Source organism: Pseudomonas sp. Marseille-Q1929, from assembly GCF_017316265.1.
Classification (GTDB): Bacteria; Pseudomonadota; Gammaproteobacteria; order Pseudomonadales; family Pseudomonadaceae; genus Aquipseudomonas.
This window is the reverse complement of the sequence record NZ_JAFLWU010000005.1, coordinates 1-230,686: the sequence shown is the minus strand read 5'-3', so window position 1 is coordinate 230,686 and position 230,686 is coordinate 1. Positions and strand designations below refer to the sequence as shown.

The window sequence follows — 230,686 nt, the reverse complement described above, 5'->3', positions numbered from 1 at the left end:
CGCAATCGCGGGCAAGCCCGCTCCCACATAAGCCCACACAAGCTCTGCTCCCACATTGCTCTTGCGTCGATATACTAGGCCTCGGTTTGCCTAGGGATTATCGACCATGCAATGGATTTTCATGCTGATTGGCCTCGCGCTCGGCTGGACACTCGACGAGTCGTTCAGTGATGCTGGTATCGGTGCGCTGCTGGGCCTGGGTATCGGCCAGGCAATTCGCTTGTCGCAACTGTCGGCCCAGGCAGACAAGCAGGCAACCCAGCTGGAAACCACGCAAAAGGCGCTGATCGCCCTGGGTGAACGCCTGCGGCAACTGGAAGTGCCCACGCCACCAAGCAGCGCCATCGTCGAACCCCCTATCCCCGAACCAACCCCCGTAGCCAAGGCGCCCGAGCTTGTCTGGGAGCTGCCGGCCGAATTGGCGCCCGTCGCCGTGGTGGCCGAAACGAGCCGACCACTGCCGGAAGACGCCTGGGCCCCAACACCACGCCCGGAAAAAGAGCCGGCAACGCCCCGTGGCCCCAACCTGATCGAACGCGCCATCAGCGGTGCGCGCAACTGGCTGTTTGGCGGCAACACCGTGCTGCGTGTCGGCGTGGTGCTGTTGTTCTTGGGCTTGGCCTTCCTGCTGCGTTATGCCACCGAAGGCATGGTGGTGCCGATTGAGGTGCGCTACGCCGGTGTCGCCGCCGCTGCCATCGCCCTGTTGGGCCTGGGCTGGTGGCTGCGCCTGCGCAATAGCAACTACGGCTTGATGCTGCAAGGCACCGGGATCGCGGTGTTGTACCTCACGGTGTTCGCGGCGATGCGCCTGCATCCGCTGATCGATCCCGGTGCCGCGCTGGGCCTGCTGGTCGCTGTCACCGTGTTCTCGGCGATCCTGGCGATTACCCAGGACGCCTTGGGCCTGGCCTGCGCCGCAGCGCTCGGCGGTTTCGCGGCGCCGATCCTCACATCCACCGGCGCCGGCAACCATGTGGCGTTGTTCAGCTACTTCGCCTTGCTCAACGCCGGCATCCTCGCCATTGCCTGGTTCAAGGCGTGGCGCCTGCTCAACCTGATCGGCTTCGTCGGCACCTTCGGCATCGGCTTCGCCTGGGGTATGCGCTCCTACACGCCGGAATTGCTGTGGAGCACCGAGCCGTTCCTGATCCTGTTTTTCCTGATGTACCTGGCCATCGGCCTGTTGTTTGCCCGCCGTAAGTTGTTGGAAATGGGTGACGCGCCTGAGGGCCGTGACGCGTTGCTGCGCTGGTCGGCTGCCAAGGGTGATTATGTCGACGGCAGCATGCTCTTTGGCCCGCCGCTGGTGGGCTTTGGCTTGCAGTTCGCGCTGGTGCAGCACCTTGAGTTTGCCGCCGCGTTCAGTGCGCTTGGCCTGGGCATTATCTATATGGGGCTGGCGCGACTGCTCAGGGGTGGCCGCGCTTTGTTGTTGGCCGAAACCTGTCTGGCATTGGGTGTGATCTTTGCCAGCCTCGCGATCCCTTTGGGCCTCGATGCACGCTGGACCGCTGCCGCCTGGGCCGTGGAAGGCGCCGGGATCTTCTGGCTGGGCTTGCGCCAGCAGCGGCCATTGGCGCGGGCCTTCGGCTTGCTGCTGCAAGTGGGCTCGGCGCTGGCCTTCCTCAGCGAGCTGCGCACCGGCGAACACACCTTGCTCGATGGCGCACCCTTGGGCGCGCTGCTGCTCGGCGCGGCGCTGCTGTTCAGCTTCGACCAACTGCGCAAGGCCGCTCCCGAACAGGCGGCAGGCTGGGAGTGCAAAGGCGTTCCAGTGCTGGCATGCCTGGGTTTGAGCTTCTTGTATTTGCTGGCGCCATTGCTGTTGCAGACCCAAGGCACCGCCATCAGTTGGGCCCTCGCCGGGCTGCTGACGCTGTTTGTCGGCCTGCGCATCGGCTCGCGCACCTTCCTCTTCACCGCGTTTGCCGTGCAACTGTTGGGCGGCGCGTTGTTCCTGCTGCGCTTGCAAGGCGGTGAAGGCGCAGCGGTGTTCAGTGCGGGCTGGAGTGGTTTGCTCACCGCGTCGCTGATCGGCCTGGCCTTGATCGGCGGCATGCTGCTGGCGGCGCGCGACGATATGGTGCGCGGTGATGTGCGCTTGGTGCGCGGGCTGTCGGTGGTGCTGCTGGCGGGTTTGGTACTGATCAATCTTGCGGTGCTGTTCGTGCTGCCCTGGGAAAGCGCCAGCGGCGTGTGGGCGGCCAGTGGGCTGTTGATCATCTGGCTGAGCTTGTACCTGCAACAGCGTGTGAGTTTTGTGTTCGGCTTGCTGCTGCAACTGATCGGTGGTGGTTCATTCCTGCTATCGGTGCCGGAACTGCTGGGGCCGTTGACCAGCGAAGGCTTGCGGCCGTTGGCCCACAGCGGTTTCTGGACGCCGTTGGTGCTGGGCCTGGCCGCGTTGGTCGGCGCCTGGCGCTTGCAGCGTGAGCCCCATGCGCCGGTGTTTAGCGTGCTGAAACTGCAACGCCTGTCCGACCTGCTGCTGGTCTGGGGCGCGGCGTGGTGGGCGTTGGCGTTGATCGGCGAAGTGCTGCGTTTTGTCCCGCGCGAACTGCAAGGCGCATTGCTGTTGGCAATCGCGGCCGTGAGCGTGGCGATCTGGACGCTGTTGGCCGCCCGCCTGAACTGGGCGTCGCTGGGCATGCTCTGCACCTTGCTGATGCCGGCGGCGGGCGTGGTGTTGCTGGTGTCGGCCCACGCCTATTACCACCCGGCGGCGCAGTTTGGCTGGCTGGCCTGGCTGGCGGTGTTCGCCGTGCATTTCATCTCGTTGCGGCGCTTGGCTTCCACGGTGCCCGGCAAGGTGCTGAGCGCGGCCCACGTGTTGGGCTGCTGGATGCTGATCGGCGTGCTTGCGCTGGAACTGCGTTACGGCCTGTTGCTGCTGTCGGATCAGTACAACGCCTGGCGCTGGCTCGGCTGGGCGATTCTGCCCAGCCTGTACCTGGTGCTGGCCGCTACGCCGCGCAATTGGCCGTGGCCGGTGGCCGCGTATCCACGGGAATACCGCGTGCTCGCCGCGCTGCCGTTGGCGGTGCTGATGCTCGGTTGGTTCTGGTTGGCGAACATGTTCAGCGATGGCACGGCCGAGCCGTTGCCTTATGTGCCGCTACTCAATCCACTGGACCTGGGCCTGCTGTTTGCGCTGCTGGGCATCTACCTGTGGTCGCGCAGCGCAGCGCCGGAGCGTGGGCCGCATGTGGAGTTGATCGCCCAGGGCGTGGCGGGCATTTCGCTGTTCGCATTCTTTACCGCGTTGGTCATGCGCACCGCGCACCAGTGGGGCGGCGTGCCGTTCCAGTTGGATGCGTTGCTCGAATCGATGCTGGTGCAGGCCGGCCTGTCGATCGTGTGGACGCTGATCGCCCTCGGCCTGATGATCGGCGGCCACCTGCGCCATCGTCGCGAAGTGTGGCTGATCGGCGCGGCGCTGATTGCGCTGGTGGTGGCCAAGCTGTTTTTTGTCGAATTGAGCAACCGTGGCGGGCTGGCGCGGATCGTGTCGTTTATCGGCGTGGGCGGCTTGTTGCTGGTGGTGGGCTACTTTGCGCCGCTGCCGCCCAAGCGTGTGGAAACTGAGGGAGCATCGTCTTGATGGGCAAGCTGAGTCTGAGTGGGTTGGCGTTGTGGCTGCTGTGTTCGGCGGCCTACGCCCAGGAAACGCCGGCCGACTTCGCGGTCCAGGTGCCGCTGGCGGTGAGTGGCGCCGGGCCTTGGTATCGCCTGGAGTTGCCGTTGGCGGTGCAATTGAGCGCGCGTCAGGCGGATCTCAGCGACGTGCGCGTGTTTAACGCCGCCGGGGAACCGCAGGCCTACGCGCTGTCCCGCCAACCCGCGCAGCGCAGCGAAAGCCGCAATGTGGCGGACGTGAAGTGGTTCCCGCTGTACGCCGCCGACACACATGAGGCCTTGCCGGGCGTGGTGATGAAATCCACCAGCGAGGGCACGTTGCTGGAAATCCGCCCCTCCACGCCCCAGGCGCAGCAGGTGTTGCGCGGCTGGGTGCTGGACGCCAGCGCGATCAAGGCGCCGTTGCAGCAGCTGAGCCTGGACTGGAGCCGCGAGCAAGAGGGTTTCCAGCGATTCAGCATCGAGGCCAGCGATGATTTGCAACACTGGACGCCGTGGGGCGACGGGCAAGTGGCGCGCCTGTCGTTTGCCGACGAACGGGTCGAGCAGCATGACGTAAACCTGCCGGGGCGGTCGGCGCGTTACCTGCGCCTGGTGTGGCAAGGCCAGGCCGCGCCGCAGTTGACCTCGGCCAAGCTGGTCAGCGCCACCAGCAGCAGCCTGCCAATGCCGCTGGTGTGGTCGCAGCCGTTGGCGGGCACGCGGCTCAAGGCGGGCGAATACAGTTGGCAGTTGCCGACCGGGCTGAACATCGAGCGCTTGCGTGTCGCATTGAACCAGCCCAACACCTTGGCGCCCGTGACGTTGTCCGGGCGGCGTGACAGCCAGCAGGCCTGGCAACCGTTGAGCAACGGTTTGCTCTACCGCCTGACCCAGAACGGCCAGGACGTGGTGCAGGATGAGTTGCCGTTGCCGGGGCAGGTGGTCACTGAACTCAAGTTGCAGGTGGACGAACGCGGCGGCGGCCTGGGTGTCGAGGCGCCGGCCCTGCGCTTTGCGGTGCGCGCCACGCAGTTGGTGTTCCTGGCGCGGGGTGAGCCGCCGTTTACCCTGGCGCTGGGCAACGCGTCAGTGAAGGCGGCGAACCTGCCGTTGACCACGCTGATCCCGGACTACAGTGCCGAGCGCTTCAAGACGCTGGGGCAGGCGAAGGTAGCGGGGGAGGTGGTGGTCAAAACAGCCAGCGTTGCCGCTGCGCCCGACGCCGCTACCGACTGGAAGAAACTCGGCCTGTGGGCCGTGCTCCTGCTCGGTGTGGCGGCGCTGGGAGGCATGGCCTACAGTTTGTTGCGCAAGCCCCAGGCCAAACCGTGAACTCTATTGGCGTTAAATCCTCTGATTATAGGAAATCAGCCCCGACTCGCGTTAAACTGCGCGGGTTTTTAAGCCCCCCATTCTCCGGAGCCTTACATGTCCCGCGTTACCTTGAGTCGCTATTTGATCGAGCAGACCCGCAGCAACAACACGCCTGCCGATCTGCGCTTCCTTATCGAAGTGGTGGCGCGTGCTTGCAAGGAAATCAGCCACGCCGTCTCCAAAGGCGCACTGGGTGGTGTCCTGGGCAGCATGGGCACTGAAAACGTGCAGGGCGAAGTGCAGAAGAAACTCGACGTGATCTCCAACGAGATCCTGCTCGAAGCCAACGAATGGGGCGGTCACCTGGCCGGCATGGCGTCCGAAGAAATGGACAATGCCTACCAGATCCCGGGCAAATACCCGAAAGGCGCGTACCTGCTGGTGTTCGACCCACTGGACGGTTCGTCCAACATCGACATCAACGCCCCGGTTGGCACCATCTTCTCGGTACTGCGTTGCCCGAACGAATACCTGAGCCAGAACGAGCCGCTGAACGAGAAAGCCTTCCTGCAGCCAGGCACCCAGCAGGTTGCTGCCGGCTACGCGATCTACGGCCCGCAGACCATGCTGGTGCTGACCCTGGGCGACGGCGTCAAAGGCTTCACCCTGGACCGCGAAATGGGCAGCTTCGTGCTGACCCACGAAGACATCACTATTCCTGCCGCTACCCAGGAATTCGCGATCAACATGTCCAACCAGCGCCACTGGGAAGAGCCGGTGACCCGCTACGTTGGCGAGCTGATGGCGGGCGAAGAAGGCCCGTTGAAGAAAAACTTCAACATGCGCTGGGTGGCCGCGATGGTTGCCGACGTGCACCGCATCCTGACCCGTGGTGGCCTGTTCATGTACCCACGCGACAGCCGCGAGCCGTCCAAGCCGGGCAAGCTGCGCCTGATGTACGAAGCCAACCCGATGTCGTTCCTGGTTGAACAAGCGGGCGGCGCGTCCACCGACGGCCACCAGCGTATCCTCGACATCCAGCCTGAAGGCCTGCACCAGCGTGTGGCGGTGTTCTTGGGTTCGAAGGAAGAAGTTGAGCGTGTGACGGCGTATCACAAGAAGTAAGAGCTTGTGCTAGAAAAAGCCCCGAAACGTTGAACGCGTTTCGGGGCTTTTTTATTTATTGAGTCAGGATTTTTAGCAGTAACGCCTGCAAGTTTTTCCGGGTGTCGGCGATGACGTGCACGTAAATAGTCTGGTCTCGGATTTCGTAGATGATCCGGTTCATCCCACTGATGACTTGTCGATATTGGCTGAGGTTCAGCTTCTCGATTTCTTCTGGTATCGAGCCCGCATGGGGGTGGGTTTCTAGCCGACGCATTGTTTGTTTAAGCGCGTCATAGGTGTGTTGCCAGGTCGATGTCGAGAACTGTCGAATGACGTATGACTTGATATCTTTGAGGTTGCTTTTTGCCGAGTGGAGAATCACAACCCTGAATGTCATTGAGCGTCGTCCCTATCCAGTTCGGCGAACACGTCCTCCATGTCCTGGAACTGCCCCAATTCAATCTGCCGATTGCCCAAAGCCAACAGCTTCAACAAGGCCATGGTTTCTGCTTGCTCCTCAAAGCTCTTCACATCCATCACCACCAGTTTTGCTTCACCGTTTTGGGTGATAACCAGTGGTTCTCGGCTTTCAGTGAGTGTTTTTACGATCTCGGCGGTATGACTTTTCAGGTAGCTGATCGGTTTGATCTGAGATGAAAACTTCATGGGGGGGCCCTCGCTTGGCGATGAGACTCATTTTAGTCTTAATTTGGTCTTGTATAGGTGGCGTCCGATGAAAGGATGATATCTAGGTGTTTGCAAATGCAGTGAAAAGGGCCAGTTCACAGAAAAAATAAATACCCCCCTCCATCGGGAACCAGAAACCCCTTTTCCCTTCTAAGCTTCTGGCAGACCCCCATGCTGCTTCGTCCCTCCAGGAGTTTTTCCATGTCGTTACGCCGTCTCGCCCTGCTGACTTTTTGCGTGCTGTTGGCCGCTTGCAGCAAGGTCAACCAAGAAAACTACGCAAAGCTGTCGGCTGGCATGGCCAAGGCCGAGGTGGAGTCGCTGTTGGGTAAGCCGACCGATTGTTCCGGCGCACTGGGCATGTCCAGCTGCACCTGGGGCGATAAAACCAGCTTTATCAGCGTGCAATATGCCGGTGACAAGGTTCTGATGTTTTCCGGGCAAGGCCTGAAGTAAACCGGGGCGCGAGCCTGCGGGAGAAGAAGAATGATGCGTTTTGTTTTATACCTTTGCGCCAGCCTGTTTTTGGCAGGCTGCGCCAGCCATTCTGGCGATGATCTGCAACCCAAGACCGCGAGCAACGTCAACCTCAAGCGTTACCAGGGCACCTGGTACGAGCTGGCGCGATTGCCGATGTACTTCCAGCGCAACTGCGCGCAGTCCGAAGCCCGTTACACCCTGTTGCCGGATGGCGACATGTCGGTGTTCAACCGCTGCCTGACGACTGAATGGAAGTGGGAAGAAGCCAAAGGCACCGCCACCCCGCAAGTGCCGGGCAAGACCGACAAGCTCTGGGTGGAGTTCAACAATTGGTTCACGTCGCTGCTGCCGGGCGTCGCCAAGGGCGATTACTGGGTGCTGTATGTCAGCGATGACTACAAGACCGCCATTGTTGGCAGCCCGAGCCGGCGTTATATGTGGATCCTGTCGCGTACGCCGACGGTCAATGCGGACACCCGCGAAGACCTGCTGAGCAGGGCGCGACAGCAGGGGTACGACACCACGCGGTTGATCTGGCGTACGTCGGACAAGCAGATGGCGAAGACTTCGCAGTAACCCTGAGAGCACCAGTGATCTAATGTGGGAGCTGGCTTGCCTGCGATGGCGGTGTGACTGACAGACCGCTATCGCAGGCAAGCCAGCTCCCACATTTTTTAACCCAGTAGGTCCTTCAGGACTTGGGTGAATGCACGATTGCTATCTTCTTCGTCAGCGTGCCGACCATCCCGCACCACCCACCTCCCATTCACCAACACATCCCGCACCTGCCGAGCCCCACCGGCAAACAGCCAGCGGTTGAGAATGCCATCCTCGCTAGCCGTCGCCAGGTACGGATCATTGCCATCCAGCACAATCCAGTCTGCACGTTTGCCCACTTCCAAGCGCCCAATCGGCTGGCCCAACGCCTGGGCACCACCGTCTAAGGCGGCGTCAAACAGCGTACGTCCGACCATCGGTTGATCACTGCGATACAGACGATTGCGCCGCTGATCCCGTAGACGCTGCCCGTATTCCAACCAACGCAACTCCTCGACCACACTCAGTGACACATGGCTGTCAGACCCAATCCCCATGCGCCCGCCCTGTGCGAGGTAATCCACCGCCGGGAAAATCCCATCACCCAGGTTCGCCTCGGTGGTCAGGCACAACCCCGCAATCGCCCGGCTCTTGGCCATGCGCGTGACTTCATCCCCGTCGGCATGGGTGGCATGCACCAGGCACCAGCGCTCATCCACTGCCACATTGTCATACAGCCATTGCAGCGGGCGTTTTCCGCTCCAGGCCAGGCAGTCGTCGACTTCCTTTTGCTGTTCGGCGATGTGGATATGCACCGGGCAGGCCTTGTCGCTGGCCGCCAGCACTGCGCTGATCTGTTGCGGCGTGACCGCGCGCAGGGAGTGGAAGCACAGACCCAGCGCTTGCGCCGGTTGTGCGGCGAGGATCGGCTTGAGGCGCGCTTGCAGGTCCAGGTAGTTTTCGGTGCTGTTGATAAACCGGCGCTGGCCCTCGTTCGGCGCTTGCCCACCAAAACCTGAATGGGTGTAGAGCACCGGCAACAACGTCAAGCCGATCCCGCTGCTGGCCGCCGCCTGGCTGATCTGCCGCGACAGCTCGGTGCGATCGGCATAGGGCTGGCCGCTGACGTCATGGTGCACGTAATGGAATTCGGCCACCGAGGTGTAGCCGGCCTTGAGCATCTCGATATACAGCTGGCGCGCGATCACCTGCAATTGCTCCGGGCTGATCTTGCCGACCATGCGGTACATCAGGTCGCGCCAGGTCCAGAAGCTGTCATTCGGATTGCCCGCCACTTCGGCCAAACCGGCCATGGCGCGCTGGAATGCATGGGAGTGCAAATTCGGCATACCCGCCAACACCGGGCCTCTCAGCCGTTCGGCGCCCTCTGCACTGGCATTGGCCGCAACCTGTGTCAGCAGGCCATCGGCGCTGACTTCAAGACGTACATCATTGGCCCATCCATTAGGCAGCAGTGCGCGTTCGGCAAAGAAAGCGGACATGATCAAGGCACCCCGGTCGTGTGTTTATTTGTATATACATATACAGACGTTTGCCTGCTCGGTAAACTCCGGCAATCTATGCATCTTTTCCCCCTGCAAGGATTCCCTGTGCCGACTCCGCCTGCCAAGTCTTCGCTGGCTGCCCACATGGACGAAAGTCCGGCGCCCTTGTATGCCCGCGTCAAACAGATGATCAGCCAGCAGATTCTCAACGGCAACTGGCCGCCCCATTACCGCGTGCCGTCGGAGAGCGAGCTGGTCAGCCAACTGGGCTTCAGCCGCATGACCATCAACCGCGCCTTGCGCGAGCTCACCGCCGAAGGGTTGCTGGTGCGCATGCAAGGCGTCGGCACCTTTGTCGCCGAACCCAAGAGCCAGTCGGCGCTGTTCGAAGTGCACAACATTGCCGATGAGATCGCCTCCCGCGGTCATCGGCATACGTGCCAGGTCATCCACCTGGGCGAAGAGGCCGCCGGTTCCGAACGCGCCGTCGCCCTGGAAATGCGTGAAGGCGGGCGGGTGTTCCATTCGTTGATCGTGCACTTCGAAAACGATATCCCCGTGCAAATCGAAGACCGCTTCGTCAACGCCCTGGTCGCCCCGGAATACCTGCAACAGGATTTCACCCAGCAGACCCCTTACGCCTACTTGAACCAGGTTGCGCCGCTGACCGAAGGCGAGCACGTGGTCGAAGCCATCCTCGCCGACGCCGCCGAGTGCAAGCTGCTGCAAATCGAACCTACCGAACCCTGCCTGTTGATTCGCCGCCGCACCTGGTCCGGTCGCCAACCGGTGACCGCCGCGCGGTTGATCCACCCCGGTTCCCGTCACAGCCTGGAAGGACGTTTCAGTAAATGAGTGCAGTGACAGTCTGGCGCGCCACTGACTACGTGCGCATGCCGTGGAAAAACGGCGGCGGCAGCACCGAAGAAATCACCCGTGACGCCGGCAGCGGCCTGGATGGTTTTGGCTGGCGCCTGTCGATTGCCGATATCGCTGAGTCGGGCGGGTTCTCCACCTTTGCCGGCTACCAGCGCGTGATCACCGTGATCCAGGGCGCGGGCATGGTGTTGACCGTGGATGGCGAGGAACAGCGTGGGTTGTTACCGCTGCAACCGTTCGCGTTCAAGGGTGACAGCCAGGTGGCGTGTCGCTTGATCACCGGGCCGATTCGCGATTTCAACCTGATCTATTCGCCAGCGCGTTATCACGCGCGGTTGCAGTGGGTGGATGGCGAGCAGCGGATTTTCACCACGGCGCAGACGGTGTTGGTGTTCAGCGTGGCGGATGAAGTGAAAGTGTTGGGCGAGAAGCTCGGCCATCACGATTGCCTGCAAGTGGACGGTAACAATGGCCTGCTGGATATCTCCGTAGCCGGTCGCAGTTGCATCATCGAACTGACCCAACTCGGTTAAAACCTGTGGGAGCTGGCTTGCCTGCGATAGCGGTGTTTCAGTAGCAGATGTACTGACTGACACACCGCTATCGCAGGCAAGCCAGCTCCCACATTTGTTTTGTGGTGTTCAGAAAATCTGTTTCCAACCGGCGCACCAACTTGTTACCGAACGCCCCAGCATGGCGCAAAGCCATGTCGACGCAACAAACATCCGCCGCGACAGAACTCTCCTGTAAGAAATTTCATCAAGCCCCGAAGCCTTAATTTCCAAGGCTCGCACGCCCTTTCCCGAAAAATCTCAACAGCCCCCTCAGCAAGTTGGCCGCTTGATTGCATATGCTTGTATGTACAAGTAAAGATGTGTGCGTAAGAGTCCACATCGCACCAATCAAGTATGCGCATCGATCGCTGAGGAGTCTGAGTTGTGACCAAGCCTACTAAATACCGTGACGTAGAAATCCGCGCCGCCCACGGTAACAAGCTCACCGCCAAAAGCTGGCTGACTGAAGCGCCGCTGCGCATGCTGATGAACAACCTCGACCCACAAGTGGCCGAAAACCCGAAAGAACTGGTGGTGTACGGCGGTATCGGCCGTGCGGCGCGCAACTGGGAGTGCTACGACCAGATCGTCGAGAGCCTCACCAACCTGAATGACGACGAAACCCTGCTGGTGCAATCCGGCAAGCCGGTCGGCGTGTTCAAGACCCACAGCAACGCCCCGCGCGTACTGATCGCCAACTCCAACCTGGTGCCGCACTGGGCCAGCTGGGAACACTTCAACGAACTGGATGCCAAGGGCCTGGCCATGTACGGCCAGATGACCGCCGGCAGCTGGATCTACATCGGCAGCCAGGGCATCGTCCAGGGCACCTATGAAACCTTCGTCGAAGCCGGTCGCCAACATTACAACAGCGATCTGACTGGTCGTTGGGTACTCACCGCCGGCCTCGGCGGCATGGGCGGCGCGCAGCCATTGGCTGCGACCCTGGCCGGCGCATGCTCGCTGAACATTGAATGCCAGCAGGTCAGCATCGATTTCCGCCTGGCCAGCCGCTACGTTGACGAGCAAGCCACTGACCTCGACGACGCCCTCGCGCGCATCGCCAAATACACCAAGGAAGGCAAGGCCATCTCCATCGCCCTGCTGGGCAACGCCGCAGAAATCCTGCCGGAACTGGTCAAGCGCGGCGTGCGTCCGGACATGGTCACCGACCAGACCAGCGCCCACGACCCGCTCAACGGCTACCTGCCCGCCGGCTGGACCTGGGACGAATACCGTGCCCGTGCCAAGACCGAGCCCGCCGCTGTAATCAAGGCCGCGAAGCAGTCGATGGCCGTGCACGTCAAAGCCATGTTGGACTTCCAGAAGCAAGGCATCCCGACGTTCGACTACGGTAACAACATCCGTCAGATGGCCCAGGAAGAAGGCGTGGAAAATGCCTTCGACTTCCCGGGTTTCGTCCCGGCCTACATCCGCCCGCTGTTCTGCCGTGGCATCGGCCCGTTCCGCTGGGCCGCGCTGTCCGGCGACCCGCAGGACATCTACAAGACCGACGCCAAAGTCAAAGAACTGATCCCGGACGACGCCCACCTGCACAACTGGCTGGACATGGCGCGCGAGCGCATCAGCTTCCAGGGCCTGCCGGCGCGTATCTGCTGGGTTGGCCTGGGCCAGCGCGCCAAGCTCGGCCTGGCGTTCAACGAAATGGTGCGCAGTGGCGAGCTGTCGGCACCGGTGGTGATCGGCCGTGACCACCTCGACTCCGGCTCGGTAGCCAGCCCGAACCGTGAAACCGAAGCCATGCAGGACGGTTCCGATGCCGTGTCCGACTGGCCACTGCTCAACGCCTTGCTCAACACCGCCAGCGGCGCGACCTGGGTTTCGCTGCACCACGGTGGTGGCGTTGGCATGGGCTTCTCCCAGCACTCCGGGATGGTGATCGTCTGCGACGGCACCGACGAAGCGGCGGAGCGGATTGCCCGCGTGCTGCACAACGACCCGGCGACCGGGGTGATGCGTCACGCCGATGCGGGGTACCAGATCGCTATCGACTGCGCCAAAGAGCAGGGCCTCAACCTGCCGATGATCAAGTAACCCCATGTGGGAGCTGTGCTTTTGTGTGGGAGCTGGCTTGTCGGATCGCCGCATCGCTGCGATGGCATCACCTCGGTTTGACTGATAGACCGAGTCGCCCGCATCGCAGGCAAGCCAGCTCCCACAGAAGAGCAATCGAGACACTGAACAATCCATCAGAGGTTGAACCGACATGGCTGCAAATGACACCACCCCGTTGATCGAGAAACGTTCGATCGACTACATCCCGGAAGCGGAAAGACACGGTCGTCTATTGAGTCAGTTCACCCTGTGGATGGGCGCCAACCTGCAAATCACCGCGATTGTCACCGGGGCCCTGGCCGTGGTGTTGGGCGGTGATGTGTTCTGGTCGTTGATCGGTCTGTTCATCGGCCAACTGCTGGGCGGTGGGGTCATGGCGTTGCATGCGGCGCAAGGGCCCAAGCTGGGCCTGCCGCAGATGATCTCCAGCCGGGTGCAGTTTGGTGTGTATGGCGCGGCCATTCCGATCGTGCTGGTGTGCTTGATGTACCTCGGGTTCACCGCGACGGGCACGGTGTTGTCCGGCCAGGCGCTGGGCCAGTTGTTTGGTGTCAGCGACAGCGTCGGCATCCTGATTTTCGCCAGTGTCATTGTGCTGGTCACGGTGCTCGGTTACCGGGTGATCCACTTCATCGGCCGCGTCGCCAGCGTGATTGGGGTTATTGCCTTTGTGTACCTGTTCAGTCGCCTGATGAGCCAGACCGACGTGGGTGCGCTGCTGCAAATCCGTCACTTCAGCTGGAGCAGTTTCCTGCTGGCGGTGTCGCTGGCGGCGTCCTGGCAGATCGCCTTTGGCCCTTACGTGGCGGACTATTCGCGCTACCTGCCGAGCAGCACGTCATCGGTTAAAACCTTCCTCGCGGCGGGCGCGGGTTCGGTGATTGGTGCCCAGGTGGCGATGGTCCTCGGCGTGTTTGCCGCGGCCATGTCCAACGGGCAATTCGCCGGTCATGAGGTGGCCTACATCGTCGGTTTGAGCGGTACGGGTGCCACGGCTGCGTTGCTGTACTTCAGCATCGCGTTTGGCAAGGTGACCATCTCCACGCTGAACTCCTACGGCAGCTTCATGTGCATCGCCACCATCGTCAGCGGCTTTCGCGGGCGCATGGAAGTCACGCGCCTGCAGCGCCTGGTGTTCGTGCTGGCGATTGTCGGTACGGCGACCCTGATCGCGCTGCTCGGCCAGCACTCGTTTCTCGGGGCGTTCAAGTCGTTCATCTTGTTCCTGCTGGCGTTCTTCACGCCCTGGAGCGCGATCAACCTGGTGGACTACTACTGCATCACCCGCGACCGCTATGACGTGCCGGCGCTGGCCGATCCGAACGGTCGTTACGGCCGCTGGAACCTGCTGGGTATCAGCGTCTATGTGTTCGGTGTGTTGGTGCAGTTGCCGTTCATCTCCACCAAGTTCTACACCGGCCCTTTGGTGGCCGCCCTGGGCGATGTGGATATTTCCTGGATCATCGGCCTGGTACTGCCCGCCGCCCTGTACTACCTGTGTGCGAAAAAATGGCACGGCAGCGTGCCCGCTCAACTGATCCTGCCAACAGAGCAGGGCGCTGTACCAACAACAACCGGGCTGGCGGCACAAGCCTGATGGGACGTGGACAGGGCAGGATGCCTACTGACTGCCGTAATCCATTTCAAGATTGGGAGCGTCACAACAATGAAAATGCATAAAACCCTGATGGCTACCTTGCTCTCTGCAGGTTTGCTGGCCAGCGCTGGCGCCCAGGCGGCCGGCTGGTGCGAGTCCGGCAAACCGGTGAAATTCGCCGGCCTGAACTGGGAAAGCGGCATGTTGCTTACCGACATCCTGCAAACCGTGCTGGAAAAAGGCTACGACTGTAAAACCGACAGCCTGCCGGGTAATTCCATCACCATGGAAAACGCCCTGAGCAGCAATGACATCCAGGTCTTCGCCGAAGAATGGGTAGGCCGCAGTGAAGTCTGGAACAAGGCCGAGAAGGCCGGCAAAGTCGTCGGCGTTGGTGCGCCTGTCGTCGGTGCAATCGAAGGTTGGTACGTGCCGCGCTACGTGATCGAAGGCGACGCTAAACGCAAGCTGGAAGCCAAGGCGCCGGACCTGAAAACCATCGCCGACCTGGCCAAGTACGCCGCCGTGTTCAAGGACCAGGAAGAACCGTCCAAAGGCCGTTTCTACAACTGCCCGGCCGGCTGGACCTGTGAGCTGGACAACAGCGAAATGCTCAAGAGCTACGGCCTGGAAAGTTCCTACACCAACTTCCGCCCAGGCACCGGCCCGGCGCTGGATGCGGCGGTGTTGTCGAGCTACAAGCGTGGCGAGCCGATCCTGTTCTACTACTGGTCGCCAACGCCGCTGATGGGCCAGGTCGATCTGGTCAAGCTGGAAGAAAAAGCCGGTGTGGATAAGAGCGTGACCATCAAGGTCGGCCTGTCCAAGACCTTCCACGAGCAAGCCCCGGAACTGGTGGCCGTGCTGGAAAAGGTCAACCTGCCCATCGACCTGCTGAACCAGAACCTGGGTCGCATGGCCAAGGAACGCATTGAATCGCCGAAACTGGCGAAAATTTTCCTCAAGGAACATCCTGAGGTCTGGCACGCCTGGGTGAGCGACGACGCAGCCAAGAAAATCGACGCGGCCTTGTAGGTCAAGTGTGCCCGGCTACCCTGAGGGGTCGGCCGGGCGCCTGGCCACAACCCATTGGATCGAGAGCACGATATGTTTCCTGAGAGTTTTACGTTTTCCATCGCCGGCTGGGTCAACGGTTGGGTGGACTCGCTGGTCACCAACTACGGTGATGTGTTCCGGCACATCTCCGACACCCTGTTGTGGGCTATCGTCAACCTGGAAGGGCTGCTGCGCGCGGCGCCCTGGTGGCTGATGCTGGCCATCGTCGGCGGCGTCGCCTGGCACGCCACTCGCAAGGTGGTGACCACGGCGGTGATCGTCGGTTTGCTGTTCCTGGTGGGCGCGGTTGGCCTGTGGGACAAGCTGATGCAAACGCTGGCGCTGATGATGGTCGCCACGGTGATCTCGGTGCTGATCGGCATCCCGCTGGGCATCCTCTCGGCGCGCAGCAATCGCCTGCGTTCGGTGCTGATGCCGTTGCTGGACATCATGCAAACCATGCCGAGCTTCGTGTACCTGATCCCGGTGCTGATGCTGTTTGGCCTGGGCAAGGTCCCGGCGATTTTCGCCACGGTGATCTACGCCGCGCCGCCGCTGATTCGCCTGACCGACCTGGGCATTCGCCAGGTGGACGGTGAAGTCATGGAAGCGATCAACGCCTTTGGCGCCAACCGCTGGCAGCAACTGTTCGGCGTGCAACTGCCGCTGGCGTTGCCAAGCATCATGGCCGGCATCAACCAGACCACCATGATGGCGCTGTCGATGGTGGTGATCGCCTCGATGATCGGTGCCCGTGGCTTGGGTGAAGACGTACTGGTCGGCATCCAGACCCTCAACGTCGGGCGCGGCCTTGAAGCCGGCTTGGCGATCGTGATTCTCGCCGTGGTCATCGACCGCATTACCCAGGCCTATGGTCGTCCACGGCATGAGGCGAGCAAATGACTACTGTCAGCAAAATCGAAGTTAAAAACGTCTTCAAGATCTTTGGCGCCCGTTCCAAGGAAGCGCTGGCGCTGATCGGCCAGGGCAAGACCAAGGACCAGGTGCTGGCCGAGACCGGTTGTGTGGTCGGCGTGAACGACCTGTCCCTGAGCATCGGCACCGGCGAGATCTTTGTGATCATGGGGCTGTCGGGTTCCGGAAAATCCACCCTGGTGCGCCACTTCAACCGCCTGATCGACCCTACCAGCGGCGCGATCCTGGTGGACGGCGAAGACATCCTGCAACTGGACATGGAAGCCCTGCGCCAATTCCGTCGGCACAAGATCAGCATGGTGTTCCAGAGCTTCGGCCTGCTGCCCCACAAGAGCGTGCTCGACAACGTCGCCTACGGCCTGAAAGTGCGCGGCGAAAGCAAGCAGGTGTGCGCCGAACGCGCCCTGCACTGGATCGAAACCGTGGGCCTCAAAGGCTACGAAAACAAATACCCGCACCAGCTCTCCGGCGGCATGCGCCAGCGCGTTGGCCTGGCCCGGGCATTGGCGGCCGACACCGACATCATCCTCATGGACGAAGCGTTCAGCGCCCTCGACCCGCTGATCCGCGCCGAGATGCAAGACCAGTTGCTGGAGCTGCAAAAGACCCTGCACAAGACCATCGTGTTCATCACCCATGACCTGGATGAAGCGGTGCGCATCGGCAACCGCATTGCGATCCTCAAGGACGGCAAGCTGATCCAGGTCGGCACGCCCCGCGAGATCCTGCATTCGCCGGCGGATGAATATGTGGACCGGTTTGTTCAGCGGCGGGCGGCGGTGGTCTGACGGACGCTATCGCAGGCAAGCCAGCTCCCACAGGGAAATGCATTCCAAATGTGGGAGCGGGCTTGCCCGCGATGAGGCCAGTCAAGCTACGCAAGAATTAACGAAGGTATGAAGATGTCCCAGCCAACCAAAATCATCATCGCCAACACCCCCTTACGTTGGCAGGACGTAGTCGCCGTCGCCCGCCACGGCGCCGTCCTCGAACTCTCGGGCCAAGCCTGGGCACGCATCGACAATGCCCAGGCCATCGTGCAACGCATCGTCACCAGCGGCGAACGCGCCTACGGCGTGAACACCGGCCTGGGCGCGCTGTGCAATGTCTCGCTTGAGGGCGAACAACTCAGCCAGCTGTCGCGCAACACCCTGCTGAGCCACGCCTGCGGCGTCGGCCCGGTGCTCAGCGACGAACAGACCCGCGCCATCATCTGCGCCGCTGTCATCAACTACAGCCACGGCAAATCCGGCCTGCACCCGCAGGTGGTGCACGCGTTGCTGGCGCTGCTCAACCACGGCATCACGCCGCAAGTGCCGTCCCAGGGCTCGGTGGGTTATTTGACCCACATGGCCCATGTCGGCGTGGCCTTGTTGGGTGTCGGCAATGTGAGCTATCGCGGCCAGATCGTCCCGGCGCAACAGGCGTTGAACGCCGAAGGTCTGCAGCCGGTCGTGCTCGGCGCCAAGGACGGCCTGTGCCTGGTCAACGGCACGCCGTGCATGACCGGCCTGAGCTGCCTGGCCCTGGCCGATGCGCACCATTTGCTGCAATGGGCCGATGTGATCGGCGCCATGAGTTTCGAGGCCCAGCGCGGCCAGATCGATGCGTTTGACGAAGAAATCATCGCCCTCAAGCCGCACCCGGGCATGCAGCACGTCGGTATCAACCTGCGTGCACTGCTCGACGGCAGTGAAGTGATCGCCCGCAGCAAAGGCATCCGCACCCAGGACGCGTTGAGCATCCGTTCGATCCCGCAGATCCACGGTGCGGCCCGCGACCAGGTGGAACACGCCACGCGCCAGATCGAGACCGAACTCAACAGCGCCACCGACAACCCGCTGCTGCTCGGTACGCCGGACAGCTACCGCGTGGTGTCCCAGGCCAACCCGCACGGCCAGTCGGTGGCATTGGCGGCGGACCTGCTCGCCATCGCCATGGCCGAGATCGGCTCGGTGGCCGAACGGCGCCTGGACCGCCTGATCAACCCGCATGTCAGCGGCTTGCCGGCGTTCCTCGTCAGCAACCCCGGGGTCAACTCCGGGATGATGATCGTGCAGTACGTCGCCGCGTCCCTGTGTGGGCAAAACCGCCAGTTGGCGCAACCGGCCGTGCTCGACAACTTCGTCACCTCGGGCTTGCAGGAAGACCACCTGAGCATGGGCACCAACGCCGCGCTCAAGCTGCACCATGTGTTGGCCAACGTCACGCAGATCCTTGCCATCGAGTATTTGCTGGCGGCCCAGGCGTTCGAATTCCTGAAGGACCAGCGTTTCGGCGCCGGCACCGACCGCGCCTGGCGCTTGCTGCGCGAAGTGGTGCCGGCCTACGAACAAGACCGCTGGTTGGCGCCGGACATTGCCGCCGCCGCCCAGTTGCTCAAAGACACCGCGTTACCCAATTTGCACTGATCGTCAAAAGAACAATTCAAAAGGAGTAGGAATGTGACTGCGCTAAATCTGATTCCAGGCCAACTGAGCCTTGCCCAACTGCGGGCTATCTACCAGCAGCCGGTGACACTCAGCCTGGATGACAGCGCCACGGCGCAGATCGAAGCCAGTGTGGCCTGCGTGGAGCAAATTCTCGCCGAGAACCGCACCGCCTACGGCATCAACACCGGTTTCGGCCTGCTGGCCTCGACCCGCATTGCCAGCGAAGACCTGGAAAACCTCCAGCGTTCCCTGGTGCTGTCCCACGCCGCCGGCGTCGGTGAGCCCATCAGCGATGCGCTGGTGCGGCTGGTCATGGTGCTCAAGGTCAACAGCCTCAGCCGTGGCTTTTCCGGCATTCGTCGTCAGGTGATCGACGCGTTGATCGCGCTGATCAATGCCGAGGTGTACCCGCACATTCCGCTGAAAGGCTCGGTGGGTGCTTCCGGTGACTTGGCGCCGTTGGCGCACATGTCCCTGGTGCTGCTGGGCGAAGGCAAGGCGCGCTACAAGGGCGAATGGCTGGAAGCCACCGAGGCGCTGAAAGTCGCCGGCCTGACGCCGCTGACCCTCGCCGCCAAAGAGGGCCTGGCGCTGCTCAACGGCACCCAGGTCTCCACCGCCTATGCTTTGCGTGGCCTGTTTGAAGGTGAAGACCTGTTCGCCGGTGCCCTGGCGTGCGGCGCGCTCACCGTGGAGGCGGTGCTGGGTTCGCGCTCGCCATTCGACGCGCGTATTCACGCCGCTCGCGGCCAGCGTGGGCAGATCGACGCGGCCACGGCCTATCGCGACCTGCTCGGCGAAAGCAGCCAGGTGTCGCAGTCGCACCAGAACTGCGACAAGGTCCAAGACCCGTATTCCCTGCGTTGCCAGCCGCAAGTCATGGGCGCCTGCCTGACCCAGTTCCGCCAGGCCGCTGAAGTGCTGGTGGTCGAAGCCAACGCCGTGTCGGATAACCCGCTGGTATTTGCCGCCGAAGGCGACGTGATCTCCGGCGGTAACTTCCACGCCGAACCGGTGGCCATGGCCGCCGACAACATGGCCCTGGCCATTGCCGAAATCGGCTCCCTCAGTGAGCGCCGTATATCGTTGATGATGGACAAGCACATGTCCCAACTGCCGCCGTTCCTGGTGGGCAATGGCGGGGTCAACTCCGGTTTCATGATCGCCCAGGTGACTGCTGCCGCGCTCGCCAGCGAAAACAAGGCGCTGGCCCACCCGCATAGCGTGGACAGCCTGCCGACCTCCGCCAACCAGGAAGACCACGTGTCGATGGCCCCGGCGGCGGGCAAGCGCCTGTGGGAAATGGCCGAGAACACCCGTGGCGTGTTGGCGGTCGAGTGGCTGGCGGCCTGCCAGGGCCTGGACCTGCGCGAAGGCCTGAAAACCTCGCCGAAGCTGGAAAAGGCCCGCGCCATCCTGCGCGACAAAGTGGCGTTTTATGAGAAGGACCGTTTCTTCGCCCCAGACATCAACGCCGCCAGCGAACTGCTCGCCAGCCGCTGCCTGAATGAGCTGGTGCCGGCGAAGTTGCTGCCAAGCCTGTAAGAGCAACACTGATCAATGTGGGAGCAGGCAAGCCAGCTCCCACATTCGATCTTCAGTAGATTCAGAATTTTCTCAGGATAAAAATAATTAGGGACGAGAAATGCATCAGGAACAAGGTTTGAAACGCGGGCTAAGCGCCCGACATATTCGCTTCATGGCACTGGGGTCGGCGATCGGCACCGGGCTTTTCTACGGCTCCGCTTCGGCCATCCAGATGGCCGGCCCCGCCGTGCTGCTGGCCTACCTGATCGGCGGCGCGGCAGTGTTCATGGTGATGCGCGCCCTCGGCGAGATGGCCGTGCACAACCCGGTGTCCGGCTCGTTCGGCCAGTACGCCAGCACCTACCTGGGCCCCATGGCCGGCTTTATCCTCGGCTGGACCTACGCGTTTGAAATGATCATCGTCTGCCTGGCGGATGTGACGGCGTTCGGCATTTACATGGGCTTCTGGTTTCCCGACGTCGCCCGTTGGGTCTGGGTGCTGGGCATCGTGTTTTTGATTGGCGGCCTGAACCTGTGCAACGTCAAAGTGTTTGGCGAAATGGAGTTCTGGCTGTCGCTGCTCAAGGTCGGCGCGATTGTCGCGATGATCCTCGGCGGCTTCGGCATCATGCTGTTTGGTATCCACACCGCCGGTGAAACCCAGGCCAGCGGCCTCAGCAACCTGTGGGCCCACGGTGGCTTCATGCCGAACGGCATCGGTGGCCTGATCGCCTCGTTTGCCGTGGTGATGTTTGCCTTCGGCGGCATCGAGATCATCGGCATCACCGCTGGCGAAGCCAAGGACCCGCAGCGCGTGATCCCCAAGGCGATCAACGCCGTGCCGCTGCGCATCCTGCTGTTCTACGTGCTGACCCTGTTTGTGTTGATGGCCATCTACCCGTGGCCGCAGATCGGCAGCCAGGGCAGCCCGTTCGTGCAGATCTTCAGCAACCTCGGGATCGGCTCGGCGGCGACCATCCTTAATATCGTGGTGATCTCGGCGGCCGTCTCGGCGATCAACAGCGACATCTTCGGCGCCGGCCGCATGATGTACGGCCTGGCCCAGCAAGGGCAGGCGCCCAAAGGCTTTGCGCAACTGTCCAAACAGGGCGTGCCGTGGATGACCGTGGTGGTGATGGCCGCGGCGCTGCTGGGCGGCGTGGTGCTCAACTACCTGATCCCGGAAAACGTGTTCCTGCTTATCGCCTCGATTGCCACCTTCGCCACCGTGTGGGTGTGGCTGATGATCCTGTTTACCCAGGTCGCCATGCGCCGCTCGATGACCCGCGAGCAGGTGGCCGAACTGAAATTCCCGGTACCGTTCTGGCCCTATGCACCCGCGGCGGCCATCGTGTTCATGCTGTTTGTGTTTGGTGTGCTGGGTTACTTCCCGGACACCCAGGCGGCCTTGCTGGTCGGCGCCGTGTGGATCGTGTTGCTGGTGCTGGCCTACCTGCTGTGGGTCAAGCCCGCTGCCGGGCAAGCGGCCAAGGTCCATTACGACCCGGCTTTGTCTCATCGTTAATTTAGGGAGGCGTTGATGAAAACGCTTTGGCAACACTGCCACGTCGCAACCATGGCGGGCGGCAAATACTCGATCATCGAGGATGCGGCCCTGGTCACCGCAGGTGCGCTCATCGAGTGGATCGGCCCCTTGGCCGAACTGCCGCAGGGAGACTATGCGCAGGTTCACGACCTGCAAGGCGCGTGGGTCACCCCCGGGCTGATCGATTGCCACACCCACACGGTGTTCGGTGGCAATCGCAGTGGCGAATTTGAGCAGCGCCTGCAAGGCGTGAGTTATGCCGACATCGCGGCCAAGGGCGGCGGGATTGCCAGCACCGTGCGCGCCACCCGCGCGGCGAGCGAAGATGAGCTGTTTGAAAGCGCCCACAAGCGCCTGCGCAGTTTGCTGCGTGACGGCGTGACCACGGTGGAGATCAAGTCCGGTTATGGCCTGGACCTGGCCAACGAACGCAAGATGCTGCGGGTCGCCCGGCGCCTTGGTGAGGCGCTGCCGGTCAGCGTGCGCGCCACGTGCCTGGCGGCCCATGCCTTGCCGCCGGAGTACAAGGACCGCGCCGACGACTACATCGAACACATCTGCAGCGAAATGCTGCCAGCCCTGGCGGCAGAAGGGCTGGTGGATGCGGTGGACGCGTTCTGCGAATACCTGGCGTTCTCCACCGAGCAGGTCGAGCGCGTGTTCAAGGTCGCCCAGCACTTGGGCCTGCCGGTGAAACTGCACGCCGAGCAGCTCTCATCGCTGCACGGTTCCAGCCTGGCCGCGCGTTATCACGCGTTGTCGGCGGACCACCTGGAGTTCATGACCGAAGCAGACGCCATCGCCATGGCCGCCTCCGGCACCGTCGCCGTGTTGTTGCCGGGGGCGTTCTACTTCCTGCGCGAAACCCAGCTGCCGCCGATGGACGCCCTGCGCAAGCACGGCGTGAAGATCGCCATCGCCAGCGACCTCAACCCCGGCACCTCGCCGGCGTTGTCGGTGCGCCTGATGCTGAACATGGCCTGCACCCTGTTCCGCATGACCCCGGAAGAAGCCCTGGCCGGCGCCACGCAACATGCGGCGACCGCACTGGGCATGGGCGACACCCACGGCTCCCTGGAAGTGGGCAAGGTCGCGGATTTTGTCGCCTGGCAGATTGATCGTCCCGCCGACCTGGCCTACTGGCTGGGCGGCGAACTGGATAAACGCGTCGTGCGCCACGGCGTCGATGTCACCGTTTGAGGAGTAGGGTTGTGGATAAGGTTCTGAACTTCAAACAAGGCCGCGTGCCGCTGCTGATTAGCATGCCCCATGCGGGCTTGCGCCTGACGCCTGCGGTCGAGGCCGGGTTGATCCCCGAGGCACACAGCCTGCCGGACACCGACTGGCATATCCCCACGCTGTATGACTTTGCCGAGGCGCTGGGGGCCAGCACCTTGTCGGCCGAATATTCGCGGTTTGTGATCGACCTGAACCGGCCGTCCGACGACAAGCCGCTGTATGTCGGCGCCACTACCGGGCTGTATCCGGCCACGTTGTTCGACGGCGTGCCGTTGTTCCGCGAAGGCCTGGAGCCGAGCAAGGCAGAGCGCGTCACTTATCTTGAACAGATCTGGGGGCCGTACCACCGCACCCTGCAAGACGAACTGGCCCGGCTCAAGGCCGAGTTCGGCTATGCGTTGCTGTTTGATGCGCACTCGATCCGCTCGGTGATCCCGCACCTGTTCGACGGCAAGCTGCCGGATTTCAACCTCGGCACCTTCAACGGCGCGGCCTGTGATTCCGCATTGGCCAGCCAACTGGAAGCCATCTGCGCCGGGCATCCGCAGTACAGCCATGTGTTGAACGGACGCTTCAAGGGCGGGCATATCACCCGGCATTACGGCAACCCGGCGCAGGATGTTCATGCGGTGCAGTTGGAATTGTGCCAGAGCACTTATATGGAAGAGGTCGAGCCGTTTCGGTATCGGGCGGATTTGGCCGAGCCGACGCGGGTGGTGTTGAAGGAGTTGTTGGAAGGGTTGTTGGCCTGGGGACAGAAGCGTTACGGCTGAAATCGCTATCGCAGGCAAGCCAGCTCCCACCGTTGACCGCGTTCCAACGTTGGAATGCAGTCAAAGGTGGGAGCTGGCTTGCCTGCGATGACGCCCTCAAAGTCGCCCCAGTGCAACTGCCGGTCGCCCCAGTTCGTGTTCACCCAGGCCCCACTGGCTAAGGTTGTGCAATAACAACAGCCGACTGAGACCGCCCCCATGCAAAAAACCTTGTTGAGCCTTATCGGCGCCGCACTGTTCAGTGCACACGCCATGGCCGCCGAACCGGCTTCCTGCAAAAGCATCCGCATGGGCGTGGTCAGTTGGACCGATGTAGTTGCCACCTCCGGCATGGCCGATGTGTTGCTCAATGGCCTGGGCTACGACAGCAAGCAGACCAGCGCCGTGCAGCAGATCATCTTTGCCGGCATCCGCGACAAGCGCCTGGATATTTTCCTCGGCTACTGGAAACCGGCGATGGACAACAACATCGCGCCGTTCCTTGCGGCCAAACAGGTCAAGGTCTTTGATAAACCCAGCCTCGCCGATGCCCAGGCGACCCTCGCCGTGCCGCAATACGTGGCCGACGCGGGCCTGAAAACCTTTGCCGATATCGCCCGCTTCAAGGACAAGCTGGGCGGCAAGCTCTACGGCATCGAGCCCGGCAGCGGCGCGAACACCGATATCCAGAAAATGATCGACACCAACCGCTTCGGCCTCGGCGGCTTCAAGCTGGTGGCCTCCGGTGAGGCGGGTATGCTGGCGGCGGTGCAGCGTGCGGTGAACCGCAAGGAGTTCGTGGTGTTTGTCGGTTGGACCCCGCACCCGATGAACATCAATATGAACATGGCCTACCTCACCGGCAGTGAGGACGTGTTCGGCCCCGACGAAGGCCGCGCCACGGTGTCCACCGTCACCGCGCCGGACTTCGCCGAGCGTTGCCCCAATGCCAACCGCCTGCTGGAAAACCTCACCTACACCGCTGCCCAGGAAAGCCAGTTGATGGTACCGATCATGGAGCGCCAATCACCGCAGGACGTAGCCAAGCAGTGGTTGCGCGAGCATCCCGAGGATTTGCAGCGCTGGCTGGCCGGGGTGACGGCGTTTGATGGCAGGGATGGCTTAGCTGCGGTGCAGGCCAGCCTCAAGCCCTGAGCCAAACACGGTAAATCAAACAAAGAGGGGCAATGTGGGAGCTGGCTTGCCTGCGATAGCTATCTGTCAGTTAAAAAGTTTGTGACTGATACACCGCCATCGCAGGCAAGCCAGCTCCCACAGCTGATCTCAATTGTCAGGGAGACTGATGCATGGCCGAATACCCAATTTCTTCGCAGATGCGCGCCTTCGTCACCAAGACCGAATCCTTCACCAGCACCGACACCTCGCTGGCCAGCCTGCGCCAGAACTACGACCGCATGTGCCAGGCCTTCACCCCGCCACCGCCGCAAGACCTGCTCATCGAAGACTTTTCCCTGGGCGGCGTAGCCGTGCGCAGTTACCGACCCACCACAGCCACCCCTTCCAACGGCTGGCCCTGCCTTCTATATATACACGGCGGCGGCTGGGTGGTCGGTGGCTTGGATTCCCACGACTTCATCTGCGTTGAACTGGCCGCTGCGCTCCAGGTGCTGGTGATCGCCATCGACTACCGCTTGGCCCCTGAACACCCGTTCCCGGCGGCGTACGACGATTGCCGCAGCGTGTGGCAGGCGATCCAGGCGGGGCAGGGACCGCATGCCATCAACCGCCAGCGCCTGGTGGTGGCCGGCGATAGCGCGGGGGGCAATCTGGCGGCGGCGTTATGCCTGGGGTTGCGCGACGACGGGCAGCCGTTGCCCTTGGCTCAAGCGCTGATCTACCCGGGGCTGGGCGGCCCTGCGGATTTGCCGTCCCGGCGTGATTGCGCGGATGCGCCGCTGCTGAGTACGGCCGATACCGACGACTACCTGGCGTTGTATCTGTCAGACGGCGGGAAATCCTCGGCCTACGCCAGGCCGTTGCTCGCTGAAACATTCAGCGGTCTACCCAAGGCCTTCATCGCCGTGGCCCAGTTCGACCCCTTGCGTGACGACGGCAGGCTGTACGCCGAACGCCTGCAGGCGGCCGGCGTCGACACGCTGCTGTATCCCGGCAAAGGCCTGGTGCACGGCTGCCTGCGGGCGCGGCGGCAGGTGGCGGAGGTGGATCAACTCTACGACTACTTGCTGCGCTACCTGAGGAGCGAAGGGCTGACACAGGTCTAAGCGCTCAAGGACATGCTCATTGCACAATTCGGGTTTATAGTGCCAGACGGCAAAATAAAAGACGTCCCCCCAGGGATGAACCCGACCCCTTACGGAGCGCGCAATGCAGACTTGGTTTCCACAGATCAAACCCTACGCCCGGCACGATCTGGCCGTCGATGACACGCACACCCTGTACGTCGATGAAAGTGGCTCCCCCGAAGGCTTGCCCGTCGTCTTCATCCACGGTGGCCCTGGCGCCGGTTGCGATGCCAACAGCCGCTGCTATTTCGATCCCAACCTGTATCACATCGTCACCTTCGACCAGCGTGGTTGCGGGCGCTCCACCCCGCGTGCGAGCCTGGAAAACAACACCACCTGGGACCTGGTCGCCGATCTTGAGCGCATCCGCGAGCACCTGGGCATCGACAAATGGGTGCTGTTCGGCGGCTCCTGGGGCTCGACCCTCGCCTTGGCCTACGCGCAAACCCACCCCGAGCGTGTGCTTGGCCTGATCGTGCGCGGCATCTTCCTCGCCCGCCCGCAGGACATCGAATGGTTCTACCAGGCCGGTGCCAGCCGCCTGTTCCCGGATTACTGGCAGGATTACCTCGCGCCGATCCCGGTGGAAGAGCGCCACGACATGATCGCGGCCTATCACAAGCGCCTCACCGGCAACGACCAGATCGCCCAGATGCACGCGGCCAAGGCCTGGTCCGGCTGGGAAGGGCGCATGCTCGGCCTGTGCCCGAGCCCGCAGCATGTGGAGCGTTTCTCCGAGCCGCAGCGCGCGCTGTCGATTGCGCGTATCGAGTGCCATTACTTCACCAACAACTCCTTCCTGGAGCCCAACCAGCTGATTCGCGACATGCACAAGATCGCCCATCTGCCTGGCGTAATCATCCATGGCCGCTACGATATGATCTGCCCGTTGGATAACGCCTGGGAGCTGCATCAGGCGTGGCCCAACAGTGAATTGCAGGTGATCCGCGAGGCCGGGCATGCGGCATCCGAGCCCGGTATTACCGATGCGTTGGTGCGTGCGACCGGCGAGATGGCCCGGCGCCTGCTCGACCTGCCGCCCGAAGAAGCATGAAAGGTTTGTTACAAAGGGTGCGCGGCGCCCGGGTCGAGGTCGCAGGGGAAATTGTCGGGGCCATCGACCAGGGTTTGCTGGTGCTGGTGGCGGTCGAACCGGGCGATACGCCCGAGAGCGCCGACAAACTGTTGCACAAGCTGCTTAACTATCGGGTGTTCAGCGACGACGAGGGCAAGATGAACCTGTCGTTGAAGGACATCGACGGCGGTTTGCTGCTGGTATCGCAGTTCACCCTGGCAGCGGACACCAAGAGCGGGTTGCGGCCGAGCTTCTCCACGGCAGCCCCTCCGGCCTTGGGCGCGGCGCTTTTCGAGCATTTGCTGGTACAAGCGCAACAATTGCATGGCAAGGTGGGGTCGGGGCGTTTTGGTGCCGATATGCAGGTGCATTTGGTCAATGATGGCCCTGTGACCTTCCTGCTCCAGACATGAATGTATTAAAAACGACTTTTAATGCCTAAAAACGCAGGTTTTCACTACAAATACTTCGTTGCCCCTGATGCGTTGTCTCGCGGGCTACTAGATAATCGCGCGCTACGGGGATCAGCGTTGTTTGGTCCATTTTTGACTTAGGTAGAGACTTGTCCGACTGCCAATGGGGAATCATTTTGCCCCAGGGGAGTCGGAACAATGCTCGCCAACCTGGCATATAGATAGCTGGCCGTTGGTTTTTTGATCTGTTTTCGGCGAGGGTTGCTCGTGATTGTTAGTCCCTGTAATGCACCAAAATTGTCTGCCAAACGGTTACGAAACGCACTGGTGACGGGCTCTGCCCTGTTTTGCCTGTTCGGCGCGGGTCAACTGTGGGCATTCAGTCTGGATGATGTGTCGGCCAAGGCTAAAGAGCTGGCCGGGCAGAAATACGAAGCGCCGCGCAGCAATCTGCCGAACGAATTCCGCGAAATGAAATTCGCTGATTACCAGAAGATTCGTTTCCGCAACGAAAAAGCTGAGTGGGCCGATCAGAACACCCCATTCAAGCTGTCCTTCTATCACCAGGGTATGCACTTCGATACGCCGGTGAAAATCAACGAAGTCACGGCCGACAGCGTCAACGAAATCAAATACGACGCATCGCGTTTCGATTTTGGCGACATGAAGCTTGATCCGAAAGCCACCGAACAACTGGGTTATGCCGGTTTCCGTGTGCTGTACCCGATCAACAAGGCCGACAAGCAAGACGAAATCATGACCATGCTCGGCGCCAGCTACTTCCGCGTCGTCGGCAAGGGCCAGGCCTATGGCTTGTCCGCCCGTGGCATGGCGATCGACACCGCGTTGCCGTCCGGCGAAGAATTCCCGCGTTTCACCGAGTTCTGGATCGAGCGTCCGAAACCGGGTGAAAAACAGCTGGTGATCTTTGCCCTGCTGGATTCCCCGCGTGCCACCGGTGCGTATCGCCTGACCCTGCGTCCGGGCACCGACACCATTGTCGACGTGAAATCCCAGATGTACCTGCGCGACAAGGTCAGCAAGCTGGGCGTGGCCCCGCTGACGAGCATGTTCCTGTTCGGCGCGAACCAGCCGTCCAAGGTGCTCAACTACCGTCGTGAGCTGCACGATTCCAGCGGCCTGTCGATCCATGCCGGCAACGGCGAGTGGATCTGGCGCCCACTGAACAACCCTAAACACCTGTCGGTCAGCAACTTCACCGTCGAAAACCCGAAAGGTTTCGGCCTGCTGCAACGTGGCCGCGATTTCAGCCACTACGAAGACCTCGACGACAACTACGACAAGCGCCCAAGCGCCTGGATCGAGCCTGAAGGCGACTGGGGCAAGGGTTCCGTTGACCTGGTAGAGATCCCGACCGCCGACGAAACCAACGACAATATCGTTGCCTTCTGGAGCCCGGCCGAGCTGCCTAAACCGGGCGAGCCGCTGGACGTCGCCTACCGCCTGCACTGGACCATGGACGAAAAATCCCTGCATCCGGCCGACAGCGCCTGGGTCAAGCAGACCCTGCGTTCCACCGGTGACGTGAAGCAGTCCAACCTGATCCGTCAGCCGGACGGCAGCGTGGCCTACCTGGTGGACTTCGAGGGCCCGTCCCTCAAGGCGCTGCCTGCGGACGCCCCGGTGCGCAGCCAAGTGAGTGTTGGCGACAACGCTGAACTGGTTGAAAACAGCGTGCGCTACAACGAGCACACCAAAGGCTGGCGCCTGACCCTGCGCATGAAGATCAAGGACGCAGGCAAGCCGACCGAAATGCGTGCGGCGCTGGTGCAGGACATCGTCAAGCCTGAGCCTGAGAAGGATTCGAGCCACGTGCTCAAAGCCGACAAAGTGCTGGCCAAGCAACACGAGAAGCAGGCCAAGAAAGACGCAAAAGACGCGAAAGACAAGCAGCCAGAAGCTGCCCCAGCCACACCGGAGCCGATCAAGACCGAACAAGTCCTGACCGAGACCTGGAGCTATCAGTTGCCTGCCGATGAGTAATTCCCAAGCCACGCCAGAGACTCTGCAAGAGTACCTGGCGCACCTGCCGATGACGGCCGAGCAGCGTGCCGAACTGGCGGGCTGCACGTCTTTCAGCGAGTTGCACGAACGCTTGTCGTCGTCCACCTTCGACGCCCCAACCGACGCCGCCCAAGCGTCGGTGGGCTCGCGGCTGCTGCTCAACAGCGCCGAAGAGCTGCAAGACGCCGAAATGCTCGTGCTCGATGCCGAAGGCCGCGTGTGCCTGAAAGCCACGCCGCCGATCCGTCGGACCAAAGTGGTGCCCGAGCCTTGGCGCACCAACATCCTGGTGCGCGGTTGGCGCCGGATGACCGGTCGCACCAACCCGCCGAAGCCGCCGAAAGACGAACGTGTATTGCCGGCTGCGCGCTGGCGTACCGTGGGTTCGATCCGTCGCTACATCCTGCTGGTGCTGATGCTCGGCCAGACCATCGTTGCCGGCTGGTACATGAAGGGCATCATGCCGTACCAGGGCTGGTCGCTCGTCGACTTCGACGAAATCCGCAACCAGACCCTGCTGCAAACCGCTACCCAGGTGCTGCCTTACGCCCTGCAAACCAGCATCCTGATCATGTTCGGGATCTTGTTCTGCTGGGTCTCGGCGGGTTTCTGGACCGCGTTGATGGGCTTCCTGGAACTGCTGACCGGTCACGATAAATACCGCATTTCCGGTAAAAGTGCCGGTGACGAGCCGATTCCAAAAGACGCCCGCACCGCGCTGGTGATGCCGATCTGCAACGAAGACGTGCCCCGGGTATTCGCCGGTCTGCGCGCCACCTTCGAATCGGTGGCCGCCACGGGCGACCTGGACCGCTTCGACTTCTTCGTGCTCAGCGACAGTAACGACGCCGACATCTGCATCGCCGAACAGCAAGCCTGGCTCGACGTGTGCCGCGAAGCCGGTGGTTTCGGCAAGATCTTCTATCGCCGCCGTCGCCGTCGCGTCAAACGCAAAAGCGGCAACCTCGACGACTTCTGCCGTCGCTGGGGCGGTGACTACAAGTACATGGTCGTTCTCGACGCCGACAGCGTGATGAGCGGCGAGTGCCTGACCAGCCTGGTGCGCCTGATGGAAGCCACGCCGGATGCCGGGATTATCCAGACCGCGCCGCGTGCGTCGGGCATGGACACCCTGTATGCGCGCATGCAGCAGTTTGCCACCCGTGTGTACGGCCCGCTGTTTACCGCCGGCCTGCACTTCTGGCAACTGGGTGAATCCCACTACTGGGGTCACAACGCGATCATCCGCATGCAACCGTTTATCGAGCACTGCGCCCTGGCGCCGTTGCCGGGTAAAGGTGCGTTTGCCGGTTCGATTCTGTCTCACGACTTCGTTGAAGCCGCGCTGATGCGCCGTGCCGGCTGGGGCGTGTGGATTGCCTACGACCTGCCGGGCAGCTACGAAGAACTGCCGCCGAACCTGCTGGACGAACTCAAGCGTGACCGTCGCTGGTGCCACGGTAACCTGATGAACTTCCGCCTGTTTCTGGTCAAGGGCATGCACCCGGTGCACCGTGCGGTGTTCCTCACCGGCGTGATGTCCTACCTGTCGGCGCCGTTGTGGTTCCTGTTCCTGGTGCTCTCCACCGCGTTGCTGGCGGTAAACACCCTGATGGAGCCGCAGTACTTCATGGCCCCGCGCCAGTTGTACCCGCTGTGGCCGCAATGGCATCCGGACAAGGCGGTGGCGCTGTTCTCCACCACCATCGTGCTGCTGTTCCTGCCGAAGTTGCTGAGCATCATCCTGATCTGGGCCAAGGGCGCGAAAGAGTTCGGTGGCAAGTTCAAGGTGACGCTGTCGATGCTGCTGGAGATGCTGTTCTCCATGCTGCTGGCGCCGGTGCGGATGATCTTCCACACCCGTTTTGTCCTGGCCGCGTTCCTCGGCTGGGCCGCAACCTGGAACTCGCCGCAGCGTGACGACGACTCCACCCCGTGGAGCGAGGCGGTCAAGCGCCACGGTCCGCAAACCGTGCTGGGCTTCCTGTGGGCGCTGTTGGTGGTGTGGCTGAACCCGAGCTTCCTGTGGTGGCTGGTGCCGATTGTCGGTTCACTGATGCTGTCGATCCCGGTTTCGGTGATTTCCAGCCGGGTCAAGCTGGGCCTCAAGTCCCGCGACGAGAGCCTGTTCCTCATTCCTGAGGAATACAATCCGCCGCAGGCGCTGCTGTCCACCGAGAAGTACACCCACGAAAACCGTTGGCATGCACTCAACGACGGCTTTGTACGGGCCGTGGTCGACCCGCAGCAGAACGCCCTGGCGTGTGCCCTGGCGACTTCGCGTCACCGCGAAGCGGAGCCGATCGAATACCTGCGGGCCGAGCGTGTGCGCCATGCGTTGAAAGTCGGCCCTGCCGGCCTCAACAACGGCGAACGCGTGGCCTTGCTCAGTGACCCGGTCGCCCTGGCCCGCCTGCACGAGCAGGTCTGGAGCGAAGGGCATGCCGAGTGGCTGGGGGCGTGGCGTGAATCGATCAAGGCTGATCCGCACGCACCGTTGCTGCCGCTGCAACCGCAAGTCTCCCAGGCCCAACCGGCCTGATTCAGATGCCCCCGGGGGTTCACTCCGGGGGCGTTTCAAGCGCTGGTCCTACAGCGTTTCGCGCTTCTTCCTGTGAGCGCTAACTCCTTGTTATTTCGAAACAAAAGACCCTCTGGCGAGGCGTATTGCCGTGCCTGCGGCTGGGTTAGCATCGCCCCGCAAATTTGACTCGTCACGGGGATATTCATGTTCAAGAGGTATTGTTCGGCGTTGCTGGTTGGCGCTGTCGCATTGATGGAGAGTGGCCCGCTGTTTGCCGGCGCCCTGGATGACGCGGTGCGGCGCGGCGTGCTCAAGGTGGGCACTACGCCCACCTATGTGCCCTTTGAAATGACCGACCGGCAGGGGCGCATCGTCGGCTTCGAAATCGACTTGCTCTACGCCATGAGCCGGGCGCTGGACGTTGAGCTGGAGTTGGTCGCGGTGCCCTACACCGAGCTGCTGCCGGGGCTGCTGGCGAAGCAGTTCGATCTGATCGGCAGCGGCATGACTGTCACCCAGCAACGCAATCTCAAGCTGAATTTCAGCGATGCCTTCATGGTGGTGGGTCAGACCGTGCTGCTGCACCCCAGCCTGGCGGGCAAGGTCACCAGCATCGAAGACCTGGATGACGCGGGCTACCGGATCGCGGCCACGCAAGGCACCACCGGGGAGCTGGCGGCGCAACGGTTCCTGGGGGCGGCCCGGCTCAGCAGTTTCACCACGCCGGAACAAGGCGTGCGGCAAGTGGTGGAGGGCAAGGCCGATGCGTTTGTCCACGACGCGCCCTATAACCTGATCGCCATCAGCCGCCCGGAAAACGCCAGCCTGTTTGCCCTTGAACAACCCTTCACCTACGAGCCCCTGGCGTTCGGCCTGAAAAAGGGCGATTACGACAGCCTCAACTGGATCAACCACTTCCTCAACCAGGTGGCCCAGGACGGCACTTATGATCGGCTGCACGACAAGTGGTTCAAGGACACGGCCTGGATGGCGGACGTTGAGTGAAAGTCATAACTGCTTACACATCAGTCGATTGCCGAGCACAGGCGCTGAAGCGTCTGCCCCTGTGGTTACCCCGGATTTTGTGGGGCTTTTCTGACATACGCCGACAACAAATGCCCGTGAAACCTTTGTGACGGGCAGCGAGTGGGTTAGGATCGCACCCCGATATGGTGCCGCCCTTTTGCGCGCCGACCTTATAAGAATCGTTCAGGGGACTTGATGATGAAAAAGTATCTTTCGATGCTGCTGCTCGGCGTCACCGCGCTGGTCGCGGCCAATGCGGCCCAGGCCGGTGCGATCGACGATGCGGTCAAGCGTGGCACGCTGAAAGTCGGCATGGACCCGACCTACATGCCGTTCGAAATGACCGACAAGCGCGGTGAAATCATCGGCTTCGAAGTGGACATCCTCAAGGCCATGGCCAAGTCCATGGGCGTCAAGCTGGAGCTGGTGTCCACCGGTTACGACGGCATCATCCCGGCCTTCCTGACCGGCAAGTTCGACATGATCGGCAGCGGCATGACCCTGACCCAGGAGCGTAACCTGCGCCTGAACTTCAGCGAACCGTTCATCGTGGTCGGCCAGACCCTGCTGATCCGCAAGGACCTGGAAGGCACCATCAAGTCCTACAAAGACCTGAACGATGAGAAATATCGCCTGACCTCCAAGCTGGGCACTACCGGTGAGATGGTTGCCAAAAAGCTGATCTCCAAAGCCAAGTACCACGGCTATGACAATGAGCAAGAAGGCGTGCTGGACGTGGTCAACGGCAAGGCCGATGCCTTTGTGTATGACGCGCCGTACAACGTGGTCGCCGAGAAGAAAGTCGGTAACGGCAAGCTGGTGTTCCTCGAAGAACCGTTCACCTTCGAGCCCCTGGCGTTTGGCCTGAAAAAAGGCGATTACGACAGCATCAACTTCATCAACAACTTCCTGCACCAGATCCGTAACGACGGCACCTACGATCGCATCCATGACAAGTGGTTCAAGAGCTCCGAGTGGCTCAAGGACATGGAATAAGGCTGAAACCGAGTTGCACCCATCGCAGGCAAGCCAGCTCCCACATTTGACGGTGTTCACAGATCAAAATGTGGGAGCGGGCTTGCCCGCGATGACGGCCTGACAGGCGATACACATCCCGGAAAGTGAAATGAAACAGAAAAAAGCCCAATGGCCCTGGCACCTGCTGACCGTGGTCGTGCTGGTTGGCCTGGCCGGCGCCTTGTACTACGCCACCTCGTTGATGTCCTACGAGTGGCGCTGGAACCGCGTACCGCAGTACTTCGCTTATCAAGCTGAAACGTCCCAGCGCGCGGCGGATATTTCCACCGTGGTCGAGCTGGTGCGCAAAGGCGACGTCGCCGAAGTGACCCTGCGCAACGACTCGGGCGCCGAGCAAAAGCTGACCGTGGCCGACAACAGCCTGCAAGTGGCGCGCGGCGATGACGTGGCCGAAGGCGATGTGATCGGCGTGACCCGGCATTGGGCGCTGGGCCCGTTGATGTGGGGCTTGTGGACCACGCTGTGGCTATCGGTGGTGTCCGGCATCCTCGGGCTGGCGATTGGCTTGGCGACCGGTTTGTGCCGGCTGTCCAACAACCCCACTTTGCGCGATCTGTCGACGATCTACGTCGAACTGGTGCGTGGAACGCCGCTGTTGGTGCAGATTTTCATCTTCTATTTCTTTATCGGCACGGTGCTCAACCTGTCCCGGGAATTCGCCGGGATCGCCGCGCTGTCGCTGTTCACCGGTGCCTATGTGGCAGAGATCGTGCGCGCGGGCGTGCAGTCGATCACCCGTGGCCAGAACGAAGCCGCCCGTTCCCTGGGCCTGAGCGCCAGCCAGTCGATGCGCCACGTGGTGTTGCCGCAGGCGTTCAAGCGCGTGCTGCCGCCGTTGGCCGGGCAGTTTATCAGCCTGGTGAAAGACACCTCGCTGGTCTCGGTGATTGCCATCACCGAGCTGCTCAAAAGTGGCCGCGAAGTGATCACCACTTCGTTCTCGCCGTTTGAAATCCTGTTCTGCGTCGCAGGGTTGTACCTGTTGATCAACCTGCCGCTGTCGAAAATGGCCAGCCGGCTTGAGCGGAGGCTCGCGCAAAGTGATTGAAGTCCGCGATCTGGTAAAAGTCTTCGACACCCGTGGCCATGTGGTGCGCGCGGTGGACCACGTGACCACCCAGGTGGCCAAGGGCGAAGTGCTGGTAGTGATCGGCCCGTCGGGTTCCGGCAAGTCCACCTTCCTGCGCTGCCTCAATGGCCTGGAAGAATTCGACTCGGGCTCGGTGAGCATCGACGGCCTGCAACTGGCCGACCCGAAGACCGACGTGAACGCCTATCGTCGCGAAGTCGGCATGGTGTTCCAGCACTTCAACCTGTTCCCCCACATGACCGTGCTGGAAAACCTCTGCCTGGCGCAAAAAGTCGTGCGCAAGCGCGGCAAGAAAGAGCGCGAGGCCAAGGCCCTGGCGTTGCTGGAAAAGGTCGGCATTGCGCAGAAGGCCAACGAGTTCCCCTCGCGCCTTTCCGGCGGCCAACAGCAACGTGTAGCCATTGCCCGCGCGCTGGCCATGGAGCCCAAGGTGATGCTGTTCGACGAGCCCACTTCGGCCCTCGACCCGGAAATGGTCGGCGAAGTGCTGGACGTGATGAAAACCCTGGCCCTGGAAGGCATGACCATGGTCTGCGTCACCCACGAAATGGGCTTTGCCCGTGAAGTGGCCGACCGGGTGCTGTTCTTCGATCACGGCAAACTGCTGGAAGACGCAGCCCCGGCCGAGTTCTTCGACGCGCCGAAAGACCCGCGCGCCCAGGCCTTCCTGCGTCAGGTTCTATAACCTGAACTTGCCCACCAGCGCCTGCAAGTCCACGCTCAACCGCGTCAACTGAACACTCGCCGCCGCCGTTTCTTCACTGGCGGCGGCGGTTTGTTCGGACACATGGCGCACCTTCAACACGCTGCGATTGATCTCTTCGGCCACCGCGCTTTGCTCCTCGGCGGCAGCAGCGATCTGCGGGTTCATTTCCTGGATGATCGACACCGTGTCGGCAATCGCCGCCAACGCGTCGCCGGCATTGTGGGTCAGGCCGACGCTGTTGTCGGTCAAGGTACGGCTGCTGTGCATGATATCGGCCACCTGCTGGGTGCCGGCATGAAGGCTGCGGATCAGTTCTTCGATTTCTTCGGCCGAGGCTTGGGTGCGTTGAGCCAGGCTACGCACCTCATCGGCGACCACGGCGAACCCTTCGCCTGCGCTGCCGGCCCGTGCGGCTTCGATGGCGGCGTTCAAGGCCAGCAAATTGGTTTGCTGGGAGACCGACTTGATCACTTCCAGCACGCTGCCGATCTTCTGGCTTTCCTGTTGCAGCGCCACCATCGCCTGGCTGGCGCGGGTCATTTCATCGGCAAGATGACCGATGTGTTCAACCGCCTGGGTCACCACCTGGTCACCGATGCTGGTTTGTTGATCCGCCTCATGGGCCGCCACTGATGCTTGCTCGGCGTGGCGGGCGACCTCCTGGGCGGTGGCTAGCATTTCATTCATGGCTGTGGCCATTTGGTCGGTTTCTTCTTTCTGCTGATGGATGCCGTCGCGGGTCTGCTCGCTGACCGCCGCCAACTGCGAAGCGGCGCTGCCAATCTGGCGGGCGCTATCCCCGATACCGCTGATCAGCGTGCGCAGATGGCCGGTCATTTCTCCCATACTGCGCTGCAACTGGCCCAGTTCATCACGGCGCTCTGCCGGGAGGTCGCGGCTCAAGTCGCCGCGGGCGACACGATGGGCGGCCGCCAGCACTTGGCGTAATGGCACCGCGATCTGCCGGGCGATCCACCACGCGGCGAGAGCGCCGAGTAGCAAAGCGGTGGCGGTCACCCCGATGAGCAGGGTGCGGGTGTGCCGGGCCTCTTGGTCGCGCATGAGCGTCTGGGCCTGGCTCAGTTGATCGCTCTGCTCCAGCAACTGATCGAGTTGTTGCTCAAAGCGGTTCTGTGCGGTTTCGGTGGTGACCTGCGCTTCCTTGAGCCGTTGCAGTTGCTCGCGATAGTGGGCCAGGTCGGTCTTGAGCAGCGTTGCGTCAACGGGCAGGCGGGTGACGGCGGCCAGGGCGACATCCAGGGCATCGAGGGTGGCGCCGACGGCCTCGGCATAGGCTTGCAGCGACACTGCGGCCCAGGCGGGGCGTACGGCGCTGTCTTCGGCCTGGGCGATGGCCCGGCGCAGGTCTTCGATGCTGTCGAGCGCTTGTTGGTCTTGCTGATCCGGCAGTTCGCTGGCCACTTGAGCAAGGGTGTCGCTGGCTTGCAACGCGGTTTTGCTGAGGGGCTTGCGGGTGTTCTCGCGTTGCTCGATCAGCGGCGGCAGTTCCACCAGTGCAGCCTTGAAGCCGGCCACCAGGTGCGCCGCCTGCTCAAGTCGCTGTTGGTCGGCAGGGTCACGCATGCGGCCCGCAAAGAACGCCAGGTGCCGTTCGATCTTTTCAATGTGGGTTGCCATCTTGCCCAGGCTGGCCGTGTCGGTGAGGGTACGGTACACGATGCGGTCGGCCCGCATGGCCTGGGCATCAGCAGCCAGTTGCCCGAGGGCGCTCAGGTTGCCTGAACGGTAAAGCACGGCATTCAGCGCCTGCCAGCCGGTTACGGCAATGGCGAGGCTGAGCACCAGAACCTGCCCAAAACCCAGGGCAAGCTTGAGGCGGACGCTGGCGTTGACCAGCAAGCGGGTCAGCCGAAGAAACATGGTGCACCTCCCAATCTGAAAAAGCGTTTCTCGCAGTAACGGAAACGCTAAATCGATTTGGGCGGCTACCGGGCTGATAACGGCGTAGGAAATTTCACAAACTGTTAGATGCGGAAACGTCCTACCAACGTTTGCAGGTAAATCCCCAGGCGCGCCAACTCCGCACTGGAAGCGGCGGTTTCCTCGCTGGCCGAAGAGGTTTGTTCCGACACATCACGCACATTCAGCACGCTGCGGTTGATCTCCTCGGCCACGGCGCTCTGTTGCTCGGCGGCGGTGGCGATCTGCGAGTTCATCGCCTGGATCGTCGAGACCGTGCGGGTGATGTTGCCCAGTGCGGCGCCGGCGCGGCGGGTCAGCTCGACACTGCTGTCGGTGAGGCCGCGGCTGTTGTCCATGATGGTCGCCACTTGCTGGGTGCCGCTTTGCAGGCCGACGATCAGTTCTTCGATTTCTTCGGTGGACTTCTGCGTGCGTTGGGCCAGGCTGCGCACTTCATCGGCCACCACCGCGAAGCCACGTCCGGCTTCACCGGCGCGGGCGGCTTCGATCGCGGCGTTGAGGGCCAGCAGGTTGGTTTGCTGGGCCACGGATTTGATCACATCGAGGACGCTGCCGATCTTGTCGCTTTCGCGTTTCAGATCGCCCATGGCCAGGGTGGAGTTGCCGACTTCGGTGGCCAGGCGTTCGATCTGGGCAATGGCTTCGCCGACCACCTTGTCGCCTTCGCGGGCTTGCTGGTCCGCGGCGACGGCGGCTTCGGAGGCTTCCTCGGCGTTGCGCGCCACTTCCTGCACGGTGGCGGCCATTTCATTCATGGCGGTGGCGACCTGGTCGGTCTCGACTTTCTGGCTGTTGACCCCGGCGCTGGTCTGTTCGGTCACGGCCGACAGTTGCTCGGCGGCGCTGGCGATCTGGGTGACGCCGTCGCTGATGCCGCCGATCAACTCACGCAGGCCCACGGTCATGCTTTGCATGGCCCGTTGCAGTTGGCCCAGTTCGTCCTGGCGGGCGGAGTCGAGGTTGTGGCTCAGGTCGCCGGAGGCTACGCGCTCGGCGACTTTGAGGGTCTGGTTCAGCGGGATGATGATCTGGCGGGTGATGGCCCACGCGGCGATCAGGCCGAATACCAGCGCCAGCGCGGTGGCCAGCGCCAACAATTGCTTGGCTTGTGCGGCATCCGTGTCGCGGACCACGGTCTGCGACGCGGTGAGTTTTTTACTGCGGTCGAGCAGGATGTCGCCTTGCTCGGCCATGATTTTCATCGCCGCGGCGGTGGCCACCTGGGAGTCGCGGTACTGGCTGACAGCCGCGCGGTAGGCTTGCAGCGAAACGCTGGCCTGTTGCAGGTTGGTCGAATATTGATCAGGGATCTGCCCGGTCAGGCCGGTGATTTTCTTCAGGGCATTGTCGATGGCATCCAGCGCGGGCTGCTCGGCTTCGACCTTGCCGCTGTAGGTGTAGCCGCGCACCTGGAAGCGCGCCTGTTGAATCAACTTGCTCAGGTCCACCACGCTGTTGAACTGGCTGACGCTGTCGCCTTGCAGCAGGGCTTTCTCGATCTCACCGACCTTGACCACCGCGTTGTCGGCGGTGTCGCCCAGCTTGCTGCGCGCGTTTTCACGGTTGGCACCGGCCTGGACCATGGCCTCGAAGGCGCGGCGGTATTGATCGACGGCGACCAGTTGGTCGTCCACCAGGAGGTTGTCGGCGGGCTGATCGATCAGGCTGTCAGCGGTTTTCAGGCCGGCTTCCAGTTGCACCAGCAGCGCGTTGACTGTGCTCGGGCCTTGTTCGCCACGGCGCATTTCGTAGTCCAGGCGCGCCAGTCGCAGGTCCTTGGTCAGCTCATTGAGGCTGGAGATGAAACCCAGCTTGTCACCACGGCTGATCACGCCGCTCAGGCCGCTCCAGCCGGTGAAGGTGATCATGAGTGTGAGCAGTAATACCAGGCCAAAACCTACACCCAGCTTGGATTTGACGCTGACATTCCCCAGCTTTTCGGCTAACCAACGATACATGCTGCGAACTCCCCTGGAACAAGGCTTGGACTTATTCAGAGAGTATCGGCATGTGTCGGGGATTCTGTAGCGACGCAGGTCAAATGTGGGAGCTGGCTTGCCTGCGATAGCGGTGTATCAGCAGCAAATGTGCAAGCTGACCCACCGCTATCGCAGGCAAGCCAGCTCCCACACAAGCCAGTTCCCACATGGAGACTGCGGTGTTGTTTGGGGTTGGGTCAGAACAGGCGAGAGAGAAGGGCAGTAACGGCGGTTTCAACCCGAAGGATGCGCGCGCCCAGCTGTACCGGTTGCAGGCCAGCCTTGGCCAGCAGGTCCACCTCATAGGGAATCCAGCCACCTTCCGGGCCAATCGCCAGGGTCACCGGCTCATCCAACCCACGCGGGCAAGCCGGGTAATCACCGGGATGGCCGATCAAACCCAACGTGTCTGCGGCCATGGCCGGCAGGCGGTCTTCGACGAACGGCTTGAAGCGCTTCTCGATGATGATTTCGGGCAGCACCGTGTCCCGCGCCTGTTCCAGGCCCAGGATCAATTGCTCGCGAATCGCCTCGGGCTCCAGGAACGGCGTCTGCCAGAAGCTTTTTTCCACGCGGTAACTGTTGAGCAGCACGACCTTGGGCACGCCCATGGCCGCCACGGTTTGCAGGACCCGGCGCAGCATTTTCGGGCGAGGCAGGGCCAGCAGCAGGGTCAGCGGCAGTTTTGCCGGGGGCGGCTGGTCGAAGCTGACTTGCAGCTCCGCTTCACTGGCCTCCAGGCGCAGCAACTGCGCGTTGCCCATCAGCCCGCCGATGCGGCCTACGCGCAGGCTGTCGCCGACGGCGGCGCGGTGGACTTCCTGCATGTGCACCAGGCGCCGGTCACGCAGCACCACGCGGTCGGCCGCGATGAAGTCGGCCTCCTCAAGCAGCAGCAGGTTCACGGCTGGGTCGCTGGCGGCTGGTCGTCGTCAGCTGGCTGATCATCCGGGTGGTCGCCACGCTTGGTGATCAGGCTGCTGAACAGGATGCCGATCTCGAACAGCATCCACATCGGCACGGCCAGCAGGGTCTGGGAGAAGATGTCCGGCGGCGTGAGGATCATGCCGACCACAAAGCAGCCGATGATCACGTACGGGCGGATCTTCTTCAGGTACGCCACGTTGACCACGCCGATCCACACCAGCAGCACCACGGCCACGGGGATTTCGAAGGCTACGCCAAAGGCGAAGAACAGCGTCATCACGAAGTCGAGGTAGCTGGTGATGTCGGTCATCATTTCCACGCCGGCCGGGGTGGCAGCGGCGAAGAACTTGAAGATCAGCGGGAACACCAGGAAGTAGGCGAACGCCATGCCGGTATAGAACAGGCAGATGCTCGACACCAGCAACGGCACCGCGATGCGCTTCTCATGCTTGTACAGGCCCGGTGCGATAAAGCCCCAGATCTGATGCAGGATCACCGGGATCGCGAGGAACAGCGACACCATCATCGTCAGCTTCAACGGCGTGAGGAACGGCGACGACACATCGGTGGCGATCATCGTCGCGCCGGCCGGCAGGTACTGGCGCAGGGGCGTGGAGACGAAGGTGTAGATCTGCTGGGTAAAGGCGAACAACCCGGCAAAGATGATGAAGATCGCCGCTACGCAACGCAGCAGGCGGGTACGCAGCTCGGTGAGGTGCGAGACCAGCGGCATATGCTGGTCGTTTTCCGGTTTATCAGCGCTCATGGGGCTCGCGGCGGCAATGTAGGGTCATGGGGCGCGGGCGACGCAGCAGGCGTCGGCGCAGGCTCGGAGGGCGCAACAGGTGTGGCTTCGACAACCGGCGCAGGTGCGATGCTCTGTTCGGCTACAGGCTCAACCGGTTTGGCAGGCTCCTGCACCGGCGAGAGAATCTTGCGGGCCTCTTGCTCCAACGACAGGATGTGTTCGTTGTGCAGCTGCCGGCGGATCTCGTCGGCGCCGATTTCCCGTTCAACTTCCTGTTTGATCGCGTTGAAACTGCGTTTCAGGCGCCCGATCCACAGGCCGGCCGTGCGTGCGGCACCGGGCAGGCGTTCCGGCCCCAGTACCAACAAGGCCACGAGGCCGACGAGCAGCAGTTCAGAGAAGCTGATACCAAACATTAGTCAGTGCTCACGAGTCTTTGCGGGTCGGCTCTTCGACTTTCTCAGCCTGCACGTCGAAGGTGCGACGCTCGGTGATCGGCTGGGTGGCCTGCGGGTGCACAGGCTGCGCCGGTGGCACTGGATTGGCGGCCGGGTCGGCAGGTTTTTCGTCGTCGTTCATGGCTTTACGGAAGCCCTTGATCGATTCGCCGACGTCGGTGCCCAGGTTCTTGAGTTTCTTGGTGCCGAATACCAATACCACCACCACCAGAATGACGATCCAGTGTTTCCAGTCAAAAATACCCATGCTGCAAATCCTCAGTAAAAGTTATTCAGGCGGACGGGCGTGATGCCTTTTCGGCATGCCCGGACAAGCCGAAGCGACGGTCCAGTTCATCCAGCACGGCCTGCGGATGCTGCCCCAGTTGGGCGAGCATGACCAGGCTGTGGAACCAGAGGTCGGCGGTTTCGTAGATCACATCGCTGCAATCGCCGCTGATTTGCGCGTCCTTGGCGGCGATGATCGTCTCGACGGATTCTTCGCCGAGCTTTTCCAGGATCTTGTTCAGGCCCTTGTGGTACAGGCTGGCGACATAGGAGCTGTCGGCGTCCGCGCCTTTGCGGTCTTCCAGCACCTGGGCCACGCGGTTCAGGGTATCGCTCATGTCTAGTGTCCTGCGGAATAGATGGCGTGCGGGTCTTTGAGCACCGGTTCGACAACCTTCCACTCGCCGTTCTCGAACACGCGGTAGAAGCAGCTGTGACGGCCGGTGTGACAGGCGATGTCGCCGATCTGCTCGACCTTGAGGATCACCACGTCGGCGTCGCAGTCGATGCGCATCTCGTGCAGGGTCTGCACGTGCCCGGACTCTTCGCCCTTGCGCCACAGTTTGCCACGCGAACGTGACCAGTAAATGGCGCGCTGCTCAGTGGCGGTGAGGCTCAGGGCCTCGCGGTTCATCCAGGCCATCATCAGCACGCGCCCGGTCTTGTAGTCCTGGGCAATGGCCGGCACCAGGCCGTCACTGTCCCACTTGATCTCGTCCAGCCAGTCTTTCATGTTCGGCTCCGGCAATTTGCGACAGTGTATAACCGGATCGGCTATCGACGCACGATCAGATAAACACCCACGGCGACCATGATGCCAGCCGGCCAGTAGCCCAGCGCATTCAACGGCCCGCCGAGGGCGAGCACGATGCCGCCGGTCAGGTGCGCGGCGCCGAGCAGGCGCAGGAACCAGTCGTCCTTGCGTTTTTGCCACGGCGGCGCGGGGTCTTTGGCGTGGGGCTGGGACATGCGTTCCAGCAGGTCGCGGGTCATATTGGCCAGGTGCGGCAGTTGCTCGACCTGGCTGTGCAGGTTGCCCAGCAGGGTTTTCGGGCTGACCCGCTCGCGCATCCAGCGTTCGAGGAACGGCTGGGCGGTGTTCCACAGGTCGAGGTCCGGGTACAGCTGGCGGCCCAGGCCTTCGATGTTCAGCAGGGTTTTTTGCAGCAGCACCAACTGCGGCTGCACTTCCATATTGAAACGCCGCGCAGTCTGGAACAGGCGCATCAGCACCTGGCCGAAGGAAATATCCTTTAACGGTTTTTCAAAGATCGGCTCGCACACCGTGCGGATCGCCGCTTCGAATTCGTTGAGTTTGGTCTCGGCCGGCACCCAGCCTGAATCGATGTGCAACTGCGCCACGCGGCGGTAGTCGCGCTTGAAGAAGGCGAACAGGTTGCGTGCCAGGTAGTCCTGGTCCTGCGGCGTGAGGCTGCCGACGATACCGCAGTCGATCGCAATGTATTGCGGGCTCCACGGGTTGACGGTGCTGACGAAGATGTTGCCGGGGTGCATGTCGGCGTGGAAGAAGCTGTCGCGGAACACCTGGGTGAAGAAGATCTCCACGCCGCGCTCGGCGAGCATCTTCATGTCGGTGCGCTGGTCGGCCAGGGTCGCGAGGTCGGTCACTTGCACGCCGTAGATGCGCTCCATCACCAGCACTTTCGGGCGGCACCAGTCCCAATACACTTGAGGCACGTACAGCAGCTCTGAGCCTTCGAAGTTGCGCTTGAGCTGGCTGGCGTTGGCCGCTTCACGCAGCAGGTCGAGTTCGTCGTAGATGGTTTTTTCGTAGTCGGCGACCACATCCACCGGGTGCAGCAAGCGCGCATCGGCGCTGAAGCGCTCGGCGGCGCGGGCGAGAATGAACAGCCACGCGAGGTCCTGGCCGATGATCGGCTTGAGGCCCGGGCGGATCACCTTCACCACCACTTCTTCGCCGCTCTTGAGCTGCGCGGCGTGCACTTGCGCGACCGAGGCCGAGGCCAGCGGCTCGACGTCGAAGCGGCTGAACACTTCGCTGATCTTCTGCCCCAGCTGTTCCTCGATCAGCTTCATCGACTGCTGGGAGTCGAACGGCGGCACGCGGTCTTGCAAGAGCATCAGCTCATCGGCGATGTCTTCGGGCAGCAGGTCGCGGCGGGTCGAGAGGATCTGCCCGAACTTGATAAAGATCGGCCCCAGGTCCTGCAACGCCAGGCGCAGGCGCGCGCCACGGCTCAGCTCCAGCTTCTTGCGCGGGAACCAGCGCCACGGCAGCACATAGCGCACCGCCAGCAGGAACCACGGCAGGGGCAGGGCGAACAGCAGGTCATCGAGTTGGTAGCGGATTACGACGCGCTGGATACGAAACAAACGGCGGACGGCGAGCAGCTTCATGCGTTATCGCTTGGATCAAGGGAACGGCTCAGGCGCTCGAAGCGCGCCTCAAGGCGTTCCAGGTCGATTTTGGCCTTGTCGAGTTCACGAAAGCGCGCTTGCGCTTCCCGTTCTCCGACCAGGGTGCGCGATTCTTCGCTCAGGTATTCGGCAAGGTTCTGGTTGAGGCTGGCGAACCCTTGCTGGTACCAGCGCGAACGGCTGCGCAGGTGCCCGCTGATCAACTGGGTGGCCACGGGGCCGATCCAGCGTGACAGCTCGTATTCCCAGTCCAGTTCCAGGTCTTGCAATACAGCGGCCAGGTCCATCAGCACCGAGCTGTCGCCTTCCAGCTCCACTTCGGCGCTGTGCAGGATCGCCGTCTTGTTGCGGCTCAGGGCCAGGTGCAACAGGCTCGACGCCGGCGCACGCAGGGTGCAGTCGGCCTCGGCAGCCCAGGTGCTGGCGAGCAGCAGGCCTTCATCGCTGGGCAGGATAAACAGCTGCAAGGCGGGGCTGCGGCAGTCGACGGCAATCACTTTGCCGGTCAAGTGCGCGAGCCGCGCCAGGGCGGTGCTGTCCAGGCGCAGGACACGGTTGAGGCCGTGTTCGACGCTGGCGAGAAGGCCCTGGAACAGCATCAGGGCTTGATGCCGCGGTGCAGGGCAACGATGCCGGAGGTCATGTTGTGGTAGGTCACGCGGTCGAAACCTGCCTCTACCATCATCGACTTCAGGGTCTCTTGGTCGGGGTGCATGCGGATCGATTCGGCCAGGTAGCGGTAGCTCTCGGCGTCATTGGTGATCAGCTTGCCCATCAACGGCATGAAGGCGAAGGAATAGGTGTCGTAGACCTTGGACATGATCGCGTTGGTCGGCTTGGAGAACTCCAGCACCAACAGGCGGCCGCCCGGCTTGAGTACGCGCAGCATCGAGCGGATCGCGTCCTCTTTATGGGTCACGTTGCGCAGGCCGAAGGCGATGGTCACGCAGTCGAAATGGTTGTCGGGGAACGGCAGCTTTTCAGCGTCGGCCTGGACGAATTCGATATTGCCGGCCACACCCTTGTCGAGCAGGCGGTCCCGACCGACCTTGAGCATCGAACCGTTGATGTCTGCCAGTACCACCTGGCCGGTGGGGCCGACGAGCTTGGAGAACTTGGCCGCCAGGTCGCCCGTGCCGCCGGCGATGTCCAGCACGCGGTTGCCGGTGCGTACGCCCGACAGCTCGATGGTGAAGCGCTTCCACAGGCGGTGCATGCCGCCGGAGAGCACGTCGTTCATCAGGTCGTACTTGGCCGCAACGGAGTGGAACACCTCAGCGACTTTTTCCGCCTTTTGGCTTTCCGGGACGTTCTTGAAGCCGAAGTGAGTGGTGGGTTCGGCATCGCTGCCTTTGCGCTGATCAGTCATATCGCTGTCACCAAAAGAGAATGCGGCACATGATAATCCCCAAGGCCTGCTTTGTCTTGGCAAGGCTGAAGGTAAGATGGGTGGTCACCGAGACCTTTTGCCGCATCGAAGGTATCCAAACCGCTATAAAGAGGAGTCATTGCAATGGCCCGTATTACTGTTGAGCGTGCACATTCCCTGGGTAAAGAAGCCGCGCGGGCAAAGGCCGAGAAGTTGGCGCATAAACTCAAGGAGCAATATGGCCTGGAGCCGTCATGGTCTGGCGATACCTTGAACCTCAAGCGTTCGGGGGTTAAAGGTACGGTATTAGTGGCGGACGATTCGCTGCGTATTGATGTGGAACTGGGGCTGTTGATGTCGGCCATGAGTGGCACCATCAAGTCCGAAATCGAGAAGGCGTTGGATAAAGCATTGGCGTGATCCGAGTGTTCTAGGGTGCCGATTCTAATTTTTCCTCCTACTTTGTGCCCAAGCCCTCAACTCCTGCGGGCCGTTCCTCCACCCTATTCTGCGTGAGGTGCACCATGGCCAAAGTTATCTTGAAGAAAAAAGTCGACACCCAGACCACTGCCCTGAGCGACGTTAAAACCTACGCCCGCAAGATCTGGCTGGCAGGTCTTGGTGCCTATGCCAAGGTCGGAAGCGAGGGCAGCGAGTATTTCAAGGAACTCGTTAAGGCAGGTCAACATGTTGAAAGCAAAGGCAAAAAAGTTGCAGTTGAACAACTTGAAGCCGCCAACAGTCAGATTGACCAAGTAAAGAGTAATGTCTCCTCCGTCAAAGGTCTGGTAGAAGTTCAGCTGGATAAAGTTGAAAAAGCTTTTGACACTCGTGTTGCAAGTGCCTTGAATCGAATCGGCATTGCGTCTAAACATGACGTGGAGACACTCTCTGCTAAGCTCGAAGAGCTGACGGCATTGCTCGAACGTGTCGCGCGTAAACACTAAGGAGACATCGGGATGGCTGTTCAAAAGAAACCTCAGAAAGAAGGCAGCTCGTGGGTCGGGAAAGTTGAAGAATATTCCCGCAAGATCTGGCTGGCTGGTTTAGGCGTTTACTCGAAGATCGACAGTGACGGCAGCAAACTCTTCGAGACCTTGGTTAAAGACGGCGAGAAGGCCGAGAAAGTAGCCAATAGCGCAGTGGGCAAAAAAGTCACGGCTGCCAAAGCCACTGCTGGTTCGCGCATCAGTGATGCGAAGAAACAAGTGCTGGGGACTTGGGGTGAGCTTGAAGGGGCTCTGGACAAGCGCCTTAACAGCGCCATTTCGCGCCTGGGCGTGCCGAGCAAGGCTGAAGTCAAGGCACTGCACAGCAAGGTCGATACCCTGACCAAGCAAATCGAGAAACTCACCGGCGCCAAAGTGGCTCCAGTGAAAACCGCCGCCGCCAAGCCTGCCGCTAAAACGGCGGCTGCCAAACCGGCTGCTAAAACCGTCGCCAAACCTCTGGTGAAAGCCGCTGCCAAGCCTGCTGCAAAACCTGCGGCCAAGGCACCCGCAAAAGCCGCTGCTAAACCAGCTGCCAAGCCCGCGGCAAAAACCGCAGCGGCCAAACCGGCCGCCAAGTCAGCCGCTAAACCTGTAGCCGCCAAAGCGGCGGCCAAGCCCACGGCGAAACCCGCCGTCAAAGCGGCGGCCAAACCTGCTGCTAAAACGGCTGCCGCGAAACCGGCTGCCAAGTCGGCAGCAGCAAAACCTGCGGCCAAACCCGCAGTGGCCAAGCCAGCCGCAAAACCTGCGGCGAAGAAGCCAGCGGCCGCTAAAAAGCCCACAGCGCCCAAGCCGGCAGTGGTCGCCAAGCCTGCAGCTGCGCCTACCGCTTCGACAGCCAACTCGGTGTCTGCGCCAACGCCCGCGGCTACCCCGACTGTAACGCCGGCAACCCCGACGCCATCCAGTCAGTCCTGATTTTTGCGGGACATCTGAAAATGCCCGGCCTGCAAAGGCCGGGCATTTTTTTTCGTGTTTGCAAGGTGGCGCCTGAGGGCGCCGTCAGTTGTAGGTGATCGACACGGTCACGGCGCTGGCCAGGCTGCCTTGGGTGATCGCTGCGCCGGTCTTATGGTAAGCCCCTGCCAGTGGCAGCACGGCCTTTTTGCCACTGGTGACCACCGTTCGGCTGCGCTCGGCGGGCGCACCGTTGGCTGGGATGGTTGATAGGCTTGGTGCGCGATGTGTCAGCCAAAGCGCCGTGCCCCCGGAAGTGCCGGTGTTGGAAAACAGCGTCCCGTTGCCTGCCGAAGGGGTACCGGTGAATAGGAAGATCACGTTGCGAATGTCAGATTCGCAGTCAGCAGACACCTCGAAATCAAACTGCCCCGCGTAGGGCGTTGAATCGAGGTCGGAAATTTTGATAGGCGGCAAGGTAATGGTGCGGTTCTCATCACCCGCCGCCAGGTTGCAGGTGCCCGCGTTGACTTGGCCGACGAATTTCAAAGTACCGCTCGTAGCGGCTTGGGCCGCAGGGTGGGTGAAGGTTGCCGCGAGTGTCAGCAGGAGAGGAAGGTGGCGCATGTTCATCAGGTTTTCCCAGTGTTTCAGTTGTAAGTGATAGTGACAGTGGCGGTGCTAGCCAGGGTGCCTTGGCTGACTGGTCCGCTTTTGTGGTAAGCCGCGCCAAGTGGCAACACGGCGCGATTGCCGGTGACGATCACCGTGCGTGTGTCATTGGCACTGATGGTCTGTGGCGTGCCGCTGAGGCGGGAGTACAGCCGGAGCGCCACGCCGCCGGCCGAGCCGGTATTGGCGAAGAGGGTGGGGTTGTCTGGTGCAGGTGTGCCGGTAAAGCGCAACGTCACGTCGCTGGCGTCGCTGCAATTGGCCGTCAATTCAAAGTCGTGTGCGCCTGCGCTGATTGCGCTGTCGAAATCACGCACGCGTACCTCGGGAAGGGTGATCGTGCGGTTGACGTCGCCGGCCTCCAGGTCGCAGGTGGCTGGGGCCCTGATAAAGCTTACCGAGTTGCCGAGTTGCAAGAGGACGCGGTCTGGGACAGTTGCCCATTTCTTTTCCCAGAAGCGCCCGCTAGGGAGGGTCGAATTTGTGACGGGGCCGATTTTGTAGAAGGTGGCTTCCGCTGAGGTGAAGCTGGGGATCCTGCCGTGTACGTATTCGGGGCCTTGATCATAAAGTGCAAAGTTGGAGAGCCTACCGCCGGCCCAGGTCATTGAAATACGTACGCCAATGCCTGGGACTTCTGTGTGGTAGGTGCCCGTACTCGGGTCCTGCAGTTTTTGATATCGCCCGAGGATCCAACTGCGCTCAGCAACGCGGCAATAAGCAAAGTAGGCGGGCGCCGAGCCGCTGAACGCCTGGCGAGTGATCACACTGCCGATCGGCAGGTTGTCCGGCACGCTGATCGTCGCGGGCAGGTTCAGGGTGAATGTATCGTTCTGGTACCGGTCACATCTCGCTTCAGCAGCAAGAGGCAGGCCGAGGGCCAGTAGTGCGCAAGCGAGTGGGATAAAGTCTTTCATCTTCAGTCCGTCAGCAAGAAACAGGGTATGAGCGCGCGAGTCACGCAGCGATCAACCGCTCGAATGGGTTTGGCAAGTGCCGGCGTCCAGAGGGCGCAAGCGATTGGCTTTGCCTATGGAGGGCTCGGCACCCAGCCTGTAGCGCAGCACGCAAGAGGCGTCGGCATGGGCGCCCCACTTGACGGTCAACGGCCCCTCCTCACGCGCCACCCGTACGAAGGCCCTGCCGCCCTGGCCGACCACGCCAACACTGGCCCCGGTGGCGTCGAATACATCCGAGCCGAACGGCAGCAGGCTGCCATCCTCGCGTCGTGCGCTGATCAAGATCGCTTGGCCGCTGACCGTCTCGAAATGCAGCTTCACCACCGAGCCGGCACGCGGTGCGATGTTTTGTGCGGCGGTCTTGAGCTCCACATCGACGGACAGATCCTTGGGGTCCAGTTCGACTACGTTCTGGCGATAGGGCGTGAGGTGCGGCACCACGGCAAAACCGCGCTTGCCGACTTGGGCGCCGTGGTTACCATTGATCCGCGCCCCCTGTGCGTCCGGGGCCTGGACGATGCCGATGGTGTCGCCCAATTCCGGCGCGAAGGTCACGCCGTCGCTGTGGGCGACAATGCCGCCGGTGATACCGAGGGACATCGAACGGTAGCTGTCGCTTTGCCCGTAGCCAGCGGACAACACGCCCTGGCTCGCCTGATATTTCGCGTCGGCGCTTATCGCATGGCTGCTGCCCTGCGTGCGGCTGCCGCCCACCCCGTAGGTAAATTCGCTGCGTTCACCCAGGCTGCCTCCGAGGTTCAACCGCTCGCCGCTGCTTTGATCGCCGCGGTAGGCCGTGGTGGTCAAGGTCGGCGAGCGTGCGTCAGTGCCCAATGGCAGGCTCAGGGTCAGTTCCACTTGCTTGTCCACCCGATCACTGAGCAAATCCTTGGTACGCTGGGCACTGAGGGTGTAGTGCAGGCCTTTCCAGCTGCCGCTGTAACCCGTGGTGAAGGTCAGGTTGCCGCTGGTACGGTTCCAGTAGTTTTGCGAGGAACCGGTCAGGTAGACCGTCCCATTGCCCACGCTTTGGTTGAGGCTGATGTCCATCCGGTCGCGCAGGCGCGATACGTGGTTCAAGTTGCGCCCATCCATGGCGAGGTCGCGAACCCGCGCCGCGTCGGCAATGCCCAGGTAGCCTTCGGTGGAGTAACGGTAGGCGCCGAGCGCAAAGTGCGTGCCGGTGTCGGTGAAGTTTTTGCTGTAGCGCAGTTGCACGCTTTGCCCTTGGCGGGATCCGTTGCCGGGCAGATATGCGCTTGAGCGGGTCAGGTCAAGCGACAGCGCCCCGTACGGCGTATTGAACGCGGTACCGACTAACTGCGCCTGATAGTCGTCACCCACCACCGCACCGGTGTAGCCGGTCAACAGGTTGTTGAGACCGCGCTGATAGGTCGCTTGCATCAGCCTGGGTGGATGGCGCAGGCCGATTTCATCGAGCACGCCAGCACTCAACGAGTAGCGGCTGGACCCGGCGCGCAGCAGGTTGGCGTTGGCGGCGAACGGCACGATGAATTCGCGCTGGCGGCCGTCGGCTTCAGTCACCGTGACGGTCAAGTCGCCGCCATAGCCAGTCGGAAACAGGTCGTTGAGTACAAACGGGCCGGGCGCCACCGCCACTTCATCCAGCAACACGCCACGTTGGCGTACGGTAACCCGCGCGTTGGTCTCGGCGATGCCACGCACGATGGGCGCGAACCCGCGCTGGGAGTCGGGCAGCATGCGGTCGTCGCTGAACAGGCTGGCGCCGTGCAAGCGCACACTGTCGAACAGCTCGCCCGGGGTGTAGATCTCGCCGACCATCAGTTGGGATTGCAGCGGGCTCACTTCGCGCTGCACATAGGTGTTGCTGCTTTGATAGCCTGAGGCCGCGTCTGTCTGGCTGAAACTGCCGTTATGGCGCCAGTGCCAGTCGCCCAGATTGAGCCCGCTGTTCAGGCCCAGGTAGTGCGAGGTGAGCGAGCGCCCCTGGGTGCGGGTGGCAAAGGTGCTGGCGTTGTAGCGCACAAAGGCGGCATCGACCCCTCCGTCCCAGTGCTTCGGGTCGACAAAGCCGCGGGCCTTGCGCGCCAGGTAGATCTGCGGAACCTGCAGTGTCAGGCGATTCTCGCCCGGGTCGAATTGGCCGGTGCTGCCGGGCAGGTAGCTGGCAATGTCCGCGCAACGCTCATAGTCGGGGATCGGTCCGGTTGTGGATTCGCTGGGTTGATTCTGCGGCGCGTCCAGGTCGATGCCAAACCTGAGCAGGGCGTCCCGCTCCAGGCACATCTGGGCAGATGGCCGGCCTTTGGTTGCGACGAAGGTCAAGGTTTCGCGGCCTATCCACTGGCCGTTCAGGTAAATGTCAGTGCGGTAATTGCCCGGCAGTACGATATTGCCTTGACTGAATTTCGTGATATCGACCTGTTGGCCGCCCGCGCCATCCGGAAAGAAGGCTGGGTTGAATCCGACATGTTCTACCGCATGGCTGCTCATGGCATAGGCGCCGCTCAGCAATAGCAGGCAACGCGCCGGCAGTGCCAGACAATCGCGCACAAAGGGCACGCTTCTGACGCTGGCGTGGGTGTTCAAACTCATGTTTACCATTTCCAAAAATAGAGACTGTGCGAATCCGGGCCAAGGGGAGCCCTGCCCTGAAAAGTGGGCATCAACACGAACCTGTGCAGTGAAGTGAGTCGCGGGGCCGGGAAGTTACGGCGCTAGGCAAGCCTCATCGTTCATGTCGAGAACTTGGCGCTGTGCGCGCTGCGCACGCCGTAGTCGTCGAGCGTCTGGAACTCAACAGTGGCGGCGGCGCCTGGTGGGGTGTTGAGGCTGGGCAGTTCAAAGCGCTGGCGTCCTCCCGGGGGCACCATGTTTTCGGCGCCTGATAGCGCGGCCTTGCGCGCATGACGCTGTGCGGATTCCAGCACCTCGATCTGTTCGAATGTGACGTGGTAAGGCGTGGGGTTGAAGACCTCCAGGACTTGGCCCTGCGCAGTTGATCCACGACGCCATTGCAGTTTTCCCGGTGCCGCATCGATGCCATAAGGCAGGTTCGGCGGTCGCAAAAACAGCTTGATCCGGGAGCGGAAGGCCAGTTGCAGTTGATTGGCCTCCTGGGAATGCGCAGGCACCTCCAGCAGGTTGAACCAGAACAGGCTTTCCTGATCTGACGCCTGGGCCTCGCCCGTATACGCCAGGCGCACCACCTGTTGCTTGCCCGGCTCCATGCGGAAGATCGGTGGCGTGGCGATAAACGGCACGCTGGCCAGGTCCGGTGTGGCGTGCTCGTCACCGCTGTCCAGCCAGACTTGGATCAGAACGGGGGCGCGGTTCTTGCTCTCCAGCCTGACCGTTACTTCCTTGTCGTTTTGCGGGTAGATGATTCGCGTATTGTTGATGACCACGCTGGCGTGCGCGGCGGCTGCGCCGAGCAGTGCGAAAATCAATGCCATGAGCCTGGCCGAAAGCGGTGAAACGAAAGTGGCGTTCATGCAATGGGTCATCTGGGGGCTGAAGAGGTCAGCGTTGTCGAGTGCCGAACACGGGCACCGAAGTCGCTGACGGTGGTGAATTCGACTGTGGGCGTGCCGCCGGGGTGGTTGCGCAGCAACGGCAGTGCATACCGTTTTACCCCGCCGGCGGGCATCAGCAGGCCGTCGTTGGCGTCTTTATTGGGCGCTTTGCTGAACCGTTTGCCTTCGCTCAGCAGGTCAACCGAGGTCAGGGAGATATGGTAGGGCGTAGGGTTGGTCGCTTGCAGGGCGTAGCCCTGGTCGTGGGCAACCAGTTGCCATTGCAGTTTTGACGCAGCGCTGCCCACCGGGTAGGGCAATGCCTGGGGGCGCAGAAACACACGCAAACGGGTGCGGAAGGCCAATTCGATCTGATTGTTCTGTTCGGCCCCGGCGGTCAGCGGCGGCACTTCCAACACGTTGAGCCAGTACAGGCTTTCGCGATCTGCGGGTGCGCCTTCCCCCGAATGGCGCAGGCGCAACGCCTGTTGCTGATGCGGCTCAATGCGGAAGATCGGCGGCGACAGGCTGAAGGGGGTGCGCGCCGTTGCCGGCGTCGAACGAATGTCGCCGGTATCCAGCCAGGTTTGCACCAGCGCCGGGCGGTTACCTTTGTTCTCCAGGCGTACGACAACCTCCTGCTGGTCGGCAGGATAGATCACACGGGTGCCGTAGATAATGACCCCCGCCTGGGCGGGAAATGCCTGCAGCAGTAACCCTCCAATGCCACAGGTGGCAAGCGCGAGGCAGGCCAGCTTTTTCATGCGCAAAGCTCTCTTCGAATCCGGCGGATGGGCCTGCCGGACAGCAGCAGGCCCGCGTGCCCTCTGGGTTATTCGGCGTACACGACCATGAAGCCGACGCGGGTTTTGACCGTGCCTTCAGTCGCGGCGCCGCTGGCGTACAGTTGCGCGGCCAGTGGGATGACCGCTTGGTTGTCGGCGATCACCACGCCTTCGGATTTTTCGGTGTAAACGTTAATCGGCGAGCCGTCACGGTTCGTCACTTCAACCTGTACGTTCTTGGCGTTAGTGGTGTCGGATGGATCTTCGTGGCCGTCGATGTTCAAGCGTCCGGTCGCCACATCGATGGCCGGGCTGGTGGGGTCGAATGCAACCATGGCGGTACGGCCGTTGGTGCAACTGCCTTCGCCGGGTGCGCCAATGCGGATGGTAAAGCCGGTCAGGTTGGCGCGATCACCCGGTTTCGCCAGGCGTGCGGCAGACACACCGCCCAGGTTCACGTCCTTGACCACAGCACCTGTGCCGGGCGCTGCGCCTTCGATGGTGCAGGTCGTATCGTTCACCAGCCCGGTGAAATTGATCGTCCCATCATTTGCAGCATGGGCCGCTTGCGAGACGGCAGCGGCCACGGCAAGTGTCGCAACAACAAGGGTGGAGAGAGCATTGAATTTCATAGTTTTTCCAATCTTGAGTTAACTGAGTAACCCACCACAGATTGAAGCGTTACATCGGTATTGTTCTGGATATTTACAGCGTGGCGGGGCCTTCTAATGTGTCTTGGAAAGTTATTGCTGCCTATAGAAGTGCCACGAGATTGTTCTCGTGATTGTTCGAAATTCAGCGGTTTATACGTCAAGAACTTATAGCGGAAAGAGTCGGTAAGAAGTGGGTGTAAGTCTTGTCCGTAGGACTTAGTTGTAAGGGTGATTCTTGTTGTTTTGCAGGTTGATTACCGTTTGGGGCTGCGCTATACCGTGTTCGTGTAAAGAAGAATCTGTACCAAACTGTACCAATTTTCGCGAATTTCCTGGTGGCTGATATGCACACCATCATGTTGTTGGATGATCATGAGATGGTTCGGCAGGGGATCGAGTTGGGCCTGGGCAACGAGCCCGATCTGGATGTGGTCGGCTCCTTCGGGACATCCAGGGAATTGCTTGAAGCCCTTGCCCTGAGGGTTGCAGATGTGGTGGTGATGGACTTTGTGCTGGGGCCTTCAGACACCGATGGGCTGAGCTTGATCCAGACCTTGAGTCGGCGGTTCACGCGCTGCAAGTTGCTGGTTGTATCGTCGCACTACACGCTCGCGACGGTAGCGCTGGCATTGAAGGCTGGCAGCCTGGGTGTGCTGGGTAAGACCCAGAAACTCACTGAATTGATTGTGGCTATTCGAACAGTCGCGCAAGGTCGGATTTACTTGGAGCGTTGCATGTTATTGGCACTTCAGGAGTCGTCATCGGTTTTTGATGGGGGGGATGTTAATTCGCCCGTGGAGCGTGCGACTTCTGTGCGATTGAATAGCCGTCTCACCCCAAAAGAGCAGGAAGTATTGCGTTGTTTTCTCGAGGGCATGTCGGTGAGTTCAATTGCGGTAAAGTTCTCGCGCAGTGTGAGTACCATCAGCACGCAAAAACAATCAGCCTATCGAAAACTTGGGATCAAGACAGACGGCGAACTGTTCATGTTTACTAAACAGTTTGGCCGGCCGGGGTGATGGTCTGTGTGAAAGCACTATTGGGGCAGACGATTAAATCGGGTTGTCCAGGTAACGCAGTGCCAACTGCTCGGTCGCTTGTCGTGCCGGTGATAACAGGTGCGGCGCCACCAGCATCATGATCTGGTAGACCACCACCTGCACCTCACCCTCACGGTCGAGAATCCGTTGGTAGTCCAGGGAAAACAACAGGGTCATGGTGATCTGCTCCACCAGTTGCCCCAGCGCCTGGGTGCCGCTGACCAACTGCCCGGCCGCCTTCAACCGTGCGAGCAATGAGGCCAGGGTGCGCTTGAGTGCCGTGAGCAGGTTGCGAATGCCTTTGGCCAGCTTTGGCAGGCGCCCCGCCAGGTTCGACAGGTCCTGGAACAGGAAACGGTAATGGGCCATGCGTTCGACGATCAGGTGCAGGAACAGCCAGTAATCCTGGGGTTCCAGTTGCGCGTCCGCTGGCGGGTCGAGCAGGGGGGCCAGCTCGTTTTGAAAACGCTCGAACAGCCCGAGCACCAGCGGCTCCTTGCCATGGAAGTGGTAGTAGAGGTTGCCGGGGCTGATCCCCATTTCATTGGCCACCTCCATGGTGGATACGTTCGGCTCGCCCTTCTGGTTGAACAACTGCAGGGCACATTCAAGGATCCGGTCGCGCGTCTTCATCCAGTCTTCTTAGTCTGATCGTTGAGCTCAGCGCACCCGCACGTAAGTGCCCGGCGCCGCTTCCATCGGTGGGTAATTCTGGTTGCCCAGGGCGGTGAGGGTTTCGCGTTGCACGCCCGAGCGTTGCTGGATCCACTCCAGCCACTGCGGCCACCAACTGCCTTCGACGTGGTTGGCGTCGTAATACCAGGCGCGCGGGTCGCTGCTCAGCTTGGGGTTCTCGACGTAGTTGGCCTTGGGGTTGCCCGGTGGGTTGAGAATGCTCTGGATATGCCCGCTGTTGGACAGCACGAAGCGCTTGTCGCCGCCCAACAATTGGGTGGAGCGATACACCGCGTCCCACGGCGTGATGTGGTCGTTGATCCCGGCCACGCTGAAGCTGTCCACCGTGACCTTCTGCAAGTCGATGGGCGTACCGCACACCTCCAGGCCGCCGGGATGGCTCAGCGGGTTGTGCTTGAAGAAGTCCAGCAGGTCGCCGTGCAGCGCGGCGGGCAGGCGCGTGTTGTCGTTGTTCCAGTACAGGATGTCGAAGGCCGGCGGTTCCTTGCCCAGCAGGTAGTTGTTGATCCAGTAGTTCCAGATCAGGTCGTTGGGGCGCATCCAGGCGAACACCTTGGCCATGTCGCGGCCGTCGAGCACGCCTTGCTGGTAGGAGCGGCGCTTGGCGGCCTCCAGGGTTTGCTCGTCGACGAACAGAGTAGCGGGGCTGTCGATCTGGCTGTCCAGCAGGCTTACCAGGTAGCTGGCGCTGGAGATGCGCCGCAGCTGGCGCTTGGCTTGCAGGTGGCCTTGCAGTGCGGCGATAGTCAGGCCACCGGCGCAGGCGCCCATCAGGTTGACCTCGCGCGCGCCGGTGATCGCCCGGCACACGTTGAGTGCTTCTTCCAGCGCCGCGACGTAGGTGGACAGGCCCCATTCGCGATGGCGCACATCCGGGTTGCGCCAGCTGACCATAAACGTCTGCAGGCCATTTTTCAGCGCGTACTGCACAAAGCTGTTGGCCGGGCTCAGGTCGAAGATGTAGTACTTGTTGATCTGCGGCGGCACGATCAGCAGCGGCTTGGCGTACTGTTTTTCGCTCATGGGCTTGTACTGGATCAGCTCCAGCAGTTCGTTGCGAAACACCACCGAACCGGGGGTCGTCGCCACCGTCTTGCCGACTTCAAAGGCATGCTTGCTCACCTGGCGTGGCAGGCCGTTGTTGTGCAGCAGGTCTTCGACCAGATGGGTCACGCCGCGCACCACGCTGTTGCCGCCGGAGTTGAGCAGCTCCTTGATGGCCAGCGGGTTGAGCAGGGTGTTGGAAGGGGAAACGGCATCGTTGAGCAGGGAAAAGGCGAAGTGCGCACGGGCGCGGTCGTCGGCGCTCAGGGTGCTGTCGTCGATCCAGTGGCGCGTCTGTTTTTGCCAACTCAGGTAGGCCTGCAAGCTGCGCCGGTACAGCGGGTTGAGCTTCCAGGTGGGGTCGGTGAAGCGGCTGTCGTTGGGGTTGGGCTCGTGCACGGTTTCGCCCAGCAACACGCGGCCCAGCTGACCACTCAACGCCCAGGCGTGGCGGGCCGTGTGCAGCGGGTTGCGCAAACCGTGGGCGGCCACGCTGCGCAGGGTCGAGAGCAAGTCCCGGCCGCGCAGGCCGGTGATCGCATTTTGCGCATTGATAAACGCGGCCGGGGTGGGCGCCGGGTTCGTCACGGGTCTTTCTCGCATGAGCCAACACTCCTTCGTCAAGCCATCAACAGGCACGCCAATTCAGAACCATAGTCGGTTCCTGGCAAGTTGCGCGGCGGTGTGGTCCTTACACGGCCGGTCGCGGATGAATCACCGCACGCATGCGCTCCTCTTCGAGAAATTTCATGATGATCGGCGCCACGGCTTCGGCCCGGGTGATCAGGAACAGGTGGCCGTCATCGATGATGTGCAGCTGTGCGTTGGGAATGCGCCAGGCGAGCATGCGCATGTTGATCAGCGGGATCAGCGGGTCGTCGTCCCCCGCCAACACCAGGGTCGGCTGGCGGATCTTGTGCAGCCAGTGAATGCTGGTCCAGCCCAGCCCGGCGAACAGTTGCCAGTAGTAACCGAGCTTGCCGGCCGAGCGCACTTTGCTCGCGTGTTCGGCGGCGAGTTTCGAATCGCGACGGAACGAGCCGCCATAGATCATCGGTGCAATGCGCACCACATGGGACGGTTGGATATAACGGCGCGGGCTGGCCATCAGCCATAGCACCTTCGGCTTGCCCGGCACCATCACCGCGCCTGCTGCCGTGGCTGCGAGGATCAGCTTTTTGCAGCGTTCCGGGTAGTCGTAGGCAAATTGCTGCGCCAGCGCGCCGCCCCACGACACGCCCACCACACTCACCTGGCCGTAGTCGAGGTAATCGAGCATGCGCGCCGTGAGCTTGGCCAGGCCGGGAAACCGGTAGGGTCGCTTGGGCGTCGAGGAACCGCCCACGCCCGGCACATCGAAGGCGATCACTTCCAGGTCCGGGTCCAGCGCCTGGACGAACGGAAACACCAACTCAAGGTTGGCGCCGATGCCATTGAAGATCAGCAGCGGCGTCAAGTGAGGCTTGCCCGGGCGCACCGCCGTGCGGATGGTCTGGCCATCCAGGTCGATGGTGCGGAAGATGAACGGTTGCGGCATGCTCAAGCCCTGTCAGGTGGTGCATAAGTCTCATGGGCGGTGCGGTCCATGTGGGAGCTGGCTTGCCTGCGATGGCATTCTGTCAGTCACCTATTGGCTGGCTGATCCACCGCTATCGCAGGCAAGCCAGCTCCCACACTGACCTCATTTCAATTTCAAGCTTTGCTTATCGTTCATGTACATAAGTCCCCGGCGCCGCTTCCGCTGCGGCGTAGGTTTTGTTGCCCAAACTTGTCGGCGCTTTCTTCAACTTCCCCGCCCGCTCCGCCTGCCACGCCTGCCAATGCAACCACCAGGAATCGGTGTGCTTGGTGGCATTTTCCTGCCAGTCCAGCGGCTTCGCCGTCAGGCTGTCGCTGGTCTGGTAGCGCGCCTTGGGGTTGCCCGGTGGGTTGAGGATGCTCTGGATATGCCCGCTGCTGGACAGCACGAACTCGACCTTGCCACCAAACAGCTGCGCCGACTTGTAGCAAGACTGCCACGGTGTGATGTGGTCGTTGGTGCCGGCCAGTGAGTAGATATCCGCGGTGACCTGCTTGAGGTCGATGGGCGTGCCGCACACTTCCAGGGCGTTGGCGCGGACCAGTGGGTTGTTTTTGAACAGTTCGATCAGGTCGCCATGGAAGGCCGCTGGCAAGCGTGTGGTGTCGTTGTTCCAGAACAGGATGTCGAACACCGGCGGCTCGTTGCCCAGCAGGTAGTTGTTGACCCAGTAGTTCCAGATCAGGTCGTTGGGGCGCATCCAGGCGAACACTTTGGCCATGTCGCGGCCTTCGAGCACGCCGGCCTGGTAGGAGTGGCGCTTGGCCGCTTCCAGGGTCTGCTCATCGACGAACAGCGCAACCTGGGTGTCCAGGGTGGTGTCCAGCACGCTGACCAGCAGGGTCAGGGCGTTGACCTTCTTCTCGCCCAGCGCCGCGTAATGGCCGAGCAGGGCGGTGCAGGTGATGCCACCGGAGCAGGCACCGAGCATGTTGATGTCTTTGCTGCCGGTGATCGCGGTGACCACATCCACCGCTTCCTTGAGCGCCTCGATATAGGTCGACAGCCCCCACTCGCGCTGCGCCTTGGTCGGGTTGCGCCAGCTGACGATAAAGGTCTGCTGGCCGTTGCGCAGGCAGAAACGCGCCAGGCTCTTATCCGGGCTCAGGTCGAATACATAGAATTTGTTGATCTGCGGCGGCACCACCAACAGCGGGCGCTCGTGCACCTGTTCGGTGATCGGCTTGTACTGGATCAGCTCCAGCACGTCATTGCGAAACACCACGGCGCCTTCGCTGGTGCCCAGGGTCTTGCCCACTTCAAAGGCGCCCATGTTGACCTGGCTCGGCATGCCGCCGTTGTGCACCATGTCCTTGGCCAGGTGGGACAAACCGTCCAGCAGGCTTTTGCCGCCGGTTTCAAAGAAGCGTTTGACCGCCGCCGGGTTCGCCGCACTGTTGGTGGGCGCCATGGCTTCAGTCATCAGGTTGATCACGAAGTGGCCGCGGCTGATGTCCTGTTCCGACAGGTTGCTGTCGCCGATCCAGTCGTGCAGTTCCTTGCGCCACGCCAGGTAGGTTTGCAGGTAGCGCTTGTAGAGCGGGTTCTGGCTCCAGGCGGGGTCGTGGAAGCGACGGTCATCGCTTTCGGGCACCAGCTCGGATTTGCCGAACATCACGTTCTTCAATTCGACGCCAAAGTGGGCGACGTGCTTGACGCTGTGCAACGGTTGCTTGATGGCTTGGGTCAGCACCATCTTCGCCGAGGCGAGTAAATCCTTTTTCCGTAACGCGATGATCGGGTTGAGCCCCAGGGTGTTTTCCGAGGCCTGGCGTTTCAAGTCATCGTTGTTCTTGTTACTCATCTACGACGCTCCATTGTCCGAAAGACGAGTACCCGTTACCGCTGTGCACCCAATATCGATACACAACACAAGCCAGGTACTGCGACTCGGGTGACCGTTGATACCGCATCGTCAAATGCAGGGAACTTGCCAGTTCCATTGGTTACCCGAGTTTAATTTTTTTCGCAAGCGGGCCAATCATTGACCACGTGACAGGGCATTCAAGCAGATGAAATTAGAAAATGCCCTCTAAAGAGCAAGACCCTTGGGCTAGAGCATCAGCCGCACGACCGACTGGCTCGGGTCGCGGGTTTTTCCGGCGGCTTTGAGTTCAGCCAAATAATCGGCCCACAGCGCGTCCTGGCGTACGGCCAGTTGGTAGAGGTAGTCCCAGGTGAACAGTCCGCTGTCATGGCCATCGTCGAAGGTCAATTTCAGTGCGTACTGGCCGGCGGGTTCGATCTTGGTCAGGCGCACGTTGAGCTTGCCGAATTGCAGGATCGGTTTGCCGTGGCCCTGGACCTCGGCGGAAGGCGAGTGGGTGCGCAGCAGCTCGGCGGGGAGTTGGTACACCTCATCGGGGCCGTAGGTGAGGCCGAGGGTGTTGGAGGTTTTGTGCAGGTTTACGGCAGTAGGAAATTTGGACATTGGAGATAACCCTGAAGAAACCGGATCAAAAATGTGGGAGCTGGCTTGCCTGCGATAGCGGTGTTGAATTCACCATAGCTATCGCAGGCAAGCCAGCTCCCACATTAAAGCAAGCGGCTCTGCGTGTGGCTTACAGAATGTAGCGAGACAGATCTTCGTTCTGCGCCAATTCGCCCAAGTGGCTGTTGACGTAATCCGCGTCGATCTTGATCACTTCGCCATTCTGCGCCCCAGCCAGGTCACCAGCACTGAAGGACACTTCCTCCAGCAAACGCTCCAGCAAGGTGTGCAAACGACGTGCACCGATGTTCTCGGTCTTCTCGTTGACCTGCCAGGCGATCTCCGCCAAACGCTTGATGCCGTCCGGTTGGAACTCGATGCCCAAACCTTCGGTTTTCAGCAGCTCGCGGTATTGCTCGGTGAGCGAGGCATGCGGTTCGCTGAGAATGCGCTCGAAGTCGCCCGGGGTCAGCGCCTTGAGCTCCACACGAATCGGCAGGCGGCCTTGCAGCTCCGGCACCAGGTCGCTTGGCTTGCTCAGGTGGAACGCACCCGAGGCGATAAACAGGATGTGGTCGGTCTTGACCATGCCCAGTTTGGTGTTCACGGTGCAGCCTTCGATCAGCGGCAGCAGGTCGCGCTGTACGCCTTCGCGGGACACATCGACGCCCCCGGAGTTGCCGCGCTTGGCCACCTTGTCGATCTCATCGATAAACACGATACCGTGCTGCTCGACGGCTTCCAGGGCCTTGGCCTTGAGCTCTTCCTCATTCACCAGGCGCCCGGCTTCTTCGTCGCGCACCAGTTTCAGCGCTTCCTTCACCTTGAGCTTGCGGCTTTTCTTCTTGCCCTTGCCCATGTTGGCGAACAGGTTCTGCAACTGGCTGGTCATTTCTTCCATGCCAGGCGGCGCAGAGATATCGACGCCGGAGACTTCGGCGACTTCAATCTCGATTTCCTTGTCGTCCAACTGGCCTTCACGCAGGCGCTTGCGGAACAGCTGACGGGTGTTGGAATCCGAGCTCGGCGCCGGGTCTTCGTTGAAACCCATGCGCGCTGGCGGCAGCAGGGCGTCGAGGATGCGTTCTTCAGCGGCGTCTTCGGCGCGGTGGCTGACCTTGGTCATTTCCTGTTCGCGCAGCAGTTTCAGCGCGGCGTCGGCGAGGTCACGAATGATCGACTCGACGTCACGGCCCACATAGCCCACTTCGGTGAACTTGGTGGCTTCGACTTTGATGAACGGCGCGTTGGCCAGCTTGGCCAGGCGACGGGCGATTTCGGTTTTACCGACGCCGGTAGGACCGATCATCAGGATGTTCTTTGGCGTCACTTCAACGCGCAGTTCTTCGGGCAGTTGCATCCGGCGCCAGCGGTTACGCAGCGCGATGGCAACGGCGCGCTTGGCATCGTCCTGGCCGATGATATGGCGGTTGAGTTCGTGGACGATTTCGCGGGGAGTCATGGACATAGTGTTTGGCGGCCTCAAGCGGGAATAAGCCTACGGCTTATTCGGCGAGGTCCTGCTCCTCAATGGTCAGGTTGTGGTTGGTGAACACGCAGATATCGCCGGCGATGCCCAAGGCGGTCTCGACGATTTCACGGGCCGACAGGTCGGTTTTCTTCAACAGTGCGCTGGCCGCAGCCTGGGCGTAGCCGCCACCGGAGCCCATGGCGATCAAGCCGTTTTCTGGCTCGACCACGTCACCGTTGCCGGTGATGATCAGCGAGGCGTCTTTGTTGGCCACGGCCAGCATGGCCTCCAGGCGGCTGAGGGAACGGTCGGTGCGCCATTCTTTGGCGAGTTCGACCGCCGCGCGCACAAGGTGGCCCTGATGTTTTTCCAGTTGGCCTTCGAAACGTTCGAACAGGGTGAAGGCGTCGGCGGTGGCCCCGGCAAAACCGGCGAGCACCTGGCCGTGGTACAGGCGGCGCACTTTCTTGGCGTTGCCTTTCATCACGGTGTTGCCGAGGGAAACCTGGCCGTCGCCGCCCATGACGACTTTGCCGTGGCGACGTACTGAAACGATGGTGGTCAAGGGGAGAGTCTCCACGCAGCGGGGCGAAAATGCCCTGGTGAAAACAGATATGGGGATGGTGGGGGGGATTTCAACCGTGGGGGCGGTGTGCGGACGAGTGGTGTCTATTGGTCTGACACACTCTTGAGAACACCCAAAACCAAATGTGGGAGCTGGCTTGCCTGCGATAGCGGTGGACCAGTCACTGAATCTGTTGACTGTCACACCGCTATCGCAGGCAAGCCAGCTCCCACATTTTGAACTGCGTAGGGCCTGGGTCAGCGGCTCTGGCGTTGTTGTAACAACAGGTTGCTAAACCCTGCGCCGGCCAATTGCTTCTGTGCCACGGTCAGCTGTTCACGGTTACTGAACGGCCCCACCAGCACGCGATACCAGGTCGCATCCTTCACCGTGCCGGATTCCACCGTCACCGCCTGGCCCAGCAGAATGATCTGTGCCCGTACACGATCCGCATCCGCCTGCTTGGGGAACGAGCCCGCTTGCAGGAAGAACCTGGTCACCGGTGCCGCCTTGGTTTCGGCAACCGGCGGCGGTGGCGGCGGGGTGATCCCGGCCAGGGCGGCCTGGGCGCGCGCCGTGTCGATCTTCGCCGCTTCCGCTGGCGTCACCGGGGTGGTCGGCACTTGCGGCGTCGGCAGGGTTTTCTCCGGCACGGCGTCAGGCGGCACGATCACTTCCGATTCCGGCAGCAGGGTGTAGAAGTCGTACTTCGGCTTCACCGGTGCCGTCGGGCTCGGCGCAGTCTTGTTGGCTTCGGCCATTTTCGTGGCCTTCTGCTGTTCATGCTTGACCCGTTTGACGTCGTCGCCCTTGCCCGGGTCCAGTTTCATCAGGAACACGATAAACGCGCCGACCGTCAGGCCGATGGCCATCCACAACCAGCCCGGAATAGGCTTCTTCGCCGGGGCCTGGTAGCGGCTGGCGCCGCGCTTGGGTGCAGGTTTTTTCTTGGCAGCCAACTTACATGCGCTCCAGGGTTTCCAGGCCCAGCAGTTCCAGGCCTTGCTTGAGGGTGCGTCCCGCCAGGGCGGCGAGGCGCAGGCGGCTTTGCTTCTGGGCTTCGTCGTCGGCGGTGAGGATCGGGCAGTTCTCGTAGAAGCTGGAGAACAGGCCGGCGACTTCGTACAGATAGGTGCAGAGGATGTGCGGTGTACCTTTCTCGCCGACGCTGTTCAGCACTTCGCCGAATTGCGCCAGTTTGGCCGCCAGTTCCTGTTCGTGCGGGGCATCCAGCACGATCTGGCCTTCAACTTCGCTGAAATCCTTGCCCAGCTTGCGGAACACGCCGGCCACGCGGGTGTAGGCGTACAGCAGGTACGGCGCGGTGTTGCCTTCGAAGTTGAGCATCAGCTCGAAGTTGAAGCTGTAGTCGCTGGTGCGGTGCTTGGACAGGTCGGCGTATTTCACCGCGCCAATGCCCACCACGCGGGCGATGTTGCGCAGGTCGGCCTCGGCCAGCTCCGGGTTCTTTTCCTTCACCAGGTTGTAGGCACGTTCCTGGGCTTCGTTGAGCAGGTCGATCAGCTTCACGGTGCCGCCGTCGCGGGTCTTGAACGGGCGGCCGTCGGCGCCGTTCATGGTGCCGAAGCCCATGTGCTCCATGTGCATCGGGTGGGTGATGAAGCCCGCGCGACGTGCCACTTCGAACACCTGCTGGAAGTGCAGGGCCTGGCGCTGGTCCACGAAGTACAGCGCACGGTCGGCCTTGAGCACGCCGCTGCGGTAGCGCACGGCCGCCAGGTCGGTGGTGGCGTACAGGTAACCGCCATCGGCCTTGACGATGATCACCGGCAGCGGCTCGCCTTCGGCGGTCTTGAATTCTTCGAGGAACACGCACTGCGCGCCGTTGCTTTCAACCAGCAGGCCCTTGGCCTTGAGGTCGTTGACCACGTTGATCAGGTCGTCGTTGTAGGCGCTTTCGCCCATCACGTCGGCCATGGTCAGTTTGACGTTGAGCAGCTCGTAGATTTCCTGGCAGTGGGACAGCGAAATCTCACGGAAGCGGCCCCACAGTTCCAGGCATTCCGGGTCGCCGGCTTGCAGCTTGACCACCAGGCCACGGGCGCGGTCGGCGAACTCTTCGGACTCGTCGAAGCGCTTCTTCGCGGCGCGGTAGAAGTTTTCCAGGTCCGACAGCTCGTTGCTGGTGATCGGGTTTTCTTGCAGGTACGCCATCAGCATGCCGAACTGGGTACCCCAGTCGCCCACGTGGTTCTGGCGGATCACGGTGTCGCCGAGGAACTCCAGCACTCGTGCCACGCCGTCACCGATGATGGTGGAGCGCAGGTGGCCGACGTGCATCTCTTTGGCCAGGTTCGGCGCCGACAGGTCAATCGCTACGCGTTGCAGCGGGCCAGCCTTGCGCACGCCGATCTTGGCGTCGGCCAGGGCTGCGTCCAGGCGTGAAGCCAGGGCCTGGGTGTTCTGGAAGAAGTTGATAAAGCCCGGGCCGGCGATTTCGGCCTTGGTGACGCTTTCGTCGGCCGGCAGCGCGGCGATGATTTTTTCCGCGAGGTCGCGGGGCTTCATGCCTGCGGGCTTGGACAGCATCATCGCGATATTGCTGGCGAAGTCGCCGTGGGTCTTGTCGCGGGTGTTTTCCACCTGGATCGCCGGCGTCAGGCCTTCAGGCAACACACCTTCGTTGACGAGTTGGGTGAGGGCTTGTTGGATCAGCTGGCGAATGGTGTCTTTCATGGTGTTCTCTTTGTGCCGCAAGCGACAGCGCGCGATGCGCGGGTGGAAAAACTGGGCATTATCCGTGGGGAGGGCGGGCTTGCCAACCGTTCAGACGGGTTGGCGGACCTGCGGGCCTCATCGCGGGCAAGCCCGCTCCCACATTTAAGGGGGTTCACAATTCAAACTGTGGAGTGGATCAATACAAATCCACGGGGTCCACATCCATCGACCATCGCACCTGCCGGCCGCTGGGCATTTGCTCCAGGGCAAGTAACAGGCTACTTAACAGCCGATGCAGGGGCGCGCGGGACGTTGCCTGCAAGAGTAGCTGAGCGCGATAACGCCCGGCGCGGCGCTCCATGGGCGCAGGCACCGGGCCGAGCAGTTCGATGCCGCACAGACCCAGTTCGCCGAGCAAACGTTCGGCGGCGCTGCACGCTTCGTCGAGGAAACCTTCGGCCTGCCCCGGTTTATGCGCTTCGGCGCGCAGCAAGGCCAAGTGGGAAAACGGCGGCAGGCCGGCGGAGCGGCGTTCGCTCAGCGCCTGCTCGGCGAAGGCAAAGTAGCCTTGTTCTGTCAGTTGGATCAGCAGCGGGTGGTCGGCCAGGTGCGTCTGGATAATCACTCGGCCGGGCTCTTCAGCACGGCCCGCACGGCCAGCGACCTGCACGATCAACTGCGCCATGCGCTCGCTGGCGCGGAAGTCGCCGGAGAACAGGCCGCCGTCGGCATCCAGGATCGACACCAGGGTCACCCGTGGAAAGTGGTGCCCTTTGGCTAGCATCTGCGTGCCGATCAGAATGCACGGCTGGCCTTTCTGGATGGTGGCGAACAGCTGGTTCATCGCGTCTTTGCGCGAGGTGCTGTCGCGGTCCACCCGCAGCACCGGGAAATCCGGGAACAGAATGCCCAGGCGCTCCTCGGCACGTTCGGTGCCCGCGCCGACCGGTCGCAGGTCCACTTTGCCGCACTGCGGGCAGTGGCGCGGCACCCGTTCCACATGGCCGCAGTGGTGGCAGCGCAACTCACCGTGGCGCTGGTGCACGGTCATGCGCGCGTCGCAACGCTCGCACTCGGACATCCAGCCGCAGTCATGGCACAACAGCGTCGGCGCGAAGCCACGGCGGTTGAGAAACACCAATACTTGCTGGCCGGCGGCGAGGGTCTGGCCGATGGCCTGTTGCATCGGCCCGGAAATGCCACTGTCCAGCGGGCGGCTTTTAACATCCAGGCGCAGGAAGCGCGGCTGTTTGGCGCCACCCGCGCGTTCGTTGAGGCGTAGGAGGCCGTAGCGACCGGTGTAGGCGTTGTGCAAGCTCTCTAAGGACGGTGTCGCCGAGCCGAGCACAATCGGGATGTCTTCCTGGCGCGCGCGCACCAGCGCCAGGTCGCGGGCGTGGTAGCGCAGGCCTTCTTGCTGTTTATAGGAGCCGTCGTGCTCCTCGTCGATGATGATCAGCCCGGGGTTTTTCATCGGGGTGAACAGCGCCGAGCGCGTGCCGATAATAATGTCGGCCTCACCGTCCCGCGCCGCCAGCCACGACTCCAGGCGCTCGCGGTCATTGACCGCCGAGTGCACCAGGGCGATGCGCGCGTTGAAGCGTTGCTCGAAGCGCGCCAGGGTCTGCGGGCCGAGGTTGATCTCCGGGATCAGCACCAACGCCTGTTTGCCGGCTTGCAGGGTTTCGCGGATCAGCTGCAAATACACTTCGGTCTTGCCGCTGCCGGTGACGCCGGCCAGCAGGAACGCGTGGAAGCTGTCGAAGCCCGCGCGGATCGCCTCGTAGGCGGCGCGCTGTTCGGGGTTCAGCGGCAATTCCGGCTGGGCCAGCCAGTGTTCGTGGCGCGGGTCGGGGGCGTGCTTGCGGATTTCCACCTGCACCAGATCCTTGGCGAGCAGCAGGTCGAGACTGTCTTTGCTCAGCATCAGCTTGCTTAACAACTGATGGGCCACGCCGTGGGGGTGTTGGGCCAGGGTGGCCAGGGCTTCGCGCTGGCGCGGGGCACGGGCGATGCGCGGGTCGTCGAGGCGCGCGCCGGGTGCCGCCGACCAGAAGCGTTCCTGGCGTGCTTCGGCCAGTTCGCCCTGGCGCAGCAATACCGGCAACGCCCAGCTCAGGGTGTCGCCCAGGCTGTGTTGGTAATACTGGGCCGTCCACAGGCACAGCTTGAACATGGCGGGCGGCAGCGGCGGCGTGGCGTCGAGGATCGCCAGTGCAGGCTTGAGCTTTTCGGCAGGCACTTCGCTGTGGTCGGCGACTTCCACCAGGATGCCGATCATTTCCCGCCGGCCAAACGGCACCCGCACGCGCATGCCTGGCTGCAACTGCGCCCGCAGCACACCGGCCGGGGCACGGTAATCGAACAGGCGGCGCAGGGGCGAGGGCAGGGCTAGGCGCAAAATGGCGTCGGGCACGCGGGGGTCTCATCTATATAGGCAGGCGGTGGCGCAGGGGCGGGAGCCTAGCAGACAGGGGAGGGCTTGGGGTAGCCGATGGTTTTCTGATGAAAGGGAGTTTCACGCCCTCAGCGCCGCTTGCGCGATTAAAAAGGTCTGGTAGAATCCGCGGCCTAATTACGTGCGGTATTCGACAATAGTGTCGAGTGGCGGCACGCTAGCCCGAGGAAGTGCCATGAAAGCCGATATCCATCCAGCATACGAAACCATCGCAGTAACTTGCAGCTGCGGCAACAAGTTCGAAACTCGTTCGAACCTGTGCAAGCCACTGGGTACTGACGTATGCAACGAGTGCCACCCGTTCTACACCGGTAAGCAGAAGACTCTGGACACCGGCGGCCGCGTACAGCGCTTTGCTGACCGTTTCGGCGCTTTCGGCAAGAAGCCTGCTGCTGCAGCAGAGTAAGCCTGAAAAACCCCTTGGGTTTTTCCCGCTGAAAAAAGAGGCGTCCCCAGTGGACGCCTTTTTTGTGCCTGGAATTTGATAAAAACCGCTTGAAAGGACTTTTTAATAAAAAATTGTAGACATTTTTTTATTCGATTGTGAACAGTTGAGCCCTTGTATCCCGTGGCCTTAGACCAAAGTACGGCGCTCTGGGGCCTTGACACCGGTGACTACCCAGTCTTGTAGGGACTTTACGACACGCGTATCCTCGGCGGTCCGTCGACCAACAGTAAAAGCGGAATGCCGATATGTCTGATTTGAAAACTGCCGCTCTCGAATATCATGCCAATCCTCGTCCAGGAAAGCTGAGTGTAGAGCTCACCAAAGCCACCGCCACCGCCCGCGACCTGTCGCTGGCCTACAGCCCTGGCGTGGCCGAGCCCGTACGTGAAATCGCCCGCGACCCTGAGCTGGCGTACAAGTACACCGGCAAGGGCAACCTGGTTGCAGTGATTTCCGATGGCACCGCGATTCTGGGCCTGGGTAACCTCGGCCCATTGGCTTCCAAGCCAGTCATGGAAGGTAAAGGCGTGCTGTTCAAGCGCTTCGCCGGCATTGACGTTTTCGACATCGAAGTCGATTCCGAGAGCCCGCAGGCTTTCATCGACACCGTAAAGCGCATTTCCATCACCTTCGGTGGCATCAACCTGGAAGACATCAAGGCACCTGAGTGCTTCGAGATCGAAAAGGCCCTGATCGAACAGTGCGACATCCCGGTATTCCACGATGACCAGCACGGCACCGCGATCGTTACCGCGGCCGGCATGATCAACGCCCTGGAAATCGCTGGTAAAACCCTGGCGGACGCGAAGATTGTCTGCCTGGGCGCTGGTGCAGCGGCTATCTCGTGCATGAAGCTGATCGTGAGCATGGGCGCCAAACTGGAAAACATCTACATGGTCGACAGCAAGGGCGTGATCCAGTCCGAGCGTACCGACCTGAACCAGTACAAGGCGATGTTTGCCCACCCGTCCTCCAAGCGTACCCTGGCTGACGCCCTTGACGGTGCAGACGTGTTCGTTGGTCTGTCCGGCCCGAACCTGCTGAGCGCTGAAGGCCTGAAGTCCATGGCGGCCAACCCGATCGTGTTCGCCTGCTCCAACCCGGACCCGGAAATCTCGCCAGAGCTGGCTCACGCCACCCGCAACGACGTGATCATGGCCACCGGCCGTTCGGACTACCCGAACCAGGTCAACAACGTGCTGGGCTTCCCGTTCATCTTCCGTGGTGCCCTGGACGTTCGCGCCAAGCGCATCAACGAAGAGATGAAAGTGGCTGCTGCCAACGCCCTGCGTGAACTGGCCAAGCTGCCAGTGCCTCAGGACGTGTGCGACGCCTACGGTGGCGCCAAGCTGGAATTCGGCCGTGAGTACATCATTCCGAAGCCAATGGACAAGCGCCTGATCACCCTGATCTCCGATGCCGTGGCCAAAGCCGCGATCGAGACCGGTGTGGCCACCCTGCCGTATCCGAAGAACTACCCGCTGCAAAGCGTGGATGATGTGTTCAACGGCTAAGCCGTTGTAGCGCACCAACAAAAAGCCCCGGCTCTCGCGAGTCGGGGCTTTTTTATTGTGTGGCGATTAATTCAAGCCTTGTGCAGCACCAAATGTGGGAGCTGGCTTGCCTGCGATAGCATCACCGCGGTATCACTGAAAGACCGAGTTGCCTGCATCGCAGGCAAGCCAGCTCCCACAGAAGCCAGCTCCCGGCGCGTTAAAACAGATCAATCGGCGCCGCTTCATCCGCCGGCAACGGGCTGCCAGGCGCCACGCCATTCCCCAGCTCGTTGACCGACGGCGGGGTGTCTTCGCTCTTGAACAGTTCGAAGTACGCATTCGGCGTGCTTGGCGATGCCACGCGGCCACTCACCGGGTCGATCCGCAGGCTGAGGATGCCTTCTGGTTCCGGTTGGGTGTGCAGGGGCTTGTCCTTCAAGGCAGCGCCCATGTAGCTCATCCAGATCGGCAGCGCGACGGTGCCACCGAACTCGCGACGGCCCAGGCTTTCCGGCTGGTCATAGCCGGTCCACACGGTGGTCACGTAGTCGCCGTTGTAGCCGGAGAACCAGGCGTCCTTGGAGTCGTTGGTGGTACCGGTCTTGCCGGCGATGTCGGCGCGGCCGAGGGCCAGGGCGCGACGGCCGGTGCCTTTCTTGATCACGTCTTGCAGGATGCTGTTGAGGATGTAGGTGGTGCGGCCATCCACAATGCGCTCGGCAACGGCAGGCGCCTGCGGCTCGGTTGGCGCCGCAGTGTTTGCCGCGGGCGCGGCACCTGGGCTCGGCTCGATGGTGATGCCACCGTTGCTCGGGGCTGCCAGGCCATCGGTAGCGGCCACGCCGTTGACCACGTCACCCGGTACGCGCGGTGGGTTGGCGGTGAACAGGGTGTCGCCATTGCGGCTTTCGATCTTGTCGATCAGGTACGGCGCGATCTTGTAGCCGCCGTTGGCAAAGGTACTCCAGCCGGTGGCGATTTCCATCGGCGTAAGGGTCGCGGTGCCCAGGGCCAGGGACAGGTTCGGCGGCAGGTCCGACTTGTTGAAGCCGAAGCGCGTCATGTAGTCGATGGTCTTGCCCACGCCCATCGCCTGCAACAGACGGATCGACACCAGGTTACGCGACTTGTACAGCGCCTCGCGGATGCGGATCGGGCCAAGGAAGGTGTTGGTGTCATTCTTCGGACGCCAAACCTTGTCCAGGTATTCGTCGACAAACACGATCGGTGCATCGTTGACCAGGCTGGCAGCGGTGTAGCCGTTATCCAGCGCGGCGCTGTAGACGAAGGGCTTGAAGCTTGAACCCGGCTGGCGCTTGGCCTGGACGGCGCGGTTGTAGTTGCTCTGCTCGAAGGCGAAGCCGCCCACCAGGGCGCGGATGGCACCGTTCTGCGGGTCGAGGGAAACCAGCGCGCCCTGGGCCAGCGGCACCTGGCTGAATTTCAGGCTGTCATCCTTCTGGCGTTGCACGCGGATCAGGTCACCCACCTGCGCCACGTCGGACGGCTGCTTGGGCATCGGGCCCATGCTGTTGGTGTTCAGGAAGGGGCGTGCCCACTTCATGCTGTCCCAGGCCACATGGGCTTCGCCGGTGCGGGTCAGCACCTGTACGCCGTCTTTTTGCACCTGGGTGACGATGGCCGGTTCCAGGCCGCTGATGGCGCGCTGCTTGCCCAGTTCGGTGGTCCAGGCGCTCAGGGTCTTGCCCGGCAGGCGCGATTCAGGCCCGCGGTAGCCGTGGCGCTGGTCGTAGGTGATCAGCCCGGAATGCACCGCGTTGTTGGCGATTTCCTGGGTGTCGCTCGGCACCGTCGTGGTCACGCGGAAGCCTTCGGTGTAGGCCTCGCTGCCATAACGCCCGACCATCTCGGCGCGGGCCATTTCAGCGATATACGGTGCGTTCACTTCGGGTGTCGGGACGTGGTAGCTGGCGTTCAACGGCTCGGCCACCGCGCTTTCATAGGCGCGCTGGTCGATCTTGCCCAGCTTGTACATGCGCCCCAGGATCCAGTCGCGCCGCTCTTTGCTGCGCGCCGGGTTGGCCAGTGGGTTGAAGCGCGACGGCGCCTTGGGCAGGCCGGCGATCATCGCCATCTGCGCCAGGCTCGCGTCACGGATCGACTTGCCGTAGTAGACCTGCGACGCCGCCTCGATGCCGTAGGCACGGTTGCCCAGGTAGATCTTGTTGACGTACAGCTCAAGGATCTCGTCCTTGGTCAGCTGGCGTTCAATCTGCAGGGCCAGCAGGATCTCGGTGGCCTTGCGTGAAAAGCTGCGCTCGCTGGTGAGGAAGAAGTTCTTCGCCACCTGCATGGTGATGGTGCTGCCGCCGGATTGAATGTGTCCGCTTTTTACCAATTGCGTGGCGGCACGTACCAGGCTGCTGGGGTCGACGCCGTAGTGGTTGGCGAAATTATCGTCTTCGGCCGACAGCAATGCGCTGATGAAATTGGGTGGAATATCGGCGAAACGAATCGGGGTGCGGCGCATTTCGCCGAACTCCGCGATCAGTTTTTCGTCGCTGCTGTAGACCCGCAAAGGAATCTGCAACTGGATACTTCTGAGGGCCTCTACGGAGGGCAAACCCGGACTAAGGTAGAGGTAGGCCCCGCTGAGTACGAGCAGCAGCCCGCAGACGATCGCGACAATGGAGTACCCGAAAAACTTCAGCAGACGAATCAAGGCTTTTGGATTTCCAGAGAAAAGAATGGGTTAGGCGTCGGGGCATGCATGGCTAACGATGGATCGACCCGGGCTGTAGGTAAATAGCGGGGAAAAACGCTGGGCATTAAAGCATTTTTCGGCTTGGGGCGTCATTCGCGCCTGCTCAGCGGCCAACCGGCGGTAGGACCGCCGTTATGACAGGGAAAGTTTTGGGGAGTTTTATGAGAAAGGGATTTTTCAGGCGAAAAGTTGATGCCGTCCTCGGCGTCGATATCAGCGACACGGCGATCAGGTTGGTCGAACTGGGCCGCTCAAGCAGCGGCTACATGGTAAACGGCTACGCCACACAGGCACTGCCGCTGCGTGCGGTGGTCGATGGCAGCGTGCTAGACCTTGAGTCTGTAGGGCTGGCGCTGCAACAGGCGGTGGCCCGGTTGCACACGTCAGCCAGGTACGCGGCAATTGCCGTGGCGGGCCCCTCGGTCATTACCCAGGTGATCGACATGGAATCCGGGCTCAGCGACGAAGAGGTGGGCTGGCGGATCCAGATGGAAGCCGACCAATACATTCCCTATCCATTGGATGACGTGGCCATGGACTATCAAGTGCAGGGTCCATGCGCCCACGACCCGGCGCGGGTCGAGGTGCTGTTGGCGGCCTGTCTCAAGACGCAGGTCGAGGCGCGCGAGGCCGTTTTGGCCCAGGCCGGGCTGGTGGCACGAGTGGTGGATGTCGAAGGGTTTGCATTGGCGCGTGCTTGCAGTCAGGATTTCGCCAGCTTCACGCCGGGCCGTCGAGTCGATGGCGCACAATGGGCCGTGGATGCCCAGGAAATGGGAGTGGCTTGCGGGTTGGCCCTGAGGAGTTTCGCTTGATGACACGAATCAACCTTTTACCTTGGCGTCAGGCACTGGCAGAACGGCGGCGCAAGTTTTTCCTGATGTTACTGCTGGCGTTCGCCGGCGTGGCGCTCGCCGCAGTGTGGCTGGCGGATCAAGTGATCGACCAGGCAATCGATCGGCAGGTCACGCGCAACAGCCACCTGGACAAAGACGTCGCCGTCCTGGACTCACGCATCAAGACCATCGATGACCTGCACGTGCAAAGCCAGCAATTAGCGCAGCGCATGAAGGTTGTCGAGGACTTGCACGATGGGCGCTCGGCCGGTGCCCAGTTGCTGGATCAGTTGGCGCGCGCCGTGCCGGATGGCGTGCACCTGCATGAAGTGGTGGCCAAGGGCGATACGGTGAGCATTCGCGGCAGTGCTGAATCCAGCCAGGACATCGCCCAGTTGATGCGTCGCCTGGAGGCCACTGAAGGCGCCCATGCCACCCGTTTGCAGCACGTGCGAACGGAAGGCACTCGCGGCGCCAATGAATTCCAGTTGATGGTGCGCCAGGGAGAGTCCGGCGAGGTGCAACCTTGAGCCTGCCCAGGCTCGATCTTTCTGCGCTCACTCACAACGCTGCACATTGGCCCCTGCCTGGCAAAGTCTTGCTGGGTGGTGCGTTGGCAGGCCTGTTGTTTGTGGTGGGTGACCTTGTGTACCTGAGCCCTGCGCGGGAGCGGTTGCACCAGGCCGAGGTGCAGGAAGTGGCCCTGAAACAGCAAGTCGCGCAAAAAACTGCCTTGGCTGCCGGTCTGGAGGGGCGGGCCCGTCAACTGGAACTGATGCAGGCAAAGGTTGATCGACTTTTTCAAGCGCTGCCCGCGGAATCCGAAATGCCCGGCTTGCTGGAAGACATCGCGCGGTTGGCATTGGCCAATGGCTTGTTGGTTGAAAGCGTCACGCCGCTGGATGAGCAGCCACAGGCTTTTTATGTCGAGCAGCCGGTGGCGGTTGGCGTCAGTGGCGCCTATCACGACCTGGCGATGTTCGTCAGCGCATTGGGTGGCCTGTCCCGATTCGCCACGGCCCATGAGGTTGCCCTGCGCCCAGAGGGCAGGCTGCTGCGTCTTGAGCTGCTGGTGAAGAGCTATTGGCGTACGTCTGCGGTTGGCCGGCAGGCTGAGCCCGCCATGCCGGGTGCGCGCTTTGTCTACGACTCGTCCGGCCTGCGCGACCCGTTCACCCCGCTTGCCGTTCAGGCCGATCACGCGCGTGGGCGGCCAGCCCGGGCGCCGGACCTCACCCGGCCACGTGGCGTCCTGGAAGGGTTTGCGGTCGACCAGTTCGAAATGGTCGGCACCCTGTCTCGTGGCGTACAGGCTTTTGTCCTGCTGCGCATGGCCTCTACGGTGCACCGGCTGGCGGTCGGTGACTACCTGGGGCCGGATCACGGTCGGGTCACGGCCATTTACCCCGGGCATGTCGAGCTGGTGGAGTTGTTCCCCGATGAACAGGGTGCATGGCTGGAGCGCCCGCGAACCCTCGTGTTAAACGTCAACTCATAACGGAATCAAATCAATGAAAAGGACTTTCTTGTCCTTCGGTGTGGCGCTATGGATAGCGTTCACGGCACCGATGGCTGCTGCTGTGCCCAATCGCGTAGACCTGATCCAACTGCCGCCGCCGCAGGCTTTGGCGGGGGACAGGCTCAACCTCAATTTCCAGAACATCGAATTGCGTGCGGTATTGCAGCAAATCGCCGACGTAGCGGGCCTCAACCTGGTGGCCAGCGACGAGGTGCAAGGTTCGATCACCTTGCGCCTCAAGGATGTGCCGTGGGACCAGGCGCTCGATCTGGTGCTGCAAGCCAAGGGCCTGGATAAGCGGATCAAGGCCGGTGTATTGCTGGTGGCGCCGGCAGAGGAGTTGGCCGCCCGCGAACTGCTCACTCTGGAATCTCGCCGGCAAATGGCCGAGCTGGCGCCGCTGCGCCGGGAGCTGTTGCAGGTCAATTACGCCAAGGCGGCGGACCTGGCCAAGCTATTCCAATCGGTGACGGGGCTGGAGGGCAGCACCGATGAGCGCGGATCGGTGGCGGTGGATGATCGCACCAACAACATCATTGCCTACCAGACCGGCGAACGACTGGAAGAGCTGCGGCGCATCGTGGCGCAGCTGGATATCCCGGTGCGCCAGGTAATGATCGAGGCGCGGATTGTCGAGGCCAATGTGGATTACGACAAAAGCCTCGGTGCGCGCTGGGGTGGGCGGCTCAATCGCGGGAACTGGGGCGCTGGCGGAATCCCCAAGCCCTTGCCGGAGGGCGCAGAGCCGCCGGAAAACCCGCCCAGCTCGCCGTTTGTCGATTTGGGGGCGATTACCGGCACGTCGGGCCTGGGCATCGCCTATATCACCGACAACCTGTTGCTGGACCTGGAACTGACCGCCATGGAGAAAACCGGCAATGGTGAAATTGTCTCACAGCCCAAGGTGGTCACGTCCGACAAGGAAACTGCACGTATCCTCAAGGGCACCGAGATCCCGTACCAGGAATCCAGCTCCAGCGGCGCCACCTCGGTGTCGTTCAAGGAGGCCTCGCTGTCCCTGGAAGTCACCCCGCAAATCACCCCCGACGGCCACGTGATCATGGAGGTCAAGGTCACCAAGGACGAGCCTGACTACCTGAACAAACTCAACGACGTGCCGCCGATCAAGAAGAACGAAGTCAACGCCAAGGTGCTGGTCAAGGATGGCGAGACCATCGTCATCGGCGGGGTTTTCTCCAATACCCAAAGCAAAGTGGTAGATAAAGTGCCATTTTTGGGCGATGTGCCGTATCTTGGCCGCCTTTTCCGGCGCGATGTGCTGGCGGAGAAAAAATCCGAGCTGCTGGTATTCCTGACTCCGCGTATTATGAATAACCAGGCGATTGCTGTGAGTCGTTGATTCTGTGCGAAATTTGATTCTTGTAGGACCGATGGGGGCTGGAAAAAGCACCATCGGCCGTTTGCTGGCCAAAGAGCTGCGCCTGCCATTCAAAGATTCCGACAAGGAAATTGAATTGCGCACGGGTGCCAATATCCCATGGATCTTCGATAAGGAAGGCGAGCTGGGCTTTCGTGACCGCGAGCAGGCGATGATCGCCGAGCTGTGCGGCCTCGATGGCGTGGTATTGGCCACCGGCGGCGGTGCAGTCATGCGCGAAGAAAACCGTCGGGCGCTGCATGCCGGTGGTCGGGTGGTCTATCTGCATGCCTCGGTCGAGCAGCAGGTGGGCCGTACCGCCCGCGATCGCAATCGCCCGCTGCTGCGCACGGCCAACCCGGAGAAAACCTTGCGGGACCTGCTCACGCTGCGCGACCCGCTGTATCGGGAAATCGCCGATCTGGTGGTGGAAACCGATGAGCGGCCGCCGCGGATGGTGGTCCTCGACATTCTTGAGCGCCTGCAACGGCTGCCACCCCGTTAAAGCCAGGCCCGAAATGCGCTATTCTCGGCGGCACGCCAACACCCTCTGGGGTGTGGCGTAGAGCCATCAGGCAACGCCCCATCTCGACGTTGCCGGTCGTCACACCATCTCTAACGCGGGGACACATGCAGACACTTAAGGTCGATCTAGGCGAGCGCAGCTACCCGATCCATATTGGCGAGGGTCTGTTGGACCAGCCCGAGTTGCTCGCACCGCACATTGCCGGGCGGCAAGTGGCGATCATCTCCAACGAAACGGTCGCGCCGCTATATCTAGAGCGTCTGAGCCGCAGCCTTGCGGCGTATTCGGTGATCTCGGTGATCCTGCCCGACGGCGAAGCCCACAAGAACTGGGAAACCCTGCAACTGATCTTTGATGGCCTGCTGACTGCACGCCATGACCGCCGCACCACCGTGATCGCCCTGGGCGGCGGTGTGATCGGCGACATGGCCGGCTTTGCGGCGGCCTGCTACCAGCGTGGCGTGGACTTTATCCAGGTGCCGACCACCTTGCTGTCCCAGGTCGATTCGTCGGTGGGTGGCAAGACCGGTATCAACCACCCGTTGGGCAAGAACATGGTCGGCGCGTTCTACCAGCCCCAGGCTGTGCTGATCGACACCGCGACCCTCAATACCTTGCCGCCTCGCGAGTTGTCGGCGGGCCTGGCGGAAGTCATCAAGTACGGGCTGATCTGCGACGAGCCGTTCCTGGCCTGGCTGGAAGAACACGTCGACGCCTTGCGCAACCTCGACCAGGTCGCCCTCACCGAAGCGATTTCCCGCTCCTGCGCCGCCAAGGCGCTGGTGGTGAATGCCGACGAACGGGAGTCCGGCGTAAGGGCCACCTTGAACCTCGGCCACACCTTCGGCCATGCGATCGAAACGCACATGGGCTATGGTGTGTGGTTGCATGGGGAAGCCGTAGCGGCTGGCACAGTGATGGCATTGGACATGTCGCAACGCCTGGGCTGGATAAGCGCCCAGGAGCGTGATCGTGGTATCCGCCTGTTCCAGCGCGCCGGTTTGCCGGTCATCCCGCCTGAAGAGATGACCGAGGCGGACTTCCTCGAACATATGGCGATAGACAAGAAAGTGATCGACGGTCGACTGCGACTGGTGCTGCTGCGCCACATGGGCGAAGCCGTGGTAACCGACGATTATCCAAAAGAGATTTTACAAGCCACGCTGGGAGCGGATTACCGCGCCCTGGCTCAGCTGAAAGGTTAATCAGATCCCGATGACTAGTTTGCATGCCGACGAGGCGTTCCTCGGCCATTACCAGTTAAGCCACGACCCTTTTGCTCCACGGGTGCCTGGTTTCAAATTCTTCCCGGCCCAGCGCAAGCCAGTGCTTGGGCAACTGCACCACCTGGCGCGCTACAGCCAGTTGCTGCTGGTGGTCACTGGCCCGTTGGGCAGCGGCAAGACCTTGCTGCGCCAGGCGTTGGTGGCGAGCACCAACAAGCAATCGGTACAGAGCGTGGTGGTCTCCGCTCGCGGTGCCGGTGATGCGGCTGGCGTGCTGCGCCAGGTGGCTCAGGCGCTGGACGTGTCCACGGCCGAGCCGAACGCGATCCTCAAGCAAGTGGTGCAGCTGGGCCTGACCGGCCAGGAAGTCTATTTGCTGGTGGATGACGCCGAGCAGCTCGACGAATCCGCCCTTGAAGCGCTGCTGGCGCTGGCCGCCGGTACGCCGGAAGGCCGCCCGCACGTGTTCCTGTTTGGTGAGTCGTCGTTGATCGCCGACCTGGAGCAGATCAGCGGCGATCAAGAGCTGTTCCACGTGATCGAGTTGCAGCCGTACGAAGAAGAAGAAACCCGCGAATACCTGGCTCAACGCCTGGAAGGCGCAGGCGCCGGTATCGAACTTTTCACGGCAAATCAGATCTCTGATATTCACGAAAGCTCCGACGGCTGGCCTGGCACCATCAACCAGGTTGCCCGCGATGCGATGATCGAAGCCATGATTGCCAGCCGCTCTGCGGTCAAGCGTCCAAAGATGGGGTTCACTATGCCTAAGAAGCACGTATTGGCTATTTCCGCAGTTGTTGTGGTTGCTGTTGCCGCCGCCTGGTTGATCCCGGGTCGCAGCAAGGCACCGACCACTGCCGGCGCGCCAACCGAACAGGCGCAGTTGCCACTGGGCAAGCCTACTCCGAACGTTGAATTCGCCAACTCCGGCCAACCGACCAACCTGCCGATGGTCGGCCAGCCAGTAATGCGCGGCCCGCTTGCCGAAGAGGCCGGTGGCATCTCCGAAGGCGACGACGGCGTGCCGGTGGAAGGCTCCAGCGCTACGCCGCCAACCGTCACCACCACCGCGCCACCTGCGGGCGTGCCAGCAGGCCAGCCAGCAGCAGTGGCCAAGCCGACGCCGACACCGGCACCGACCGTCGCCACCGCCAAGCCAGCGCCAGTGACCAAGCCGGTTGTCGCGGCGCCTGCGCCTGCTGCCAAGCCAGCCCCGGCTCCGGCCGCCAAACCGGCTGAAAAACCTGTCACCGTCGCCAAAGCGGGCGCTGCGGGCAGCGGTTGGTATGGCAGCCAGCCTGCCAGCAACTTCGTGGTGCAGATCCTCGGCACCAGCTCCGAAGCCAACGCCCAGGCGTTCGTGAAAGAGCAGGGCGGCGAGTACCGTTATTTCAAGAAAGTGCTCAACGGCAAGCCTCTCTACGTAATCACCTACGGCAACTTCTCCAGCCGTGCAGCCGCTGATTCTGCGATCAAATCCTTGCCAGCGAAGGTTCAGGCTGGTAAACCTTGGCCTCGCACTGTTGCCAGCGTTCAACAAGAACTCGCAACAACTCGCTGAAGATCCGGCGGCCTTACCCAGGCCGCCCTCCCGGCACCTCAAAAAATATCCGCAAGTGCGTGCTGCCCTTACAGGCCGCGCGCTTTGTGGTGTCTGCGTCACAGTGGCTTTTGAGTCGTAGCGGTCAGAATTAAAAAAGTTTTGACTAGCACAGCATATCGCTTTAAACCTTTCATAAATGCGACATAGATTTGCGACATTTCGTCGCTAAATTTGTGAGCGTCTGTGTCGGTGTGTACAATGACCTCCCTTTTGCCCCCGCTAAGCCGGCGTACGTTCGGCGTGGAAGGTAACCGGTTGAATTGAAAAGAAATTTGCCTCGATATAAGAGGCAGCCTGGTGAGAAAGTGTCTATGAAAGCAGGTCTGTACCAACCCGATGAATTCAAGGATAACTGTGGTTTCGGCCTGATAGCCCATATGCAGGGCGAGCCCAGTCATACCCTTTTGCAAACGGCCATCGAGGCCCTGACCTGCATGACCCACCGCGGTGGGATCAACGCCGACGGCAAGACCGGTGACGGTTGTGGCTTGCTGATTCAAAAGCCCGACCTGTTCCTGCGCGCTGTCGCCAAAGAGCAATTTGCGGTCGAGCTGCCCAAGCAGTACGCCGTGGGCATGGTGTTCTTCAACCAGGACCCGGTCAAAGCCCAAGCCGCTCGCGAGAACATGAACCGCGAAATCGTCGCTGCCGGCCTGCAACTCGTCGGCTGGCGCAAAGTGCCGATCGACACCAGCGTCCTCGGCCGCCTCGCGCTTGAGCGCCTGCCGCAGATCGAACAAGTGTTCATCGCCGGCGATGGCCTGAGCGACCAGGACATGGCGATCAAGCTGTTCACCTCACGTCGTCGCTCGTCGGTCTCCAACGCCGCCGACACCGAGCACTACATCTGCAGCTTTTCCCACAAGACCATCATTTACAAAGGCCTGATGATGCCGGCGGATCTCACCGCCTTCTATCCAGACCTGAGCGATGAGCGCCTGCAAACCGCAATCTGCGTGTTCCACCAGCGCTTCTCCACCAACACCCTGCCGAAATGGCCGCTGGCCCAGCCATTCCGCTTCCTCGCCCACAACGGCGAAATCAACACCATCACCGGCAACCGCAACTGGGCCGTGGCCCGTCGCACCAAGTTCGCCAACGATTTGATGGACCTCGAAGAGCTCGGCCCGCTGGTCAACCGCGTCGGCTCCGACTCATCCAGCATGGACAACATGCTCGAACTGATGGTCACCGGTGGCATCGACCTGTTCCGTGGCGTGCGCATGATCATTCCGCCAGCGTGGCAGAACGTCGAAACCATGGACCCGGACCTGCGTGCGTTCTACGAGTACAACTCGATGCACATGGAACCGTGGGACGGCCCGGCCGGCGTCGTGATGACCGATGGTCGCTACGCCGTGTGCCTGCTCGACCGTAACGGTCTGCGCCCGGCGCGTTGGGTGACCACCACCAACGGCTTCATCACCCTCGCGTCGGAAATCGGCGTGTGGAACTACCAGCCTGAAGACGTGATTGCCAAAGGCCGCGTAGGCCCTGGCCAGATCCTCGCCGTGGACACCGAAACCGGGCAGATCCTCGACACCGATGCCATCGACAACCGCCTGAAGTCGCGTCACCCGTACAAGCAATGGCTGCGCAAGAATGCCCTGCGCATCCAGGCGACCATGGAAGACAACGACCACGGTTCGGCTTTCTACGACGTCGACCAGCTCAAGCAATACATGAAGATGTACCAGGTCACGTTCGAAGAGCGCGACCAGGTGCTGCGTCCGCTCGGTGAGCAAGGCTACGAGGCCGTCGGTTCCATGGGCGATGACACGCCGATGGCCGTGCTGTCCCAGCGCGTGCGCACGCCGTACGACTACTTCCGCCAGCAGTTCGCCCAGGTGACCAACCCGCCGATCGACCCGCTGCGCGAAGCCATCGTGATGTCGTTGGAAGTGTGCCTCGGTGCCGAGCGCAACATCTTCCAGGAATCCCCTGAGCACGCCTCCCGCGTGATCCTCAGCTCGCCAGTGATTTCCCCGGCCAAATGGCGCTCGTTGATGACCCTGGATCGCCCAGGCTTCGACCGCCAGATCATCGATCTGAACTACGACGAGAGCCTCGGCCTTGAAGCCGCTGTGCGCAACGTCGCCGACCAGGCCGAAGAAGCCGTGCGCGCCGGTCGTACCCAGATCGTGCTGACCGACCGCCACATCGCCCCGGGCAAGCTGCCGATCCACGCCTCGCTGGCCACCGGCGCGGTGCATCACCGCCTGACCGAAAAAGGCCTGCGATGCGACTCCAACATCCTCGTCGAAACCGCCACCGCCCGCGACCCGCACCACTTTGCGGTGCTGATCGGCTTCGGCGCCTCGGCGGTGTATCCGTTCCTCGCGTACGAAGTACTCGGCGACCTGATCCGTACCGGTGAAGTGCTAGGCGACCTCTATGAGGTGTTCAAGAACTACCGTAAAGGCATCACCAAGGGCCTGCTGAAGATCCTGTCGAAGATGGGCATCTCCACCGTCACGTCCTATCGCGGCGCGCAACTGTTCGAAGCCATCGGCCTGTCCGAAGAGGTGTGCGACCTGAGCTTCCGTGGCGTGCCAAGCCGCATCAAGGGCGCGCGTTTCGTCGATATCGAAGCCGAGCAGAAAGCCCTTGCAGCCGAAGCCTGGAGCGCGCGCAAGCCGATCCAGCAAGGCGGCCTGCTGAAGTTTGTACACGGTGGCGAATACCACGCGTACAACCCGGACGTGGTCAACACCCTGCAAGCCGCCGTGCAGCAGGGCGACTACGCCAAGTTCAAGGAATACACGAGCCTGGTGGATAACCGCCCGGTGTCGATGATCCGCGACCTGTTCAAGGTGAAGACCCTGGACACGCCGATGGACATCAGCGAAGTCGAGCCGCTGGAATCGATCCTCAAGCGCTTCGACTCCGCCGGTATCTCCCTGGGCGCCTTGTCGCCTGAGGCCCACGAAGCCCTGGCCGAAGCCATGAACCGCCTGGGTGCGCGTTCCAACTCCGGCGAAGGCGGCGAAGACCCGGCGCGCTACGGCACCATCAAGAGCTCGAAAATCAAGCAGGTTGCCACTGGCCGTTTTGGCGTGACCCCGGAATACCTGGTCAACGCCGAAGTGCTGCAAATCAAGGTAGCCCAAGGCGCCAAACCTGGCGAAGGCGGTCAACTGCCAGGCGGCAAGGTCAACGGCCTGATCGCCAAGCTGCGTTATGCAGTGCCGGGCGTGACCCTGATCTCGCCGCCGCCGCACCACGACATCTACTCGATTGAAGACTTGTCGCAGCTGATTTTCGACCTGAAACAAGTCAACCCGAAGGCCCTGGTCTCGGTGAAACTGGTAGCAGAAGCCGGCGTGGGCACCATCGCCGCTGGCGTGGCCAAGGCCTATGCCGACCTGATCACCATCTCCGGCTACGACGGCGGCACCGGCGCTTCGCCGCTGACCTCGATCAAGTACGCCGGTGCACCGTGGGAACTGGGCCTGGCTGAAACCCACCAGACCCTGCGCGGCAACGACCTGCGCGGCAAGGTCCGGGTGCAGACCGACGGCGGCCTGAAAACCGGCCTCGACGTGATCAAGGCCGCAATCCTCGGCGCCGAAAGCTTCGGCTTCGGTACTGCGCCAATGATCGCCCTGGGCTGCAAATACCTGCGCATCTGCCACTTGAACAACTGCGCCACCGGCGTGGCCACTCAGAACGAGAAGCTGCGCAAGGATCACTACATCGGCACCGTCGACATGGTGGTGAACTTCTTCACCTACGTCGCCGAAGAAACCCGTGAGTGGCTGGCCAAGCTGGGCGTACGTTCGCTGGAAGAGCTGATCGGCCGTACCGATCTGCTGGAAATCCTGCAGGGCCAGACCGCCAAGCAGCATCACCTGGACCTGACGCCGCTGTTGGGCAGCGATCACATCCCGGCCGACAAACCGCAGTTCTGCGGCGTCGAGCGCAACCCGCCGTTCGACAAAGGCCTGCTGGCCGAGAAGATGGTGGAAATCGCTGGCTCGTCGATCAATGACGCCAGCGGTGGCGACTTCGAACTGGATATCTGCAACTGCGACCGTTCCATCGGCGCCCGCATCTCCGGCGAAATCGCGCGCAAGCACGGCAACCAAGGCATGGCGAAAGCGCCGATCACCTTCCGCTTCAAAGGCACTGCGGGCCAGAGCTTTGGCGTGTGGAACGCCGGTGGCCTGCACATGTACCTGGAAGGCGACGCCAACGACTACGTGGGCAAGGGCATGACCGGCGGCAAGCTGGTGATCGTTCCGCCTAAAGGTAGCGTCTACAAGACCCAGGACAGTGCCATCATCGGCAACACCTGCTTGTACGGCGCCACCGGTGGCAAGCTGTTCGCCGCCGGTACTGCCGGTGAGCGTTTCGCCGTGCGCAACTCCGGTGCCCACACCGTGGTGGAAGGCACTGGCGATCACTGCTGTGAGTACATGACCGGGGGCTTTGTCGCGGTACTGGGCAAGACCGGTTACAACTTCGGTTCGGGCATGACCGGCGGTTTCGCCTACGTGCTCGACCAGGACAACACCTTCGTCGACAAGGTCAACCACGAGTTGGTCGAGATCCAGCGGATCAGCGGCGAAGCCATGGAGTCCTACCGGAACCACTTGCAGCACGTGCTGGACGAGTACGTCGAGGAGACCGGCAGCGAATGGGGTCGTAACCTCGCCGAAAACCTCGATGATTACCTGCGTCGTTTCTGGCTGGTCAAGCCCAAGGCTGCCAACCTGAAATCGTTGCTTTCCAGCATCCGTGCCAACCCGCAGTGATATGCGCCTGAAGAGTTTGATGAGGTTTTAACATGGCTGAACGTCTGAATAACGACTTCCAGTTCATCGATGTCGGGCGCAAAGATCCGAAGAAGAAACTGTTGCGTCAACGCAAGAAAGAGTTCGTGGAAATCTACGAACCCTTTAAACCCCAGCACTCGGCCGACCAGGCCCACCGCTGCCTGGGTTGCGGTAACCCGTATTGCGAGTGGAAGTGCCCGGTGCACAACTTCATTCCCAACTGGCTCAAGCTGGTGGCCGAGGGCAACATCCTCGCCGCCGCCGAGCTGTCGCACCAGACCAACACCCTGCCGGAAGTGTGCGGCCGGGTGTGCCCGCAAGACCGTCTGTGCGAGGGTGCGTGCACCCTTAACGACGGCTTCGGCGCGGTGACCATCGGCTCGGTGGAGAAGTACATCACCGACACCGCGTTCGCCATGGGCTGGCGCCCGGACATGTCCAAGGTCAAGCCGACCGGCAAGCGCGTCGCCATCATCGGCGCCGGCCCTGCCGGCCTCGGTTGTGCCGACGTATTGGTGCGTGGCGGCGTAACCCCGGTGGTGTTCGACAAGAACCCGGAAATCGGCGGCCTGCTGACCTTCGGCATCCCCGAGTTCAAGCTGGAAAAAACCGTCCTGAGCCACCGTCGTGAAGTGTTCACCGGCATGGGTATCGAGTTCCGTCTCAATACCGAAATCGGCAAAGACATCACCATGGAGCAACTGCTCGAAGAATACGATGCCGTGTTCATGGGCATGGGCACCTACACCTACATGAAGGGCGGCTTTGCCGGTGAGGACCTGCCAGGCGTTTACGACGCGTTGGACTTCCTGATCGCCAACGTCAATCGCAACCTGGGCTTTGAAAAGTCGCCGGAAGATTTCGTCGACATGAAAGGCAAGAAGGTCGTGGTGCTCGGCGGTGGCGACACCGCGATGGACTGCAACCGTACGTCGATCCGCCAGGGCGCCAAGTCGGTGACCTGTGCTTATCGCCGTGACGAAGCCAACATGCCCGGCTCGCGCAAAGAGGTGAAGAACGCCAAGGAAGAAGGCGTGAAGTTCCTCTACAACCGCCAACCGATTGCGATTGTTGGTGAAGATCGCGTTGAAGGCGTGAAGGTGGTCGAGACCCGTCTCGGCGAACCGGACGCCCGTGGCCGTCGCAGCCCTGAGCCGATCCCGGGCTCCGAAGAAATCATCCCGGCCGACGCCGTGGTCATTGCCTTCGGTTTCCGTCCAAGCCCGGCGCCGTGGTTCGAACAGTTCCAGATCCAGACCGACAGCCAGGGCCGCGTCGTCGCCCCGGAACAAGGCCAGTACAAGCACCAGACCAGCAACCCGAAGATCTTCGCCGGTGGCGACATGGTGCGCGGTTCTGACCTGGTGGTGACCGCGATCTTCGAAGGCCGCAATGCTGCCGAAGGGATCCTGGATTACCTGCAAGTCTGACCCTGGGTTGAAATGAGCTCAAAATGTGGGAGCTGGCTTGCCTGCGATAGCGGTGTAACAGTCACAGGATGTCTCGACTGAACCACCGCTATCGCGGGCAAGCCCGCTCCCACATTTGGTTTCAGCGTGTTCAAGACATTGCTTCAAATCAACCCGATAGACAAAAGGCACGGCGCACTCCGTGCCTTTTGCGTCTGGCTCTGAGAAAATGCCCGCACTTTTTTTGCGGATGCCGACATGACTGCCCTCAAGAACGACCGTTTCCTTCGTGCCCTGCTCAAGCAACCCGTGGACGTCACCCCTGTGTGGATGATGCGCCAGGCCGGTCGCTACCTGCCGGAATACCGCGCCAGCCGCGCCAACGCCGGCGACTTCATGAGCCTGTGCATGAACCCGGAGTTCGCCTGCGAAGTCACGATGCAGCCGCTGGACCGCTACCCACAACTGGACGCGGCCATCCTCTTCTCCGACATCCTCACCATTCCTGATGCCATGGGCCAAGGCCTGTACTTCGAAACCGGCGAAGGCCCGCGTTTCAAGAAAGTCGTCAGCACCCTGGCCGACATCGAAGCCCTGCCGATCCCTGATCCGCACAAAGACCTCGGCTACGTGATGGACGCCGTCAGCACCATCCGCCGCGAGCTGAATGGCCGTGTGCCGCTGATCGGCTTCTCCGGCAGCCCATGGACCCTGGCCACCTACATGGTCGAAGGCGGCTCGTCGAAAGACTTCCGCAAGACCAAGGCCATGCTCTACGACAACCCGCAAGCCATGCACCTGCTGCTGGACAAGCTGGCGCAGTCGGTCACTTCCTATCTCAACGCGCAGATCATGGCCGGCGCGCAAGCCGTGCAGATCTTCGACACCTGGGGCGGCAACCTGTCGTCGGCGGCGTACCAGGAGTTCTCCCTGGCCTACATGCGCAAGATCGTCAGCGGCCTGATCCGCGAACACGAAGGTCGCAAAGTGCCGGTGATCATGTTCACCAAGGGCGGCGGCCTGTGGCTGGAAAGCATCGCCGACGCCGGCGCCGATGCACTCGGCCTGGACTGGACCTGCGACCTCGGCGAAGCCCGTCAGCGCGTGGGCAACCGCGTCGCGCTGCAAGGCAACATGGACCCGACCGTGCTGTACGCCAAGCCGGAAGCGATCCGCACCGAAGTCGGGCGCATCCTCGCCCGCTACGGCAAGGGCAGTGGGCACGTGTTCAACCTGGGGCATGGCATCACGCCGGAAGTGAACCCGGAGCATGCCGGTGCGTTCCTGCGGGCGGTGCATGAGTTGTCCGCGCAGTATCACGAGTGATCGCTGCCCAATAAAGACGCCCGGTTTATGCCGGGCGTTTTTGTTTGAGGTCAGCGGACGTAAGGTGCTTGTAATGTCCGCTATTACGGACATAACATGCGATATGCATCTTAAAAGTCCGTTATGGGTGACATCATGTTGCTGATTAACCCGCCTGATTTGGGCGACAGGATACGACAACTGCGCCGTGCCAAAGGCTATAGCCAAGCGCAACTGGCGGATCGGGCCAAGTGCAACCGCAAGACCATCATGGATCTTGAAGCGGGTGAAAATGTCGCGATGTATACGGTGTTCAGGGTGATTTCTGCCTTGGGAATGGCATTGGAAGTTGTCGATAAACGCATTGATCTCAAATCCCTGGCGGATCTGGTGGAGCACGATGAGTAGAGTCAAATTGCTCAACGTCGTCACCCCCAAAGGGCATTCAGGCGAGCTATCCAAGGGCTCGCAGTTCGCGTTTTCCTATTCGTCAGCTGATGCCGAGCGAGAGGCATCGCTGGTCATGCCCTATGACCCGACACCTTCAGTCAGCAATGTATTGCATCCAATTTTCGATATGAACGTACCAGAAGGTTTTCTGGCCGATCAGATCAAGCGACGCATGGCCAAACATATGCAGGTGGATGAAATGCGCCTGTTGTCGGTGATCGGTGGGAACCAGATTGGTCGGCTGACGTACCAGAATCCTGCCGAGGTATCAGTTCCCGTAACTGCTCAGGTGGGGCTCCAGCAAATACTGTCAGCCGATAGCTCCCAGGGCGTCTTCGAGTTTCTGGTGGAGACCTATTTCGAGTCGGGTATATCCGGCGTGCAGCCCAAGGTGCTGGTGCCTGATCTGGACAAGCTGGCCGGCAACCGCAAAACCATGCTCAGTTCTGACCTGATCGTGAAATCTGGCGCCGATGAGTACGCTCACTTGGCACAGAACGAGTTCCTTTGCATGGAAGCTGCCCGCATGGCGGGCATGGAGACACCGCCTTTCTGGTTGTCCGAAGGGGGGGATCTGTTTGTCATGGAGCGCTTTGACCTTACTCCCTCGGGGCGGCTTGGTTTTGAAGACATGGCCGTGCTGTTGGGGCTCAACAAAGACCCCCATGACAACTACAAGTATTCCCAGAGCTACGAAACCCTCGCTGCGGTGATCAATCATGTCTGTGCGCAAGGTGAACCGCTACGTGAGCTTGAGCGGTTTTTTTCATCGGTTTGCTTGTCGGTCATGGTGCGCAACGGTGACGCACACCTGAAAAACTTTGGTGTGATCTACACCCACCCGGGTGCCCGTGAGACGGTGCAGATAGCGCCTGTATTCGATGTCACGACGACCACGGTGTATGAGAACTACAACCCCAAGTCTGGCCGTTCATTGGTTGACCGCACCCTGGCAATCAAGATGAACAAGGTGAAGGCTTATCCAGATCGCCAGCAACTGATGGAATTTGGTCGTAAGTACTGCGCGGTGGAGAAGCCTGGGATGATCATCGAGCGAATTGCCGAGGCGATGTCCGAGGCGCTCATTGCGCATCAGGCGCGCATCGACGTCGAGTTGTTTTCGGCGATGCAGGCCGAGTGGGATGGGGGACGTGCAATGGCGCTCCATGACTCGGTCAGTACTGGAATGAAGCGTAAGCCTGTTGCGAAAAAACCGCGGTGAAGCGGTTTTTTCTAACACGAAGTCATGTCGCTGTTTGCCCCAACGGCGGCAACTTCGCCAACTTCAACGCCACCAGCAACGCCCCAATCAACAACGCCACGATAAACCCACCAATCCCGTTCCACTCGGCGTAATGCCAGAAGAACCCGCCCGCCGTCCCCGCCACACTCGACCCCGCGTAGTAGCAGAACAGATACAACGACGACGCCTGCCCCTTGGCCTTCAGCGCGCGGCGGCCAATCCAGCTGCTGGCCACCGAGTGCGCGCCGAAGAAGCCGAAGGTGAAAATCAGCATGCCCGGCACCACCAGCCACAGCGGGGTGAACAGGGTCAGGGCGATGCCGGCGAGCATCAACACGATGGTGGCCCACAGCACGCGGCGGCGGCCGAGGCGGTCGGCGAGGGAGCCGATTTTCGCCGAGCTGTAGATGCCCGAGAGGTACACCAGTGACAGCAGGCCGACCACGGCCTGGCTGAGGTCATACGGATCGCCCAGCAGGCGATAGCCGATGTAGTTGAACATCGTCACGAACGCGCCCATCAGCAGGAAGGCTTCGAGGAACAGCCACGGCAGGCCGGCGTCTTTGAAGTGCATGACAAACCCATCCAGCAGGCTGCGCGGCTTGAGGCTGCTGGCGCGGAAGTTGCGCGATTCGGGGAGGATTTTCCAGAACACCGTGGCGGCGATCAGCGCCAGGGCGCCGATGATCAATGTGGCGGTGTGCCAACTGACGAAGTCGATCAGCACGCCCATGATCAAGCGCCCGCTCATGCCGCCAATCGCGTTGCCGCCGATGTACAAGCCCATGGCCAGGCCGATGTGTTGCGGGTGGATTTCTTCGCTCAAGTAGGTCATCGCTACGGCGGCCAAGCCGCTCAATGACAAGCCCACCAACGCGCGCATCAGCAAAATCCCTTCCCACGTCGGCATCAAGCCACTGGCGATGGTCGCCAGCGCGGCGCAGAACAGGGCTGACACCATGACCGGCTTGCGTCCCAAGCGGTCGGAAATCGGCCCGGTGATCAGCAGGCCACAGGCGAGCATTGCGGTGGCGACCGACAAGATCAGGCTGCTTTGCGCCGCATTGATGGAAAACTCGTGGGACAGCGCCGGCATCATCGGCTGCACGCAATACAGCAGGGCAAAGGTGGCAAAACCGCCGGAGAACAGCGCCAGCACCGTGCGCATAAACATCGGCGTGCCTTTTTCGATGTAGGCGTCATTGAGCTGGGCCACCACCTCATCCAGGGCAGTGGGCGGGACTTCTTGAGCGAGTGGAGCGACAGCAGAATTCACGTGGACCTCGGGGAGGGAAAGCGTGCCAGGACCGGCCATGCAAAAAAGAATATAGCTGGCTAATGATTCTTTCCAATATATTGTTCGACCTGTTTGAGAGCTTTTACGACCTAATGAGGACGGTATGGAATTACGACATCTGCGGTACTTCATCGCCGTCGCCGAAGAACTGCATTTCGGCCGCGCCGCGCAGGTGCTGGGCATCTCGCAACCGCCGCTGAGCCAGCAGATCCAGGCGCTGGAGCAGCAGGTGGGCGCGCGGTTGTTCGAGCGTACCAATCGTCGGGTCGAGCTGAGTGAGGCGGGGCGCTTGTTCCTGCATGAGGCGCGGTTGGTGCTGGCCCAGGTCGACAAGGCGGCGGATGTGGCACGCCGCGCGCAGTTGGGCGAGCTGGGGGAACTGAAGATCGGCTTCACCTCGTCGGCGCCGTTCAACGCCAGCATTCCCCAGGCGATCTTTGCGTTCCGCCAGGCGTTCCCGGCGGTGCACCTCAACTTGCAGGAGATGAGCAGCACCGAAGTCGCGGAATCGCTGGTGGACGAGTCGATCCAGGTCGGCCTGATGCGGCCGTTGCCGCTGCCGGATTCCTTGAGCGTGATCGAGTTGATGCGCGAACCGCTGGTGGCCGTGTTGAACGCTGGCCACCCGTTGGTGGACGGCAGTGAGCGCGGTCTGCACCTGGCACAGTTGGCGGAAGAACCGTTCGTGTTTTTCCCGCGCAGCTACGGCAGCGGTCTCTATGCGCAGCTGATCAACCTGGCCCGTGACGCCGGCTTCAGCCCGCACTTCGCCCAGGAGGCGGGAGAGGCGATGACCATCATCGGCCTGGTGGCAGCGGGATTGGGCGTGTCGGTGCTGCCGGCTTCTTACCAGCGGATTCGTATTGATGGCGTGGTCTATCGCACGTTGCTGGATGAGGAAGCAGTGACGGCGGTGTGGCTGGTGCAGCGCAAGGGCGTGCAGACGCCAATGGCAGAGGGGTTTGTGGAGTTGTTGACGCGCAAGGCCACTGTGTAGGCACGGTCACATATCAGGTAACGCAACCGGCTTAGTGATTCGCCGGAAAGTTGCGCAGAATCGCTTTTTCTCAAGCGAGTGATATGGATGGCACTTTTCTACCAGCCCAAGGAGGGCAGCGTGTTGATTTGTGATTTTCGAGGCTATGAAGTCCCGGAAATCATCAAGATCCGGCCTGTCATTGTGATCCGCAAACATCGCACCAATAGGCTGCTGGTGACGGTGGTGCCCTTGAGCACTACCGCACCAGAGACGGTTCTGGAGCATCATTTACAACTCGACAGTCACCTTCAGGGAGCGAGTCCGATCTGCTGGGCAAAATGCGACATCGTGGCGACCGTCAGTCTAGGTCGGCTTGACCGAATAAAGAGCAAGGATCGGCATGGCAAACGAACTTACAAAATCGCAGAGCTCACCACTGAGCAGTTTCACGCGATAAAAGCAGCGGTGCGCTGTGCGCTTGGCTTGCGATGAGCTTGGCGATGGACGAGCGGCTTTTTGCCAGCGATTGCAGGCGAGCTGTTTTCAGGCATACTGCCCACGTTCCCGAAAGGGGCTTGTGAGACTCTGAGGATCCTGGACAACCAGCCATCGCAGAGCCAGGCAGGACGCGGCGATGACAAGCCAACCTGTTTGTGAAGAGGGCGCCGAGAGGCGCCCTTTGTCGTTTCTGGAGAAACCACAACCTCAGCTTTACTTGGTCGTGCCCGTCTGCTCAAACAACTGCGCCGCCGAGCCGGCCTCGTTCACGCCATTGCTGCGCAACCCGGCCATGATGTCGCTGTCCAGGTTGTTCACCCAACGGTTGTAGTTGCGATGGATCTTGCCGTCCTTGTAGCCCAGGTCGCGGCTGTCGCGGTAGGTGATGGCGTAGCTGTTGCGGGTGTAGCGGATGTCGATGGCGGCGTAATACTGGTTGCGAATGGTGATTTCGGCCTGCACCAGTTGCGGGCTCAGGCGCTGCACGGTCCACTCGCGTTTTTGCAGGGCGGTGACAATCACCGTCTTCATTTTTTCTTCGCTGATCTGGATGTCGGCCGGCAGTTCGTGCTGGGTGTTGAGCACGGGCTTGTTGGTGCAGCCAGCGGTGGTCAGCAGGGCCAGGGTGATCAGGGTGGCGCGTAACAAGGAAGACATTCCGTATTCTCCAATCGATTAAAAAGTCAGGACCAGCGGCGGAAGATCAGCGACGTGTTGACGCCGCCAAAGGCAAAGTTGTTGTTCATCACGTAGTCGTGGTGCATCTCGCGGAACTCACCTTGCAGGTAATCCAGCTCGCCGCATTGCGGGTCGACGGCGTCCAGGTTGAAGGTGTGCACATACTGGTTGCGGTTCATCATCTCGATGCTGAACCACGACTCCAGCGCGCCGCACGCACCCAAGGTGTGGCCGAGGAAACTCTTCTGCGAACTGATGGGCATGCGGCTGCCGAACAGGGCGTGGGTGGCCAGGGTCTCGGCGACGTCGCCTTGATCGGTGGCGGTGCCATGGCCGTTGACGTAGCCGATGGCGGACGGCTCCAGGCCGGCGTCTTCCAGCGCCAGCTCCATGGCGCGGCGCATGGTTTTCTGTTCCGGGCGCGTGGTGTGCTGGCCGTCGGCGTTGCTGCCGAAGCCGACCAGTTCCGCGTGGATATGCGCACCGCGTGCCAGCGCATGTTCCAGTTCTTCGAGCACCAGCATGCCGCCGCCTTCACCGATCACCAGGCCATCGCGGCCGCTGTCGTAGGGCCGTGGGCTGGTCTGCGGCGCGTCATTCTTCAGGCTGGTGGCGTAGAGCGCATCGAACACCATGGCCTCGGTGGGGCACAGCTCTTCGGCGCCGCCAGCGAGCATCAACGGCAGGCGGCCGAACTTGATCGCCTCATAGGCATAACCGATGCCCTGGCTGCCGCTGGTGCAGGCGCTGGACGTGGGGATCAGCCGCCCGGTCAGGCCAAAGAAGATGCTGATATTCGCCGCCGTGGTGTGGGGCATCATGCGCACATAGGAGTTGGCATTCAGCCCCTCGGCCACCGAGTTCAGCAGCATATTGCCGAACGCCTTGATCTCGTCGGTGCTGCCGGTGGACGAGCCACAGGCCACGCCCATGCGCCCGTCCTTGATCGACTCGTCACCCAGCAAGCCGGCGTCCTGCAACGCCTGCTCCGCCGCCCAAACGGCCAGGCGCGAGACGCGGCCCATGCTGCGCAGTTGCTTGCGCGTCCAATGGGCTGGCACGACAAAATCGTCAATCGGCCCGGCCAGGCGCGTATTCAATTCGGTGAAGCGGTCCCACTCGTCCATGCGCCGGATACCGCTGCGGTTGGCGCGGAAGTTGGCCGAGATGGTGGCCCAATCGCCGCCCAGGGAGGTCATGCCGGCCATGCCGGTGACGACGACGCGTTTCATCAGCACAGGCCTCCATTCACGGCCAGGACCTGGCGGGTGATATAGCCGGCTTCGGCCGACATCAGGAAATTCACCGCGCCGGCCACCTCTTCCGGGCTGCCCATGCGTTGCGCCGGGATCATCTTCATCAGCTCTTCCACCGGTACGTTTTCATCCAGCATCGCCGTGTCGATCAAGCCCGGCGCGACGCAGTTGACGGTGATCTTGCGCTTGCCCAGTTCAATCGCCAAGGCTTTGGCTGCGCCGATCAAACCGGCTTTCGACGCGCTGTAGTTGACTTGCCCACGGTTGCCGATCAACCCCGACACCGACGTGATGCACACGATACGCCCCGCCGCACGGCGCCGAATCATTGGCATCATCACCGGGTGCAGTACGTTGTAGAAACCGTCCAGGTTGGTGCGCATCACCACGTCCCAATCGTCTTCGGACAATGCCGGAAACGCGCCGTCGCGGGTCAGGCCGGCATTGAGCACCACGCCGTAATAGGCGCCATGCTGCTCAACATCCGCTTCGAGGATTTCCTTGCACACAGCCCGGTCCGCCACATCGAATTGCAGCACCCGCGCCTTGCGGCCCAACGCTTCGATTTCGACCTGCACCGCGTCGGCTTCGGCCCGCCCGCTGCGGCAGTGCAGCACGAGGTCATGCCCGGCCTGGGCCAGGCGCAGGGCGATGGCGCGGCCGATGCCACGGCTGGAGCCGGTGACCAGTACGGATTCAGTCATGGCGTTACGTCCTTCGATTCATCTAAATAGGTGGCCGCCTGGGGCGGTCGGAATACGTTCAAGCGCGCACTGGCCTGGATGCCCTCACCGGTGAGGTGGCATTCGAACACACCCATGCCGTTGTCGTCTTCCAGGGAGCGCAGGCCGTGGATGGTCAGCTCGGCGCCGGCCGGGAAGTGCTCCACGTTGCACTCGAATTTACGTGTGCCCAACAGGAAGCCCAGTTCCACGGCTTCGCCTTTGTGGCGCGCGCGGCAACCGGCGTAGGCGGCGACGCTTTGCGCCATCAACTCAATGCCGACCCACGCCGGCAGGCTGCCGTCGGGGCGGTTGAACAGGCCGCCGGGGGTGACGGTGACGCGGGTGCGAATCTGCTCTTCATCGTACGACAGCACCTGGTCGATCAGGATCATGTCGCCGGCATGGGGCAGTAGTTCGGCGAGTGGCCAAGGGGTCATGGGGCCTCTCCGATAATCAGGCTGACGTTGTTGCCGCCGAAGGCAAACGAGTTGCTCATCAGGCAGCGTTTTTCCAGGGTGTCGCCCAGCCGTGCCCAGTGCAAGGCCGGCAGCGCCGGGTCGGCCACGCCGTCCCAGACGTGCGGCGGCAGTCGGCCGTGGCGCAGGCTCAGCCAGCAGAACGCCGCTTCCAGCGCGCCTGCCGCACCAAGGGTGTGGCCGCTCATGGGTTTGGTCGATGAGCAGGCCACGCCGTGCGGGAACAGGTTGGCGACGGCCAGGCTTTCCATGGCGTCGTTGTGCTGGGTGGCGGTGCCGTGCAGGTTCAGGTAACCGATCTGCTCGGGCTGCAATTTCGCGCTGGCCAACGCTTTGCGCATCGACTGCAACGCGCCTTTGCCGCTGGGCTCGGGCGCGGAGATATGGTGCGCATCGCAACTGGCGCCGCTGCCCAGCAGGGCGATGGGCGCCGGCTCCTTGCTCATCACAAACAGCACCGCCGCTTCACCGATATTGATGCCGTTGCGGTTCACCGAGAACGGGTTGCAGCGCTCGTTCGATACCGCTTCCAGCGAGCTGAAGCCGTTGAGCGTGAGCTTGCACAAACTGTCCACGCCACCGCAGATCACCGCATCGCACACGCCCAGGTCCAGCAGGCGCTGGGCACTCATCAGCGCGCGGGCACTGGAGGTGCAGGCGGTGGAAATCACATAGGCCGGCCCGCTCAGTTGCAGCCAGTCGGCGAGGAAGTTCGCCGGCGCGCTGAGTTCCTGCTGCTGGTAGTCGTAGTCGCCGGGGAACTGGTTTTCCCGCAGGAAATGGGCGATGCCACGGCTGGCCTCATCGATCCCCGAAGTGCTGGTGCCGAGCACAACGCCGACCCGCGACGCGCCGTAGGTGTGGATTGCCTGGCGAATCTCGCCCTCGATCTGCAACGCCGCTTCCAGCAGCAGCTGGTTATTGCGGCTGCTCTGCTGGCCGAGTTCCGCGGGGATGGTCGCCAGCTCGCCGTGTACAGCGCCAACCGGCAACACACGCTGCGGCACCCAGCCGCTTTCGGCGGCCATGCCCGAGCAGTCGCCGGCAAACAGGCTGCGGCTGACCTCGGCCTGGCCACGGCCGAGGGCGCAGATCACGCCGAGGGCGTTGAGATAGGCCGTCATTGCCCGGCTCCAAGCGGCGTGATGCGGTAGCTCAGGGGCTGGCCGCTGATGTTCACGCTAAATACCTCGGACGACTGATACACGATCTGCCAATGGCCCGGCAGGGTGCGCGTCAGGTCCATGGCTTGCGCCGTCGGATACAGGGCGCGCAGGTCTTCGGCCGAGGTCAGCGCAAACAACAGCGCGGCAAACAGCTCGCGTGCCTGGGGATTGGGCGGCAGCAAGCCGTCGGCCTGCCACTGCCCTTCGATCAGCTTTTGCCGGGCCTGGGGAATGCCCAACGGGTCCATCATCGACCAGCGAATGCCGCCGCCTTCGCGCTGGATCACCAGCAGCCAGTCCTGGCTCTGGCCGTCGGCCAGGCGTTGCACGTGCAATTGCAGGGGCAACGCCAGGCTCGGGGTTTTCTCCGGCAACGGTGGCTGGCTGGCGCAGGCGCTCAGCAACAACAGGCAGCCGATCAGCCACACACGCATCATGTGGCCGCGCTCGCCAGCGGCTTGCGTGCCACGCAGTTGACCAGGGTTTCTTCGCGCTGCCCCACTGGCGGCGCCTTGCGCAGGCCCCAGCGTTCCAGCAGGCCGAAATCGCTGGAACGGCTCCACCACAGATACGGGTACGAGACGTTCTGCGGGCCGAATTCAAAGCCCTGTTCGCGGATCATCTCCAGGTATTGCTCGGCGCTTTTCTGCACATGCATCGGGTGGCGAAACAGCCAGCGGATCACCCAGGTGTCGATATAGGCTTCGGTGGACTCGGCAAACAGCAGGTACCCGCCCGGCTTGAGCACGCGGTAGAACTCTTTCAGTGCGCGATGCTGTTCGACCAGGTGGTGGAAGGTCTGGTGGCAGAACAGGATATCGACGCTTTCATCCGGTACATCGAGGGTCGCGCAATCGCTGCCGATCAGTTCCACGGCCATGCCCTGGCGCGCCGCTTCAGCCTGGCTCAGTGTCAGGCTGTGGGGGTCGGCGTCGAGGCCGATCAGGCGCGCGGGGGCAAACACCTGCCGCAGGTATTGGAATGACTTGCCCTGGCCGCAACCGGCGTCGAGCAACACTGGCGCCTCTGGCAGCGGGTCAGTGAACAGGCTGCGCAGGTCGTTGATCGCCACGCGCAACACATGGTGCTGCCAGGTGTGGCTGCGCAAAAACCAGAAGCCGAACTTGGTTTCTTCGACGTAGTTTTTGCTTAAATACTGACTGCTCATACCGGCTCACCCGCACAAATTTCCGACAACATCCGCAAGCGTCGCTTGGGCTCGCTGACAAACGGGTTGCGCTCATCCCACGCGTAGCCGGCGAGGATCGAGCAGATCATCCGGCGGATCTCCGGCGAGCTGTCCGGGTGGTAGATCACATCCTGGAACGTGCCGGCGTACCAGCCTTCGACGTAGCAGCGGAAGGTGTCCACGCCGCGCTTCAACGGCTCGGCAAACTCGGTTTGCCAGTCCACGGTTTCGCCTTTGAGCTGGCGATGCAGCAGGCCGGCGGCCATGCTTGCCGAACGCATGGCGATGGTCACGCCGGATGAGAACACCGGGTCGAGGAATTCTGCCGCATTGCCCAGCAGCGCAAAGCCCGGCCCGTGCAAGGTTGTGACGTTGGCCGAGTAGCCGCCGATGGTACGCGCCGGCGTGTCCCAGACGGCGTTTTGCAGCACGTTGGACAGGCTCGGGGTTTCGTCGATAAACCCGCGCAGGCACGCATCGAGGTCGCCGTCGCGGCCGTCGAAGTGCTCCTTGGCGGCGACCACGCCCACCGAGCAGCGGCCGTTGCTGAACGGGATGCTCCAGAACCAGATGTCACGCTGGGTCGGGTGGGTGGTGATGAGGATCTTGCTGCGGTCGAAACCGGGGTGTTCGATGCGGTCTTCGATATGGGTGAACACCGCCTGGCGCACCGGGAAATCCGACGGCGCCTCCAGGTCCAGCAGGCGCGGCAGCACGCGGCCGTAGCCGCTGGCGTCGAGCACGAACTTGGCCTTGAGGTGGTACTCGCTGCCGTTCTCGCGGCGTACGTGCAGGTAGTGGGTTTCGCCTTTGAAATCGACGCCGACGATGGTTTCGCCGTAGCGGATTTCCACGCCTTGCAGCGCCGCCTGATCGGCCAGCAGCTTGTCGAATTCACCGCGCTGCACCTGGAAGGTGGTCGGCTTGCCGTTGCTGAACGTGTCGCTGAAATCAAACGCGCTGTAGCGCTCGCCCCAGGCGAACGCGGCGCCGGTTTTCACCTGGAAACCGGCGGCCTGCACGGCGTCGAGCATGCCGGCTTCTTCGATAAAGTCGATGCAGTGGGACAGCAGGCTTTCGCCGATCGAGAACCGGGGAAAATGCTGGCGCTCGATAATCAATACATCATGCCCTTTGCGCTTTAACAGCGCGGCGGCGATGGCCCCGGACGGACCGGCACCGATCACCACCACTTGGCGACGTTCCATTTCAACTATGGGCACGAGGGCTCCTTGCCGCATTGGCGATAATCACATTCATAAGGCGTGCTTCTGTTGCCCGGCCCAGGGCGCCAGCATAAAGCTGAATGCCAGGCCGAGGCTGACCGATAAGCCGAAATTACTCACCGCCGGTGTGCTGGACACCGCCAGCAGGCCGAACGACAACCAGGTCGTCAGTGCCGCCAGCAGCGTGCCCAACAGGCTCACAGCCGGGCCGCCGATCTGTTCGCGCATGAGGATCGCGTAATCGACGCTGATGGCCGTGACCAGCAGCAGGCCGAACAGGCTGAACAAGGTCAGCGGCTGGCCCAGCCAACCGAGGCTGGCCAGGCTGCACAGTGCGGCGAGCAACGGCAGGGCGACGATGCGCAGGGCACCGCCAAAGCCGAACGGCAGGATCAGCAACAGCACGATCAGCACGCACGACATCAATTTCAATTCAGCGGCGCTGATCTGCGTGTCGGCGAACACCCGATTCAGGTCGCCGAGGCGATCCACCAGTTGCACCCCGGGCAAGTCCAAGGCCTGCACCCGCAGCAGCGCCGGGTTGTTCAGGCCTTGCAGGCTGACCATCGCCGCCACGCCGTCGTCCACCGGGCCCAGCCACAAGGTGCGCCAGGGTTCGGCCAGCGGGCCTTGCAGCGCGGCGTCGATGTCTTGGGTGGGCAGCGCTTGCAGTTGCGCGACCTCGGCTTGCAGGGCGCTGGCGGGGACGCCGAGATCCAGCAGCGGTTGCCAGTGTTGCGGCAGAGTGTTCAGTGCCTCGCGCAGTTTTTGTTGCTCGGCGGGCAGGCTGACCAGTTGGTTGAGCGCCATGTAGCCCTGGAGCTTGCCCATGTTTACCAGTTGATCGAGGCGCTGGCCCAGGGCGCTTTCCCGTTCCAGCAACTGCTGCTGGTTCTCGGCGCGCACCAGGAAGAACTGGCTGGTGGGTTGGAACCCGGTAATCCGCGCCACGGCTTGTGCTTCTTGCAGCAGTTGCGGCGGCGCGCCGATCCATTGGCGAATATCGTTTTTGCTGTTGAGCTGCCACAGGCCACCGGCGCAAAACAGCAGCAACAGGGCCAGCAGCGCCGCGCTCGGCACGCGCTTGAGCAGCGATTCACGCACCAGCCACAAACATTCAGCGATGCGCAGCGGCCATTGCGCCGGGCGCAGTTCGACGCCCTTGAGCAGCGCCGGCAACAGGCATACGGCCGACAGGTACGCGCCGACCAGGCCGGCCGCCGAGAACACCGCGATTTGCGTCAGCGCCGGGAACGGCGTCCAGGCCAGCGCCAGGTAACCGATGCAACTGGTCGCCAGGCTCAGGCTCAGCCCCGGCAGCGTCAGGCGCAACGCCGGCCAGCTGCGCCAGGGTTGCAGGCTCCAGCTTTTCGACAGGTAGTGCAGCGGGTAATCCACCGCCACGCCGATCAGGCTGGAGCCCAGCACCAGGGTCATCACATGCATATGGCCAAACAGCGCCACACAGGCCACCGCGCCAAACAGCATGCCCACCAGCACCGGCACAAACGCCAGCAACACGCGCCAGCGGCGGAAGGCGAGCAGCAGCAACAACAAGATACCGACGGTGGCGCCGCCGCCAACCCAGGTGATTTCCCGCGTGGCTTGCTGCTGACCGTTGGCCGCATACAGCAGACCGCTGGCGGCGAGCAGTTGCGCGCCTTGCTCGCCGGCCTGGGCACGGCTGGCCTGGAGCAGGTCCGCCACTTGCAGCGGCAGTTTCATGTCGAAGGCATTGCCGGTGGTGCGCGCCCGCAGCAGCACCCAGCTCTTGCCGTCGGCATCGGCGATCAACGCGCCGCTGCCGATATCCAGCTGTACCGAGCCATGTTGCGGCTGGCTGTTCTGGATGCGTCCGGTCAGGCCCAGCCAGTCATCCTGGCTCGGCACCAGGCTGAAGCCGGTGAAGGGGTCGAACAGCGCTTGCACACGCTGCTGGATGAATGCGTCGGGTTGTTCGATCAGTTGCTCGCGGTCCTTGGCCGAGAGCATGGCCAGGCGCCCGCGCAGCAATTGCTCGCGCAGCGCCGGCAAGTCGGCTTGCAGGTTCCACTGGACCTTTTCAAACAGCCCGCTGGCCTGCCAGCGCTCGCCCAATTGTTGCGCCACGGCCACCGCTTGCTGGCGGTCGGCATGCCCGACCAGCACCAGCATTTCGCGGTTCAGCGGCTCTTGCATGCGCTGTTCGGCTTGCAGCTCCAGGGCGTCCGGGGTGTTGCCCGGCACCAGCTCCATCAGGTTCGCCGACAACGGCGCGCCATGGCGCCACTGCCAGCCGGCCAGGGCCAGCACGGCCACCAGCAGGATCAGGAACAGGCGCGGCAACAGACGCTCACTGCGCAAAGTCGTGTCGCTCCGCGTCGCTCAAGGGCAGGGCGGCGGTGCTGTCCTGCATGCGCAGCAGGGTGCTGTCGCCCTGGGTTTCCAGCAGCTCGATTTTTTGCACCAACTCGCCACCGTCGATATTGATCTGGGTGAAGACTTGTTTTAGCAGCAGCGAGCGTGGGATCAGCGTCAGTTTCCAGTCGTTGGCTTCGCCGTTCAATTGCAGCTCGAAGTCACGCTGCAAGCCGCTGCTGTCGCCCTGGAGCACGGCGAGGAACAGGCGATTCTGCTCGGCACCGGCGCTCTTGTTCGGCAGCGGCTGCCAACCCGTGGCGTCACGGCGGGCGATGCCTTGGGCGCTGATGCGATAGTCCTGTTGCAGCGGGATTTTCAGCAGCCACAGCAGGCCGTGGTCCTTGGCGAGGACGAAGGTGCCTTTGCTGACCAGCGGCTGGGGCAGGGCGCGCAGGTGTTTTTCCTGGGTGAAGTTGCCGTGGATCACCGAGGGCTTGGCCAACTGGTCGCTGAGCTGCTGCAAGTCAAAAGCGTGTGCACTGAAACTCAGGAACAACCCGATCAAAAATGTGGGAGCGGGCTTGCTCGCGAAGAGCTTGAAGACGCCGCGCAGTGTCAGGCGGATTGCATTATCGTTGACGACCTTCGCGAGCAAGCCCGCTCCCACAGGGGATTTCATTTCAAGGCTCTCTCTACGGCGTCGGTGAATATCTTGGGGGAGGCCAGTTGCATCTCGCGGCTGGTGACGTCTACCGCGACTTGCACAGTACTCGCACGGGTCAACCGCTCGCCGCTGGCCAGGTCGGTAATCAGATAATTGACCTTCAAACGGTTCTCCCACTCCACCAAGCTCGCGCGCACGTTGATGGTCTGGCCAAACACCGCGCCGCGCACGTAGCGCAGCTGCATGTCGATCACCGGCCAGGCGTAGCCCGATTCGAGCATCTGCGTGTAGTTGTGGCCGAGCTTGTCCAGCAGCGCGCAGCGCGCCACTTCCAGGTACTTCACGTAATGCCCGTGCCAGACGACGTTCATGGTGTCGACGTCAAAAAACGGCACGAGGATCTCGGTGTCGCAGTGCAGCACGCCGGGGCTACGCATGCAGCCTCCAGTGTTGCGCGGCGATGCGTTGCAGGCACAGGCGCAGTTCGCCTTCGAGGGCGCGGTCTTCGATGACTGGCGGGAAGTCTTGCGCCAATTGCTCGTGCATCGCGGCCAAGGCTGGCGGCAACGGGCGTGCATCGGCGGCCTGGGCGCGCAGCCACACGCCTTGGTTGGCGGCGAGCAAGGTGGCGGCGGCGACCTGTTCGGTCAGCTCCAGCACGCGGATCGCATCGCGGGCGGCGATGGTGCCCATGCTCACTTTGTCCTGGTTGTGGCATTCGGTGGAGCGCGAGAACACGCTGGCCGGCATGGTGTTTTTCAGCGCTTCGGCGGTCCAGGCGCTGGTGCCGATCTGCACGGCCTTGAAGCCATGGTTGATCATCGCGCGGTCCGCCGGGGCGCCGGACAGGTTGCTCGGCAGGCCGTGGTTATAGCGCACGTCCACCAGCAGGGCGAGCTGGCGGTCGAGCAGGTCGGCGACGTTGGCCACCAGGGTCTTGAGGCTGTCCATGGCGAAGGCAATGTGGCCGCCGTAGAAGTGGCCGCCGTGGAGCACGCGTTCTTCTTCGGCGTCGATGATCGGGTTGTCGTTGGCGCTGTTCAGTTCGATCTCGATGAACGATCGCAGCCAGTTCAGGCTGTCAGCCAGCACGCCGAGGACGTGGGGCGCGCAGCGCAGCGAGTAGCGGTCCTGCAAGCGATGCAGTGGCGCGGTCGGCGCGTCGATGGCCAGGTCCTTGCGCAGCCACGCGGCGACTTGCATCTGCCCCGGGTGCGGCTTGGCGGCGAACAGGCGCTCGTCGAAGTGTTCCGGGTTGCCTTGCAGCGCCACCACGTTCAGCGCGGTGATGCGCGTGGCCAGTTGCAGCAGGTAGTCGGCGCGGGCGAAGGCCAGGCACGCGAGGCCGGTCATCACGGCGGTGCCGTTCATCAGCGCGAGGGCTTCTTTCGGGCGCAGCACCAGCGGGTCCCAGCCCAGCTCGCGGTGGACGTCGGCGGCCTGGCGGCGTTCGCCACGGAACATCACTTCACGTTCGCCGGACAAGGTCGCGGCCACGTAGGACAGCGGCGTCAGGTCACCGCTGGCGCCCACCGAGCCTTCTTCCGGGATCAGCGGCAGCACGTCGTGTTCAAGGAACGCATGCAGGCGTTCCAGCAGCTCGACGCGCACGCCGGACACGCCGTGGCACAGCGACTGCAAACGGGCGGCCAGCACGGCGCGGGTGGCTTGCGCATCAAGCAACTTGCCCAGGCCGCAACCGTGGAAGGTGTACAGGTGACGCGGCAGCGCTTCGACGTGCTGCAACGGCACGGCCACCACGCAGGAGTCGCCGTAGCCGGTGGTCACGCCGTAGATCACGCCTTCCTTGTCCAGCAGCGAGTCGAGGAACTGCGCGCCCTTGGCGATGCGCTGGCGATACGCGGCATCGCCCTGCAATTGGGTAGGCGCCTGACGGTTGGCCAGGGCCAGCACGTCTTCGATGCGCAAAGCGCGTTCGCCAAAGGTTACCGGCTCAAGATGCGTCGTCATCGGTCTTCCAGAAAGGGTAAAAGTTGAACCATTGTTGGGGCGCTTCCAGGCAGAACTGGCCCAGGCGTGCGGCGTAGCGCGCGGTCCACAGGGCTATGACCTGCTCGCGGGTATTACGTTTCCATTCGATCAAATCGGCGAAAGGCTCGATGGTCAGGCGGTAGCGGTTGTTGTGCTTGAGGCACATCAGCAGGTTCACCGGGCATTTGAGCAAGCCGGCCAGCAGCCACGGGCCTTGGGGGAAGGCAGCGTCGTGGCCGAGGAAGTCCACGCGCACCGTGCGCCCGCCGTGCAGCGGCACGCGGTCGCCGGCGATGGCCAGCCATTCGCCGTCGTCCAGGCGCTGGCTGAGCAGCAGCATGGTGGCCGGGTCCAGCTCGCTGACCTGGATCAGGCGCAAGTGCGTCGCCCCAGCCTCGCCCAGCAGGCGGTTGAATTGTTCGGCGTGCTTGGTGTGCACCAGCACGTTCATGGTCACCTGCTCACCAATCTCGGCGAGGGCGCGGCACACTTCGAGGTTGCCCAGGTGTGCGCCCACCAGCATCTGCCCGCGTTCGCCGCGCAGTTGCCCGCGCAATTGCGCCGGGTCGTTGATCTCGATCTGTTCCAGGCGCAGCTTGCCGTTCCACACGTCAAGCTTGTCGAGCAGGGAGTCGGCGAAGGCCATGAACTGGCCGAACACGCGCTTGTGGGTGGGGCGCAGCTCATCACGCCCGCTCCAGTCGGCCAGGCGCTGCTGGTATTGCCAGGCGCTGTGGCGTGCGGTACGGCCGAACAGGAAGAAGTACAAGACGATGGCGTACAACAGTGGGCTCAGCACGCGGCGACCGAGGACCTTGGCGGCGAACGCGGTGAGTTTCATCAGCAGGAAGCTACCGCGCTCCTCGCGATCGGCCCAGTGCTTGGTGCTGTCGCTCATGCTTGCCACCGTCGCCACAGGATCATCGGCGAGCGCACCAACATGCCGAAGAACAAGCGGGTGTGCATCGCCGAGATGCGCACGTTGTCGCGGAACAGGCGGAAGTGCGACAGGCCGTCCGCCGGGTAATGCACGCGGGTCGGCAGCCAGCGCATCGGCTGGTTGCGCCAGGCCAGGCGCACGAGGATGTCGGAGTCGAAATCCATGCGCGTGCCGATGTAGGCCGAGTCCATCAGCGCCAGCGTGGGGGCCAGCGGGTACACGCGAAAGCCGCACATGGAGTCGCGAATCTGCAGCGACAGGGTGTTGATCCACACCCACACGTGGGTCAGGTAGCGCGCGTACAGGCGGCCTTTGGGCACGCTCTCGTCGTATTCGGGGTAGCCGCAGATGATTGCGCTGGGGTGGGTGCGCGAGGCGTCGAGGAAGGTCTCGACTTCGCGCAGGTCGTGCTGGCCGTCGGCGTCCACTTGCAGGGCGTGGCTGAAACCCAGGCGCGCGGCTTCGCGGAAACCGGCCATGACAGCGCCGCCCTTGCCCTGGTTGTTCGGCAGGGTCAGCAAGGTGACGTTATCCAGGGCTGCCAGTTGCGCCAGCACTGCGGCGCAGGCCGGGCTGCTGCCGTCGTCCACCAGCAGGCAGGGCAGGCCGCTGTCGAGCAGGCTGCGGACTACGGCCGGGACGGCGGCTTCGTGGTTGTAGACCGGGATCAGGGCGCAGGGGTTATGCATCGACGGTCTCCAGCAAAATCCGCCCACTGGAACAGGCCGCGTCGCCATTGCGATAGGCGAAGTACAGCTTGCCGCGTTCTCGGTCGAAGCGCAGGTGCAGTTCAATCCGGTCGCCCGGGCGCACCAGTTGCTGGAACTTGAGCACTTCCATCCCGGCAAAGGTCGCCGGCAAATCGAGCAGTTGCTGGCCGAGGTTGAACGCCCATTCGATCTGCACTACGCCCGGCAACACCGGCGTGACCGGGAAGTGGCCGCTGAAGTAGGCCAGGTCGGGTGGGATGCTCAACTGCAAGGTCCACTCGCCATTGGCTTCGACTTGCTCCAATACTTCTGGCGCCTTTGGCCGTGGTGCCAGCAGCAACGCTTCGACGTGGGCCTGGGGCAGTTTGCCTTGGCTGGTCAGCGGCAATTGGCGCAGTAAGCGCCAACGACGCGGCAACGCCAGGGCTTCGCAGTGTTGGCTCAAGTGCTGGCGCAGGGTTTGGGTCAGCGTGCGACGGCCTTGATTGCGCAGGGCATGCAGGCCCTCGGCGCTCAGCACCACCAGCGCACCGAGTGACGCGCGGTTTTCCTGCACCACGCCCAGGCGCGTTTCGGCGACCCACGGGTGAGCCATCAGCGCCTGTTCAAGCATGGGCAGGGAGATGCGTTTTTCTTCCAGCTTGACGATGCGGTCCAGGCGCCCGAGCAGTTCGAAGCGGCCATCGGCGTGGATACGCGCGGCGTCGGCGGTTTGTTCGATATGCCCGACGGGCAGGTAGGGCGAGGCGATGCGCAGGGCGCCGTCGGCGTCCTGGCTCAGTTCCACGTCGGCGAACGGCTGCCAAGGCTGTGCGCCCTGGCGCCAGGCGATGCCGCCGGTTTCCGAGCTGCCGAGGATTTCCGTCGGCCATTGCTGCAAGCGGTCGTACAGCTCGCCAGCGGCCTCGATGGGCAACGCGCCGCCGGAGGAAAACACCCGCGACACCTGGCTCAGCGCCGGCCAGTCGAGGTTGTCGCCCATGCGCTTGAGCAGCGCCGGGCTGGCGACCCAGGCAAATTGTGGGTGTTCGCGGCTGGCGCGCTGCAAGTCCTCGGGAAAGGCCAGTTGCTTGCGCACAAAGGTGCGTCCGGCGCACAGCGGCCACAACACGCGGAACAGCAGGCCGTAGATATGTTGGGTGGCGACGCTGCCGATGATGCAGGCGCCTTTCAAATCCGAACCCCACAGGGCTTCCAGGGCGTCGACTTCGTTGGCCAGTTGGCGCAGGGTCTTGTCGATGCGCTTGGGCTCGCCGCTGGAGCCGGAGGTGCACAGGCTCAGTTGGCAGGCGTCGAGGTCCAGCGCCGCGGCGCTCAACGGCGCCTCATACAGAGCGTCGAGATCCGCCGCTTCGGTCAACCAGGCGTCGACAGCCGCGTCCCAGCGTTGGCGGGTTTGCGCTTGCAGGTCGGCCGGCAGCAGCACGCTGACCCCGGCGCGCCAGGCACCCAGCAGGGCAATTGCCAAGAGGCCTGCGTCTTCCAGGTGCACGGCGACGCGCTGGATACCGCGCGCGCGCAGCCCCGCCGCCAGGCTGAGGGATTGCTCCCACAGCTGTGCGTGATTCATCGCAGGTTCGGTGGTGACCGGACGCTGTTCCAGCGGCTCAAGCAGCAAGTGCTCAAGTTTCAACCCATTCATACGCGGCCTCGAACCCTTTGTCGTACCAGCCATTCCACGGCAAACAACAGCCCCATCAGCCCGTAGGCGATCAGGCCGTTGTACAACGTCCACCAGCTCAGCGGCGCCCACAAGGTGAGGGCGGCGGCGAGCAGGCCATTACATAAGAAAAACAGGCTCCAGACCACGGTGACCTGGCGCGTATACACAATTGCGTGGGGCGGTAGGTGCGGGTCGGTCATGCGCGCGAGGCGTTCCACCATCGGCGGGCCGTATTTCAGGCTCAGGCCAAACAGCGCCAGCATGAACGCGCTGACCAGGCTCGGGTACCAGCGCAGCAGGTGCGGGTTGTCGAACCAGGCCAGCAGCAGGCAGAACACGATCACCGCCAGTGCCATCCAGCGGCTGCCGGGGCGCCGCGCGCCGGTAAACGCGCGCAACAGCCACAAGCTGCCCAGCAGCAGGCCGAATTGCCACGGGGCAAAATGCTCGGTGCCGTAATACACCGCAAAGGGGTACAGCAGCCCCGCCAACAACAGGCCAAGGCCGATCAGCCGGCTCATGCGGCGGGTTGCACCAGGCGGTACACCGCCTCAACCACGTCGTCCACGGTGCGCACGGCCTTGAACTCCTCGGCAGCGATCTTCTTGCCGGTCTGGCGCTTGATATGGTCGATCAAGTCCACGGCGTCGATGCTGTCGATTTCCAGGTCCTGGTACAAGTTGGCGTCAAGGGTGACGCGTTCCGGCGCCAGTTCAAACAGTTCCACCAGGGCGTCGCGCAAGGTGTTGAAAATATCGTCACGAGTTTGCATGGTACGGTCTCAAGCTGCCTGTCGGGCCGTGACGAACGCCGCAAGGCTGGCCACGTTGGTGAAGTGATTGCGGGTGTCCTTGGCGTCGGCATCGATCTTGATGCCGTACTTTTTCTGGATCGCCAGGCCCAGTTCCAGGGCGTCTACCGAATCCAGGCCCAGGCCTTCGCCGAACAGGGTTTGGTCGCTACCGATATCGTCGACGCTGATGTCCTCAAGGCCCAGGGCCTCGATGATCAGGGTCTTTATGTCGTACTCAAGGCTGTTGCTGTCGCTCATCTTCGGCGAGCTCCTTAATAAAATAGTCATGCAGGTAATCGTTGAGCTTGCGTGAAGCCTGGGGCGCGGGCCCCAGTGTGGCGAACGCCTGTGGTTCTATATCGGCACCCACGCGCAAACTGAAGTGAAAGCGACGTTTGGGGATGCGATACCAGGGCTCGGCCTTGGTCAGTGTGGTGGGGCTGACCTTGATCACCACCGGGGTGACGATTGTCGCACCGCGCAGTGCAATGGCGGCGCCCCCGCGATGAAAGGCGGGCGCAGCGCCGGGTGTGGTGCGGGTGCCCTCGGGGAAGATGATCAGGGTCTGTCCGTCGCGCAGGGCGTCGGCGGCGGCGTCGAGCATGTCGGCGCTGCCGTCATTGCTGATATAGCCGGCGTCGCGCACCGGGCCACGCATGAACGGGTTCTGGAACAGGCTCTGCTTGACCACGCAGTTGGTCTGGCGCATCAGGCCGATGAGGAACACCACGTCGATCAGCGACGGGTGGTTGGCCACGATCATCTGCCCCGGGCGACCGAGCTTTTCCGCGCCTTCGACGCTGTAGGTGAGGATGCCCAGGCGGTACATCAGGCGAATGAAAAACCAGAACAGGCAACTGATGGTGTGGCGCGCACGCCGCTGATGCTGCTTGGCATCCCCCGGCAGGCAACTGAGCAGCGGGAACACCAGCACACGCAGGCCCAGGCCGCCGATGCCAAACACCAGGAAGCTGATGGCCGTGGCGAACAGGCGCCAGTAGTAGGCCTGCCGTGGCTTGTCGGTGGTTACTTGCGTTGCCAGTTCCATACGCGGTTCTTCCAGGCATGTTGGCAGGCGCCCTGCTCGGTGAGCAGGGTGCGCAGCAGGTTCAGGGCGTGGGGCCACTGGGCTTGAGTGGGTTGGACCGTGGCGGTGTGCAGTTCCAGCTGCCACTCGTCGCCCGGCGTCAGCAGCAGGCCGAGGGCGTAGGGGAACGGCACATCTGTGATCCAACTGGCGTAGGCCTCGGGCGGCTGTTCTTCGGTGATCACCAGCAACACGGCCGGGGCGCCTTCGTTGAGCAGCGCGGCGGCTTCCAGCAGGCCGTGCTCCAGGCCATCGCCGGCGGCGGCGAGGGCGGTCATTTCGCTGGTTTCATTGCGCAGGATTGACCACAGGCCAATCACCGCGTTATGCACCGACAGGCTGAACTGGGTCGGCGACAGGGGCTGGTCGTTGGCCAGGTCGCTGAGAATGTCGAGGGTGCGCGGGGTTTCGCCATGCCGGGAGATGAACACCAGCGGCAAATCCTGCAGGCCGTCGGCCAATGGCCAGCCGACACTGAACGCCATGCGTGCCAGGCGGCTCAGGCGGCGGCGCTGCATGGCTGGCAGAAATGACACGTCGGGGCAGGCGTCGCTGGCGGGAAGCACCACTGGGGCCTTGCTCCAGGCCAGCCAGTCTTGCGCGCTGTCGAGCCCTGGAGCCCAGGCGCGCCATTGGGCGATGTTGAAATTGATCACTGAGAGGTTATCCCGCCCCTGCGGGCTTCCATGTGCGGCCGTTGGCCCCGAATACCGGGACAGGGAACAATGGCCGAATGGCGCGCATTATCCCGGTGCTGCGGGCTTCTAGCAAACTTTGGTAATGAATTGTTCAAGGTTGATTACAAATGACTGGTAAAGATTTACAGATTGTCGGCTACCCGGGTTCAGATTGGATTGTCAGATCGTTCTGTTTAATTTGTCGGCGGCAGATGACAGTCAGCGCTTCAATCGCCTGTGATGCTGTAAGTGCATGGATGAACAAGGTAGCTAACAGGCGCTTTTGCCCTCTACACTCGGGCATTCATTGATACACGGAGGTTTTTCCATGCGGCGTGTGGTGTTCAATCAGAAAGGCGGCGTTGGCAAGTCCAGCATTGCCTGCAACCTGGCGGCGGTCAGCGCCAGCGAAGGCTATCGAACCCTGTTGGTGGACCTCGATGCACAAGCCAACTCAACCCAGTACCTCACCGGGCTGACGGGCAACGACATCCCCATGGGGATCGCGGATTTTTTCAAGCAAACCCTGTCTTCCGGGCCGTTTTCGAAGAAGAACAAGGTGGATATCTACGAAACGCCCTTCGACAACCTGCACGTGGTCACCGCCACCGCCGAGCTGGCGGACTTGCAGCCCAAGCTTGAGGCCAAGCACAAGATCAACAAGCTGCGAAAGCTGTTGGACGAGTTGAGCGAAGATTACGACCGGATTTACCTGGACACCCCGCCGGCGTTGAACTTTTACGCGGTTTCGGCGTTGATTGCCGCTGATCGCGTGCTGATCCCCTTCGATTGCGACAGCTTCTCGCGCCAGGCGCTGTACGGCTTGCTGGCTGAGATTGAAGAGTTGAAGGAAGACCACAACGAAGGGCTTGAAGTGGAAGGCATCGTGGTCAACCAGTTCCAGGCCCGCGCGACGCTGCCGCAGCAGATGCTCGACGAGTTGATTGCAGAGGGTTTGCCGGTGCTGCCGGTGTACCTGGCCAGCTCCGTGCGCATGCGCGAGTCGCACCAGGAGAGCAAGCCGCTGATCCACCTGGACCCACGGCACAAGCTGACCCAGCAGTTTGTGGAGTTGCATAACTTGCTGGAAAGCGCCTGATCTCGAATGCCACACCATTCCCCTGTGGGAGCTGGCTTGTCGAATCGTCGCACCGCTGCGATAGCTGTAGTGAATTCAACACTGTCATCGCAGGCAAGCCAGCTCCCACATTTTTTATTGCATTCCAGAACGGGATTTGGATATGTCCTACTGATGCTGTAGGACAGGTCTGGCAATAGGGGTTAAGCCTTGTATCGTTGCCTACGCGTACGCCAGAATCCGCCGGCTTGTGCGTCTGGAGGGGTGTCTCTTAAGGTTCTCGGGCCGCTGAATTCTCAGTGGTCGGGTTTAGTAGCCCAATCAAACGACAGCATGTGCAAGGCTCCAAAATCTTATGGTAGCTGTGCGCAGGGCACCTTCGGGTGCGCCGGTTTTGCTTTCGTTCCCGGTCTACTAACCTGCGTACAGCTGCCGCCCTCGTTTAGTAGCGAATAGGTGGTGGCCCTATCAGAGAACGAAAAGCATGTTATTCACCATAACCCCCAATCTGCCCACCGAAACCCTCGTCCTCAACAGCTACGAAACCTTCTCCTCCGTGCGCACCCTGCTGCTCAACCTGTCCAACGACCTCACCGGCGAACACCGCGACGTGGCCCTGGCGATCCACCAATTAAGCGAGCTAGGTGTACTGCTGGTCGGCCAGATGATGGACCGCGAAGCCCCACTGCCCTAAACCTGCAATGCGATCAATGTGGGAGCTGGCTTGCCTGCGATGGCAGTGTTGAATTCACTACAGCCATCGCAGGCAAGCCAGCTCCCACATTTGACCGAGTTAAACGCCCTGGCTGCGTAACCAGGCCATCAACTGCGGCAACGGAAACGCCCCGCTCTGGCGCGCCACTTCGCGGCCGTTCTTGAACAGGATCAAGCTGGGAATCGAACGAATCCCCAACTGCGCCGACAGCTGCTGATTGGCTTCACTGTCCAGCTTGGCCAGCCGGCACTTGCCCTCCAACTGCCCAGCCGCCTGCTCAAACACCGGGGCGAACGATTTGCAGGGCCCACACCAGTCGGCCCATACATCCACCAGCAACGGCAGGTCGCCCTTGATCTGGCTGGCGTAGTCGCCTTGCTTCAGTTCGAAAGGCTTGCTCAGTAAGACCGGCTGCTTGCAGCGCCCGCATTTGGGCGCGTCACCCAGGCGTTCGCCGGGGATGCGGTTGAGGCCGTTGCAGTGAGGGCAGGGGATGACGAGAGGGTCGGACATGAGGGCTCCTACAGTAATTGAAAGGTTACGACGAACAACTAATCTCCAAATGCTTACCCCAATCCGGCGGCCGCTGCGCGTACTGCTCCATCCCCGGTTGTTCCTCAAACGGCTTGCTCAGTACTTCATGCAGCCGCCGCACTTCACTGTAATCCCCAGACTCGGCGGCGGTGATGGCGTTCTGCGCCAGGTAGTTGCGCAGGATGTACAGTGGGTTCACCGCGTGCATCCGCTCGCGGCGCTGTTCCTGGCTGTAATCGCCATCCCGTTCTACGCGGGCCTTGTACAGGTCGGCCCAGGTATCAAACCCGGCCATGTCGACAAAATCATCACGCAGCTTCGCCACGGCCAGTGCTGCTGATTCATCCCCTAGGCGGCGGAAGAACAAGGTGTAATCCACGCCGCTGTTCTGCATCAGCTTCAGCAGGCGCTCCACCAGCTTCTGGTCATCGTCTTCGGCGGTGGTAAGCCCCAATCGGCGGCGCATCAAGTCCAGGTAATTGGCCTGATACAGCGGCAGGTATAGGCCAAGCGCTTCCTTCAACGCATCCACGCTGATAAACGGCGTCAACGCTTGCGCCAGTGCGCTGAGGTTCCACTGCCCGATTGGCACCTGGTTGCTGAAGGAATAGCGTCCTTCATGATCGGAATGGTTGCAGATGAAGTGCGCGTCAAAATCATCCAGGAATGCAAACGGCCCGAAGTCGAAGGTGATGCCCAGGATCGACATATTGTCGGTGTTCATCACCCCGTGGCAGAAGCCGTAAGCCTGCCATTTGGCGATCAGCTCGGCGTTACGCTCGACGATTTCGCGGAACATCGCCAGGTACGGCTCAGGCTGCTCGCGACATTCAGGGTAGTGGAGATTGAGCACGTGCTCAGCCAACAGCGCCTGCTGCTCGGGTTTTTTGGTGTAGTAGAAATATTCGAAATGCCCGAAGCGGATATGGCTCGGCGCCATGCGCAACACCATCGCGCCGCGTTCCTGTTTCTCACGCCACACCGGGGTGTCGGAGCCGATCACGCACAGGGCACGGCTGCTCGGGATGCCCAGCGCGTGCAGAGCCTCGGACGCGAGGAACTCACGGATTGAAGAGCGCAGCACCGCGCGCCCATCGCCCATGCGCGAGTATGGCGTCTGCCCGGCGCCCTTGAGGTGCAGGTCCCAGTGCTCGCCGGCGGCGTTGTACACCTCGCCCAGCAACAACCCGCGACCATCACCGAGCTGCGGCGTGTAGCCGCCGAACTGATGCCCGGAATAGACCATCGCCCGTGGCTCCGCTTCTGCCCACAGCTTGTGCCCGCCGAACAGCTCGGCGAATACCGGCGTCTCGGCCACGGCCGGGTCGAGGTCGAGCAGAGCCATGGCGGCATTGCTGGCGACCACCAGTCGGGGGGCGTCGAGGGGTTCGGGCAGGACGTGGGTTGAGAACGCGTCGCCCAAGCGTGCGAAGCGGTTGTCGAAGGTCAGTTCGTCGAGGGCTTTCACCGGCCATCTCCAGCAGAATGTCCGAGCATTCTGCTGGGGATAGCGCGGTTAGTCGAGTTTGCTCGGCGGTGGCTCGGTGACGCCGCCGTCGTTGGCGGGCTTGGCCGGGCTGTCGACTTCCACCAGTTTGTATTCCTGGCCGTGGAGGTTCTTGAGGTAGACCTCCATCTGGCGGAACGAAATGTTGATGTGGTGGTTCTTGAACTCGCGGTTGATAAAGCGGTTCACCTCGTCGATCACCGGGTTGCGGTCACCGAGGTCGCGCACGTGCATGCGCAGTTCGTGGTCGAGGGTGCTTTCGCCGAAGTTGAGGAAGTACACGTGGGGTTCGGGTTCTTTGAGGACGCGCGGGTTTTCCCTGGCGGCCTTGAGTAAGAGTTCCTTCACCAGATCCAGGTCAGAGCCGTAGTCCACGCCCAGTTTCAGGGTGACGCGGGTGATGGTGTCGGTCAGCGACCAGTTGATCAGTTGCCCGGTAATGAACGTCTTGTTGGGGACGATAATGTCCTTGCGGTCAAAATCGGTGATCGTCGTCGCGCGGATGCGGATCTTGCTCACCGTACCCGACAGGTTGCCGATGGTGATGGTGTCGCCGATCCGTACCGGGCGTTCGAACAGGATCATGATGCCGGAGATAAAGTTGGCGAAGATCTCCTGCATGCCGAAACCCAACCCCACCGACAGCGCCGCCACCAGCCATTGCAGCTTGTCCCAGCTCACGCCGAGGGTGGACAGCGTCGACACAAAGCCGACGCCGGCAATCACGTAGGACAGCAACGTGGTGGTCGCGTACGCGCTGCCCTGGGCCAGGTCCAGTTTGGAGAGCACCAACACTTCCAGCAAGCCCGGTAGGTTGCGCGCCAGGGCGAAGGTGATGCCGATGATGATCAGGGCGCCGAGCAGGTCGCCGATGCTGATCGGCACCATGCTGATATTGGCTCCCGTGCCGCTGGTGTATTCGTACAGCGTGACGTTATCCAGATACGAAAACACCGAGATCAGGTCCGACCACACCCAGTACAGCGCCGCGATAAAGCCGCCGAGCAAGGCCAGGCGGATCAGGCGCATGGACTGTTCGTTGACCTGCTCGATGTCCAGGGTCGGTTCTTCGATCACTGTTTCGCCGTCACCGGCTTCCTTGGCCGCCTGGCGTTTGGCCAGGGCGCGCGCATAGGCCAGACGCCGTGCGGCAACGCCCAGGCCACGCACGAAGGTGGCTTCGATCACCAGCCAGAACATCAGCAGGTACAGGGTGTTGATCAAGCGGTCGCTGAGCTTGAGTGCGGTGTAGTAGTAGCCAAAACACACGGCGATAAACAGCGCGATGGGCAGGGCGGTGAACAGCACACCGACGGCTTTGCGGAACAGCGAGGCCTTTTCGTGGGCTGGGCTGTGCAGCAACAGGCGGCCCAGCAGCCAGGCCATCAGCGCGTAGCACAGCAGCACCACGCCGATGCCCAGCACGTCGTCGGCCAGCGCTGCCGGTTGATGCTCGGCGATGGCCACCACGGCCACCAGCGCCAGCACCACCAGGCCGAGCTTGCGCACCCAGCCCTGGAGGAATTCGACCTGGGGTTTTTCCCAGCGGAAATGCAACTCGGCCACGCCGCCCGGCGCAAGGATGCGGTAGGCGGTGTAGAACACCATCCATGCCTGGGCGATCTGCAACAGCGCCGCGCCGAGGTTGGCGTTCTGCCCACGGGCGTCGATCTGCAGCGCATAGCCGCACAGCGCCAGGCCCAGGGACACCGGCATCGCCAGCAGGATATTGATCAGGATGGCCTGGGGCGTGTGCCACTGGCTGTCGCGCTTGAAGTGGCCGATGTCCTGGTGGACTTTGTTCAGGCGCTGATACAGGTTTTTACGCCGCCACAGCAGCGCGCCAATCAACAGCAGCAGCGGCAGGAACAGCAGCGGGCGCTGGGTCAAACCGTCGTAAAGCTCGCTGACACTGGACGCCCAGGGCAGGGTGGTGACCTGCTTGCTCAGGTGCGCCGGCACGGTTTCCAGCCACTCGGTGTCCAGCGGCTTGTTGCTGGGGATCCAGAACATCTGCTCGTCGAGCGTCGCGCGCAGCGTGGTGGCGGTGCTCAGCAATTGTTTCTGGTTGAGTTGCAGGGTGATCGATTCATTCAGCAGCGCGCTCAGTTCGCGGCTCAGGCGCTCCAGCAGGTCGCTGCGGGTAATCGCCAGTTCCAGCAAGGTACGGCGCAGTTGTGGGGTGACATCTTCCGGCGCCTGGTTGGCCAGGAGGTTATCCACATAGGTGCTCGGCGAGCTGATCAGCTCCCGTTGCTGGTTGACCTCGAACTGGTACAGGCGAATGTTGGCGATGTCGTCCGCCAGGTCGCGGTCCACGGTGAGGCGCGGCAGGGCCTGTTTCTGTTTATAGAGGATCTTCGACAGCAGCAGGCTGCCCTTGAGCACGTTGATCTGCTCGTCCAGGGCGGCGTCGCTCTGGGTCACGGTGTCCAGTTGCTGCTTGGTTTGCAGGTTCTTCTGGGTCAGGTCGTTGAGGCGGTCGGTGCTTTTGAGCAGGTAGTCGGAGAGCTTCAGGTTGGCCGCGCTTTCGGTGGCCAGGATGCTGCTACCGCCAGCCTTTTGCGCTTCGATGGACTGTTGCGTCACAGTTTGCTGCGATTGCGCCAGGCGTTTCTGGTTGATCAGGGTTTGCAGGTCCTGAATTTCTTGCTCCAGGCGCGCGGTTTTTTCCACCACCAGATCGTGCTGGCTGTTGCCCAGGTCTTGCAACTGGCTGTTGCCGGCCAGTTCCTGGCGGCGCAGGGGGATCAGCGCATTGAGGGCGGCGAGTTCGGCGTTCAGTTGGTTGCGCTGGTCGCTGCTGAGGGTTTTACCGTTGTCCTTGCCGGCCTTGAGGATCGAATTGATCTGCAGGATGCGCGTCTGGCTGCTGCTGATTTCGGTCTGGGCGCGTTCGGGGCGGGTCTGGGCGGCGATAGTCAGGCTATTGGCGTCGGCCAGGTCTTTTTGCAGGTCGCCTTGCTGGGTGGTGCGCTGCACCAGCAATTGCTCCAGCTGCGGCACGGGCAGGCTGGCATAGCGTTGGGCCACCGGGACGACTTTGGTGGCCTTGAGCCGGGTCAGTTCGCGCTGGTTTTCGACGGTCTGGCGCGGCGCGTCTTCGAGCTGGCGCTTGAGGTCCGCCAGGCGCTGCTCGTAATCCTGCTTGTTGCCCAGGTAGGTGAGGGTCTGTTGCAGGATGTTCTGTAACGCCTTCATGTCGGCGTCGGGCAGCTTGCGGTCGGGCAGCTTGTCCAGGGATTGCTGGATAGCGTCGGCGCTGGGCGGGTCGGCCGCGTGGACGGTGCCGACACAAAGGGTCAGGCCCAGCAGGGCAGTGGCGAGGAACGTGCGCAGGATTGGCATAGAGACCGGTCGTGCAAGGTGAAGAATCGGGGCGTTGTCGCCCCGCAGTTTAGAGGAAGAGTCCGGGGCCCGGGCGACTTCCTTCGGGGAATCTGACGCCCACTTTGCCGATCTTGTTCCCGTCCATGACTGCGACGGTCCAGATGGTGTTGTTCCATTCCACCTGGTCGCCGACGATGGGCGCGCCGCCGACTTTCTGGGTGATGAAGTTGCTCAGGGGCATATCCGGGTCGATGCCTTCCAGCTTCAGGCCGTACAGGGCGGAGACCGCGCCCAGTTGGGCGTCGCCTTCCAGTACGAAGTCGCCGAAGAAGCGCAGGTCGAGGCCGCGTTGCGGCGCCTGGCTGAACAGTTTGCCCAGGGCCGGCAGGTTGTGTTCGTGGCCGATCACGCAGAGCAGGTCGCCGACTTCCAGCACCGTACTACCCGACGGATGGAGCAGTTGCTGGCCACGGAACAGCGCGGCGATCCGCGTGCCTTCGGGCATTTTCAGTTCGCGCAGGGCCGCACCGATGCACCATTTTTCGGCGCCGAGGCGGTACACGAACAGCTCCCACTCGCTGGTGACGTGCACTTCCAGGGCCGCACGGGAGATGGGCGCCGGGTCCGGCGGGACGGTCACTTTCAGCAGTTTGGCCACCCACGGCAGGCTGGTGCCTTGTACCAGCAGCGAGACCAGCACGATAAAGAACGCCAGGTTGAAGTACAGCTGCGCATGGGGCAGCCCGGCCATCAGCGGGAACACCGCGAGAATGATCGGCACCGCGCCGCGCAAACCCACCCAGGCAATAAAGCCTTTTTCCCGGCCATGGAACGCCTTGAACGGCAGCAGGCCGACGATCACCGACAGTGGTCGCGCAAACAGGATCATCCACAGCGCCAGGCCCAGGGCCGGCAGGGCAATCGGCAGCAAGTCATGGGGCGTGACCAGCAGGCCCAGCACCAGGAACATGCCGATCTGCGCCAGCCAGGCCATGCCGTCGAGCATATGCAAAATGCCATGACGGCTGCGCACCGGGCGGTTGCCGATCACCAGGCCGCACAGGTACACGGCGAGGAAGCCGCTGCCGTGCAGGGCGTTGGTCACGGCGAACACGAACAGGCCGCCGGCGATCACCAGGATCGGGTACAGGCCGGTGGCCAGGTTGATGCGGTTGACCATTTGCAGCATCAGCCAGCCGCCGCCCAGGCCGACGACGCCGCCGATACCGAATTCGCGCACCAGGTGAGTCAGCAGGCTCCAATGCAGGCCGGTCTGGCCGCTGGCGAGCATGTCGATCAGGGTCACGGTGAGGAACACCGCCATCGGGTCGTTGCTGCCGGATTCGATTTCCAGGGTGGCGGTCACCCGTTCGTTGAGGCCCTTGCCGCCCAGTAGCGAGAACACCGCCGCGGCGTCCGTGGAACCGACGATGGCGCCGATCAGCAAACCCTGGATGATATTCAGGTCAAACAGCCAGGCCGCCGCCATGCCGGTGAGGCCGGTGGTAATCAACACCCCCACCGTGGCCAGCGACAACGCCGGCCAGAGCGCCACGCGGAAACTCGCCACCCGCGTGCGCAAACCGCCGTCGAGCAGGATCACTGCAAGGGCGAGGTTGCCCACCAGGTAGGCGGTCGGGTAGTTGTCAAAGATGATGCCGCCGCCATCGACGCCGGCGACCATGCCCACGGCCAGGATGATCACCAGGATCGGGATGCCCAGGCGGGACGAAAGAGAACTCACCAGAATGCTCGCACTCACCAGCAACGCGCCGATCAAGAACAGGCTGTTGATGGTCGTCGCATTCAAAGGCAGTACTCCATGGGCAAACAAGACGGGGCGCAAACTGACCATGCAGTCTGCGTGCCAGCGATTCTAACCTGTTGAATTGCTGCGCTGTCAAAAGATCGTTCCCACGCTCTGCGTGGGAATGCCTCGTTGGACGCTCTGCGTCCGCTCTGGGGCGTGACGCGGAGCGTCACAGGCCGCATTCCCACGCGGAGCGTGGGAACGATCAGTGTGTCAGTTAGAGGCGGAAACGGCTCACCATCCCATTCAGATCCACCGCCAAGCGCGACAACTCATTGCTCGCCGCACTGGTCTGGCTGGCACCCGTCGCCGATTGCACCGACAGATCGCGGATGTTCACCAGGTTACGGTCCACTTCCCGCGCCACTTGCGCCTGTTCTTCCGCCGCGCTGGCGATCACCAGGTTGCGCTCGTTGATCTCGACAATCGCAGTATTGATGGTGTCCAGCGACAACCCCGCGCCTTTGGCGATGTTCAGCGTCGATTCCGCACGTTCGGTGCTGTTGCGCATCGAATCCACGGCGTGCTCGGTGCCGGCCTGGATGCTGCCGATCATCCGCTCGATCTCGCTGGTGGACTGCTGGGTGCGGTGGGCCAGTGCGCGTACTTCGTCGGCGACCACGGCAAAACCACGCCCGGCTTCACCGGCGCGGGCGGCTTCGATGGCGGCGTTGAGGGCCAGCAAGTTGGTCTGGTCGGCTAGGCCGCGAATCACGTCCAGCACCTTGCCGATATCCCGCGACTCATTGGCCAGGTCGCCAATCAGCGTGGCGGTGGCTTGCACATCGCCGCTCATGCGTTCGATGGCGCTGACGGTCTCTTGCACCAAATCACGGCCGTCACCGGCAGAGGTGGTGGCGTTGCGCGAGGCTTCAGACGTGCTCACCGCATTGCGTGCGACTTCTTCCACGGCGCTGGTCATCTCGTTGACGGCAGTGGCGGCTTGTTCGATCTCGTTGTTTTGCTGGGTCAGGCCACGGGCGCTTTCGTCGGTGACGGCGTTCAGCTCTTCGGCAGCCGAGGCCAGCTGGGTGGCGGAACCGGCGATGCGTTGCAGGGTGTCGCGCAGCTTGTCCTGCATCTTGGCCATGGCGGCCAGCAGACGCCCGGCTTCGTCGTTGCCATCGACCTTGATCGGGCGCGTGAGGTTGCCTTCGGCGACTTCTTCGGCGGCTTCCAGGGCTTGGGAAATCGGCAGGGTGATGCTGCGGGTCAACAGCCAGGCGAACAGCACGGTCAATGCGGTTGCGAGGATCAGCAGGCCGACGACCAGCTTGAAGGCCAGGTCGTATTGGTCCTTGGCTTCTTGGTTGGTGACCAGGGCCATGTTGTTGTTGATATCCAGCAAGCGCGCCAGCACGGCGTTGACCTGCTCGGAGTTACTCAGCAACTCGGTGTTGATCAGCGTGCGCAGGGCGTCGACCTGATTGGCCTGGGACAGGCTCTTCATGCGCGACTCGATCTGGCGGTACTGGCCCAACAGGCTCACATACTCATCGTAGGCGGCGCGTTCTTCACGACTGTCGATCAGCTTTTCATAAATGCTCTGGGCGGCGCGGATCTGCTGGTCGCGCAGCTCGAAGGTGTCCAGGGTCTTTTGCTGCACATCCGGCTCGCGGTTGGTCAGCAGGCGGTATGACAGCACGCGCAGGCGCAGGGTCAGTTGGGTGAACTCGTCGAGGGCGCGAATGCTCGGCACGCTGGACAGGGTGATGTCTTCGGCGGCGCCGCGGATCTTGCTCATCTGGTTCAGGGCGAACACACCGAGAAACAACATGAGTGCGCCGATAAACGCGAAGCCCATAAAGGCGCGCGGCGCGATATTCATATTACGAAGGGACATGCTGGAATCCTGGGGAGAAGCGCGATCCGTGCGGCCATGAGAGGGGGGATGCTTCTCTATCGGTCGTACGACTAAAGTCTAAAGGGGGGCGTGCGTTTTTGTCGCATCCGATGAGCTTCAGGAACCAGATCGGCGAATTGCAGTCACTAAGGCTCGAAAGTGCGGCCCGGCCCTTAACAATCGGGCTGCGCGCCGGGGATAACCCTGGCATCCGAGGTGAATTTTCTTTATCGTCACCGCCCTTTGAAAATGCCCGAGAAATCAAAATGTTAGAAGCATCCCTCAGCCAATTGGAACAACTGGTCAGCGACCTGGTACAGCAAAATCAGGATCTGCTGGGCAGCAACGAATCCCTCAAGGCCGAACTGGCCCGTGCCAAGGATGAGAACGACAGCCTGCAATTGAACCTGATGGAGCAGGAAGAAAAACAAGGCGCGACCGCTGCCCGTATCCAGGCGCTGGTTGAGCGCGTGAGCGCAGGTCCTGTCGGCGCATGAATGAAGGGATAAAGGTCGTTTCGATTCTCGGAGAGGATTACTCGATCAAGGCGCCAGCCGGGGAAGACAAAACCCTGATGCACGCCGTGACCATGCTCAAGGCCTCCCTGGCCACCACCAAGAAGAAGTACCCGACGCTGATCGGGGACAAGTTACTGGTGCTGGCGGCGCTGAACCTGTGCGCCGAGCAGATCGAAATGCAGCAGGCGCACCAAGAGGAACTCGACCGTTACCAAGAGCAAGTCAGCGCCACGGTCGATGTGATTTCTAAGGCGATCGGACAGCCTTAGAACCATTCGTCCTGCATCGCGAGGCACGTATCATCGCGTGTCTCCAGAATCGCCAGTTCATGATGGCAGCCCGGTACTTCCCAGGTCAGGAAGTAGCGGGCGGCCTGGAGCTTGCCTTTATAGAAGGCCGCGTCGGCCGCATTGCCCTTGGCCAGCCCTTCTTCGGCGCGAATCGCTTGTTCCAGCCAGCGCCAGCCAATCACCGTATGCCCAAACACCTTCAAGTACAGTGCCGAGTTCGCCAGGCTGCTGTTGACCTTGCCCTGGGCGAGATCCGTGAGCAGGCCGAGGGTGACGCTTTGCAGGCGGTTGACCAGGTGTTCCAGAGGTTCCCGTAGTGCGGTCAGCGTCGGGTATTCCTGCGCCCGGGCGCCGGTCTCGGCGATCAGTCTGATGAGTTGTTTCAAGCCTGCGCCGCCGTTTTGCGCCAGCTTGCGCCCCAGCAAGTCCAGGGACTGGATGCCGTGGGTGCCTTCATGGATCGGGTTCAGGCGGTTGTCGCGGTAGTACTGCTCCACCGGGTATTCGCGGGTGTAGCCGTGGCCGCCGAGGATCTGGATCGCCAGTTCGTTGGCCTTGAGGCAGAACTCCGACGGCCAGGATTTGACGATGGGTGTGAGCAAGTCCAGTAGTTCGTGGGCCTGTTTGCACTCGGCTTCGGTGGCCAGGGTGGTGGTGTCGTCGAACAGGCGCGCGGCGTACAGGCCGAGGTCAAAGGCGCCTTCGACGTAGGCTTTTTGTGTGAGCAGCATGCGTTTTATGTCCGCGTGCTGAATGATTGAAACCGGTGCCGTCGTCGGATCTTTGCTGTCTGGCAGGCGGCCCTGCGGGCGTTCGCGGGCGTATTCCAGCGAATACAGGTAGCCGGCGTAACCCAGCATCACCGCGCCCATGCCCACGCCGATGCGCGCTTCGTTCATCATCTGGAACATGCAACTCAAGCCCTGGTGCGGCTTGCCCACCAGATAGCCGACACAGTTGCCGTTATCGCCGAAGTTCAGTGCCGTAGACGTGGTGCCGCGCCAGCCCATCTTGTGGAACAGCCCGGCCAGCACCACATCGTTGCGCTCCCCCAGGCTGCCGTCGTCGTTGACCAGGAACTTGGGCACGATAAACAGCGAAATGCCCTTCACCCCTGCCGGCGCGTCCGGCAGCTTGGCCAGCACCATGTGCACGATGTTTTCCGACAGCGGGTGGTCGCCGCCGGAGATGAAGATCTTATTGCCCTTGAGTCGATAGGTGCCGTCAGCCGCCGGTTCTGCGCGGGTACGAATATCCGACAGGGACGAACCGGCATGGGGTTCGGTCAGGGCCATGGTGCCGAAGAAGCGCCCGTCGATCATCGGTTGCAGGAAGCGTTGTTTCTGCTCATCGGTGCCGAAGCTCTCAATGAGGTTGGCGGCGCCCATGGTCAGAAACGGGTAGGACGTGGAGGCGGCGTTGGCGGATTGGAAATGCGCGAAACATGCCTGGGAGAGCAGGGTGGGCAACTGCATGCCACCCGCTTCGAAACTGCGCGCGGCGTTGAGGAAGCCGGCTTCGAGGAAGGCATCGACGGCGGGTTTCACTTCCGGGATCAGGATGGCCTTGCCGTCCTCAAAGCGTGGTTCGTTCTCGTCGTTCTTGCGGTTATGGGGGGCGAAGTACTTTTCTGCGATGCTGCGCGCGGTGCTGATGGCCGCGTCGAAAGTTTCCCGATTGTGCTCGGCAAACCGCTCACGCTGGGTCAGGCCCTCGGCATCGAGGACTTCGTACAGCTCGAAAGCCAGATTGCGGGAACTGAGCAGCGTCTCGGACATGGCGGCTTACCTATGTGGGAATAGGGCCGAGTCTAAGTGCGCAAATGGAGGGTGGATAGCAAGATTGATTTGGGTGATGGAACTGCAAAACGCGGACGCAAGAGGGAAGCACGGTCCAAATGTGGGAGCGGGCTTGCTCGCGAATGCAGAGTGTCAGTCACTGAATTATTGACTGACCCACCGCATTCGCGAGCAAGCCCGCTCCCACATTTGTGACCGCGTTGCGCCAGTTAGCCGATGGTCATCAGGCTAGCGTTACCGCCCGCTGCCGCGGTGTTAACGCTCAACGCCCGCTCGATCACCAGGCGCTCCAGCGCAATCGCCGTCTCGCCTTGGGACAAACCATGCACCCCGACAATCGCGCCACTGCGCTGCGCCACTTGCTGGCACACCGCACGCAGTTGGTCGGAATCACCGTGGTGCAGGACCGCATCAAACACCACCTCGTCCTTGGTCCAGTCAGCCACACGCTTGATCTTCGCCTGAATCTCTTTAGGCAGGCGTGGGAACACGGCCTTGGTCAAGTCAGTCTCTGGCCATACCGCCGAACCGCCTACCGCCAGTACGGCGGCCAGTTGGGTCAGCAGGTCGCTTTCCACGTCTGCCAGGCACAATACGTGCTCGCGGGGCAGGATGGCGTAGCTGTTGCGCTCGCCGGTCGGGCCAGCCAGTTGGCGAGTGATACCGCTTTGGGATTGCGCGGCGAACTGGTCGCACAGAGCGCTCAGGTCGCTGAGTTTATGGCTGTCGGCCCAGGTTTTCAGGGCGGTCAGCGGTTGGCTCATGGCGTCACGCAGGCGCAGATCCGGTGCGGCCAGTTTGTCGCCCCGTGCGAAGGATTGCTCGATGGCATCCGTAGGACGAGTCGAGAGCAGGCGGTACAGGTACAACGGACCACCGGCTTTCGGGCCAGTGCCCGACAAGCCTTCGCCGCCGAACGGCTGCACACCGACCACGGCGCCGACGATGTTGCGGTTTACGTAGACGTTACCGGCATGGACGTTGTCGATCACCTTGGCGATGGTCTCGTCGATACGGGTGTGCACGCCCAGGGTCAAGCCGTAGCCCGATGCGTTGATCTGGCCGATGAGTTGGTCGATCTCTTTGCGCTTGTAGCGCACCACGTGCAGCACCGGGCCGAAGATCTCGCGTTGCAGTTCGTCGAAGCTTTCCAGTTCGATCAGGGTCGGCATCACGAAGGTACCGCGCTTGATCTCTTCGCCGTCGGCAATCGCCACCTGGTACACATTGCGGCCTTTGTCGCGCATGGCCTGGATGTGTTTCTCGATGCCGGCCTTGGCTTCGGCGTCGATCACCGGGCCGATGTCCACCGACAGGCGCTCCGGGTTGCCCAGGCGGCATTCCGCCATGGCGCCCTTGAGCATTTCGATGACGCGGTCTGCTGAATCTTCCTGCAAGCACAGTACACGCAGGGCCGAGCAGCGTTGGCCGGCACTGTCGAAGGCCGAGGACACCACGTCGATGACCACTTGTTCGGTCAGCGCAGAAGAGTCGACGATCATCGCGTTCTGCCCGCCGGTTTCGGCGATCAGCGGGATCGGCCGGCCCTGGGCATCCAGGCGCCCGGCGACATTGCGTTGCAGCAGGCGCGCCACTTCGGTGGAACCGGTGAACATCACGCCTTTGACGCGATCATCACCCACCAGGCGGGCACCCACGGTTTCGCCCTGGCCCGGCAGCAATTGCAGCACGCCTTCCGGGATGCCGGCTTCCAGCAGGATGCGCACGGCTTGTGCGGCGACCAGCGGGGTTTGCTCGGCCGGCTTGGCCAGTACCGGGTTGCCGGCGGCCAGCGCAGCGGCAACCTGGCCGCTGAAGATCGCCAGCGGGAAGTTCCACGGGCTGATGCAGACGACTGGGCCTAGGGGGCGGTGAGCGTCGTTGGTGAAATCATTGCGTGCCTGCACCGCGTAGTAGCGCAGGAAGTCCACCGCTTCACGTACTTCGGCGATGGCGTTGGCAAAGGTCTTGCCGGCTTCGCGGGCCAGCAGGCCCATCAGCGGTTGGATCTCGCCTTCCATCAGGTCGGCGGCGCGCTCCAGGATCGCCGCACGTTCGGCGGGCGGGGTGGCCTGCCAGATCGGGCCGGCGTTGATGGCGCATTGGATGGCGTTATCCACGTCTTCGACGGTGGCTTCTTGCACGTGGCCGACCACATCACGCAGGTCGGACGGGTTCAGCACCGGTGCGGCGGGTTGATTGCTGGCAGCGCAACCGAGCATCGGCGCGGCTTTCCAATTGTTGTGGGCCGTTGCCAGTAGGGCGCAGGACAGCGACGCCAGGCGGTGTTCGTTGGCCAGGTCGATACCGGCCGAGTTGGCGCGGTCGCTGCCGTACAGGTCGCGCGGCAATGGAATACGCGGGTGCGGCAGACCGAAGCCGCCTTCCAGCGTGGCCATTTGCTCGATGCTGGCCACTGGATCGGCCACCAGCTCCTGAATCGAGATGGATTGGTCGGCAATACGGTTGACGAACGAGGTGTTGGCGCCGTTTTCCAGCAGGCGACGCACCAGGTAAGCCAGCAGTGTCTCGTGGGTGCCGACCGGAGCGTACACGCGGCACGGACGGTTCAGCTTGCCATCGGAGACCTTGCCTACAACCTGCTCGTACAGCGGTTCACCCATGCCGTGCAGGCATTGGAACTCGTACTGGCCGGGGTAATAGTTCTGACCGGCGATATGGTAAATGGCCGACAGGGTATGGGCGTTGTGCGTGGCGAACTGCGGGTAGATGACTTCCGGTACCGACAGCAGTTTGCGTGCGCAGGCGATGTAGGAAACGTCGGTGTACACCTTGCGGGTGTACACCGGGTAGCCTTCCAGGCCTTCGACCTGGGCGCGCTTGATCTCGCTGTCCCAGTACGCGCCTTTGACCAGGCGGATCATCAGGCGGTGGCGGCTGCGGCGCGCGAGGTCGATGACGTAGTCGATCACATACGGGCAACGCTTCTGGTAAGCCTGGATGACGAAACCGATGCCGTTCCAGCCGGTCAGTTGCGGCTCGAAGCACAGGCGTTCCAGCAGGTCCAGGGACAGTTCCAGGCGGTCGGCTTCTTCGGCGTCGATGTTCAAACCGATGTCGTATTGCTTGGCCAACAGGGTCAGGGACAGCAGGCGCGGGTACAACTCGTCCATCACGCGCTCGTACTGCGCGCGGCTGTAACGCGGGTGCAGGGCCGAGAGCTTGATGGAGATGCCCGGGCCTTCATAAATCCCACGGCCGTGAGAGGCTTTGCCGATGGAGTGAATGGCTTGCTCGTACGAGGCCAGGTACTTCTGCGCATCGTGTTCGGTGAGTGCGGCTTCACCGAGCATGTCGTAGGAATAGCGGAAGCCCTTGGCTTCGAACTTGCTCGCATTGGCCAGGGCTTCGGCGATGGTTTCGCCGGTGACGAACTGCTCGCCCATCAGGCGCATGGCCATGTCGACGCCCTTGCGGATCATCGGCTCGCCGCTCTTGCCGATGATGCGGCTCAGGGACGAGGTCAGGCCCGCCTCGTTATGGGTGGCGACCAGCTTGCCGGTCAGCAGCAAGCCCCAAGTGGCGGCGTTGACGAACAGCGATGGGCTGTTGCCCAGGTGCGGCTGCCAGTTGCCGGTGCTGATCTTGTCGCGGATCAGTGCGTCGCGAGTGCCCTTGTCCGGGATCCGCAGCAGCGCTTCGGCCAGGCACATCAGTGCCACGCCTTCCTGGGACGACAGGGAAAATTCTTGCAGCAGGCCCTGAACAATACCGGCACGGCCGCCGGCGCTCTTCTGATTGCGCAGTTTTTCGGCAATCGAGGCGGCCAGCTTGTTGGTGGCTTCGGCCATCGGCGCCGGCAGGCGAGCCTGTTCGATCAGCATCGGCACCACTTCCGGCTCAGGGCGACGGTAAGCGGCGGTGATCGAGGCGCGCAGCACGGATTGCGGCAGGATGCTCTCGGCGAACTCCAGGAAGCACTGGTGGGCGTGGTCGGTCTGCACCTCGCCGGCGTCGTCAGCGTCCTTGTTGCTCAAGCCATTGAGTTCGGTCAGGGTTGCACCACCCTCCAGTTTCTCCAGGTAATTGAAAATCGCCTGCTTGATCAGCCAGTGCGGCGTGCGATCAATGGAGGTCGCGGCAGCCTTCAGGCGTTCGCGGGTCGGGTCGTCGAGTTTGACCCCAAGGGTGGTCGTAGCCATTTTCTTATCCTCATGGGTGCCACTACCGAGTGGCATCAGCTGGCGGCAAGATTAGCTTTGCCCATGCAGAGGTGCAACCGGGTGCAACCCTTTTCTGCATGAAATTTTCGAAGGAGGGCATGAGAAAAAATGGCCCTCGACAGAATCCGCTCTGTGGTGGTGCATTTACTTCTGAGATCGGCTGTTCTTGCTCCGAAAAGGAGCAAGAACGGGGTGTTTTGGGTAATTCACACTTGGGTGCAACTTATTCTCACGAAACTGGTTGCACCTTATTTGCTTTGTTGAATAGCATTCGCGGCCAAGGTGCAACCACCTCCACGAGTCGGTTCATCGGCTGACGGCTTTCCTGGGGAAACGTCAGTCATAAATGCGCGGCACGCAGTTACGTCTACCTACTTGCAGTGGGTGGCCGTCTGACAGACCGCCGCTACATAAAAACAAAGCCAGGGCGTCACTCATATGAGCGTAAGTAATCCAACCCTGATCACGTTTGTGATCTACATCGCAGCAATGGTGCTGATTGGCTTCATGGCCTATCGCTCCACCAACAACCTTTCCGATTACATCCTCGGCGGTCGCAGCCTCGGTAGCGTGGTCACGGCCTTGTCGGCCGGTGCTTCGGACATGAGCGGCTGGTTGTTGATGGGCTTGCCCGGCGCGATCTACATGTCCGGCCTGTCGGAAAGCTGGATCGCCATCGGCCTGATCGTCGGTGCTTACCTCAACTGGCTGTTCGTGGCCGGTCGCCTGCGGGTACAGACCGAACACAACGGCGACGCCCTGACCCTGCCGGATTACTTCTCCAGCCGTTTCGAAGATAAAAGCGGCCTGCTGCGGATCATCTCCGCCGTGGTGATCCTGGTGTTCTTCACCATCTACTGCGCCTCCGGCATCGTCGCCGGTGCCCGCCTGTTCGAAAGCACCTTCGGCATGTCCTACGAGACGGCGCTGTGGGCCGGTGCTGCCGCGACTATTGCCTACACCTTCGTTGGTGGTTTCCTGGCAGTGAGCTGGACAGACACCGTACAAGCCACGCTGATGATCTTCGCGCTGATCCTTACGCCGATCATCGTGCTGCTGGCCACCGGTGGCGTTGATACCACCTTCCTCGCCATCGAAGCGAAAAACCCTGACAACTTCAACATGCTGAAAAACACCACCTTCATCGGCATCATTTCGCTGATGGGCTGGGGCCTGGGTTACTTCGGCCAGCCGCACATCCTCGCGCGTTTCATGGCGGCGGATTCGGTGAAGTCGATCGCCAACGCGCGCCGCATCTCCATGACCTGGATGATCCTGTGCCTGGCCGGTACCGTCGCGGTAGGTTTCTTCGGTATCGCCTACTTCTCGGCGCACCCGGAAGTCGCAGGTCCAGTCAACGAGAACCACGAGCGTGTGTTCATCGAACTGGCCAAGCTGCTGTTCAACCCGTGGATTGCTGGCGTGCTGCTGTCGGCCATCCTGGCTGCCGTGATGAGCACCTTGAGCTGCCAACTGTTGGTGTGCTCCAGCGCGCTGACCGAAGACTTCTACAAGACCTTCCTGCGCAAAAACGCCTCCCAGGTTGAGCTGGTATGGGTCGGCCGCCTGATGGTGCTGGTGGTTGCCCTGATCGCCATCGCCATGGCCGCCAACCCGAACAACCGCGTACTCGGCCTGGTGAGCTACGCCTGGGCCGGTTTCGGCGCAGCGTTCGGCCCTGTGGTGCTGATCTCGGTGATCTGGAAAGGCATGACCCGCAACGGCGCCCTGGCCGGCATCCTGGTCGGCGCGATCACCGTGATCGTGTGGAAACACTTCGAACTGCTGGGCCTGTACGAAATCATCCCGGGCTTCATCTTCGCCAGCCTGGCGATCTACTTCGTGAGCAAGCTGGGCGCACCGACTGCCGGTATGGTCGAGCGTTTTGATGCGGCGGAGAAGGACTACAACCTCAACAAGTAAAACTCGCCTGTTGAGTTGAGAAAACGGCCCGCGTCCTTTGGATGACGGGCCGTTTTTTTTTGGGGGGGGGCTGGAGGTGAAAATGCGCCGGGTTACAGGCTCAGTTGATCGCTGAAATGAAAGATCATCGCACTCACTGCGCCGATTAGCCCGATAAGAGCTGTTCCGTGAAGGGCAAATTTCAGGCTGCGGGGAAACTCTGCGACTTGTTTTACGTTGATGACACCTCGTCTTGCATTCCACCTCGGTAGCGCAATTGCTACATAGACCGCACACAGTCTGGATAATCTTCCTCGTAGGCTGTTGCCCCAAAGACGTTTGTAATTAGTCAGGAGGCTGCATTGGTCCAAGCGCCGCTCCATCGACTCCAATTTTCGATAGGCCAGAAAGATGTCAAGCGAGACTGCTAGAAGCATTGAGGCTGCCGAACCCAATGCTATTTGGTCTTTGGTAGGGAGGTTAAGTATGTACTCAATACTCATACAGTACCTCTCCGGCGGCTGCGCCAATCTCGCTGCCCCAATTGCCGAAAGCCGCGCCCATTGCGCCGCCTGCTATCAAAACACAGCTCAGGGCGAGCGGCCCGGTTGTCGGAGCCATTACCGCTATACACAAGCCCATTCCCATCTGGCCTCCAATAATTCCTCCTGCTACACCAAAGGTTAATTTACCGGCTTCCACATACTTCGCTTTTCGGCATTGCTCCCCTCTCCCGGTAGAACACGCCTCCTTGATCTCCAGCGCCGTCGACGCCGTACTCAACGCTATCCCCAGCGGCGTGCCGTGTTTAAGCAGCTTCGCCGTCTTCGAAATTTTGGCAATCGTTTCTGCGTATCGATTTATCTCCCCGGTGTGCAAATAGCTCCTGGTCGATATCCCCAGCATCTTCTTGATCGAACCTTCATTGCGCAGGCCCGTGCCATAACGCGCAAAGCTGCGCATTTGCGCTTCCAGCTTGGCAAACAGCACTTGGCGGCGAGCCAGGAAATCATCTCGTGCAGCTCCACCGCCCCGGCGCAGCGACTGTTTATGCAGGGCCTCGATTTCATCGAGAGTTTTCACGATTTCCTGCAAATGCCGACTCCAGGCATCCCCTGCGGTACCGATCCCCAGCGAAGCGTATCCCAGCAACGTTTGCAGCAAATCATAGTTCTGCAACGCAAAGGCATCCCCGCCATGGGCCATCACGCTATGGCGAATATCCCAAGCCGCGCACATCAGGCGTGACTCCTCCGAGGTGCGGGCGGCAACCGTCTCGTCACCGACGATCACCAGTTGCCCGGGCAGCACCACCACATTGCGGATATGGGTATTCAGCGCGTCAAACTTGGCTTCAGCGTGCTTGCTCAATCGCAAACTCGCCTTGAGTTCCACGGACGTTTGTTGCCGGTGATTGAGAAAACCGTAGGGCTGAGGCATCACAAGCTCCTCCGCGATTCGGTGTAGAAACGACTGGCCATGAACACATTCCTTTTGCATGAACATGGCTGCGAAATTTAATCAGTCGTCAGGACGGCGTCGTGGTTATGCGGGAGGGAATTTGGGGTGGTTTTTTGACTTTGGGAAACGGGCTACACAGCGATGAAAGGCTTCCGTCAGACGCCTGCATTTTTGTGCGAAGAATCCGAGCAAGCGAAACCTAAGCCGTAAGGATTTACTGATTTGTCTGCGCCACGATCAGCAGGGCAAATGCCTGAGGCACTATCCCCCGCCCACTCCCTTCGCAGAGAAACACCGGATGTTCGCTCCTGCCAACCAAAGTGCCTTCAACCTGACCCTGGACGGGGTCGCCAGTGACCTCAAGGTCTATCGCTTCAAAGGTACCGAAGCGCTTAGCCAGCCCTATCGCTTTGACCTTGAGCTGGTCAGCGAACAGCCCGACATCGACCTCGAAGGCCTGCTGCATCGCCCGGTGTACCTGGGCTTCGACGACCAAGGCCACGGTGTCCATGGCCTGGTCTACCGCGTGGCGCAAGGTGATTCCGGGCGGCGCCTGACGCGTTATCAGATCAGCCTCGTGCCACAACTGACCTACCTGGCACACAGCAGCCAGCAACGTATCTTCCAGCACCAGACGGTGCCGCAGATCGTGGCGCAGGTGCTGGTGGGGCAGGGCATCCAGAGCGACCGCTTTGCTTTTCAACTGAGCGGTACTTACCCCGAGCGCGAGTACTGTGTGCAGTTTGGCGAGACTGATCTGGCGTTCATCCAGCGCCTGTGTGCCGAGACGGGCATCCACTATCACTTCCAGCATGCGGCCGATCGGCACCTGCTGGTGTTTGGCGATGACCAGACGGTCTTTGCCCAGGCTGAGCAGCCCACCCCTTACACCCCTGGCTCCGGGATGGTCGCCGACACCCCGGCGATCAAGCGTTTTGCCGTGCAACTGGAGACCCGCACCACGGCGCTGGACCTGCGTGACTACGATTGGCGCAAGCCGCGCCTGGCGTTGGACAGCGCGGCGGTAGGCGAGCAACTGCCGCGCCTTGAGGTGCAGGATTATCCCGGCCACTTCAACGACCGCGCCCATGGCAAGTACCTTGCGCAACGTGGCCTGGAGCGCAGCCGCAGCGACTATGAAATCGCCCGTGGCAGTGGCGACGAGCCGGCGCTGGCCAGCGGCCGTTTCATGCGGCTCAGCGGCCACCCGCGTGAGGCCTGGAATGACTTGTGGCTGGTGACCCAGCTTGTCCACGAGGGCAAGCAGCCCCAGGTGCTGGAGGAAGCGGTCACCGAGCCGGCAGGTGGGGATTTTCGCCAGGGTTATCGCAACACCTTTGTCGCGGCGCCCTGGGAGGCGATCTTTCGCCCGCCATTGCCTGAGCGTCCGAGCATTTCCGGCTATCAGAACGCGGTGGTCACCGGCCCCGCCGACAGCGAAATCCACTGCGACGAATACGGCCGGGTCAAAGTGCAACTGGCCTGGGACCGCAACGGCGAGCACAACGACCATTCCAGCTGCTGGCTGCGGGTTGCCAGCGGCTGGGCCCACGACCGCTATGGCGCGGTGCTGATCCCGCGCGTGGGCATGGAAGTGCTGGTGGGCTTCGTTAATGGCGATATGGACATGCCCTTGGTGATGGGCTGCCTGCCCAATGCGGCGACACCGGTGCCCCTCGACCTGCCGGCAGACAAGACCCGCAGCACGTTCCGCAGCCAGAGCAGCCCCGGTGGTGGCGGCTACAACGAACTGCGCATCGAAGACCGCAAGGGCGCCGAGGAAATCTACCTGCGCGCCCAGCGCGACTGGACCCAACACGTGCTGCATGACCAGCAGGTGCAGGTGGATAACAGGCGTCGGGTCCGGGTGGGTGGCGAATCCCATCATGAACTGCAAGGTGAGGAGCAGCGCATCACCCACGGCAACCGCCTGACCGAACTCAAGCAGGACGATCACCTGGTGGTCGGCGGTTCGCAGCAGATGCGCGCCGGGCGCACCATTCAGATCGGTGCCGGGCACAGTGTGGTCATCGATGCGGGCGCGTCCGTGACGATTCAAGCGGGCGGGCAGTCGATCACGTTGTCGGCGGGCGGGATTTTCAGCAGCGTGCCGATCCAGCTTGGCGGTGCGCCCGTTGCGGCCGCTGCACCGCTGATGCCGGGAGTGAAAGAGACACTGCTGGCGGTCATACCCGCACCGTTGAGCCGCGCGCAAGTGGCCAGCCTCAAGCGCAGCGCGCCGTTTTGCGAAGAGTGTGAGCGCTGCAAGAACGGCCTGTGCGCCAACCCAGAATGGATGTAACGACGATGCATCAAACCTTGCTTCCCGGTGAACAACTCTTCGCCATCGTGGGCGCGGCCAGCGACGCCAAGCCGCTGACGGGGTGGCGAACCCATGCAGGCGCATCCGCGCTGCACCCCGTTTGGGCCGGCACGGCCTATGCGTCATGGGAGGAGGTCATGCCCTACGTCGCCATCGTCGAGCGTGGCAGTGCGTTCCTTGATTGGGTGGCCTCCACCGCATCCACCGATTGGGGTTGGCTGGCCGTCTCGTCCAGCCCGTTGGACACGGTGATCGCGCACCTGCAAAGCCTGACCAAGGTGTACCTGCCGGAGGGGCAGTCGGTGTTCTTGCGCTTCTGGGACGGCGCCCAGATGTTGCCGATCATTCAGCAATCGGGTGGGGAGATATTGCCGGTGTTCCAGCGCTACCTGATCAATGGCCAAGCGCTGAGCGTGGCGACAGGCGCGGTGACGGCCGCCCAAGCCAGCCCATGGTGGCAAGTGCCGGCGTCGTTAATGGCGCAGTTGGCCGGCCAATCACCGCAGACACTGATCGACAACCTGCTGCAATGGCTCGAAGAGCAGCGCCCCGACCTCTGCTCTGCCTTCACGCCGACGACCTTGCGGCACAAGGTCGCCCGCTTCGTGCAAATTTCGCCCATCAGCCATGCAGCGCTGGCCGACTACATCGCCTCAGAGCTGGGGTGAGCCCAGGGCCTGCTGCAAGTCGTCGATCAGGTCTTCAATCGCTTCGATGCCCACCGACAGGCGGATCATCTCCGGTCTCACCCCGGCCTTGGCCTGCTCTTGTTCGTTCATCTGCCGATGGGTGGTGGAGGCCGGGTGGCAGGCCAGGGACTTGGCATCGCCGATATTCACCAGGCGCTTGAAGATTTGCAGCGCGTCGTAGAAGCGCACACCGGCTGCATAGCCGCCCTTCAAGCCAAACGACAGGATCGCCGAGGGTTTGCCCTGCAGGTATTTCTGTGCCAGGGCGTGGTGCGGATGATCCGGCAGGCCGGCGTAGCTGACCCATTCCACTTCGCGATGGCCTTGCAGGAACTGCGCGACCTTCAACGCGTTTTCGGTGTGGCGCTCCATGCGCAGCGCGAGGGTTTCCAGGCCTTGCAGCAGCAGGAAGGCGTTCATCGGCGCCAGCGCCGCGCCGGTATTGCGCAATGGCACGGTGCGGGCGCGGGCGATAAAGGCCGCGGGGCCGAATTTTTCTGTGTAGACCACGCCGTGATAGGCCGGCTCGGGGTTGTTGAGGCCGGGGAATTTTTCCGGGTAATCGGTCCAGGGGAAGGTGCCGCTGTCGACAATCACGCCGCCCAGGGAGTTGCCATGGCCGCCGATGTACTTGGTCAGCGAATGCACGACGATGTCGGCGCCGAACTGGATCGGCTTGCACAGGATCGGCGTGGCCACGGTGTTGTCGACCATCAACGGCACGCCACGGGCATGGGCGACGTCGGCCAGGGCTTGCAGGTCGATGATGTTGCCCGCCGGGTTGCCGATGCTTTCGCAGTACACCAGCTTGGTGTTGTCGTCGATCAGCTCGGCGATGGCTTGCGCGGAGTCGTCACGGGCGAAGCGCACGTCCACGCCAAAGCTCGGTAGCAAGTGCGCGAACAGGGTGTAGGTGCCGCCGTAGAGCTGTGGGGTGGTGACGATATTGTCACCGGCACGCGTCAGCGTCTGGATCGCATAGTGGATCGCCGCGCTGCCGGCCGACACGGCCAGGGCCGCAATCCCACCTTCGAGTGCGGCGATGCGCTGCTCCAGCACGTCGTTGGTGGGGTTCATGATGCGCGTGTAGATATTGCCGGGCACGTCCAGGTTGAACAGGTCGGCACCGTGCTGGGCGTTGTCGAATTCGAAGGCGACGTTCTGGTAGATCGGCACGGCGACGGCCTTGGTGGTGGGGTCCGACTTGAAGCCGTGGTGTAGTGCGATGGTGGCGTCTTTCATGATTGTTATTGACCTCCCTGGATAGTGGATTGCCACAATAAATCTGCACCCACCCAAGCATTTAGATTTTTTTCAGCCAGCCACCTGCCTTTGCGGCATAAGCACCGTCTGGCATGCCGCGCTGCACCAAAGCCTGCGTAACAGGTAAACTTCGCCCCCTGCGCAGGAGCAACCATGAATTATCGTCACGCCTTTCACGCCGGCAACCACGCCGATGTCTTCAAACACCTGACCTTGACCCGCCTCATCGCCCTGATGTCGCGCAAGGAGCAGCCGTTCACCTACCTCGATACCCACGCCGGGATCGGCCTGTACGACTTGCAGGGCGACCAGGCCAACCGTACCGGTGAATACCTGGAAGGCATTGCGCGCCTGTGGGGCCAAAGTGACCTGCCGCCGCTGACCGCTGATTACATGCGCGTGCTGCACGAGATGAACCCGGATGGCCAGTTGCGCTACTACCCGGGCTCGCCGGAGCTGGCGCGCCGCCTTACGCGGCCACAGGACCGCGTGCTGCTCAACGAAAAGCACCCGGAAGACGGCGTGCTGCTCAAAGACAACATGAAAGGTGATCGCCGCGTCAAAGTGCACCTGGGTGAAGGCTGGCATGTGCCGCGCGCCTTGTTGCCGGTGCCGGAAAAACGCGCGTTGATGCTGATCGACCCGCCGTTCGAGAAACTCGACGAGATGCAGCGCTGCGCCGCGTCCCTCAAGGAAGCTGTGAGCCGCATGCGCCAGACCGTCGCCGCCATCTGGTACCCGGTGAAGGACCAGCGCATGTTGCGCCGTTTCTACCAGGACCTGGCCGGCACGGGCGCGCCGAAGCTGTTGCGTGTGGAGTTGTTGGTGCATCCATTGGATACGCCGAACACCCTGACGGGCTCGGGCCTGGCGATTGCCAACCCGCCGTGGGGTTTGGAAGAGGAGTTGCGTGAGCTGCTGCCGTGGTTGTCCAAGCAGCTGGGGCAAACCCAGGGTGGGTGGCAGATGGATTGGTTGATCGCTGAGTAATCAGGCGCCTGGCAGGGCGCTATCGCGGGCAAGCCCGCTCCCACAGGGGATTGCGTTCAAACTGTGGGAGCGGGCTTGCCCGCGATGCTTTTGGCGTCAGATCGGGCAGGTCACGCCCGTGCCGCCAATCCCGCAATAACCCTGCGGGTTCTTCGCCAGGTACTGCTGGTGATACGCCTCGGCGAAGTACACCGTCGGCGCTTCGTCGATCTCGGTGGTGATCTCACCCAGCCCGGCCTTGGTCAGCTCTTGCTGATAAGCCTGTGCGCTGGCTTTCGCCGCGTCCAATTGCTCCGGCGTGGTCGCATAGATCACCGAGCGGTACTGGCTGCCGATGTCGTTGCCCTGGCGCATGCCCTGGGTCGGGTTGTGCAGTTCCCAGAACATCTTCAGCAGGTCTTCGTATTTCACTTTGGCCTGGTCATACACCACCAGCACCACTTCGCTGTGGCCGGTCAGGCCCGAGCAGACTTCTTCGTAGGTCGGGTTCGGCGTGAAGCCGCCGGCGTAGCCGACCACGCTGCTGACCACGCCGTCGCGCTGCCAGAACTTGCGCTCGGCGCCCCAGAAGCAACCCAGGCCGAAGATCGCGAAACCGACGTCATCCAGGAAGGGCCCCAGCAGCGGGTTACCGTTGACGAAGTGGGTTTCCGGCAGCGCCATCGGGGTTTCGCGGCCAGGCAAAGCTTGTTCTGCAGTAGGAAGCACGTTTTTATTCACCAGAATTTCCGAGCGCAAGACCATGATCAGTCCTCTCGTCAGGTTGAGTTAGCGGTAAAGAGTCAGACAGCCAGTCTGCCCGAGTGTTACCACGCTGTCAGGCGACAGGTCCGCGTGGATAGCGCTTGAGCATAGCAAACAGCTCTGCGCCGGGGATTGGCCGGTCGAACAGGTAGCCCTGGCCGACGTCACAGCGATGCCGGCGCAGGAACGCCAGCTGTTCAGCGGTCTCGATACCTTCAGCCACGACCTTGAGCTTGAGGTTGTGGGCCATGGCGATCACCGCCGAGGTGATTTCCATATCGTCCTGGTTGTCCGGGATTTCATGGATGAAGCTGCGATCGATCTTGATGATGTCGATCGGGAATTTTTTCAAGTAGCTCAGCGACGAGTAGCCGGTGCCGAAATCGTCCATGGCCAGGGTCAGGCCAAAGCTCTTCAATTGATCAAGCTGCAGGCGCGTGTCCTCGGTGGCTTCCAGCAGCAAGCCTTCGGTCAGCTCCAGCTCCAGCAGGTTCGCCGGCAGGTCTTCTTCCTTGAGGATGGTGGCAATCGAGGCCACCAGGTCCGGGTCGGAGAACTGCTTGGGCGACAGGTTGATCGCAACCTGCAAGTTGCCCATGCCGGCGGCGCTCAGTTGCTTGCTCATGCGGCAGGCCTGGCGCGCGATCCACTTGCCGATGGGGATGATCAAGCCGGTCTCTTCCGCCACGCTGATGAACTGGTCGGGGCGGATCATGCCTTTTTCCGGGTGGTTCCAGCGCAGCAGCGCTTCCATGCCCAGCAAGCGGCCGCTGCGCAGGCACAGCTTGGGCTGGTAGAACACGTCCAGCTCGTTTTGGGTCAGGGCGCGGCGCAGGTTGTTTTCGACGAACAGCTTGTAGCTGGCTTCGGCGTTGAGTGCTTCGGTGAACACCTGCACCTGATGTTTGCCGTTGGCCTTGGCCTTGTGCAGGGCCAGGCCGGCGTTGCGCATCAGGGTTTGCGGGTCGCGACCGTGCAAGGGCGCGCAGGCCAGGCCCACGGAGCCGGTAACGCTGATCAATTGGTTGTCGACGAACATCGGCTTGTCGAGGGTCGCCAATAGTTGGCTGGCGACTTGCTGGCCGGTTTCCAGGTCGGTGTCGTCGAGCAGCACGGCGAATTCGTTACTGGCAAACCGCGCCAGGCTGCCGCCGGCGCTGAGGCTGTTGCGCAGGCGCCGGGCCAGGCTGATCAGCAGTTTGTCGCCGGTCTGGTGGCCGAGGCTGTCGTTGATGCGCTTGAAGTTGTCGATGTCCACCAGCAGCAGGCTGATCGGGCTGTCGCTGTCGCGGGCAAATCGTTCGTCGAGGTTGCGGATAAACGCCGGGCGGTTGCCCAGGTTGGTCAGGTTGTCGGTGTAGGCCAGGCGCTCGATGCGCTGCTGGGCCAGCTTGGTCTGGGTGATGTCTTCGTAGATGCCGATGTAGTGCGTCAGCTCACGGTTGTCGCCGTAGACCTTGGAGATCGACAGCTGGCCCCAGTAGGGTTCGAGGTTTTTGCGCCGGCTCTTGAACTCGCCCTGCCAGCTGTTGCTCTTGGCCAGGCTGGAAGGGGCGTCGAACAGCAGCTCGCTGAGGTTCTCCAGCGCCGGCAGTTGCGCCAGGCGGTGGCCGTGGACTTCTTCGGCGCTGTACTGGGTGATCGCGGTAAAGCTTGGGTTGACGTACTCGACCACGCCGTCGCAATTGACCAGCAGAAAGGCGTTGGCGCTTTGTTCCACCGCACGCTGGAACAGGTGCAGGGCGCTGGTGGCGGTACGCCGGTTGTGGTTGTTGATGACTTGCGCGAACTGGTCCGCCAGCTCGCCGGCAAAGGCAATCTCGTCGGCCTGCCAGATGCGCGGGCTGCGGCCTTGCTCCAGGCAGAGCACGCCGACCACCTGGCCATCCACGCGGATGCTGGCGTCGAGCAGGGCCTGGATGTCCTTGGCGCGCAGCTCTTCAGCCAGTTCGCGGGTGCGCGGGTCGCGCAGGGCGTTGGTGGCGTCGATCGCGCGGCTGCTGTGCAGGGCCTCCAGGTAGTCCGGGAAGCCGCTGGCATCGATGGGGTCGGGCATGTAGTGCTGCTGGTCGGCGCGCAGGTAAGCGGCAATCGGCACCAGGCGTTGGTCTTCGAGGTGCCAGATGCGCGCGCTGTCGACCTGGTAGATTTCACAGGCGCTGCGGGTGATCAGCTCGGCGGCTTCCTGTAGCGAATTGTTCGCGGTGTAGCGCTGGCGGGCCAGCAGCAGGATCAGCTCCTGTTGGGCGCGCACACGTTCCAGGTGCTGCAATTGTTCTTGCTGCGCGCGCTGGTTGAGCTCCAGGGCGATCTGCAGGCGGCTGTTCTGGCTTTCCAGGTCGGCCGTAGGGGCCGTCGTCGGGACTTCGCTGAACAGGCCGTCGACCACCATCAAGTAGCCGCGCAACAGGTGGCGATTGTGTTGTTTGTAGGCCTCGCCCATTTCCAGCAGGCTCAGCGGGCCGTCGCTGGTGTGCAGGGTGTAGCGCACCAGATAGTGGGGGCTGTGGCTCAGTTGTTGCTGGATCGCGTCATGCAGCTGATAGCGCGCTTGGGGCTCCATCAGGCTGGCGTAGGGGGTGCCGAGCAGGGCACACAACTCGACCGCCGGCAGGCCGAATTGGCGTTCGCAATTGGGGTCGAGGTAGAGCAGGGCCCAGCTTGCCTCATTCAGCCGCTCGAAACGCAGCATACCGAGGCGCGAAGGCACCGGTAATTGCGTCACTACCTCGGCCGCCATACGGGCGACATCGGGTTGGCTTTTCATGGGGGAAACTCGCTTGGGAAAATGCGCACGGCGCTGGGCTCACGCCCTCTTTTCTGTCGCCTGCGGCAAGGTTGCATCATGCAGCACACACTGACAAGAGAGGATGAAGGCTAAGTGCTATAAGGGGGTTATCGGCCGCGCGGGGGATTTCTGAAATGGCGGTGATGGAAGGTGTACAAACCTGTTTTGCCTGTCCAGTTTTCACCGGAAACGCAGGCAAAAAAAGCCCCGCCAAGTGGCGGGGTTGAGGTACGAGCGTGGCGCTCGGAAATCGGTGCAACCGAGCCGCCCCGGTGAAAGGGCGGCCCGTTGAGACTTACAGCAGAATGGTGCGGATGTCGTTCAGCAACTGGCTCAGGCGCTGGGTGAAGCGTGCAGCAGCGGCGCCGTTGATCACACGGTGATCGTAGGACAACGACAGCGGCAGCATCAGCTTCGGCTGGAACGCTTTACCGTCCCACACAGGCTGGATAGTGGCCTTGGACACACCCAGGATCGCCACTTCCGGCGCGTTGACGATTGGCGTGAAGCCAGTACCGCCAATGTGCCCGAGGCTGGAGATGGTGAAGCACGCGCCCTGCATGTCGTCCGGGGTGAGCTTCTTGTCGCGGGCCTTGGCAGCCAGCGCAGCAGCCTCGGCAGCCAGTTGCAGCAGGCTCTTCTGGTCGACGTTCTTGATGACCGGTACCAGCAGGCCATCCGGCGTATCGACCGCGAAGCCGATGTTCACGTACTTCTTGCGGATGATCGCCTTGCCGCTTGGTGCCAGCGACGCGTTGAAGTCCGGCAGTTCCTTGAGCAGGTGCGCGCAGGCCTTGAGCAGCAGCGGCAGCACGGTCAGTTTCACGCCGGCCTTCTCGGCCACGGCTTTCTGCGCGATGCGGAAAGCTTCCAGGTCGGTGATGTCGGCCTGGTCGAACTGGGTCACGTGCGGGATGTTCAGGTAGCTGGCGTGCAGACCGGCCGCGCCGATTTGCATCAGGCGGGTCATCGGCACTTCTTCGGTCTCGCCGAAGCGGCTGAAGTCCACGGTGCGGATCGGCGGAATGCCCGAACCACCCGTCGCGCCGCCGGCAGCCGGAGCTTCCTTGGCTTTGTGCATCATGGCCTTGACGTAAACCTGCACGTCTTCCTTCAGCACACGGCCGTGGGGGCCGGTGGCTGCGACGGCGTTCAGCTCAACGCCGAACTCGCGAGCCAGTTGACGCACGGCAGGGCCGGCGTGAACCTTGGCACCGCTTGGCGCAGGTGCAGCAGCCACTGGCGCCGGAGCGGCCTCGGCTTTTGCAGCAGGCGCAGGAGCGGCAGCAGGAGCAGCTTCAGCCTTGGCAGCCGGAGCGGCGGCAGGAGTTGGAGCAGCAGCAGGCGCAGCGCCTTGTACTTTCAGCTTGAGGATGAAATCGCCAGTGCCGACTTCGTCTTCCAGCTTGACCGCGATGCTTTCCACCACGCCGGCAGCCGGCGAAGGGATTTCCATGGAGGCCTTGTCGGACTCCAGGGTGATCAGCGACTGGTCGGCTTCGACGGTGTCGCCGACCTTGACCAGCAGCTCGATGATCTTGGCCTTGCCCGACGAACCGATATCCGGCACGTGGATGTCCTGGACCGAAGCGGCGGCCGGAGCAGCAGCCGGGGCCGCAGGGGCCTCGGCTGGCTTCTCGGCAGGCGCCGGTGCAGCAGCGGCAGCCGGAGCAGCCGCTGGCGCAGGGGCCGCATCAGCGGCACCTTCGATTTCCAGTTCCAGCAGTTCGTCGCCTTCTTTCAGGCGGTCGCCCAGCTTCACTTTCAGGCTCTTGACCACGCCGGCCTTGGGAGCAGGGATTTCCATGCTCGCCTTGTCCGATTCCAGGGTCAGGATGCTCTGGTCGGCTTCGACTTTGTCGCCGACCTTCACAAACAGCTCGATTACTTCACCTTCACCGCTGCCGATGTCAGGTACGCGAATGAGTTCGCTCACAAAAAGTCTCCTCAGCAGTCCAGTGGGTTGCGTTTTTCCGGGTTGATCCCGAACTTGACGATAGCGTCTGCTACCACCTTAGGTTCGATCTCACCACGGTCAGCCAAGGCTTCCAGGGCTGCCAACACCACGAAGTGACGGTCGACTTCGAAGAAGTGACGCAGCTTCTTGCGGCTGTCACTGCGGCCGAAACCGTCGGTGCCCAGGACTTTGAATTCCTTGGACGGGACCCACTGGCGAATTTGTTCGGCGAACAGCTTCATGTAGTCGGTAGAGGCAATGACTGGACCCTTACGGCCGGCCAGGCACTCTTCGACGTAGCTCTTCGCTGGTTTTTGACCAGGCTTGAGGCGGTTGCTGCGCTCTACGGCCAGGCCGTCGCGACGCAGTTCGTTGAAGCTGGTGACGCTCCACACGTCGGCGCCGACGTTGAACTCTTCACGCAGGATCTTCGCCGCTTCACGCACTTCGCGCAGGATGGTGCCGGAGCCCATCAGCTGTACGTGGTGCGCTGTTTCCTTGGTGTCTTCTTCGAGCAGGTACATGCCCTTGATGATGCCTTCTTCCACGCCAGCCGGCATTGCAGGCTGCTGGTAGGACTCGTTCATCACGGTGATGTAGTAGAAAACGTCCTGCTGCTCTTCGGTCATCTTCTTCATGCCGTCCTGGATGATCACCGCCAGCTCATAGCCGTAGGTTGGATCAAAGGTGCGGCAGTTCGGGATGGTGGCAGCCAGGATGTGGCTGTGACCGTCTTCGTGTTGCAGGCCTTCGCCGTTCAGGGTGGTCCGGCCAGCGGTACCGCCGATCAGGAAGCCACGGGTACGGCTGTCGCCTGCGGCCCAAGCCAGGTCGCCAATACGCTGGAAGCCGAACATCGAGTAGAAGATGTAAAACGGCAGCATCGGCTGGTTGTGGCTGGAGTACGAAGTACCGGCAGCGATGAAGGAGCTCATGGCGCCCGCTTCGTTGATGCCTTCTTCGAGGATCTGGCCTTTCTTGTCTTCCTTGTAGAACATCACCTGGTCTTTATCGACTGGCTCGTAGAGCTGGCCGACGGAGGAGTAGATGCCCAACTGACGGAACATGCCTTCCATACCGAAGGTACGGGCTTCGTCCGGGATGATCGGGACGATGCGCGGGCCGATGTCCTTGTCCTTGACCAGCTGCGCCAAGATACGCACGAAGGCCATGGTGGTGGAAATTTCACGGTCGCCCGAGCCGTCCAGGATTGCCTTGAGGGTGCTCAAGTCCGGAGTCGGTACGCTGAAGCTGTTGGCGCGGCGCTGTGGCACGAAACCGCCCAGTGCAGTGCGACGCTCGCTCAGGTAGCGGGCTTCGGCGCTGTTTGGCTCTGGCTTGAAGAACGGCAGGTCTTCCAGCTCTTCGTCCTTGACCGGGATGTCGAAACGGTCGCGGAACAACTTCAGGCTTTCAACATCAACTTTCTTGGTGTTGTGCGCAGTGTTCTTCGCTTCGCCGGCACCGGTGCCATAACCCTTGATGGTCTTGGCCAGGATGACGGTCGGTTGTTCTTTGTGGTTGACCGCTTCGTGGTACGCCGCGTAGACCTTGTACGGGTCGTGGCCGCCACGGTTGAGTTTCCAGATCTCGTCGTCGGACAGGTCTGCAACCATCGCCTTGAGTTCTGGCGTGTTGAAGAAGTGTTCACGCACGAACGCGCCGTCTTTGGCTTTGTAGTTCTGGTACTCGCCGTCGATGACTTCGTCCATGCGGCGTTGCAGGATACCGTCGACGTCCTTGGCCAGCAGTGGGTCCCAGAAACGGCCCCAGATGACCTTGGTCACGTTCCACTGAGCACCACGGAACACGCCTTCGAGTTCCTGGATGATCTTGCCGTTGCCGCGAACCGGGCCGTCGAGGCGCTGCAGGTTGCAGTTGATGACGAAGATCAGGTTGTCCAGCTTCTCGCGGCCAGCCAGGGAGATGGCACCCAGGGATTCCGGCTCGTCACACTCGCCGTCGCCCAGGAAGCACCAGACTTTCTGCTTGCCTTCAGGGATGAAGCCACGGGCTTCCAGGTACTTCATGAAACGTGCCTGGTAGATCGCCTGGATCGGACCCAGACCCATGGAAACGGTCGGGAACTGCCAGAAATCAGGCATCAGCCAAGGGTGCGGGTACGACGACAGGCCGCCACCGTCCACTTCCTGGCGGAAATTGTTCATCTGGTCTTCGGTGATGCGACCTTCCATGAACGCACGGGCGTAGACGCCTGGCGAGGTGTGGCCCTGGAAGTAGATCAGGTCGCCGCCGTGTTCGTCGGTCGGAGCCTGGAAGAAGTAGTTGAAGCCGATGTCATACAGGGTTGCGCTGGAAGCGAAGCTGGAGATGTGACCGCCCAGGTCCGAATCTTTCAGATTCGTGCGCATTACCATCGCCATGGCGTTCCAGCGTACCAGCGAGCGAATGCGGCGTTCCATGAACAGGTCGCCAGGCATGCGTGCTTCGTGGGTAACGGGGATGGTGTTGCGGTATGGCGTGGTGATGGCGTAAGGCAACTGCGAACCGCTGCGGGTCGCGAGTTCGCCCATACGGGTCATCAGGTAGTGAGCACGGTCTTCGCCTTCTTTGTCGAGAACCGATTCCAGGGCGTCCAGCCATTCCTGGGTTTCGACGGGATCGAGGTCTTGCATGGCTTGCTCCAGGGCGGAAAGGCTACCAGAATCGGTTGCCTGAAGTTTGCGACTGGCCTTGTGGGCAGACGACATAAATTCTTGGATGGCCGAAGGTTGCTTCGGCGTCCTGTAGTTTTACTACAAATCGTCGGCCATTTCAGCCTTTCGAATGTATATACGAGTAGTAAAACTACACAAGACTGAGCGTATGGCTCGGTCTGGCTGGTGAGCATAATCGTTAATGTTGATCTTTTGCAGACAAGAAAAGGTAGAAGTTTAATGTTGCCTGCCAATAAGTACGAATTTTCAGCTATTTATAACCTTTGTTCGACAGTCCATCGCCGCGCTGGGTTCTTGCAGTCATCACAACAAGCCAAATACGCGCCGATCAAGGATAGACCATGAGCCTTCCAACGCTGGCCAAACTACCGGCCATCCTCCTGCCTTACGCCAGCCGGGCCGAGCAGTCATTTCGTGACGCCGTAGCCACGCTGGGCGACGATCATGGCCTTTCTGCGTGGTCGCCGCAACGGTGGGCCGACTTCGCCCGCGTGTGTGCGGCCAGTGATTTTGTCATTCAACAGAGCGTTCGTGACCCTTTGATGTTGTTGGAGCTGGTGGCCTGGGGCGAGCTGGACCGCGGTTTCGCCCCCGGCGAACTGTGCGGGCAGATTGCTGGCGCGGTGCAACAGGTCGAAACAGAAGATGAGCTGGGCCGCGTCCTGCGCCGCCAGCGCACCCGCCAGCAAGTGCGCATCATCTGGCGCGACCTGACCCGCCAGGCCGACCTGGTGCAAACCTGCCGCGACCTGTCCGACATGGCCGACGCCAGCATCGACCAGGCTTATCAGTGGCTGTACCAGCGCCACTGCGCCCAGTTCGGCACGCCCACTGGCCGGCGCAGCGGCGAGCCGCAGCAAATGGTCATCCTCGGCATGGGCAAGCTCGGCGCGGTGGAGCTGAACCTGTCGTCGGATATCGACCTGATCTTCGCCTACCCCGAAGGCGGCGAAACCGTGGGCGTGAAGCGCGCGTTGGATAACCAGGAGTTTTTCATTCGCCTTGGTCAAAAATTGATCAAGGCCCTTGACCCAATGACTGTCGATGGTTTTGTGTTCCGTGTCGATATGCGCCTGCGTCCCTATGGTTCGTCGGGCTCGCTGGTGCTCAGCTTCAACGCGCTGGAACAGTATTACCAGGACCAGGGCCGCGACTGGGAACGCTACGCCATGATCAAGGCGCGCGTGGTCGCGGGTGACCAGGTCGCCGGTGCGCAACTGCTCGACATGCTGCGCCCGTTCGTCTACCGCCGTTACCTGGACTTCTCCGCCATCGAAGCGCTGCGCACCATGAAGCAGTTGATCCAGCAGGAAGTGCGGCGCAAAGGCATGGCCGACAATATCAAGCTGGGCTCGGGTGGCATCCGCGAGGTGGAATTTATCGCCCAGGCCTTCCAGCTGATCCACGGCGGCCGTGATCTCAGCTTGCAACAGCGTCCGCTGCTCAAGGTGCTAGGCACCCTGGAAGGGCAGGGTTACCTGCCGCCGGCGGTGATCGCTGAGTTGCGCGATGGCTACGAATTCCTGCGTTACACCGAGCATGCAATCCAGGCGATTGCCGACCGCCAGACACAAATGCTCCCGGACACCCCGGAAGACCAGGCACGCATTGCCTTTATGCTGGGCTTTGAGGACTGGGCCGCGTTCCACGAGCGCTTGATGTACTGGCGCGGCCGAGTCGACTGGCATTTCCGTCAAGTCATCGCCGACCCGGATGAAGAAGAGGGCGAAGAAAGCGAATTGGTCGTGGGCGGCGAGTGGTTGCCGCTGTGGGAAGAATCCCAAGATGAAGAGGCTGCCTGTCGGCAGTTGGCCGAAGGCGGTTTCAGCGATGCCGCCAAGGCCCTCAAGGCCCTGGCGGGTCTGCGCAACAGCCCGCAATTGCGCGCCATGCAGCGCCTTGGTCGCGAGCGCCTGGATGCGTTTATCCCGCGCCTGCTGGCCCAGGCGGTCGAACACGCCAACCCGGACCTGGTGCTGGAGCGCGTATTGCCGCTGGTGGAGGCTGTCGCGCGGCGTTCCGCTTATCTGGTGCTGCTCACGGAAAACCCCGACGCCCTGCGTCGCCTGTTGACCCTGTGCGCCGCCAGCCCGTGGATTGCCGAGCAAATCACCCGCTTCCCGCTGCTGCTCGATGAATTGCTCAACGAAGGCCGCCTGTTCAAGCCGCCGCTGGCGCCGGAACTCGCCGCCGAACTGCGCGAGCGCCTCACGCGCATTCCCGAGGACGACCTTGAGCAGCAGATGGAAGCCCTGCGCCATTTCAAACTGGCCCACCGCCTGCGCGTCGCCGCCTCGGAAATCGCCGGCAGCCTGCCGTTGATGAAAGTCAGCGACTACTTGACCTGGCTCGCCGAAGCCATCCTTGAGCAAGTACTGGCCCTGGCCTGGCGCCAGACCGTGGCCCGCCATGGCTCGCCGCAGCGCGTGGACGGCACCCTGTGCGATCCTGGGTTCATCATTGTCGGTTATGGCAAAGTCGGCGGCATCGAACTGGGGCATGGTTCGGACCTGGACCTGGTGTTTATCCACGACGGCGACCCGCAGGCCGAGACCGACGGCGCCAAGCCGATCGATGGCGCGCAGTTCTTCACGCGCCTGGGTCAGCGCATCATTCACCTGCTGACCACCCAGACCAACTCCGGGCAGTTATATGAAGTGGACATGCGCCTGCGACCTTCCGGCGCATCCGGGTTGTTGGTCAGTTCGCTGGGGGCCTTCGAGCGCTATCAGGAAAATGAAGCCTGGACCTGGGAACACCAGGCCCTGATCCGCGCGCGGGTGTTGGTGGGCAGCCAGGATGTGGGCCATGCGTTCGAACAGGTGCGGGCCAAAGTACTAGGGCGTGATCGCGACCTGGCCACGCTGCGCCAGGAGGTCAGCGAGATGCGCGCCAAGATGCGTGAGAACCTCGGCACCAGGGGCACGACGGCCGGCACAGGTGCCAATGCCTTTGAAGCCACGGTGCTGTTCGACCTCAAGCAGGACGCCGGTGGTATCGTCGATATTGAATTTATGGTGCAATACGCGGCTTTGGCGTGGTCTGCGCAACATCCATCGTTGCTGCGCTACACCGACAATATCCGCATTCTGGAAGGCCTGGAGCAGGTGGGCTTGATGCCCGCTGCCGATGCCCATCTGCTGCGCGAGGTGTATAAGGCCTACCGTTCTGCCGCGCACCGCCAGGCCTTGCAAAACGAGGCCGGCACGGTGGCTGGGGATCAGTTCGCCGACGAACGGCGCCAGGTGATGCGAATCTGGCAGGAGCTGGGGTTAAGCTGAAACACTATTACGGCGGGGAGGCATAAGCCTCCCCGCATCGTTTGTGGAAACTACATGAATATTCTGATCGTTGGGCCCAGTTGGGTCGGTGACATGGTGATGGCACAGACACTGTTCCAGTGCCTGAAGCAACGTCATCCCGACTGCCAGATCGACGTGCTCGCCCCTGAGTGGAGCCGCCCGATCCTCGAACGCATGCCCGAAGTGCGCGCGGCCTTGAGCTTCCCGCTCGGCCACGGCGCCCTGGAGCTGGCAACCCGTCGGCGCATCGGCAAATCCCTGGCCGGGCAGTACGACCAGGCGATCCTGCTGCCCAACTCGCTGAAGTCGGCGCTGGTGCCGTATTTCGCCGGCATTCCCAAACGCACCGGCTGGCGCGGCGAATTCCGCTACGTGCTGCTCAATGACGTGCGCACCCTCGACAAAGCGCGTTACCCGCTGATGATCGAGCGCTTCATGGCCCTGGCGTACGAGCCGGGGGCCGAGTTGCCCAAGCCGTATCCGCGCCCGAGCCTGCAGATCGACCCCGTGAGCCGCGATGCCGCCCTGGCCAAGTTCGGCCTGACCCTGGATCGCCCGGTGTTGGCGCTGTGCCCGGGCGCCGAGTTTGGCGAGTCCAAGCGCTGGCCGTCGGAGCATTACGCCAAGGTCGCCGAGGCGAAAATCCGCGAAGGCTGGCAGGTGTGGCTGTTTGGTTCGAAGAAGGATCACCCGGTGGGCGAAGACATTCGCCAGCGCCTGATCCCCGGCCTGCGCGAAGAAGCGGTGAACCTCAGCGGCGACACCTCGCTGGCCGAGGCCATCGACCTGTTGTCCTGCGCCGATTCGGTGGTGTCCAACGACTCTGGCCTGATGCACGTCGCGGCGGCGCTGAACCGCCCGTTGGTGGCGGTGTACGGCTCCACGTCGCCGGGTTTCACCCCGCCGCTGGCCGACAAGGTCGAAGTGGTGCGCCTGGGTCTGGATTGCAGCCCATGTTTTGATCGTACTTGCCGTTTCGGCCACTACAACTGCATGCGCCAGTTGCTGCCGCAACCGGTGAACGAAGCCTTGCAGCGGTTGCAAGGTTCTGCGGTCGAGGTCCGATAGTTTGCGCGTACTGGTAATCAAGACCTCATCCCTGGGCGACGTGATCCACGCCTTGCCGGCACTCACTGATGCCGCGCGGGCGATCCCCGGCATTCAATTCGACTGGGTGGTGGAAGAAGGCTTCGCCGAGATTCCCACCTGGCACCCGGCGGTCGACAAGGTGATCCCGGTGGCGATTCGCCGCTGGCGCAAAAACATCTGGCAGACCATCAAGAGTGGCGAGTGGCGACGCTTCAAACAGCGTGTTCAAGCGACCAAATATGACTTGGTGATCGACGCCCAGGGCCTGCTGAAAAGCGCCTGGCTGACCCGCTACGTGCGCGCGCCAGTGGCCGGGTTCGACAAAAACTCGGCCCGTGAGCCGATGGCCGCACGCTTCTACTCCCGCCGCCTGGCCGTGGCACGTGGCCAACACGCGGTGGAGCGCTTGCGCCAACTGTTTGCCGTGGCCCTCGGTTATGACCTGCCCAAGGGCCTGGGTGACTACGGCCTGAGCGTCGAAAAGTTGCTCGGCCTGCCGCCGAAAAAGCCCTTCGTCCTGCTGCTGCACGGCACCACCTGGGACACCAAGCACTGGCCCGAAGCCTACTGGCGCGAGCTGGCCGAACGCATGGGCCGCCTCGGTGTGGACGTGAAGCTGCCGTGGGGCAACGCCGCCGAAAAAGCCCGCGCCGACCGCCTGGCCCACGGCCTGCCAAACGCCGAAGTGCTGCCCAAGCTGAACCTGGCCGGCGTCGCCCGCGTGCTGGCCGGCGCTCGCGCCTGTGTGGCGGTAGACACGGGCCTCGGTCACCTGGCGGCCGCGTTGGACGTACCGACCATTTCCCTGTTCGGTCCCACCAATCCGGGCCTGACCGGTGCCTACGGCAAGGGCCAGATTCACCTGGGCAGCGACTTCCCCTGCGCGCCCTGCCTGCAAAAGCAATGTACCTATCAACCGACGGCCGACGACCTGCGTCGGTTCGACCTCAAGCGCGAGTCGCCCCTGTGCTTCACGCGCCTGAACCCTGAGCGTGTGGCCAGCCGACTGAGCACGTTGTTATTGGCTGAGGAGCTGCACTGATGCAACTGGCTTTCGTTTTGTACAAATACTTCCCCTTCGGTGGCTTGCAGCGCGACTTCATGCGCATCGCCCTGGAGTGCCAGCAGCGCGGCCACCAGATTCGCGTGTACACGCTGATCTGGGAAGGCGACATCCCGCCCGGCTTCGAAGTGCTGGTGGCGCCGGTCAAGGCGTTCTTCAACCACCGGCGCAACGAAAAGCTCAGTGCCTGGATGGAAGCGGATCTGGCCAAGCGCCCGGTGGATCGCCTGATCGGCTTCAACAAAATGCCCGGCCTGGACGTGTACTACGCCGCCGACGGCTGCTTTGAAGACAAGGCACAAAACCTGCGCCATTCGCTGTACCGCTACTTTGGCCGCTACAAGCACTTCGCCGAGTACGAGCGCGCGGTGTTTGCCAAGGACGCGAAGACCGAAGTGCTGATGATTTCCGAAGTGCAGCAGCCGCTGTTCATCAAGCATTACGACACGCCGCTGGAACGCTTCCACCTGCTGCCGCCGGGCATTGCCCAGGACCGTCGCGCACCGCCGAATGCCGCTGAAATCCGCGAAGGTTTCCGCAAGGAATTCAACCTCGCTGACGACGACCTGCTGCTGGTGCAGATCGGCTCGGGCTTCAAGACCAAGGGCGTCGACCGCAGCCTCAAGGCCGTGGCCGCGCTGCCGGCGGAGCTGAAAAAACGCACGCGCCTGTTTGTGATCGGCCAGGACGACCCCAAGGTATTCCAACTGCAAAGCGCCACGCTGGGGCTGGGGGACAACGTGCAGTTCCTCAAGGGTCGCAGCGACATCCCGCGCTTCCTGTTGGGCGCCGACCTGTTGATCCACCCGGCGTACAACGAAAACACCGGCACCGTGTTGCTCGAAGCGCTGGTGGCCGGCTTGCCGGTGCTGGTCTCGGCCGTGTGCGGTTATGCCCACTACATCGCCGAAGCCGACTGCGGCAAAGTGCTGGATGAGCCGTTCGAACAAACGCAGCTCAACACGTACCTAGCGCAAATGCTCAGCGACACTGCACAGCGCGCGGCCTGGGGCCGCAATGGGTTGGCCTTCGCCGAGACGGCCGACCTCTATAGCATGCCGCAGCACGCTGCGGATGTGATTCTGGCGGAGCCGAAACGATGAAGTTGATTCTTGCCGAACCGTTCAAGACGTTATGGGCCGGGCGTGACGCCTTTGCCGAAGTCGAGAAGCTGCAAGGCGAAGTATTCCGTGAACTGGCGGCGCGGCGCACCTTGCGCACCGTGGTCGAGGGCCGTCCGTATTTTGTGAAGATCCACCGTGGCATCGGTTGGGGCGAGATCTTCAAGAACCTGATCACCGCCAAGCTGCCGGTACTCGGCGCGGGCCTGGAGTGGGCGGCGATCCATCGCCTGCAAGCCCTCGGCGTGCCGACCATGACTGGCGTGGCGTTTGGCGAGAAGGGCAGCAACCCGGCGGATCAGCATTCGTTCATCATCACCGAAGAGCTGGCGCCCACCGTCAGCCTGGAAGACCTGACGATCAACTGGGTCGCCGAACCGCCGGCACCGGCGCTGCGCCATGCGCTCACCGCCGAGCTGGCGCGCATGGTCGGCGATATGCACCGGGGCGGCGTGAATCATCGCGACTGCTACCTGTGCCACTTCCTGCTGGACACTGCAAAACCCATCGACGCAAAAGACATCAAGCTGTCGGTGATCGACCTGCACCGCGCCCAATTGCGTAACCACTTGCCGCTGCGCTGGCGCGACAAGGACTTGTCCGCGCTGTATTACTCGGCGCTGGAAATCGGCCTGACCCGGCGTGACAAGTTGCGCTTCCTCAAGGGCTACTTCCGCCAGCCGCTGCGCCAGATCCTCGCCGAGCAATCGGCGTCCCTGAGCCTGATGCAGCGCAAGGCCGACAAGCTCTACGCACGCAAGCAACGATACGGGGATGCGATCTGATGGCGGGTTGGAACCTGGAACCGGCCTACGCCAACCTGGCGGATGATTTTGGCAGCCTTGAAGCAGTGTTCGCCCTGCAAGGCGAGCAGTTGACCCACGACCCGCTGTCGGAAGTGATCCGCGTGGAGCGTGGCGGGGTCAATTACTACGTCAAGCGCTACACCGGCGCCGGCAAGGGCTTGCGCCGTTACCTGGGCAAGCCACGGGTCAAGTCCGAATGGCAGAACCTCAAGCGCTTCGCCAAGTGGGGCATTCCCACCGCCGACGTGATCGCCTGGGGCCTGGAGCGCAAAGGCCTGGCGTACGACCGGGGCGCGATGATCACCCGTGAGCTGCCGCGTACCGAAGACCTGTCGGTGCTCGCCGACCGCGACGATGCGCGCCTGCACGATCCGAAGTGGGTCGATGCGGTGAGCCGCCAGCTCGCCGAATACACGCGCACCATGCATGACCACAACTTCACCCATAACGACTTGAAGTGGCGCAACCTGCTGATCGACGACCAGCAGACCCTGTACCTGATCGACTGCCCCAACGGCGCTTTCTGGCGCGGGTTCTGGCTCAAGTACCGCATCACCAAGGACCTGGCCTGTCTCGACAAGGTGGCCAAGTATCACCTGTCGGCCACCCAGCGCCTGCGTTTCTACATGCAATACCGTCAGCGCCGGCACCTGAGCGCGTCGGACAAACAGCGGATTCGCCATGTGGTGAAGTTTTTTGAGGGGCGCGAATGACTGACTTCCTGGCGGCCGAGGACCGTGCGCTGCTGGAGCGCCACGGCCTGGCCACATTCGATGCGCTGTGGGCCAAGCAACTGGACGCGGTGGACGAGCCCAACACCAGTCGCGGCGGCTGGAGCAGCGTGTTTCGCCTGGAGCTCGACGGCCACGGTTATTACCTCAAGCGCCAGAGCAACTACCTGACGCGCAGCCTGCACCGGCCGTTTGGCGAGCCGAGTTTCTCCCGGGAATTTCGCAATATCAGCCGTTACCGCAAACTCGGCATCCCGGCGTTGCAGGCCGCGTTCTATGGCGAGCGCAAGGTGGCCGGTGAGCACCGTGCGATGCTGCTGACCCGCGCGCTCGACGGCTGGAATGACTTGGATTCATTGCTCGACGAGTGGCCGCAACTGAGCGACGCCCAGCACGGCGCGATCCTGCTGGCGTGCGGGCAACTGGCGCGTCACCTGCACAGCGTCGGCCAGGTGCACGGCTGTTTTTACCCGAAGCATATTTTCCTGCAGGCCACCGGCGACGGTTACGCCGCGCAGTTGATCGACCTGGAGAAAACCCGCCCGCTGCTGTTCGGCTGGCGTGATCGGGTCAAGGATTTGGAACCGTTGTTGCGCCGCGCACCACAATGGTCTGATGCGCAGGTGCGCCAACTGTTGGCGGCGTACCTCGATCAACCCGAGGACAGTGCGCTGGTCGCCACGTGGTACCAGCGCCTGAGCGCCCGTCGTAGCCACAAGGAAAACCGTTGATGCGTTTGTCCGAGCTGAAAACTGCCGGTCGTACTCCCGACTTGCCCCTGACCATTGAACTGGCTGACGCGGCCGGCCCTGGCCAGTTGCAACTGCTCAGCCTGTTGCGTGTATTGCCGGGCGAGCGCTACGTGGGCGCGGCGGTATGGCGCGGGCGCCCGGTGCTGGCCAAGTTGTTGGTGGGCAGCAAGGCGGCGCGGCATTTTCAGCGTGAACTGAGCGGCGTGCGCCTGCTCGCCGAGCAAGGCCTGACCACGCCGCAGTTGCTGGCCGACGGCTTGCAGGACGGCGAGGGCGGCTGGCTGCTCTTTGAGTTCGTCGACGGCGCTGAAAGCCTGGCGGATGCCTGGCAGGCCGTCGAAGGTTTGCCACCGCTGGCCGACGAACAAACCGCCGTGCTCGCCGAGGCGCTGGGCGCGATTGCGCAGATGCACGCCAAGGGCCTGTGGCAGGAAGACCTGCACCTGGACAACCTGCTGCGCCAGGGCGGCAAGCTGTATTTGATCGACGGCGCGGGGATTCGCGTCGAAGCGGCGGGCAAGCCGCTGTCGCGCAACCGCGTGCTGGAAAACCTCGGGGTGTTTTTCGCCCAGTTGCCGAAAAATCTCGCTCCGTTTACCGAAGAGCTGCTGGTGTACTACCTGCTGAGCAACGGCGAACACGCCTTGCCGCTGGAGGCCCTGGAAAAACAGGTGCGCAAGGTCAGCGCGTGGCGGTTGAAGGACTTCCTCAACAAGGTCGGCCGCGAGTGCACGCTATTCAGCGTATTGCGCGGGCCGTTTGCCTTGCGTGCGGTCCGTCGCGAAGAAGAGGCCGCTCTGTTGCCAGTACTGGCGCAGGCCGATGCCTTGCTCGAGCAGGGCCACCTGTTCAAGACGGGCGGCGCGGCCACCGTGGCCAAGGTCGACGTGGCGGGTCGCCCGCTGGTGATCAAGCGCTACAACATCAAGGGTTTCGCCCATTGGCTCAAGCGTTTCTGGCGCCCGAGCCGGGCGTGGCATTCCTGGCGTGAAGGCAATCGCCTGGCGTTCCTCGGCATCGCCACACCCAAGCCGCTGGCGGTGCTGGAAAAGCGTTTTTTCTGGCTGCGCAGCCGGGCTTACCTGATCACCGAGCACTTGGCTGGGCCGGATATCATTGAGCGTTTTGCGCCTTACGTTGAGCAGGGCGATGCGCCGGAAAACGAACTGCTGGCCCTCGACCACCTGTTCGCCGAGCTGATCCGCGAGCGCATCAGCCATGGCGATTTCAAGGGGCACAACCTGTTCTGGGACAAGGACCGCTGGTCGCTGATCGACCTGGATGCCATGCGCCAACACAGCAGCGACGCCAGCTTCGCTCCGGCGTATGCCAAGGACCGTGCGCGGTTTATGCGTAACTGGTCGCAAGACTCGGCGTTGTACAAGCTCATCGATCAGCGGTTGCCCAAGCAGGTCTGAACACCATCAAACAGGATTGAGCATCCCATGGCAGATGAAAAACCAAGCTCCCCGCAGTTTCTACTCTTTGAAAGCGAGAGTGAGGCGGAGTGCGCCGCAGAGGTCGCGGCGGCGAAACCACCCAGGGGGGAGTTCAGCGATTTCATTGTTTATGTGGATGAAAGTGGCGATCACGGGATGCAATCACTGGACGCGAACTATCCAATGTTTGTTCTGGCGTTCTGTGTTTTCCATAAGCGGCATTATTGTGAAAAGGTCATTCCGGCGCTTCAGAAGTTCAAATTCAACCATATGGGACATGACTTGGTTGGCCTGCATGAGCTGGAGATTCGTAAGGAAAAAGGCGCGTTCTCGAACATGTTTGTCTCTCGCCAGCACAAGCATGCTTTCCTAGAAGAGCTGACAAGCATTATTGAATCGAGCAACTTTGTATTGATCAGTTGCGTGATTGATAAAGCGACTCTCCGCGAACAGCAAGGCCCGACTCATAACCCTTACCATCTGGCATTGGGTTTCTGTCTTGAAACCCTTTATGAGTTTCTCCAAGAGAAAAACCATCACAGCGCGCTGACGCATGTGATCTTCGAGCGTCGAGGCCGTAAAGAGGATAACGAACTTGAACTGGAGTTTCGTCGGATGTGCGACGGAGCCAATCGTCTAGGTATTCGCCTGCCGTTTGAGATTGTATTCGCGACCAAACAGGTCAACTCGACGGGCTTGCAGCTTGCGGATCTTGTTGCACGGCCCGTCGGCATGAGCGTTCTACGGCCGGGTCAGGAAAATAGAGCGTTTGACGTACTCACTCGCAAGTTCTATTGCAGTGGAGGGCGGAGCAAGGTCGGAGAGGGTTTTGAAAATTGGGGGTTGAAGATTTTCCCCACTTCAGAAAGCGAAAAGCCCCGGTGAAACTCACCGAGGCTATAGCGCCGACCGGGATCCCCCAGTCCATTTGCGCCAGATTCTAAGCTTGCGGTTTTGGGGTGTCAACGCGTGGAGTCCGCGTTGTCGGTCAAAGGTATGAGAGGGCGCAAGCCTTTTCCTATCTGACCGAGGGTGGCCTTAGAACGTGTATTCGGCACCTGCACCGGCGTACCACGAGCGACCGGGTGCTGCTTCGTAGTAACGGAAGTTGCCATCGCCGACGATCACCGAGCCGACGTACTGGCGGTCCAGCAGGTTGTCCAGGCGCAGGGTCTGGTGGAAGGTCCAGTGCTCGACCTTCTGTTCGAAACGCGCGCGCCAGTTGAAGACGCTGTAGGCCGGTGCGGCGCGCTCGTTGTTGGTGTCTTCGACGTAGACCTTGCTGCGGTACATGCCTTCGATCGCGGTGCTGACCCAGTCGCGGGGCTTCCAGTTGAGTTCGGCGAACAGGGTGGTTTGGGGGACGCCGGGGAGGTAGTTGCCCTTTTCGATAGCTTTTCCGCCATTGGTGAAGTCGCTGTCGTAGGTGGCTTGCAGGCGGGTGTAGGCGAGGTTGGTGCTCCACTGTTCGCTGAGTTGGCTTTCGATGCCCAGTTCGAAGCCACGGCGCAGGGTGCGGCCGGCGTTTTGGTAGGTGGTGCGGCCTCCCTTGGATTCGCTGACCACTAATTCGTCTTCGGTAGTGATCTGGAATACTGCGGCATTGACGCGGGTGTCCTGGCCGACGCGGGCTTTCAAGCCCACTTCATATTGTGTGCTGACCGATGGCTTGAGCGCGAAGTTGAAACCGTTTGAGCTGTTGGAGTACGCCGATTCCGCTTGCGTCGGGGTCTCAAAGCCTTTGCCCGCGCTCACATAGCCATGCAAGTCAGGCGTGAACGCGTACATCACGCTGACCGACGGTGTGTTCTTCTGGTAGGTCTTGCTGCCGCTGTCGTCGGCGTCGGTGCTGGTGACGAAGCGGTCGTCCACGTCCATCTTCATGGTGCTGTGGCGCAGGCCCGCTTGCAGGGTCCAGTCGCCGAGTAGCCAGTTGGCTTGCACGAACGGGTCGAGGCTGGTGGCGGTGTCGATTTCATCGCGGCCCAGGGCGCCTTTCACTCCGTGTACACCGTTGACGGTGTTGGAATAGCCTTGGCGGTCATCTTCACTGCGGTCGTAGTCGAGGCCGGCAATCAGGGTCAGGTCGCCGGGAGCGCTGGTGATGGGTTGCAGCCAGTGGATGGAGCCGCCGTAGAACTTGCGGTCGAAGGCCACCACGCCGCCGCGAGCGTTGGCCGGGTTGGTAGCGCCGCTGGCGAATTTGTCAGGAATCGACAAGTACTGAATCACACTCCGCCGCCCCGTATACGCATTAACCTGCAAGGTCGCATCGCCGAAATAGCGTTCGTAATTCGTACCCAATTGCTGATGATCAATGCTTTTACGCGTGTTATACGTCAACGCCCCGGCCGCCACCGAGCGCGGGTCTGCCTTATAGGCGTCCCACGTCTGCCCCAACGGATCCTGCGTCCCGTTCTGCTCCAGGCTGCTGTAGATCAGCGCCAGCTTGCTGTCGTCATCCGGCTGGAAGTTGAGCTTGGCAAACGTCTGGTCGCGCCGAGCGCTGCTGTGGTCGCGGTAGCCGTCGGTGTCCATGCGCGAGGCGTCGAGCACGAAGCCCGCGCCGTTGGCTGCGCCTTCGGCGGTCAGGTGGTTTTTGCTCATGCCATCGCTGCCCACCAGGGTCTCGGCACCGATGCGCGGCGGGCCTTCGCCGTCGCGGGAGAACATCTGGATCACGCCGCCGGCGTTGCTGCCGTACAAGGTGGCCGCCGGGCCGCGCAAGACTTCGATGCGCTCGGCGGTGTCGAGGTTGAACGTGGCCGCCTGGCCCTGGCCGTCCGGAGTGCTGGCGGGGATGCCGTCGGCGATCAGCTTGAGGCCGCGCACGCCAAACGCCGAGCGGGCGCCGAAACCACGGGAAGAGATTTGCAGGTCCTGCGCATAGTTCTGGCGGTTCTGCACCACCAGGCCAGGTACGCGCGACAACACTTCGGACGCATTGATACCGAGTTGGCCATCGCTGATCTGTTCGCGGCTGATGGCGTCCACCGAGTACGGCAGGTCAAACGTCGGGCTGGCGCTGCGCGAGCCGGTGACGACGCTGGGGTCGAGGACCAGCGGCATTTCGTCGCCGATTGCCGCGCTGCAAAAACCGAGCATGCCGGCAATAAAGGTGAAGTGAACGGGACCCACAATTTTCATCAGATAACCAGGTAAGGTGCGGCAAACGCGGGATTCTAGCGATTCTGTCACTGTTTAACGAATCCTCCGGCTGCGACTTTAGAACCGTCCGACCTGACTTTAGACCCATTCCCCCTGTTTGCAGCGATCAACGTGCCGTTAACAGCTCCCCACTGCTTTTAAGCTATAATCCCGCCCTTTAGCTGTTTCCTGCCCAGGCGGGAAGCACACTTTTTCGCGGCGTACCCCGCCTGCATGCAGACTAAAAGAGGCTAGACCCCTGTGGCATTGACGATTCTTGGCCTGTCCGGCGCCCTTAGCCATGATCCTTCCGCAGCCTTGTATATCGACGGCAAGCTGATCGCGGCCGCCGAAGAAGAGCGCTTCGTACGCGACAAACATGCAAAGAACCGCATGCCCTACGAATCGGCGAAGTTCTGCCTGGAACAAGCCGGCATCAAGCCTTCCGACGTTGACGTAGTGGCGATCCCGTTCGCCCCGATCAGCCTGTTCGGCGAGGCGCGCTGGCACTACGCCAAGCGTTACTGGTACGCCCCGGACCGCGCCCTTGACGCGATCCTGATGGGCAACCGTCGCTACAAGCGCTATCGCAACAAGATCGTCTGGTGCCTGGAGCAACTGGGCTTCGATCCGAAGAAAATCAAGATCGAACCGGTTGAACACCACCTGGCCCACGCTTCCAGCGCCTACCACTGCTCCGGCTTCCAGGAGAAAACCGCGATCCTCGGCATCGACGGTAAAGGTGAGTACGCCACCACGTTCTTCGGCTACGGCGAGAACGGCAAGATCCACAAGATCAAAGAATTCTACGACCCAGACTCCCTCGGCGGCCTGTACGGTGCAATCACCGAGTTCCTCGGTTTCGAGATGCTCGACGGTGAGTTCAAGGTCATGGGCATGGCGCCGTACGGCGACGCCAGCAAATACGATTTCTCGCGCCTGGCCTCCTTTGAGAACGGCGAGTTGGTGATCAACACCGACTACGCCAACGTCATCGGCCTGCGTCGCTACAAAGAGAAGGGCAAGGGGTTCTACTTCTCGCCGAAACTGATCGAGTGGCTGGGTCCGAAACGCGAAGGCGATATCGCCGACGAGCCGTACATCCACTACGCCGCCAGCATGCAAGCGCTGTTCGAGAAGCTGGCCTTGCAGATGATCGACCACTACCTGGGCGACATCCTCAAGGACACCGGCAAGCTGGCCTTCGCCGGTGGTTGCGCGCTGAACGTGAAGCTGAACCAGAAGATCATTGCCCGCGACGACGTGAAAGAGCTGTTCGTGCAGCCGGCGTCCGGCGACGCCGGCACCGCCGTTGGTGCAGCGGCCTACGTGTCCCACGCCCGTGGTGTACCGGTGGAGAAGATGGAACACGTCTATCTCGGCCCGTCCTACAGCAACGAAGAAGTGATTGCCGCGTGCGCCAAGCACGAGAGCAAGCCGGTATGGCGCAAGATCGAGAACATGCCTCAGCGCATCGCCAAGATCATGGTCGACGGCAACCCGGTGGCCTGGTTCCAGGGCCGCATGGAGTTTGGCCCGCGTGCCTTGGGCGGTCGTTCGATCATCGGTTGCCCTAGTGCCACCGGCGTGGCTGACCGTATCAACCACCAGATCAAGTTCCGCGAGCGCTGGAGGCCTTTCTGCCCGTCGATGCTCGACACCGTGGCCCCGCAGATGATCAAGGTCGATCACCCGGCGCCGTTCATGACCTTCACCTTTGAAGTGTCGGAAGAGTGGAAGACCCGCGTGCCGGAAGTGGTCCATGAAGATGGCACCTCCCGCGCCCAGGTGCTCAAGCGCGAATACAACCCGCGCTACTACGACATGATGAAAGAGCTGGAAGTGCTGACCGGCAACGGCGTGTCCCTGAACACCTCGCTCAACCGTCGTGGCGAAGCGATGATCTGCTCGCCGAAAGACGCGCTGGACATGTTCTTTGGCTCCGACCTGCAATACCTGATCATGGAAGACATCCTGGTGGTCAAGGACGGCGTGGACCCTTATGACACGCTCGGCTGATCGCCACGTCCTGCAGTTCTGCCACGGCTATGACGGTCCGTTCCTCGATTGTGCCCGTCAGTACGCCAGCCTGTTCACAGGCAAGGGCTACAAGGTGACCACGGTGTTTCTCACCGGGGTCGCCGACCCTGAGGTCGCGGCCGGTTGCGCCTCCGATGAAGTGTTGTTCATGGAGTTCAGCTCCAAGTCCATTCGTGGCCTCAAGCTGGGCGCCATCGCCGAGATGCGCAAGATTGCCGCCTCGCGCAATTTCAGCTTCTGCATCGCGCACCGCGCCAAGCCGATCTACGTCGCCTTGCTCGCCACGCGCTTGCAGGTGATTGGCGTGCACCACGCCTTTGGTGATTACCAGCGCCGTGGCCGCCGCCTGTTTGCGTCGATTTTCCGCAAGCGCTTGAGCTTGCTGGGTGTGTCCGACGCCGTGCGTGACGACATCCGCCGCTGCCTGCCGAACTGGCCGGCGGCGCGTATCCAGACCTTGTACAACCGCATCGATGTCGAGGCCATGCAGGCCCTGCAAGTCTCGAAGGATGACGCGCGGGACGCCCTCGGGCTGTCGCCGGATGAATGGGTGGTCGGCAACGTCGGCCGCCTGCACCCGGACAAGGACCAGGCCACGCTGCTCAAGGGCTTCGCCCTGGCCTTGCCGCAGTTGCCCGGCGAAAGCCGCCTGGCGATTCTCGGTACTGGCCGCCTGGAGCAGGACCTCAAGGAACTGGCCCGCGAGCTGGGGATCGCTGACAAGGTGCTGTTCCTCGGCCAGGTGCCGGATGCGCGCCGCTATTTTCGTGCGTTTGACGTGTTTGCCCTGAGCTCCGACCACGAACCCTTCGGCATGGTGCTGCTGGAAGCCATGGCCGCCGGCGTGCCGTTGCTGGCCACCGCCTGCGGGGGGGCCAAGGAAGTGGTCGAAGGCGTGGGCATCCTGTTCCCGTTCGGCGATGCCGAGCACCTGGCCCAAGGCCTGGGGCACCTGGCGGCGATGGATCAACAGCAGCAACGCCAGTGCGCCGAGATGATGCTGGAGCGCCTGCACGCACGGTTCTCGGACCAGGCGGTGCGCGACGCTTTCTGGCAACTGCCACACGTTATTGAACTGACCGCGAGGGCTTGATGCTCAATCGATTCCAAGGCTGGCGCGAGCGTGGCTGGTCCGTCGTCGATGCACCTGCCTACAGCGAGGCCTGGCAGCGTTTTGGCGGCAGCGTCGCGACGCACCCGCACGTGATCGAACGCCTGGCCGGGCTGGCGCAGATTCCGGTGCGTTACCTGGCGTGGGAACAGGCCGGTGAACTCAAGGCGTGCATTGCCACCTGGGGGCGCGACCTGGCCTTGTCCAAGGACGTGCTCAAGCGCAGCGGCAAGAAGGGCCTGTTCGACCTGGGCAATGCCGAGATCATCCTGCCGGCCGCCGCCGATGCGCAGGCGCCGCTGCGCCAGCGTGCGCGTTACCTGTCGACGCTCAATGAAGGCCGTTTCAGCGGCCTCAAGCCCCAGGCCGAGCAGTTGGCCATGGCGCGTACCCCGGAAGAGCTGTCGAAGAAGTTTCGCTACAACCAGCGCCGCGAACTGCGTTTGCTGGAAGAGGCGGGCGGCGTGGTGCGGCCGGTCAGCGAGTTTTCCAGCGCCGAGCTGGCGTCCATCTACTGCGACCTGTTCCTGCGCCGCTGGGGCTTTAAAGCCACGGGCGCCGAGCGTCTGGCCGAGGTGATCGAGTTGCTGCGCGAGTGGCTGATCGGCTCGGTGATCTTTCTCAATGATGCGCCTATCGCGATCCAGTTGGTGTACCGGGTCGAGTCGCCGGAGTGGATCAGCGTGGAGTACGTCAACGGCGGGGTCGATCCTGAAACCCGCGCCTTCAGCCCTGGCAGCGTGCTGAGTTTTCTCAATACCCAAAGCGCCTGGGAACAGGCCCGTGAAGTCGGCAAGCCGCTGCGGTTTTCCTTCGGTCGTGCCGACCGCGAGTACAAGGACCGTTGGTGCAACCCTGTGCAGGTATTGTGCGTATGACTCGCAAGCAGCAGTTGCTCAAGCGCCATCGGCGTAACAAGCGCACGGCGCTGATGGTCGGCGTGTTGCTGCTGGTGCTGGTGGGCATCCTGGTGGCCTGGTGGTTGCCGTTGCTGCTGGCGGTGCTGGCCTGGGTCGCCCACGAAGCCTGGTTTGCCGATCATCTGTTTTATGCGCCCAACGAAGATTATCAATACCGTTTCTCGGCGGATGCCGAGCTGGCGGGTGTGCGCCTGGAGAACGGGCGCTTGGTGCTGGATCAGCCCGTGGAGGCGGACACCACGCTGGTGCTGGCGATCAAGGTCAAAAGCACCTGGCTGGGACGCTTTCTTGACCCAAGCATTGAGCTGGGTGACGACCGGCAAACCTTCGAACGTGGCGTCAACGGTGTGCGCTACCTGAACCTCAGCGGCTTGCCGTTAAGCGAGTTGCACCTGCGCGGTCGCCATTGTCGCCTGCTCGGCACACCGCGCCTGTGGGCCTGGACCCACCCGGACTTTCGCCAGCAGCGCGTGATGGTCATCGCGCCCCACGCCGACGATGCCGAACTGGCCGCTTTTGGGCTCTACAGTCAGGCCGAGAAACCCTGGATCGTTACCCTCACGGCGGGCGAAATCGAAGCCGAACACTATCAGCAGATGGGCCTGGACGCGGTGGAAGCCGCGCGCATCAAAGGTCGCCTGCGTGCCTGGGACAGCATTGCCGTGCCGCTGTGGGCCGGTGTGCCGCAGGCGCATTGCGTGCAACTGGGCTACTTCTGCCTGCAATTGCAGGCGATGCAGGCCGCGCCGGACTTGCCGTTTGCCTCCCGTGAAGCCGAGCTGACGGACGTGCGCCCGTTTCGCCAATTCAACCCCTTCCCGCTGCCCGCGGACAGCGACGGCCTGCCGACCTGGAACAACCTGTTGGCCGATCTGCGCCAGGTGCTGTTGATGGCGCGCCCGGAAGTCATCGTGCTGCCGTACTCGGCGCTGGACCCGCACCCTGATCACATCTGTGCGCAGAGTGCCGTCATGGAAGCGCTACAAGGTTTGCAGTGGCAGCCGACCACCATCCTCGGCTACGCCAACCACCTGCATGACAACGACCGCTGGCCCATGGGCGATGCGGGCAACGGCATTGCCTTGCCGCCGTTGTTCGATGCAACCCAGGAGCTGCACCCATGCAGCCTGCCACTGACATTGGCGCAGCAACGTGACAAGGCCATGGCGCTGGGCATGATGCACGACCTGCAACCGGCGCCGCCCTTCAAACGACGCGTGCGGCGCCTGTTGCAGCGCTTATTGGCCGGGCGCGCTCGCTCGCCTTATGGGGAGAATGAGTTCTTCCGCAAGGCCGTGCGGCGGCATGAATTGTTCTGGCGTTTGTGACCTGTGAAAGGAAGAACATGAAAGTTTTATTGCTGGTGCAGAAAGAACAGCGCGCCATCCTTGATCGTCTCTACGAAGGTATTGCCGAGCATTGCGACTGCGATACCCGCTGGTTGAGCAGCGCCGAGCAGCGCAACCTGCGCGGTTACTTTCGCCGTGAAGTGGATGTGACCCAGTACGACCGCATCGTGTTCTTCCTGCGCTTCAAGCAGGAGATCCGCCAGGCCGGGTTTATCCGCACGATCCCCAACCTGGTGATCCTCGAACACGATGCCTACCAGAACTACATTCCGTGCAAATACACCGGCAAGTTCAGCGCGCATTACCGCCGTCTGCCCTGGGCCCGGGTGCTCAGCTCGGGCTTCGTGGTGTCGCAGCGCTTGCGTGAGGAAGGCTTTGACGCGGTGTTCGTGCCCAAGGGTTACGACCAGGCGTTGTTGCAGCCGCAGGAGCGCGAGCGCGACATCGAGCTGGCGTTTGTCGGCAGCACCAACAGCGTGGCCTACAGCGGGCGCAAGGCGTTGCTTGATGAGCTGGCGCAGGTCGAACCGTTGGTGGTGACGCGCACCAAGTCCGGTGAGGAATATTGCGCGACCCTCAATCGGATCCGCTTTTTTGTCAGTGCCGATGTGGGCATGGGCGAATACATGATCAAGAACTTCGAGGCCATGGCCTGTGGCTGCGTGCTGCTGGCGTTTGACCAGGGCGAGGCGGAAAACCAGGCCCTGGGTTTTGAAGACAAGGTCAACGTGGTGTTCTATAAAGACATCCCACAGTTGCAGGAAAAACTCGCCGAGTTGCGCGCCAACCCTCAGTTGGCGGCAGATATTGCGCGCAATGGCCAGGAGCTGGCTGTCAGCCAGTTCAGCTTTGCACGTATCGGCCAGCGTATTGTCGAAGAGCTGCAGCCACCTCTGCGGCCACGTGCGCCATTGAGTTTGCTGGAAACGCTGCGCCTTAAACTGGGCGTATAACATTCGTCTGGTCGCTGAAAAACGGCCATTTAATTGTTGGTGCCACGTGCGATTTTCCGAACAGAGTGACATCACCCTTGTTGTGACCAGCTGCGGTCGTTTTGACCTGTTAAAGCGCACGCTTGAGAGCTTCGATGCCTTCAACACGGCGGATATCCGCGAGGTATTCATTACCGAGGATTCCGGTGATGACGCTGTGCGTCAGGCCGTTCCTGCCCATTGGCAGGAACATTGCACATTCTTCGTAAATCGCCCGAAACTCGGCCAACTGGCCTCTATCGACCTGGCCTACACGTCGGTGAAAACGCCCTACATTTTCCACTGTGAAGATGATTGGGAGTTTTATCGCCCGGGGTTTGTCGAGGACTCCAAGACGATCCTGGAGCTGCGCCCGGACATTCTCCAGGTGTGGCTGCGCAACTTTGTGTATGACTTGCAGGTGCACAGCCCCTATATCCGCCTGGGGCCGCGTGAGTTGATCGGTGCCGTGCCGTGTTATCCGTTGATTTCCGACAAGCCGGAATGGCAGGCGTTTTCCCTGAACCCTGGTTTGCGGCGTCTCAAGGAGTACACCTTGTGCGCGCCTTATGCCGGGTTCGAGGGTGAGAAGGGCTTGTCGCGACGCTATGCGCAGTTGAACTTGATGGCCGTGACCCTTGAAGGCGATGCGGTGTTGCACACCGGCTTCGGCTTGCATGTGTCGACTTCGGCCGAACGATTGAACAAGGCCAAGCGCAAGCGACGCGAACGGATCAAACTGGTCGCGATGTTGTTGTTGGGCTTCGCCATCGGCTGGCTGGTCAATTGAGCTGCATGCACGCCTCCAGAACACCGCAGAAGGTTCGTATTATTCAATGAGTATCCTCAACGTCATGTGGGCCGGTGGTACTGCATTCGCGTCGGTGCAGAAGGTTCATCAGCAAGTGCTTGGCAGCGTCGACTGCGGTGCGCTCGTGCACACCTGGCTGCTTCAGGGCGGTGCACAAGCTGGGGATGGGGTGTTGGAGTGGAACCTCTCGTCCGCCCAACTCAAGGGCCGTCATCTGTGGGCGTTGATGCTGCCGCGCATGCGGGCGCGCTTTCGACGGGCGCTGCCGCATGACGTCAAGGTCGTGCTGCTCGATGGTGTCGGCGTTGCGCGGGTGTTGTTGCCGGTGCTCAAGAACTTGCCGGAGGTGCGGGCCGTGGTGCTGTTTCACGGCATGACGCGCCTGCGTCGCACGGATCGCACGTTGTTCGAGCAATTCTCCGAGACCCAACTGGTTGTTGCGGCTGTGTCACAGACCCTGGCCGACTCGTTGCAACGCGATTTGCAACGGCCAGTGGCGGTGTTGCGCAGCGCCTTCGACCCGAGCGCTTTTTGCGGCGCGATGCTGCCTCGTGAGCAGGCGCGAGCGCTGTTGGGTCTGGTTGCAGGCAACGCGCCGGTGCTCGGCGCCGTGGGGCGTCTGGTGGGTAGCAAGGGCTTTGCCTGTTTGCTGGATGCGTTTGCCGTCGTGACATCAAATCGGCCCGAGGCGCGCTTGGTGATCATTGGCGAGGGCGATGCACGTGCGGAGCTTGAGGCGCAGATCGACCGCCTGGGCTTGCGCGGCAAAGTCTTCATGCCGGGGCACTTGGCGGATGCGGCGACCCTGTATCGCGCATTTGATTGGGTGGCGATACCGTCGTCCGCAGAGGGGCTTGGGTTGATTGTGCAGGAAGCGGTTATGGCCGGTGTGCCGGTACTGACGAGCGAGCTGGCGGTGTTCCGCGAGCAATTGGCTGGCGCCGGTTGGTATGCGCCGTCTGACGATGCTGATGCCTGGGCGCGCCTGCTGGAGCAGGCCTTTGCCGCGGGCCCTGAGGCGGCGGTGCAGGCTCAGTTGCAGGCGCTTGCGCCGGAGCAGGCCTGGCAGGACTTCACTGCCACGGCCCGACGTTTGCTTTCACCGCGCTAGCACGGCCTGTTCGAGCGCTTGCATCGGAAAGCGCTCGTTCAGCTTCTCCCGTGCAATATAACGGGCGAAGTGCTGCAGGTTGCGCTTGACCAGCGCTTGGCTCAGCGGCGCACGCAGGAAGCGCAGGTCGGCCACGTCGATCAGGCCCATCTGGTTGTCCGGCGTCACGACGATATTGCCCAGGTGCAGCGAGCGGAAGTAGATGCCGGCCGCGTGCAGACGACGGATCAGCGCCACCAGCGGTTCCAGGTTCTGCTCCCAGTCGAAACCTTCCTTGTTGGCGATCTGGCGCAAGGTCTCGCCCGGCAGGGGGCGGTACAGCACGGCCGTCATGCCCGGTGCGTCGAGTTGAAAGCTGTCGAGCACGGTGAGGGTGGGAATACCGCGTTTTTGCAGCCCGAGCGCGTTATCGATGAAGCGCTTGGAGTACGGGCGAAACATCGCAGAAGAAAAAAACCGCTTACGGCGAAACAGTTTAAGGATGTTCCCGTCTGCCAGCAGGTAGACTTTGGGGCCGTAGCTGTCCTTCTCGAGGATTTTGGCGCCGGCAATCATCGTATTTAAAGTGGCTTGGGGAAGCCTTGAACATTGCATCGTCAAAAAGCCTTGTAGGAGTCGCGGGCACAATAATCGGTAATGATGCCGAAAGTTTTGGGTTTTAACCATGCCGGGTTGGCAGGTTGGCCGTATTAGGAGCAGGTGATGCAAGCAAGTCGTTGGGTGCGGGGATGGATGTGTTTCGGATTGCTGTGGTTTTTGCTGGCGATCGCCTTCGCGCCGACCAATAAGATCTATCAGCAAGGGCTCACGCTGTTCCTTTGGTTGCCAGCGATGGTGTTTGCCTGGTCTGCCCGTGAGCAGCTCAAGCAAGTATGGCAGGCTCATCGCTGGATGATCGTGGCACTTGGGCTGCTGGCAGCCTGGGGCTTGATCAGCCTGTCCTGGACCAATGCGGAGGACGGCTCGCGCGAAGCCAAGCGCCTGCTCTATATCGGTGTATTCCTGCTGTTCTTCCCCGTGCTTGCCCAAGGCCAGACCCGGCAGGTGATTCGCCTGATGCAGTGGGGTGGCTTTGGCCTGGCCTTGTCGTCGCTGCTGGCGATGATCAAGTTTTATGGCTTGGAGGGCAACGTCTGGAGCGCCCGCCTTGAAGGGCTGGGGCAACTGTCGCACCCGATCCTTGGTGCCTATGTGATTGGCCTGGCAGCCGTCTGGATGTTGCACTGGGTGCCGCGTGGCCGCTGGATGCAGGTGGCTTGCCTGGCGGCGGTCGGCCTGCTCGGCCTGTTTGTGGTGGCGAGTCAGAGCCGTGGTGCTGCACTTGCCTTACTGCTGAGCGTGGTGGCCATGCCACTGTGGTGCCGTGACCGGCGCAGCAGTGTGCTCGCGATTGCTGCGACAGTGGCGGCGGTGGTGGTGTTTGTGTCGATGCAGTCGCTGATGCTGTCCCGTGGCGTGTCGTTCCGCCCGCAGATTTTCATGGCGGCCTTGCAGATGATCGGCGAGCACCCGTGGACCGGGCTGGGCCTGGGCGGTAACTACTTCGTGTACTGGAATGAGTACCGCTTCGACCATTCCCACAACCTGTTCACCCACGTCGCCATCGAGCTGGGCCTGCCGGGCCTGCTGCTGTGGTGCGCCGTGTGGTTCGGCGCGTTGTGGCAAGCCTGGAAGGTGCGCGATACCGATTACGGCAAAGGCCTGATCGGCATGTGGGTTTTCTCCACCCTGGCGATGCAGTTCGATGCGGCCAACCTCACCGGTACCCCGCGTGCCGAATGGTTCATCACCTGGCTGCCGATCGCACTGGTCAGCCTATCGGTCTGGGCTCGGGCCAAACCCGATGCTTGTGATAAAGTTGCCGCCCTACCTAATCAGTGAGCTCGACAATGAGTGACGCACCGCCCAAAGCGGAACAGGAATCCAGCCTGAAAATCTATTTCAGGCTGCTGGGCTATGTGAAACCCTACATCGGCATGTTCCTGGTGAGCATCGTCGGTTTTGTGATTTTCGCGTCCACCCAGCCCATGCTGGCCGGGATCCTCAAATACTTTGTTGACGGCTTGAGCAACCCGGACGTGGTGTTTTTCCCCAGCGTGCCGTACCTCAAGGACCTGAAACTGCTGATGGCCGTGCCGCTGCTGATCGTCCTGATCGCCGCGTGGCAAGGTCTCGGCTCGTTCCTGGGTAACTACTACCTGGCCAAGGTATCCCTGGGCCTGGTCCACGATCTGCGGGTGCAGTTGTTCAACAAGCTGCTGGTACTGCCCAATCGCTATTTCGATACCCACAGTTCCGGGCACCTGATCTCGCGCATCACCTTTAACGTGACCATGGTCACCGGCGCTGCCACGGATGCGATCAAGGTCGTGATCCGTGAAGGCCTGACGGTGGTGTTCCTGTTCGGCTACCTCCTGTGGATGAACTGGAAGCTGACGTTGGTGATGCTGGCGATCCTGCCGATCATCGCCATGATGGTCGGTAGCACCAGCAAGAAATTCCGCAAGCAGAGCAAGAAAATCCAGGTGGCGATGGGCGACGTGACCCATGTGGCCTCGGAGACGATCCAGGGCTATCGCGTGGTGCGCAGCTTCGGTGGGGAAACCTACGAAGAGCAGCGCTTTGCCAAGGCGAGCATGAGCAACACCGAAAAACAGATGCGCATGACCAAGACCGGCGCGGTCTACACGCCCATGCTGCAACTGGTGATCTACACCGCGATGGCGGCGCTGATGTTCCTGGTGCTGTTCCTGCGGGGCGACGCGACAGCCGGCGACCTGGTGGCCTACATCACCGCCGCGGGCCTGCTGCCCAAGCCGATCCGCCAGTTGTCGGAAGTCAGTTCGACCATCCAGAAGGGCGTCGCGGGTGCCGAAAGCATCTTCGAGCAATTGGATGTCGAGCCTGAAGTGGACACCGGCACCGTCGAGAAAGAACGGGTCAGCGGCCGTCTGGACGTGCGCAACCTGAGCTTTACCTACCCCGGCACCGAGCGCGAAGTACTGAAGAACATCAGCTTCACCGCCGCGCCAGGCCAGATGGTCGCGCTGGTCGGGCGTTCGGGCAGTGGCAAGTCCACGCTCGCCGCGTTGATCCCGCGCTTCTATCACCACGAGACCGGCGAGATCCTCCTCGATGAGGTGGAAATCGAAGACTACCGCCTGCGCAACCTGCGCCGCCACGTGGCCCAGGTGACCCAGCACGTGACGCTGTTCAACGACACCGTGGCCAACAACATTGCCTACGGCGACCTGGCCGGCGCGCCGCGTGAAGACGTCGAGAAAGCGGCGCGGGATGCCTACGCCATGGACTTCATCGCCGAGCTGCCCAAGGGCCTCGACACCGAAGTCGGTGAAAACGGCGTGCTGCTGTCCGGCGGCCAGCGCCAGCGTTTGGCGATTGCCCGCGCGTTGCTGAAAAACGCGCCGTTGCTGATCCTCGATGAAGCCACGTCGGCGTTGGACACCGAGTCCGAGCGGCATATCCAGGCCGCGCTGGACAAGGTCATGAAGGGCCGCACCACCTTGGTGATCGCGCACCGCCTGTCCACCATCGAGAAAGCCGACCTGATTCTGGTCATGGATCACGGCGAAATTGTCGAGCGTGGTACACACCTTGAGCTGCTGGCGATGGGGGGCTACTACTCCCGCCTGCACGCCATGGGGCTGGATGAGCCGGCAACGGCCAACATCACCTGACAAGACGGGGCGCGCAATGCGCCCCGTTTTTTGTATCAGGCCCCATACAGGCTTGACCAAAGCCAAATAATTCGCCGCCTATCGTTTGTTATGTTGGCCCTCTCGCTTCGAATGACGAACGAGAGGGTTAACCTTCTTGCGTGGGTAATGGAATGTTGCAACGTCTGTTCTGGAAACTGCTGCCCAAACAGCAGAGGGCTTTTTTGTTGGGGCGTTTGTCGGTGGTAGACCGGCAGGCGGTCAACAAATCCATGTCGGCACTGACCGTCCTTCCGCCCGCTTTTGTCAAACATGCCTGTGTGTTCATTCATGTGCCCAAGTGCGCGGGCAGCAGTGTCTGTTCGGTCCTGCTGGATGGGCGCTGGCCGGGGCATTTGCCGTACCACTGGTATGAGCAGCAATTCCCCGGGCATTGCGCCGACAGCTTCAAGTTCGCTTTCGTGCGCGACCCGCTGGAGCGTGCCTACTCGGCGTACACCTATTTGCGCGGCAACAGCATGGGTAGCCGGGATCGGGAAGCCCAGGCGCTGGTCTGTGGCTATCGCGACTTTGACCACTTCGTTGCCGGCTGGCTGCACCCGGACAACCTGCGCCGGCAACTGCACTTTGCCCCGCAGACCGACTTTCTGGTGGATCACCTGGGGCGCATGTCCATGGATTTTCTGGGGCGTCAGGAGCACTTGCAGCGGGATTTTCGCCGCGTGTGCGAACACCTCGGGCTGAATGCCGCGCTGCCCCATCTCAATGTTTCCCTTGAGCGCCGCAGCGAGCCGGTCAGGGACTTTTGTTCCTCGCGCACGCGCCGTTTGGTGAGGCGCGCCTATCAGCGCGATTACGAGGTCCTGGGTTATGAATAATTCGTCGCTGTCCAGCGCCATCGCCGACGTGCGCCCCTTTGCCCTGTCGCTGACCGTGGCCGCCCGCGCCGCGCTCAAGCACCAGCAACCTTGTTGCCTGTGGCTGACGGGGTTGTCCGGTTCGGGCAAATCGACCCTGGCCAATGCGCTGGAAGTACAGCTCAACGAGCAGGGCCGGCACACCTTCGTGCTGGATGGCGACAACGTGCGCGCCGGGTTGTGCAGCGACCTGGGCATGGGCGCGGTGGCGCGCAAGGAAAACATCCGGCGCATTGGCGAAGTGGCGCGGCTGATGGTGGATGCGGGGCTGATCGTGATCGTGTCGGCGATCTCGCCGTTCAGCGCCGACCGCGAGACGGCGCGGGCGCTGTTCGGGCCGGGGCAGTTTTTCGAGGTGTATGTCAGTACGCCGCTGGCGATCTGTGTGCGCCGCGATCCCAAGGGCCTGTACCGGGCGGCGCTGGATGGGCGCATCAAGGACTTCACCGGGCTCGACAGCCCCTATGAAGCCCCTCGGCAGGCCGACTGCGAAATCAACACCGATGAGGTCGAATTGGCGGAAGCCGTGGCGCACATCCTGGCGGTTTTGTTTAAAAAGTGAGCAGTTGCGCGGCCGGATGTCTTACAGATAAAGCTCTCGGACAAGGCGGCGCTCACCCTGTGCTAATATCGCGCCCCTGTTCATTTTGTATGTGGGTTGCTCCATGAAGTTGTCCATGCCGCGATTCGATCAAGCCCCTGTCTTGGTGGTCGGCGATGTCATGCTCGACCGTTACTGGCATGGTGGTACCTCACGGATTTCCCCTGAGGCGCCGGTACCGGTAGTCAAGGTCGAGCAAATCGAAGACCGCCCAGGCGGCGCTGCCAACGTTGCCCTCAATATTGCCGCCCTCGGCGCCCCGGCCTCCCTGGTCGGCGTGACCGGTGACGACGAAGCCGCCGACAGCCTGGCCAACAGCCTGCGCGGTGCCGGCGTGCGCGCGCTGTTCCAGCGCATCGCTCATCAGCCGACCATCGTCAAGCTGCGGGTCATGAGTCGTCACCAGCAATTGCTGCGGATCGATTTTGAAGAACCCTTCGCCACCGATGCCCTGGCCCTCAGCGGTCAGGTCGATGAGTTGCTCGAAGGTATCAAGGTGCTGGTGTTGTCCGACTACGGCAAAGGCGCGTTGAAGAACCACCAGGCGCTGATCCTGGCCGCCAAGGCCAAGGGCATTCCGGTGCTGGCCGACCCCAAGGGCAAGGACTTCTCGATTTATCGCGGCGCCAGCCTGATCACGCCGAACCTCAGCGAGTTCGAAGCCATCGTCGGCGGTTGTGCCGATGAACACGAGTTGGTGAGCAAAGGCGCGGCGCTGATGGCCGACCTCGACCTCGGCGCCTTGCTGGTGACCCGTGGCGAGCATGGCATGACCCTGTTGCGCCCGGATCATCCGGCGATGCACCTGCCGGCCCGTGCCCGTGAAGTGTTCGACGTCACCGGCGCCGGTGACACGGTGATTTCCACCCTGGCCGCCTCGATTGCGGCCGGCGAAGAACTGCCCCACGCCGTGGCCCTGGCCAACCTGGCAGCGGGCATCGTGGTGGGCAAGTTGGGCACCGCCGCCATCAGCGCGCCGGAATTGCGCCGCGCGATCCAGCGTTCCGAAGGTTCGGAGCGCGGCGTGCTGGGGATCGAGCAATTGCTGCTGGCCATTGACGATGCCCGTGCCCACAACGAAAGCATTGTGTTCACCAACGGCTGCTTCGACATCCTGCATGCCGGCCACGTGACCTATCTGGAACAGGCGCGCGCCCAAGGCGATCGCCTGATCGTGGCGGTCAACGACGACGCCTCGGTCAGCCGCCTGAAAGGCCCTGGCCGCCCGATCAACAGCGTTGACCGGCGCATGGCCGTATTGGCTGGCCTGGGCGCAGTGGACTGGGTGATCAGCTTCGCCGAAGGCACCCCGGAAAACCTGCTGGCCCAGGTCAAGCCCGACGTGCTGGTCAAGGGCGGCGACTACTCCGTCGACCAGGTGGTCGGTGCCGACATCGTCAGCGCCTACGGCGGCACCGTCAAAGTGCTGGGGCTGGTTGAAAACAGCTCGACCACGGCCATTGTCGAGAAGATCCGCAACAATGAGTAAGTGTGTCCTGATTACCGGCGGTGCGGGCTTTATCGGCTCGCACCTGGTCGATGCATTGCTGGCCAAGGGTTACGGCGTGCGCGTGTTGGACAACCTGTCCACCGGCAAGCGCAGCAACCTGGCGTTGGACAACCCGCGCGTCGAACTGCTGGAAGGCGACGTGGCCGACGCCGAGCTGGTGGCGCGTGCCGCGGTCGGCACGGTGGCGGTGGTTCATCTGGCGGCGGTGGCGTCGGTGCAGGCGTCGGTGGATGATCCGGTCAGCACGCACCAGAGCAATTTTGTCGGCACCCTGAATGTGTGCGAAGCGATGCGCAAGGCGGGCGTGAAACGCGTGGTCTTCGCCTCCAGCGCGGCGGTGTACGGCAACAACGGCGAGGGCGCTTCGATTGACGAAGAGACCACCAAGGCGCCGTTGACACCGTATGCGTCCGACAAGCTGGCCGGCGAACACTACTTTGATTTCTACCGCCGCCAGCATGGCCTGGAGCCGGTGATTTTCCGCTTCTTCAATATCTTCGGCCCGCGCCAGGACCCGTCCTCGCCGTACTCCGGGGTAATCAGCATCTTCAGCGAGCGCGTGCAGCAGGGCGTGCCGATTGCCGTGTTTGGCGATGGCGAGCAGACCCGTGACTTCATGTACGTGGAAGACCTGGTCGACGTGCTGGTGCAAGCCATTGAAGCGCCGGACGCACCGTTGGGCGCGATCAATGTGGGTTGGAATCGCACCACGACGCTCAAGCAGGTGTTGCAGGCGCTGGAAGAGATCGTCGGCAAGTTGCCAGTGGTGACTTACGGCCCGGCGCGTTCGGGGGATATTCGCCACTCGCGGGCGAATAACCAGCGGTTGTTGGCGAGCTTCAAGTTGCCCGAGCCAACCCCGCTGAAAGTCGGCCTGGAACGCTTGCTCAAAGGCTGACGCAATCACAAATGTGGGAGCGGGCTTGCTCGCGAAGGCGGTGTACCAGTCTCTTCCTGTGCTGGCTGACCCACCGCTTTCGCGAGCAAGCCCGCTCCCACATTTGGATTTGTGCAGGGCTTGGCAATTGAATGAACCAGCTAGCTGCTGGCTTTCTTCTTCGGCGTTATCTTGCGCAGCACCCGCTGCGCCAGGCGCTTCAACTTCGACTCTTTCTCCGGCTCCGCCAAGCCCTGCTGGCGCAGCCAATCCTTCCAACGAATCCGTTCCTCACGCACCAGCCAGCCTTCCTGCTGGGCGAAGCTTTCCGCGAGGAACAAACCGCGCGTACTGGCCGGGGAAAGCTGATCCTTCTTGACGGTATACAACTCGGCCAGCGGCTGGCCGTCTTTCAACGGCATCAGGTACAGGTCCGGGCGCTGGCGGTCGAGGCGCGCCACCAATTGGTCGCCTTCCAGGCGTTCGTCCACATGGAACAAGCTCAGGGACTTGGCTTCCTTCGGTACTTCCAGGCGCAAGTCATAGATCAGTTGCAGCGATGCGGTGGGCAGGTGCACGTAGGCCCGTGGGCGTTCGATCAATTGGGTGGTGGCGCAGCGCACCGGGCGGGCGGCACCGGATAGCGGGCTGAGGCGAAACGGCAGGGCTTCGCGGTAATGCAGCGCGGCGGAGTAGGGCGCCGGCAGCCAGGTGTCATTGAAGCGCCCGCCAAGCCAGCCTTCAGGCGTCTCCAATAGGCACTCTTCGGCAATTTCCTGGATCGCGGTGTGCAGCGGCAAGTTCAGCTCGTGGGCCGGCACGTAGCCGGAGATCAGCTTGAGCACCACATCGCCACGGTCCTGGCGGCGCTGGCGCACCAGCACCCAGTAATCCTTGTTTTGCCAATGCAGGGTCAGGCGCACCGACACGCCGAGGTTCGCCAGTTCCAGCACGAAACGCTCGGGGTCGGCCACCTCCACCGGCTTGCGCCGTTGCAGGGTCTGGGCGAAGTTGAGCGGCATGCCGACGCTCTGGTAGTTCAGGCCTTCGGGGGTGGCTTCGACGTGCAGCGGCAGTGTCTTGAAGTTGCTGGGGTTTTTTCTAATGAGCGTGCGCGGCATGTCGGCTCCTTCTTGCGACGGGGTCGGCCGCGTCGGCGGCATCAGAGTTGACGGATGACCCGGGCAGCGGTCGCCACGTTATGGGCCAGGTGCAGCGGATTGATGGTCCCGACAATAGCACTGGCAACGCCGGTTTGCGCAAACAACAGCATGAAACTCGCGTGTATTGGATCCATTCCAGGCTCGAGGCAAACGTGGCCGCTGGCCAGGGCTTTCTTCACCAGGATGCCCTTGCCGTGTGCCGCCGCATAATCAATGACGGCTTTCTCGGCCTGTTCGTTCAAATTGTAGGTGACCATCGCGCAATCACCCTGTTCCAGAGCCTTCACGCCGCCTTCGACGGTCTTGCCGGAAAAACCGAAACCGCGAATCTTGCCTTCCTGTTTCAGCTCGGCCAGGGTCTGGTAGACCTCGCAATCATTGAGGATGTGCAGGTCGTTGCCGTCGGAATGCACCAGCACCAGGTCGATAAAATCCGTTTCCAGTCGTTTCAAGCTGCGCTCAATCGACAGGCGCGTATGGGCCGCGCTGAAATCGTGGCGGGACACGCCATTGTCGAACTCTTCGCCGACCTTGCTGACAATCACCCAGTCCTGGCGCTGGCCGCGCAACAGCGGGCCCAGGCGTTCTTCGCTCATGCCATAGGCCGGCGCGGTGTCGATCAGGTTGATGCCCAGCTCGCGGGCCTGGCGCAGCAGCATGCGCGCGGCGTCGTCATCGGGGATCTGGAAACCATTGGGGTACTTCACCCCTTGGTCGCGGCCCAGCTTGACGGTGCCCAGGCCCAGCGGCGAGACCAGCAGGCCGGTGCTGCCCAACGGGCGATGCAAATCGTGCAGGGTCGGCAGGCTCATGGCAGCAGTTGCTCCCAGGCCGGCACGCCGATGGCGGGTTTTGGCAACTCAGGCAGGGGTTCGCTTGCGCTTGGGCGGATGCCGTCGCGTTCGAGGGCGTTGATCACCCGATCGGCGAAGTCCGGCGCCAAGGCCAGCTTGGTGGGCCAGCCCACCAGCAGGCGACCGTCCTCAAAGACAAAGGCGTTGTCGGGACGGCTCAGGCCGGTTTGCAGGGGCTCGGCGCGGTCGACGCGCAGCGTGGCCCATTGGGTCTGGCTCATGTCGATCCACGGCAGTAACTGCGCCAGCTCGTTTTGCGCCGTGGCGATCTGCTCTTCGGGCGTACGCGCCACGCCATCGGCCTCGGCAATGTCGCCGCCCATGTACCACACCCAGTTGCCATCGGCAGCCGGGTGGGTGGTGACGGTGATGCGCGGCTTGGTGCCGCCGCCCAGGCAATGGGCGTACAGCGGCTTCAGGCCGGGGCCTTTGGCGATGATCATGTGCAGCGGGCGTTTTTGCATCGCCGGCTTGCTCAGGCCCAGAGCGGTCAGCAAGTCCGCCGTGCCGGCGCCGGCGCTCAACACGATGCGTTGTGCGCGGATCGCACGGCCATCGACCGTCAAGCCCACCAGCTTGTTGCCTTCCAGCAGCGGGGCGATGTGCTGCCCGGCGAGCAGGCCGTCGCCGGCCAATTGCGCCAGGCGTTGGATCAGGCTTGGCACGTCCACCACCAGTTCGGCCAGGCGATAGACCTTGCCCTTGAAGCGGCGGTCTTGCAGGGCCGGCGGCAGGTCGTCGCCCTTGACCTGATCGACACGCCCGCGCACGGCCTTGCTGGCGAAGAAGCTGGTGAGGTTGCCGGCGAGGGTGCCGGGAGACCACAGGTAATGGGCTTCGGACAACAGGCGCACGCCCGTCAGGTCCAGCTCACCGTTGCCCGCCAAGGCTTCGCGCCAGCGGCGCGGCATGTCGGCGATGGCTTCGGAGGCGCCGGTGAGGGCGCCGTGCAGGGCGTATTTCGCACCGCCGTGAATGATCCCCTGGGACTTCACGCTTTGCCCGCCACCCAAGGTGGCGCTTTCCACCAACACCGTGGAAAACCCCTGGCGGCGCAGGCGCGCATTAAGCCAGAGGCCGGCAACCCCGGCGCCGACAATCAGAACGTCGGTGGAAATAACGGATGGCATGGGCGACCTCAGTGTTCAAGACAAGAGGCGCAGTATACAGGCTGTTGCGTGGTGGTCAGTGCCCGGCGGTTTTCGAGAACAGCTGGATCACCACCACGCCCAGCACAATCAGGCCCATGCCGAGCATCGCCGGCAGGTCGAGTTTCTGCCCGTAGATAAACAGCGCCGCGATGCTCACCATCACAATGCCCATCCCGGCCCACACCGCGTAGGCCACGCCCACCGGCACGGTGCGCACCACCAGGGTCAGCATCCAGAAGGCGACGCCGTAGCCGACGATCACCAGCGCCAGGGGAATCGGGGTGCTCCAGCCTTTGATGGCTTTCATGGAAACGGTGGCGATCACTTCCGAGCAGATGGCGATGGCCAAGTAGTAGTAGGCAGGGTTCATGGGGTAATCCTCGGTGTGAAGCGCTTTTGATAAGGTCGGCATTTTAGGGCTTTATCAGATGGGGTAAAGTCATTACCTATCCGAATTAAAGATGGGTTGAACCATGAGCGTGCAATGGAACCTGGACCAGATGCGCCTGTTTGTCAGCGTCGCCGAGCAGCGTTCGTTTTCGGCGGTGGCGCGCGGGCAGCGCAAGGCGCAGTCGGCGGTGAGCAATGGGATTGCGCTGCTGGAAGCCGACTTGGGCGTGAGCCTGTTCGAGCGCAGCAGCGGCCGCCAGCCACGCCTGACCGCAGCCGGCACGGTGTTGCTGGAAGAGGCCCGGGAAGTGCTGCGCCAGTGCGAGCGCCTGAATGGTCGGGCACTGTCGCTGATGCGCGGCGAAGAAGCCTGCCTGCGCCTGGCCCAGGATGAGGCGATGCTGTATCAGCCGGTGCTCGACAGCCTGGATGCATTGGCTGGGCAATTTCCCAATCTGGAAGTGCAGATTTCCAGCGCCGCCCAAGGCGATGTCGCACGCAAGCTGGTGGAGCGCAAGGCCGACCTGGGCATGTTGTTCTATCACGATCAAATCCCCGAAGCGTTGGAGCGGCGGGTGGTGGGCAGTGTGGAAATGGTCACCGTGTGCGGGCGCAATCACCCGCTGGCCCGGCAAAAAACCGTGGATTGTCAGGCTCTGGCGCAGTACCGCCAGTTGCTGATGTCGACCCAGACCAGCGTCTACCCCGGCAGCGAGGCCGCCAGCCCGCAGGTGTGGCGCGCCGATAGCTTTTACGTGCTGGCCGAATGGCTGACCCGTGGCCTGGGTTGGGCCTGGTTGCCGCGGCATGTGGTGCAGTACCCGACCTATCAGAACCAGATGGTCGAACTGGACAGCGAATGGACCCCGCCGGCGCTGGTGGTGGAGCTGGTGTGGCGACGCGACGAACCCCTCGGCCCGGCCGCGCGTTTTTTGGCGGAACGTTTTGCCGAGTGCCTACGCGCGATTGACTGAAAAAGCCGATAAACTCCGCCGCCATGAATAGAACTCTCTATAGCTGTCTGTTTTACCTGGCGCTGCCATTGGTGGCTTTACGTCTGTGGCTGCGCGCACGCAAGGCACCGGCCTATGCCAAGCGGGTCAGCGAGCGCTTCTCGTATGGCTTGCCGGTATTGCAGCCGGGCGGGATCTGGGTGCATGCGGTGTCGGTGGGCGAGAGCATCGCCGCCGCCCCCATGGTGCGCGCGTTGCTGGAACGTTATCCACTGCTGCCAATCACCGTCACCTGCATGACGCCCACCGGTTCCGAGCGGATTCAGGCGTTGTTCGCCAACGAACCGCGCGTCCAGCACTGCTATTTGCCCTATGACTTGCCCTGCGCGGCTAGGCGCTTTCTTGATCGCGTGCAGCCGAAACTGGCGGTGATCATGGAGACCGAGCTGTGGCCCAACCATATCCATGCCTGCGCCCAGCGCGGTATTCCCGTGGCATTGGCCAATGGGCGGTTGTCGGCACGCTCGGCCAAGGGCTACGGGCGCTTCGCCAAGCTGACGGCGCCGATGCTGGCCGAGATGAGCCTGCTGGCGGTGCAGACCGAGACTGAAGCCGAGCGTTTCCGCAGCCTGGGTGCGCGTCCTGAAACCGTCGACGTCACCGGCTCGATCAAGTTCGACCTGGCCATCGACCCAGAACTGCCACAGCGCGCCGCCGCGTTGCGTGAGCAATGGGGCGCCACGGAGCGCCCGGTGTGGATCGCCGCCAGTACCCACGAAGGCGAAGATGAAGTGGTGCTGGCCGCTCATCGTCAGTTGCTCGACAGCTATCCCAATGCGTTATTGATTCTGGTGCCGCGCCACCAAGAGCGTTTCGGGCCGATGTTCGAGCTGTGTGGGCAGCAAGGCTTTGCTGCGGTGCGTCGCTCCACGGGCGAGCCGGTCACCCCACACACTTCGGTGTTGCTCGGCGATACCATGGGCGAATTGCTGTTTCTGTATGCCTTGGCCGACAGCGCCTTTGTCGGCGGCAGCCTGGTAGCGACCGGTGGGCATAACCCGCTGGAACCGGCGGCGTTGGCAAAACCGGTGATCATGGGGCCGCACGTGTTCAACTTCCTCGAAATCACCGCGATGATGCGTGAGGCGGGGGCGTTGCGGCAGGTGGATGATGCGCAAGGATTGGCCGAGGCTGTGCGCCAGTTGTTCGAGTTGCCGCAGGATGCGCGCAGGATGGGGCAGGCGGGGCTCAAGGTGATGCAGGCTAATCAGGGCGCATTGAAGCGCTTGCTGGATGGCTTGGGCAAACTGCTGAACGACTGACCCAACGCTGAACTAAATGTGGGAGCTGGCTTGCCTGCGATAGCATCACCTCGGAAGGTCTGATGTACCGAGGCGCCTGCATCGCAGGCAAGCCAGCTCCCACACAAACCCTCTCCCACAGGGGTTTTGCAGTGTTATCAATATCCCGGTCGAGCTTTGAGCTGCTCGGCCGCAGCCTTGGCCAGATCCGGCGGCAGGAAATCCCGATCCGGGTTGTAGTCCGCCTTCAGATACCGCGCCAACTCCTGCAAATCCCCCGGGTTCAACGTCCCCGCCGCCTGCTTCAAGCGCAGGTTGTCGAGGATGTAGTCATAACGGCTGTTGTTGTAATTGCGCACCGACGAATAGAGCTGGCGCTGTGAATCCAGCACATCGACGATATTGCGTGTGCCCACCTGGTAGCCGATTTCCGTGGCTTCCACCGCGCTCTGGTTGGAGATGATCGACTGGCGGCGCGCCTGTACCTGTTCCACATCGGTGTTCACTGCGCGGTGCAGGTTGCGGGTGTTTTCCACCACCTGGCGGCGCAGGCCTTCGCGTTGCTGCTCGGTCTGGTCCAGGCGTGAGTAGGATTCGCGTACTTGCGAGCTGGTCAGGCCGCCGCTGTACAGCGGGATGTTCAAGCGCAGGCCGACGGTGCGTTGTTCGACATCGCCACGGTATGGCGTGCCGAAGGCATTCGGGTTGCTGAAACCTAGGGCGTCGTTGTCGCCTCTTTCGTACTGCGCCACGGCGTCCAGGGTCGGCGCGTGGCCGGCCTTGCGCTGCTTGAGGGTTTCTTCGGCGGCCGTCACCGCGAAGTTGCTGGCCAGCAGGTTGAGGTTCTGGCGGCCGGCGGTGTCGACCCAGGATTTGGCGTCGTTCGGCAGCGGCGGCAGCACCGGCAGGCTGTGGACGATGCCCTGGATCGAGTTGTATTGGCGATTGGTCAGGGTGATCAGCGCTTCGAAGGCGTCTTCCACCTGGCGCTGGGCGAGGATGCGGTTGGCGCGGGCGGTGTCGTAGCTGGCCTGGGATTGCAGCACGTCGGTCTTGTCCGACAGGCCGACGTCGAAGCGTTCGTTGGATTGGTCCAACTGGCGCTTGAAGGCATTTTCTTCGGCCTTGGTCGAGGCCAGGTTGTCCTGGGCGCGCAGCACGGCGAAGTAGTTTTCGGCGCTCTGCAGGATCAGGTTCTGTTCGGTGGCCGACAGTTGCAGGGCGGCCTGCTCGTTGACGGCTTCGGCGGCTTGCAGCTGGAACCAGCGGTCGGCGCGGAACAGCGGCTGGCTCAAGGTCGCGCGCCACGAATGCGCGTCGCGATTGGCGGTGCCGGCCGGCTGCGCGAGCTGGGTGCGCACGTTGTTGCTGTCGGCGCCTGCCGACAGGTTCGGCAGCAAGCCGGCGCGGGCCTGGGGCACCACTTCTTTTTGTGCGCCGTATTGGGCGCGGGCGGCAGCCAGGTCGGCGTTGTTGTTCACCGCTTCCTGGTAGACGCTGACCAAGTCAGTGTTGGCGGACAAGGGCGCTTCTGCTGCCCAAACCATTCCATTGGTCGCACAAGACACGGCAAGAGCCAGTGAGAGTTTGCGCAGCATGAGGCGTTCCCTAGATTGAATATTACGGCGATAATTTAGCGCCCAAGGCTAAGGCTGGCCAATCCCGGCGTCAAGCCTTGAGGCAGTCCCCGAGTGTAGTGGCGCGATCACTGCACAACAATCCTGCAATTACGCCATTCATCATGCTGAATGCACCGCTATTGGCAATTTGCCCACGCCATGGTCTAGACTGGCCGCGTTCTTGTCGGGGTGCCTTGTTGGAAGGCTGAGATCGGTAAATACCGGATCCCGTTGAACCTGATCAGGTTAGCGCCTGCGTAGGGAACAAGATTTCTCGTCACCCGGCGAGTCCTCTTGTGCTTCGTCCGGGATGCTGTTCGACCATCGAACAGCCCTCGTGCGCCAAGCACAGCACTGGTTTCAGTGCGTCCATCCGTCACAGGTTCGCTCCGACAAAAATCCACCGCCTGGATAGAAAGTTGGAGAGCCCGTGATGACGACAAAACTAAAAAATACCGTGCATTTGAGTGAATCGGCCAAGGTCGACTCCGGCTCCGTGCAGCCCTTTACCCGCTCGCAAAAAGTCTACGTGCAGGGCACTCGCCCGGACATCCGCGTGCCGATGCGCGAGATCAGCCTGGACGTGACCCCCACCGATTTCGGCGGTGAAATCAACGCGCCTGTGGTGGTGTATGACACCTCCGGCCCCTACACCGACCCCAACGTGATCATCGACGTGCGCAAAGGCCTGGCCGATGTGCGCTCGCCGTGGATCGAAGTGCGTAACGACACCGAGCGCCTCTCGGGCCTCAGCTCGCACTTCGGCCAACAGCGCCTCAGCGATGCCGAGCTGACCGCGCTGCGCTTCGCCCATGTGAAGAACCCGCGCCGCGCCAAGGCTGGCGCCAACGTCACGCAGATGCACTACGCGCGCAAAGGCATCATCACCGCCGAGATGGAATACGTCGCCATCCGCGAAAACATGAAGCTCGAAGAGGCCCGCGCCAGCGGCCTGCTGGACCAGCAACACGCCGGCCACAGCTTCGGTGCCAGCGTGCCGAAGATCATCACCCCGGAATTCGTGCGCGAAGAAATCGCCCGTGGCCGTGCGATCATCCCGGCCAACATCAACCACACCGAACTGGAACCGATGATTATCGGCCGTAACTTCCTGGTGAAGATCAACGGCAACATCGGCAACAGCGCCCTGGGTTCGTCCATCGAAGAAGAAGTGGCGAAACTGACCTGGGGCATCCGTTGGGGTTCGGACACCGTGATGGACCTGTCCACCGGCAAGCACATCCACGAAACCCGCGAGTGGATCATCCGCAACTCGCCAGTGCCGATCGGTACCGTGCCGATCTACCAGGCCCTGGAAAAAGTCGGCGGCGCCGCCGAAGACCTGACCTGGGAGCTGTTCCGCGACACCCTGGTGGAGCAGGCCGAGCAGGGCGTCGACTACTTCACCATCCACGCCGGCGTGTTGCTGCGCTATGTGCCGCTGACCGCCAAGCGCGTCACCGGCATCGTGTCCCGTGGCGGTTCGATCATGGCCAAGTGGTGCCTGGCGCACCACAAAGAGAACTTCACCTACACGCATTTCGACGAAATCTGCGAAATCATGAAGGCCTATGACGTCAGTTTCTCCCTCGGCGACGGCCTGCGCCCGGGCTCGATTGCCGACGCCAACGACGCCGCGCAATTCGGCGAGCTGGAAACCCTTGGCGAGCTGACCAAGACCGCCTGGAAGCACGACGTGCAAACCATGATCGAAGGCCCGGGCCACGTGCCGATGCAGCTGATCAAGGAGAACATGGACAAGCAGCTGGAGTGCTGCGACGAAGCGCCGTTCTACACCCTCGGCCCGCTGACCACCGACATTGCGCCGGGCTACGATCACATCACTTCCGGGATCGGTGCGGCGATGATCGGTTGGTTCGGTTGCGCGATGCTCTGCTACGTGACGCCGAAGGAGCACTTGGGGCTGCCGAACAAGGATGACGTGAAGACCGGGATCATCACCTACAAGATCGCTGCCCATGCTGCGGATTTGGCCAAGGGCCATCCAGGCGCGCAGATCCGCGACAACGCCTTGAGCAAGGCGCGCTTCGAGTTCCGTTGGGAAGACCAGTTCAACCTTGGCCTGGACCCGGACACCGCGCGTTCGTACCACGATGAAACCCTGCCGAAGGATTCGGCCAAGGTCGCGCATTTTTGCTCGATGTGCGGGCCGAAGTTCTGCTCGATGAAGATCACCCAGGAAGTGCGTGAGTACGCGGCCAACCAGCGCATTGATGCGGTGGATGTGGATGTGGCCAAGGGCTTGGCGGAGCAGGCGGAGCGGTTCAAGCAGGAAGGTAGTCAGTTGTACAAGAAGGTCTGACCCAAGGGCGGCGGTGACTGTGGCGCCGCCATCGCGGGCAAGCCCGCTCCCACATTTTGAATTGTGAATACATTCAAGTGTGGGAGCGGGCTTGCCCGCGATAGCAATCTTCCAAACAAAAAATGCCCCTCAGAGATAACACCCTTGAGCATTCAACCGAGTACCTACTCCCCAGATACAGCAGTGCCGAGCGACAAACGAGTCTTCGGCGCCCGCGACCTGTTCTCCCTGTGGTTCTCCCTCGGCGTCGGCCTGATGGTCCTGCAAACCGGCGCCTTGCTCGCGCCGGGCCTGGGCTTGTCGGGTTCGTTGCTGGCAATCTTCCTCGGCACCCTGGTGGGCGTGTTGCTGCTGGCCGCCGTCGGCGTGATCGGCAGTGACACCGGCCTGTCCGCCATGGCCGCCCTCAAACTCAGCCTCGGCGCCAAGGGCGCGAGCCTGCCGGCGCTGCTCAACCTGCTGCAGCTGATCGGCTGGGGCTCGTTCGAAATCATCGTGATGCGCGACGCCGCCAGCCTGTTGGGCACGCGGGCGTTCAGGGAGGGCAGCCTGCTGGCCAGCCCGTTGCTGTGGACGCTGTTTTTCGGTGGCCTGGCGACCTTGCTGGCCGTGAGTGGCCCGCTGACCTTCGTGCGCCAGATCCTGCGCAAATGGGGCATATGGCTGCTGCTCGCCGCCTGTTTGTGGCTGACCTGGAACCTGTTTGCCAAGGCCGACCTTGCCGCCCTCTGGGCCCAGGCCGGTGACGGTTCGCTGCCGTTTGCGGTGGGTTTCGACATTGCCATTGCCATGCCGCTGTCGTGGCTGCCGTTGATCGCCGATTACTCACGCTTCGGCAAGCGCGCCAAAAATGTGTTTGGCGGCACGGCGCTGGGGTTCTTTATCGGTAATTTCTGGCTGATGAGCCTGGGCGTGGCCTACACCCTGGCGTTTGCGCCAAGCGGTGAGGTGAATGCGCTGCTGTTGGCCTTGGCCGGTGCGGGCCTGGGGATTCCGCTGTTGCTGATCCTGCTGGATGAGTCGGAAAACGCCTTTGCCGATATTCACTCGGCGGCGGTGTCCAGCGGCATCCTGTTGCGCTTGAAGGTCGAGCATCTGGCCCTGGCAATAGGCGTGATCTGCACGCTGATCGCCTGCTTTGCGCCGTTGGCCCAGTACCAGAACTTCCTGCTGCTGATCGGTTCGGTATTTGCGCCACTGTTTGGCGTGGTGCTGGTGGATCACTTCATCCTGCGCCGTCGCGGCCAGGGCGCTGTCAGCGCGCTACGTTGGCCGGCGCTGGTGGCCTGGCTGGGTGGCATCGGCACTTACCACTTGCTGGCCAATCTGTACCCGGATGTCGGTGCGACCCTGCCGGCGCTGGTGCTGGCAGGGCTGTTGCAGTTTATCCTCGGTCGGGCCTTCAGCGGCGCGCGGGCACCAGTTCAGGCTTGAGAATGCCTTCCAGGCGCGAGTAGGGAATCTGCAGCTCGACGTGGCCCAGGGCGTACGGCGCGATGGTGGTGGTGGGGTATTTGAGGATCACGCCACCATAGGTCAGCGCCACGTTCGGGGTTTTCTGGAAGGGGTAGGTCTTCACGAACTCCGGCTCCAGGCTCAGGCGGGTGCTGATCAGCCAGCTGTTGTGGGCGACCTGGGCAGCCTTCCAGAAGGCGTCTTCCTTGCCGGGCAGCAGCATGTCGGTCAGCGACAGGGCTTTTTGCTGCTGGCGCGAATAGTTGATGAACGCGCGGCCAGGCTCGCCGTGGGTGGCGCCCTGGTCCAGGTAGCTGGACAGCTCGATGATCACCAAGCCGTCATGCTGCTCGCGTACCTTGGCTTGCAAGTACATGCTGTTGCGCGGTGCGGCGCTGTGCAGGAACTGCTCGCTGTAGGTCGCCAGGCTGGTGGGCAGCGGGTCGGCCTGGGTCATTTCCAGCAGGCGCTGTTCGATCAAGGCATCCAGCTTGGGCTCCTTGGCGAAGTGCACGGTGTCGATATTCACCAGCGGGCAGTCGGCGCTGGCGCAACCCGGCTTGCTTTGCTCGGTGGCGTCGCGGGTGGCTTCCAGCGGCGTGCGCCAGCTCGGTTGAAACAGGCTTTGGCAGGCACCCAGGGTCAGTGCAATGCAGGCCACGGAGGCGATTTTTAAAAGCGACATGGATGTCCTTCGTCTAACGATAAGAGCGAAATGGTGCAGCTTCGACTACCGGCAGGGCAGTCAGTTCGCCACTAAGCTGATTAGAGTGAGTTTGACGTTCGCCGTCTATCCCGGCAACCGGAAAGGGGCTGCACCAACCGCCGCGAGCGCGTTAGGATGGCGCGAATTGCACAGGCTTAACGAGGAAAGGTATGACGGACATTGCGAAATCGGCGCCGAGCAAAATCGAAATTGTTCAGCACGACACAGCTTTCAAGGGCTTCTATCAGCTTGATCGCCTGCAACTGCGCCACGAAAAATTCGACGGCGGCATGAGCCGGGTGATCAATCGCGAAGTCTTCGTTCGTCATGATGCCGTGTGTGTATTGCCCTACGACCCACAACGTGACGAAGTGGTCTTGAACGAGCAGTTCCGCATCGGCGCCATGGGCCGTACCGACAACCCCTGGCTGATCGAAATGGTCGCCGGCCTGATCGACAAGGACGAGCAGCCGGAGGAGGTTGCACACCGTGAGGCCGAGGAGGAAGCTGGGCTGACATTCTCCGCCTTGTGGCCGATCACCCAGTATTTCCCATCGCCCGGCGGCAGTACCGAATTTGTCCACTTGTACCTGGGCCGTTGCGACAGCACCGGGGTGGGTGGCGTCCATGGATTGGAAGAAGAGGCAGAAGATATCCGCGTCACCACCTGGGCTTTCGAAGACGCCCTGCAAGCGGTGCGCGACGGCAAGATTTCCAACGCAGCCAGCATTATCGCCCTGCAATGGCTTGCGCTTAATCGCGCGGAAGTGAGGGGGTTATGGCAGTAAAGGCACGGGAACGTTACCGGGTTGACCTGATCGGGCTGCAAGCGGCCTGCGAGGCCAACTATGCGCGGCTGATGCGTCTGCTCCCCGATATGCGCCACGCCCCGGCGGCGCGGCGCATCGGCGTGACCCATGGCGACCAGATGCTCGGTGTGTTGACCCTGGAAGTCATCGTCAACTGCCCGTACACCACCACCCTGCGCGTGCGCCAGGAACACAGCCTGCCATGGCTGCCGGTGCCGCAACTGGAAGTGCAGGTGTACCACGACGCCCGCATGGCCGAAGTGATCAGCGCCGAACATGCGCGGCGCTTTCGCAGCATCTATCCTTACCCGAATGTGTTCATGCACCAGCCCGATGAGAAAGCGCAGCTCAATGTGTTCCTCGGTGAATGGTTGAGTCACTGCCTGGCCCTGGGCCATGAGTTCGAAGCGGTGCGGTAGATGTGAACTGTATCTGATTCCTTGTATTCCCTCTTTGTGTCCTGCCCCAGCATAATCGCGCTATTCGTCCATTCCTGTGATTGCCCTGGGAGAGCGCCTTGCCGAGCGTAACCACCGTGAGCCCCGATGCACCGGCGTTGCTGGTGCAACTGTCCGACAGCCACCTGTTTGCCGAGGCCGACAGCACGCTGCTGGGCATGAACACCCGTGAAAGCCTGCAACGGGTGATCGAGCTGGTGCGCGTGCAGCAGCCGCGAATCGACTTGATGCTGGCCACGGGCGACTTGTCCCAGGACGGCACGCTGGCGTCCTACCAGCAATTTCGTGACATGACCCGGCAGATCGACGCCCCGGCGCGCTGGATTCCCGGCAATCACGACGAACCCCAGGTCATGGCCCACGCCGCTATGCGCAGTGATTTGCTGGAACCGGTGGTCGATATCGGCAACTGGCGCGTCACCCTGCTGGATTCCGCCGTGCCGGGCTCGGTGCCGGGCTATCTGCAAGACCAGCAGCTGCAATTGCTCGCCCAGGCCCTGAGCGAAGCGCCGAGCCGCCATCACCTGGTATGTTTCCACCATCATCCGGTGTCCATCGGCTGTGCGTGGATGGAGCCCATCGGCCTGCGTAATCCCGACGCGTTGTTTGCCGTGCTGGATCGCTTTCCGCAGGTCCGGGCGGTGCTCTGGGGGCACGTACACCAGGAAATCGACCGCGAGCGCAACGGCGTGCGGTTGTTGGCCTCGCCGTCCACCTGCATCCAGTTCGCGCCGGGTAGCGCGGATTTCCAGGTCAGCGAGCAGGCGCCGGGGTATCGCTGGTTGCGCTTGCATGCCGACGGGCGGTTGGAAACGGGTGTGGAGCGGGTTCAAGACTTCGAATTTACGGTCGATTACGGCAGCAACGGCTATTAAAAGCTGCAAACACTGATCAAAAATGTGGGAGCGGGCTTGCTCGCGAATGCGGTGGGTCAGTACCAGATGCAGTGACTGACACTCCGCATTCGCGAGCAAGCCCGCTCCCACATGGGTTCTTCGGTGTCCTGTGGATTGAGGTCATCACACAAAGCCGCTATCCCTGTAAACTGCGCCTCTTTGGCCCACGTCATGGAGAGCCCGGCATGTCCGCTTCGATCCTGTATATCCACGGTTTCAACAGTGCGCCGGCGTCCAACAAGGCCAGCCAGTTGATCACCGTGATGGGCGCCCTTGGCCTGGCCGAGCAACTGCGGGTGCCGGCCCTGCATCACCACCCGCGTCAGGCGATTCCCCAACTGGAAGCGGCGATCGCTGAACTGGGGCGCCCGCTGCTGGTCGGCAGCTCACTCGGCGGCTACTATGCAACCCATCTTGCCGAGCGCCATGGCCTCAAGGCGCTGCTGGTCAACCCTGCGGTCAGCCCCCATCGGATGTTCGACGGTTACCTGGGCACCCAGAAGAACCTCTACACCGATGAAACCTGGGAATTGACCCACGACCACGTCACGGCCCTGGCCGAGCTGGAAGTGGCGGCGCCCCAGGATGCCGGCCGTTATCAGGTGTGGTTGCAAACCGGCGATGAAACGCTGGATTATCGCCTCGCCCAGCAGTATTACCGGGCCTGTGCCTTGCGCATCCAGGCCGGTGGCGACCATGGTTACCAAGGCTTCGCCGGTCAATTGCCGGCGCTGCTCAGTTTTGCCGGCATTGGCGCAGATCAGTATCAATCCTTCGATTTTTCGTCACTGTAAAAATCGCAGGTCACTTTTTAATCGAACGACTCACGACGAGACCCCATGGCCACTCCCAGCGCTAGCTCTTATAACGCCGACGCCATCGAAGTCCTCTCGGGCCTCGACCCGGTGCGCAAACGCCCCGGCATGTACACCGACACCAGCCGGCCGAACCACCTTGCCCAGGAAGTCATCGACAACAGCGTCGACGAAGCCCTGGCCGGCCACGCCAAGTCGGTGCATGTCATTCTTCACGCTGACCACTCCCTGGAAGTGTCCGACGACGGTCGCGGCATGCCGGTGGACATCCACCCGGAAGAGGGTGTGCCGGGCGTCGAGCTGATCCTCACCAAGCTGCACGCCGGCGGCAAGTTCTCCAACAAGAACTACCAGTTCTCCGGTGGCTTGCACGGCGTGGGTATTTCCGTGGTCAACGCCTTGTCCACGTTGGTGCGGGTCAGGGTCAAGCGCGATGGCAACGAATACGAGATGACCTTCGCCGATGGCTACAAAGCCACCGACCTGGCCGTGATCGGCACCGTTGGCAAGCGCAACACCGGTACCAGCGTGTACTTCGCGCCGGACCCGAAATACTTCGATTCGCCGAAATTCTCCATCAGCCGCCTCAAGCACGTGCTCAAGGCCAAGGCTGTGCTGTGCCCGGGCCTGCTCGTCACCTTTGAAGACAAAGGCACCGGCGAGAAGGTCGAGTGGCATTACGAAGACGGCCTGCGCTCCTACCTGGAAGACTCCGTCAGCGACTTCGAACGCCTGCCCAACGAGCCGTTCTGCGGCAGCCTGGCCGGTAATAAGGAAGCTGTCGATTGGGCACTGTTGTGGCTGCCCGAAGGCGGCGACAGCGTGCAGGAAAGCTACGTCAACCTGATCCCCACGGCCCAAGGCGGCACCCACGTCAACGGGTTGCGCCAGGGTTTGCTGGATGCCATGCGCGAATTCTGCGAATACCGCAGCCTGCTGCCGCGCGGCGTGAAGCTGGCGCCGGAAGACGTGTGGGAGCGCATCGCGTTCGTGCTGTCGATGAAAATGCAGGAGCCGCAATTCTCCGGCCAGACCAAAGAGCGCCTGTCATCCCGCGAGGCGGCGGCGTTTGTCTCGGGCGTGGTCAAGGATGCGTTCAGCCTGTGGCTCAACGAACATCCTGAGCTGGGCCTGGCCCTGGCGGAGCTGGCGATCAACAACGCCGGCCGACGCTTGAAGGCCAGCAAGAAGGTCGAACGCAAGCGCATCACTGCGGGCCCGGCACTGCCGGGCAAGCTGGCCGATTGCGCCGGGCAAGACCCGATGCGCTCCGAGCTGTTCCTGGTGGAAGGTGATTCCGCCGGTGGTTCCGCCAAGCAAGCGCGGGACAAGGAGTTCCAGGCGATCCTGCCGTTGCGCGGCAAGATCCTCAACACCTGGGAAGTCGATGGCAGCGAAGTCCTGGCCAGCCAGGAAGTGCACAACATCGCCGTGGCCATCGGCGTCGACCCGGGCGCGGCGGACATGAGCCAGCTGCGCTACGGCAAGATCTGCATCCTCGCCGACGCCGACTCCGACGGCCTGCACATCGCCACGCTGCTGTGCGCGTTGTTTGTCCAGCACTTCCGCCCATTGGTGGATGCCGGTCACGTCTACGTCGCCATGCCGCCGCTGTACCGCATCGACCTGGGCAAAGAGATTTTCTACGCCCTCGACGAAGCCGAGCGCGATGGCATCCTCGACCGCCTGGTGGCCGAGAAGAAACGCGGCAAGCCACAGGTCACGCGATTCAAAGGCCTGGGTGAAATGAACCCGCCGCAATTGCGCGAAACCACCATGGACCCGAACACCCGGCGCCTGGTGCAGTTGACCCTGGAAGACTACGCCGCGACGTCGGAAATGATGGACATGCTGCTGGCGAAAAAACGCGCGCCGGACCGCAAATCCTGGCTGGAATCCAAAGGCAACCTTGCCGAGGTGCTGGGCTGATGCGCACAGGTTTCGCCCTGGCGATCCTGATGTGGAGCGGGCTGGTGGCGACCTCGGTCGTTGCCGCGCCTGTGGCTGAGCTGAAACTTGTCTCCGAACACCCGGTGGACGGCATGCGCGGCGGCAATCTGTCGGGCCTGGCCTTGTGTGGCAAGGAGTTGTGGACGGTTTCCGACCGCGACGACGACCAGATCTATCGCCTGGATATCAGTGCGCCGACCTGGCAGGCCGAAACGGTGAAGATCGACGTGCCGCCGGTGCCGGAGTCCGGCTTGCCCTGGGGTTTGCGCTCGCGCACCAAGGCCGCATCGTTCATTCGCGGTGGCGACCTGGACTTTGAAGGCATCAGCTGCGATGCCGCGGGCAACCGCTATGTCGTCAGCGAAGCCCATGCGGCGGTGCTGCAAGTACCGGTGAGCGGTGCGCCCGAGTGGTTGAAGATCGCGCCCGGCATGGTGCGTGAAGCACGGGCCAGCGGCATGTTGCTGCACTTCAATGCGTTGTTTGAAGGGCTGGCGATCAATCCCGAAAGCAATCAGATTTGGCTGGCAGCCGAGCGCGAAAGGCGCGGCCTAATCTCGATCAAGCGTGGGCAAAGCGTGTGGGATTGCGACGGTCCGTGTGTATTGCTGAGCGAAGCCGGCCAGGAAGTGCAGCCGGTCAAGTTCACCAATGCCAAGGCCGTGTCCAAGGACTTTGCCGACCTGGCGCTGTTCAATGGCAAGCTGTTTACCCTGGAGCGCAATGCCTTCCAGATCTGCCGGCGCGATGCGGTTACCGCCAAGGTCGAGCTGTGCTGGTCGTTTGCCGACGAGACCCTGACGCCTGAGCGGCGCTATCCTCAGGCCTATGGCCTGGCAGAAGCCCTGGTGGTGGACGCGGATGGCGCCTGGCTGGGCATCGACAACAACTTCGGCCCCCGCGCCGATGGTGAAAAACGCCCGGTGGTCTATCGTTTCGCCGCCCCGGCCGGTGGCTGGAGTGCCCAGCCATGAACCCTGAATTTTTTGAATTGACCCGGCGCCGCGGCATTTCCGCCGCGCCTTACCCAATGATGAGGCCCGCATGAGTGACATCCTCGCAGACAGCTTAGATGGCGTAGAACGCCGGTCGCTGGCTGACTTCACCGAAAGTGCCTACCTCAACTACTCCATGTACGTGATCATGGACCGTGCCTTGCCGCATATCGGCGACGGCCTGAAGCCCGTGCAACGGCGCATTATCTACGCCATGAGTGAGTTGGGCCTGGACGCTGATTCCAAGCACAAGAAGTCGGCGCGTACCGTCGGCGACGTGCTCGGCAAGTTCCACCCCCACGGCGACTCCGCCTGCTACGAAGCCATGGTGCTGATGGCCCAGCCGTTCAGCTACCGCTACACGCTGGTGGACGGCCAGGGCAACTGGGGTGCGCCGGATGATCCGAAGTCCTTCGCCGCCATGCGTTACACCGAGGCGCGCCTGTCGCGTTACTCGGAAGTCCTGTTGAGCGAACTGGGGCAGGGCACCGCCGATTGGGGCCCGAACTTCGACGGCACTCTCGACGAACCGTTGGTGTTGCCGGCACGTTTGCCGAATATCCTGCTTAACGGCACCACTGGCATCGCCGTGGGCATGGCCACCGACGTGCCGCCGCATAACCTGCGTGAAGTGGCCACGGCGTGCGTGCGCTTGCTCGATGAGCCCAAGGCCACGGTCGAACAGCTCTGCGAGCATATCCAGGGCCCGGACTACCCGACGGAAGCGGAAATCATCACGCCGCGCGCCGACCTGCTGAAGATGTACGAAACCGGCAAGGGCTCGGTGCGCATGCGCGCCGTGTACCACATCGAAGATGGCGACATTATTGTCACCGCGCTGCCGCACCAGGTGTCTGGCGCCAAGGTGCTGGAGCAGATCGCCGCACTGATGCAGGCCAAGCCGTCGAAGCTGCCGCAAGTGGCCGACCTGCGTGACGAGTCCGACCACGAAAACCCGTGCCGCATCGTGATCATCCCGACCAACAGCCGGGTCGACCACGAAGTGCTGATGCAGCATCTGTTCGCCAGCACCGACCTGGAGTCGAGCTACCGGGTCAACGTCAACATCATCGGCCTGGACGGCAAGCCGCAGCTGAAAAATCTGCGCAACCTGCTGGTGGAGTGGCTGGAATTCCGTGTGCAGACCGTGCGTCGCCGCCTGCAATTCCGCCTGGACAAGGTCGAGCGCCGCTTGCACCTGTTGGACGGCTTGCTGATTGCCTACCTCAACCTGGATGAAGTGATCCACATCATCCGTACCGCCGAGCACCCGAAAGCCGAGTTGATCGCGCGTTTCCAGCTCAGCGAAATCCAGGCCGACTACATCCTCGACACCCGCTTGCGTCAATTGGCGCGACTGGAAGAAATGAAGCTGCGCGACGAGCAAGACGCGCTGCTCAAGGAACAAGCCAAGCTGCAAGCCCTGTTGGGCAGCGAAGCCAAGCTGAAGAAGCTGGTGCGTACCGAGCTGATCAAGGACGCCGAAACCTACGGCGACGACCGCCGCTCGCCAATCGTCCAGCGTGCTGAAGCGAAAGCGCTGACCGAGACCGAGCTGCTGCCAAACGAGAAAATTACCGTCGTTCTGTCGGAAAAGGGTTGGGTTCGTTCGGCCAAGGGGCATGATATTGACGCCACCGGCCTGTCGTACAAGGCTGGCGACGGCTTCAAGACCGCTGCGGCCGGGCGTTCCAACCAGTTTGCGGTGTTTATCGACTCGACCGGGCGCAGTTATTCGGTGCCGGCCCACACCTTGCCGTCTGCACGGGGCCAGGGCGAGCCGCTGACTGGGCGCCTGACGCCGCCACCAGGGGCGAATTTCGAGTGCGTGCTGCTGCCGGATGACGATTCGCTGTACGTGATTGCGTCGGACGCGGGTTACGGTTTTGTGGTCAAGGGGGAAGACCTGCAGGCCAAGAACAAGGCGGGCAAGGCGCTGTTGAGCCTGCCGAACAACGCCAAGGTGATCCTGCCGCGACCAGTGGACGATCGCGAAAGCAACTGGCTGGCCTCGGTGACCACCGAAGGCCGTTTGCTGGTGTTCAAGATCAGCGACCTGCCGCAGTTGGGCAAAGGCAAGGGCAACAAGATCATCGGTATTCCTGGCGAGCGCGTGGCCAGTCGCGAAGAGTACGTGACCGACATCGCGGTCATTCCGGAAGGCGCGACGCTGGTGCTGCAAGCCGGCAAGCGCACGTTGTCGCTGCGTCCTGACGACCTTGAGCATTACAAGGGCGAGCGTGGTCGGCGTGGTAACAAACTGCCGCGGGGCTTCCAGCGCGTGGATGCTTTGTTGGTAGAAACGCCGGTTTAACGCGTATTAGAGGCCTCGATCTACGGTTTAACGCGTAGATCGACGCTTTGGCGCTGGAGTCATGGCGCATATTCACGGATGATATGGCCTTTCCAGCGCCGGCGTGGCCGCGCGTATTTAGGGTTTTTTCAGTATTAGTTGTGGTTCGCCGTGTGGCAGCCACCTGGATGGGATGATGACCGCTCCACGCGTTCCTTTATTTTTGATGCTCGCTGGCCTGTTGGGGTTGGCGGGTTGCAGCACGCACCAGCCGGTGTCGCTGTACCAGCTGGACAGCGGCAGCCCGGCGCAGCCCGCCCAGGCTGCCGGCATGGCGGTATTGCTCGGCCCGGTCGTCGTGGCGGACTACCTGCAACGCGAAACCCTGCTGCAACGTCAGAACGACGGCAGCCTGCAAGGTTCCACCGATGGGCGTTGGGCGGGCAGTTTGTCGTCCGACATCAACCAGCTGATGCTGCGCCAAGTGGCCGGTCATCTGGACAGCCAGCGTGTGGTGCTCGCGCCTGCGCCGACTGGCTTCAGCCCGGATGTACAGGTGCTGTTGACCATCACGCGCCTGGACTCCGGCACCTCGCAGCCGGCGATCCTGGATGCCCAGTGGCGTTTGATCGACCGCCGTGGCCAGGTTCGTGACAGCCGCATCGTGCACTTGCAGGAAGAACACGCCGGCACCACCGCGTCCCAGGTCCAGGCCCAGGGCGTGCTGTTGCAGCATTTGGCACAGCAGTTGTCGGTGGCCCTCAAGCCATTGGCCAACCAGCCGCCGATTGCCGAAGCGCCGCGCAAACAGGCGCCGGTGCAGGCGGCCAAGCCGGCTGAACCGCAGAAGCCGAAGATGCCGATGGCGACACCGATTCGTACAGATATGGAAGTGTTCAGGTTCTGACCTGAATCGCTGACACAAAAAAGGCCCGCTGACTCAGCGGGCCTTTTTGTTTGTGCGCGATTTAGCTGTCACTGAAAATCTACTGGAGGATATCAACTGTGGGAGCGGGCTTGCCCGCGATGGCGGTGGTTCAGCCAAGGATGTGTAGGCTGATACTCCGCTATCGCGGGCAAGCCCGCTCCCACAGGTGTTTGTGCAGTGTCTTAAATCTTGGTGCGGGTCTCGTGCATCCGCGCCAGTTGGCGCTCCAGCATCGACGGATACGGCTCCATCAACCGCTCTACACAGCTCGCCCCCTCAGGGCTGGCAATCGGGCGGATACGCGCGCGCTGACGGATCAACGTGTCTTCACTGATCTTGCGCTCCACCAGCAGCAGGTTGCGGCTGTGTTGCGACAAGGCCAGGGCGTCCTGCGCGCTTTCAGTCAGCAGCAGGTCGATCTGGCTCATGCCAAACAGATCGTCGCTGACCGTCAGGCCCAGTTGCAGTTGCAGGGTGATGCCGCTGTCCGCCACTTCGATCTGCAGGGCATGGCCCAGGGCGCGCAGCAGCTCGCCGCAGCAGATGGCGTTGGTCAGGTAGTCTTCGCCGCTGTCTTCGCTGTGGAACAGCATCAGCGTGCTGCCGTCGTTCAGGGTGTGCAATTCGCTCTGGTACAGCGATGCGGCCTGGTCGAGGCAGTCGCGGTAGCGTTCCAGCAATTCCGTCAGGCGGGTGCGGGGCAGGCGGCGCAGTTGATCCTGTGAACCCAGCTGCACGGCCAGGACCGCACTGTGCTGGGGTTCGGCGTTTTTCACCAGGACCGGCTTCGGTGCTACGGCCGGGCTGTCGGAGGTAGTGTCGCGCAGGTCGGCGAACGGGTCTTCGTCGTCCAGCTCGTCTTCGTCGGCCTGGATCGCCTTGCGGGTGGCTGGCTTGAGGCCGGCGACCGGTGGGGCTTCATCAAAGCCCGGCTCACCCACGTCGAACTCGGGCTCGTCGTCGTATTCCGGCTCGGGCTCAGGCGCGCGCACGGCCGGCTCCGGGGCGAAACTGGCGTGCAGTTGGCGGGCGAGGTCGCCGATTTCATCCTGGCGGTCGGTGGCCGGGGTGTGTTCGTCGATGTCCCGCAGCCAGATGCGCAGTTGCATCAGCGGCGTGGAGATATGCCGACCCAGGCGCAGGCTCAGGGCCAACGCCAGGGCCAGCAGGATCGCGCTGAGGATGCCCATGCTTTGCAGGCTGATGGTCATCGGCTGCTGGAATTGCTGCATGTCCAGGCTGATGCGCAGTTGGCCGGCCTTCACGTCCTGGAACGTGATGTTGCTCTGGTACAACCCTTCGGCTTCGCCCAGCAGGCCGTTCTTCGGGCGTTGCCCTGCTTCGGCCATGATGCGGTTGTCCACGCTGTAGATGGCGGCGTGGGCCACCAGCGGGTTCTTGGTCAGGTTATTGAGCAGCACGTTGAGGCTGAGGATGTCATTGGACACCAACAGCTCGGTCGCCGAGGTGGCGGTTTGCGTGGTCAGGCTCTCGCCGAGGGCGTCGGCCTGTTCGTGCATGGCCTGTTTGAACTGCAGACCCATCACGCAGGCGTAGATCACCAGGGCCAGGGCGACCAGGATCACGTTATGGCTGGCGATGCGTAATGCAATCGGGACACGGCGGTGGCGCAGTGCCCGGAAGATCAGCAGGAAGAAGTTATCAGTTTTTACTGGCGTGGGCCGGTTCACTTGCGCTCGGCTCTTGGTCCGTGAAGTTGACGCGCAGTATAGCGACAGGCCCCAGAGCGTCAAAGCGCTGGCTGTGCCCGATGGTCACTGAAAGTGGGTAGAATGCGGTTTTTTTCCAGCCTGGGGGTGCGCCTTGCGCGAAATTGTCCTGATAAACATCACCGGTGAAGATCGCCCGGGCCTGACTGCGGCGATTACCGGCGTTCTGGCCCAGGGTGGTGTGAACATTCTCGACATCGGCCAGGCGGTGATCCACGACACGCTGTCGTTCGGCATCCTGGTCGAGATCCCGAGCACTGAACAGGCGTCCTCGGTGCTCAAGGACATCCTGTTTACGGCGTACAAGCTTGATCAACAGGTGCGTTTCACCCCGGTGTCCGAAGCCGATTACCAGCATTGGGTCGCCGGCCAGGGCAAGAAACGCCACATCGTCACGCTGCTGACTCGCAAGGTCACCGCCGAACAGTTGCAGCGTGTCAGTTCGATCACCGCGCAATACGGCTTGAATATCGACCACATTGACCGTCTGTCGGGTCGCATGCCGCTGGACACCCCGGCCGACAAAGGCAAGGGCTGTATCGAGTTCTCCGTGCGCGGTGAGCCGGCTGATCCGCAAGCCCTGCGCGCTGAGTTTCTCAGCGTGGCCCAGGAGCTGAATGTCGATATCGCTTTCCAGGAAGACTCGCTGTTCCGCCGCAACCGTCGCCTGGCGGTGTTCGACATGGACTCCACGTTGATCGAGGCGGAAGTCATCGACGAGTTGGCCAAGGCGGCCGGCGTGGGCGAGCAAGTTTCCGAGATCACCGAGCGCGCCATGGCCGGTGAACTGGATTTCCGCGCGAGCTTCAAGGAGCGCCTGGCGCTGCTCAAAGGTCTGGACGTCAGCGTGCTGGACTCCATCGGCGCTTCGCTGCGCCTGACCGAAGGCGCCGAAACCCTGTTCGCCGAACTCAAGCGCTTGGGCTACAAGACCGCGATCCTGTCGGGCGGCTTTACTTACTTCGCCAAGCAATTGCAGGCCAAGTTGGGTATCGACTACGTATTCGCCAACGAGCTGGAAGTGGTGGATGGCAAGGTGACCGGCGTGGCGGTCGAGCCGATTGTCGATGCGCAGCGCAAGGCGGATCTGCTGAGGGAGTTGGCGCACAAGGAAGGTTTGCGTCTGGAGCAGACCATTGCGGTCGGCGACGGTGCAAATGACCTGCCGATGTTGGCGATTGCCGGGTTGGGGGTGGCGTTCCGCGCCAAGCCGCTGGTGAAGCAGTCGGCAAAGCAGGCGATTTCGACGCTGGGCTTGGATGGGGTGTTGTATCTGCTGGGTTTTCGCGACCGCGACGGACAGCTGTAGTCACTGAAGAAACGCGGTAAAAAATGTGGGAGCTGGCTTGCCTGCGATAGCGGTGTTGGATTCACCACCGTCATCGCAGGCAAGCCAGCTCCCACATTGATCGGGTTCCAGCTTTAAATCTATTGTGAATCAGGCTTTTGGCAGTGCCATACCCTGGCCCATCTGCACCGGCGTGCCCGCCGCCAGCTCTTCAGCCCACTTCACCTGATCCGGCCCGAACAGCACGATCGCGGTCGAACCCAGCTTGAACCGACCCAGCTCCGCACCTTTCTCCAGGTGAATCGGCGCGCGCGCGGCTTCGTCATAACGGAAGGTTTTCAGCTCGCGCTTCGGCGGAGTCACCAAGCCAGCCCACACGGTCTCAATCGACGCCACAATCATCGCGCCCACCAACACCACGGCCATCGGGCCGCGTTCGGTGTCGAAAATGCAGGCAACTCGCTCGTTACGGGCGAACAGCTCCGGTACGTTTTCGGCGGTGGTCTGGTTGACCGAGAAGATGCGCCCCGGGATGTAGATCATCTCGCGCAGGGTGCCGGCCAGCGGCATATGCACGCGGTGGTAGTCCTTCGGCGACAGGTACACCGTCGCAAAATCGCCGCCCATGAACGGCGCAGCCACGGCGGAATCACCGCCCAGCAGTTCCAGCACGCTGAAGCTGTGGCCTTTGGCCTGGAACACACGGCCATGCTCGATCGGGCCAAGCTGGCTGACCGCGCCATCGGCGGGGCTCAAGATCGCGCCCGGGGTTTGGTCCAGCGGGCGGGCGCCGTCTTTCAAGGCGCGGGTGAAGAACGCGTTGAAGTGCTCGTAGGCGGTCACGTCTTCCACCAGGGCCTGGGACATGTCCACTTGATAGCGCTTGGCGAACCAGCTGGTGAAGGCGTTCTTGAACCAGCGCACGCGGCACTCGGCAATGCAGCCGGCCAAGCGCGACAGCAGGTGGTGCGGCAGCAAGTACTGGCTGAGGATAAACAACTGCTTTTTCATTTACTGTCCTTAAACCTTAAATCTCAACGGGGGTGTCGGGGTGGTTGCCCCATTCGCCCCAGGAACCGGCATAACCTTTGACTCGCGGATAACCGAGCGCCTTGGCCACCAGGTAGGTGAAGCCAGAGCGGTGGTGAGTCTGGCAGTGGGTGATGATTTCTTTGTCGCGGGTCAGCCCGAGGTCTTCGAGGATCTGCGGCATGTCGCGGCGGATGCGCAGGTTGCGCGCTGGGTCCATGCCGGCGGTCCATTCGAAGTTCACGGCGCCGGGGATGTGCCCACCTTTGGCGGCGAGGACTTTCTCGCCGGAATACTCCAGCGGGCCGCGTGCGTCCCAGATACCCAGGTCGGCCGCACCGAGGCGGCTTTGCAGGTACTCGCGGGTGGCGGTGGGGCCGTCGTGCAGCGTCAGGCTGACCGGGCCGCCGACCGGCGCGGGCACGTCGGTGCTGACCGGGTGCTGGCCCTCGAGCCAGGCCAGCAGGCCGCCGTCGAGGTAGTGGTATTTCTGATGGCCGATCACGTCGAGCATCCAGATGAAACGCCCGGCCCAGCCGCCGCCTTCGTCGTCGTAGACCACGTAGGTCGCGTCCGGGGTGTGGCCCAGTTCGCCGAAGAGTTTTTCCAGGTCGGCCTTGTGGGGCAGCAGGCCCGGTGCAGGCGGCTGGCCCAGTTGGGTGCGCTTGGGGTCAACGAAATGCGCGCCGGGGATATGCCCCTGGGCGTAGCGGGCGGCGCTGGTGAGGTCCACCAGAATCAGGTGTTCGGCATCAAGGCGACCTTGCAGGTCGCTGGATTCGATCACCAGCGGCAAGCCAGAGAAGTCAGGCATGTGAGGTCTCCTGGGCACAAATGTTGGCGATAAAGGACCGCGATTGTAGCGCAAGCATCAGGCGCTGCGGTTGGTAAAGCAGTGCAGGGCCTTCTCGATGCATTGTGCCGTTTTGCCGAAGGCTTGCACGGTGGTTTCCGAGAACGGCCCGCCGCCCTGGTCGGCCACCATCAGCATCACCACCTTGCCGTTGCAGCTCAGGGAGCGCAGCAGCAGGTGTTCGCCGGTGAACAGGCGGCGCAGGATCGGCGGCAGCAAGGCCGAGAACTGCGCGTGGTTGTCCGGGGTGAGACGCACCTGCGCGGACTTTTCCAGCAGGCGTTGCAGCAGGGTGCTGTTGGTCACGTCCAGGCTGAGGTTGGCGGCGTCCTTGGGCAAACCGTCGGCTTGATGCACGCGCAGGGTGCTTTGGGCGCGGTCGGTCATCAGCAGCATGACCCGCTGCATGCCACTCGCCACCAGGGCTTCCTTGGCGCAGGTGGTCAGGTGCATGGCGTTGGCGAAGCGGCTTGGCTCCACCAGCAACTCGGTGCAGCGTTTGCGCCATACGGCCAGGGATTCGGCGGTGGGCGGCGGTGCGGGCAGCAGGCCGCGATGGATTTTTTGCACATGCCACGGCCAGATCAGCGACAACGCCGGGTGCCACAAATCCGGCATCAGCGTGGTGCGCGCGCTGGTCACGGCTTGCTGGTGCACCTGCTGCTGCACATCGCCCAGCGGCTGTTGCAGGTACAGCGCGGTGAGGTATTGCCAGCGTTCGGTGTGCGGGCAGGTCCAGGATTCCTGGGCCGACATTGCCAGGCCGTTGGCCAGCAGCACGGTGTTGGCCGGCTGGTTCAGCCAGCGCCGCAGGTTGGGTTCGGCGTCGAGCAATTGCTGCTGGCGCAAGGCGTCGTCTTCGCGGGCGATGTGCAGCGCCTTGACCAGCAAACGCTGCTCCTTGAGCAGCAGGTTGTAGCCCTGGGAGACCCAGATCGGCAGGTGCCAGGCTTCGGTCAAGCCCAGGCACAGGTCCAGCAGGCGTAGCCCGAACAATTCCTGCTCGACCTGGCGCGCCGACTGGCCTTTGTGGATCACCCGCAGTTCCCATTCTTCGAGGAGCTTGGGGTAGGCGACCGCCATCGGCCACAGCGGTGACAGAAACAGCAGACTGCCCCAGTGAATGTCCTGCCACAAACGCGCCAGGCGGCTGGCGAACAAACCGTTGGCTTGTTGCGAGGCGTGCTGGCTGACCAGCAGCAATTGGCGCAAGGCCACGGGAATCTCATGGGCCGGCACCGACGGCAGGCGCGCCAGCAGCTCTTCGGCGCGTTTGAGGCCGAGGCGGTTGAGCGCCACTTCGAGGTTTTCCGCCGGCTCGGTGAAACTGCCGTGGGTATGGCTGTTGGCCTCGCGCATCACGCTGAGGACCAACGCCGGGCTGTTCTGCATCAGCTCGGCAATATCTCGCAACGAACTGCGACTATCGCGGATGCCTTTGCACACGCGCTCGTGGCTGGCCTGGGGGACGGGCAGCAGCACATCGTCCAGGCGCTTGATCCAAGCAGCGAGGGAAGTGGGTTTTGCAGTTGGGACTGTCGTTTCATTAGCCATGATTGGGGCGCGATCATCACTTGCGGTCAACACGCCCGGATCGGGCCGAACTGGCTTTTCGCCTTAACGGGCTATAGTCTGGCGCAGTTTTGCCGATAAGTAGAACAAGAGTTTTGCAGTTCCTCCAAATATGTCCATGAACCCGACGGCGCAAGTACAGATCCCCTATGGCTAAAATTATCGGCATCATCGTCGTCTTCGCAAGCGTGCTCGGCGGGTACGTCCTGTCCCACGGTAAAATTGCCGCGCTGATCCAGCCTTTCGAGGTGTTGATTATCGGTGGTGCGGCGTTGGGCGCGTTCCTGCAAGCGAACCCCGGCTACATGACCATGCACGTGATCAAGAAGTCGCTGGGCATGTTCGGTTCGCGTTTCACCCACACCTTCTACCTGGAAGTGCTGGGTCTGGTGTACGAGATCCTCAACAAGAGCCGCCGCGAAGGCATGATGGCCATCGAGGCCGACATCGAAGACGCCGCGGCGAGCCCGATCTTCGCCAAGTACCCGGCCGTGCTCAAAGATGAGCGCATGACCGCCTACATCTGCGATTACCTGCGCATCATGTCTTCCGGCAACATGGCCCCCCATGAGCTGGAAGGCCTGTTCGACATGGAATTGTTCAGCCTCAAGGAAGAACTTGAGCATCCTTCCCACGCCGTGACCGGCATCGCCGACGGCATGCCCGGCTTTGGTATCGTCGCGGCGGTACTCGGTATCGTGGTGACCATGGCCTCCCTGGGCGAAGGCGACCAGGCGGCCATCGGTATGCACGTAGGTGCGGCACTGGTCGGTACCTTCTTCGGTATTCTCGCAGCCTACGGTTTCTTCGGTCCGCTGGCGACCTCCCTGGCCCACGACGCCAAGGAAGAAATCAACCTGTACGAATCGATCAAGGCCAGCCTGGTAGCGTCCGCTTCCGGCATGCCGCCATCGCTGGCGGTGGAGTTCGGTCGCAAGGTGCTGTACCCGAAGCATCGCCCAAGCTTCGCCGAGCTGGAACAAGCGGTCCGCGGTCGCTAAGCCATGGAAAACAACCAGCCGATAATCATCAAGCGCGTCAAGCGCTTCGCTGCGGGGCACCATGGCGGTGCCTGGAAAATCGCCTTCGCCGACTTTGCGACGGCGATGATGGCGTTCTTCCTGGTGCTGTGGCTGATGTCCACCGCCACGCCGGAACAAAAGATCGCCATCGCCGGTTACTTCAAGGACCCGATTGGCTTCTCGGAAAGCGGCACGCCCTTCGTCATCGACCTCGGCGGCTCGCCGCAGTTGGCGCCGGAGCGCACCATCAACCCCGAGATCAAGACCGAATCGCCGCAGGAAAATATCCCAATCGAGCGCGATACCGTCGAAGCCATGGCCGAGCAGGTCGAGCAGGAACGCCTGGAACTGTTGCTGCAAGAGTTGCAGACCAAGGTCGACGAGAACCCGCAACTGCTGAAATTCAAGGACCAGATTTCGTTCGAGATCACTCCGGACGGCCTGCGCATCCAGATCACCGACGCGGCCAACCGGCCGATGTTCGACTCTGGCAGCGCACGCTTGAAGCCGTACTTTGAAGACATCCTGCTGGCCATGGCCGACACCATCAAGGCGGTGCCGAACAAGATCAGCATCAGCGGCCACACCGACGCCAAGCCGTACTCGGGCCAGGGCGACTTCGGCAACTGGGAACTCTCGGCCAACCGCGCCAACGCCGCCCGCCGCGCGCTAGTGGCCGGCAGCTACCCGGACCCGCAAGTAGCGCGCGTGGTGGGGTTTGCCTCGTCGCAGCTGTTTGATCATGAAGACCCGTTCAACCCGATCAACCGCCGCATCGACATCGTGGTGCTGACCAAAAAGGCCCAGCGTGCGATTGAAGGTGATCAACCCAAGCCAGCTCCGACACCGGGTGCGGGTGCGCCAGGTGAAGTGCCGGCTGACCCGAATGCGATCCCGCCGGGGCAAGAGCCATTGCCGGCCCATGAGCTGCGGCAGAAGTTGAATCTGTTTGATGATGGTGGGGTGAAGGATCCTACGGTGCCTAAGGCTGGTTCTTAAGCTGCATAAATAAAAAGGCCGCGATGATCGCGGCCTTTTTGTATCGACGGTTTAGTAAGTGCTTTCAGGAAGACTTGCAATAATCGACCGATAGCTATTCATCCGCTGCTGCTGCACACGCCCATCTTCTAGGGCCTTGAGCAACGCACAACCCGGCTCGCGGTCGTGTTTGCAGTCGCGGAAGCGGCAGGTGCCGATCAGGTCGTTGAACTCGATAAAGCCCGCTTCCACATCGCTGCGGCTGACGTGGCCGAGGCCGAATTCACGGATGCCCGGGGAGTCGATCAGCTCGCCGCCGCCCGGGAAGTGGAACAACCGCGCCGTGGTGGTGGTGTGGGTGCCCTGGCCGGACAGTTCCGACAGCGGGCCCACGCGGGCGTCGACTTCCGGCAGCAGGCTGTTGACCAGCGAGGATTTACCCACGCCAGACTGGCCGACAAACACGCTGATACGCCCGTCCAACTGCTGTTGCAGCTGTTCCATGCCATTGCCGTGATGGGCCGAAACCTCCAGCACCGGGTAACCCAGGGTGCGGTAGACCGCCAGCAGCGCATTCAGCGCCGGGGCGTTCTGTTCGTCGATCAGGTCGAATTTGTTCAGCAGCAACAGCGGGCGGATGCCGGCATGCTCGGCGGCTACCAGGTAGCGGTCGATCAGGTTGGCATGGGGCTCGGGCAGCGGCGCGAACACGATCACGATCATGTCGACGTTGGCGGCGACTGGCTTGAGCTGGCCGCGACTGTCGGGGCGACGCAGTTCGGTGGTGCGCGGCAACTGGGCGACGATCACGCCGATGCCCTGGTTGCCGGCACGCCACACCACCTTGTCGCCGGTAACCAGCGCTGGCAGGTTGGCGCGCAGGTGGCAACGGAATACCTGGCCGGCCAGTTCGCCTTCCAGCGCCTCGACTTCGACCTGCACCCCAAAGTGCGCGATCACCAGGCCCGTTTGCTCGGGGCCCAGGTCGCCGCCCTCAAGCGCTTCCACGGCGGAGGATTCACGTTTGGCGGCGCGAGCGGCGCGTTCACCTTGAATCTTTTCGATGCGCCAGTTTTGGCGACGATTGAGCTGGCGTTTGGCCATTGGTGTTCCGTGTCGATAATGCAAAGGTTGGGTAAAACGGTCGCGAGTCTAGCACGGCCCCGCCTGCTAAACTGCGCAGCTACGCCAAGGTGCCAAGAGAATCAAGCCATGCAAAACCCACAGAACCTGATTTGGATCGATCTGGAAATGACCGGTCTGAACCCCGACACCGACGTCATTATCGAGATGGCGACCATTGTCACCGACAGCAACCTCAACACCTTGGCCGAAGGTCCGGTGATCGCCATTCACCACAGCGACGCCGTACTCGCCACCATGGATGAGTGGAATACCCGCACCCACGGCAACTCCGGCCTGACCCAGCGCGTGCGCGACAGCCGTATCAGCATGGCCGAAGCCGAAGCCGAGACCATCGCTTTCCTGGAAAAATGGGTGCCGAAGGGCAAGTCGCCGATCTGCGGCAACAGCATCTGCCAGGATCGTCGCTTCCTTTATACCCATATGAAGGGGCTGGAAAGCTACTTCCACTACCGCAACCTGGATGTGTCCACCTTGAAAGAGCTGGCCGCGCGTTGGGCGCCGGAAGTCAAAGACAGCTTCCATAAAGGCAGCACCCATCTGGCGCTGGATGATATTCGCGAGTCGATCGCCGAGTTGCAGCATTACCGCAAGCATTTCATCAAGGCTTGATTTGTCGGCGCCTGAACCGGCGCTATCGCAGGCAAGCCAGCTCCCACAGTTGACGGCATTCGCAAATCAAAATGTGGGAGCTGGCTTGCCTGCGATAGAGGCGACGCGGTCTTTCGCCAGGTGCCCCCTTTTGGTGCCATCACCAAATGATTAGACTGCGCGCCTCTTTGCAAGGATCGCCATCATGTTGTTGATGCTCTACCTCATCGCCATCACTGCCGAAGCCATGACCGGCGCCCTGTCCGCCGGGCGGCGCGGCATGGACTGGTTTGGCGTGGTGCTGATCGCCTGCGTGACGGCGTTGGGCGGCGGTTCGGTGCGTGACGTGCTGCTGGGGCACTACCCGCTGACCTGGGTCAAACACCCGGAATACCTGGTGCTGACCTCGGTCGCGGCGCTGGTGACGATCTTTATCGCCCCGCTGATGCGCCATCTGCGTTCGCTGTTCCTGGCGCTGGACGCCGTGGGTCTGGTGGCCTTTACCTTGATCGGCTGCATGACCGCCCTGGAAATGGGCCACGGCATGCTGGTGGCCTCGGTCAGCGGCGTGATCACCGGCGTGTTCGGCGGCATCCTGCGGGATATCTTCTGCAACGACATCCCGCTGATCTTTCGCCGTGAGTTGTACGCCAGCGTGTCGTTCCTCGCCGCCTGGTTCTACTTGCTGTGCCTGTACCTGGAGCTGCCCAGCGAGCAATCGATTCTGCTGACCCTGTTCAGCGGCTTTCTCTTACGCCTGCTGGCGATCCGTTTTCACTGGGAAATGCCCAAGTTCGTCTACAACGACGACGTGCACTAGCGCGTCGCGTGCTGGTTCAGCGCCCATTCCACATGTTCGCGCACCAGCTCCGACGGATACTCCCGCCGCGCCTTCAAGGCTTCCAGCACCGGAATGCTCGACGGCGCATTGCCCAGGCCCACCGCCAGGTTGCGTAGCCAGCGTTCATAACCGGCGCGGCGTAGGGGCGAGCCTTCGGTGCTGCTGAGGAATTTATCCTCGTCCCACATAAACAGCTCGGCCAGCTCGGCGTTGTCCAGGTTGTGGCGCGGCTTGAAATCGCTCTCGGTGGTGGCGCGGGCGAAACGATTCCATGGGCACACGATCTGACAGTCATCGCAGCCGAACACGCGGTTGCCGATGAGTGGGCGCAGGTCTTCCGGGATCGCTGTCTTGAGTTCGATGGTCAGGTAGGAAATGCAGCGCCGCGCATCCAGCACATAGGGGCCGACGAAGGCATTGGTGGGGCAGATGTCCAGGCACGCGGTGCAGCGCCCGCAATGTTCGGTGCTGTGGGGCGCGTCCACCGGCAAGGGCAAATCGACAAACAGCTCGCTGAGGAAGAAGTAACTGCCGGCCTTGCGATTGAGTACCAGGGTGTTCTTGCCGATCCAACCCAGGCCGGCCTGTTCGGCGATGGCTTTTTCCAGCACCGGCGCGCTGTCGACAAACGCGCGAAAGCCGAACGGGCCGATTTGCGCCTGGATGCGATCGGCCAGTTGCTGCACGCGCTTGCGGATCAGCTTGTGGTAGTCGCGGCCGAGGGCGTAGCGGGAGATGTAGGCTTTTTCCGGTTTGGCCAGCAATTGCGCCATTTGCGTGTCGCCGGGCAAGTAGTCCATGCGCAGTGAGACCACGCGCAACGTGCCGGGCACCAGTTCGTCCGGGTGGGAGCGCTTGCTGCCGTGGGCGCCCATGTAGTCCATCTCGCCGTGGTAGCCGGCATCGAGCCAGCGTTGCAGGTGCTGCTCATGCTCGGCCAGGTCCAGGCCGCTGATGCCGACTTGTTGAAAGCCCAGTTCGCGGCCCCAGTCTTTGATCGATTGGGCGAGGGCGGGCAGATCGGAGGTAATAGCAGGCATGAGACACGGGAAACCACAGGTTAGATGCGTATAATTCTGCCAGACATCGGAGCTTGAAGACGCATGCCGCAGACAAAACACCCAATTACCGACGTTCAGCCCCTGTTGCCCGGCGATTTGCCGCAACTGGCTGCGCGTTCCCCGGATGCCCATAAAGGCCAGTTCGGCCACCTGCTGGTGATCGGCGGCGACCGTGGCCTGGGCGGCGCAGCGCTGCTGAGCGCCGAAAGTGCGTTGCGCAGTGGCGCTGGCCTGGTCTCCCTGGCGACGCGCCCGGAGCACGTGCCCGCCGCGTTGGCGCGCTTGCCGGAAGTCATGACCGTGGGCGTGAGTTCGGCCAACCAACTGATGGGCTTGCTGGAAAACATCTCGGTCATCGTCATTGGTCCGGGCCTGGGCAATGCGGCTTGGGGCAAAAGCCTGTTGTCGGTCGCTGCCAACGCGCGCCAGCCACAAGTCTGGGACGCCGACGCCCTGAACCAGTTGGCCTCGGGCGGCGTCAGTCTTCCTGCCAACTCGGTGATTACCCCGCATCCGGGCGAAGCCGCGCGCTTGTTGGGTCTCTCGACAGCCGAGGTTCAGGCCGACCGCCTTAAGGTGGCGCGCGCGTTGAGCCAGAAATTCAATGCAGTGGCTATTCTCAAGGGGGCTGGCAGTTTGATTGCCAGTCCGGACGGGCGTATTGCGCGCTGTGACCAAGGCCATCCGGCCATGGCAACGGCCGGGCTCGGTGACGTGCTGGCCGGTCTGGTCGGGGCGTTGCTGGCCCAGGGCATGCCAGCCTATGAGGCCAGCTGCCTGGCCGTGTGGTTGCACGCCACGGCGGGAGATCGCCAGGGTAGTTTTGGTCGCGGGCTGGCGGCCAGCGACCTGATACCCGCCATTCGTCAATTGCTGGAGGAGCAGTCACCGTGTCTGAAGTAGTTCTTTTCCTCGCCGATGAAGACGCCATGGTTGCGTTCGGTCAGCGTATCGCCCAAGTGACGGCCGGCGCGGGGCTGATCTTTCTCGAAGGCGACCTGGGGGCGGGCAAGACCACGTTGTCCCGGGGGATCATTCGCGGGTTGGGCCATACGGGCGCGGTAAAAAGCCCGACGTTCACCTTGGTAGAACCCTACGAGATTGGTGCCATCCGCGCCTTTCACTTCGACCTCTACCGGCTGGTGGACCCCGAAGAGCTGGAGTACATGGGCATCCGCGATTACTTCGATGAGGATGCGTTGTGCCTGATCGAGTGGCCAGATAAAGGCACGGGCTTTTTGCCAAAGCCGGACCTGACCATTACCATTACGCCGCATGAGACAGGACGTCAGCTGAAGTTGTTGCCCCAAAGCGCGCGCGGCCAGTCGTGGTGCGCCGCTTTGGCATTGGAATTCAAATAATTGGTGGGGTTAGGTATGCGCTTTCGCGCGTTGGTTGCTGTCGTAGGGGTGTTGCTTGCGGCAATGACTGTCAATGCTCTGGCTGCTTCGCAGGTGAAAAGTGTGCGCCTGTGGCGAGCGCCGGATAACACGCGACTGGTGTTCGACCTGTCTGGCCCGGTCCAGCACAGTGTCTTTACCCTGACGGCGCCCGATCGCCTGGTGATCGACATCAACGGTGCGACCCTGGCCGCGCCGTTGAAAGTCTCCACCGCCAATACGCCGATTACCGCCATGCGCTCGGCCCAGCGTACGCCGACCGACCTGCGGGTGGTCATCGACCTGAAAAAGACCGTCACCCCGAAAAGCTTTGTGCTGGCGCCGAACGCCCAGTACGGCAACCGCCTGGTGGTCGATCTGTTCGACAACGCCGCCGATGCCAACCCGCCGCCAGCGCCACCGCCAAGTGTCGCGACGGTGCCTGCGGTGCCGGTCAACCCGACACAGCCGCAGGTCAAGTTGCCGCCGCTGCCACCGGCCCCGGCGGGCAAGCGCGACATTATCGTGGTGATCGACGCCGGCCATGGCGGCGAAGACCCGGGCGCTTCCGGCTCGCGCGGCCAGCATGAAAAAGACGTGGTACTGGCCATCGCCCGCGAACTGCAGCGCCAGGTCAACGGCATGAAGGGCTACCGCGCCGAGCTGACCCGTACCGGCGACTATTTCATCCCGCTGCGCGGGCGTACCGAAATCGCCCGCAAGAAGGGCGCCGACCTGTTCGTCTCGATCCACGCCGACGCCGCACCGTCCACCGCCGCGTTTGGCGCTTCGGTGTTTGCCCTGTCGGACCGTGGCGCCACGTCGGAGACTGCCCGTTGGCTGGCCGACAGCGAAAACCGTTCCGACCTGATCGGCGGGGCCGGTAACGTGTCCCTCGATGACAAGGACAAAATGCTCGCTGGCGTGCTGCTCGACCTGTCGATGACCGCCTCGCTCACCTCCAGCCTGAACGTCGGCCAGAAAGTCCTGAGCAATATTGGCCGGGTCACGTCGCTGCACAAACAGCGCGTGGAGCAGGCCGGGTTCATGGTGTTGAAGTCGCCGGATATCCCGTCGATCCTGGTGGAAACCGGGTTTATCTCCAACGCCAACGAAGCCTCGAAGCTGGCCAGCGCCAGTCACCAACAGGCCTTGGCGCGTTCGATCAGCGCGGGTATCCGTCAGTTCTTCCAGCAGAACCCGCCGCCGGGCACGTATATCGCCTGGCTGCGCGACTCCGGGAAAATCGCCCAGGGCCCGCGTGACCATCGCGTGCAACCGGGCGACACCCTGGCCATGCTGGCCGTGCGCTTCCAGGTTTCGGCCGCCACATTGCGCAGCGCCAACAGCCTGAAGACCGATGAATTGAAAGTCGGCCAGGTGTTGACCATCCCCGGCACCGAATTGGCAGCACAGTAATGAGTGAATCAGTCTTGAACAACGGCTCGCGCATCGAGCTGCTCAGCCCACGCCTGGCCAACCAGATTGCCGCCGGTGAGGTGGTTGAACGTCCGGCCTCGGTGATCAAGGAGTTGCTGGAAAACAGCATCGACTCCGGCGCCAAGCGCATCGATGTGGACGTAGAGCAGGGCGGCGTCAAGCTGCTGCGGGTGCGCGATGACGGCAGCGGCATCTCTTCCGATGACCTGCCGCTGGCCCTGGCCCGTCACGCCACCAGCAAAATTCGCGACCTCGAAGACCTGGAACGGGTGATGAGCCTGGGCTTTCGTGGTGAGGCGCTGGCGTCCATCAGCTCCGTGGCGCGCCTGACCTTGACCTCGCGCACCCGCAGCGCCGAACAGGCCTGGCAGGTGGAAACCGAAGGTCGCGACATGGCGCCCCGGGTGCAACCGGCGGCGCATCCGGTGGGCACTTCGGTGGAAGTGCGCGACCTGTTCTTCAATACCCCGGCGCGACGCAAATTTCTCAAGGCTGAAAAAACCGAATTCGATCACCTGCAAGAAGTCATCAAGCGCCTGGCCCTGGCGCGTTTCGATGTGGCGTTTCATTTGCGCCACAACGGCAAGACCATCCTCAGCCTGCACGAAGCCCATGACGAAGCCGCGCGTGCGCGCCGGGTGTCGGCGATTTGTGGCGCGGGCTTCCTGGAACAGGCGCTGCCGATTGAAATCGAACGCAACGGCTTGCGCTTGTGGGGCTGGGTTGGCTTGCCGACGTTCTCCCGCAGCCAGGCGGACTTGCAGTACTTCTTCGTGAATGGCCGCGCGGTGCGCGACAAGCTGGTGGCCCACGCGGTGCGCCAGGCGTATCGCGACGTGCTGTTCAACGGGCGGCACCCGACGTTTGTGCTGTTCTTCGAGGTCGACCCCTCGGTGGTGGACGTCAACGTGCACCCGACCAAGCACGAAGTGCGCTTCCGCGATGGGCGCATGGTGCACGACTTCCTCTATGGCACGTTGCACCGCACCTTGGGCGATGTGCGCCCGGATGATCATCTGGCTGCGCCGATCGTCACCGCCGTGGTGCGCCCGAGTGGGCCGGAGGCGGGTGAGTTTGGCCCTCAGGGCGAAATGAGCCTGGCCGGCAACCTGCTGCAATCGACGCCGCCGCAGCCATCGTTCGCCGCGCCGGGTTCTGGCGCGGGTGCAGGCTATCAATATCAATACACGCCGCGTCCGCAATCGGCTGTGCCGGTGGCTGAAGCGCAGGCGGCGTATCGCGAGTTTTTCGCGCCGCTGCCGGGTGCCGAGCCGGGTGCTGCGGTGGCCTTGCCGGAAGGTGGCGGTGATATTCCGCCGCTGGGTTACGCGCTGGCGCAGCTCAAGGGCATCTATATCCTGGCGGAAAACGCCCACGGCCTGGTGCTGGTGGACATGCATGCCGCCCACGAACGGATCATGTACGAGCGCCTCAAGATCGCCATGGCCAGCGAAGGCCTCAGCGGCCAGCCGCTGCTGGTGCCGGAATCCCTGGCGGTCAGCCAGCGCGAAGCCGATTGCGCCGAAGAACATGCCGCTGTGTTCCAGAAACTCGGCTTTGAGCTGCAACGCCTGGGGCCGGAAACCCTGGCTATCCGCCAGATCCCGGCGCTGCTCAAGCAGGCCGAGGCCAACCGCCTGGTCGCCGACGTGCTCGCCGACCTGATGGAATACGGCACCAGCGACCGCGTGCAGGCGCATATCAACGAACTGCTCGGCACCATGGCCTGCCACGGCGCCATCCGCGCCAACCGCCGCCTGGCACTGCCGGAAATGAACGGGCTGCTGCGCGACATGGAAAACACCGAGCGCAGCGGGCAATGCAACCATGGCCGACCGACCTGGACCCAAATGGGCCTGGACGATCTGGACAAACTGTTCTTGCGCGGTCGCTGATGAGTGCCTTGCCCCCCGCGATCTTCCTGATGGGCCCCACGGCCGCTGGCAAGACCGACTTGGCCATCGAGCTGAGCAAAGTGCTGCCGTGCGAGTTGATCAGCGTCGACTCTGCCCTGGTTTACCGGGACATGGACATCGGTACGGCCAAGCCGTCCAAAGCGCTGCTGGCCGAGTATCCGCATAAGCTGATCGACATCATCGACCCGGCCGAAAGCTATTCGGCGGCGGATTTCCGCACCGACGCCCTGGCCGCCATGGCCGAGATCACCGCGCGCGGCAATATTCCGCTGCTGGTGGGCGGCACGATGCTCTATTACAAGGCTTTGCAGGAAGGTCTGGCAGATATGCCGGCGGCAGACGCCCAGGTGCGCGCCGAGCTTGAGGAAGAGGCTGCACGCCTTGGCTGGCAAGCCTTGCACGACCAATTGGCGGCCATTGACCCGGTATCCGCCGCGCGCATTCACCCCAATGATCCGCAGCGCCTCAGCCGCGCGTTGGAAGTCTGGCGTGTGAGTGGCCAGACGATGACTGAACACAGGCTGAAACAAACTGCGCAAAGTGCCGACGCAGGCGCATCTGGACGGTCACAATTGCCCTATACTGTGGCGAATCTGGCCATTGCCCCGGCGAATCGCCAGGTGCTGCATGACCGAATTGCACAAAGATTCACAATTATGTTGGAACAGGGGTTCGTGGACGAGGTCGTAGCACTGCGTTCCAGAGGTGACCTGCATCTAGGGTTGCCTTCGATACGTGCTGTAGGCTATCGCCAAGTCTGGGAACACCTGGATGGCAAGCTGACGTCAGCCGAAATGCAGGAACGCGGCATCATTGCCACGCGCCAATTGGCGAAGCGCCAGTTCACCTGGTTGCGCAGCTGGAGCGATTTGCACTGGCTGGACAGCCTGGACAGCGACAATCTGTCACGCGCCTTGAAATACTTGGGAACGGTCTCCATATTGAGCTGAGTCCTTGCAATTGCCGTCTATCCTTGGGGGTGTGACGGCCTTGAGCTATCTATTTTCCGATTTTTTATTATTGATCCTTAAAGGAGTGCGGCACATGTCAAAAGGGCATTCGCTACAAGACCCTTACTTGAATACTTTACGTAAAGAGAAAGTGGGGGTTTCCATCTACCTGGTCAACGGTATCAAGCTGCAAGGCACGATCGAGTCGTTCGACCAGTTCGTGATCCTGCTGAAAAATACCGTCAGCCAGATGGTCTACAAGCACGCTATCTCGACAGTCGTTCCAGTGCGTCCAATCCGTCTGCCAAGCGCAGCGGGTGATGAAGCAGCTGACGCTGAGCCAGGTAACGCCTGATAGGAGTCTCCTTTGTTCTTTGAGCGCCACGGTGGTGGTGAGCGGGTAATCCTCGTTCACTTGGATGGACAGGACCCTGAGGCGCGCGAAGATCCGCAGGAGTTTCAGGAGTTGGCGAATTCGGCCGGCGCCGAGACCGTTGCGTTTTTTAACGTACCGCGTCATCGGCCAACCGCCAAATTCCTGATTGGCAGCGGCAAGGTCGAGGAACTGCGCGACCTGGTCCACGCCGAAGAAGCCGATCTGGTGATCTTCAATCACGTCCTCACGCCCAGTCAGGAACGTAACCTCGAACGTGTGTTCGAGTGTCGCGTGATCGACCGTACCGGTCTGATTCTCGATATTTTCGCCCAACGCGCCCGTACCCATGAAGGCAAGCTCCAGGTTGAACTGGCCCAGCTTGACCACATGAGCACCCGGCTGGTTCGCGGCTGGACTCACCTTGAGCGTCAAGGCGGCGGTATCGGCATGCGTGGCCCGGGTGAAACCCAGCTGGAAACCGACCGACGCCTGCTGCGGGTGCGCCTGCGCCAGATCAAGGGCCGCCTCGAGAAAGTGCGCAGCCAGCGTGAGCAATCACGCCGTGGCCGTTCCCGCGCGGATATCCCTACCGTGTCCCTGGTGGGCTATACCAACGCCGGCAAGTCCACGCTGTTCAACAACGTGACCAAATCCGACGTGTACGCGGCCGACCAGTTGTTCGCCACGCTCGACCCGACCCTGCGTCGTCTGGATCTTGACGACCTGGGGCCGATTGTCCTGGCCGATACCGTGGGTTTCATTCGTCACTTGCCCCACAAGCTGGTCGAGGCATTTCGGTCTACGCTCGAAGAGTCGAGCAATTCCGACCTGCTGTTGCACGTGATCGATGCGGCCGAACCGGATCGCATGTTGCAGATCGAGCAGGTGATGCTGGTGCTGGGAGAGATTGGCGCCCAGGACTTGCCGATCCTCGAGGTCTATAACAAACTCGATTTGCTTGAAGGCGTTGAGCCACAGATCCAGCGCGATGAGAACGGCAAGCCCCAGCGGGTATGGCTGTCGGCGCGTGATGGCAGTGGCCTGGAGCTGCTTGAACAAGCCATTGCCGAGTTGCTTGGCAGTGATTTGTTCGTCGGCACCTTGCGCTTGCCCCAGCGTTTTGCTCGACTGCGTGCACAGTTCTTCGAGCTGGGCGCAGTACAGAAAGAAGAATACGACGAAGAAGGTGTCAGCTTGCTGGCCGTTCGATTGCCGCGCACGGAGCTTAATCGGCTGGTCAGTCGTGAAGGCGTTGTACCGACAGAGTTCATCGAACAACACACTTTGCAATAAAAGCCTCCGAAAGCGGTTGTGCCGCAGTAGCAGGCATTCTGTAGCATTGGTCGGCGCGCCGTGGGTGCGTCTTTGCTTTATCAGATGGAGAGCGCTATGGCTTGGAATGAGCCGGGTGGCAACTCGAATAATCAGGATCCTTGGGGTGGTAAACGCCGCAATAATGGCGACCGCAAGGGGCCACCAGATCTCGACGAGGCCTTCCGAAAGCTGCAGGAAAGCCTGAATGGGTTGTTCGGTGGTGGAAAAAAACGTGGTGGTGACGACGGCGGTCGCACAAGCAAGGGCGGCGGCTACGGCCTGCTGGGCCTGGGTCTTGTCGTGCTGGCGTCCGTCTGGCTGTACAGCGCCGTCTATGTCGTGGACGAGCAGGAACAAGCCGTGGTGCTGCGCTTCGGCAAGTACTACGAGACTGTCGGCCCGGGCCTGAACATCTACTTCCCGCCGATCGACAAGAAGTACATGGAAAACGTCACGCGTGAGCGTGCCTATACCAAGCAGGGCCAGATGCTGACCGAAGACGAGAACATCGTCGAAGTGCCGCTGACCGTGCAGTACAAGATCAGCAACCTGCAAGACTTCGTGCTGAACGTCGATCAGCCTGAAGTCAGCCTGCAGCACGCGACCGAAAGCGCCCTGCGCCACGTGGTGGGTTCCACCGCCATGGACCAGGTGCTGACCGAAGGTCGTGAACTGATGGCCAGCGAAATCAAGGAACGCCTGCAGCGTTTCCTCGATACCTATCGCACCGGTATCACCGTGACCCAGGTGAACGTACAGAGCGCAGCGGCACCGCGTGAAGTGCAGGAAGCCTTCGATGACGTGATCCGCGCCCGTGAAGACGAGCAGCGTTCGCGCAACCAGGCTGAAACCTACGCCAACGGCGTCGTGCCGGAAGCCCGTGGTCAGGCCCAGCGTATCCTTGAGGATGCCAACGGTTATCGTGACGAAGTGGTTTCCCGCGCCAAGGGTGAGGCAGATCGCTTTACCAAACTGGTCGCCGAGTACCGCAAGGCACCGGAAGTTACCCGTGAGCGTCTGTACCTGGACACCATGCAGGAAGTCTTCAGCAACACCAGCAAGGTTCTCGTGACCGGCAACAAAGGTGGGCAGAACAACCTGCTGTACCTGCCGCTGGACAAGATGATCGAAGGTGGTCGTAGCAGCACCAGCGCACCAGCCACCGGTTCGACAGCCGCTGCCAACGAAGCGAGCGCCCGTGCGGCCGCTGACTTGCTGCAACAGCAAACACGTAGCAGGGAGAGTCGTTGATGAGCAATAAATCGCTGACCGCCCTGATTGTGGGCGTCGTCGTGGTCATCGCGGCCTGGAACTGCTTCTACATCGTGTCTCAGACCGAGCGCGCGGTGATGCTGCAATTCGGTCGCGTGGTCCAGGCAGATGTCCAGCCGGGCCTGCATGTGAAAGTCCCCTTCGTCAACCAGGTGCGCAAGTTCGATGCGCGCCTGATGACGCTGGATGCACCGACACAACGCTTCCTGACCCTGGAAAAGAAAGCCGTGATGGTTGACGCCTACGCCAAGTGGCGCGTCAAGGATGCCGAGCGTTTCTACACGGCAACTTCTGGTAGCAAGTCTGTCGCCGACGATCGTTTGTCGCGCCGTCTGGAGTCGGGCCTGCGTGACCAGTTTGGTAAGCGCACCCTGCACGAGGTGGTGTCCGGTGAACGTGACGCGCTGATGGCTGACATCACGCGTTCGTTGAATGCGATGGCGGAAAAAGAGTTGGGCATCGAAGTGGTTGATGTCCGGGTCAAGGCCATTGATCTGCCGAAGGAAGTGAACCGCAGCGTCTTTGAGCGTATGAGCACTGAGCGTGAGCGTGAAGCTCGTGAGCACCGCGCCAAGGGTAACGAACTGGCTGAAGGTATCCGTGCGGATGCCGACCGTCAGCGCCGTGTACTGCTGGCAGAAGCCTATCGCGAGTCCGAAGTGGCCCGTGGTGATGGTGATGCCCAGGCCGCAGCGATCTACGCCAAGGCCTACGGCCAGGACCAGGAGTTCTACGCGTTCTACCGTAGCCTGCGCGCCTACCGTGAAAGCTTCGCGAACAAAACCGACGTCATGGTGCTGGACCCAAGTAGCGATTTCTTCCGCTACCTGGAAAAATCCAAGTAATCAGCTCGTCCCTGTGTAGGGCGCACTCCGTCGGGCGGCTAAAACGCCTGGCGGGGTGATCCTTTCAGAAAACGGGTGTATGATGCGGCAGCCGGGAAATTCCCGGCTTTTTTGCGTCTGCATGTTTGATTCGGCAGGCGTGACAGGTTTTTCGAGGAAAGTGCCTGACGAGGCCGATTACAGGCCGTTCGTCACGTCGTTCTTGCGCGTGGTTTATGCAGGGGGCGGGTATTTTCTGCTTCACTCAAGGCTCGGCCGAGGGCTGGCCGCCCGGATCAAAGGGGATTGGCGTAATGGCAACGGTAGACCGCTGGCTGCTGCCAGATGGCATCGAAGAAGTACTGCCACCAGAAGCTGCGCGCATTGAAGTAGCGCGTCGCCAGGTGTTGGATCTGTTCCAGAGCTGGGGTTACGAGTTTGTCGTGACCCCCCATATCGAGTACCTGGAATCCCTGCTGACCGGCGCGGGCCAGGACCTGGATCTGCGCACCTTCAAGGTCATCGACCCGCAATCGGGCCGGCAAATGGGTTTCCGTGCCGACATCACGCCGCAAGTGGCGCGCATCGATGCGCACACCCTGCGTCGCGAAGGCCCGAGCCGCTTGTGCTACGCCGGCAGCGTGCTGCATGCACAGCCGCGTGCGTTGTCGTCTTCCCGTAGCCCGATCCAGTTGGGCGCCGAGTTGTACGGTGATGCGAGCCCGAGCAGCGACGTTGAAGTGATCAGCTTGATGCTGGCCATGCTGCAACTGGCGGACGTGCCGGATGTCCACATGGACCTGGGCCACGTCGGTATCTACCGTGGCCTGGCGCGTGCGGCCGGTTTGTCCGGTGAAGTGGAACAACAGCTGTTCGATGCCCTGCAACGCAAGGCCATCGACGAAGTGATCGCCTTGACCGCAGGCGTGCCGGCGGATTTGGCCGAGATGCTGCGTGCACTGGTCAACCTGTGCGGCGGTCGTGAAGTGCTGGTGGCGGCGCGTGAGCGTCTGGCCAAGGCGCCGGCGCCGGTACTGGCTGCGCTGGACGACGTGCTGGCGATTGCCGAGCGGTTGTCGGCACGCTTCCCGGAGTTGCCGCTGTACTTTGACCTGGGTGAGTTGCGCGGTTACCACTACCACACCGGTGTGGTGTTCGCGGTGTTTGTACCGGGCGTTGGCCAAGCCATCGCCCAAGGCGGTCGTTATGACGACATCGGCGCCGACTTCGGTCGCGCCCGTCCGGCAACTGGCTTCTCTACCGATTTGAAAACCCTGGTGACCCTGGGGCGTGCTGAGGTCGAGCTACCGTCTGGTGGCATCTGGATGCCCGACAGTACGGACGCAGCACTCTGGCAGCAGGTTTGCCAGTTGCGCAGTGAGGGTCAGCGTGTCGTCCAGGCCTTGCCTGGGCAGCCATTGGCCGCCGCCCGTGAAGCGGACTGCGACCGGCAATTGATTCAGCAGAACGGGCTTTGGCAAGTATCGCCACTGGCTTCTTGAGTTTTCCTGCCGGCCATCGCCGGCACCAAGTTTGCGCGAATGAGGACAAGTGTTATGGGTAAGAATGTCGTAGTCCTGGGCACCCAATGGGGTGATGAGGGCAAAGGCAAGATCGTTGATCTGCTGACCGAACATGCTGCCGCCGTAGTGCGCTACCAAGGTGGCCACAACGCTGGCCACACCCTGGTCATCGATGGCGAAAAAACCGTCTTGCACCTGATCCCGTCGGGCGTGCTGCGCGAAGGCGTGCAGTGCCTGATCGGCAACGGCGTGGTGGTTGCACCTGACGCCTTGCTGCGCGAGATCATCAAGCTGGAAGAGAAAGGCGTACCGGTGCGCGAGCGCCTGCGTATCAGCCCGTCCTGCCCGCTGATCCTGTCCTTCCACGTTGCGCTGGACCAGGCCCGTGAAAAGGCCCGTGGCGAGCTGAAGATCGGTACTACCGGTCGCGGCATCGGCCCGGCGTACGAAGACAAGGTCGCACGTCGTGGCCTGCGTGTGGGCGACCTGCTCAACATGCCGCGCTTTGAAGACAAGCTGCGTGAACTGGTGGATTACCACAACTTCATGCTGGTCGGTTACTACAAAGAGCCGGCCATCGAGTTCGACAAGACCCTGGCCGAGTGCAAGGAATACGCCGAGCTGCTCAAGCCGCTGATGCTGGACGTGACCGCTGAGCTGCACGACCTGCGTCGCGCTGGCAAAGACATCATGTTCGAAGGCGCCCAAGGCTCCCTGCTGGACATCGACCACGGCACCTACCCGTACGTGACCAGCTCCAACACCACCGCTGGCGGCGTTGCCACCGGTTCCGGCGTTGGCCCGATGTTCCTGGACTACATCCTCGGCATCACCAAGGCCTACACCACTCGCGTAGGTTCGGGTCCGTTCCCGACTGAGCTGTTCGACGAAGTCGGCGCGCACCTGGCCAAGCAAGGCCACGAGTTCGGCGCAACCACCGGCCGTGCCCGTCGTTGCGGCTGGTTCGACGCTGTCATCCTGCGTCGCGCTATCGATGTGAACAGCATCTCGGGCATCTGCCTGACCAAGCTGGACGTACTCGACGGTCTGGAAACCATCAACATCTGCGTCGGCTACAAAGACGCCAACGGTAATGATGTTGCCCCGACCGACGCCGACAGCTACGTAGGCCTGCAGCCTGTGTACGAAGAAGTGCCGGGCTGGACCGAATCGACCGTGGGCGCCAAGACCCTGGAAGAACTGCCAGCCAACGCTCGTGCCTACATCAAGCGTGTTGAAGCGCTGATCGGCGCACCGATCGACATTATTTCGACGGGCCCGGACCGCAACGAGACCATCGTTCTGCGTCACCCGTTCGCGTAATAAGCTGTTGATGTAAAAAGCAAAGGGCTCCTTCGGGAGCCCTTTGTCGTTTCTGCCGTCCGGGCGGCACGACCTTTGCTTCGGTTGTCTCTTTCGCGGTGCTATCAATTTAATGGCACCCGTGGTGGAGGGATTCCCGATGTCTGCCGTTCTCTCATTGTTACAAAGCCGTCTGTTGCGGCCGGTGTTCGTTACCCTAGGTATCGCCCTTTTGGTGCAAGTGCTGGTGGCCGTCGCTCTGACGCGGAGCACCGTGACCGCGCTGGAAGCTGATTTGAGCAATCGCCTGGGCATCGACAGCCAGAAGCTCTCTGGCGAATTGGCGCAGGCGGGCAAGGAAGTCACGTCCAGCCTCGACAGCTTGTCCACCAGCACGCGCCAGCGTCTGACCGCAGGGCTGTCGACGCGCCTGCAGGAAGAGCAGAAGCAACTGCGTGCGACCCTGGAAAAAGACCTGAAAGACTCCGCCAATGACATGGCCCAACTGCTGGCCTCGGTGGCGCCGCGCGCCATGTGGGACAGCGATGTGCCGACGTTGTCGGAATTCGCCCGGCGAGCCCAGCGCAATCCCAACGTGTTGTTTGTGGTCTACGACGACGCGGCGGGTGAGCACCTGACCCGCTACCTGAACCGGGAAAACCCGATCAACAAGGCGTTGCTGGAAAAAGGTCAGGGCGACCGTGCCTTGGACAAAGTGTTGAATGCTGCCAAGAACGATCCGTCGGTGTACTACGTCGAGGCCTCCATCAGCCCCAACGGCGTGGAAATCGGCAAAGTCCTCATGGGCGTCTCGACCGCTTCGGTAGAGGCCGACCTGCAAGCGCTGGATAAGCGCTTCGCCGCCCTGATCGCCAGCGGTGACCAACTGGTCGGCGACAGCCTCAAGGGCGCCGCCGCCGACAGTGCGACCGCCATGGGCGCACGCCTGCAATCGGCGCAAGCCACCGCCACCCAGATGACTGCCAACACCACCAGTGCTGTGCAAGAGGCCGCCGGCACCCTGCGCTGGCGCATCGGCATGGGCCTGGCCTTGGTCGGCTTGGGCGTATTGCTGCTGATCGCCATCGTGCTCGGCCGTCGTGTGGTCAATCGCTTGAAGCTGTTGATTGCCGCCATGGACGACCTGGCCGCGGGCGAGGGCGACCTCACCAAACGTGTGCAAATCAGCAGCAAGGACGAAATCGGCGACATGGCCTCGGCGGTCAATCGCTTTGTGGATAAGTTGCAGCCCATCGTGCGTGAGGCGGGCGACGTGGCCCAGCGCACCGGCGTGGAAATCGGCGCCATGACGCTGCGCAACGCCGGCGCCGACGCAGCCGCCGGTTTGCAGCGCGACGAGGTAGCCGAGAGCCTGCGCGCGCTGTCGCAAATGGCCGACGAGGCCCAGGCCGAAAGCCATGCCATGCAGGCTGCATTGCAGCAGGTGGTGGATATTCGCCAGGCCACCGATGAAAACTCGCGCACCTCCACCGAAGTGGGCGAACTGATCGAAGCGCTGGCGGGGCAGGTGCAGGCCGGCTCCAAGGTCATCGAGCGCCTGGCGCAGCAGAGCGAACAGATTGAAGTGGTGTTGACGGTGATCCACGGCATCGCCGAGCAAACCAACTTGCTGGCCCTCAACGCGGCGATTGAAGCGGCACGAGCCGGCGAGACCGGGCGTGGTTTTGCGGTGGTGGCGGACGAAGTGCGTGCGCTGGCCAGCAAGACCCAGAGCTCCACCGGGGATATCCAGGCGCATATCGTCGCGTTGCAACAAGGTGCGCGGGAAGCGGTGGAAACCATCGGCAAGGCCGGGCGTCAGGCCAATGAAGGCTTGCTGGTGTTGCGTGACAGTGTGCGCTTGCAGCAGACGGTGCAGGCTTCGGTTGAGCAAGTGCATGCGGCGATTGGGTTGGCGACGCGTGCGGCGGAGCACCAGGCGCAGGGCGCGCATGCTGTGCGTGGGCGGGTTGAGGTGATTCATGCCCAGGCTGAGCGTGCGGCGCAGGCGGTGGTGGAGACGACCGCCAGTGGCAAGGTGCTGGATGGGTTGGCGGCGCAGTTGAAGGCTAGCCTGGGGCAGTTTCGGGCTTAGTGTTGCCTGTGCCGACGCCTTCGCGAGCAAGCCCGCTCCCACATTTTGAAATGCATTCCAAATGTGGGAGCGGGCTTGCTCGCGAAGGCGGTCTCAGCGACTCAGATACATCCGAGTCGTCAGCAAATAAACCGGCAACCCCGACACCAAAATCAACAACGCCGCATACGGCGCCGCCGCCGCAAACTCCACATTCGAGGTATGCGCCCACACCGCCGTCGCCAGGGTATTCAACCCGGTCGGGCTCAGCAGCAACGTCGCCGTCAATTCCTTCATCGCATCCAGAAACACCAACGCAAACGCCGCGCCCAACGCCGGAAAGATGATCGGCAACGTCACCCGACAAAACGCACTGAACGACGACGCGCCCAACGTGCGAGCTGCCTCTTCCAATTGCGGTGCCGCCTTGTTCAACGCCGTACGGATCGGCGCCTGGGCCAAGGGCAAAAACAGCAGCGCATACGCAATCAGCAACAGCGCCGAGGTCTGATACAGCGCCGGCACGTAATGCAGCGCGAAATACACCAGGGTCAACGCAATCACCAAGCCGGGCAGGGCGTGCAGCAGGTACGGCAAGCGCTCAGCCCAGATCGCCAGCTGGCCTTTGTAACGCACCACCAGCAGCCCGACCGGCACCGCCAGCACCAGGCACAACGCGGCGCCGCCGAGGGACAGCGCCAGGGAGGACAGCAGCGCCTCACTGATCGCGGCCACGGGAAACGCCGCCGACGAACCGACCGCCAGCCAATAGCCGAGCATCCCCAGCGGAATGCCACTGCCGATGATCGCCAGCGCCAGGCAATAGACTTGCCCCAGCGGCGCCCACTTGCCCAGGCGCACCTGCTCGGCATGCCGCGCCGCGCCCTGGCCGATGCGTACGTGCCGGCCCTTGCCGCGTACGCGTAGCTCCAGCCACAGCAGCGTCAGGCACAACACCAGCAATACCGCCGAGAGCATCGCCGCGTTGGCGTTGCTGAATTCCAGCTCGAATTGCTGGTAGATCGCGGTGGTGAATGTCTGCAAGCCGATGATCGACAGCGCGCCGAATTCCACCAGCATATGCAACGCGATCAACAGCGCCCCGGCCAGCAGCGATGGCCACAACAAGGGCAGGGTGACGCGCCAGAACACGCCCCAGCGATTCAGTCCCAGGGTTCGCGCGGACTCTTCCAGGGACGGATCAAGATTGCGCAGCGTCGCTGCCACCGGCAGGAACACCAGCGGGTACTTCGACAGGCTCATCACCAGGATCGCGCCGCCGAGCCCTTCGAAACTGGCGCTCAGCGACACCCAGGTAAAGCTGCTGACAAACGCCGGCACTGCAAACGGCAGGCACAGGATCACCCCCCAGATGCGTCGCCCCGGCAAGTTGCTGCGCTCCAGCAGCCACGCCAGCGACAGCCCGACCACGCCGCACGTCAGCGTCACGCCCACCATCAGCGCCAGGGTGTTGCGCAGCAGGCCAAACACATACGGCCGCCACAGCAGATGCACGGCCTCGGCCCAGCCTGCCTGCCAAGCCTTGAGCCCGACATACGCCAGCGGCAGCAGGCTCAGGCCCACCAGGAACAATACGGGCATCAGCAGCCAGACCGACGGCCGTTTGCGCCGTGGCCTGAAACCCCCGCGCAGGGCGGGGGCGGAGAGCGATGGGTTCATCAGTTCAAGCCAACGTCACGTTCCAGGTCCAGGGCTTCTTCGGCGTTGCCAAGGTCCGCGGGGGTGACTTTCGGCGGTTGCAGCTCGCTGAATGGCTTGAGCCCACGGCTGGATTCCATGCCCTTGCGCAGCGGGTATTCGGCCGAGGTGTTGGTGATCACGCGCTGGCCTTCTTCACTGGCCATGAACGCCAGCAGTTGCTGGGCTTCCTTGGGGTGCTTGCTGGATTTGAGCGCTGCCGCCGAGGACACGGTGATCAGGCCGCCGACGTCGCCATCGGTGAAGTAATGCAGTTGCGAATCCAGATTGGTCTTTTCCTTTTTCAGGGCAAACCAGTAGTAGTTGTTCACCAGCACCGTGGCCACTTCGCCGTTCTCCACGGCTTTGAGGGCGACCATATTGTTGCTGTATACCTTGCCGAAGGCGCGCAGACCCGTCAGCCATTCTTCGGCGGCGTCGCGCCCGTGCAGCTTGATGATCGCCACGGCCTGTTCCTGGAACGCGCCGCTGGTGGGCACGAAGCCGACCTTGCCTTGCCACTCGGGGCCGGCGAAATCCAGCACCGACTTGGGCAGGTCTTTCTCGGCGATCAGTTTCGGGTTGAAGGCCACGACGCGGGTGCGCGCGGTCACGCCCATCCAGTCGCCATTGGCGCCGACGTAGTCCTTGGGCAATACGTCGAGGGTGCTGGCGTCGATCTTGGCCAGCATGCCCTGCTCGCCGAGTTTGTTCAGCGGCGGCGACTCTTCGGTGTAGATCACATCGGCCGGGGAGCGCGCGCCTTCTTCGACGACCTGGCTGGCCAGCTGGTTGCTGCTGCCTTTGCGCACGTTGACGTGAATGCCGGTCTTGGCTTCGAAGGCCTTGGCGAGTTCATCGCCGACTTCCTTGTGCTGACCGTTGTAGAGCGTGAGGGTGACCGGGTCGGCGGCCATTGCGGTGGAGGCGCCAAGCATCAGGCCCAGGAGAGAAGCGGCCAGGCCGCGCAGCAGGGGTTTGTTGCGAATCGTCATGCGGGTACATCCTCGCTTACGGCTACATATCTGGAAACAATGATAAACGATATTGTTTCTCAAGGGCCGTTCCGAGGGAAAACCGCCGACCGCATAGGAATTACTTCGTTATGCATACAAAGCCAAGTGAGATTCATTCGTATCTGTGAGTAGTATCACTGCGTCGCCCGAGAGGGCCTATCGCAGTGCATAACCACTACAGGTTCCCGCTATGTCCCCCCTTGGCCCGCCCCCGTCCCTAAGCCGCTTGAAGCCTTTGGCTTGCTCGATTCTGTTGGCGTTTTCCGCGCCTTATGTCTGCGCTGATACGCCGATCAAGATGGGTTCCAACCCCGTCGAGTTGCCCGGCGGCGTCGAAGAGAAGGCCGAGCACGAACTGCAGGCCATCGAAGTCAACGGCGAGTTTGAGACCAAGGATGAGCGCGGGCAGAATAACGTGTTCGCCAAGGACGTCTCCAACGTCTACGTCGGCAAGACCGAGCTGGAGCGCTACAAGGGCACCAGCGTGGCGGATGTGTTCCAGGGCCTCAACGGCGTGTACAGCGGCGACTCGCGCAACAGCGGCGCGCTGGACCCGAACGTGCGGGGCATCCAGGGCGAAGGGCGCATACCCGTCACCGTCGACGGCACCGAGCAAGCCACGGCGGTGTGGATGGGCTCGGCGGGCGTGGCCAACCGCAATTACATCGACCCGAACATGATTGGCAGTATTTCGGTGGAGAAGGGGCCGTCGCTGAACCCGGATATCAAGAGCGGCGTGGGTGGTTCGGTGGAGATCAAGACCCTCGACCTGGATGACATCCTGCGGCCCGGTGAAACCTTTGCCTTGGAGCTCAAGACTGAGACCGGGACCAATTCGGTGAAGCCGGACGAGACCGCAATCAAGACCCTCGGGCGTGATTATCGCGATATTCCGGGCGCCTATGCGGGCTACGACGGCAACCTGGTCTTCACCCAGGGCGGCGGCGGTACTGAATTCAGCCCGAACACCGGCAAGCACTCCGGCAACGTCAACTTTGAAGACAACTCGTTTCGATTGGCCACCGGCACGCGCCAGGAGAACTTCGACCTGTTCGCGGCCTACAGCTACCGCAGCAAAGGCAATTACTTCAGTGGCAAGGGCGGGGCCAAGCGCTACAAGACCGACAGTTGGTTCAGCGACGCCAAGGCCGATGCCAGCGCGGGCTCAGGAAATGCAAACCAGCAGGCCTACATGGCAAATCTGTACCTGCCTGGTCACGAAGTCGCCAACACCTCCAGCGAAATGCGCACAACGTTGCTCAAGGGCACTTTCTACCTGTCCGATGAGCAAAGTCTGAAGCTGTCCTATATGCACAACGAGTCGGAGTACGGTGAGAGTTCGCCTTACTTGGTCAATTATTACGTGGGGCTGGCCAAGGCCGGTGAGAACAACATCGGCCTGCAAATGCCCTACAGCGAACTCAAGCAAGATACTTATAACCTGACTTACAACTGGAACCCGGAAAACCCACTGATCGATCTCAAGACCGGTCTATGGATGACCCGCAGCAACACCCGGCGTCATCAGAACGGCGACGACGTCTACGGCATCTCGGCCCACGATGTTCGGGACCAGGACGTGGCGTGGAATAACTATGTGCAATGCCAGGCCGGCGCCAATCCGAGTCGTTGCGGAACTGCGCCGGAAAAGTTGCCGAACACCGATGGGCGTTATTCGATTTACGCCAAGGCCCTGCAGGTTTCCCAGCATGATCGCTGGGGCGTGAATGTCAGCAACAAGTTGCAGTTGAGTGATGATGTGGCGTTGACGCTGTCCAGCGATTTCAGCGAAGAGAAGCTCGATCAGACCGATGCTTCGCAAGGGCGCTCGTCAACCCAGTTCACCTATGGCAACCGTTATATGGGGCCGCGCAGTGGTGAGCGGCAGCAGTATAACTTTGCGTTCAGTGCCGATTGGACGCCGACGCCGTGGTTGTTGTTGACGGCGGGCGCGCGGTATAGCGATTACAACTCGATGGATACGGGGCTTAAGAAGCATCGGGAGAATCAGGATGCGGGTTGGCAGGAGAATGCTCCTCTTGTTCGAAAGCGCTTTGAATATCAGCGAATTATGACAGATGCCGAAAATCAGCGTTTCATAGATAACGTAAACGAATCAGTTGCCAACGGGGAGTTGCCGGAGGAAGAGGTTCCTTTTTTGCTCGCGAGGGATACTGTTAATGGTGTTCGTTACGCTAACGCAAGCGTCGATATTCCATATAACGGTTTCACGCTGGATCGGTCACGGAACCCTTTTTTAAATGGCAGTATCAATTTGCATGAAACAGTCACCAACCCGCAGGGCGTTTCGGGGGACTATGCGAAGTATGTAGTTGACCCGTCGAATTCTGGGGGGGCGTACCCTGGAGCGGAGCCCGTCAATAAATGGGCGATTCCCAAGAAACGCCAAGACAGCGCGTGGGCGCCAATGGCTGGGGCGACCGTTTTCCTGACTAAGCATGCGCGGGTCTACGCGCGGTATACAGAGTTTGTTCGATTTGCTTCTATTTATGAGGATACGCAAGCGCTTGGGGGGAGCTCTTTCGGGCCGAGTGCGTCGAATAATTCAATGCGCCCTGAACATTCCTATAATTGGGAAGTGGGTTATGTTCACGACTTGACTGGCTATTTTAAGGGCCTGCGTCATGCCGATTTCAAAATAAACTATTACGACAATACCATTCGTGATTTCGTCGACCGTGATTACAATTTTGCAATCGTTCAATACGACAAGAAGATGTATTCGGGTATTGAGCTGCAGACTCGATTCGACAGTGGCAAGTATTTCAGCAATTTTTCGGCTAGTTATCGCCTCAAACAAAAGCTGTGTGACAAGGATTATGCCGCGACGTTAGACCCTTATTATAATTCGGCCATTTCTACGTGCGTGACTGCGGGCTTTCCGACCACCTTCTCGCGCAGCAGCATGCAACCGACCTACTCGTTGAACCTGGACAGCGGTGTGCGATTGTTCAACGAGAGTTTGGAGTTGGGCGGACGTATGGTTTATCACAGTAGTGCCGTGAACAAAGACGAAGAAGATTGGATTCGCAATGGTGTGAAGTACGTTGATGGTTATAACCGTCCGTTTAATTGGCATCCGATTTGGGTGTTTGATACGTACGCCAGCTATCACGTAAACAAGAATGTTGATGTGGATTTCGGGGTCAATAACCTGACCAATCGTTATTACATTGATCCATTGGCGCGAGTCATGATGCCGGCGCCTGGCCGGACGATGAAACTTGGTTTAACAGCGCGATTCTGATTTTTTGCTGTTTTTAATCAAAAACAGTGGTTTTTATCATTCTAACTAGGAAGTTGTTATGAAAAAGCTGTTTGTGTTTACTGCCCTGGCACTTGCTACTTCGACTAGCTTCGCTGCTGTAACGGGCGGGTCTTCTACTGGCTATGTAGCGGTGGCGCAGTCTAACTTGCAAGGGGTTGGCGAGGTTGGAATAGCCATGCCGACGGCGGTGGGAGGTACGGCAGACCTCACCAAGATTGTCAGTTTCAAAAGCGGCCCCATCGCTCAAACCAACGCTTTGATCCCTGCAGCCGGTACGACATCCGCGCACATCGTGATGAACGGCGTGAAGATCTCCGAAACCTGGAAATCGTCTGTCGCCTACGGCACCCAAGTGTATTCCTATCGCCAGATTTCCGACCCGCTGCTTAACTTCCCGCAGTTTGGCGGTGAGGTGATCGCCAAGGTGCCGGGTGTAGAGGTGTACTTCGGTGAATGGGCTCCGCGTAAAACCGGCGTTCAGCCGGATAACAGCACGGATCTGAACCTGACCAGCGCCAACCGTACGGTGTTCTACGCCGGTGAAAACGCGACGACCGCCATGCCAACCTTGGTTAACGCCAAGTACGACGTAGTCGGTATCAAGCGGTTTGATCCAAGTGCGCCAAGCGTTTCCTCGGGGACCCTGAACGTCAACTACGGTGGCAGCGCCGGCACCATCGCGGGCTCCATTGCTGGCGGTGCAGGTACTGTGAACTTCAACGGTACCAATATTGCGTCGAACGGCTCGTTCCAAAACGCTACCACTACTATCAAAGGCCAGTTCTACGGCACCGGTGCAGAAGCCATGGCCGGTATCTACAACACTGGCAATACCGCCACCAGCGTCGCCTTCGGCGGCAAGAAGCAATAACTAAAACCCCGCGTCAGAAAAGGGAGAGTTGATCTCTCCCTTTTTCATCATCGTCCCTTCGCTGGATCTGACCCACATGCCCCTGTGCCTGCCCCTGCGGCTTGCTTTAACCCTATTCCTGAGTTCATTGGCCTGCATCGCCTGGGCCGATGAAGACGACACCCGGCAACTGCTGAACAAGATCGACCGCACCATGGCCGAGCGCGAGCGCGCCCATCTGGTGGATACCGACCCGGCCAAGGACAACGCCTCGCTGATCACCATTGAGGGCCGTACCTACAACGTGCAGAACACCCTGGAAGACCTCGGCCCTGCGATCTACGTCACGCTGAATCTGCAGCAGTGGTCCAAGGTGCGCCAGTTCGTTGAGCGCTACCGGCAGTTGCCCGGCCATGAGCCGGCGCTGGTGTCGATGGCCGAGGGCATGCTGGCCCGTCAGGAGAAGCACTACCGCGAGGCGATTGCCAGCCTGCGCAGGGCGGTGGCGCAAAACCCGTCATTTGTCCGGGCGAAGCTGGAGCTGGCGCGGGCGCTGTTTGAGGACAATCAATCCCGCGAAGCCAAGGCTCTGTTCGATGAGGTGGCGCAAAGCACGGTGCCCGAGCAGGTGGTGCCGGTGCTGGAGGGCTATCAGGGCGCATTGCGCGAGCGCGACAGTTGGCATGGTTCGGTGTCGATGGGCACTGGCTACAACAGCAATATCAACCAGGGCAACGGCATGACCACGCGTACTCAGGTGTGCAGTTTTTTCGAGTGCATCGAGACCAACCGCAAGATGCCCGTGCCAATCAAATCCTCCAGCTTGGTGTATGACGCCGTGGCCGAGCGGCGTTTTCAGATCGAGGGCAACCACCACCTACTGGTGCGCGGGCTGAGTTACGGCAATTACTACCATCGGCACAAGGAAGACGAGCCGCAGACCTATTACGACGACAACACCAGCGTGATCTACGTCGGCTACAACTACCTGAGTGCACTGGATGATGTCTCGGTCTCGCCGCTGTTCGAGAGTTACTGGGGTGATCGGCATAACAAGTACCAAGCGACGGGGCTGCGCACCGAGTGGAAGCACACCCTGACCGAGCGCCTGCAACTTACCGCCCAGGCGCAACAGAAGCATTTTCGCTTCCAGGGCGAAGAGCGGGATTACTTCGAGAATTACGACGAACGCATGGTGGGCGGTTCCGTGTCCTTCCTGCTGGGCAGCCAGACCCTGGTCTACGGCGGCCTGACCTACACGCGCCGCACCCAGCCGCAGGAATCGGCCCGCAACAAGGAGTACATGGCCAGCCTGGGTCTGTATCGGATGTTTGATGTGGGGATCAATCTGAATGCCACCGCGCTGTATCGGCGTACGCGTTATGACGAGGCGGACACGTTTCTCGGCGGGCTGCGCGAAGATCGCCAGCAGATCTATATCGCCAACCTGGCCGTGCCGCGTTTCAAGTTCGCTGGCCTGGTGCCAAGCCTTTACGTGAAGCGCACGGTCAACGCGAGCAGCATTGACTGGGCATACACCTACCGCCAGACCGAAGTGGCACTCAAAGTAGAAAAGAGTTTTTAGGGATGAAGAGATTTCCAAGTTTATTGCTTTCAATAAACAGTAGTTTTACTGGTTAGGAGGTTTTATGAGAAAGCTAATTGTATTCGCTGCGTTGGCGTTGGATGCTTCAAGTAGTGTTGCAGCGTCCGTGTCGGGCGGGTCTTCATCGAGTTATGTCGTTGTTGGCCAGTCTAATATATTGGATGTCGGGGCCGCTGGAATTGCTGTTCCGACGGCCGAGGGGCGAATAGCTAATACAAATTATGTTGTCGGTTTGAGAAGTGGCTATATCAATTTAACTGATAGCGTAATTGCTGCTCCGGGGATTTCCTCTGCTTATGTCGTTTTAACTGGGCGCAACCTTGCCGAGACGTGGAAGTCCTCGGTGGGGGCTGGAGTTGACGTCTATTCTTATCGTCCTGTCTCTGATTCGATTGGCGCCTTCCCGCTATTTGGTGGTGAAGTAATTGCTAAAGTCTCCGGCGTCGAGGTGTATTTCGGCGAGTGGGCGCCGCGTAAAGCCGGTATGTCGCCGGATCACAGCACAGATCTCAACTTGACCAGCGCCAATCGTACTGTCTTTTATGCGGGCGAGAATCCCACCAACGCCATGCCGACGTTGGTTAACGCTAAGTACGACGTGGTCGGTATCCGGCGATTTGACCCGAGCGCGCCTAGTGTTTCAACGGGCACACTAACCGCTAATTACGGCGGCGGTGGCGGTACATTGGCCGGTTCTATTGTTGGTGGCGCGGGTACCGTAAACTTTACAGGCACCACCATTGCCACGAATGGTTCCTTCAAGAACGCAACAGGGATCATCAAAGGGCAGTTCTATGGTTCAGGGGCAGAAGTGCTCGCCGGTATGTATCACACGGGCAACCCTGCTACCTCTGTAGCGTTCGGCGGCAAGAAGCAATAAGCCGATATCGGATTCAGAGGCGGGGCAAGTCTTTAGGGGGAGACACTCAGAGATATCTTGGTGTTGCTCCCTCATTTCGCGGTGAGCGGCGCAGCATCAGGCATTTTTTAGAGGGTCAGAAACGAAAAAACCCGCTTTCGCGGGTTTGATCTGAATTTGGTGCCCAGGAGAAGACTCGAACTTCCACGACCTTGCGATCACCAGCACCTGAAGCTGGCGTGTCTACCAATTTCACCACCTGGGCA

192 protein-coding genes, 1 tRNA gene and 1 riboswitch are annotated in these 230,686 nt (G+C 61.9%); of the genes, 110 read left to right on the top strand and 83 right to left on the bottom strand.

Translation table 11 applies throughout. The features are described 5' to 3' along the window. The first annotated feature begins 106 nt into the window (after positions 1–106). The 3 genes from J1G37_RS09490 (at position 107) to J1G37_RS09480 (ending at position 6,060) form a co-directional block, all read left to right on the top strand. On the top strand, positions 107–3,604 hold the full coding sequence (locus J1G37_RS09490) for a DUF2339 domain-containing protein (RefSeq protein WP_207041341.1): 3,498 nt from the start codon (positions 107–109) through the stop codon (positions 3,602–3,604). Further along, positions 3,604–4,953, top strand: a complete 1,350-nt coding sequence (locus J1G37_RS09485) for a DUF3999 domain-containing protein (protein ID WP_207041339.1) — start codon at positions 3,604–3,606, stop codon at positions 4,951–4,953. Before J1G37_RS09490 ends, J1G37_RS09485 begins: the two co-directional genes overlap by 1 nt. Before the next feature lie 96 nt (positions 4,954–5,049). Continuing rightward, a complete protein-coding gene (locus tag J1G37_RS09480; protein WP_017734859.1) occupies positions 5,050–6,060 on the top strand; it encodes a class 1 fructose-bisphosphatase in 1,011 nt (336 codons plus the stop codon). Between the two features lie 55 nt (positions 6,061–6,115). Here the strand turns inward: J1G37_RS09480 and J1G37_RS09475 are convergent, their stop codons facing one another. Together J1G37_RS09475 and J1G37_RS09470 are read right to left on the bottom strand one after the other, a co-directional pair. After that, positions 6,116–6,439 (bottom strand): type II toxin-antitoxin system RelE/ParE family toxin, encoded by a 324-nt coding sequence (locus J1G37_RS09475; RefSeq protein ID WP_207041336.1) that lies wholly within the window; start codon positions 6,437–6,439, stop codon positions 6,116–6,118. Continuing rightward, complete coding sequence (locus J1G37_RS09470; RefSeq protein WP_207041334.1) at positions 6,436–6,708, bottom strand: type II toxin-antitoxin system Phd/YefM family antitoxin; 273 nt, start codon at positions 6,706–6,708, stop codon at positions 6,436–6,438. The genes J1G37_RS09475 and J1G37_RS09470 overlap by 4 nt, the downstream gene beginning before the upstream one ends. A 222-nt stretch (positions 6,709–6,930) precedes the next feature. Between J1G37_RS09470 and J1G37_RS09465 the strand changes: the two genes are divergently transcribed. Further along, complete coding sequence (locus J1G37_RS09465; protein WP_017734861.1) at positions 6,931–7,185, top strand: hypothetical protein; 255 nt, start codon at positions 6,931–6,933, stop codon at positions 7,183–7,185. 30 nt (positions 7,186–7,215) lie between these two features. Continuing rightward, positions 7,216–7,785: a lipocalin family protein gene (locus J1G37_RS09460; RefSeq protein WP_017734862.1), complete on the top strand. Its 570-nt coding sequence runs from the start codon at positions 7,216–7,218 to the stop codon at positions 7,783–7,785. A gap of 98 nt (positions 7,786–7,883) precedes the next feature. On the opposite strand, the gene J1G37_RS09455 is transcribed toward J1G37_RS09460, so the two are convergent. Continuing rightward, positions 7,884–9,248: a formimidoylglutamate deiminase gene (locus J1G37_RS09455; protein ID WP_207041332.1), complete on the bottom strand. Its 1,365-nt coding sequence runs from the start codon at positions 9,246–9,248 to the stop codon at positions 7,884–7,886. A 147-nt stretch (positions 9,249–9,395) separates the two neighbouring features. Here J1G37_RS09455 and hutC point away from each other — a divergent pair, with 147 nt between their 5' ends. The 22 genes from hutC (at position 9,396) to J1G37_RS09345 (ending at position 35,985) form a co-directional block, all read left to right on the top strand. Beyond that, positions 9,396–10,106: a histidine utilization repressor gene (hutC, locus tag J1G37_RS09450; RefSeq protein ID WP_232920667.1), complete on the top strand. Its 711-nt coding sequence runs from the start codon at positions 9,396–9,398 to the stop codon at positions 10,104–10,106. Continuing rightward, positions 10,103–10,663 carry a HutD family protein gene (locus J1G37_RS09445; RefSeq protein WP_207041331.1) on the top strand — a complete coding sequence of 187 codons (561 nt, stop codon included), beginning with the start codon at positions 10,103–10,105 and terminating at the stop codon, positions 10,661–10,663. The genes hutC and J1G37_RS09445 overlap by 4 nt, the downstream gene beginning before the upstream one ends. Before the next feature lie 405 nt (positions 10,664–11,068). Continuing rightward, positions 11,069–12,739, top strand: a complete 1,671-nt coding sequence (gene hutU / locus J1G37_RS09440) for a urocanate hydratase (protein WP_207041329.1) — start codon at positions 11,069–11,071, stop codon at positions 12,737–12,739. A 172-nt stretch (positions 12,740–12,911) separates the two neighbouring features. Continuing rightward, positions 12,912–14,357, top strand: coding sequence for a cytosine permease (locus tag J1G37_RS09435; RefSeq protein ID WP_207041327.1), 1,446 nt, complete (start codon positions 12,912–12,914; stop codon positions 14,355–14,357). Between the two features lie 69 nt (positions 14,358–14,426). After that, positions 14,427–15,392, top strand: coding sequence for an ABC transporter substrate-binding protein (locus tag J1G37_RS09430; RefSeq protein WP_124525416.1), 966 nt, complete (start codon positions 14,427–14,429; stop codon positions 15,390–15,392). Between the two features lie 72 nt (positions 15,393–15,464). Next, the gene (locus tag J1G37_RS09425; protein WP_207041325.1) at positions 15,465–16,316 is read left to right on the top strand and encodes a proline/glycine betaine ABC transporter permease; all 852 of its coding nucleotides are present in this window, start codon (positions 15,465–15,467) and stop codon (positions 16,314–16,316) included. Beyond that, on the top strand, positions 16,313–17,137 hold the full coding sequence (locus J1G37_RS09420; RefSeq protein ID WP_207041323.1) for a glycine betaine/L-proline ABC transporter ATP-binding protein: 825 nt from the start codon (positions 16,313–16,315) through the stop codon (positions 17,135–17,137). Before J1G37_RS09425 ends, J1G37_RS09420 begins: the two co-directional genes overlap by 4 nt. A gap of 114 nt (positions 17,138–17,251) precedes the next feature. Then, positions 17,252–18,760, top strand: coding sequence for a histidine ammonia-lyase (gene hutH / locus J1G37_RS09415; RefSeq protein ID WP_207041321.1), 1,509 nt, complete (start codon positions 17,252–17,254; stop codon positions 18,758–18,760). A 33-nt stretch (positions 18,761–18,793) separates the two neighbouring features. Further along, on the top strand, positions 18,794–20,326 hold the full coding sequence (hutH, locus tag J1G37_RS09410; RefSeq protein ID WP_207041319.1) for a histidine ammonia-lyase: 1,533 nt from the start codon (positions 18,794–18,796) through the stop codon (positions 20,324–20,326). A 100-nt stretch (positions 20,327–20,426) separates the two neighbouring features. After that, positions 20,427–21,833: an amino acid permease gene (locus J1G37_RS09405; RefSeq protein ID WP_207041317.1), complete on the top strand. Its 1,407-nt coding sequence runs from the start codon at positions 20,427–20,429 to the stop codon at positions 21,831–21,833. A 15-nt stretch (positions 21,834–21,848) separates the two neighbouring features. After that, positions 21,849–23,054 (top strand): imidazolonepropionase, encoded by a 1,206-nt coding sequence (hutI, locus tag J1G37_RS09400; protein ID WP_207041315.1) that lies wholly within the window; start codon positions 21,849–21,851, stop codon positions 23,052–23,054. 11 nt (positions 23,055–23,065) lie between these two features. Beyond that, positions 23,066–23,866: an N-formylglutamate deformylase gene (hutG, locus tag J1G37_RS09395; protein WP_207041313.1), complete on the top strand. Its 801-nt coding sequence runs from the start codon at positions 23,066–23,068 to the stop codon at positions 23,864–23,866. A gap of 198 nt (positions 23,867–24,064) precedes the next feature. Beyond that, positions 24,065–25,000, top strand: coding sequence for a choline ABC transporter substrate-binding protein (locus J1G37_RS09390; RefSeq protein WP_207041311.1), 936 nt, complete (start codon positions 24,065–24,067; stop codon positions 24,998–25,000). A 152-nt stretch (positions 25,001–25,152) separates the two neighbouring features. Beyond that, positions 25,153–26,088, top strand: coding sequence for an alpha/beta hydrolase (locus J1G37_RS09385; protein ID WP_207041309.1), 936 nt, complete (start codon positions 25,153–25,155; stop codon positions 26,086–26,088). A 103-nt stretch (positions 26,089–26,191) separates the two neighbouring features. Beyond that, positions 26,192–27,163 (top strand): prolyl aminopeptidase, encoded by a 972-nt coding sequence (pip, locus tag J1G37_RS09380; protein WP_017738822.1) that lies wholly within the window; start codon positions 26,192–26,194, stop codon positions 27,161–27,163. Next, positions 27,160–27,597, top strand: a complete 438-nt coding sequence (gene dtd / locus J1G37_RS09375; RefSeq protein WP_017738823.1) for a D-aminoacyl-tRNA deacylase — start codon at positions 27,160–27,162, stop codon at positions 27,595–27,597. The genes pip and dtd overlap by 4 nt, the downstream gene beginning before the upstream one ends. Before the next feature lie 267 nt (positions 27,598–27,864). Then, entirely contained in the window at positions 27,865–29,601 is a 1,737-nt protein-coding gene (locus J1G37_RS09370) for a glucan biosynthesis protein G (protein ID WP_124525426.1), read from the top strand. Continuing rightward, on the top strand, positions 29,594–32,164 hold the full coding sequence (gene mdoH, locus J1G37_RS09365; RefSeq protein WP_207041307.1) for a glucans biosynthesis glucosyltransferase MdoH: 2,571 nt from the start codon (positions 29,594–29,596) through the stop codon (positions 32,162–32,164). The genes J1G37_RS09370 and mdoH overlap by 8 nt, the downstream gene beginning before the upstream one ends. Positions 32,165–32,350: 186 nt before the next feature. Continuing rightward, a complete protein-coding gene (locus J1G37_RS09360) occupies positions 32,351–33,151 on the top strand; it encodes a transporter substrate-binding domain-containing protein (protein ID WP_207041305.1) in 801 nt (266 codons plus the stop codon). A 219-nt stretch (positions 33,152–33,370) separates the two neighbouring features. Next, positions 33,371–34,168 (top strand): transporter substrate-binding domain-containing protein, encoded by a 798-nt coding sequence (locus J1G37_RS09355; RefSeq protein WP_026137058.1) that lies wholly within the window; start codon positions 33,371–33,373, stop codon positions 34,166–34,168. 130 nt (positions 34,169–34,298) lie between these two features. Further along, the gene (locus J1G37_RS09350; RefSeq protein ID WP_207041303.1) at positions 34,299–35,258 is read left to right on the top strand and encodes an amino acid ABC transporter permease; all 960 of its coding nucleotides are present in this window, start codon (positions 34,299–34,301) and stop codon (positions 35,256–35,258) included. Beyond that, complete coding sequence (locus tag J1G37_RS09345; protein WP_017738829.1) at positions 35,251–35,985, top strand: amino acid ABC transporter ATP-binding protein; 735 nt, start codon at positions 35,251–35,253, stop codon at positions 35,983–35,985. The genes J1G37_RS09350 and J1G37_RS09345 overlap by 8 nt, the downstream gene beginning before the upstream one ends. On the opposite strand, the gene J1G37_RS09340 is transcribed toward J1G37_RS09345, so the two are convergent. From J1G37_RS09340 to ubiE, 11 genes are all read right to left on the bottom strand, one after another. Continuing rightward, positions 35,980–37,887, bottom strand: coding sequence for a methyl-accepting chemotaxis protein (locus J1G37_RS09340; RefSeq protein WP_207041302.1), 1,908 nt, complete (start codon positions 37,885–37,887; stop codon positions 35,980–35,982). The two genes, J1G37_RS09345 and J1G37_RS09340, sit on opposite strands and share 6 nt — an antisense overlap. 104 nt (positions 37,888–37,991) lie before the next feature. Continuing rightward, positions 37,992–39,908, bottom strand: coding sequence for a methyl-accepting chemotaxis protein (locus tag J1G37_RS09335; protein ID WP_207041299.1), 1,917 nt, complete (start codon positions 39,906–39,908; stop codon positions 37,992–37,994). A gap of 218 nt (positions 39,909–40,126) precedes the next feature. Next, positions 40,127–40,834 (bottom strand): 16S rRNA (uracil(1498)-N(3))-methyltransferase, encoded by a 708-nt coding sequence (locus J1G37_RS09330; RefSeq protein WP_207041297.1) that lies wholly within the window; start codon positions 40,832–40,834, stop codon positions 40,127–40,129. After that, the gene (tatC, locus tag J1G37_RS09325) at positions 40,831–41,622 is read right to left on the bottom strand and encodes a twin-arginine translocase subunit TatC (protein ID WP_017738833.1); all 792 of its coding nucleotides are present in this window, start codon (positions 41,620–41,622) and stop codon (positions 40,831–40,833) included. The genes J1G37_RS09330 and tatC overlap by 4 nt, the downstream gene beginning before the upstream one ends. Next, positions 41,619–42,020: a Sec-independent protein translocase protein TatB gene (gene tatB, locus J1G37_RS09320; protein ID WP_207041296.1), complete on the bottom strand. Its 402-nt coding sequence runs from the start codon at positions 42,018–42,020 to the stop codon at positions 41,619–41,621. The genes tatC and tatB overlap by 4 nt, the downstream gene beginning before the upstream one ends. Positions 42,021–42,030: 10 nt before the next feature. Beyond that, a complete protein-coding gene (locus J1G37_RS09315; protein ID WP_003171180.1) occupies positions 42,031–42,309 on the bottom strand; it encodes a twin-arginine translocase TatA/TatE family subunit in 279 nt (92 codons plus the stop codon). A gap of 25 nt (positions 42,310–42,334) precedes the next feature. Further along, positions 42,335–42,667, bottom strand: coding sequence for a phosphoribosyl-ATP diphosphatase (locus J1G37_RS09310; protein WP_003209299.1), 333 nt, complete (start codon positions 42,665–42,667; stop codon positions 42,335–42,337). Positions 42,668–42,669: 2 nt separating this feature from the next. After that, a complete protein-coding gene (hisI, locus tag J1G37_RS09305) occupies positions 42,670–43,062 on the bottom strand; it encodes a phosphoribosyl-AMP cyclohydrolase (RefSeq protein WP_012721796.1) in 393 nt (130 codons plus the stop codon). A gap of 41 nt (positions 43,063–43,103) precedes the next feature. Then, positions 43,104–44,708 (bottom strand): ubiquinone biosynthesis regulatory protein kinase UbiB, encoded by a 1,605-nt coding sequence (gene ubiB / locus J1G37_RS09300; protein WP_207041294.1) that lies wholly within the window; start codon positions 44,706–44,708, stop codon positions 43,104–43,106. Next, positions 44,705–45,328, bottom strand: coding sequence for an SCP2 sterol-binding domain-containing protein (locus J1G37_RS09295; protein ID WP_017738838.1), 624 nt, complete (start codon positions 45,326–45,328; stop codon positions 44,705–44,707). The genes ubiB and J1G37_RS09295 overlap by 4 nt, the downstream gene beginning before the upstream one ends. Next, positions 45,328–46,098, bottom strand: a complete 771-nt coding sequence (ubiE, locus tag J1G37_RS09290) for a bifunctional demethylmenaquinone methyltransferase/2-methoxy-6-polyprenyl-1,4-benzoquinol methylase UbiE (RefSeq protein ID WP_017738839.1) — start codon at positions 46,096–46,098, stop codon at positions 45,328–45,330. Before ubiE ends, J1G37_RS09295 begins: the two co-directional genes overlap by 1 nt. Before the next feature lie 144 nt (positions 46,099–46,242). Between ubiE and J1G37_RS09285 the strand changes: the two genes are divergently transcribed. From J1G37_RS09285 to J1G37_RS09275, 3 genes are all read left to right on the top strand, one after another. After that, entirely contained in the window at positions 46,243–46,518 is a 276-nt protein-coding gene (locus tag J1G37_RS09285) for a polyhydroxyalkanoic acid system family protein (protein WP_124525435.1), read from the top strand. A 104-nt stretch (positions 46,519–46,622) separates the two neighbouring features. Next, a complete protein-coding gene (locus tag J1G37_RS09280; RefSeq protein ID WP_124525436.1) occupies positions 46,623–47,045 on the top strand; it encodes a phasin family protein in 423 nt (140 codons plus the stop codon). 12 nt (positions 47,046–47,057) lie between these two features. Next, positions 47,058–48,008, top strand: coding sequence for a phasin family protein (locus J1G37_RS09275; RefSeq protein WP_207041292.1), 951 nt, complete (start codon positions 47,058–47,060; stop codon positions 48,006–48,008). Positions 48,009–48,092: 84 nt separating this feature from the next. Here the strand turns inward: J1G37_RS09275 and J1G37_RS09270 are convergent, their stop codons facing one another. From J1G37_RS09270 to J1G37_RS09245, 6 genes are all read right to left on the bottom strand, one after another. Continuing rightward, complete coding sequence (locus tag J1G37_RS09270) at positions 48,093–48,620, bottom strand: fimbrial protein (RefSeq protein WP_207041290.1); 528 nt, start codon at positions 48,618–48,620, stop codon at positions 48,093–48,095. 17 nt (positions 48,621–48,637) lie between these two features. Next, entirely contained in the window at positions 48,638–49,576 is a 939-nt protein-coding gene (locus J1G37_RS09265; protein ID WP_207041287.1) for a fimbrial protein, read from the bottom strand. 51 nt (positions 49,577–49,627) lie between these two features. After that, on the bottom strand, positions 49,628–52,195 hold the full coding sequence (locus J1G37_RS09260) for a fimbria/pilus outer membrane usher protein (protein WP_207041285.1): 2,568 nt from the start codon (positions 52,193–52,195) through the stop codon (positions 49,628–49,630). Between the two features lie 140 nt (positions 52,196–52,335). Further along, on the bottom strand, positions 52,336–53,094 hold the full coding sequence (locus J1G37_RS09255; RefSeq protein ID WP_207041284.1) for a molecular chaperone: 759 nt from the start codon (positions 53,092–53,094) through the stop codon (positions 52,336–52,338). A gap of 8 nt (positions 53,095–53,102) precedes the next feature. After that, positions 53,103–53,879: a fimbria/pilus periplasmic chaperone gene (locus tag J1G37_RS09250; protein WP_207041283.1), complete on the bottom strand. Its 777-nt coding sequence runs from the start codon at positions 53,877–53,879 to the stop codon at positions 53,103–53,105. 68 nt (positions 53,880–53,947) lie between these two features. Next, positions 53,948–54,532 carry a fimbrial protein gene (locus tag J1G37_RS09245; RefSeq protein ID WP_207041282.1) on the bottom strand — a complete coding sequence of 195 codons (585 nt, stop codon included), beginning with the start codon at positions 54,530–54,532 and terminating at the stop codon, positions 53,948–53,950. 365 nt (positions 54,533–54,897) lie between these two features. Between J1G37_RS09245 and J1G37_RS09240 the strand changes: the two genes are divergently transcribed. Further along, positions 54,898–55,572 (top strand): response regulator transcription factor, encoded by a 675-nt coding sequence (locus tag J1G37_RS09240; protein ID WP_207041281.1) that lies wholly within the window; start codon positions 54,898–54,900, stop codon positions 55,570–55,572. 33 nt (positions 55,573–55,605) lie between these two features. Here J1G37_RS09240 and J1G37_RS09235 read toward each other — a convergent pair whose 3' ends face one another. The 10 genes from J1G37_RS09235 to J1G37_RS09190 all read right to left on the bottom strand — a co-directional run bounded on the left by J1G37_RS09235 (position 55,606) and on the right by J1G37_RS09190 (position 68,474). Beyond that, positions 55,606–56,226: a TetR/AcrR family transcriptional regulator gene (locus J1G37_RS09235; protein WP_124525444.1), complete on the bottom strand. Its 621-nt coding sequence runs from the start codon at positions 56,224–56,226 to the stop codon at positions 55,606–55,608. Positions 56,227–56,253: 27 nt separating this feature from the next. Further along, positions 56,254–57,936 (bottom strand): class II poly(R)-hydroxyalkanoic acid synthase, encoded by a 1,683-nt coding sequence (gene phaC / locus J1G37_RS09230; protein ID WP_207041280.1) that lies wholly within the window; start codon positions 57,934–57,936, stop codon positions 56,254–56,256. Positions 57,937–58,024: 88 nt separating this feature from the next. Further along, positions 58,025–58,870: a poly(3-hydroxyalkanoate) depolymerase gene (phaZ, locus tag J1G37_RS09225; protein ID WP_017738853.1), complete on the bottom strand. Its 846-nt coding sequence runs from the start codon at positions 58,868–58,870 to the stop codon at positions 58,025–58,027. A gap of 166 nt (positions 58,871–59,036) precedes the next feature. Further along, positions 59,037–60,716 carry a class II poly(R)-hydroxyalkanoic acid synthase gene (phaC, locus tag J1G37_RS09220; protein WP_124525447.1) on the bottom strand — a complete coding sequence of 560 codons (1,680 nt, stop codon included), beginning with the start codon at positions 60,714–60,716 and terminating at the stop codon, positions 59,037–59,039. A 249-nt stretch (positions 60,717–60,965) separates the two neighbouring features. Next, positions 60,966–61,343 (bottom strand): DUF971 domain-containing protein, encoded by a 378-nt coding sequence (locus tag J1G37_RS09215; RefSeq protein ID WP_078740297.1) that lies wholly within the window; start codon positions 61,341–61,343, stop codon positions 60,966–60,968. A gap of 130 nt (positions 61,344–61,473) precedes the next feature. After that, the gene (gene hslU, locus J1G37_RS09210) at positions 61,474–62,811 is read right to left on the bottom strand and encodes an ATP-dependent protease ATPase subunit HslU (protein ID WP_017738856.1); all 1,338 of its coding nucleotides are present in this window, start codon (positions 62,809–62,811) and stop codon (positions 61,474–61,476) included. A 37-nt stretch (positions 62,812–62,848) separates the two neighbouring features. Continuing rightward, a complete protein-coding gene (hslV, locus tag J1G37_RS09205; RefSeq protein ID WP_017738857.1) occupies positions 62,849–63,379 on the bottom strand; it encodes an ATP-dependent protease subunit HslV in 531 nt (176 codons plus the stop codon). Positions 63,380–63,636: 257 nt separating this feature from the next. Further along, entirely contained in the window at positions 63,637–64,338 is a 702-nt protein-coding gene (locus J1G37_RS09200; protein ID WP_207041279.1) for an SPOR domain-containing protein, read from the bottom strand. Position 64,339: 1 nt separating this feature from the next. Then, positions 64,340–66,076: an arginine--tRNA ligase gene (argS, locus tag J1G37_RS09195; protein ID WP_017738859.1), complete on the bottom strand. Its 1,737-nt coding sequence runs from the start codon at positions 66,074–66,076 to the stop codon at positions 64,340–64,342. A gap of 178 nt (positions 66,077–66,254) precedes the next feature. Then, positions 66,255–68,474, bottom strand: a complete 2,220-nt coding sequence (locus J1G37_RS09190) for a primosomal protein N' (protein WP_207041278.1) — start codon at positions 68,472–68,474, stop codon at positions 66,255–66,257. Between the two features lie 217 nt (positions 68,475–68,691). Here J1G37_RS09190 and rpmE point away from each other — a divergent pair, with 217 nt between their 5' ends. Both rpmE and J1G37_RS09180 read left to right on the top strand, forming a co-directional pair. Beyond that, positions 68,692–68,922: a 50S ribosomal protein L31 gene (gene rpmE / locus J1G37_RS09185; RefSeq protein WP_124525450.1), complete on the top strand. Its 231-nt coding sequence runs from the start codon at positions 68,692–68,694 to the stop codon at positions 68,920–68,922. 287 nt (positions 68,923–69,209) lie between these two features. After that, positions 69,210–70,478, top strand: a complete 1,269-nt coding sequence (locus tag J1G37_RS09180; protein ID WP_017738862.1) for a malic enzyme-like NAD(P)-binding protein — start codon at positions 69,210–69,212, stop codon at positions 70,476–70,478. A gap of 199 nt (positions 70,479–70,677) precedes the next feature. Here the strand turns inward: J1G37_RS09180 and J1G37_RS09175 are convergent, their stop codons facing one another. Next, the gene (locus J1G37_RS09175) at positions 70,678–73,143 is read right to left on the bottom strand and encodes a penicillin-binding protein 1A (protein ID WP_207041277.1); all 2,466 of its coding nucleotides are present in this window, start codon (positions 73,141–73,143) and stop codon (positions 70,678–70,680) included. A gap of 203 nt (positions 73,144–73,346) precedes the next feature. On the opposite strand from J1G37_RS09175, the gene pilM reads away from it, so the two are divergent. The 12 genes from pilM (at position 73,347) to J1G37_RS09115 (ending at position 89,440) form a co-directional block, all read left to right on the top strand. Next, the gene (pilM, locus tag J1G37_RS09170; RefSeq protein ID WP_207041275.1) at positions 73,347–74,000 is read left to right on the top strand and encodes a type IV pilus assembly protein PilM; all 654 of its coding nucleotides are present in this window, start codon (positions 73,347–73,349) and stop codon (positions 73,998–74,000) included. Further along, on the top strand, positions 74,000–74,551 hold the full coding sequence (locus J1G37_RS09165) for a PilN domain-containing protein (RefSeq protein WP_207041273.1): 552 nt from the start codon (positions 74,000–74,002) through the stop codon (positions 74,549–74,551). Before pilM ends, J1G37_RS09165 begins: the two co-directional genes overlap by 1 nt. After that, complete coding sequence (locus J1G37_RS09160; RefSeq protein WP_207041271.1) at positions 74,548–75,519, top strand: pilus assembly protein PilP; 972 nt, start codon at positions 74,548–74,550, stop codon at positions 75,517–75,519. The genes J1G37_RS09165 and J1G37_RS09160 overlap by 4 nt, the downstream gene beginning before the upstream one ends. A 70-nt stretch (positions 75,520–75,589) precedes the next feature. Continuing rightward, on the top strand, positions 75,590–76,900 hold the full coding sequence (locus J1G37_RS09155; RefSeq protein WP_207041346.1) for a type IV pilus secretin PilQ family protein: 1,311 nt from the start codon (positions 75,590–75,592) through the stop codon (positions 76,898–76,900). A gap of 4 nt (positions 76,901–76,904) precedes the next feature. Further along, entirely contained in the window at positions 76,905–77,423 is a 519-nt protein-coding gene (aroK, locus tag J1G37_RS09150; protein ID WP_016979191.1) for a shikimate kinase AroK, read from the top strand. Between the two features lie 125 nt (positions 77,424–77,548). Then, a complete protein-coding gene (gene aroB, locus J1G37_RS09145) occupies positions 77,549–78,649 on the top strand; it encodes a 3-dehydroquinate synthase (RefSeq protein ID WP_207041269.1) in 1,101 nt (366 codons plus the stop codon). Positions 78,650–78,659: 10 nt separating this feature from the next. Further along, positions 78,660–80,234, top strand: a complete 1,575-nt coding sequence (locus J1G37_RS09140; protein WP_207041267.1) for an AAA family ATPase — start codon at positions 78,660–78,662, stop codon at positions 80,232–80,234. A gap of 353 nt (positions 80,235–80,587) precedes the next feature. Next, a complete protein-coding gene (gene gltB / locus J1G37_RS09135) occupies positions 80,588–85,033 on the top strand; it encodes a glutamate synthase large subunit (protein ID WP_207041265.1) in 4,446 nt (1,481 codons plus the stop codon). 32 nt (positions 85,034–85,065) lie between these two features. Beyond that, on the top strand, positions 85,066–86,484 hold the full coding sequence (locus J1G37_RS09130; protein WP_016979195.1) for an FAD-dependent oxidoreductase: 1,419 nt from the start codon (positions 85,066–85,068) through the stop codon (positions 86,482–86,484). 237 nt (positions 86,485–86,721) lie between these two features. Continuing rightward, positions 86,722–87,789 carry a uroporphyrinogen decarboxylase gene (hemE, locus tag J1G37_RS09125; protein WP_207041262.1) on the top strand — a complete coding sequence of 356 codons (1,068 nt, stop codon included), beginning with the start codon at positions 86,722–86,724 and terminating at the stop codon, positions 87,787–87,789. 135 nt (positions 87,790–87,924) lie between these two features. Further along, the gene (locus tag J1G37_RS09120) at positions 87,925–88,176 is read left to right on the top strand and encodes a helix-turn-helix domain-containing protein (protein ID WP_207041261.1); all 252 of its coding nucleotides are present in this window, start codon (positions 87,925–87,927) and stop codon (positions 88,174–88,176) included. Next, a complete protein-coding gene (locus J1G37_RS09115; RefSeq protein ID WP_207041259.1) occupies positions 88,169–89,440 on the top strand; it encodes a type II toxin-antitoxin system HipA family toxin in 1,272 nt (423 codons plus the stop codon). The genes J1G37_RS09120 and J1G37_RS09115 overlap by 8 nt, the downstream gene beginning before the upstream one ends. A 22-nt stretch (positions 89,441–89,462) precedes the next feature. Here J1G37_RS09115 and J1G37_RS09110 read toward each other — a convergent pair whose 3' ends face one another. Further along, entirely contained in the window at positions 89,463–90,737 is a 1,275-nt protein-coding gene (locus J1G37_RS09110) for an MFS transporter (protein WP_207041257.1), read from the bottom strand. A gap of 124 nt (positions 90,738–90,861) precedes the next feature. On the opposite strand from J1G37_RS09110, the gene J1G37_RS09105 reads away from it, so the two are divergent. Then, positions 90,862–91,755, top strand: coding sequence for a LysR family transcriptional regulator (locus J1G37_RS09105; protein WP_207041255.1), 894 nt, complete (start codon positions 90,862–90,864; stop codon positions 91,753–91,755). 87 nt (positions 91,756–91,842) lie between these two features. After that, complete coding sequence (locus tag J1G37_RS09100) at positions 91,843–92,229, top strand: type II toxin-antitoxin system PemK/MazF family toxin (RefSeq protein ID WP_207041253.1); 387 nt, start codon at positions 91,843–91,845, stop codon at positions 92,227–92,229. Between the two features lie 219 nt (positions 92,230–92,448). Here the strand turns inward: J1G37_RS09100 and J1G37_RS09095 are convergent, their stop codons facing one another. From J1G37_RS09095 to J1G37_RS09000, 20 genes are read right to left on the bottom strand one after another with little or no spacing between them, the layout of a single operon-like run. After that, the gene (locus J1G37_RS09095; RefSeq protein WP_207041251.1) at positions 92,449–92,892 is read right to left on the bottom strand and encodes a hypothetical protein; all 444 of its coding nucleotides are present in this window, start codon (positions 92,890–92,892) and stop codon (positions 92,449–92,451) included. 26 nt (positions 92,893–92,918) lie between these two features. After that, positions 92,919–94,145 carry a beta-ketoacyl-ACP synthase gene (locus tag J1G37_RS09090; RefSeq protein ID WP_124525461.1) on the bottom strand — a complete coding sequence of 409 codons (1,227 nt, stop codon included), beginning with the start codon at positions 94,143–94,145 and terminating at the stop codon, positions 92,919–92,921. Further along, positions 94,145–94,873, bottom strand: a complete 729-nt coding sequence (fabG, locus tag J1G37_RS09085; RefSeq protein ID WP_207041249.1) for a 3-oxoacyl-ACP reductase FabG — start codon at positions 94,871–94,873, stop codon at positions 94,145–94,147. The genes J1G37_RS09090 and fabG overlap by 1 nt, the downstream gene beginning before the upstream one ends. Then, complete coding sequence (locus J1G37_RS09080; RefSeq protein WP_124525463.1) at positions 94,870–95,331, bottom strand: hotdog family protein; 462 nt, start codon at positions 95,329–95,331, stop codon at positions 94,870–94,872. Before J1G37_RS09080 ends, fabG begins: the two co-directional genes overlap by 4 nt. Further along, complete coding sequence (locus J1G37_RS09075) at positions 95,328–96,494, bottom strand: beta-ketoacyl-[acyl-carrier-protein] synthase family protein (protein ID WP_207041247.1); 1,167 nt, start codon at positions 96,492–96,494, stop codon at positions 95,328–95,330. Before J1G37_RS09075 ends, J1G37_RS09080 begins: the two co-directional genes overlap by 4 nt. Further along, complete coding sequence (locus tag J1G37_RS09070) at positions 96,491–96,973, bottom strand: hypothetical protein (RefSeq protein WP_207041245.1); 483 nt, start codon at positions 96,971–96,973, stop codon at positions 96,491–96,493. The genes J1G37_RS09075 and J1G37_RS09070 overlap by 4 nt, the downstream gene beginning before the upstream one ends. Beyond that, the gene (locus tag J1G37_RS09065) at positions 96,970–97,704 is read right to left on the bottom strand and encodes a class I SAM-dependent methyltransferase (protein WP_124525466.1); all 735 of its coding nucleotides are present in this window, start codon (positions 97,702–97,704) and stop codon (positions 96,970–96,972) included. The genes J1G37_RS09070 and J1G37_RS09065 overlap by 4 nt, the downstream gene beginning before the upstream one ends. Then, positions 97,701–98,948 (bottom strand): NAD(P)/FAD-dependent oxidoreductase, encoded by a 1,248-nt coding sequence (locus J1G37_RS09060; protein WP_347402338.1) that lies wholly within the window; start codon positions 98,946–98,948, stop codon positions 97,701–97,703. Before J1G37_RS09060 ends, J1G37_RS09065 begins: the two co-directional genes overlap by 4 nt. 33 nt (positions 98,949–98,981) lie before the next feature. After that, complete coding sequence (locus tag J1G37_RS09055; protein WP_207041244.1) at positions 98,982–101,294, bottom strand: MMPL family transporter; 2,313 nt, start codon at positions 101,292–101,294, stop codon at positions 98,982–98,984. Next, positions 101,284–101,970, bottom strand: a complete 687-nt coding sequence (locus J1G37_RS09050) for an outer membrane lipoprotein carrier protein LolA (RefSeq protein WP_207041242.1) — start codon at positions 101,968–101,970, stop codon at positions 101,284–101,286. The genes J1G37_RS09055 and J1G37_RS09050 overlap by 11 nt, the downstream gene beginning before the upstream one ends. Next, complete coding sequence (locus J1G37_RS09045) at positions 101,967–102,392, bottom strand: acyl-CoA thioesterase (RefSeq protein WP_207041241.1); 426 nt, start codon at positions 102,390–102,392, stop codon at positions 101,967–101,969. The genes J1G37_RS09050 and J1G37_RS09045 overlap by 4 nt, the downstream gene beginning before the upstream one ends. Further along, a complete protein-coding gene (locus J1G37_RS09040) occupies positions 102,385–103,926 on the bottom strand; it encodes an aromatic amino acid ammonia-lyase (RefSeq protein ID WP_207041240.1) in 1,542 nt (513 codons plus the stop codon). Before J1G37_RS09040 ends, J1G37_RS09045 begins: the two co-directional genes overlap by 8 nt. Next, positions 103,910–104,845: a glycosyl transferase gene (locus J1G37_RS09035; RefSeq protein WP_207041239.1), complete on the bottom strand. Its 936-nt coding sequence runs from the start codon at positions 104,843–104,845 to the stop codon at positions 103,910–103,912. The genes J1G37_RS09040 and J1G37_RS09035 overlap by 17 nt, the downstream gene beginning before the upstream one ends. Further along, complete coding sequence (locus tag J1G37_RS09030; RefSeq protein ID WP_207041238.1) at positions 104,842–105,576, bottom strand: glycosyltransferase family 2 protein; 735 nt, start codon at positions 105,574–105,576, stop codon at positions 104,842–104,844. Before J1G37_RS09030 ends, J1G37_RS09035 begins: the two co-directional genes overlap by 4 nt. Next, positions 105,569–107,239, bottom strand: a complete 1,671-nt coding sequence (locus tag J1G37_RS09025) for an acyl-CoA synthetase family protein (protein ID WP_207041237.1) — start codon at positions 107,237–107,239, stop codon at positions 105,569–105,571. The genes J1G37_RS09030 and J1G37_RS09025 overlap by 8 nt, the downstream gene beginning before the upstream one ends. After that, positions 107,236–107,781 carry a hypothetical protein gene (locus J1G37_RS09020; RefSeq protein WP_207041236.1) on the bottom strand — a complete coding sequence of 182 codons (546 nt, stop codon included), beginning with the start codon at positions 107,779–107,781 and terminating at the stop codon, positions 107,236–107,238. The genes J1G37_RS09025 and J1G37_RS09020 overlap by 4 nt, the downstream gene beginning before the upstream one ends. After that, complete coding sequence (locus tag J1G37_RS09015) at positions 107,778–108,032, bottom strand: acyl carrier protein (RefSeq protein WP_017738894.1); 255 nt, start codon at positions 108,030–108,032, stop codon at positions 107,778–107,780. The genes J1G37_RS09020 and J1G37_RS09015 overlap by 4 nt, the downstream gene beginning before the upstream one ends. Positions 108,033–108,041: 9 nt before the next feature. Next, positions 108,042–108,311, bottom strand: coding sequence for a phosphopantetheine-binding protein (locus tag J1G37_RS09010; RefSeq protein WP_017738895.1), 270 nt, complete (start codon positions 108,309–108,311; stop codon positions 108,042–108,044). Further along, positions 108,289–109,101 (bottom strand): lysophospholipid acyltransferase family protein, encoded by an 813-nt coding sequence (locus J1G37_RS09005; protein ID WP_207041235.1) that lies wholly within the window; start codon positions 109,099–109,101, stop codon positions 108,289–108,291. The genes J1G37_RS09010 and J1G37_RS09005 overlap by 23 nt, the downstream gene beginning before the upstream one ends. Beyond that, complete coding sequence (locus J1G37_RS09000) at positions 109,080–109,796, bottom strand: beta-ketoacyl synthase chain length factor (protein WP_207041233.1); 717 nt, start codon at positions 109,794–109,796, stop codon at positions 109,080–109,082. The genes J1G37_RS09005 and J1G37_RS09000 overlap by 22 nt, the downstream gene beginning before the upstream one ends. 349 nt (positions 109,797–110,145) lie before the next feature. Between J1G37_RS09000 and J1G37_RS08995 the strand changes: the two genes are divergently transcribed. Continuing rightward, positions 110,146–110,916, top strand: coding sequence for a ParA family protein (locus J1G37_RS08995; protein WP_207041231.1), 771 nt, complete (start codon positions 110,146–110,148; stop codon positions 110,914–110,916). A gap of 463 nt (positions 110,917–111,379) precedes the next feature. Continuing rightward, entirely contained in the window at positions 111,380–111,589 is a 210-nt protein-coding gene (locus J1G37_RS08990; RefSeq protein ID WP_124525478.1) for a DUF6124 family protein, read from the top strand. Positions 111,590–111,688: 99 nt separating this feature from the next. On the opposite strand, the gene trxC is transcribed toward J1G37_RS08990, so the two are convergent. The 5 genes from trxC to J1G37_RS08965 all read right to left on the bottom strand — a co-directional run bounded on the left by trxC (position 111,689) and on the right by J1G37_RS08965 (position 120,634). Continuing rightward, positions 111,689–112,123, bottom strand: a complete 435-nt coding sequence (gene trxC, locus J1G37_RS08985; RefSeq protein ID WP_207041229.1) for a thioredoxin TrxC — start codon at positions 112,121–112,123, stop codon at positions 111,689–111,691. Positions 112,124–112,148: 25 nt separating this feature from the next. Beyond that, a complete protein-coding gene (selO, locus tag J1G37_RS08980; protein WP_017734884.1) occupies positions 112,149–113,612 on the bottom strand; it encodes a protein adenylyltransferase SelO in 1,464 nt (487 codons plus the stop codon). A 48-nt stretch (positions 113,613–113,660) separates the two neighbouring features. After that, positions 113,661–116,999 (bottom strand): mechanosensitive channel MscK, encoded by a 3,339-nt coding sequence (gene mscK / locus J1G37_RS08975; RefSeq protein ID WP_207041227.1) that lies wholly within the window; start codon positions 116,997–116,999, stop codon positions 113,661–113,663. Between the two features lie 49 nt (positions 117,000–117,048). Next, entirely contained in the window at positions 117,049–118,791 is a 1,743-nt protein-coding gene (locus J1G37_RS08970; protein WP_207041225.1) for a potassium/proton antiporter, read from the bottom strand. Positions 118,792–119,008: 217 nt separating this feature from the next. Then, on the bottom strand, positions 119,009–120,634 hold the full coding sequence (locus tag J1G37_RS08965) for a methyl-accepting chemotaxis protein (RefSeq protein ID WP_207041223.1): 1,626 nt from the start codon (positions 120,632–120,634) through the stop codon (positions 119,009–119,011). A gap of 266 nt (positions 120,635–120,900) precedes the next feature. Here J1G37_RS08965 and J1G37_RS08960 point away from each other — a divergent pair, with 266 nt between their 5' ends. Continuing rightward, entirely contained in the window at positions 120,901–121,131 is a 231-nt protein-coding gene (locus tag J1G37_RS08960; protein ID WP_207041221.1) for a hypothetical protein, read from the top strand. Beyond that, entirely contained in the window at positions 121,128–121,421 is a 294-nt protein-coding gene (locus tag J1G37_RS08955; protein ID WP_124525485.1) for a cell division protein ZapA, read from the top strand. The genes J1G37_RS08960 and J1G37_RS08955 overlap by 4 nt, the downstream gene beginning before the upstream one ends. On the opposite strand, the gene J1G37_RS08950 is transcribed toward J1G37_RS08955, so the two are convergent. Both J1G37_RS08950 and putA read right to left on the bottom strand, forming a co-directional pair. Then, positions 121,418–123,220: an acyl-CoA dehydrogenase gene (locus J1G37_RS08950; protein WP_207041219.1), complete on the bottom strand. Its 1,803-nt coding sequence runs from the start codon at positions 123,218–123,220 to the stop codon at positions 121,418–121,420. The genes J1G37_RS08955 and J1G37_RS08950 overlap by 4 nt on opposite strands. 230 nt (positions 123,221–123,450) lie before the next feature. Further along, the gene (gene putA / locus J1G37_RS08945) at positions 123,451–127,404 is read right to left on the bottom strand and encodes a trifunctional transcriptional regulator/proline dehydrogenase/L-glutamate gamma-semialdehyde dehydrogenase (RefSeq protein ID WP_207041218.1); all 3,954 of its coding nucleotides are present in this window, start codon (positions 127,402–127,404) and stop codon (positions 123,451–123,453) included. A gap of 459 nt (positions 127,405–127,863) precedes the next feature. Between putA and putP the strand changes: the two genes are divergently transcribed. Then, the gene (putP, locus tag J1G37_RS08940) at positions 127,864–129,348 is read left to right on the top strand and encodes a sodium/proline symporter PutP (protein ID WP_207041217.1); all 1,485 of its coding nucleotides are present in this window, start codon (positions 127,864–127,866) and stop codon (positions 129,346–129,348) included. Positions 129,349–129,440: 92 nt separating this feature from the next. Here putP and J1G37_RS08935 read toward each other — a convergent pair whose 3' ends face one another. Then, positions 129,441–129,830, bottom strand: coding sequence for a hypothetical protein (locus J1G37_RS08935; protein ID WP_207041216.1), 390 nt, complete (start codon positions 129,828–129,830; stop codon positions 129,441–129,443). Beyond that, a complete protein-coding gene (locus J1G37_RS08930) occupies positions 129,820–130,767 on the bottom strand; it encodes a hypothetical protein (protein WP_207041215.1) in 948 nt (315 codons plus the stop codon). Before J1G37_RS08930 ends, J1G37_RS08935 begins: the two co-directional genes overlap by 11 nt. A gap of 319 nt (positions 130,768–131,086) precedes the next feature. Between J1G37_RS08930 and J1G37_RS08925 the strand changes: the two genes are divergently transcribed. Both J1G37_RS08925 and J1G37_RS08920 read left to right on the top strand, forming a co-directional pair. Beyond that, on the top strand, positions 131,087–133,090 hold the full coding sequence (locus J1G37_RS08925) for a type VI secretion system tip protein VgrG (protein ID WP_207041214.1): 2,004 nt from the start codon (positions 131,087–131,089) through the stop codon (positions 133,088–133,090). Between the two features lie 5 nt (positions 133,091–133,095). Further along, positions 133,096–133,779 carry a DUF4123 domain-containing protein gene (locus tag J1G37_RS08920; RefSeq protein ID WP_207041213.1) on the top strand — a complete coding sequence of 228 codons (684 nt, stop codon included), beginning with the start codon at positions 133,096–133,098 and terminating at the stop codon, positions 133,777–133,779. Here J1G37_RS08920 and J1G37_RS08915 read toward each other — a convergent pair. Next, on the bottom strand, positions 133,765–135,042 hold the full coding sequence (locus J1G37_RS08915) for an O-acetylhomoserine aminocarboxypropyltransferase/cysteine synthase family protein (protein WP_207041212.1): 1,278 nt from the start codon (positions 135,040–135,042) through the stop codon (positions 133,765–133,767). The two genes, J1G37_RS08920 and J1G37_RS08915, sit on opposite strands and share 15 nt — an antisense overlap. Positions 135,043–135,216: 174 nt before the next feature. Here J1G37_RS08915 and rlmJ point away from each other — a divergent pair, with 174 nt between their 5' ends. Next, the gene (rlmJ, locus tag J1G37_RS08910) at positions 135,217–136,053 is read left to right on the top strand and encodes a 23S rRNA (adenine(2030)-N(6))-methyltransferase RlmJ (protein ID WP_017734897.1); all 837 of its coding nucleotides are present in this window, start codon (positions 135,217–135,219) and stop codon (positions 136,051–136,053) included. Positions 136,054–136,149: 96 nt separating this feature from the next. On the opposite strand, the gene msrA is transcribed toward rlmJ, so the two are convergent. The 4 genes from msrA to aceE all read right to left on the bottom strand — a co-directional run bounded on the left by msrA (position 136,150) and on the right by aceE (position 144,178). After that, entirely contained in the window at positions 136,150–136,797 is a 648-nt protein-coding gene (gene msrA, locus J1G37_RS08905; RefSeq protein WP_017734898.1) for a peptide-methionine (S)-S-oxide reductase MsrA, read from the bottom strand. Between the two features lie 73 nt (positions 136,798–136,870). Further along, positions 136,871–139,564 (bottom strand): EAL domain-containing protein, encoded by a 2,694-nt coding sequence (locus tag J1G37_RS08900; protein ID WP_207041210.1) that lies wholly within the window; start codon positions 139,562–139,564, stop codon positions 136,871–136,873. Between the two features lie 316 nt (positions 139,565–139,880). Further along, entirely contained in the window at positions 139,881–141,521 is a 1,641-nt protein-coding gene (gene aceF, locus J1G37_RS08895) for a dihydrolipoyllysine-residue acetyltransferase (RefSeq protein ID WP_207041209.1), read from the bottom strand. Positions 141,522–141,532: 11 nt separating this feature from the next. Beyond that, on the bottom strand, positions 141,533–144,178 hold the full coding sequence (aceE, locus tag J1G37_RS08890) for a pyruvate dehydrogenase (acetyl-transferring), homodimeric type (protein WP_207041207.1): 2,646 nt from the start codon (positions 144,176–144,178) through the stop codon (positions 141,533–141,535). 383 nt (positions 144,179–144,561) lie between these two features. Between aceE and glnE the strand changes: the two genes are divergently transcribed. Genes glnE through J1G37_RS08845 form a run of 9 tightly spaced genes read left to right on the top strand, consistent with a single transcriptional unit; the run spans position 144,562 to position 155,408 of the window. Next, positions 144,562–147,501 (top strand): bifunctional [glutamate--ammonia ligase]-adenylyl-L-tyrosine phosphorylase/[glutamate--ammonia-ligase] adenylyltransferase, encoded by a 2,940-nt coding sequence (gene glnE, locus J1G37_RS08885; RefSeq protein ID WP_207041205.1) that lies wholly within the window; start codon positions 144,562–144,564, stop codon positions 147,499–147,501. 54 nt (positions 147,502–147,555) lie between these two features. Further along, complete coding sequence (waaF, locus tag J1G37_RS08880) at positions 147,556–148,590, top strand: lipopolysaccharide heptosyltransferase II (RefSeq protein ID WP_207041203.1); 1,035 nt, start codon at positions 147,556–147,558, stop codon at positions 148,588–148,590. 1 nt (position 148,591) lies between these two features. Next, on the top strand, positions 148,592–149,653 hold the full coding sequence (gene waaC, locus J1G37_RS08875) for a lipopolysaccharide heptosyltransferase I (protein WP_207041201.1): 1,062 nt from the start codon (positions 148,592–148,594) through the stop codon (positions 149,651–149,653). After that, positions 149,653–150,777, top strand: coding sequence for a glycosyltransferase family 4 protein (locus J1G37_RS08870; protein WP_207041199.1), 1,125 nt, complete (start codon positions 149,653–149,655; stop codon positions 150,775–150,777). The genes waaC and J1G37_RS08870 overlap by 1 nt, the downstream gene beginning before the upstream one ends. Continuing rightward, positions 150,774–151,580, top strand: coding sequence for a lipopolysaccharide core heptose(I) kinase RfaP (gene rfaP, locus J1G37_RS08865; RefSeq protein ID WP_207041197.1), 807 nt, complete (start codon positions 150,774–150,776; stop codon positions 151,578–151,580). Before J1G37_RS08870 ends, rfaP begins: the two co-directional genes overlap by 4 nt. Beyond that, entirely contained in the window at positions 151,580–152,314 is a 735-nt protein-coding gene (locus tag J1G37_RS08860; RefSeq protein ID WP_207041195.1) for a lipopolysaccharide kinase InaA family protein, read from the top strand. Before rfaP ends, J1G37_RS08860 begins: the two co-directional genes overlap by 1 nt. Beyond that, on the top strand, positions 152,311–153,063 hold the full coding sequence (locus tag J1G37_RS08855) for a lipopolysaccharide kinase InaA family protein (protein ID WP_207041193.1): 753 nt from the start codon (positions 152,311–152,313) through the stop codon (positions 153,061–153,063). Before J1G37_RS08860 ends, J1G37_RS08855 begins: the two co-directional genes overlap by 4 nt. Further along, positions 153,063–154,502, top strand: coding sequence for a lipopolysaccharide kinase InaA family protein (locus tag J1G37_RS08850; protein ID WP_207041191.1), 1,440 nt, complete (start codon positions 153,063–153,065; stop codon positions 154,500–154,502). Before J1G37_RS08855 ends, J1G37_RS08850 begins: the two co-directional genes overlap by 1 nt. Positions 154,503–154,529: 27 nt before the next feature. After that, the gene (locus J1G37_RS08845) at positions 154,530–155,408 is read left to right on the top strand and encodes a DUF3800 domain-containing protein (protein ID WP_207041189.1); all 879 of its coding nucleotides are present in this window, start codon (positions 154,530–154,532) and stop codon (positions 155,406–155,408) included. A gap of 153 nt (positions 155,409–155,561) precedes the next feature. On the opposite strand, the gene J1G37_RS08840 is transcribed toward J1G37_RS08845, so the two are convergent. Continuing rightward, positions 155,562–157,628, bottom strand: a complete 2,067-nt coding sequence (locus J1G37_RS08840) for a TonB-dependent receptor (RefSeq protein WP_242551499.1) — start codon at positions 157,626–157,628, stop codon at positions 155,562–155,564. A gap of 303 nt (positions 157,629–157,931) precedes the next feature. Here J1G37_RS08840 and J1G37_RS08835 point away from each other — a divergent pair, with 303 nt between their 5' ends. The 7 genes from J1G37_RS08835 to J1G37_RS08805 are packed head-to-tail and all read left to right on the top strand — an operon-like array spanning position 157,932 to position 165,983. Next, positions 157,932–159,689: a carbamoyltransferase gene (locus J1G37_RS08835; RefSeq protein WP_026136545.1), complete on the top strand. Its 1,758-nt coding sequence runs from the start codon at positions 157,932–157,934 to the stop codon at positions 159,687–159,689. Beyond that, entirely contained in the window at positions 159,673–160,803 is a 1,131-nt protein-coding gene (locus J1G37_RS08830) for a glycosyltransferase (RefSeq protein WP_207041184.1), read from the top strand. The genes J1G37_RS08835 and J1G37_RS08830 overlap by 17 nt, the downstream gene beginning before the upstream one ends. Next, a complete protein-coding gene (locus J1G37_RS08825) occupies positions 160,803–161,699 on the top strand; it encodes an antimicrobial resistance protein Mig-14 (protein WP_207041182.1) in 897 nt (298 codons plus the stop codon). The genes J1G37_RS08830 and J1G37_RS08825 overlap by 1 nt, the downstream gene beginning before the upstream one ends. Continuing rightward, positions 161,696–163,069, top strand: a complete 1,374-nt coding sequence (locus J1G37_RS08820) for a PIG-L family deacetylase (RefSeq protein WP_207041179.1) — start codon at positions 161,696–161,698, stop codon at positions 163,067–163,069. The genes J1G37_RS08825 and J1G37_RS08820 overlap by 4 nt, the downstream gene beginning before the upstream one ends. Before the next feature lie 17 nt (positions 163,070–163,086). Next, positions 163,087–164,043: a glycosyltransferase gene (locus J1G37_RS08815; protein WP_207041177.1), complete on the top strand. Its 957-nt coding sequence runs from the start codon at positions 163,087–163,089 to the stop codon at positions 164,041–164,043. 46 nt (positions 164,044–164,089) lie between these two features. After that, positions 164,090–164,851 (top strand): glycosyltransferase family 2 protein, encoded by a 762-nt coding sequence (locus tag J1G37_RS08810; protein ID WP_207041176.1) that lies wholly within the window; start codon positions 164,090–164,092, stop codon positions 164,849–164,851. A 46-nt stretch (positions 164,852–164,897) separates the two neighbouring features. Beyond that, entirely contained in the window at positions 164,898–165,983 is a 1,086-nt protein-coding gene (locus tag J1G37_RS08805; protein WP_207041174.1) for a glycosyltransferase, read from the top strand. Here the strand turns inward: J1G37_RS08805 and J1G37_RS08800 are convergent. Continuing rightward, positions 165,972–166,538, bottom strand: a complete 567-nt coding sequence (locus tag J1G37_RS08800) for a toluene tolerance protein (RefSeq protein WP_207041172.1) — start codon at positions 166,536–166,538, stop codon at positions 165,972–165,974. The genes J1G37_RS08805 and J1G37_RS08800 overlap by 12 nt on opposite strands. Positions 166,539–166,685: 147 nt before the next feature. On the opposite strand from J1G37_RS08800, the gene J1G37_RS08795 reads away from it, so the two are divergent. The 6 genes from J1G37_RS08795 to J1G37_RS08770 all read left to right on the top strand — a co-directional run bounded on the left by J1G37_RS08795 (position 166,686) and on the right by J1G37_RS08770 (position 173,586). Then, entirely contained in the window at positions 166,686–167,864 is a 1,179-nt protein-coding gene (locus J1G37_RS08795) for an O-antigen ligase family protein (protein WP_207041170.1), read from the top strand. Positions 167,865–167,872: 8 nt separating this feature from the next. Continuing rightward, on the top strand, positions 167,873–169,681 hold the full coding sequence (gene msbA / locus J1G37_RS08790; RefSeq protein WP_207041168.1) for a lipid A export permease/ATP-binding protein MsbA: 1,809 nt from the start codon (positions 167,873–167,875) through the stop codon (positions 169,679–169,681). A gap of 152 nt (positions 169,682–169,833) precedes the next feature. Next, the gene (locus tag J1G37_RS08785; RefSeq protein ID WP_207041166.1) at positions 169,834–170,538 is read left to right on the top strand and encodes a sulfotransferase family 2 domain-containing protein; all 705 of its coding nucleotides are present in this window, start codon (positions 169,834–169,836) and stop codon (positions 170,536–170,538) included. Then, entirely contained in the window at positions 170,531–171,139 is a 609-nt protein-coding gene (gene cysC, locus J1G37_RS08780; protein WP_017734922.1) for an adenylyl-sulfate kinase, read from the top strand. The genes J1G37_RS08785 and cysC overlap by 8 nt, the downstream gene beginning before the upstream one ends. Positions 171,140–171,242: 103 nt before the next feature. Next, positions 171,243–172,667, top strand: a complete 1,425-nt coding sequence (gene hldE, locus J1G37_RS08775) for a bifunctional D-glycero-beta-D-manno-heptose-7-phosphate kinase/D-glycero-beta-D-manno-heptose 1-phosphate adenylyltransferase HldE (RefSeq protein WP_207041165.1) — start codon at positions 171,243–171,245, stop codon at positions 172,665–172,667. After that, positions 172,660–173,586 carry an NAD-dependent epimerase/dehydratase family protein gene (locus J1G37_RS08770; RefSeq protein WP_207041163.1) on the top strand — a complete coding sequence of 309 codons (927 nt, stop codon included), beginning with the start codon at positions 172,660–172,662 and terminating at the stop codon, positions 173,584–173,586. The genes hldE and J1G37_RS08770 overlap by 8 nt, the downstream gene beginning before the upstream one ends. 140 nt (positions 173,587–173,726) lie before the next feature. Here J1G37_RS08770 and J1G37_RS08765 read toward each other — a convergent pair whose 3' ends face one another. The 4 genes from J1G37_RS08765 to J1G37_RS08750 are packed head-to-tail and all read right to left on the bottom strand — an operon-like array spanning position 173,727 to position 177,103. Next, entirely contained in the window at positions 173,727–174,686 is a 960-nt protein-coding gene (locus J1G37_RS08765; protein ID WP_207041161.1) for a metal ABC transporter ATPase, read from the bottom strand. Between the two features lie 41 nt (positions 174,687–174,727). After that, a complete protein-coding gene (locus J1G37_RS08760; protein WP_207041159.1) occupies positions 174,728–175,540 on the bottom strand; it encodes an aldo/keto reductase in 813 nt (270 codons plus the stop codon). Then, on the bottom strand, positions 175,537–176,712 hold the full coding sequence (locus J1G37_RS08755) for an FAD-dependent oxidoreductase (protein WP_207041157.1): 1,176 nt from the start codon (positions 176,710–176,712) through the stop codon (positions 175,537–175,539). Before J1G37_RS08755 ends, J1G37_RS08760 begins: the two co-directional genes overlap by 4 nt. A gap of 55 nt (positions 176,713–176,767) precedes the next feature. After that, complete coding sequence (locus J1G37_RS08750; protein WP_017734929.1) at positions 176,768–177,103, bottom strand: multidrug efflux SMR transporter; 336 nt, start codon at positions 177,101–177,103, stop codon at positions 176,768–176,770. Positions 177,104–177,206: 103 nt separating this feature from the next. On the opposite strand from J1G37_RS08750, the gene J1G37_RS08745 reads away from it, so the two are divergent. Beyond that, positions 177,207–178,097 (top strand): LysR family transcriptional regulator, encoded by an 891-nt coding sequence (locus J1G37_RS08745; protein WP_207041155.1) that lies wholly within the window; start codon positions 177,207–177,209, stop codon positions 178,095–178,097. A gap of 23 nt (positions 178,098–178,120) precedes the next feature. Further along, positions 178,121–179,398 (top strand): lipid IV(A) 3-deoxy-D-manno-octulosonic acid transferase, encoded by a 1,278-nt coding sequence (gene waaA / locus J1G37_RS08740; protein WP_207041153.1) that lies wholly within the window; start codon positions 178,121–178,123, stop codon positions 179,396–179,398. Between the two features lie 137 nt (positions 179,399–179,535). On the opposite strand, the gene J1G37_RS08735 is transcribed toward waaA, so the two are convergent. Further along, positions 179,536–180,975, bottom strand: coding sequence for a TolC family outer membrane protein (locus tag J1G37_RS08735; RefSeq protein WP_207041151.1), 1,440 nt, complete (start codon positions 180,973–180,975; stop codon positions 179,536–179,538). Positions 180,976–181,171: 196 nt separating this feature from the next. Continuing rightward, a riboswitch (TPP riboswitch) is annotated at positions 181,172–181,277 on the top strand. A 152-nt stretch (positions 181,278–181,429) separates the two neighbouring features. Between J1G37_RS08735 and thiC the strand changes: the two genes are divergently transcribed. After that, positions 181,430–183,319 (top strand): phosphomethylpyrimidine synthase ThiC, encoded by a 1,890-nt coding sequence (thiC, locus tag J1G37_RS08730; RefSeq protein ID WP_124525531.1) that lies wholly within the window; start codon positions 181,430–181,432, stop codon positions 183,317–183,319. Between the two features lie 144 nt (positions 183,320–183,463). After that, positions 183,464–184,753 carry a putative hydroxymethylpyrimidine transporter CytX gene (gene cytX, locus J1G37_RS08725; RefSeq protein ID WP_207041148.1) on the top strand — a complete coding sequence of 430 codons (1,290 nt, stop codon included), beginning with the start codon at positions 183,464–183,466 and terminating at the stop codon, positions 184,751–184,753. Here cytX and J1G37_RS08720 read toward each other — a convergent pair. Next, positions 184,722–185,459, bottom strand: a complete 738-nt coding sequence (locus J1G37_RS08720) for an RsiV family protein (protein WP_207041146.1) — start codon at positions 185,457–185,459, stop codon at positions 184,722–184,724. The genes cytX and J1G37_RS08720 overlap by 32 nt on opposite strands. 191 nt (positions 185,460–185,650) lie before the next feature. Between J1G37_RS08720 and J1G37_RS08715 the strand changes: the two genes are divergently transcribed. The 8 genes from J1G37_RS08715 to J1G37_RS08680 all read left to right on the top strand — a co-directional run bounded on the left by J1G37_RS08715 (position 185,651) and on the right by J1G37_RS08680 (position 194,603). Next, a complete protein-coding gene (locus J1G37_RS08715) occupies positions 185,651–186,268 on the top strand; it encodes an NUDIX domain-containing protein (protein WP_207041145.1) in 618 nt (205 codons plus the stop codon). Continuing rightward, positions 186,259–186,708, top strand: coding sequence for a DUF1249 domain-containing protein (locus J1G37_RS08710; protein ID WP_017734937.1), 450 nt, complete (start codon positions 186,259–186,261; stop codon positions 186,706–186,708). The genes J1G37_RS08715 and J1G37_RS08710 overlap by 10 nt, the downstream gene beginning before the upstream one ends. A gap of 98 nt (positions 186,709–186,806) precedes the next feature. Next, the gene (gene cpdA / locus J1G37_RS08705; RefSeq protein ID WP_207041143.1) at positions 186,807–187,622 is read left to right on the top strand and encodes a 3',5'-cyclic-AMP phosphodiesterase; all 816 of its coding nucleotides are present in this window, start codon (positions 186,807–186,809) and stop codon (positions 187,620–187,622) included. A 206-nt stretch (positions 187,623–187,828) separates the two neighbouring features. Continuing rightward, positions 187,829–188,437 (top strand): YqiA/YcfP family alpha/beta fold hydrolase, encoded by a 609-nt coding sequence (locus tag J1G37_RS08700; protein ID WP_207041141.1) that lies wholly within the window; start codon positions 187,829–187,831, stop codon positions 188,435–188,437. Between the two features lie 45 nt (positions 188,438–188,482). Next, a complete protein-coding gene (gene parE / locus J1G37_RS08695) occupies positions 188,483–190,387 on the top strand; it encodes a DNA topoisomerase IV subunit B (RefSeq protein ID WP_017734940.1) in 1,905 nt (634 codons plus the stop codon). Then, entirely contained in the window at positions 190,387–191,382 is a 996-nt protein-coding gene (locus J1G37_RS08690; RefSeq protein ID WP_207041139.1) for an esterase-like activity of phytase family protein, read from the top strand. The genes parE and J1G37_RS08690 overlap by 1 nt, the downstream gene beginning before the upstream one ends. A gap of 70 nt (positions 191,383–191,452) precedes the next feature. Next, positions 191,453–193,717, top strand: coding sequence for a DNA topoisomerase IV subunit A (parC, locus tag J1G37_RS08685; RefSeq protein WP_207041136.1), 2,265 nt, complete (start codon positions 191,453–191,455; stop codon positions 193,715–193,717). 175 nt (positions 193,718–193,892) lie between these two features. Next, the gene (locus J1G37_RS08680; protein WP_207041134.1) at positions 193,893–194,603 is read left to right on the top strand and encodes an ABC-type transport auxiliary lipoprotein family protein; all 711 of its coding nucleotides are present in this window, start codon (positions 193,893–193,895) and stop codon (positions 194,601–194,603) included. 203 nt (positions 194,604–194,806) lie between these two features. On the opposite strand, the gene J1G37_RS08675 is transcribed toward J1G37_RS08680, so the two are convergent. Next, on the bottom strand, positions 194,807–196,315 hold the full coding sequence (locus tag J1G37_RS08675; protein ID WP_207041132.1) for an AhpA/YtjB family protein: 1,509 nt from the start codon (positions 196,313–196,315) through the stop codon (positions 194,807–194,809). A 133-nt stretch (positions 196,316–196,448) separates the two neighbouring features. Between J1G37_RS08675 and serB the strand changes: the two genes are divergently transcribed. After that, a complete protein-coding gene (gene serB, locus J1G37_RS08670) occupies positions 196,449–197,663 on the top strand; it encodes a phosphoserine phosphatase SerB (protein WP_207041130.1) in 1,215 nt (404 codons plus the stop codon). Positions 197,664–197,792: 129 nt separating this feature from the next. Here the strand turns inward: serB and asd are convergent, their stop codons facing one another. From asd to J1G37_RS08655, 3 genes are read right to left on the bottom strand one after another with little or no spacing between them, the layout of a single operon-like run. Next, on the bottom strand, positions 197,793–198,653 hold the full coding sequence (asd, locus tag J1G37_RS08665) for an archaetidylserine decarboxylase (RefSeq protein ID WP_124525541.1): 861 nt from the start codon (positions 198,651–198,653) through the stop codon (positions 197,793–197,795). Positions 198,654–198,669: 16 nt separating this feature from the next. After that, positions 198,670–199,485 (bottom strand): rhodanese-like domain-containing protein, encoded by an 816-nt coding sequence (locus J1G37_RS08660; RefSeq protein ID WP_207041128.1) that lies wholly within the window; start codon positions 199,483–199,485, stop codon positions 198,670–198,672. A gap of 57 nt (positions 199,486–199,542) precedes the next feature. After that, on the bottom strand, positions 199,543–201,078 hold the full coding sequence (locus tag J1G37_RS08655) for an HDOD domain-containing protein (RefSeq protein WP_207041126.1): 1,536 nt from the start codon (positions 201,076–201,078) through the stop codon (positions 199,543–199,545). Positions 201,079–201,245: 167 nt separating this feature from the next. Between J1G37_RS08655 and motA the strand changes: the two genes are divergently transcribed. Both motA and motB read left to right on the top strand, forming a co-directional pair. Next, the gene (gene motA, locus J1G37_RS08650) at positions 201,246–202,097 is read left to right on the top strand and encodes a flagellar motor stator protein MotA (RefSeq protein ID WP_207041124.1); all 852 of its coding nucleotides are present in this window, start codon (positions 201,246–201,248) and stop codon (positions 202,095–202,097) included. Positions 202,098–202,100: 3 nt separating this feature from the next. Then, positions 202,101–203,117, top strand: a complete 1,017-nt coding sequence (motB, locus tag J1G37_RS08645; protein WP_207041122.1) for a flagellar motor protein MotB — start codon at positions 202,101–202,103, stop codon at positions 203,115–203,117. Positions 203,118–203,168: 51 nt separating this feature from the next. Here the strand turns inward: motB and rsgA are convergent, their stop codons facing one another. Then, entirely contained in the window at positions 203,169–204,200 is a 1,032-nt protein-coding gene (gene rsgA / locus J1G37_RS08640) for a small ribosomal subunit biogenesis GTPase RsgA (RefSeq protein WP_207041120.1), read from the bottom strand. A 108-nt stretch (positions 204,201–204,308) separates the two neighbouring features. Here rsgA and orn point away from each other — a divergent pair, with 108 nt between their 5' ends. Both orn and J1G37_RS08630 read left to right on the top strand, forming a co-directional pair. Continuing rightward, positions 204,309–204,851: an oligoribonuclease gene (gene orn, locus J1G37_RS08635; RefSeq protein WP_003171343.1), complete on the top strand. Its 543-nt coding sequence runs from the start codon at positions 204,309–204,311 to the stop codon at positions 204,849–204,851. 181 nt (positions 204,852–205,032) lie between these two features. Continuing rightward, complete coding sequence (locus tag J1G37_RS08630) at positions 205,033–205,650, top strand: trimeric intracellular cation channel family protein (RefSeq protein ID WP_207041344.1); 618 nt, start codon at positions 205,033–205,035, stop codon at positions 205,648–205,650. On the opposite strand, the gene queG is transcribed toward J1G37_RS08630, so the two are convergent. Continuing rightward, positions 205,647–206,711, bottom strand: coding sequence for a tRNA epoxyqueuosine(34) reductase QueG (queG, locus tag J1G37_RS08625; RefSeq protein ID WP_207041118.1), 1,065 nt, complete (start codon positions 206,709–206,711; stop codon positions 205,647–205,649). The genes J1G37_RS08630 and queG overlap by 4 nt on opposite strands. A gap of 63 nt (positions 206,712–206,774) precedes the next feature. Here queG and J1G37_RS08620 point away from each other — a divergent pair, with 63 nt between their 5' ends. The 12 genes from J1G37_RS08620 (at position 206,775) to J1G37_RS08565 (ending at position 221,123) form a co-directional block, all read left to right on the top strand. Then, entirely contained in the window at positions 206,775–207,635 is an 861-nt protein-coding gene (locus J1G37_RS08620) for an NAD(P)H-hydrate dehydratase (RefSeq protein WP_207041116.1), read from the top strand. Next, positions 207,623–208,093, top strand: coding sequence for a tRNA (adenosine(37)-N6)-threonylcarbamoyltransferase complex ATPase subunit type 1 TsaE (gene tsaE, locus J1G37_RS08615; RefSeq protein ID WP_124525549.1), 471 nt, complete (start codon positions 207,623–207,625; stop codon positions 208,091–208,093). The genes J1G37_RS08620 and tsaE overlap by 13 nt, the downstream gene beginning before the upstream one ends. A 15-nt stretch (positions 208,094–208,108) precedes the next feature. After that, complete coding sequence (locus J1G37_RS08610) at positions 208,109–209,530, top strand: N-acetylmuramoyl-L-alanine amidase (RefSeq protein ID WP_026136555.1); 1,422 nt, start codon at positions 208,109–208,111, stop codon at positions 209,528–209,530. 14 nt (positions 209,531–209,544) lie between these two features. Next, on the top strand, positions 209,545–211,446 hold the full coding sequence (gene mutL, locus J1G37_RS08605) for a DNA mismatch repair endonuclease MutL (RefSeq protein WP_017734957.1): 1,902 nt from the start codon (positions 209,545–209,547) through the stop codon (positions 211,444–211,446). After that, on the top strand, positions 211,446–212,417 hold the full coding sequence (gene miaA, locus J1G37_RS08600; RefSeq protein ID WP_207041114.1) for a tRNA (adenosine(37)-N6)-dimethylallyltransferase MiaA: 972 nt from the start codon (positions 211,446–211,448) through the stop codon (positions 212,415–212,417). Before mutL ends, miaA begins: the two co-directional genes overlap by 1 nt. A 94-nt stretch (positions 212,418–212,511) precedes the next feature. Further along, positions 212,512–212,772 (top strand): RNA chaperone Hfq, encoded by a 261-nt coding sequence (gene hfq / locus J1G37_RS08595; RefSeq protein ID WP_016976904.1) that lies wholly within the window; start codon positions 212,512–212,514, stop codon positions 212,770–212,772. A gap of 12 nt (positions 212,773–212,784) precedes the next feature. Continuing rightward, positions 212,785–214,086 carry a ribosome rescue GTPase HflX gene (gene hflX / locus J1G37_RS08590; protein ID WP_017734959.1) on the top strand — a complete coding sequence of 434 codons (1,302 nt, stop codon included), beginning with the start codon at positions 212,785–212,787 and terminating at the stop codon, positions 214,084–214,086. 96 nt (positions 214,087–214,182) lie between these two features. Further along, positions 214,183–215,358 (top strand): FtsH protease activity modulator HflK, encoded by a 1,176-nt coding sequence (gene hflK / locus J1G37_RS08585; RefSeq protein ID WP_017734960.1) that lies wholly within the window; start codon positions 214,183–214,185, stop codon positions 215,356–215,358. Then, positions 215,358–216,224 carry a protease modulator HflC gene (gene hflC, locus J1G37_RS08580; protein ID WP_207041112.1) on the top strand — a complete coding sequence of 289 codons (867 nt, stop codon included), beginning with the start codon at positions 215,358–215,360 and terminating at the stop codon, positions 216,222–216,224. Before hflK ends, hflC begins: the two co-directional genes overlap by 1 nt. A 293-nt stretch (positions 216,225–216,517) precedes the next feature. Next, entirely contained in the window at positions 216,518–217,705 is a 1,188-nt protein-coding gene (locus J1G37_RS08575) for an ATP phosphoribosyltransferase regulatory subunit (RefSeq protein WP_124525553.1), read from the top strand. Positions 217,706–217,759: 54 nt separating this feature from the next. Then, positions 217,760–219,049, top strand: a complete 1,290-nt coding sequence (locus J1G37_RS08570; RefSeq protein ID WP_124525554.1) for an adenylosuccinate synthase — start codon at positions 217,760–217,762, stop codon at positions 219,047–219,049. A gap of 139 nt (positions 219,050–219,188) precedes the next feature. Further along, on the top strand, positions 219,189–221,123 hold the full coding sequence (locus tag J1G37_RS08565; RefSeq protein ID WP_207041110.1) for a methyl-accepting chemotaxis protein: 1,935 nt from the start codon (positions 219,189–219,191) through the stop codon (positions 221,121–221,123). 93 nt (positions 221,124–221,216) lie between these two features. On the opposite strand, the gene J1G37_RS08560 is transcribed toward J1G37_RS08565, so the two are convergent. Together J1G37_RS08560 and J1G37_RS08555 are read right to left on the bottom strand one after the other, a co-directional pair. Beyond that, positions 221,217–222,782 (bottom strand): iron ABC transporter permease, encoded by a 1,566-nt coding sequence (locus J1G37_RS08560; RefSeq protein WP_207041108.1) that lies wholly within the window; start codon positions 222,780–222,782, stop codon positions 221,217–221,219. Beyond that, positions 222,782–223,795, bottom strand: a complete 1,014-nt coding sequence (locus J1G37_RS08555) for an extracellular solute-binding protein (RefSeq protein ID WP_207041106.1) — start codon at positions 223,793–223,795, stop codon at positions 222,782–222,784. The genes J1G37_RS08560 and J1G37_RS08555 overlap by 1 nt, the downstream gene beginning before the upstream one ends. Positions 223,796–224,006: 211 nt before the next feature. Between J1G37_RS08555 and J1G37_RS08550 the strand changes: the two genes are divergently transcribed. From J1G37_RS08550 to J1G37_RS08535, 4 genes are all read left to right on the top strand, one after another. Continuing rightward, entirely contained in the window at positions 224,007–227,084 is a 3,078-nt protein-coding gene (locus tag J1G37_RS08550; RefSeq protein ID WP_242551493.1) for a TonB-dependent receptor, read from the top strand. Between the two features lie 58 nt (positions 227,085–227,142). Then, a complete protein-coding gene (locus tag J1G37_RS08545; protein WP_207041104.1) occupies positions 227,143–227,976 on the top strand; it encodes a Slam-dependent surface lipoprotein in 834 nt (277 codons plus the stop codon). 76 nt (positions 227,977–228,052) lie between these two features. Further along, positions 228,053–229,540 carry a surface lipoprotein assembly modifier gene (locus J1G37_RS08540; protein ID WP_207041102.1) on the top strand — a complete coding sequence of 496 codons (1,488 nt, stop codon included), beginning with the start codon at positions 228,053–228,055 and terminating at the stop codon, positions 229,538–229,540. A 64-nt stretch (positions 229,541–229,604) separates the two neighbouring features. After that, positions 229,605–230,441 carry a Slam-dependent surface lipoprotein gene (locus tag J1G37_RS08535; RefSeq protein WP_207041100.1) on the top strand — a complete coding sequence of 279 codons (837 nt, stop codon included), beginning with the start codon at positions 229,605–229,607 and terminating at the stop codon, positions 230,439–230,441. Positions 230,442–230,598: 157 nt separating this feature from the next. Here J1G37_RS08535 and J1G37_RS08530 read toward each other — a convergent pair. Continuing rightward, positions 230,599–230,685, bottom strand: a tRNA-Leu gene (locus J1G37_RS08530). Position 230,686 lies beyond the last annotated feature (1 nt).

Bases quoted from the DNA above. Each gene is read 5' to 3' on its own strand.
- J1G37_RS09490 (WP_207041341.1), top strand. From the start codon at position 107: ATGCAATGGATTTTCATGCTGATTGGCCTCGCGCTCGGCTGGACACTC.
- J1G37_RS09485 (WP_207041339.1), top strand. From the start codon at position 3,604: ATGGGCAAGCTGAGTCTGAGTGGGTTGGCGTTGTGGCTGCTGTGTTCG.
- J1G37_RS09480 (WP_017734859.1), top strand. From the start codon at position 5,050: ATGTCCCGCGTTACCTTGAGTCGCTATTTGATCGAGCAGACCCGCAGC.
- J1G37_RS09475 (WP_207041336.1), bottom strand. From the start codon at position 6,439: ATGACATTCAGGGTTGTGATTCTCCACTCGGCAAAAAGCAACCTCAAA.
- J1G37_RS09470 (WP_207041334.1), bottom strand. From the start codon at position 6,708: ATGAAGTTTTCATCTCAGATCAAACCGATCAGCTACCTGAAAAGTCAT.
- J1G37_RS09465 (WP_017734861.1), top strand. From the start codon at position 6,931: ATGTCGTTACGCCGTCTCGCCCTGCTGACTTTTTGCGTGCTGTTGGCC.
- J1G37_RS09460 (WP_017734862.1), top strand. From the start codon at position 7,216: ATGATGCGTTTTGTTTTATACCTTTGCGCCAGCCTGTTTTTGGCAGGC.
- J1G37_RS09455 (WP_207041332.1), bottom strand. From the start codon at position 9,248: ATGTCCGCTTTCTTTGCCGAACGCGCACTGCTGCCTAATGGATGGGCC.
- hutC (WP_232920667.1), top strand. From the start codon at position 9,396: ATGGACGAAAGTCCGGCGCCCTTGTATGCCCGCGTCAAACAGATGATC.
- J1G37_RS09445 (WP_207041331.1), top strand. From the start codon at position 10,103: ATGAGTGCAGTGACAGTCTGGCGCGCCACTGACTACGTGCGCATGCCG.
- J1G37_RS09435 (WP_207041327.1), top strand. From the start codon at position 12,912: ATGGCTGCAAATGACACCACCCCGTTGATCGAGAAACGTTCGATCGAC.
- J1G37_RS09430 (WP_124525416.1), top strand. From the start codon at position 14,427: ATGAAAATGCATAAAACCCTGATGGCTACCTTGCTCTCTGCAGGTTTG.
- J1G37_RS09425 (WP_207041325.1), top strand. From the start codon at position 15,465: ATGTTTCCTGAGAGTTTTACGTTTTCCATCGCCGGCTGGGTCAACGGT.
- J1G37_RS09420 (WP_207041323.1), top strand. From the start codon at position 16,313: ATGACTACTGTCAGCAAAATCGAAGTTAAAAACGTCTTCAAGATCTTT.
- hutH (WP_207041321.1), top strand. From the start codon at position 17,252: ATGTCCCAGCCAACCAAAATCATCATCGCCAACACCCCCTTACGTTGG.
- J1G37_RS09405 (WP_207041317.1), top strand. From the start codon at position 20,427: ATGCATCAGGAACAAGGTTTGAAACGCGGGCTAAGCGCCCGACATATT.
- hutI (WP_207041315.1), top strand. From the start codon at position 21,849: ATGAAAACGCTTTGGCAACACTGCCACGTCGCAACCATGGCGGGCGGC.
- J1G37_RS09390 (WP_207041311.1), top strand. From the start codon at position 24,065: ATGCAAAAAACCTTGTTGAGCCTTATCGGCGCCGCACTGTTCAGTGCA.
- J1G37_RS09385 (WP_207041309.1), top strand. From the start codon at position 25,153: ATGGCCGAATACCCAATTTCTTCGCAGATGCGCGCCTTCGTCACCAAG.
- pip (WP_017738822.1), top strand. From the start codon at position 26,192: ATGCAGACTTGGTTTCCACAGATCAAACCCTACGCCCGGCACGATCTG.
- dtd (WP_017738823.1), top strand. From the start codon at position 27,160: ATGAAAGGTTTGTTACAAAGGGTGCGCGGCGCCCGGGTCGAGGTCGCA.
- mdoH (WP_207041307.1), top strand. From the start codon at position 29,594: ATGAGTAATTCCCAAGCCACGCCAGAGACTCTGCAAGAGTACCTGGCG.
- J1G37_RS09360 (WP_207041305.1), top strand. From the start codon at position 32,351: ATGTTCAAGAGGTATTGTTCGGCGTTGCTGGTTGGCGCTGTCGCATTG.
- J1G37_RS09355 (WP_026137058.1), top strand. From the start codon at position 33,371: ATGAAAAAGTATCTTTCGATGCTGCTGCTCGGCGTCACCGCGCTGGTC.
- J1G37_RS09350 (WP_207041303.1), top strand. From the start codon at position 34,299: ATGAAACAGAAAAAAGCCCAATGGCCCTGGCACCTGCTGACCGTGGTC.
- J1G37_RS09340 (WP_207041302.1), bottom strand. From the start codon at position 37,887: ATGTTTCTTCGGCTGACCCGCTTGCTGGTCAACGCCAGCGTCCGCCTC.
- J1G37_RS09335 (WP_207041299.1), bottom strand. From the start codon at position 39,908: ATGTATCGTTGGTTAGCCGAAAAGCTGGGGAATGTCAGCGTCAAATCC.
- tatC (WP_017738833.1), bottom strand. From the start codon at position 41,622: ATGAGCGCTGATAAACCGGAAAACGACCAGCATATGCCGCTGGTCTCG.
- tatB (WP_207041296.1), bottom strand. From the start codon at position 42,020: ATGTTTGGTATCAGCTTCTCTGAACTGCTGCTCGTCGGCCTCGTGGCC.
- J1G37_RS09315 (WP_003171180.1), bottom strand. From the start codon at position 42,309: ATGGGTATTTTTGACTGGAAACACTGGATCGTCATTCTGGTGGTGGTG.
- J1G37_RS09310 (WP_003209299.1), bottom strand. From the start codon at position 42,667: ATGAGCGATACCCTGAACCGCGTGGCCCAGGTGCTGGAAGACCGCAAA.
- hisI (WP_012721796.1), bottom strand. From the start codon at position 43,062: ATGAAAGACTGGCTGGACGAGATCAAGTGGGACAGTGACGGCCTGGTG.
- ubiB (WP_207041294.1), bottom strand. From the start codon at position 44,708: ATGAAGCTGCTCGCCGTCCGCCGTTTGTTTCGTATCCAGCGCGTCGTA.
- J1G37_RS09295 (WP_017738838.1), bottom strand. From the start codon at position 45,328: ATGCTGTTCCAGGGCCTTCTCGCCAGCGTCGAACACGGCCTCAACCGT.
- ubiE (WP_017738839.1), bottom strand. From the start codon at position 46,098: ATGACTGATCAGCGCAAAGGCAGCGATGCCGAACCCACCACTCACTTC.
- J1G37_RS09285 (WP_124525435.1), top strand. From the start codon at position 46,243: ATGGCCCGTATTACTGTTGAGCGTGCACATTCCCTGGGTAAAGAAGCC.
- J1G37_RS09280 (WP_124525436.1), top strand. From the start codon at position 46,623: ATGGCCAAAGTTATCTTGAAGAAAAAAGTCGACACCCAGACCACTGCC.
- J1G37_RS09275 (WP_207041292.1), top strand. From the start codon at position 47,058: ATGGCTGTTCAAAAGAAACCTCAGAAAGAAGGCAGCTCGTGGGTCGGG.
- J1G37_RS09270 (WP_207041290.1), bottom strand. From the start codon at position 48,620: ATGAACATGCGCCACCTTCCTCTCCTGCTGACACTCGCGGCAACCTTC.
- J1G37_RS09265 (WP_207041287.1), bottom strand. From the start codon at position 49,576: ATGAAAGACTTTATCCCACTCGCTTGCGCACTACTGGCCCTCGGCCTG.
- J1G37_RS09260 (WP_207041285.1), bottom strand. From the start codon at position 52,195: ATGAGTTTGAACACCCACGCCAGCGTCAGAAGCGTGCCCTTTGTGCGC.
- J1G37_RS09255 (WP_207041284.1), bottom strand. From the start codon at position 53,094: ATGAACGCCACTTTCGTTTCACCGCTTTCGGCCAGGCTCATGGCATTG.
- J1G37_RS09250 (WP_207041283.1), bottom strand. From the start codon at position 53,879: ATGAAAAAGCTGGCCTGCCTCGCGCTTGCCACCTGTGGCATTGGAGGG.
- J1G37_RS09245 (WP_207041282.1), bottom strand. From the start codon at position 54,532: ATGAAATTCAATGCTCTCTCCACCCTTGTTGTTGCGACACTTGCCGTG.
- J1G37_RS09240 (WP_207041281.1), top strand. From the start codon at position 54,898: ATGCACACCATCATGTTGTTGGATGATCATGAGATGGTTCGGCAGGGG.
- J1G37_RS09235 (WP_124525444.1), bottom strand. From the start codon at position 56,226: ATGAAGACGCGCGACCGGATCCTTGAATGTGCCCTGCAGTTGTTCAAC.
- phaC (WP_207041280.1), bottom strand. From the start codon at position 57,936: ATGCGAGAAAGACCCGTGACGAACCCGGCGCCCACCCCGGCCGCGTTT.
- phaZ (WP_017738853.1), bottom strand. From the start codon at position 58,870: ATGCCGCAACCGTTCATCTTCCGCACCATCGACCTGGATGGCCAGACC.
- phaC (WP_124525447.1), bottom strand. From the start codon at position 60,716: ATGAGTAACAAGAACAACGATGACTTGAAACGCCAGGCCTCGGAAAAC.
- J1G37_RS09215 (WP_078740297.1), bottom strand. From the start codon at position 61,343: ATGTCCAAATTTCCTACTGCCGTAAACCTGCACAAAACCTCCAACACC.
- hslU (WP_017738856.1), bottom strand. From the start codon at position 62,811: ATGTCCATGACTCCCCGCGAAATCGTCCACGAACTCAACCGCCATATC.
- argS (WP_017738859.1), bottom strand. From the start codon at position 66,076: ATGAAAGACACCATTCGCCAGCTGATCCAACAAGCCCTCACCCAACTC.
- rpmE (WP_124525450.1), top strand. From the start codon at position 68,692: ATGAAAGCCGATATCCATCCAGCATACGAAACCATCGCAGTAACTTGC.
- J1G37_RS09180 (WP_017738862.1), top strand. From the start codon at position 69,210: ATGTCTGATTTGAAAACTGCCGCTCTCGAATATCATGCCAATCCTCGT.
- pilM (WP_207041275.1), top strand. From the start codon at position 73,347: ATGAGAAAGGGATTTTTCAGGCGAAAAGTTGATGCCGTCCTCGGCGTC.
- J1G37_RS09165 (WP_207041273.1), top strand. From the start codon at position 74,000: ATGACACGAATCAACCTTTTACCTTGGCGTCAGGCACTGGCAGAACGG.
- J1G37_RS09155 (WP_207041346.1), top strand. From the start codon at position 75,590: ATGGCTGCTGCTGTGCCCAATCGCGTAGACCTGATCCAACTGCCGCCG.
- aroB (WP_207041269.1), top strand. From the start codon at position 77,549: ATGCAGACACTTAAGGTCGATCTAGGCGAGCGCAGCTACCCGATCCAT.
- J1G37_RS09140 (WP_207041267.1), top strand. From the start codon at position 78,660: ATGACTAGTTTGCATGCCGACGAGGCGTTCCTCGGCCATTACCAGTTA.
- gltB (WP_207041265.1), top strand. From the start codon at position 80,588: ATGAAAGCAGGTCTGTACCAACCCGATGAATTCAAGGATAACTGTGGT.
- J1G37_RS09130 (WP_016979195.1), top strand. From the start codon at position 85,066: ATGGCTGAACGTCTGAATAACGACTTCCAGTTCATCGATGTCGGGCGC.
- hemE (WP_207041262.1), top strand. From the start codon at position 86,722: ATGACTGCCCTCAAGAACGACCGTTTCCTTCGTGCCCTGCTCAAGCAA.
- J1G37_RS09120 (WP_207041261.1), top strand. From the start codon at position 87,925: ATGTTGCTGATTAACCCGCCTGATTTGGGCGACAGGATACGACAACTG.
- J1G37_RS09115 (WP_207041259.1), top strand. From the start codon at position 88,169: ATGAGTAGAGTCAAATTGCTCAACGTCGTCACCCCCAAAGGGCATTCA.
- J1G37_RS09105 (WP_207041255.1), top strand. From the start codon at position 90,862: ATGGAATTACGACATCTGCGGTACTTCATCGCCGTCGCCGAAGAACTG.
- J1G37_RS09100 (WP_207041253.1), top strand. From the start codon at position 91,843: ATGGCACTTTTCTACCAGCCCAAGGAGGGCAGCGTGTTGATTTGTGAT.
- J1G37_RS09095 (WP_207041251.1), bottom strand. From the start codon at position 92,892: ATGTCTTCCTTGTTACGCGCCACCCTGATCACCCTGGCCCTGCTGACC.
- J1G37_RS09090 (WP_124525461.1), bottom strand. From the start codon at position 94,145: ATGAAACGCGTCGTCGTCACCGGCATGGCCGGCATGACCTCCCTGGGC.
- fabG (WP_207041249.1), bottom strand. From the start codon at position 94,873: ATGACTGAATCCGTACTGGTCACCGGCTCCAGCCGTGGCATCGGCCGC.
- J1G37_RS09080 (WP_124525463.1), bottom strand. From the start codon at position 95,331: ATGACCCCTTGGCCACTCGCCGAACTACTGCCCCATGCCGGCGACATG.
- J1G37_RS09075 (WP_207041247.1), bottom strand. From the start codon at position 96,494: ATGACGGCCTATCTCAACGCCCTCGGCGTGATCTGCGCCCTCGGCCGT.
- J1G37_RS09070 (WP_207041245.1), bottom strand. From the start codon at position 96,973: ATGATGCGTGTGTGGCTGATCGGCTGCCTGTTGTTGCTGAGCGCCTGC.
- J1G37_RS09065 (WP_124525466.1), bottom strand. From the start codon at position 97,704: ATGAGCAGTCAGTATTTAAGCAAAAACTACGTCGAAGAAACCAAGTTC.
- J1G37_RS09050 (WP_207041242.1), bottom strand. From the start codon at position 101,970: ATGAAATCCCCTGTGGGAGCGGGCTTGCTCGCGAAGGTCGTCAACGAT.
- J1G37_RS09045 (WP_207041241.1), bottom strand. From the start codon at position 102,392: ATGCGTAGCCCCGGCGTGCTGCACTGCGACACCGAGATCCTCGTGCCG.
- J1G37_RS09040 (WP_207041240.1), bottom strand. From the start codon at position 103,926: ATGACGACGCATCTTGAGCCGGTAACCTTTGGCGAACGCGCTTTGCGC.
- J1G37_RS09035 (WP_207041239.1), bottom strand. From the start codon at position 104,845: ATGAGCGACAGCACCAAGCACTGGGCCGATCGCGAGGAGCGCGGTAGC.
- J1G37_RS09030 (WP_207041238.1), bottom strand. From the start codon at position 105,576: ATGCATAACCCCTGCGCCCTGATCCCGGTCTACAACCACGAAGCCGCC.
- J1G37_RS09025 (WP_207041237.1), bottom strand. From the start codon at position 107,239: ATGAATGGGTTGAAACTTGAGCACTTGCTGCTTGAGCCGCTGGAACAG.
- J1G37_RS09020 (WP_207041236.1), bottom strand. From the start codon at position 107,781: ATGAGCCGGCTGATCGGCCTTGGCCTGTTGTTGGCGGGGCTGCTGTAC.
- J1G37_RS09015 (WP_017738894.1), bottom strand. From the start codon at position 108,032: ATGCAAACTCGTGACGATATTTTCAACACCTTGCGCGACGCCCTGGTG.
- J1G37_RS09010 (WP_017738895.1), bottom strand. From the start codon at position 108,311: ATGAGCGACAGCAACAGCCTTGAGTACGACATAAAGACCCTGATCATC.
- J1G37_RS09005 (WP_207041235.1), bottom strand. From the start codon at position 109,101: ATGGAACTGGCAACGCAAGTAACCACCGACAAGCCACGGCAGGCCTAC.
- J1G37_RS08995 (WP_207041231.1), top strand. From the start codon at position 110,146: ATGCGGCGTGTGGTGTTCAATCAGAAAGGCGGCGTTGGCAAGTCCAGC.
- J1G37_RS08990 (WP_124525478.1), top strand. From the start codon at position 111,380: ATGTTATTCACCATAACCCCCAATCTGCCCACCGAAACCCTCGTCCTC.
- trxC (WP_207041229.1), bottom strand. From the start codon at position 112,123: ATGTCCGACCCTCTCGTCATCCCCTGCCCTCACTGCAACGGCCTCAAC.
- mscK (WP_207041227.1), bottom strand. From the start codon at position 116,999: ATGCCAATCCTGCGCACGTTCCTCGCCACTGCCCTGCTGGGCCTGACC.
- J1G37_RS08965 (WP_207041223.1), bottom strand. From the start codon at position 120,634: ATGTCCCTTCGTAATATGAATATCGCGCCGCGCGCCTTTATGGGCTTC.
- J1G37_RS08960 (WP_207041221.1), top strand. From the start codon at position 120,901: ATGTTAGAAGCATCCCTCAGCCAATTGGAACAACTGGTCAGCGACCTG.
- J1G37_RS08955 (WP_124525485.1), top strand. From the start codon at position 121,128: ATGAATGAAGGGATAAAGGTCGTTTCGATTCTCGGAGAGGATTACTCG.
- J1G37_RS08950 (WP_207041219.1), bottom strand. From the start codon at position 123,220: ATGTCCGAGACGCTGCTCAGTTCCCGCAATCTGGCTTTCGAGCTGTAC.
- putA (WP_207041218.1), bottom strand. From the start codon at position 127,404: ATGGCTACGACCACCCTTGGGGTCAAACTCGACGACCCGACCCGCGAA.
- putP (WP_207041217.1), top strand. From the start codon at position 127,864: ATGAGCGTAAGTAATCCAACCCTGATCACGTTTGTGATCTACATCGCA.
- J1G37_RS08935 (WP_207041216.1), bottom strand. From the start codon at position 129,830: ATGAGTATTGAGTACATACTTAACCTCCCTACCAAAGACCAAATAGCA.
- J1G37_RS08930 (WP_207041215.1), bottom strand. From the start codon at position 130,767: ATGCCTCAGCCCTACGGTTTTCTCAATCACCGGCAACAAACGTCCGTG.
- J1G37_RS08925 (WP_207041214.1), top strand. From the start codon at position 131,087: ATGTTCGCTCCTGCCAACCAAAGTGCCTTCAACCTGACCCTGGACGGG.
- J1G37_RS08920 (WP_207041213.1), top strand. From the start codon at position 133,096: ATGCATCAAACCTTGCTTCCCGGTGAACAACTCTTCGCCATCGTGGGC.
- J1G37_RS08915 (WP_207041212.1), bottom strand. From the start codon at position 135,042: ATGAAAGACGCCACCATCGCACTACACCACGGCTTCAAGTCGGACCCC.
- rlmJ (WP_017734897.1), top strand. From the start codon at position 135,217: ATGAATTATCGTCACGCCTTTCACGCCGGCAACCACGCCGATGTCTTC.
- msrA (WP_017734898.1), bottom strand. From the start codon at position 136,797: ATGGTCTTGCGCTCGGAAATTCTGGTGAATAAAAACGTGCTTCCTACT.
- J1G37_RS08900 (WP_207041210.1), bottom strand. From the start codon at position 139,564: ATGAAAAGCCAACCCGATGTCGCCCGTATGGCGGCCGAGGTAGTGACG.
- aceE (WP_207041207.1), bottom strand. From the start codon at position 144,178: ATGCAAGACCTCGATCCCGTCGAAACCCAGGAATGGCTGGACGCCCTG.
- glnE (WP_207041205.1), top strand. From the start codon at position 144,562: ATGAGCCTTCCAACGCTGGCCAAACTACCGGCCATCCTCCTGCCTTAC.
- waaF (WP_207041203.1), top strand. From the start codon at position 147,556: ATGAATATTCTGATCGTTGGGCCCAGTTGGGTCGGTGACATGGTGATG.
- J1G37_RS08870 (WP_207041199.1), top strand. From the start codon at position 149,653: ATGCAACTGGCTTTCGTTTTGTACAAATACTTCCCCTTCGGTGGCTTG.
- rfaP (WP_207041197.1), top strand. From the start codon at position 150,774: ATGAAGTTGATTCTTGCCGAACCGTTCAAGACGTTATGGGCCGGGCGT.
- J1G37_RS08860 (WP_207041195.1), top strand. From the start codon at position 151,580: ATGGCGGGTTGGAACCTGGAACCGGCCTACGCCAACCTGGCGGATGAT.
- J1G37_RS08855 (WP_207041193.1), top strand. From the start codon at position 152,311: ATGACTGACTTCCTGGCGGCCGAGGACCGTGCGCTGCTGGAGCGCCAC.
- J1G37_RS08850 (WP_207041191.1), top strand. From the start codon at position 153,063: ATGCGTTTGTCCGAGCTGAAAACTGCCGGTCGTACTCCCGACTTGCCC.
- J1G37_RS08845 (WP_207041189.1), top strand. From the start codon at position 154,530: ATGGCAGATGAAAAACCAAGCTCCCCGCAGTTTCTACTCTTTGAAAGC.
- J1G37_RS08840 (WP_242551499.1), bottom strand. From the start codon at position 157,628: ATGCTCGGTTTTTGCAGCGCGGCAATCGGCGACGAAATGCCGCTGGTC.
- J1G37_RS08830 (WP_207041184.1), top strand. From the start codon at position 159,673: ATGACACGCTCGGCTGATCGCCACGTCCTGCAGTTCTGCCACGGCTAT.
- J1G37_RS08825 (WP_207041182.1), top strand. From the start codon at position 160,803: ATGCTCAATCGATTCCAAGGCTGGCGCGAGCGTGGCTGGTCCGTCGTC.
- J1G37_RS08820 (WP_207041179.1), top strand. From the start codon at position 161,696: ATGACTCGCAAGCAGCAGTTGCTCAAGCGCCATCGGCGTAACAAGCGC.
- J1G37_RS08815 (WP_207041177.1), top strand. From the start codon at position 163,087: ATGAAAGTTTTATTGCTGGTGCAGAAAGAACAGCGCGCCATCCTTGAT.
- J1G37_RS08805 (WP_207041174.1), top strand. From the start codon at position 164,898: ATGAGTATCCTCAACGTCATGTGGGCCGGTGGTACTGCATTCGCGTCG.
- J1G37_RS08800 (WP_207041172.1), bottom strand. From the start codon at position 166,538: ATGATTGCCGGCGCCAAAATCCTCGAGAAGGACAGCTACGGCCCCAAA.
- J1G37_RS08795 (WP_207041170.1), top strand. From the start codon at position 166,686: ATGCAAGCAAGTCGTTGGGTGCGGGGATGGATGTGTTTCGGATTGCTG.
- msbA (WP_207041168.1), top strand. From the start codon at position 167,873: ATGAGTGACGCACCGCCCAAAGCGGAACAGGAATCCAGCCTGAAAATC.
- J1G37_RS08785 (WP_207041166.1), top strand. From the start codon at position 169,834: ATGTTGCAACGTCTGTTCTGGAAACTGCTGCCCAAACAGCAGAGGGCT.
- cysC (WP_017734922.1), top strand. From the start codon at position 170,531: ATGAATAATTCGTCGCTGTCCAGCGCCATCGCCGACGTGCGCCCCTTT.
- hldE (WP_207041165.1), top strand. From the start codon at position 171,243: ATGAAGTTGTCCATGCCGCGATTCGATCAAGCCCCTGTCTTGGTGGTC.
- J1G37_RS08770 (WP_207041163.1), top strand. From the start codon at position 172,660: ATGAGTAAGTGTGTCCTGATTACCGGCGGTGCGGGCTTTATCGGCTCG.
- J1G37_RS08765 (WP_207041161.1), bottom strand. From the start codon at position 174,686: ATGCCGCGCACGCTCATTAGAAAAAACCCCAGCAACTTCAAGACACTG.
- J1G37_RS08760 (WP_207041159.1), bottom strand. From the start codon at position 175,540: ATGAGCCTGCCGACCCTGCACGATTTGCATCGCCCGTTGGGCAGCACC.
- J1G37_RS08755 (WP_207041157.1), bottom strand. From the start codon at position 176,712: ATGCCATCCGTTATTTCCACCGACGTTCTGATTGTCGGCGCCGGGGTT.
- J1G37_RS08750 (WP_017734929.1), bottom strand. From the start codon at position 177,103: ATGAACCCTGCCTACTACTACTTGGCCATCGCCATCTGCTCGGAAGTG.
- J1G37_RS08745 (WP_207041155.1), top strand. From the start codon at position 177,207: ATGAGCGTGCAATGGAACCTGGACCAGATGCGCCTGTTTGTCAGCGTC.
- waaA (WP_207041153.1), top strand. From the start codon at position 178,121: ATGAATAGAACTCTCTATAGCTGTCTGTTTTACCTGGCGCTGCCATTG.
- J1G37_RS08735 (WP_207041151.1), bottom strand. From the start codon at position 180,975: ATGCTGCGCAAACTCTCACTGGCTCTTGCCGTGTCTTGTGCGACCAAT.
- thiC (WP_124525531.1), top strand. From the start codon at position 181,430: ATGACGACAAAACTAAAAAATACCGTGCATTTGAGTGAATCGGCCAAG.
- J1G37_RS08720 (WP_207041146.1), bottom strand. From the start codon at position 185,459: ATGTCGCTTTTAAAAATCGCCTCCGTGGCCTGCATTGCACTGACCCTG.
- J1G37_RS08715 (WP_207041145.1), top strand. From the start codon at position 185,651: ATGACGGACATTGCGAAATCGGCGCCGAGCAAAATCGAAATTGTTCAG.
- J1G37_RS08710 (WP_017734937.1), top strand. From the start codon at position 186,259: ATGGCAGTAAAGGCACGGGAACGTTACCGGGTTGACCTGATCGGGCTG.
- J1G37_RS08700 (WP_207041141.1), top strand. From the start codon at position 187,829: ATGTCCGCTTCGATCCTGTATATCCACGGTTTCAACAGTGCGCCGGCG.
- parE (WP_017734940.1), top strand. From the start codon at position 188,483: ATGGCCACTCCCAGCGCTAGCTCTTATAACGCCGACGCCATCGAAGTC.
- J1G37_RS08690 (WP_207041139.1), top strand. From the start codon at position 190,387: ATGCGCACAGGTTTCGCCCTGGCGATCCTGATGTGGAGCGGGCTGGTG.
- parC (WP_207041136.1), top strand. From the start codon at position 191,453: ATGAGTGACATCCTCGCAGACAGCTTAGATGGCGTAGAACGCCGGTCG.
- J1G37_RS08680 (WP_207041134.1), top strand. From the start codon at position 193,893: ATGACCGCTCCACGCGTTCCTTTATTTTTGATGCTCGCTGGCCTGTTG.
- asd (WP_124525541.1), bottom strand. From the start codon at position 198,653: ATGAAAAAGCAGTTGTTTATCCTCAGCCAGTACTTGCTGCCGCACCAC.
- J1G37_RS08660 (WP_207041128.1), bottom strand. From the start codon at position 199,485: ATGCCTGACTTCTCTGGCTTGCCGCTGGTGATCGAATCCAGCGACCTG.
- J1G37_RS08655 (WP_207041126.1), bottom strand. From the start codon at position 201,078: ATGGCTAATGAAACGACAGTCCCAACTGCAAAACCCACTTCCCTCGCT.
- motA (WP_207041124.1), top strand. From the start codon at position 201,246: ATGGCTAAAATTATCGGCATCATCGTCGTCTTCGCAAGCGTGCTCGGC.
- motB (WP_207041122.1), top strand. From the start codon at position 202,101: ATGGAAAACAACCAGCCGATAATCATCAAGCGCGTCAAGCGCTTCGCT.
- rsgA (WP_207041120.1), bottom strand. From the start codon at position 204,200: ATGGCCAAACGCCAGCTCAATCGTCGCCAAAACTGGCGCATCGAAAAG.
- orn (WP_003171343.1), top strand. From the start codon at position 204,309: ATGCAAAACCCACAGAACCTGATTTGGATCGATCTGGAAATGACCGGT.
- queG (WP_207041118.1), bottom strand. From the start codon at position 206,711: ATGCCTGCTATTACCTCCGATCTGCCCGCCCTCGCCCAATCGATCAAA.
- J1G37_RS08620 (WP_207041116.1), top strand. From the start codon at position 206,775: ATGCCGCAGACAAAACACCCAATTACCGACGTTCAGCCCCTGTTGCCC.
- J1G37_RS08610 (WP_026136555.1), top strand. From the start codon at position 208,109: ATGCGCTTTCGCGCGTTGGTTGCTGTCGTAGGGGTGTTGCTTGCGGCA.
- miaA (WP_207041114.1), top strand. From the start codon at position 211,446: ATGAGTGCCTTGCCCCCCGCGATCTTCCTGATGGGCCCCACGGCCGCT.
- hfq (WP_016976904.1), top strand. From the start codon at position 212,512: ATGTCAAAAGGGCATTCGCTACAAGACCCTTACTTGAATACTTTACGT.
- hflK (WP_017734960.1), top strand. From the start codon at position 214,183: ATGGCTTGGAATGAGCCGGGTGGCAACTCGAATAATCAGGATCCTTGG.
- hflC (WP_207041112.1), top strand. From the start codon at position 215,358: ATGAGCAATAAATCGCTGACCGCCCTGATTGTGGGCGTCGTCGTGGTC.
- J1G37_RS08575 (WP_124525553.1), top strand. From the start codon at position 216,518: ATGGCAACGGTAGACCGCTGGCTGCTGCCAGATGGCATCGAAGAAGTA.
- J1G37_RS08570 (WP_124525554.1), top strand. From the start codon at position 217,760: ATGGGTAAGAATGTCGTAGTCCTGGGCACCCAATGGGGTGATGAGGGC.
- J1G37_RS08565 (WP_207041110.1), top strand. From the start codon at position 219,189: ATGTCTGCCGTTCTCTCATTGTTACAAAGCCGTCTGTTGCGGCCGGTG.
- J1G37_RS08560 (WP_207041108.1), bottom strand. From the start codon at position 222,782: ATGAACCCATCGCTCTCCGCCCCCGCCCTGCGCGGGGGTTTCAGGCCA.
- J1G37_RS08555 (WP_207041106.1), bottom strand. From the start codon at position 223,795: ATGACGATTCGCAACAAACCCCTGCTGCGCGGCCTGGCCGCTTCTCTC.
- J1G37_RS08550 (WP_242551493.1), top strand. From the start codon at position 224,007: ATGTCCCCCCTTGGCCCGCCCCCGTCCCTAAGCCGCTTGAAGCCTTTG.
- J1G37_RS08545 (WP_207041104.1), top strand. From the start codon at position 227,143: ATGAAAAAGCTGTTTGTGTTTACTGCCCTGGCACTTGCTACTTCGACT.
- J1G37_RS08540 (WP_207041102.1), top strand. From the start codon at position 228,053: ATGCCCCTGTGCCTGCCCCTGCGGCTTGCTTTAACCCTATTCCTGAGT.
- J1G37_RS08535 (WP_207041100.1), top strand. From the start codon at position 229,605: ATGAGAAAGCTAATTGTATTCGCTGCGTTGGCGTTGGATGCTTCAAGT.